The following is a 228,274-nucleotide window of genomic DNA, read 5'->3' as shown; positions in this document are numbered from 1 at the left end:
GGGGTGCAGCTGGCCGTTGAGGACCAGACCGCCGCCCACCCCGGTGGAGACCACCATGCACAGCGCGTTGTCGTGACCGCGGGCGGCGCCCTGCCAGTGCTCGGCCGCCGTGATCGCCACGCCGTCGCCGATCAGCTCCACGGGCAGACCACCGGCCGCCTCCCGGACCCGCCGCACGAGCGGGTAGTCGCGCCAGCCGGGCACGTTCACCGGGCTCACCGTGCCCGCGGAGGCGTCCACGGGGCCCGCGCTGCCGATGCCGAGGGCCGTGGCGCGCCCCCAGTGGGGCGAGGCGGTGAGTTCGCCGAGGACCTCCGCGACAGCGCCCATCACTCTCTCGCCGTCCTGCTGCGCGGGTGTCGCACGCTGTGCACGCACCAGGATGCGGCCCTGGTCGTCCACCAGCGCACCGGCGATCTTGGTGCCGCCGATGTCGAGCGCAGCCACGAGGTCGGTCTGCATCTGTGTCGGATCTCCCCGTCAAGCATCGGTTCTCCGGTCGGCCGGGGGGCCTTGCACCCGTCGGCCGGGGAGAAGAATGGAGCCGGTCTCGCGGTGGGGCGGAGGCCGGAGATTGCGGTGGACAGTCTCTCTTGCATATGACAACGTTGTCCAGGCCCTATGCTCGACGCCACATCCTCATACAAACTCATGGTCGACGCATCCCCGTGGGACAAGACAGGACAGGACAGCGCATCGTGGCCGAGACCGCTCGCCGAACAACCCCCCTCTCAGGAACGCGATACGGCAATCGTCCGACCATGAAGGACGTGGCCGCGCGGGCCGGGGTCGGACTCAAGACCGTCTCCCGCGTGGTCAACGGCGAGCCCGGTGTCACCCCGGAGACGGAGCGCCGGGTCCAGGAGGCCATCGACGCACTGGGCTTCCGCCGCAACGACAGCGCGCGCGTGCTGCGCAAGGGCCGCACCGCGAGCATCGGCCTGGTCCTGGAGGACCTCGCCGACCCGTTCTACGGCCCCCTGAGCCGCGCGGTCGAGGAGGTGGCCCGCGCGCACGGCGCCCTGCTGATCAACGGCTCCAGCGCGGAGGACCCCGACCGCGAGCAGGAACTGGCGCTGGCGCTGTGCGCACGCCGGGTCGACGGACTCGTGATCATCCCGGCCGGTGACGACCACCGCTATCTGGAGCCCGAGATCAGGGCCGGTGTCGCCACCGTGTTCGTGGACCGCCCCGCCGGGCAGATCGACGCCGACGTGGTGCTCTCCGACAACTTCGGCGGCGCCCGTGACGGCGTGGCCCACCTCATCGCGCACGGCCACCGGCGGATCGGCTTCATCGGCGACATGCCCCGCATCCACACGGCCGCCGAGCGGCTGCGCGGCTACAAGGCGGCCATGGAGGACGCGGACATCACGGTCGCGGACTCCTGGATGTCCCTGGGTGTCACGGATCCGGAGCGGGTGCGCCGGGCGGCGGAGGAGATGCTCTCCGGCTCCACTCCCGTCACCGCGATCTTCGCGGGCAACAACCGTGTGACGGTGACCGTGGTGCGCGTCCTCGCCGAGCAGCAGCGCCCGGTCGCCCTGGTCGGCTTCGACGACATCGAGCTCGCGGATCTGCTGGACCCGGGCGTGAGCGTCGTCGCCCAGGACGCGGCGGCCCTCGGCCGCACAGCCGCCGACCGGCTCTTCCGCCAGCTGGACGGCACCCTGCTCGGCCCGGAGCGCATCGAACTGCCGACACGCCTGATCACCCGCGGCTCGGGCGAACTGCCGCCGGCGGGCTGAGCGGATGGTGGACGGCCGGGCGGACCGCACCCTCGAAGCGCTGGGACTGGCCGCGGCCCCGGCCACGGATCCGCTGCTGTATCCGGGCGCCTGGCCCGCGCATTCCGGGCTCCTCGACGGCGATCTGCTGCTGCCACTCGACCGCCTGACCTACGAGGACCGCACCCCGGTCCTCGCGGTGGGCTCCAACGCCTGCCCGGGCCAACTGCGCCACAAGATGCGCGAGACGGGGATCACCTCACCCGTCCCGATGGTCCGCGCCCGGGTCACCGGCCTCGACGTCGGCGTCTCCGCCCATGTCAGCCGGCTCGGCTACGTCTCCGCGTCACCGGTCGCATCGCCGGGCGCCGTGCGGGAGTTGTTCCTCACCTGGCTGGACGCCGAGCAGCTCGCGGTGATCGACGCGAGCGAGGGCGTGCCGCTGCCGTACGGCAACTACCGGCGCGCCTGGCTCCCGCAGCAGGACGTGCGGACCGAGCTGGAGGACGGGACGCTGCTGCCGGGCGTGCACGTCTACGTCAACCGGCGCGGGGTCCTGCACGACGGCGGCGACGCCCCTCGCCGGCATCCCGGCCAGCACGCGCTGCTCAGCGAACTCCTCGCGTCCGTGCCGCGGTTGAGGCAGCTGTTCGGCGTCACACCCGAGGAGTTCTGCGCGCGGGCCCGCGCCGATGCCGGGCTGTGCGAGCTGGGCACCCGGGTGCTCGCCGAGGAGAAGCTGGTCACGGCGTCCGGTCTGGAGCGGTTCGTGCGCGATCAGCAGACGGGCAGTCCCGGGACGGGCTCGTCGTTGTTGCCGCCCTTGATGTAGACGTCGCTGACCCAGACGTTCGTGTTGCCGCTGTCGTCGTCCGTCTTCGCCCACCAGACGTTGGTCCACTGGCCGGACGTCTCGCGGCGCCCCAGGTTCTGCTGGCAGTAGAAATAGTTGGTGCCCGCGTTCAGGACGCCTGCCTCGGCGCCGGAGGCGGTGTAGGACTTGGCGGTGCGCCAGACCGTGCAGTTGTACTTGCCGCCGCCGATGGAGGTGCAGGCCGGGGCCGGGGTGGTGGAACCGCCTCCGCCGGTGGTGCCGCCGTCGCCGGAACCGCCACCGGTGGTGCCGCCGCCCGAACCGCCCCCGGACGAACCGCCCGAGCCGCCTCCGGTCGTGCCGCCGCCGGACGACTTCGCGGGGGCGGAGGACGTGGCCCGGCCGCTGGGCTTCTTTCCGCCCTTCCCATCCGGGTCCTCGCTCTCGGTCGCGCCCTTGCCGTCCTTCTCCTTCGTGGGCTCGGGAGCGCCGGAACGGTCCGCGTCCGTACGGTCGTTGGTCGCGCCGGAGGCCGGGGCGCCGGAGACCGATCCGGACGAGCGGGCGTCGTCCTCCGTGCCACTCCTGGCGTTCAGCACGGCGACCGTGGTCCCGGCCGCCGCGAGGACGACCACGACCGCCGCGGCGGCGAGCAGGGCGCGGCTCTTGCGGCGGGGCTGCGGCGAGGCTGGCACGGGACCGGTGGGCGCGGAGGACGAGTACTGCCCCATGGGCGCGGGCGGGCCGAAACCGGCGGAGGGTGACGGGGCGGTGTGGTCGCCGGAGGCTGCGTGGTGTGCGCTGTGTCCCTGTGCGGCTTGTCCGGCGGGCCCGGGGCCGTACGCGCCCTGCCCGCCGGCATCGGGACCGGCACCGTACCCGCCCTGTCCGGTGGGGCCCGCAGCCTGCTCGGGTGCTCCGAACACCGGGTACACCGGCCCGGGTGGCCGGCCGGAACCGGAACCGGGCGTGCCGGATCCGGTCTGCTCCGCTCGGCCGGGCTGCACCGTGTCCGGTTCCGGCGCTCCGGGCGGCTGCACCGGCCCGAACCCCGGAGGCACCACCGGGAGGCTGGGCTCCGTCGTGGGTCTGGGCTCCGTCTCGCCGCGCAGTGGTGCCGTCGGTGTGTCCGCGCCGCCCATGTCCGCGACCGCCTGCAGCAGGTCGCGCCCCTGCTCGGCCTCCGGACGGGTCTCGGGCCGCTTGTCCAGCAGCCGCTGCAGGACGGGGCCGAGGGGGCCCGCGCGGCGGGGCTCCGGCAGCGGCTCGGTCACGATCGCGGCGAGCGTCGAATACGTCGACGTACGGCGGAAGGGCGAGGAGCCCTCGACCGCCGCGAACAGGGTGGCGCCCAGGGCCCACACGTCGGAGGCCGGTCCCGGGTCGGCGCCCTGCGCGCGCTCGGGGGCCAGATAGTCCAGCGAGCCGACGATCTCGCCGCTGCGGGTGAGATGGGTGGCCGAGCCGTCGCCCGGGTCGTCCATGGTGGCGATGCCGAAGTCGGTCAGCACGACCCGGCCCGAGCGGTCGAGCAGGATGTTGCCGGGCTTGACGTCGCGGTGCAGGACGCCGGCGCGGTGGGCCGCGGCCAGCGCGTCCATGACCTTGGCCCCGATCCCGGCGGCCTCGCGCGCATCGAGCGCGCCGCGTTCACGCAGCACGTCGTCCAGGGAGGGCCCGTCGACCAGTTCCATGACGATCAGCGGACGGCCGTCGACCTCCGCCACGTCGTGCACCGCCACCACCCCGGGATGGCGCACCCGGGCCGCGGCGCGGGCCTCACGCTGCATCCGCAGCCGCAGATCGGCGAGTTCGGGCCCGTCCGCGTCGGTGTAGGTGCGCAGCTCCTTGACCGCGACCTCGCGGCCCAGGACCTCGTCGACGGCTCTCCAGACGACGCCCATGCCGCCGCGCCCGAGCTGGGCCACGACGCGATAGCGCCCTGCCAGCAGCCGACCGGTCCCCTCGGCCTGGCCGTTCCCGTTGGTGGTCTCCCCCGAAGACACTGCCGCCCCGTTCCTGTGTCACGTCGATGCGTGCGACACAGCCTACGGGGCGGAGGTGACAACACCAGTCGACGGTGAGGGCTGTGACAGCTCCGCTACTTGGCGGACGCCGTCAGGTCACCGCGCCGCGGTGCCGCGAAGCCCTCCAGGTCCGCACGGGTCAGCCCGGTCGGGCGGGCGACCTCGGCGATGTCGAGGGCGCCGCAGTCCAGGCCGCGCAGCAGATAGCCGCTGAGGGCCTTGGCGGTGGCGGGCTCGTCCATGACGTCACCGCCGGCCCGGTTCGCGTACCGGGCGAGCCGGGCGGCGGCCTGCTCGAAGCCCTCGCGGTAGAAGGCGAAGACGGCCGCGTAGCGGGTGGGGATGTGGCCGGGGTGCATGTCCCAGCCCTGGTAGTAGGCGCGGGCGAGGGCGCGGCGGGTCAGGCCGTAGTGCAGGCGCCACGCGTCGTGCACCTGCTCGGTCGGGCCGACCGGCAGCACGTTGGTCGAGCCGTCCGAGACCCGCACGCCCGTGCCCGCCGCGGCGACCTGCATGACCGCCTTGGCGTGGTCGGCGGCCGGGTGGTCGCTGGCCTGGTAGGCGGCGGAGACGCCGAGGCAGGCGCTGTAGTCGAAGGTGCCGTAGTGCAGTCCGGTGGCGCGGCCGTCGGCGGCCTGGATCATGCGGGCCACGGTGGCGGTGCCGTCGGTGGCGAGGATGGACTGGCTGGTCTCGATCTGGATCTCGAAGCCGATCCGGCCGGGCTCCAGGCCGCGTGCCTTCTCGAACGCCTCCAGGAGCCGCACCATCGCGGTGATCTGCTCGGGGTAGGTCACCTTGGGCAGCGTCAGCACGAGCCCGTCGGGCAGTCCGCCGGCCTCCATCAGGCCGGTGAGGAAGATGTCCAGGGTGCGGATGCCCCGGTCGCGCACCGGTGCCTCCATGCACTTCATGCGGATGCCCATGTACGGGGCCGCCGTGCCCTTCTCGTACGCCTCCGCGATCAGCCGTGCCGCGCGGGCGGCCGCCTCGTCCTCCTCGGTGTCGGGGCGGGGGCCGTAGCCGTCCTCGAAGTCGATGCGCAGGTCCTCGATGGGCTCGCGCTCCAACTTGGCGCGCACGCGGGCGTGGACGGGCTCCGCGAGGTCGTCGGACAGGCCGAGGACGGCGGCGAAGGATGCGGCGTCGGGGGCGTGCTCGTCGAGGGCGGCGAGGGCCCGGTCGCCCCAGGAGCGGATGGTGTCGGCGGCGAAGACGTCCGCGGGTACGTACACGGTGTGGACGGGCTGGCGGGTGCCGGGGTCGCCGGGGTAGCGGCGCTCCAGTTCGGCGTCGACCGGCGCGAGGGAGGCGCTGATCTCCTCGCCGACGGCGCCCGCGAGGCTCGTCGCCACCTTCTCCTGCTGGCCCTGACCCATCCCACACCCTCCAAGTTTTCCGCAGTACGGAATCAACAATCCGTAGAATGAAGTTATCCGGGCGCCTTCGGCGTGGTCAACACCATGTCCACGGCGGGCGGCGCCCTGATCTCGGCATGTTCAGCCTCGTCCGGTCACTGGGTATGACACATCCCTACGCACGACTCTCCTCTCCCACGACCCGTCCGGCCGCCACCAAGGAGTCTCCGTGCCGAACCATCACCGAGTCACCCGCCGCCTGGGTATGAAGGCGGTGCTGGCCGCGGCGGTCACCGTGCCGCTGTCCAGCGCGGCCGCGATCTCCGTCTCGTCCGCGTCCCCGGTGTCGGGCTCACCGGCGCCGTCGGCCTCCGCCTCGGCGCGGGCGCCGCTGGCACCCCGGCTGGAGGTCATGACCTTCAACCTGCGCTTCGCCAGTACCAAGAGACCGAACAGCTGGCCCGAGCGCAGACCCGTCATGCGCGCGTTACTGCGCCGTGCGCACCCTCATGTCATCGGAACGCAGGAGGGGTTGTACCAGCAACTGCGCGACATCGATGCCGACCTCGGCCCGGACTACGAGTGGATCGGCACCGGCCGCGAAGGCGGCAGCCGCGACGAGTCCACGGCCGTCTACTACGACACCCGGCGTCTGACCCCGCTGGAGCACTACACCTTCTGGCTCTCCGACACCCCGGAGATCATCCGCTCCAACACCTGGAGAGCCGCCTTCCCGCGCATCGTCACCTGGGTGCGTTTCCGTGATCGTGCCGACGGCGGGCGGCAGTTCTATGTCCTGAACACGCACTTCGACCACGCCGGCCAGTACGCCCGCGAGCGCAGCGCCCAGCTGCTGACCGAGCGGATCGGCATGCTCGACCGCTCGCTGCCGGTGGTGGTGACGGGCGACTTCAACGTGCCCGCGCACCGCAACCCCGTCTACGACACGCTGGTGGGCTCGGGGCTCGTCGACACCTGGGACGCGGCGGAGCGGCGCAGCCCCGCCTACGGCACGTTCCACGGCTACCAGGGCCTCACGCCGGACGGCGACCGCATCGACTGGATCCTCACCAATCCGTGGGCGACGGTGCACCGGGCGACGATCGACACCTACTCCGAGCACGGCCAGTACCCCAGCGACCACCTGCCGGTACAGGCATCGATCAGCCTGGCCTGAGGAGCGCGGCGCCGGACGCGGCGAGAGCCAGTCCTGCGGATCAGCTCGGCACGGAAAGACGCGAGGCCCCCGCAACCGTTCGTGCGGTCGCGGGGGCCTCGCCGAGCCGTGCGGCGGTCAGCCCTTGCGGGCCTTGACCTCTTCGGTCAGGGCGGGGACGACGTCGAAGAGGTCGCCGACGACGCCGTAGTCGACCAGCTCGAAGATCGGGGCCTCGGCGTCCTTGTTGATGGCGACGATGGTCTTCGAGGTCTGCATGCCGGCCCGGTGCTGGATCGCGCCGGAGATGCCGGAGGCGATGTACAGCTGCGGGGAGACCGACTTGCCGGTCTGGCCGACCTGGTTGGTGTGCGGGTACCAGCCGGCGTCCACCGCGGCACGCGAGGCACCGACAGCGGCACCGAGGGAGTCGGCGAGGGCCTCGATGATCGCGAAGTTCTCCGCGCCGTTGACGCCACGGCCACCGGAGACCACGATCGCGGCCTCGGTCAGCTCCGGACGCCCGGTCGACTCGCGCGGGGTGCGGCCGGTGACCTTGGTGCCGGTCGCCTTGTCCGAGAAGGACACGGTCAGCGCCTCGACCGCACCGGCGGCCGGAGCGGCCTCCACCGCGGCGGAGTTGGGCTTGACGGTGATGACCGGGGTGCCCTTGGAGATGCGGGACTTGGTGGTGTAGGACGCGGCGAACACCGACTGGGTGGCCACCGGGCCCTCGTCGCCGGCCTCCAGGTCGACGGCGTCGGTGATGATGCCGGAGCCGATGCGCAGCGCCAGGCGGGCGGCGATCTCCTTGCCCTCGGCGGAGGACGGGACCAGGACGGCGGCCAGGGAGCCCGCGGCGGACACAGACTCGACGGCGGCCTGCAGGGCGTCGACCTTCGGGACGACCAGATAGTCGGCGTACTCGGACGCCTCGTGCGTGAGGACCTTGACGGCGCCGTGCTCGGCGAGCGTGGCGGCGGTGTCACCCGCGCCGTTGCCGAGCGCGACGGCGACCGGCTCGCCGACGCGGCGGGCGAGCGTCAGCAGCTCCAGGGTGGGCTTGCGGACGGCACCGTCCACGTGATCGACGTAGACGAGAACTTCAGCCATGGGAAGAAAACTCCTTGCGGATGTGCGAAGTCTTAAGGGCGGTGAGCGAGTTGAGCCGCGCGGCTCAGATGAACTTCTGGCTCGCGAGGAACTCGGCGAGCTGCTTGCCGCCCTCGCCCTCGTCCTTGACGATCGTGCCCGCGGTGCGGGCCGGACGCTCGGTCGCGGTCTCGACCTTGGTCCAGGCGCCGGCGAGACCGACCTCGTCGGCGTCGATCTCCAGGTCGGACAGGTCCCAGGACTGAACCGGCTTCTTCTTCGCCGCCATGATGCCCTTGAAGGACGGGTAACGGGCCTCGCCCGACTGGTCGGTGACCGACACGACCGCGGGGAGCGAGGCCTCGAGCTGCTCGGTGGCGCTGTCGCCGTCGCGGCGGCCCTTGACGGTGCCGTCCTCGACGGAGACCTCGGACAGCAGCGTCACCTGCGGCACGCCCAGGCGCTCGGCGACCAGGGCGGGCACGACGCCCATGGTGCCGTCGGTGGAGGCCATGCCGGAGACGACCAGGTCGTAGCCGGCCTTCTCGATCGCCTTGGCCAGCACCAGGGAGGTGCCGATGGCGTCGGTGCCGTGCAGGTCGTCGTCCTCGACGTGGATGGCCTTGTCCGCGCCCATCGACAGCGCCTTGCGCAGCGCGTCCTTGGCGTCCTCCGGGCCGATGGTCAGGACGGTGACCTCGACGTCGTCATCGGAGTTCTCGGAGATCTGCAGCGCCTGCTCGACCGCGTACTCGTCGAGCTCGGAGAGCAGACCGTCCACGTCGTCCCGGTCGACGGTCAGGTCATCGGCGAAGTGCCGGTCGCCAGTGGCGTCGGGCACGTACTTCACAGTGACAACGATCCTCAAGCTCACGCCGGCTCTCCTACTGCAATCGTCATTTCGGTGCTGTCTACTTTCAGGCAGCATAGGCGCCTCAAGCGGCCGATCCCGATCGGGGCGACCAGCGCTCCGAGCGAAATATTACTCGCCAGTACACCCATAAGGTTCCCGCTAAGCAAGCGCTTTGAACTGTGACCTTTGCAACGCAGCGTAATCGGAACTCGACCTGTTCGCAGCGGGAGCCGTGGAGGTCACGCGAGCCGGAGTGCCGCGGGCCTCAGTCCCGCAGGCCGTTGAAGCGACCCTGGTGGTAGAGCAGGGGGCGGCCGGGACCCTCGGGGTCGCCCAGCACGACCTCGGCCACCACGATGCGCTGGTCAGCGGCGGGCACCCGTCCGACCACCCGGCACACCAGCCAGGCCAGGACGTCGTCGAGTACGGGAACCCCTTCGGGTCCCTCGCGCCAGCTCGTGGGAGCACCGAAGCGGTCGGCGCCGCTGCGCGCGAAGGTGGCGGCCAGCTCCTGCTGGTGCTCGCCGAGTATGTGGACGCCCACATGGTCGGCCGAGGAGATCGCGGGCCAGCTCGACGCCCCGGTGCTGATGCCGAAGGAGAGCAGCGGAGGCTCCGCGGAGACCGAGGTGAGTGAGGTGGCGGTGAAGCCGACCGGGCCCGACGCGCCACGCGCCGTGATCACGGCGACCCCCGCGGCGTGCCGACGGAAGACGGAGCGCAGAAGGTCGGGAGAGGCGAGCTGAGGGGCACGGGTGCCGAGATCGGGCGTGGCCGTCATGGAGTTGTCCTTCTGGGGAGAGGGGCAAGCTGGTCCGTGGCTGCTCAACAGTCCGGACAGCGCGCGCTCGCGGTGCGGGCCAGGTCGACATGGGCCCGCCCGAAGAGAAGGATTTCCTTGGGCATACGGTCAGGCTGACGATACGTGGCGCACACAGTCAAGTACGTTCCGGCATCTGGGAGATGCCTCACCCCGCCGACCACGGCCGTCAGACCGCCTCGCCCAGGGCCGCGATGACGTCGGCCTTGCGCGGCTGACCGGTGGCACGCCGCACGACCCGGCCGTCGGCGTCCAGGACCAGCACGGTCGGCGTCTTGAGGATGTCAAGTTCGCGTACGAGGTCCAGGTGGTCCTCGGCGTCGATCTCCACATGGGTCACCCCGGGCACCAGGCCCGCCACCTCGGTGAGCACCCTCCGGGTGGCCCGGCAGGGCGCGCAGAAGGCGCTGGAGAACTGCACGAGGGTCGCCCGCTCGCCCAGCTCGCCGCCCAGTTCCACCGGCCCGAGCCGTTTGCCGTCGTCGCGCCCACGCACGCGTACCCTCCCGCTTCGCCGCCGATGCAACACTCCGTAGGCGCTCGCCGCCACGAGCACCGCCACGCACACCACAAGTCCGGTCATCACCTGCACAAGCATTCATGAGACTGCAAAGATTCCCGCCTCCCTGGATCGTTTCCGTTGCGGAATGCTTGATTCATGGACATCGATGTGAGGGGGCCGCGCTTCGGGGCGGCCGTGACGACCGTCGTCCTGGCGGTCGTGCTGATCACCGGCAGCGCCTGGCTGCTGGCCTGGCAGACGCTGGCGTTCGCGCTGGGCACGGCGGGCGGGGTCGGGCGGTCGCCGTACGGCTGGCTGTTCCGCAGGGCCGTACGCCCGCGGCTCGGGCCGCCGAGCGAGTTCGAGCCGCCGGAGCCGCCGCGGTTCGCTCAGGCCGTGGGCCTGGTCTTCGCCGGCGTGGGTCTGGTCGGTCTCACGCTCGGCCCGGCCTGGCTGGGGCTCGCCGCGACCGGCGCCGCGCTGGCCGCCGCGTTCCTCAACGCCGCCTTCGGGTACTGCCTGGGGTGCGAGATGTACCTGGTGCTACGCCGCGTCACTACGTGACGAGGATCTCGCCACTCTCCGGCACCAGGACTGGCCACCCGCTCGTTACTTGGGGCACGATCTGCGCAATGCCGTAAACCTACGGCTGCGTAACTTCCCGCCGGGAGAACCCCTTCCCAGGCAGACAGAAGGGTCCGCCCCGTTTATGGCTGAGCTTGTTTACCGTCCCGTCATCGGCCTCGCGAAGACGCTGTTCAGCGCGTGGGATCTCAAGATCGACTGCAAGGGTTCGGAGAACATCCCACGCTCGGGCGGCGCGGTGCTGGTGAGCAACCACATCAGCTATCTCGACTTCATCTTCGACGGCTTCGCGGCGCTCCCCCAGAAGCGTCTGGTCCGCTTCATGGCCAAGGAGTCGGTCTTCCGGCACCGGATCTCCGGTCCGCTGATGCGCGGCATGAAGCACATCCCGGTGGACCGCAAGCAGGGCGAGCAGGCGTACGCGCACGCGCTGGACTCCCTGCGGTCCGGCGAGATCGTCGGGGTCTTCCCCGAGGCCACCATCTCGCAGTCCTTCACCCTGAAGAGCTTCAAGTCGGGCGCCGCCCGTCTTGCCCAGGAGGCGGGCGTCCCGCTGATCCCGGCGGCCCTGTGGGGCACGCAGCGGCTGTGGACCAAGGGCCACCCGCGCAACTTCAAGCGCAGCCACACCCCGATCACCATCCGCGTCGGCGAGGCGATCGAGGCCTCCAGGGACAAGTACGCGGGCGCCATCACCCGCCAGCTGCGCGAGCGGGTCCAGGAGCTCCTGGAGGCCGCCCAGCGCGCCTACCCCGTACGCCCCAAGGGCCCGGACGACACCTGGTGGATGCCGGCCCACCTGGGCGGCACGGCACCGACACCGGAGCAGGTGAAGGCGACCGAGGCCCGCTGAATCGTCACTCCGGGGTGTGGACGGTGATCCGTGCCCCGGGGCTGAACTTCTCCAGGAGCCCGACGAGTTCGGCGCCCGCCTGCTCGACCTCGGCGACGGGCATCGGGGGCAGGCTCTCCAGCAGGAAGATGCCCGAGACGGTGCGCTCGGTGAGACGGGTGCGCGGGCCCTGCCGCCAGTTCCAGCGGCGGCAGGTCACGCCCGTCCCGTCGCGCCAGACCACCTCGCCGGCGTCGGGGTGCTCGACGACCTCCTCGCCGCCCGCCACGGTCACGAAGTCCTCGTCCCCGGCGGCCCGTACGAGCCGCATGCCGCCCTCGATGTGATCGATGTCCTCGCCTCCGACGGGGATCAGATGGGCGACGCTGATCGCGTTGTAGAGGTCGACGAGGAGGTTGATGCGGGGCAGCCCCGCATCCGTCAGGGCTCGCCGGGCCAGGGCTTCCGCGGAGTTGCGGGTGCGTGACGGCTTGGAGCCGAAGGCCGTGTAGATCTCGCGCCAGGCCGCCATGTGCGGGTCCTCGTGCGGGGCGCGGCCGTCCAGGCGGACGGCGAGACGGCGGGCCGCGTCGTCGAGGAGCGCCGAACTGTCCGGCGTGCTCGGCCCGTTGGTCAGTCCGTGCGCCTCGATCGCCAGGTGGGTGAAGCCGGGCGCGAGGGCGCGCACCTCGTCGGACACGGTCAGGGAGAGAGTCATCGCCTTGCCTCAGAGTGCGCGGGGAAGCGTCCTCCAGAGATGAGGCCGGTCGGAGGCGGCCCGGAGAACGCTCAGTACGGTCGGGTGGGGTTCAGCGTACAACACCGGGTAGTCCAGCTCATTGGACTCCGGGTCGGGCGTGAAGGCCAGCCGCTCACCCTGGAGGGAGAACCGGGCGTCCACGCCCGGCTTGTTGCTGCGGGGGTCCTGCCGATGCCAGGCGCCGTTGAACCGCACGGCGACCAGGCCGTGCACCACGTCCAGCTTCTGGTAGCAGAACCCGGTCGGGATGTCCTCGGCCCGCAGCAGGGCCGCCAGCGCGTGCGCTTTGGCGTAGCAGATGCCGGTGCCCTGCTCCAGCACGTCGGAGGCGCGCCAGGTGACGCGCGGATCGCCGGAGTCCTGCGAGTGCGGGATCGTGTCGCGCACGAACTCGAACGCGAGCCGTGCATAGGCATACGAGTCCGTCGCCTCGGCAGCGAGCCGCGCGGCCGTTTTCCGCACCAGCGGATGCTCATGGTCGATGACATCATCGGCGGCCAGATACGCGGACAGGTCAGGGGTGTTCTGGATCAGCTCCATGCCCGCAGAGCATAGAAATGCGATCACTCGACAGTCAATGAATTTTCGATTGACCGCATACCTATGCATAGCCTTCCGGACGGCTACTGGCGCGCCATCTCCTCCTTCAAGGCCGCCACGAACGCGTCCACGTCGTCCTCGGACGTGTCGAAGGCGCACATCCAGCGCACGACGCCCTCGTTCTCGTCCCAGAAGTAGAACCGGAACCGCTTCTGCAGCCGCTCGCTCACCTCGTGCGGAAGCTTGGCGAACACGCCGTTGGCCTGTACCGGGTAGAGGATCTCCACGCCGTGCACGGCGCGCACGCCCTCGGCCAGGCGCTGGGCCATCTCGTTGGAGTGGCGGGCGTTGCGCAGCCACAGGTCCTTGGCGAGCAGCGCCTCCAGCTGCACCGACACGAAGCGCATCTTGGAGGCGAGCTGCATGGACAGCTTGCGCAGATGCTTCATGTGGCTGACCGCACCCGGGTCGAGGACGACGACCGCCTCGGCGAACAGCGCGCCGTTCTTCGTCCCGCCCAGGGAGAGGATGTCGACGCCGACGGCATTGGTGAACGTCCGCATCGGGACGTCGAGGGAGGCGGCCGCGTTGGCTATCCGGGAGCCGTCCAGGTGCACCTTCATGCCCCGCGCGTGGGCGTGCTCGCAGATGGCCCGGATCTCGTCCGGCGTGTAGAGCGTGCCCAGCTCCGTGCTCTGGGTGATCGAGACGGCCTGCGGCATGGCGCGGTGCTCGTCCTCCCAGCCGTACGCCTGCCGGTCGATCAGCTCGGGCGTGAGCTTGCCGTCGGGCGTGGGCACGGTCAGCAGCTTCAGGCCGCCCATGCGCTCCGGCGCCCCGCCCTCGTCGACGTTGATGTGCGCGCTCTCGGCGCAGATGACCGCACCCCAGCGGTCGGTGACCGCCTGGAGCGCGACGACGTTCGCGCCGGTGCCGTTGAAGACGGGGAACGCCTCCGCCGTGGCACCGAAGTGGCTGCGGACGACGCTCTGGAGGTTCTCGGTGTAGTCGTCCTCGCCGTACGCGACCTGGTGCCCGCCGTTGGCCAGGGCGAGGGCGGCGAGCACCTCCGGGTGGGCCCCGGCGTAGTTGTCACTGGCGAAACCGCGGACCTCCGGGTCGTGATGACGACGCGCGTCGGTCCTTGGGGGGTTCACGGCTTCTCGGTCAGCCACAGACGCTTTCCGTTCACTTCGGCGGCGGACTTGCTCCAGACGTCGGTGATGGCCTCGGCCAGGTCCTTGACGTCCGTGAAGCCCGCGAACTTCGCGTTGGGGCGCTCGGCGCGCATCGCGTCGTGCACCAACGCCTTCACCACCAGGATCGCAGCCGCCGACGAGAGCCCTTCGGCGCCCTGTGCCTTGCGGAAGAAGTCGGCGAGGGCCAGCGTCCAGGCCTCGGCCGCGGCCTTGGCGGCGGCGTACGCGGCGTTCCCCGCGGTCGGCTTGCTGGCGCCGGCCGCGCTGATCAGGACGTAGCGGCCGCGGTCGCTGCGCTGCAGGGCCTCGGAGAAGGCGAGGGAGGTGTGCTGCACGGTCCGGATGAGCAGCAGCTCCAGGAAGTCCCAGTCGTCGAGGCTGGTCTTGACGAAGGTCTCGCTGCCGCGCCAGCCGCCGACGAGATGGACGAGTCCGTCGACGCGGCCGAACTCCTTCTCGATGTGCTGGGCCCACTCCTTGGTGGCGTCCAGGTCGAGCAGGTCGACGGGCTCACCGGTGACGGTGGCGCCGCCCGAGGCATAGCGGGCCGCGTCCACGGCCTCCGCGAGCCTTACCGGGTCGTTGTCCGCGGCGACGACGGTCGCACCCGACTCGGCGAGCCGGAGCAGGGCCTCCCGCCCGGCGGGTCCGCCTCCGCCGGCGACCGCGATCACCGCACCGCTGAGAGCTCCGTTCCCCGCCATGGTCTTCGCCTCCTGAGCCACGTTCCCGGTGGTGCGGTCGCTCACGCGGCGACCCTTTCCGCGCTCTCCGCGGTGATGCCCTTGGTGGAGGCAATCACGTTCTTCAGCTTCTTGGAGAGGGCTTCATAGAACATGCTCAGCGGAAACTCGTCGGGAAGCACGTCATCGACCAGTTTTCGCGGCGGCTGAGTCAGGTCGAGGGCGTCCGGACCCTTGGCCCAGCGGGAGCCGGGGTGCGGTGCGAGATAGGTGGCGACCAGCTCGTATCCGGCGAACCAGTGCACGAGCTTGGGGCGGTCGATGCCGTCGCGGTAGAGCTTCTCGATCTCGGCGCACAGCTGGTTGGTGACCTGCGGGGCGCGCTGCCAGTCGATGAACAGCTTGTTGTCGGTCCAGCGGACCACGTCGTGCTTGTGCAGGTAGGCGAAGAGCAGCTGGCCGCCGAGGCCGTCGTAGTTGCGCACGCGCTCGCCGGTGACCGGGAAGCGGAACATCCGGTCGAAGAGGACCGCGTACTGCACGTCACGGGCCTGCGGGACGCCGTCGGCCGCCAGCTTCACGGCCTCCTTGAAGGCGGTGAGGTCGCAGCGCAGCTCCTCCAGGCCGTACATCCAGAACGGCTGGCGCTGCTTGATCATGAACGGGTCGAAGGGCAGGTCGCCGTGGCTGTGGGTGCGGTCGTGGACCATGTCCCACAGGACGAACGCCTCCTCGCAGCGCTTCTGGTCGTGGACCATCGCGGCGACGTCCTCGGGCAGCTCGATGCCCAGGATGTCGACGGCGGCCTCGGTGACCCGGCGGAAGCGCGCGGCCTCGCGATCACAGAAGATGCCACCCCAGGAGAATCGTTCCGGCGCCTCGCGCACGGCGATGGTCTCGGGGAAGAGGACGGCGGAGTTGGTGTCGTAGCCGGCCGTGAAGTCCTCGAACCTGATGCCGCAGAACAGCGGGTTGTCGTAGCGGGTGCGCTCCAGCTCGGACAGCCACTCGGGCCACACCATGGTCAGCACGACCGCTTCGAGGTTGCGGTCCGGGTTGCCGTTCTGCGTGTACATGGGGAAGACGACCAGGTGCTGGAGGCCGTCCGCGCGCATCGCCGCGGGTTGGAAGGCCAGCAGCGAGTCGAGGAAGTCGGGCACCTCGAAGCCGCCCTCGGCCCACCGGCGCAGGTCCTTGGTCAGGGCCTCGTGGTAGTCGCCGTCGTGCGGGAGCAGCGGGGAGAGTTCGCGTACGGCCTCGATGACGCGCTCGACGGCGGCCTCGGCGTCCGCACGCCGCGGGGCGCCCTCGGCCTCGAAGTCGATCGACCCGTCCTTGGACTGCCAGGGCCGGATCGTTTCCACGGCATCCTTGAGCACCGGCCACGCCGGGTGCTCGACCACCCTGGTCGCGGGAGGAACCTGCTCCCCCGAAGCCGCCTGCACAAGAATTTCCGTCATGTCCCATCCTCCACGGGAGAAGCTCGCGTATCGAGACCGTATACATATGAGCTTCCTTTCAGCAAGGAGAGACCCGGGAGATTATCCCGTGCAACCGCATGGTCGCCGAAGTTTTTTCTGTCGGATGCGGTAGAGGCCGCCGTTCCGGGTACACGCACCCTCTCCGCGGGTAGGAGTCCGGGGTCAATGTCCGCAGGACTCGCCCACGCCAGGGTGACCGCACCCGGCGGCACAGGCCCGATTCGCCCCGTGCACCACGCCAATCGCCTGTGTACGAGCGGGTTCATCGCGAGACGGGGCCGTTAGGCTGCGGCTCTGCCCGCGTGGCCGTCCGCTCCGGCCGCGCGTGAAGCCGAGCCGCCGTCGACGGAAGCGAGTTGAACCTTGAACTTCCTTACCATCGGTCACCGCGGAGTCATGGGTGTCGAACCCGAGAACACCCTCCGTTCCTTCGTCGCCGCCCAGCACGCCGGGCTCGACGTGATCGAACTCGATCTGCATCTGAGCAAGGACGGCGCCCTCGTCGTCATGCACGACACCGACGTGGACCGCACGACCGACGGGACCGGCCCGATCGCCGAGAAGACCCTCTCGGAACTGCGCGCCCTGGACGCGGGCCGCGGGGAGCACGTGCCGGTCTTCGAGGAGGTCCTCGACGCGGTGAACGCCCCGCTGCAGGCCGAGATCAAGGACGTACAGGCGGCCAGGGCGCTGGCCGAGGTCATGCTCACACGCGACCTGGTCGCCCGCGTGGAGGTGTCCTCCTTCCACGACGAGGCGATCGCCGAGATCTCCAGGCTGGTGCCCGGCGTGCGGACCGCGCTGATCGGCAGCCGCTACGGCACCGACATCGTGGACCGCGCGGTCGCGGTCGGGGCCTCCACCGTCTGCCTCAACATCCGCCGGCTGACGCTGGAGATCACCGAGCAGGCCCGCAAGGCGGACCTGAGGATCATCGGCTGGGTGGTGAACACGCAGGACCATCTCCGTCTCGTACGGGCCCTGCAGCTGGACGGTGCGACGACCGACTACCCGGAGATCAAGCGCACGGGCCGCTTCACGGCGTGAAGCGCCGCCCGAACGTCACGCCAGTTCCTTGACCAGCAGCTCGAACTGCAGATCGGCGCGCTGCGGAATGCCGAAGCGCTCATCGCCGTACGGGAACGGCGTCATCCGTCCCGTACGGCGGTAGCCGCGCCGCTCGTACCAGGCGATGAGGTCCTCGCGCACCGAGATCACGGTCATGTGCATCTCGCGCACGCCCCAGGTCTCGCGCGCCGTCCGCTCCGCCTCCGCGATGATCACCTTGCCGAGGCCCGCGCCCTGCAGCCGGGGGCTGACGGCGAACATCCCGAAGTAGGCGTGCTCCTCGCGGTGTTCGAGCTGGCAGCAGGCGATCACCTCGCCGTCCTTCTCGACCGTGAGCAGCCGGGAGTCCGGTGACTTGATGACGTCGAGCACGCCCTGCGGGTCGGTGCGCTGTCCCTCCAGGATGTCCGCCTCGGTGGTCCAGCCGGTCCTGCTGGAGTCCCCGCGGTAGGCGGACTCGATCAGCGCGACCAGGGCGTCGACATCGGCATCGGTGGCGTCGCGGAAGGTCAGTCCGGCGGCGGTCTCCATGGGGCGGTTCTCCGTTCTCTGCGCGCGGCGCGGGCACCGAAGAGGGTAACGCCGCCAGTAGGCTCCGGGTGCATGGTGCATGTTCTGAGCAGCCGGGTCCTTCTCCACCCCGTCGATCCCGAGCGCTCGCGCCGCTTCTACGGCGAGCAGCTGGGCCTTTCCGTCTACCGGGAGTTCGGCACGGGTCCCGAGCGCGGCACCGTCTACTTCCTGGGCGGCGGCTTCCTGGAGGTGTCGGGACGGTCGCAGGAGGGGCCTTCCCCGGCCGTACGGCTGTGGCTGCAGGTCGCGGACGCGGGCGCGGCGCACGAGGAGCTGCTGGCCAAGGGGGTGGAGATCGTGCGTCCGCCCGTGAAGGAGCCCTGGGGGCTGGTCGAGATGTGGATCGCGGACCCGGACGGGACGCGGATCGTGCTCGTGGAGGTGCCCGAGGACCATCCGATCCGCTACCGGCCCGGGATCTGATGCTCCCAGCGGCGGTCCGTGCGGGTCAGCTCCCGGAATCCGGCGCCGAGCAGGAGGTCGATCGCCCCTGTGTCGTCGCCGGACTCGTAGGCGATGAGGCGGTCGACGTCGCACAGACGCAGCCACTCGCCCGCCCGGGCGAGGAGGTGTCGTTCCCAACCCTGCCCGTGGGCGGCCCGCTCGATGTGCAGATTGCCGATGTCCGCGAGACCGGCGGTGCGGGCGTGCCGTTCCGGGCGGCTCAGTGAGGTGTCGACCTCGATGAAGCCGAGCGCGGCTCCCCCGTCGTCGTACGCCGTGAAACGGGTGCCGCACTCGCCCACCGTGCGGGCGAACCTCAGCCCCGCGCGGGGTTCCGGCGCCGGCAGGTCGGCCACCCGCGCGATCAGGATGGCCTCGGTGTCGCCGGTGTGGCGGAAGCCGGACCGCTCGTAAAGGGCGCGCACATGGGGCCAGTTGCGGGGCAGGCCGTAGACGACCGGGGCGGGCAGGGCGCCGTCGGCGTGGCGGACTCGGACGTCCCAGCGGGCGAACTGGGCCAGGCACGCGGCCATCAGCCGGTCGGCGGCGGCCTCGGTGTCCGGCCGGAAGGACGCCAGCGGCCAGTGGACGAACCAGTCGATCTCTCCGGCGTCCCGGTAGGTCTCGCCGACCTCCTCACCACCGCGGTAGCGCAGGAGGTGGGCGGCGGCCACGACGGCACGGCGCTGCTCGGCGACGAGCGTCACCCGCTCGCAGACCCAGGGGTCGGTGATGAACTCCTCGGGCTGTCGCTCCAGTTCGCTGAGGACGGTGTTCACCGAGACGGAGACGCCGGGGACGACGGCGGCGACATGCGCGTTGATCAGCTCGGTGAGCTGGTCGCGGTCGTCGCGGCGGAAGGGGCGCACCGTGAGCGCGGACATACGGGAACCTCCGGGCAGGGGTGGTGAGCTGGAGGCCGCCATGCGGTGCGGTACGGAGCGAGCGTATGACGGACGCCGCCCCGGGCGCGAGCGGGTATCGCGCTCAGCCCCGCAGCCTGACCGTCATCTCGACGGTGATCTCGTCGCCCGCCGTGATCTGCCGCGGCCTGCGGACGGCGGCCTTCAGCGGCAGCAGATAGCCGCCGTCTCTGGGGAAGAGCGAGGTCTCGAAGTCGGTGTCGCCGATCCGCGCGAGGACCGGGATCACACCCCAGCCGTACGTGGCCATCGCCGCGACCTCACGGATGTCCGCCGACTCCTCGTCCGGCACCGGCAGGTAGTAGTAGGGCGCCGGGCCCCGCCACTCGATCACCCGGCCGGCGAACGTGAACTGCACGATCCGATCCCCCTGTTCGGCAAGCGTGTCCGGTCACGATACGGCGCTGTGGCGTCGCGCCCCACCCGTTCACACGCGGATCGCGCCCAGGGTGCCTTCGAGGCGGCCCAGCAACTCGCCGAGCAGGCCGGCCAGTTCGCCCTGGCCCTTCGGGTCGAGTACGGCGAGGACGGCGGTCTCGTAGGTGAGCTGCTCGGGGAGGATGCCGTCGACGAGTTCGCGGCCGGCGTCCGTGAGGCGGAGGTGGGCGACGCGGCGGTCACGGGTGTCGCCGCGTCGCTCCACCAGGCCGCGCTCGGTCAGCTGCTTGAGCCGCTTGGTCACGGCGGCGCCCGAGGAGAAGGTCTCGCGGGCCAGCTCGCCCGGGGTCAGCTCGTGGCCGGTGCGGCGCAGCGCGCCCAGCAGGTCGAACTCGGGGCGGCTGAGGCCCGCCCGGCGCAGAGGGGCGTCCTCGGCCTGCTGCAGCAGGGCGGCGCAGCGGTTGATACGGCCGATGATCTCCATGGGGCCGGTGTCGAGATCGGGGTGGACGGCACGCCACTGCCGGACGACCGCGGAGACGGTGTCGTCGCCCCTGCTCGCCCCCGCCTGCCGACCGCTCGGTGCCGTCATGGCCGTACGCCCTCCGTTTCGCCGCTCCGGCGCGACCTCTGGTGCCGTGCCGTAGCCGCGAGGGTACGGTGTCCGGCCTGCTCGGCGCGCACCACCCGCTCCTGGGGCAGGGCGCGCTGCCACCACTCGCCGGACGCGGCGTCGACGGTGGCGCGCAGCTCGGCCAGGGCGGCGGCGAGGGCACGGCGGGCGGACTCCACGGCTGCGGGCGCGGGAGCGGCCTCGGCCAGCAGCCGGGCGGCGTGTTCGCGGGCGCGTTCGGCCGCGGCCAGGGCGTGCTCGACGCGGTCGCCCGCGCGCCGGTTGGTGACGGCGACCGCGGCGAGGAAGCCGACGAGCGCGCCGACGACGGTGTCCACGGCCCGCTCGGTGATCAGCAGTCCGGGCTCCTGGAATCCGCTGAACTCGGTGATGAGCAGCGCCATCGGGGTCACGCAGACGGTGCCGAGCCAGTAGTTGCGGCCGATCAGTGCCTCGGCGCCGAAGTTGAAGGCGAGGCAGCACAGCACGAGGGCGGCCGGGCCGAGGTGGGCGAGCGGCACGACGGCGGCGAAGAGGAGCACGCCGAGGAGGTTGCCGACGACGCGCTGGACGCCTCGGGTCCAGGTGAGGGCGAGGTTGGCCTGGTAGAGCGAGGCCGCGGTGACCAGCGCCCAGTAGGGGCGGCCGATGCCGAGGGCGAGGGAGGCGTACCCCGCGAGGGCGCAGCCCAGGGCGGTACGTACGGCGATGGGGGCGAGCGCGCCGAGGCGTGCCCGCAACGGTGCGGCCGGGGCGGCGAGTTCGGCGTCCACGCCGAGGAGCTCGCCCGCGGCCGCCGGGTCGTGGACCTCCGGGACGGGCCCGGTGCCGGTCAACCGGCCTGCCCAGGTGCGCAGTTGCTCCGGTTCGGTGTCGGAGGGGGCGGCGAGGGCGACCTCGGCGCGGACGACGAGCCGTTCGAGGCCGCGTCGGATGCGGGAGTCGCGGGCGGCCAGGAGCGAGTGCCAGCCGGCCTGGACGGCGGCGGCCGCGGCGGCGCGGGAGCGGCCGTCCTCGGTGCCGTTCGCGGCGTACGCGGCGGTGGCGTTCAGGGCGCCCGCGGTGGCCCGGCGCTCCGGGCCGTGCGGACGCAGCAGGCCGGGCGCCATGCCCACGAGCCAGGACCACACGCCCGCCGCGGCGGCCAGGGCGAGATGGCCCGGGACCTGCCCGAGGGTCTGCGGCACGAAGAGGGAGGCGGAGGTGATGAAGGTCAGCACGATATTGCCGGGCGGCCCGACGCGGGTCGCGTCGCACAGCGCCTTGTGCAGCGCGGCCAGCAGCGCCCCGACGGTGACGAGGACGACCGCGTTGCCGGTGAGCGAGGCGGTGACCAGGCAGACCGCGAGGCCGCCGACCATGCCGAGGATCACTCGGGCCAGGACCCGGGCCCGGGCGCCGTAGGGGCGGTTGTGGGCGTAGAGCGCGCAGAGGGATCCGGCCATCGTGTACATCGCCAGATCGAGCCGGCCGAGGGCCAGCAACGTCAGATTCGGCGGAGCGACCGAGGCGACCACGCTCAGGGCGGGCTTGAACCAGATGTCCGCGGGGCGGCCGAGGCGGAGGATGCCGGAGAGGGGGAGGCGGCGGGGGTGCGGGGGGTGGGCCGTGGCGGGGGCGGAGGTCGCTGGGGTCATGTGACATAACATTAACAGGTGTTTTACTCGTGAAAGAAATGCAGCTCGCTTCAGCGCTCACGGCGACCTCGGCGCACCCACCCCAGCTCACCGACCGTGCCCCCTCGAATGCTCCCCGTGTACCTCCGTGCGCTCGTATGCGCGCCGCGCCGCGTGGGCAACCACCGACTGTCGACCACGACGACTCTGGTGCCGATTCCCGTCGAGCGAGGAGGTGCGTGTGCACGGACCGGCTTCGCCCGGCTGGCTGCTGGTCGCGCTGTGCGCGGCGACCGGGGCCTACTGTCTGCTGCGGATGCGCAGCAGCGTCGCGGAGCAGCGCAGATCGGCCGGCGGTGAGGCGCTGATGGGCTTCGGCATGGCCGCGATGGCCGTGCCCGCCGCCGTGTTCAGCCCGCCGACCTGGGCCTGGCCCCTGTACGCCGCGATCTTCGGCGCCGCCGCACTGCGCGCCCTGTGGGCGGCACGGACGAACGCGCGGCATCTGCACCACCTGGTGGGCACCGCGGCCATGGTCTACATGGCGGTCGTGATGGCTACGTCCGCCGGACACCACGCCGCGCACGGCACGACGTCCGGGGTGCCGCTGGTGACCGGGGCGCTCCTGCTCTACTTCACGGGCTACGTGCTGCTGTCGGGCGTCCGGCTCCTACCGGTGGCCGCGGGCGGCGGAACCCTCGGGTGGGGCGACCGGCCCGAGCTGGCGAAGGCGTGCCGGCTGTCGATGGGGATCGCGATGGTGGCGATGCTGATCACGCTGTGAGCCGATCACGCCGTGAGGGGACGGGCTTCTCGCAACGGTGACGTGGCGTGGCGTGACGTACGGGCGTTTCTCGCGCCACCGTTGCTTGCGTCACTTTGATGTCGCGGACCGGGTCCGGGGCAGGTGTCCGCTCATAGGGTGATCGCCATGATGGTTGCCGCGGCACTGCTGCTGCTCGGCGCGCTGACCGCCGTCGGCGCCCCTCGGCTGCTCGCCCTGGCCGACTGGCCGGACCGTGAACCGGTGGTCGCGCTGTGGGTGTGGCAGTGCGTGGTGGCGGCCGTCCTGCTGTGCTGTGCGCTGTCGATGACGCTCAGCGCCGCAGCGGCCTGGCAGGCGGTGCGCGACCATGTGTTCGCCCGGGCACCGCACGGGGTCGTGGACGCGTACGCGCTCGGTGCCACCGGGCCCTGGGCCGCGGCGACCGCCGTGACGCTCGCCTGCGCCGGGGTGTGGAGCGGGGCGATGCTGGTCCGCGAGGTCGTGGGGGCGCGTGCGCGTCGTCGCCGACGCCGGGCCGAACTCCGGCTCCGCGCACCGCTGTTGCCCGGCGAGGAGCCCGCGAGCGGCCGGCTCGTCGTGCTGGAGGGCGAGCGGCCGGATGCCTGGTGGCTGCCCGGTGCGGCACCTCAGCTCGTCGTCACCACCGCCGCGCTGCGCCGTCTGAAGGGCCGGCAACTGGACGCCGTACTCGCGCACGAGCAGGGCCATGCGCAGGCCCGGCACGACTGGCTGCTGCACTGCTCGGACGCGCTGGCGGGCGGGTTCCCGCAGGTGCCGGTGTTCGCGGCGTTCCGTGACGAGATGCACCGCCTGGTGGAACTCGCCGCCGACGACATGGCCTCCCGCCGCCACGGCCGGCTGACGACCGCGCTCGCGCTCGTCGAACTGAACGAGGACCGGGGCGTGTTCGGCCCCTCCCCCACGGCACAGGCGCATGTGCCGCAGCGGGTGCACCGGCTGCTCAGCGCGCCCGACCGGCTCCCTCCGGTCCGGCGGCTGGGACTGACGGCGACCGCCGCGCTGGCGCCCGTGGTGCCGGTCCTGGTGACGCTCGTACCGGGGCTGCGGGCGCTCGGATAGCAGCGGATCGCGCGGACATTCGCCTCGCGCCCCACCGGTCGGCGAGGATCGGTACATGCACCGCCCGCCCGTCGCATCCCCGCCAGGCCCACCGGACCAGCGCACCACCGCTCGTGTCGCCGCCGCGCTCGTGGCGTGCTCCGCGCTGCTGCTGACCCTCGTCGCGGTCCGGTGGCACCCGCTGACCGGTGCCGACGGCGACATCGCCCGCACCACCCATCGCTGGGCCGTCGACGAACCCGGCCTCACCCATGTGTTCCGCATCCTGACGGACTGGGTCTGGGACCCCTGGACGATGCGGCTGGTGTGCGCGGTCGCCGTGGTCGGGCTGGTGTGGCGGCGGTCGGACCGGTGGACGGCGCTGTGGCTGGCGATCACCGTGGCGGCCGGCAATCTGCTGCAGCAGGGCCTCAAGGCGGCCGTCGACCGCCCGCGCCCCGTCTGGCGCGACCCCGTCGACTCGGCCCACTACGCCGCCTACCCCTCCGGGCACGCGATGACCGCCACGATCGTCTGCGGTCTGCTGCTGTGGCTGCTGTACCGCCGGCGCCCCGGCCGCGCGGTGTGGCGTACGGCGCTGACAGTGGCGGTGGTCTCCGTGCTCGGGGTGGGTTTCACGCGCGTGTGGCTGGGCGTGCACTGGCCCTCCGACGTGCTGGGCGGATGGCTGCTGGGGGCGACGGTCGTGGTGGCGGCCGTGCTGGTCCACCGGCGCCGGCAGCCGTGAGCAGGTCCACACCGGGCACCCGTGCTCCGGCACTCCTGCCGACCGCCGGTGGACCGCCACGTAAGATCCACACATGACGGCTGTCCTGTTCGACTTCTCCGGCACCCTGTTCCGCATCGAGTCCACCGAGTCCTGGCTGCGCGCGGTGCTGGACGAGGCCGGGATCACGCTCCCGGAACCGGAGTTGAGCCGGACGGCGAAGGCCCTGCACGTGGCGGGAGCACTGCCCGGTGGGGCGCCGCCGGAGCAACTGCCCGCGGAGCTGGCCGAGATGTGGGCGATCCGGGACCAGAGCTCCGAGCTGCACCGGAGCGCCTACACCGCAGCCGCCCGGCAAGTACCGCTCCCCGACCCGGCGTTGTACGACGCGCTGTACGACCGGCACATGACGCCGCCCGCGTGGTCCCCCTACCCCGACGCCCCCGAGGTGCTGCGCGCGCTGCGCGAACGCGGGATCGGCATCGGCGTGGTGAGCAACATCGGCTGGGATCTGCGCCCGGTCTTCCGCGAGCACGGCCTGGACCGGTACGTGGACACCTACGTCCTGTCGTACGAACACGGCATCCAGAAGCCCGACCCACGGCTGTTCACGGTCGCCTGCGAGGCGCTCGGAGCCGAGCCCCGGCAGACCCTGATGGTCGGGGACGACCGGCGGGCGGACGGCGGCGCGTCGGCGCTCGGGTGCCGGGTGCACTTCGTGGACCATCTGCCGGCCGAGGAGCGGCCGGACGGGTTGCGTGGGGTGCTGGAGCTGGTGGACTGATCCGGGAGGGAACGGGGCGGGGCCGCCCCGTCAGCCCTGATAGCCCTCCACCTGCGAGGACGGGCGCACATGCGCCTCGTCCGGGTTCGAGCCGAACTCGGCCTTCGCGCGCCGCTGGCGCAACAGGTCCCAGCACTGGTCGAGTTCGCGTTCCAGGTGGTCGAGCCGCTGCCGTTCCGTCGCGCTGTCGATCTCCCCCGCCGCCACGGATGCGCGGAGCTTGCGCTCGTCCTCGACCATCTCCGTGATCCTGTGCAGGATCTGCTGGTCCTGTTCCATGTCGCAGGCCTCCTCAGCTCGGCACCCGTGCCACTTCACATACGGCAAAGCCCACTTCAAAGACGGCAATGCCCACTTCGAAGATGGCCAGGCCCACTTTAGGGACGTTCGGGTCGTGGTGCGACGGAAGTACGAAGGCCGGAGAAGTAGCCTCAGGACACCATCGGGGCGGAAAGAACCGTCCGCCTGAGACGATCCCCCGCGTCGCCCCAGACGGACGGCAGCCCTGACCAGCACCTACGAGGCTCTGATCGGGACGCTGATGAGTATAGTTGGCTGGCAGCCAGTCAACGCAGGAGTTACAGCATGTCCCCGCGCAGCGCCTCGGTCAATGAAGAGTTGCGGAGACGTTCCCGGGAGCGGCTCCTGCAGGCGGCCGTGGAGCTGGTCGGTGAGCGCGGGTACGAGGCGACGACACTCGGCGACATCGCGGACAGGGCCGGGTCGGCGCGCGGGCTGGTGTCGTACTACTTCCCCGGAAAGCGCCAGCTCGTCCAGTCCGCGGTGCACCGGCTGATGCACCGCACGCTGGAGGAGGCGGTGGAGCGGGAGCCGCGCAGCGAGGACGGCCGGGAGCGGATGGCTCGCGCCATCGACGCGATTCTGAGCCTGGGCCGGGACCGGCCGGTACTGATGCGGCAGCACATGGCCGGGCTGCTGCAGGCGGAGGGCTTCGTACAGTGCCCGGAGCAGAAGCGCCTCGCCGAGCTGCTGCGGGACGTCGTCGCCCGGCAGGGTTCGCAGAACGTCGACGTGGACTACCCGATGCTGCGCTCCCTGCTGATGGGCGCGGTCTACGCCATGGTGCTGCCGAACGTCCCCATGTCGATCACCACCCTGCGAGCCGAACTCTTCGAGCGCTACCGCCTCGACTGGAACATGGGCGTCCCACCGGACAGCCCCACAGCCACCACCGAAACCGGCGATACCGACCTGTCCCGCTTCTTCGCCACGGGCGAGGAGCCGGACGAACGGAGCAATCCGCCGAAGCGAGCGGCACCCGAGAGCAAGTCAAACCCGCACGACCCCACAAACGGGCACGGCGCCACAGACCGGCAGACGTAGGCGAACGCTGCGCGGCCGCAAAACCGGGCGGAGCGGAAGTGCCGGGAGGCCGAGCCGGACACGGAACCGACAGACCCCGCGAAGCGAGAAGACCCGAGGGGCAGGCGGGCCCGTCAACCCCGTGCATGACGCGGTGTCAAGAACCCCGAGTCGCGGGCCTGGGAGATGAGGTGGAGGGACTTGCGGCGGCTGTGGCCGGTGGCGTGCATGATTGCGAGGATCGGGTCGGTGCCCTGCTGTTGGGCCGCGCGGTACTCCTGTGCCACACGTCGGCGGCCCTCGATGCCGCGGGGCCAGGAGGGCCGGGCCCGTCGGGAGGGGGCGGGTGTGCCGTACGCCGCGGTGGGCCCGCAGGCCTCGAAGAGCGGTTCCTCGATCCACTCGGCGAGTTCCGCGAGGTCGTCGAGGCACAGCGCGGGCTGCGCCCGGACCTCCTCCAGCGAGACACGCCCTTCGCAGACCACCGCGAGCAGGTCGATCCGGGCGCCGTCGCCGAACCCCAGCCGAACGGTGAACCACGACGTGGTGCGCTCGCCCTCCCGCACTTCCCACGCGGGCCATACGGACACCGTGCCGTCCGTCGGACAACGATCAGAAAGATTAAGAAAGGATGCTTCCAGCACACGCGAAACGTAACCACCTGATCACATACCGCAGTAACGGACACGCACGGCCCGACCACGCCTGCACCCTGTCAGCGCAGCCACGACGGCAGGCGCCGTAGCGGAATCGGATGCCGTCGAGTGGGCAGGACACACAGCGGCAACCACCCGGAAATCAACAAACTGTTCAACACCCGTACGGTCTCGTGCTGTTCAGACGTCCCCTCCCCCGCCGCTCAGGAGTGCCCATGGCCACGACCGCCCCCGTCCACCCGGTCGACGAGGTCCCGCCCGTACGGCAGTTGGCCGCCTTCGGGCTGCAACACGTGCTCGCGATGTACGCGGGCGCGGTCGCGGTGCCGCTGATCGTGGGCGGCGCGATGAAGCTGTCGCCCGCGGACCTGGCGTATCTGATCACCGCCGACCTGCTGGTGTGCGGCATCGCGACGCTCATCCAGTGCGTGGGATTCTGGCGGTTCGGCGTACGACTGCCGATCATGCAGGGCTGTACGTTCGCCGCGGTGTCGCCGATGGTGCTCATCGGGACGACGGGCGGCGGACTCCCCGCGATCTACGGCTCGGTGATCGTCGCGGGGCTGGCGATCATGCTCCTGGCACCGGTGTTCGGGAAGCTGCTGCGCTTCTTCCCGCCGCTGGTCACCGGCACCGTCATCCTGATCATCGGGATCTCCCTGCTGCCGGTCGCGGGCAACTGGGCCGCGGGCGGCGCCGGTTCGAAGGACTTCGGCGAGCCGAAGAACCTGGCGCTGGCCGCCTTCGTGCTCGTGGTGGTGCTGGGCGTGCAGCGGTTCGCGCCGGCATTCCTGAGCCGGATCGCCGTACTGATCGGCATCGTGGTGGGGCTCGCGGTGGCGGTGCCCTTCGACTTCACGGACTTCGGCGGGGTCGGCGACGCCGACTGGCTGGGCATCAGCACGCCGTTCCACTTCGGAGCCCCCACCTTCGAGGCCTCGGCGATCGTCTCGATGCTGGTCGTGGCGCTGGTGACGATGACCGAGACCACCGGTGACCTCATCGCGGTCGGTGAGATGACCGGGCGGCGGGTCGAGCCGCGCCCGCTGGCGGACGGGCTGCGGGCCGACGGCCTGTCGACCGTGCTGGGCGGCGTGTTCAACACCTTCCCGTACACCGCGTACGCGCAGAACGTCGGCCTCGTCGGGATGACCCGGGTGCGCAGCCGCTGGGTGGTGGCCGCCGCGGGCGGCATCCTCGTCCTGCTCGGGCTGCTGCCGAAGCTGGGCGCCGTGGTGGCGGCGATTCCCGCTCCGGTGCTGGGCGGTGCGGGTCTGGTGATGTTCGGGACGGTGGCCGCGAGCGGCCTGAGGACCCTGGCCCGGGTGGACTTCAAGGACAACCACAACCTCACGGTCGTCGCCGTGTCGGTGGCCGTGGGGATGCTGCCGGTCGGGGTGCCGACGGTGTACGCGAAGTTCCCGGACTGGTTCCAGACGGTGATGAACAGCGGCATCAGCGCGGGCTGTCTGACGGCGATCGTGCTGAACCTGCTCTTCAACCACAGCCCCTCGAAGGCGACTTCAGCCGCCGAGCCGGGCGGCCTGCCGAGCGGCGGCGGCGAGCAGGGCGTCCAGGAGCCCCGGGAAGAGATCGTCTAGGTCGTCCCGGCGCAGGCCGTTCATCTTGGCCGTGCCCCGGTAGCACTGGCGGATCACCCCTGCCTCGCGCAGCACCCGGAAATGGTGCGTGCTCGTGGACTTGGTCACCGGCAGCACGAACTGCGAGCACGTGAGCTCGGTGCGCTCGGCGGCGAGCTCACGCACGATCTGCAGCCGCATCGGGTCGGAGAGCGCGTGCAGCACGGCTTCCAGCCGGATGTCCTCGCGCACGGGGTGCGGCAGGTCCCGGCTGCCGGCGGCTGGGGTGGCGGTAGTCACGCGGCCATTGTACGAGAGCCATCGTAGTTTGACATCCAGCGTACTACGATGTTTATCGTACGAAGAGTCCCGCAGTCCCGTGAGAACGGAGCAGCTCCTGATGAGCGCCCTCTTCCAGCCCTTCACTCTGCGCGAAGCGACCATCCCGAACCGGGTCTGGATGGCCCCGATGTGCCAGTACTCGGCCGAGTCCGAGGGGCCCGGGACCGGCACGCCGAACGACTGGCACTTCACCCACCTCGCGGCCCGCGCGGCCGGCGGCACGGGTCTGATCCTGACCGAGGCCACGGCCGTGTCGCCCGAGGGCCGGATCTCCCCGTACGACCTGGGCATCTGGAACGACACCCAGGTCGAGACGTTCCGCCGGATCACCCGGTTCCTCGTCTCCCAGGGCACGGTGCCCGGCATCCAGCTGGCCCACGCCGGCCGCAAGGCCTCGACCGACCGCACCTGGAAGGGCGGGGCGCCGCTGGGGCCGGACGCCGGCGGCTGGCAGCCGGTCGCGCCGAGCGCGGTCGCCTTCGACGAGCGGCATGCGGTGCCGACCGAGTTGACGGTCGATCAGATCAGCGAGGTCGTCGGCCAGTTCGCGGACGCCGCGCGTCGCGCTCTCGCGGCCGGCTTCGAGGTCGTCGAGGTCCACGGCGCCCACGGCTATCTGATCAACCAGTTCCTCTCGCCGCATTCCAACAAGCGCACCGACGCCTACGGCGGCTCGTACGAGAACCGCACCCGCTTCGCACTCGAAGTCGTGGACGCCGTACGGGCGGTGTGGCCGGACGACAAGCCGCTGTTCTTCCGCATCTCGGCGACCGAGTGGCTGGAGGAGGGCGGCTGGACCGACGACGACACCGTGCGCTTCGCCACCGACCTCCAGGCGCACGGCGTCGACCTGCTCGACCTCTCGACCGGCGGCAACGCAGCGGGCGTGCGCATCCCGGTCGGACCGGGCTACCAGGTGCCGTTCGCGGCGCGGGTGAAGGCGGAGACCACGCTGCCGGTCGCGGCCGTGGGCCTGATCACCGAGACCGAGCAGGCCGAGAAGATCATCGCCAACGGCGACGCGGACGCGGTGCTCCTGGGCCGCGAACTCCTGCGCAACCCCTCCTGGGCCCGCCACGCGGCCCGCGAACTCGGCGCGGACGTGCATGTGCCGGACCAGTACCACCGGTCGGTGTAGTCGCCCGACCGGTCACCGGCGCCTGCGGCGCCCTCACCAGGCATGGCGGAACCTCTTCTGCGCGAGGCGTTGACCAGAAAGCGCTTACCCTCTACGTTCCGTTCAGCGATGTGACCGACAGGCGTCAGATACGGCTCTGTCGGTCACTCTGCTCGCGCGCGGCGTTCAGAACGACGTACGGCATTCACGTACACGATCCACCACGTACACGATCGAGCACGCTTCCCTGGAAGAAGGCATCGACATGGCTTCACCAGCACTCTTACGCACCCGGCGGCGCGCCCTGAGTTCCGCGCTGGCCGCGATCGGCCTCACGTCTGTCATGGCCCTGACAGACGGAGCGGTCACCCCGGCGAGCGCGGCCACCTGGCCCACCGCCAACGGCAGCCAGGCGGTCACCGCCACCATCTCGGTCTCCGGCACCAAGGACTACGGGATGAAGCGCCTGTACGGCAGCGGCGACCTCGGCAGCGGCGGCCAGGACGAGGGCCAGGACCCGATCCTCGAACTGGCGCCCGGCGCCGTCGTGAAGAACGTCATCATCGGCTCCCCCGCCGCGGACGGCATCCACTGCCAGGGCGCCTGCACGCTGCAGAACGTGTGGTGGGAGGACGTCGGCGAGGACGCGGCGACGTTCCGGGGCTCCTCGTCGTCGAACGTCTACACCGTCTCCGGCGGCGGCGCCAAGGAGGCCAGCGACAAGGTGTTCCAGTTCAACGGCGCCGGCACGCTGAACATCTCCGACTTCGCGGTGCAGAACTTCGGCAAGCTGGTCCGCAGTTGCGGCAACTGCAGCACGCAGTACAAGCGCACCATCAACCTCAACACCATCGAGGCGACCTACAAGGGCAGCGCGCTCGTCGGGATCAACACCAACTACGGCGACAGCGCGACCCTGAAGAAGATCACCATCGTCGGGGACAGCAGCAAGAAGATCGTGCCCTGCCAGAAGTACATCGGGAACAACACGGGCGACGAGCCGACGACGAACGGCTCGGGCCCCGACGGCACGTACTGCAAGTACGCGACGTCCGACATCACCTACAAGTAGCCCCGGCCGCCCCGCCGTTGAGCACCGCGGGCCGTCGTCCTGCGCAGCGGACGGCGGCCCGCGGCGTGCCCCGATGTCACGACTTGGACACACAGCCTTCACCAACTGCCCACATCTGCGCATCATGCACGTCTGCACCAACGCACAGGGGGCCCCATGCACGACGACGACCTGCTCAGATTCCACAACGGCGACACCCTCCACAACATCCCCGTCGTCCGGGACCAGGAGCAACGCACCTTCCCGTGGCGGACCGTGGGGATGGTGGCCGGTATGGCCGCCCTCGTCGGCAGTGCGGTCGGCCTGTCCTTCGGCCTCGGCGACCGTCATCACCCCGCGCAGACCGTGGCCGCCCCCGGCACCCCGCCACCGGCGTCCGCCACCACGACACCGGAGCCCCAGCCGGTCGTGACCGCAACGGCCACCGTGCAGGCACCGACCCAGACGCAGACGGTGTACGCCGCGCCCACCGACGGCCCGGACATCGACACCGACAGCACGACCGCCGAGAGCGTGGTCGAGCAGTACTACGCCGCCGTCAACGCGCAGGACTACGCGTCCGCCTGGGAACTCGGCGGGAGGAACATGAGCCCCTCCTACGACGCCTTCGTCTCCGGCTACGCGGACACGACGTACACGCAGGCGCAGGTCACGTCGGCGGACGGGGAGACCGTGCACGTGCGCATCGACGCTGTGCACTACGACGGGACCACCGCCGCCTACACCGGCAGCTACACCGTCGACACCGACCGGTACATGATCCGCCACGGCGACCTGGCCCGGATCGGCTGAGCAACCGGGCCCGGCACCCGCCGGGTTCAGCGCCCGATTCTCCTGGTGACCTCCCGCTGGTAGTCCCCGTACGCGGCGCGCAGGGACGGGCCCGGCCAGTGGGCGGGCAGGAGTTCGGGCGGCAGCACGGGATCGGCCAGCAGATGGCGTACGACCGCGGCGAAGGCGGTGAACCGGTCGGCCGGGCGGTGCGCGTCGGCGACATGGGCCAGCAGACCTCGGGCGGTCGCGGCCCAGGCGTCCAACGGCCACAGCTGCGCGGCCAGTTCAGACCCCGGCCGGTCGGGCCGTGCCGTGTACGTCTGCGCCACCTGTGTCAGCTCGTGCGGCAGGGTGCGCCTGAGGTTGGCGGGGCGCAGCCACACCCCTTCGCGGAGTTCGGCCAGCCGCAGGGTGCTCAACCGGCCGCGCAGCTCGGCGCGTTCGGCGGGGCTGCGTCCCGTCGCCGTGATCACCACCATCTCCCAGTCGCCCCGCCACGCGCGCGTGCGCGCCTCCACCGCCTCGTCCTGGCGGCGCTGGCGGTCCAGCAGGCGGTCGCTGAGTCCGTAGACGGCATCGGTGCGGCGCAGGTCGCCGGCGGCCACCATCCGGCTGAGGGCGGCGCGCAGGGTGGAGCCGCCGACGCCGAAGGGCTCCACCGCGCGGACGAGCTCCTTCACCGGAAGCTCCGGCGGATGGGTGCCGAGCAGCAGGCTGAGCACGACCGACCGCGCGGACAGCGGCGGCAGATCGACCTCGGCCGGCTGCGGTGACACGTTCATGGACCCGTACCTTACGTGCGCGTTCTTGTTGCATCATTGCTACGGTCGCAGAAAGGGTGCAACATGGCCGCATGGTCTCGACACCCTCCACCGCGCAGCCCCGGCAGCCGTACGCCACGCACGACGTCACCAACCAGCCCCCGGACCTGGCGCCCTACGACGCCGCCGAGGACACCGCCCTGCTGGAAGGGCTGCGCCGCGAGGGCGCCGACTGGGCCGAGGAGGACATCCGGCGGCTGGGGCTGCGGGCCGGCAGCGCCGAGGCGCAGGAGTGGGCTGAGCTGGCCAATGTGCACGAGCCCGTGCTGCGCACCCACGACCGGTACGGCAACCGCATCGACGAGGTCGACTTCCATCCGAGCTGGCACCACCTGATGCGGGCCGCGGTCGCCGAGGGCCTGGCCGGCGCGCCGTGGGCGGACGAGCGGCCCGGCGCCCATGTCGCCCGCACCGCGGGCGGACTGGTGTGGGGACACACCGACGCCGGGCACGGCTGCCCGACCTCGATGACCTACGCGGCCGTGCCCGCCCTGCGCGCCCAGCTCGACCTCGCGAAGATCTACGAGCCGCTGCTGACCTCGCGGGAGTACGACCCGGAGCTGCGGGTGCCGACCGAGAAGCCCGGTCTGCTCGCCGGCATGGGGATGACCGAGAAGCAGGGCGGCTCCGACGTCCGGACGAACACGACGACGGCGTGGCCGACCGCCGAGCCCGGCATGTACCAGCTGCGCGGGCACAAGTGGTTCACCTCGGCGCCGATGTGCGACGTGTTCCTGGTGCTGGCGCAGGCGCCGGAGGGGCTGTCGTGCTTCCTGGTGCCGCGGATCCTGCCGGACGGCAGCCGCAACTCCTTCCGTATCCAGCGGCTCAAGGACAAGCTGGGCAACCGGTCCAACGCCTCCTCGGAGCCGGAGTTCGACGGCACCCTGGCCTGGCTGGTCGGACCCGAAGGGCGCGGCGTGAAGACCATCATCGAGATGGTCAACTGCACCCGCCTCGACTGCGTGATGATGTCGGCCACGCTGATGCGCAAGACGCTCGTCGAGGCGGGGCACCATGTGCGCCACCGCAGCGCGTTCGGCGCGCGGCTGATCGACCAGCCGCTGATGCGCAACGTCCTGGCCGACCTCGCGCTGGAGTCGGAGGCCGCGACGACCCTCACCCTGCGGCTGGCGGGCGCGGCGGACCGGGCGGTGCGCGGGGACGCCGGTGAGAGCGCGTTCCGGCGGATCGCGACCGCAGTCGGCAAGTACTGGGTGACCAAGCGGGGTCCGGCCTTCACCGCGGAGGCCCTGGAGTGCCTCGGCGGCAACGGCTATGTGGAGGAGTCGGGCATGCCCCGGCACTACCGCGAGGCGCCGTTGCTGTCCATCTGGGAGGGCTCCGGCAACGTCAACGCCCTGGACGTGCTGCGGGCGTTGCGGCGCGAGCCGGCCACCGCGCAGGCGCTGTTCGACGAACTCGCTCTGGCAAAGGGGGCGGACGCCCGCCTGGACGCCGCCGTGCTGCGGCTGGAGGGGCAGCTCGCGGCCGGGTCGGAGAGCGGTGCGCGCCGGCTGGTGGAGCAGATGGCCCTGACGCTGCAGGCCTCCCTCCTGGTCCGGCACGCCCCGGCCGCCGTCGCCGACGCCTTCTGCGCCACCCGGCTGGGCGGCGACTGGGGACACGCCTTCGGTACGCTGCCCGACACGGCCGATCTGGACGCCGTACTGAACCGTGCTCTGCCGGACGGGAGTTGAACCTGTCGTCCCGGGGTCACCGCAGCCGAGGCCGTTCCGGAGTCACCGCGGCTGAGCCCGTCCCGGGGTCACCGCACGTGACGGCCCCGGCACCCGGTGGGGCCGTCGGTGAACCGAGGGCGAATTCTGGCTTTGCCTCTGGTCAGAAGCCGGTCAGGATGGCGGTCGCGGTCATGGGGTGCGCCTAGGATCACTGGCGCCGCCTCGTTCGTACGACCCCCAGGAGGTCCGGCATGCCCGAAGCCGCAGTCGGCACCGCGGCCGACACCGGCCCCGCGGCGCCCCCGCCCCGTCCGGCACGGCGCCGCACCCTGCTGCTCGGCGGCGGTGCGCTCGTCGTGGCGGCAGCGGTGGTGGCCGCGGTCCTGGCGACCGGCGGCTCCGACGGCAGGCACGCGGCGCGCCCCTCCGACGGGCTGCGGCACACCTCCGTCGAGATCACCTCCGCCGCCTGCGGCCGCGGCTGGACGCATCCCGCCGCCGGAAAGCAGGTCTTCGATCTGCACAACGACTCCGGTGTGGCGGCCGAGGTCTATCTGACCGACCCGGCCTCGGGCGCGGTCTACGGCGAGGTCGAAGGACTGGCGCCGGGCACCGCACGCCCGCTCCGGGTGACCCTCGGCAACGGCAGCTACGCCTTCAAGTGCGTGTCCGACGACGCCGACGCCGTCACCGGCCCCACCGTGCGCGTCACCGGCGGGACGGCGAAGGGCGGTCCGGCCGCGGTGCCGGTGACCCAGCAGGACCTGATCCCGCCCACGCTCGCCTACCAGAAGTGGATCGGGGCCCGCACGGTCGAACTGGCCGAGAAGACCGACACGTTGCGTGCCGCGATCGACCGCGGCGACCTCGCCGCCGCCCGCAAGGACTGGCTCACCGCGCATCTGGTGTACGAGCGGATGGGCGCGGCCTACGGCACCTTCGGCGACGCCGACTCGGCGATCAACGGCACCACGGCGGGTCTGACCGGGGGCGTGCACGACAAGGACTTCGCCGGGTTCCACCGGGTGGAGTACGGGCTGTGGCACGGCGAGTCGGCGAGCGGTCTGCGCGGTCCGGCCGCCCGGCTGGCCAAGGCCGTGCACGAGCTGCGCGACGGCTGGCCGGACCAGCGGATGGATCCGGCGGACGTGGGGCTGCGCGCGCACGAGATCCTGGAGAACACCGTGCAGTTCGAACTGACCGGCCGTACCGACTACGGCAGCGGCACCAACCTGGCCACCGCCCGTGCCAACCTGGACGGCACCGCCGAACTGCTCGGGCGGTTGCGGCCGCTGCTGAAGACCCGCGACGTCGGTCTGTCGGGCATCGACACCTGGATGACCCGCGCCGGGCGCACGCTCGACGAGTTCGACCACGACGGTCACTGGACGCCGCTGGACCGGCTGACCCGCGCCCAGCGTGAGAAGGTCGACGCGGACCTGGGCGAGCTGGTCGAGCGGCTCGCCGACGTGGCCGCCCTTACGGACGTACGGAGGACCGCGTGAACCCGGTGAACAACGTCGGACGCCGGGGCTTTCTGGCCGGCGCGGCGGCCGTGGCCGGTACGGGCCTGGTGGCCGCCGACCATGGTGCCGCCTCCGCCGCGGCGCAGCCCGGCGAGAGCGGTCGCGTGGCCTTCCACGGGCGCCACCAGGCCGGCATCCTCACCCCGCCGCAGCGTGCCACGGCGTTCGTGTCGTTCGACGCGACCGCCGAGAACCGTGGCGAACTGACCGATCTGCTGCGCACGTTGACCGACCGGGCCCGCCTGCTCACCGCCGGTGGCAGCCCCGACGAGCTGGGCATCACGGCCCCGCCTGCCGACTCCGGCACGCTCGGCCCGGACGTTCCGGCGGACGCCCTGACCGTCACCGTCGGCGTCGGCGCCTCGCTCTTCGACGACCGCTACGGCCTGGCCGCCCGCAAGCCGCACCGGCTGACCGCCATGCCGTCGTTCCCCGACGACGACCTGGACGCCGCCTGGTGCCACGGCGATCTGAGCGTGCAGTTCTGCGCCCCTCACCAGGACACGGTGCTGCACGCGCTGCGGGACGTCGCCCGGCACACCCGGGGCGGCATGCAGGTGCGCTGGCGCATGGACGGCTTCGTCAGCCCCTCGCGCCCCTCGGGCACGCCCCGCAACCACATGGGCTTCAAGGACGGCATCGCCAACCCCGACCGGGGCGACGCGCGCGCGATGGACCGTCTGGTGTGGGTGGGCGCGGGCTCGGGTGAGCCCGGCTGGGCGGCCGGCGGCAGCTATCAGGTCGTACGGCTGATCCGCATGCTGGTGGAGTTCTGGGACCGTGTCTCCCTCACGGAGCAGGAGCGGATGTTCGGCCGCGCCCGGGACACCGGCGCCCCTCTGGACGGCCGCCACGAGAAGGACACCCCCAACTACCCGCAGGATCCCCAGGGCGAGGTGATCCCGCTGGACAGCCACATACGGCTGGCCAACCCGCGCACGGCGGCCACGGACGACCAGCGCATCCTGCGCCGCGCCTACAACTACGACCGCGGCACGGACGCCAACGGCAACCTGGACATGGGCCTGCTGTTCTGCTGCTACCAGCAGGACCTCGCCCGGCAGTTCGAGACCGTGCAGAAGCGGCTGGCCGGGGAGCCGCTGGTGGACTACATCAGTCCGTTCGGCGGTGGTTACTTCTTCGCTCTGCCCGGAGTGCGCGACGGCTCCGACTGGCTGGGACGCGCCCTGCTGGCCTGAACCCGCGCGACGGATTCGGGTCAAGAACAGACCAAGGGGCGATGAGGATTTCCTGACCGAACATTCGCTGCGTCGCCATTGCCGCTCCCCCGCCCGGCCGCCACCATTGCCCAGGATCAGCAATCGATGGCATGGCCACGAATGCCGTGGCAGTGGAACTCGGTTCTCCCGGAAGGCGAGACAGCATGATCGGCACAGGCAGAACAACCAGGGCGCGGCGCCGGCTGGCGCGCGCGGGCGCCCTGCTCGGCGCGGCCGCCCTGGTGGGCGCGGGCGGGGTCCTCCCCGCCTCGGCGTCCTCCGCACCCGGCGGCCACGGCCACCACGACCCGCACACCGCGACGCCGATCAAGCACATCGTGGTCCTCTTCGACGAGAACAACTCGTTCGACCACTACTTCGCCACCTACCCGAAGGCGGCCAACACCGACGGCACCCGGTTCAAGGCCGCGCCGCACACCCCGAAGGCGGACAACCTCCTCAACGCCGGGCTGCTGGAGAAGAACCCGAACCTCTACAAGCCCAAGCGGCTGGCCAGTTCGCAGGCCATGACCTGCGACCAGAACCACTCCTACGGCCCGGAGCAGTACGCGGCCAACGGCGGCAAGGCCGACAAGTACGTCGAGAACACCGAGGTCAACAAGTGCACCGGGCTCTTCGGCGAGCCGGGCCTGGTGATGGACTACTACGACGGCAACACCGTCACGGCGCTGTGGAACTACGCCCAGCACTACGCGCTCAACGACCGCTCGTTCAGCTCGAACTACGGGCCCTCGTCCCCCGGCGCGATCAACCTGGTCTCCGGAAACACGCACGGCATCATCTCCGTCGACCCGGCCTCCGGCACGGAGAACCCGAAGCAGACGTCCACGCCGGACCCGTACACCGTCGCCTCCCCCGACGCCAAGGGCGTCGGCACCATGATCAACGACCCGGACCCCGGCTACGACGACTGCTCGGACAAGGACCACACCGCGACCAGCGCGCTGGGAGTGATGAAGGGCAGGAACATCGGTGACCTGCTCAACGCCAAGGGCGTGAGCTGGGGCTGGTTCCAGGGCGGCTTCAGGCCCAGCACCCCGTGGAACGGCAAGCAGGGCGACTACGCGAAGTGCTCCGGCACCACCCACACCAACGTCGGCGGTGCCGCGTCGGTGGACTACAGCCCGCACCACGCGCCGTTCCAGTACTACAAGTCGACGGCCAACCCGCACCACCTGGCCCCGAAGAACGTCGCGGAGATCGGCCACAACGGCCGGGCCAACCACAACTACGACCTGACGGACTTCGACGCCACGCTCAAGGCCGGCAACCTGCCGGCGGTCAGCTTCCTGAAGGCCGCCGAGTACCAGGACGGCCACGCCGGCTACTCGGACCCGATCGACGAGCAGCACTTCCTGGTGAACGAGATCAACGCGGTGCAGCAGTCGCCGCAGTGGAAGAGCACGGCGATCGTGGTCGCCTACGACGACTCCGACGGCTGGTACGACCACGTCGTCTCGCCGGTGCTCAACGGCTCCAAGGACACCGCCACCGGCTCCAACGGCAAGGCGACGGACAGCCCCGCCTGCCAGTCGGGTCCGGCGGCCGCGGGTGGCTACGCGGACCGCTGCGGGCCGGGCACCCGGCAGCCGCTGCTGGTCATCTCCCCCTACAGCAAGGTCAACTCGATCGACCACACGGCCACCGAGCAGACCTCGATCATCCGGTTCATCGAGAACAACTGGGGCACCGGCCGCATCGGTGACACCTCGTTCGACCGCCGGGCGGGCAGCCTGGCCGGCATGTTCGACTTCCGGCACCCGAACAACAAGCAGGTGCTGCTGAACCCGGACGGGTCGGTCAAGTCCGTGAAGGGCATCCCGCACCACAGCGGTTCGGCCACCACGGTCTCGGCCAAGGGCGCCTACCCGCCCTACGTCCAGGACCTGAAGGCACAGAACGTGGCCGACGCCGGCTCCACCTCGCCGGCCGTGCCGATCGCCGTCGCCGCCGGTCTCCTGACGGCGGGAGCGACCGGTACCGCGTTCGCCCTGCACCGCCGCAGGCGGCGCCCCGGGCAGCTGACGGCCGCCCAGTAGGAGCACGCACGGCGAGGGGCCGCGGGCATCGTGCCCGCGGCCCCTCGCCGCTGTTCAGCTGTGTTTCGCGCGCCGGCGGTTCATCAGTCCTTGGCCTCGCCCTCGGGGACCGGGACCCGGCCCGGCTCCACTTCGGCCTCGGCGACCGGCAGGAACTTCGAGATGAACAGGCGGTAGAGGGCGGCGCCGACCACGCCGCCGATCAGCGGCCCGACGATCGGCACCCAGAAGTACAGGTTGCCGTACTGGTCCCGCCAGGCGGTCCCGTACCCGGTGATGTAGCTGGCGAGGCGCGGCCCGAAGTCACGGGCCGGGTTGATGGCGTAGCCGGCGTCGGTGCCCCAGGCCATGCCGATCGCCACCACCAGGAAGCCGATGATGAGCGGGGCGAGGTTGGCGCCGGGCGGGGTGTTGAGCAGGTCCGTGATGGCGAAGATGACCAGGACCAGGATGGCGGTGCCGATGATCTGGTCGCGCAGGGCGCCGAGTTCGCTCACCGGCAGGACGCCGTTGCCCGGGAGGGTGGAGAAGACGCCCTGGGTCTTGATGGTGTGGCCGGGGTCGGTCTTGGCCAGTACCTCGGTGTAGTTCCAGCGCACCAGCAGCGCGGCGACGAACGCGCCCGCGGTCTGTGCCAGGGAGTACGGCAGCACCTTCTTCCACGAGAAGCCCGCGAAACAGGCCAGCGCCACGGTGACCGCGGGGTTGAGGTGCGCGCCGCTGAGGCGGGCCGCCACATAGACGCCGAGGGTGACACCGAAACCCCAGGCCCAGGCGATGCTGTCGTGGTCACCGATGCCCGCGGCCACCACCTGGGCGACCACGCCGCAGCCGAACAGAATCAGGATCATGGTGCCCAGGAACTCGGCCGACAGTTCGCCGACCATTCCTCTTCTGGAAGCCTGCTCCGCCACGAGGCACCGCCTTCCGCCAGAAATAGTTGTATACGCGAGGGTAGTTGTCCGACGCGAGGCGTCCAGGGGCCCAGCAACAACTGGAGTCACCGCCACCACTTGGGTCTTGAGCGCACGCGGGCGCATCTGCTGTCGGGGCCCCGCCCGCAACAGGTGAAGGTCTCACCGACGACGATGGCACAGGGGGCGTGTGCGCGCAGCGCGACGGCCTGCGGGCACCGTCCGCCCGACGGGGGCCGTCAGCTGGTCTTGCGGCCCCAGTACGGTCCGAAACGGGCCCACTCCATGTCCCACTGGGCCAGGCGGCGGCGCTCGATGCGGCCGCACAGGACACGCCCGCCGAGGAACGGCACGGCCGCCGCGCTCAGGCCCACCAGGACGCCGATCAGCGAGGCCCGCAGCCGGGCCTGGGAGGCGGTGGGCGGCGCGGTGACCAGCTCTCCGTGCGGGTCCGTCCATACGGTGACCGCCGTGCCGGCGGCGCTGCCGGGGTCGACCCGGACCTGACCGGTGTGCCCGGTGCCGTCCGGAGCGGTCCAGCGGACCTTCCCCCAGACCTGTTCGCCGCTCGCCCTGGCGGAGTGGCCGGAGGCCGGTCCGGGGGCCGTTCCGGGCGCCTTCTGCGTCACCAGGGCCACGACCTGCCGCCACTCGGCGCGCTCACGGGCGAGTCCGTGCTCCACGGACCCGGTGGCCGTCAGACCGGCGAGCACGCCGGTGGCGATTGTGACCATCCAGGCGCCGAGCACGACCCATGCCTCGACCGCGTCGATACGGCGCTTGAGCGGGTTGCGTCGCCAGCGCCACAGCCACGCCTTGGGTCCACGGAACGCCATCGAAGGCATCCTCCTCATGAGCGCACGACCTTCCCCAGTCTCCATCCCATACGGGCCGGGGCCATGGGATGCTCAGGCCGACTCCCTCGGCTCGACGGTCCCACGGGTACCCCCACTCGCGCAGTTGTTGCCGCGAACCCGGCCGGTTCTCGGCGGTCGGACCGCCTCGGCCGCTCTGACCTGCACGGATGGTCATTGCGGAGGTGACTGTCAGTGGTGGGGTGCAGACTGGCCGGTGTCTGGGACAAGGACGTCGCGGAGGTGATCGGCATGACCGAGGTACTGCTCGCCGTGGGCACGCGCAAAGGACTGTTCATCGGGCGGCGGCGCGGGGGCACCTGGGAGTTCGACGAGAGTCCGTATTTCAACGCACAGGCCATGTACTCGGTGGCGATCGACACCCGCGGCGACCGTCCGCGGCTGCTGGCCGGCGGCGACAGCGCCCACTGGGGCCCGTCCGTCTTCCACTCCGACGACCTCGGCCGCACCTGGACCGAGCCGACCCGCCCCGCGGTCAAGTTCCCCAAGGACACCGGGGCTTCGCTGGAGCGGGTGTGGCAGCTGCACCCGGCGGCCGCGGAGGACGACGTGGTGTACGCGGGCACGGAACCGGCCGCGCTGTACCGCTCGGAGGACCGCGGGGAGACCTTCGAGCTGGTCCGCCCCCTGTGGGAGCACCCCACCCGCTCGAAGTGGGTCCCGGGAGGCGGCGGCGAGGGGCTGCACACCGTGGTCACCGACAAGCGTGATCCGCAGGCCGTGACGGTGGCCGTGTCGACGGCCGGGGTGTTCAGGACCGCGGACGGCGGCGCGAGTTGGGCCCCTTCCAACTCCGGTGTGTCCGCGGTCTTCCTGCCGGACCCCAACCCGGAGTTCGGGCAGTGCGTGCACAAGGTCGCCCAGGACGCCGCGACCCCGGACCGGCTGTATCTGCAGAACCACTGGGGTGTCTACCGAAGCGACGACGCGGGCGCCCACTGGACCGACATCGGCGAGGGCCTGCCGTCCACCTTCGGCTTCGCCGCGGCGGCCCACCCGCACCGCGGCGACACCGCGTACGTCTTCCCGATCAACGCGGACGCGGACCGGGTGCCGGCCGACCACCGCTGCCGGGTCTTCCGCACGGCCGACGCGGGCAAGAGCTGGGAGCCGCTGTCGGCGGGCCTGCCGCAGGAGGACCACTACGGCACGGTGCTGCGGGACGCGATGTGCACGGACGACGCCGACCCCGCCGGCGTGTACTTCGGCAATCGCAACGGCGAGGTGTTCGCGTCGGCCGACGACGGCGACAGCTGGCAGCAGTTGGCCTCGCACCTGCCGGACGTGCTGTGCGTGCGGGCCGCGGTGGTCTGATGGCTGTCACGGGGGATGCGCGCGGCCTTGGCCACCGGTTGATTCCCGCTGCCCGTACGGCAGTAGGGTGACGCCCGTGGCTCCACGACCGTTGCATGAAATCGTCGAAGCAGGCTGGGCGAAGGCCCTGGACCCCGTCGCCGGACGGATCACCGAGATGGGTGACTTCCTCCGCGCGGAGATCGCCGCGGGACGCACCTATCTTCCGGCCGGGCCGAATGTGCTGCGGGCCTTCCAGCAGCCCTTCGACGACGTACGGGTCCTGATCGTCGGGCAGGACCCGTATCCGACACCGGGACACGCGGTGGGCTTGTCGTTCTCGGTGGCGCCCGACGTGCGTCCGCTGCCCGGCAGTCTCCTCAACATCTACCGCGAACTGCACACCGACCTGGGGCTGCCGCAGCCCTCCAACGGCGATCTGACGCCGTGGACCCGGCAGGGCGTGCTGCTGCTCAACAGGGCGCTGACCACCGCCCCGCGCAAGCCCGGAGCGCATCGCGGCAAGGGCTGGGAAGAGGTCACCGAGCAGGCCATCCGGGCCCTGGCCGGGCGCGGAAAGCCGCTGGTGTCCATCCTGTGGGGCCGCGACGCCCGCAATCTGCGCCCGCTCCTCGGCGACCTTCCGTCCGTGGAGTCCTCCCATCCCTCCCCCATGTCGGCCGACCGCGGCTTCTTCGGCTCGCGCCCCTTCAGCCGGGCCAACGATCTGCTGGTCCGGCAGGGCGGGCAGCCGGTGGACTGGCGACTTCCGTGACCGGCACGGCGGCCGGGGTGCTCGCGGTCGACTCGGGGGGCTCCGGGCTGCGGGTCGTCGTCGCCGACCCGGAGCGCGGTCCGCTGGCCCAGCGGGAGTCCCGGGAGCCGGTGCACACCGGGGACCGGGGTATCGACCCCGGGCATCTGATGGCCCAACTGGTGCCGATGGTCCGGGAGTTGACCGCCGAGACCGGTGTGGGCGCACTGAGTACGGCCGCCGTGGGCGCCGCCGGGCTCGCCACGCTGGGCGACGCCCTGCGCGCCGAGCTTCCCGGGGCGCTGCGGCGGGAGTTCGGCATCCGCTCGGTGGCGCTCGCCGCCGACGCCGTCGCCGGCTATGTGGGCGCGCTCGGGCCGTGCCCCGGTGCCGTGGTCGCCGCGGGCACGGGTCTGATCGCCGTCGGCACCGACCTGTCGCGCTGGCGCCGCGCCGACGGCTGGGGTCATCTGCTGGGCGACTGCGGCAGCGGCGCCTGGATCGGGCGGGCCGGCCTGGAGGCGGCGCTGCGGGCGTACGACGGCAGACCCGGCGGTTCGGCCGGGCTGCTGGCCTCCGCCGAGGAGATGTTCGGCCCGATGCCGGGGCTGCCGGGCAGGCTCTATCCGCGTCCGGACCGCCCCGCCGTCCTTGCCTCCTTCGCTCCGCAGGTGGCAGCGCGGGCCGACGGTGATCCGGTCGCGGCGGACATTCTGCGGGAGGCGGCCCGGCACATGGCCGAGTCCGCGGCCGCGGTCTGCCCGGCCGCGGGAGAGCCCCGGGTCTCCGTCACCGGCGGCCTGCTCAAGATGGGAGACCCCCTGCTCGTCCCGCTCCGCGAAGAGCTGGCGCGGCGGCTGCCGCACGCGCCGCTGGTGGCCGCAGCGGGCGATCCGCTCGCGGGTTCGGTGCGCATCGCCGGTGACCTCGCGGCAGGGGCGCTCACTCTCCCGAGTGACGCGGCGATGCTGAGCGTGGTGACCGGGGCGGAGGGCTGATCCCGGCACGCCGGTCGCTACCGAAACGTACGTAACTCATCAGACAAAACCGGACGGATACCGCTCACCTGCACCCTCCCCGAACAGGGGAGCCCAAGAAGCCAGTAACATGCGTCGCCATGAGCTCCCCCACTGGACCCGCGTCCGGCCTGCCAGTACGAATGCCGCGACCTCGCCAGCCCGGGCGGCACCGCCGACCCGAACCGCTGGCGGCTCCCGAGGGCGCGCCCGCGCTCGTCCTCGTGGTGCCGGGCACTCCCGGTGCTGCCACGCGCAGCCTTGCCGAGGAGGTCGTGAGCATCGCCCGCTCCGAGCTCCCCGGCCTGGACGCGCGCATCGCGTACCTGGACGGCAGTGACGACTCGGAGTTCCCCACGCTCCAGGCCGTGCTCACGCATGCCGCGGAGGAGCGCACGGCCCGCTTCGAGCAGGCCAGGGCCGCCGGTATGGACGTCAAGGAGCCGGACGGCCCCGTCGCCGTCGTCGTGCCGCTGCTGGCCGGCCCGGACGGTGCGCTGCTGCGCCGTATCCGCCAGGCCGTGATGGACAGCCGTATCGCGGCCGATCTGACCGATGTGCTGGGCCCGCACCCGCTGCTCGCCGAGGCGCTGCACGTGCGTCTGTCGGAGGCCGGTCTGGCCCGTGCCGACCGCGCCCGCCTGTTCACGGTGGCGACGGCGGCGGACGGCATCATCCTGGCGTCGGTGGGCGGTGACGAGGCCGTGCAGGCGGCCGGGATCACCGGCATGCTGCTGGCCGCGCGCCTCGCGGTGCCCGTGATGGCGGCGGCTCTGGACCAGGACGGCTCGATCGCGGACGTCGCCGAGCAGCTGCGCGGTTCGGGTTCGCAGCAACTGGCACTTGCGCCGTACCTGATAGGGCCGGAGATCGACCCGGGTCTGATCGACGAGGCGGCCAAGGAGGCGGGCTGTTCCGCCGCCGAGGCGCTCGGCCCCTACCCGGCGATCGGCAAGCTCGCGCTGGCCAAGTACACGACGGCGCTGGGCATCGTCCCGCCGCAGCCGCAGGGCACGCCGGTCCGCTGACGCGGACGGCAGATCCGTACGGACGACGAAGGGCCCGCCTCCTCCGTGGGGGCGGGCCCTTCCGCGTGCTGCGCTGACGTCTCGCGCCCGGGGTTCAGCAGAAGACCACGCAGGAGGCGGCGGGGACGGCGAGCGCGCCTTCGTGGTGCGGCAGTCCCGTGTCCGGGTCGATCGCGAACCAGGCCACCGCGCCGGAGCGCTCGTTCGCGGCGTAGAGGAAGCCGCCCGACTCGGTGAGGGCCCGGGGCCAGTGGCCGCCGCAGGGGACCGTGCCGGTCGGTTCCAGGTCGTCGCCGTCGACGGCGAAGGTGGACAGGACGTCCTCGCCGCGGGTGGCGGTCCACAGGAAGCGGCCGTCGGGGGAGGCGACGATGCCGGACGGGTAGGCGTCGCCGGTGGGGGTGCCGGGCAGGACGGGGTGCACGGTCAGCGGCTCCAGGGAGCCGGTGTCGGCGTCCCAGTGGCAGACGGTGACGGTGGGTGTGAGTTCGGCGAGCACGTAGGCGCGTGTGCCGTCCGGGTGGAAGGCCAGGTGGCGCGGTCCGGAACCGGGGCGCAGGGCGATCTCCCGGTGCGGTTCGAGACGGCCGTCCGTCAGCGCGCACACCCGTACCGAGTCCGTGCCGAGGTCGACGCTGACGGCCCACCGTCCGCTCGGGTCGGGCTGCACCTGGTGGGCGTGCGGTCCCTGCTGGCGTGGGGTGTGCGGCCCCGAGCCCTTGTGCTTCAGGACGTCGGAGGCGGCGCCCGCGAGTGTGCCGTCGGGGCGGACGGGCACGGCGGTGACGCTGCCGGAGCCGTAGTTGGCGGTCAGCACGTGCCCGGCGAAGACACTCAGATGGGTGGGGCTGTCGCCGCCGACCGGCACCGGCGCACCCGCCTTCTCCAGCCGGTCCCCCACCACCCGGAACGCGGCCACCGCGCCCTCCGCCGTCTCACTGACCGCGTAGAGCGTCCGCCCGTCGGGCGCGAGTGCCAGATACGAGGGATCCGGTACGGCGTCCACGCTGCTCAGCGCGGTCAGCGCCCCGCTGCCCCCGTCCACGGCCGCCGTCACGATCCCGGGACCACCGGCCGCCGTGAACGACCCGATGAAGGCCCACCTACGCCGCCCGCCACCGTCTGCCACCACTGTCCCCTCTCGGTCTGCGCCTGGGGGCGACGGTAGCAGCGATCATTGGCGGTCTAGACCAAGCCCGGACATCTGGTCAGGCGCCGACGAGTGGCGAGCCCGGCGGGGTGCGCAAGGGGGTGGACAGGTCGGCGAGGGCTTGTTCCAGGCCGTGGAGGTGGGCGAGGGCCGGTTCCGTTGCGGGGGGCGCGGGGGTGTGCGTGATGTGGTCGGTGCCGCCCGTGAGCGCCTCCACCGCCGCCTCCACCCGTCGGCACGCCGCTGTCAGGCGGGCGTCGTGGGAGGCTTCCGGATCCGCTGCCACGGCGACCAGACCGCGGGTCTCACGGGCGCAGTCGTCGAGCAGCGCGAGCACCTGCCGGGCGCGTCGCTTGCGGCCGGACATCGGGTTGAGCGGGTGGACGAGGGGCGCGACCGAGAGCCGTACCCGGCCCAGCAGATGCTCCAGTTCCGCGATCCGCAGCGCGGGGTCGGCGGCCGGGGAGCCGGCCAGGCGTGCGGCTGCCTCCGCCGTGCAGGCGTGGACGCAGCGCAGGGCGCGCTGGATCCAGACGTCGGTGACGGCGTGCGTGGTGACGGGCAGGACGAAGAGCACCGCGAGGACGGCTCCGAGCGCGCCGACGCCGGTCTCCGCCAGCCGCAGGGCGAGCAGGCCGGGACTGAGCACGCCCAGCAGGCCGTAGAGGAGCTCGGCGAGCAGCGTGACGCAGAGCATCATCCAGGTGTAGGACACCGCGGCCGAGTAGAAGATGCCGAAGACGCAGGCGGCGAGGAGCGCAGCGGTGGGGGCGCCCGCTCCGTGCAGCGGGACGGCGATCAGCAGGCCGAGCCCGAGGCCGATCACGGTGCCGAGCACCCGGCGGAAGCCTCGGACCAGCGTCTCGCCGCGCGAGACGGTGTTCACGAAGATCCACCAGGTGGCGCCGACGGCCCAGTACCAGCGCTCTCCGGACACCAGTTGACCCACGACGAGGGCGAAGCCCGCGCCGACGGTGGCCTGGACAGCCTGGCGCGTGGTGACGCGGTCGAGGCCGGCGCCGGCTGGCGGGGCGGGCACGGGCGCCGGGGGCAGCTGCGTCTCGTAGCACCACAGGCCGAAGCGCACCGCCGAGGCGACGAGCACGGACAGCACGACGGCGGCGCAGTGCTCGGGCAGCCGGTCCGTGGTCGCGTGCAGGAACTGCGCGGCGAAGAACATCATGAACGCGAACACGCCGAGGCTGTGCCCGCGCGGACCCCAGCGGCGCGCGTACACGCCGGCTCCGGTGACGGCGAGGAAGGTGAGGTCGCGGGCGACCGGGTGGTCGTGCAGTCCGGCCGCGGCGGCCAGCACCGGCAGACCCACGGCGGGCAGCAGCGCGGTGGTGACGGCCTGGCCCCGAACCGTGGGGTCGGTGACGGTGAACAGGGCCAGCAGCGCGGCCAGGCCCCCGGTGATGGCGCCGACGAGGGAGAGTCCGGCCAGCCCGCAGACGACGACCGCGAGACCGATGCCGACCACGGCACGGGTGGCGAAGCGCAGCCGTATCCGCCCCGGGTCCGGAGCCACGAACACCCTCTTCAGCAACTGCTTCCCACCCCTCGACCGCCACGGCACGAAAAAGGCGCCACGGAGATCCGCAGCGCCATCGACACGGACATTGCAGCATCCGACGCCCGGATGGCTCAAGCGGCAGCACATAGGCTGAGCCATTGGTACAGCGAAAGCGGTCCGACGGCGTCCACGAGCGAGCCATCGGACCATGCACGAGGAGGCCGGACACCATGGCCGTCGACGAGCTCGACACCCGCATCCTGCGGCTGCTGATGGAGCAGCCGCGCACCAGCGTGCGGGAGTACGCGCGCATTCTCGGCATCGCGCGCGGCACCCTGCAGGCCCGCCTGGACCGGCTGGAGAGGGACGGGGTGATCACCGGCACGGGCCCGACGCTCTCCCCGGCCGCGCTCGGCCACCCGGTGCTCGCGTTCGTGCACATCGAGGTCACGCAGGGGCATCTGGACGACGTGGGCGACGCGCTGGCCGCGGTGCCGGAGATCGTCGAGGCCTTCTCGATCACCGGCGGCGGCGATCTGCTGACCCGCGTCGTGGCGCGCGACAACGCCCATCTGGAAGATGTGATCCAGAAGCTGATCAGCCTGCCCGGCGTCGTCCGCACCCGCAGCGAGGTGGCCCTGCGCGAGCGTGTCCCGCAGCGCCTGCTGCCGCTGGTCGAGTCGATCGGCCGGGCGGCCCGGAACTGACCTTTGCCATGCTGTCCCCATGAGCACGCCCGGCACCCTCTCGGTCATCTTCGATCTCGACGGAACGCTCGTGGACAGCGAGCCGAACTACTACGAAGCGGGCCGGCAGACGCTCGCCGAGCACGGCGTCCCGGACTTCACCTGGGCGGACCACGAGCGGTACGTCGGCGTCAGCACCCAGGAGACGGCCGCCCTCTGGAAGCGGGAGTACGGCCTCGACGCCTCCGCCGACGAGTTGCTCGCCGACATCGACCGCCGCTATCTGCAGCTGGCCCGCACGGCCACGCGCGTGTACCCCGAGATGCGGAAGTTCGTGGAGCTGCTGGCGTCGGCCGGTGTGCCGATGGCCGTGGCTTCGGGTTCGTCGCCGGAGGCGATCGGGGCGGTCCTGGCGGGCACCGGCCTGGACGCGTATCTGCGCACTACCGTGTCGGCGGACGAGGTGCCGCGCGGCAAGCCCGCCCCGGACGTCTTCCTCGAAGCGGCCCGGCGCCTGGGGGCGGCACCGGCCGACTGCGTGGTCCTGGAGGACGCCGTCCCGGGCGCCGCCGCGGCGCACGCCGCCGGCATGCGCTGCATCGCGGTCCCGTACGTCCCCGCGCAGGCCGGCGCACCGGGGTTCGCCACCGCGGACCTGCTGCTGCCCGGCGGACAGGCCGAGTTCACCGCGCGGGACGCCTACGACTGGCTGGTGGGCCCAACTCCGTGGCGCTGACCGCGGGGTGAGTCCGGACCGGCTCCGAGCAGGTGCAGATACATCGTGGTCACGTCCTGTACGACGGTGTCGTACAGGTCCGGCCGCGCCGCGACCCGGCGGGCGGCCTCGACGCACATGCCGCCCACCGCGTGGGCCACGGCGAGCGGTTCGACGACCGGGGCCGCCGCGCCGCGGTCGGTGAGGCGGCGGATGTAGCGGGCGTGGCGGTGGACGGGCCGTTCGCGGATCTCGTCCCACAGCCGTCGCACGTCCGGGTCCGTGCGGGCCTGTTGTTCCAGCAGGGCGAGCAGCGGCTGGTGCCGGGCGTGGGCGGCGATGACGGCCCCGACGGAGGCCTCCGCGACGGCACGCGTGTCGTCCGCGTCGACGCCCGGGACCTCCTGCGCGGCGAGGAACGCGTCCCGCACGCGTGCCGCGAGGACGCGGAAGATCTCCTCCTTGGAGGCGAAGTAGACGTAGAAGCCCGCCCGCGAGACGCCTGCCTCCGCGGTGATGTCGGCGACGGTGGTCCCGCCGAGCCCGAGCCGTGCGAAGACGGTCTCGGCCGCGTCCAGGAGCCGGGCGCGGGCCGGGGCCTCGGTGCGGTCGCGGGCGGTGCGCACCGCCCAGGTCTTATGGGTGCGTGCCATGCGGGGAGCGTATTGACGTTGACGTCAATGTCAATGAGCATGACGGGGCCGGTCGATGACGTCCTGGAGGGGCCCACGCATGAGTGCCGTACTCGTCGCCAACCGCGGAGAGATCGCCGTACGCATCCTGCGGGCCGTCTCCGACGCCGGGCTGCGCTCGGTCGCGGTGTACGCCGACGGGGACGACGGGCATGTCCGGCTCGCCGACGAGGCCGTGCCGCTGGGCAGTTACCTCGATGCGGACGCACTGATCGACGCCGCCTCCGCCGCCGGCTGCTCGTTCCTGCACCCCGGCTACGGCTTTCTGAGCGAGGACGCCGACTTCGCGCGGCGGTGCCGGGCGGCCGGCATCACGTTCGTCGGGCCCTCCGCGGAGGTGCTGGACGTCTTCGGCGACAAGGTGCGGGCCCGTGAACTCGCCCTGGCCACGGGCGTTCCGGTGCTGCCCGGGGCGCACGGCGGGCTGGAAGAGGCGCGCACGCTGCTCGCCGAGGGCCCGGTGATGATCAAGGCGGTCGGCGGGGGCGGCGGGCGCGGCATGCGGGTGGTGCGCGGGCCCGAGGAGCTGGACGAGGCGTGGCAGCGGTACGCTTCGGAGGCCCGACAGGGCTTCGGGCGGGGCGAGTTGTACGCGGAACGCCTGCTGGAGGGTGCCCGGCATGTGGAGGTGCAGGTCGTCGGGGACGCCTCGGGAGCCGTCACACATCTGTGGGACCGGGACTGCACCGCCCAGCGGCGCCATCAGAAGCTGATCGAGATCGCGCCCGCGCCCGAACTGCCGGACGCCGTACGGGAGAAGATCCTCGACAGTGCGCTGCGGCTGACGCGGGCGGCGCGGTGTTCGAGCCTGGTCACCTTCGAATTCCTGGTCCTGGACGACCGGTTCCACTTCATCGAGGCCAACCCCCGCCTCCAGGTGGAGCACACGGTCACCGAGGAGGTGACGGGGGTGGATCTGGTCGCCGTGCAGCTGCGCCTCGCCGCCGGGGCCACGCTGGCGGAGCTGGGGCTGTCGGGGCCGCCCGCCGCACCGCGCGGGTTCGCCGTGCAGGCGCGGGTCGGCGCCGAGGAGCCGGGCCGGATCACGCGCTTCGACCTGCCGTCGGGGCCCGGGGTGCGGGTCGACACCGCGATCCGTACGGGGGCCGAAGTCGGTGTCCGCTACGACCCGTTGCTCGCGAAGGTGGTCGCGCATGCCCCGCACGGCGGGGTCGACGCGGCCGTCACACGGGTGCGGCGCGCGCTGGGCGAGTTCGGTGTGGAGGGGGTGCGGACCGGGATCCCGCTGCTGCGGGACGTGCTCGCGCGGCCCGCGTTCTGGGCGCGCCCGGAGCTGGTCGAGCAGGCTGCTCCCGATGCCGCGGCGGCGGACGGCACGGTCGTCGCACCCCTCGGCGGCACCGTCGTCTCCGTGGACGTCTCCCCCGGTGAACGGGTGCGTGCCGGGCAGCAGTTGCTGGTGCTGGAGGCCATGAAGATGGAGCACGTGGTACGGGCTCCCGGCTCCGCGGCCGTACGGCTGCTGCATGCGCGCGTGGGTCAAACGGTGGGCGAGGGAACGGCGTTGGCCACGCTGGACGACGTCACCGGCGCGCACGACGACGAGCACGCGGCGGAGCCCCTGGATCCGGACGCCGTGCGCGCGGACCTCGCCGAGGCGGTGCACCGGCACTCCTTCGGCCTGGACGAGAACCGTCCCGAGGCGGTCGCCAGGCGGCGCGCGCTCGGCCGGCGTACCGCCCGCGAGAACATCGGCGACCTGTGCGACGAGGGCTCCTTCACCGAGTTCGGCGCCCTCGCGATCGCGGCGCAGCGCGGGCGCCGCTCCCTGGACGACCTGATCCGCTCGACGCCCGCGGACGGCCTGGTCTGCGGCACCGGCCGCATCGACGGCGACCCGTGCGTGGTGATGTCGTACGACTACACGGTCCTGGCCGGTACGCAGGGGCTGCAGAACCACCGCAAGACCGACCGGATGCTGGAGATCGCGGAGGAACGGGGGCTGCCCGTCGTGCTGTTCGCGGAGGGCGGCGGCGGACGGCCCGGGGACACCGACACCACGTCCGTGGCCGGGCTCGACCTGACCACCTTCCAGCGGATGGCGAAGCTGAGCGGACAGGTCCCGCTGGTGGGCATCGCCTCGGGCCGGTGCTTCGCGGGCAACGCGGCACTCCTCGGCTGCTGCGACGTCGTGATCGCCACCCCCGACGCGACGATCGGGATGGGCGGGCCCGCGATGATCGAGGGCGGCGGGCTGGGTGTGTACCGGCCGGAGGAGGTGGGGCCGCTGTCGGTGCAGATACCGAACGGCGTGGTGGACGTCGCCGTCGCCGACGAGGCCGAGGCCGTGCGGGTGGCGCGGCAGTACCTGTCGTACTTCCGAGGGACGCACGGGAGTTGGGAGGCGCCGGACCAGCGGCTGCTGCGGCAGGTCGTGCCGGAGAACCGGCGGCGTGCCTACGACGTGCGGGCCGCGGTCCACGGGCTCGCGGACACCGGCTCGGTGCTCGAACTCCGCCCGGAGTTCGGCGTGGGCGTGGTGACCTCACTCGTCCGGGTCGAAGGGCGCCCCATGGGGCTGCTGGCCAGCAACCCGGCGCATCTGGGCGGGGCGATCGACCGGGACGCCGCGGACAAGGCGGCGCGGTTTTTGCAGTTGTGCGACGCCTTCGGGCTGCCGGTGGTCTCCCTGTGCGACACCCCGGGGTTCATGGTCGGCCCGGACGCCGAACGGACCGCGACCGTACGGCACTTCGCCCGGCTCTTCCTGGTGGGCGCCAATCTGCGGGTGCCGCTGGTCGCCCTGGTGCTGCGCAAGGCGTACGGGCTCGGGGCGATGGCGATGATGGGTGGTTCGACGCGTGCGCCGCTGGCCACGGCCGCCTGGCCGAGCGGGGAGTTCGGCGGGATGGGCCTGGAGGGCGCGGTGCGCCTCGGCCACCGCAGGGAACTGGAGGCGATCGCGGACCCGGCCGAGCGTGCGCGCGTCTTCGAGGAGCGGGTCGCCGAGTTGTACGAGCGCGGGAAGGCGGTCAACGCGGCGGCCACGCTGGAGATCGACGCGGTCATCGACCCGGCCGGGTCGCGGGACTGGGTGCTGGCGGCGCTCGGGCGATGCCCCGTCCCCCGCCCGGGGCATCGCCCGTTCATCGACGCCTGGTGATCCGGCGTCCGCCCGAGGGGCCCGTCAGCTGGGCCGGATGTTCTGGTTCAGCCGGAAGACGTTGTCCGGGTCGAGTTCGGCCTTGATGCGGGCCAGCCGCTGGTAGTTGGCGCCGTAGCTGGCGCGGACGCGTTCCTGGCCCTCGTCCATCATCATGTTGACGTAGGCGCCGCCCGCCGAGAACGGGTGCAGGGCGTCGGAGTAGTCGACCGCCCAGCGTTTGATCAGCTCGGCGTTGGCCGGGTCGGGGTCGACTCCTGCGTAGACCGTCGACCAGGTGGCGCCGCGGTAGCCCCAGGGGGTCTCGTCGGGGCCGACGTCATGGGCCGCGCCGTCGATCGGGTAGAGGTGCATGGTCGACTGGACAGTGGGCACCTCGGCGCCGAACTTGGCGTGCAGTTCCACGGCCTCGTCCGGGATCTCGTCGACGAAGTCGGCGCGCCAGTACCACTGGTGGCCGCGCGGGTAGAGCTCGTCGAACATGGACTGCAGGTCCGGGTGCGGCATCGGCGCGGTGAAGTGCAGCAGCGGCTCGGGCAGAGCGTCGAGCAGCGGCGCCATCAGACGTGCGGCCTCCTCGGGGTCGCTGCCCGCGTAGCACCAGACGACGCCGGCCGTCTTGCGCAGCTGGATCTCCTCCGGGAACGGCGGGGCGGGCGGGACGGTGCCGTACAGGAAGAAGGCGTTGAGCTCGCGGGGCGCGTTCGGCAGGAACTCCCGGTAGGCGGTGAGGACTTCGGCGCCGGCCTCGACGGGCCAGAACGTGGGTCCGGCGACGACCGTGCCGACCTCGTGCAGCCTGAACCGGAAGGAGGTGACGACGCCGAAGTTGCCGCCGCCGCCACGGATCGCCCAGAACAGGTCGGCGTTCTCGTCGCCGCTCGCGTGCACCTGCCGTCCGTCGGCGAGGACGACCTCGGCGGAGAGGATGTTGTCGATGGTCAGCCCGCACTTGCGGGTGAGGTGGCCGAGTCCGCCGCCGGTGGCGATGCCGCCGACGCCGGTGGTGGAGACGATGCCGCTGGGCGTGGCGAGGCCGTGCGGGTTGGTGGCGCGGTCGACCTCGCCCCACACACAGCCGCCGCCGACCCGGACGGTGCGGGCCCCGGGGTCGACCTGGACGTCCTTCAGGGGTGAGAGGTCGGCGACGACTCCGCCGTCGACGGTGCCCATGCCGGCGCCGTGGTGGCCGCCGCCGCGGATCGCGAGTGGCAGGTCGTGGGCGCGGGCGAAGCCGATCACGCGGGCGACGGCGTCCGCGTCGGCGCAGCGGGCGACGAGTGCGGGGCGGCGGTCGATCATCGCGTTGTAGACGGCGCGGGCCTCCTCGTAGGCGGAGTCCTCGGGTCCGATCAGCTCCCCGTTGAAGCCGGAGAGTTCGGTGCGGGCGGCCTGGGCGGGTGTACTGGACATGCGATATCCCCCGTTTGGTCGGAGACGGGCCGATCCGCACGTTCTACTCGTGTTGCGCGCGTGCGGGCATCCGTGGCCGTCACCCAGCTCGGGCGTGTGCGCTACCTACGTTTCGCCCTCGCGGAGGAGTCCGAGCTCCTCGGCGCGGGCCGCGGCGTGGCGCCGGGTGGGGGCGTCGAGCTTGTCCAGGACCGCGCGGACGTGGTTGTCGACGGTCCGCACGGACACCACGAGCCGGGCGGCGATCTCCGCGTTGGTCAGGCCCTGGGCGAGCAGCCGCATGACCTGCAGCTGGCGCTCGGTGAGGCCCGCGGGGTTGCCGCGGGTCGAGGCGACGGGGCCGCGCGGGACGTGCTTGACGCCCAGCTCGCGCAGCTCGGTGCGGATCAGCCGGGCCAGCGGTTCGGCGCCCAGGGCGTCGAGGCGGGCGAGCGCCTCGATCTTGTCCGCGGGATGCGGGCTCTCCGCGACGGCGGCGGCGTGCTCGTAGGGGCAGCCGGCCGACTGCCACAGCGCCGCCGCCTCCCGCCAGTGGCCCCGGACCTGGAGGGCGTACGGGTGGTCGCAGTCGTCCAGCGGGACGGGCCGGCCGGCCTTGGCCAGCCAGTAGCCGAGCTCCGCCCGGTAGGGAATCCCGGTGAGGTGGCGGGCCTGGGCGTGGACGGGGGTGACGGTCTCGAGCACGGCGGTGTGGTCGCCGCGCAGCCAGGCCGCCTCGGCCAGCGCGGCCGCCACCGGGCCGGTGCGCTGCAGTTCCCGGGTGCGTACGGCGATCTCCTGGGCCTCGGCGAGGAGTTCACCGGCGCCGGGCCGGCCGGTGCGGGTGCGCACCCGGGCCAGGACGGTCAGCGCCGGGGAGCGTGCGGGCAGGAAGTCGTGGATGCCGAACTCCGCGTGCCGCTCGGCGTCCTCCCAGTCGGCGGCGGCGAGCCGGCGGATGGCCAGCTCGACGTGGAGGTAGGTGAGGAAGCCGAGGTGCTCGGCACGGTCGGCGAGGTCCATGGCGGGGACCAGATAGCGGTCGGCCTCGGTGTACTGGAGGCTGTCGAGCAGGGTCCAGATGAGGTTGGCGTAGGCACGGCAGGCGTGTTCGACCTCGCCGGCGGCCAGGGCGACGTGGAGGCTCTCCTCCAGCTGCTTGCGGCCGTCGGGGTCGCCGCCGCGCCAGCGGGCCGTGCCGAGGTTGTTGAGCGCGTGGGACAGGATCGCGCTGTCCTCGGTCTTCTGGGCGAGTGTGATGGCGCGCTCGGCGTGCTCCACCGCCTCCGGGTAGCGGTCGGAGAGCATCCGCAGCTGGGCGATGTTGCTGACGGCGAGGGCGAGGAGCCGGTCGTCGCCCGCGTGCTCCAGGACGGTCACGGCCTCGCGGGCGGCGTCCTGCGCCTCGTCGGCGTCCCCGGCCCACCAGTGGATGCGCGACAGCCAGCGCAGATCGGCGCCGAGGGCGCGGATGTCGCCGAGCGAGCGGCGCAGGGCGACCGCCTCGCGCTGGGCGGCGACGGCGGTGGCCGAGTCGGCGATGGTGTAGCTCTCCACGGCATGACGTTCGAGCAGGTCGGCGAGGTCGGGCGGGGCGTAGCGGTGGCGCTGCTGGAGGACGAGCCGCAGCTGTGCGGCGGCCTCGCGGTGGGCGCCTGCCGAGGAGGCGTCCTGGGCCGCGTCGGGTCCGTAGCGGGCGATGGCGTCCTCGTCGCCGGCCTGGGCGGCGTGGTGGACGACACGGGCGGCGTCGGCACCGGGGCGGGCGACGAGGGCCGCGAGGACGTTGCGGTTGAGCTCGATGCGCCGGGCGGCGGGTACGGCGTCGGCGATCGCGCGCCGGATCAGCTCGTGCCGGAAGGCCACCCGCTGCGGGGCCACGGCCAGCAGCCCGCGCTGCTCGGCCGCCGCGAGGACGGCCACTCCCTGCGTGAGCAGGGCGTCGACGAGCGGGCGCTCCACCGCCGAGGGGACGACGGCGAGCTGTTCCAGGGCGTCCACGCTGGCCGGGTCCAGGCCGCGCAGGCGGGCGAGCACGGCCTCGACGACGGTCGGGGGCACTCCCCCGGTGCCGCCGGCCGCGAGCACCTCCGTGACGAAGAAGGGGTTGCCGGAGGTGACGGCGTACACCTGCGCCGGGTCGAGCCGGCCGGCGCCGCTGAGGGTGCGGACGGCGTCGAGGGACAGCCGGGCCAGCGGCAGGCGGTGCACGCGGGGGGCGCGGGAGACCTGGCCGAGGAGGTGGCGCAGGGGGTGTCCGCGGCTCAGCTCGTCGTCACGGTAGGTGAGCACGAGCAGGGCGGGCAGCCGCTCCATCCTGCGCACCAGGAAGCGCAGGGCGTCCAGGGAGGCCTCGTCGGCCCAGTGGACGTCCTCGACGACGAGTACTGCGGGGTGCGGAGTCACGGCAAGCTCGGCGTGCAGGGCCTCGTAGACGCGCTGCCGGTCGCCGCCGTCGGTGACGGCGCGGGCGAGTTCGGCGCCGACGCTGCCGACCAGGTCGCGGAAGGGCCCGAGGGGGCGTCGCGTCGCGAGGTCGTCGCACTGGCCGACCAGGATCCTGGCCTGCGCGGGAAGTCGGCCGGGCAGCGCCCTGACCAGGCTGGACTTGCCGATCCCGGCCTCACCGAAGACGAGCGCCACCGAACCGGCCCCGTCCGCCGCCTCCCGTGCGGCCGCGGCCAACTGGGCCAGCTCGGGCTCGCGCTCGAGGATCCCGCGGTCCACTTGGCCGATTCTGCCACCGGGCGCCCGCAATGTCCGTGGCTGCACGCTTCCGCGCCGTACGCTTCCGCCCTCCGCGCGCGGTCTCTACATTGCACAGCACAGCAGGCGCCCCGCCACACGGACGGTGAGTCGGATGTTCCAGAACGCCGAGGAAGCCAGGAAGTTCATCTCCGACGCGGACGTGAAGTTCGTCGACGTCCGCTTCTGCGACGTGCCGGGGATCATGCAGCACTTCACCGTGCCGGTGGAGATCTTCGACCCGGACGAGGAGCTGGCCTTCGACGGTTCGTCGATCCGCGGCTTCCAGGCCATCCACGAGTCCGACATGGCGCTGCGCGCCGACCTGCCGACGGCCCGTCTGGACCCGTTCCGCAAGGACACGACCCTGATCGTGAACTTCTTCATCCACGATCCGGTGACCGGCGAGCAGTACAGCCGCGACCCGCGCAACGTTGCCAGGAAGGCGGAGACGTATCTGGTGTCGACGGGGATCGCGGACTCGGCGTTCTTCGGTCCGGAGGCGGAGTTCTACGTCTTCGACAGCGCGCGGTTCGAGACCAGGACGAACGAGGCGTCGTACCACATCGACTCCGAGGCGGGCGCCTGGAACACGGGTGCGCTGCAGGACAACCGGGGCTACAAGGTCCGCTACAAGGGCGGCTACTTCCCCGTCCCGCCCGTCGACCACTTCGCCGATCTGCGCGCCGAGATGACCCTCGAACTGATCAAGTGCAACATCCTGGTCGAGAAGCAGCACCACGAGGTGGGCACCGCGGGACAGGCCGAGATCAACTACAGGTTCAACACGCTGCTGCACGCCGCCGACGACCTGCAGCTCTACAAGTACGTCGTCAAGAACGTCGCCTGGCGCAACGGCAAGACCGCCACCTTCATGCCCAAGCCGATCTTCGGCGACAACGGCTCCGGCATGCACACCCACCAGTCCCTGTGGCAGGGCGGCAGCCCGATCTTCTACGACGAGGAGGGCTACGCCGGCCTGTCGGACTCCGCCCGCCACTACATCGGCGGCCTGCTCAAACACGCCCCCTCGCTGCTGGCGTTCACCAATCCGACGGTGAACTCCTATCACCGGCTGGTGCCCGGCTTCGAGGCGCCGGTCAACCTCGTGTACTCGCAGCGCAACCGGTCAGCGTGCATCCGCATCCCGATCACCGGAACGAACCCGCGGGCCAAGCGGCTGGAGTTCCGCGCCCCCGACCCGTCCTGCAACCCGTATCTGGCCTTCTCGGCGATGCTCCTCGCCGGCCTCGACGGCATCAGGAACAAGCTCGAACCGCCCGAGCCGGTCGACAAGGACCTCTACGAACTCGCCCCCGAGGAACACGCGAGCGTCGCCCAGGTCCCCACCGACCTCCCCGCCGTCCTGAACGCCCTGGAGGCCGACCACGACTACCTCCTCCAGGGCGACGTCTTCACCTCCGACCTGATCAGCACCTGGATCGACCTCAAACGCACCAACGAGATCGCACCCCTGCAACTGCGGCCGCATCCGCATGAGTTCGAGTTGTACTTCGACGTGTGATGCCGGTCGGTTCAGTAGCAGGTCCGCTCAACAGCAGCTCCGTTCGGCAGCAGATCTGCTAGGCCTTCTCGAAGGTGCTGCTGTGCTCCACCTTCGCCACGTGCAACGTATAACGCTCATACCACTGGGCCCGCCCGCGCTGCTGTGCGGCGCGGTGCTCTGGGTGGGTCCGCCACTCCTCGAGGCCGTCGGCGTCACGGAAGTAGCTGACGGTGATGCCGAGCCCGCCGGGGGTCTGCGCGTGGTCCATCCCCAGGTATCCGGGGATGTCCTTCACCAGCTCCTCCATGCGTGCATTGGTCTCGCTGTAGTCGCTCTGGTCCTCGGTTCGCACCGTGGTGAACACGGCGACGTAGTAAGGGGGTTCATAGGCCTCGACAGGCGTGACAGGCGCCTCAACGTGATCGCTCATGGCGTCACCATAAGCGGCCGGGTCAGGACGGGGTGAGCGGAAGGTCGTCCGTGTAGGCGTTGATCGGCGGTGCGATGCGGGTGGTGTGGTGGACGTCCAGGGCTGCCGGGGCGGTCCTCGTGCCGAGGGTGCCGCCGGGGTGCCAGGTGCCGGTGACGGCCAGCCAGGTGTCGGCGGGTGCGGCGGGCGTGCCGTACATGCGGACCTTGACGGTCTGCGAGTCGGCCGCGCAGCAGGTGAAGATGATCCGGGTGAGATACCAGCCGCCGTCCTTCCCCGCGGGGGTGACGAAGCCCGTCATGCGGATGGTGCGGCCCCGCACGGACTGTTCCCGGTCCTGCCGGACCCGTGCGGTGAAGTCCGACAGGGTCATCGGCAGGGGTGTCGTGGCGGGCAACGGACCGAAGTGCTGTTCCTTTTTCACCGCCTGGTCGCTCGCCCGCGAGGCGGTGTACGCGCCGAGCGAGGGCGGGGCGTAGAAGAGCAGGCTGAGGGCGGGTAGGAAGAGCAGCCAGGCCACGCGGGGGACGGCGGAGTGGTCGTGGCCGTGTGCGTGCGTGCCGTCATGGTCGTCGGCGTGGCCGTCGCCCTCGGGGGCCGTCCGGTCCAGGATCGCTCCCGCGAGGCCCAGCAGGACGAGCAGCGCGCCGGAGGCGATCAGGAGGGGGCGCTGCCCCTCCTTCACGTAGCGCAGACAGAGGTCGGTGAACAGGGCGGCGTGCAGCAGACCGAGGCCGGTCAGGGCCAGCAGGGCGGCTTGAACGTGGCGCTTCACAGCAGCGCGCCTCCGATCAGGACGCTCGCGGTGACGGCCACCACCGTGGTCGCGGTGGAGAAGCGGAGCGCGAAGGCCCGGCCGAAGGTGCCCGTCTGAAGGGCGATCAGCTTCAGGTCGACCATCGGGCCGACCACCATGAAGGCCAGCCGCGCGGTGGGCGAGAAGCCGGTGAGGGACGCGGCGACGAAGGCGTCGGCCTCCGAGCAGACGGCGAGCAGCACCGCGAGTCCGGCCAGGAAGAGCACCGACAGCCAGGGGGAACCGGAGAAGGTGTCGAGGACGGAGCTCGGCACGGCGACGTTGAAGGTGGCCGCCGCCATGGCGCCCAGCACCAGGAAGCCACCTGCTTGCAGGAAGTCGTGCCGGAAGCCGAGGCGGAACTCCTGCCAGCGGCTGTGGCCCGGCTGATGTCCCGTGTGCCGCGCGGCCGGGCGCAGCCAGTGCGCACGTCCCAGCCAGAGCCACAGCCAGCCCATCACGGCGGCGGTCACGAGGGATGCCAGCAGCCGGGCGGCGACCATGGCCGGGTTGCCGGGGAAGGCGATGGCCGTGGCGGTCAGCACGATCGGGTTGATCGCGGGGGCGGACAGGAGGAAGGCGAAGGCCGCGGCCGGGGTGACGCCCCGCCGGATCAGGCTGCCGGCGACCGGCACGGACGCGCACTCGCAGCCGGGCAGGATGGCTCCTGCCACACCGGCCACCGGGACGGCCAGTGCCGGGCGCCGGGGCAGCACCCTGGTGAACAGGTCGGCCGGTACGAAGGCGTTGATCGCCCCCGACAGGAGCGTGCCGAGGAGCAGGAAGGGCAGCGCCTGGACGGTGATGGCCAGGCAGACCGTGCGCCAGGCCGCGACAGCGGGGCCGTTCAGCCATCCGACGCCGGTGAGCGCTGGGACCGCCACCGAGCCTGTCGCCACGACGACGCCGATGACCCAGGGCCGTAAGGTGGCGCGGCGCTCCTGCGGGCAGGACGGCGCGTCGATCGCCGTCCTCTCCGCCACGACAGCCACGTCATCCGTTTTGTACATATCCACTCCGGATGTCGGATTTCGTGGCGAAGATAAGCCAGAGCCGCACCCCTCACGGCGCGCACACGCCGCTACAGACGAATGAATGACCGGGGCCAGGACCGCACTTGACTCTCAACCCCTGCGGCGGGGCTTCCTGCGCTTGGCGCCCTTGGAGGCGTCGGAACCACCTCGCGGGTTGCGCGCCGCGGTCTTCCCCGCTGCGGGCTTGCGCCGGGCGCCGGCCTTCGCCTTGGGCGGCTCCGGCTCGGTCGCCTTGCGGCCCCGGGAGCTGTTGACCGTACGGCCGCGGACGATGCCGATGAAGTCCTCGACCAGGTCCGTGGTCGCCTCCTCGGGCCAGGCCAGGGCGACGGCGGACTGGGGGGCGTCCGCGACGGGCCGGTAGGTGAGGTCCCTGCGGTGGTGGAGGCGGGCCAGCGACTGGGGTACGACCAGGAGGCCGACGCCCGCCGCGACGAGCTCGACGGCGTCCTCCGTGGTGGCGGGGCGCTCGAAGGCGGGCTCGCCCGGCGGCCGGTCCCACGCGAAAACGTCGTCCAGCGGATGGAAGAGCACCTCGTCCGCGAGATCGGCGACCGTCACCTCGTCCGCCGCGGTGATCACGTGGTCCTTGGGGACCACGACGACCGTCGTCTCCGTGTACAGGGGGATGGCGCTGAAATACGTCCGGTCCACCGGCAGCCGTACGAGTCCGGCGTCGGCCCGGCCGGCGCGCAGCACGTCGCAGGCCTCGGCGGCCGGTACGGCGTGGAGGGTCAGCGGGACGGCCGGGAAGCGTTCGTTCCAGATCCGCACCCACTTGGCGGGCGTCGCCCCCGGGACGTACGCGAGCCGGAACGCGGGGGATGCTTGCGGGTCTGTCACGCCGCCAGGTTACCGGCCGTGGTCGGCGGGCCCGCACCCGCTCGATACCCTTGACCTCATGAAGTCGCACCAGAGCACCCAGACGATGAAGCCCGCGACCGCGGCGAAGAAGCTGGGTGTGTACCTCGAGGCCACCCCCGCCGAGTTCCGTGAGGGCACGGTCTCGCGGGCCGAGCTCGACCAGCTGCAGGCCGATCCGCCCGCGTGGCTGCGTGAGCTCAGGGCCAACGGTCCGCACCCCCGTCCGGTGGTCGCGGCGAAGCTGGGCGTCTCCATCTCCGGTCTCGCCCGCGCCGGCGTCACGGAGGCGCTGACCACCGAGCAGATCGAGGCCCTGAAGCAGGAGCAGCCCGAGTGGCTGGTCCAGGAGCGCGCCGTCCAGGCCGACGTCCGCAAGGAGGGCGCGCGCATCAAGAAGCGGAACGCCGAGCGCGCGGCGCGCAGCGGGGGCCAGGGCTCCTGAACCGGTCGTTCCGCTTCGGCACCGCAGGTCGTCCGCGACCGTCGGTCGCCGTCCGCTGCCGCTATGTGCACGGCACACGGACCTGACGGCGCGTCACGACGAAGGTCACAAAAGCGTATCGGACATTCCGCCCGTCAACCTTCACACGAGCCGCACAAGTTGGCTAGCGTGGCATCAGGCCGCTCGAGTTCCTCCGGCGAACCCCGTCGGGACGTGCGGCCTCCGCCCAATCCGGTGCGCCCTCGCGGCAGCCGGAGCCGGGGACCCAACCGAACGATGGGGTGAATCGGCCCAACTGCCCTCCGGGGCAAGGGCCGTAGGGCATGCCTTCCGGATACGACCGCCCGAACCCGACAGCTAACTCGGTAGGCGGAGTACGGAAGGAGTACGGCTCCCATGGCGCCGGAACGACCATCGCGCACGGGCGGCTCCGGCCTCCCCGGAGTGCGCAATTCCGCCATCGCCACGGCGGCCCTCACCTCGGTGGCCCTGTTCTCACAGACCGCCGACGCCGCAGCCGCAGGGGACGAAGGTCCCAGCCGTGAAGACGTCCGGCAGCGGGTGAGCAGCCTCTACGACCGGGCCGAGAGCGACACCGGTCTCCACAACATCACCCGGGCGCAGTCGGCGGGTGCGCGAAACCGCGGCGGCTCCCCGGCCGGAGGTGGCCGCCGCGCCTCGGACCCCGAGCTGGACGCCATCGCGCGGCAGTGGTTCCAGGGAGCACGCTCCGCGCTGGGCCCGACGGTCCCGGCCGCTCTGCCCGCCGACCGCAAGCCCGCCCAGCGCTCGGCGTCCCGTGCGGGCCGCCCCCGGCCCGCGCGTTCCGCGGAAGGTCCGTCCGAGTCGCGGGCCGGACGTGAACTGGAGTCCGCCGCCAAGCCCGTGCTCGAACTGCCCGCCGCGGAGAGCCGGCAGCGGCCCGTGGCGGAGCTGACGGCCGCCCCGACGGCCGCGCTGCCCGCCGTGCCGACCCAGCGGCGGGAGACCGCGGCCCCGCCCGCGGCTTCCGCGCCGGAACCCCGGCAGGTCACGCTGCGCAGGGCCAAGCAGGACAACCAGCGCAAGATCGCGGCGGCCAGCGACCTGCTGTACCGCTACACCGCCCGGCAGACGTCCGTGGCGCCGCTCATGGCCGCCCAGCCCCAGCCGGCCCAGCTTGCGCAGGCCCCGCAGGCCACCCAGGCCCCCGCCCCCTGGCAGCCCCAGGCGGAACAGGCCCACCGCGCGGCCGAGGAGGCCTGGCGGCTGCAGCAACCGTCCGTCCTGGACACAGGCGTACCGGCGACGGAGGCGGCACGCATGCTGCAGCCCAGCGTGCTGGACACAGGCGTCCCCACGACCGACGCGGCGCACATGCTGCAGCCGAGCGTGCTCGATACGGGGGTCCCCGCAGCCGAGGCGGCGGGCATGCCGCAACCCAGCGTCCTCGACACCGGGGTCCCCGCAGCCGAGGCGGCGGGCATGCTGCAACCCAGCGTCCTCGACACCGGCGTCCCCACCACCACGGACTGGTACGCCCAGCAACCGGCCGTCTTCGACACCGGCACCGGCATCCCGGCGAGCCAGAACTGGGGCATGTATCAGCCCAGCGTGCTCGACACGGGGGTCCCCGCAGCCGAGGCCGCGGGCATGTCGCAACCCAGCGTCCTCGACACCGGCGCCGGCGTCCCCGCGAGCCAGAACTGGGGCATGTACCAGCCCAGCGTGCTCGACACCGGCGTCCCCGTGGCCGAGGTGCCGGTCGTGGCCGGGGCGCCCGTCGGGACCAAGGCCGACCGGGCCGTCGCCTTTGCTCGTGCGCAGATCGGCAGGCCGTGTCTGTGGGGTGCGGTCGGGCCGGAGTCGTACGACAACGCCGGTCTCACCCAGGCCGCGTGGAAGGCCGCAGGCGTGGCCCTGCCCCGGAGCACGTCCGAGCAGGCGGGCGCGGGAATGGTGGTCCCGATCGCCGAGAGCCGCCCCGGTGACCTGATCTTCTTCCACGACAACTTCAGCCACGTCGGCCTGTACACCGGCAACGGCCTGATGATCCACGCGCCCGGCCCCGGTTCGGTCATCCGCGAGGAGTCGATCCACAACGCCGGGGAAGCGGCGATCCGCATAGCCGTGCGTCCCGCCTGAGGCGTCCTCCGTACGGATCAGCGCCGTCGGCACAGCCAGTTCCTGGTGGTGCCGACGGCGCTGCGGTGTTTCCGGGCGCCGCCGTTTCCAGTCGGCCAAGGGGCCGCGAGGGTCCGTGCGGGACCGCCGATCCCCCGCGCCGGCGGCCCCGCACGGTGGGGAGACTCCGGCGTCGTCCCCTGGCGCCGGGCGCTCCCCCGCTGCGGCCTTCGTCGGGCCGGTGTGCTGGAGTACATCCGAGAACGACGCTGTTGCCCGACTGAAGTCTCGGGCAGCGCGGGCGTCGCCGGTATGGGTACAACTGCGTACGCGGCGGACGAGCGGAGAAGAACGTGACTCAGGTGCCGGGTGATCCCCGGGAGCGCATGCTGTCGGTGGCGGTGGCCGCGCTCAACGAGCGGGAGCCCGAGCGGCTGTGGCCGCTGGTGGCGGGCGCGCTGCCGGGTCTGTGCGGCGGCGAGATGCTGGTCTACAAGCTCGACGACTGGAACGAGTCCGCGGGCACGGTCGGCATGCCGTCGGCCCTGGCGGACGTCTTCGACGGGCTCGGGGAGAAGAACATGGGTCTGCTGCGCGCGGGGTTCCCGTTCGCGGAGCACTACGCGGCCCGGTCCGACCGGACTCCCCTGACCGCGCGCCGTGCCGCCGGGCGGGCATGGCGGGCGAGCCCGACGGCACGGCTGATCGGAGACGTCATGGACGCGGACCATGTGCTGGCGATTCCGCTGCCGCGGTCGATGGCGCCGATCACCGGATGCATGGTGTACCGCTCCGGCGAGGACTTCACCGACGACCATGTGCGTACGGCCCAGCAGCTGCAGCCGCTGCTGGCGGCGGTCGAGGAGCAGCGGCAGCTGCTGGAGCGCCTGCGCCGGGCTACCGCTCCGTCCCCGGCCGAGGGCCCCGCCCGGGAGGCGGCCGCCGACTGTGCGCTCACGCCCCGGGAGCTGACGGTTCTGCTGCTGCTCACGGACGCCCTGACCGCGGCCGCGATCGGCCGCCGGCTCGGCATCTCGGACCGTACGGTCCACAAGCACATCGAGAAGATCTACCGCAAGCTCGGCACCCGTGACCGCGTCAGCACGGTCCTGCGGGCGCAGCACCTGGGGCTGGTCCCTACGGCCTGAGCCGGTACAGGTCGCGCAGCAGCGCGATCTCCGCACCGTGGTGCAGCACTTCCTGGTTGACCCACCACACGATGTCGACGAACGGCTCCTCCGGGTCGCTGCCGTGGGGATAGGTGCAGTGACCGACCGTGTCGAGCGCCGCGTCGTCGGTGCTCAGCAGCGCCTTGCGCCAGGCCGTGGCACCGGCGTCGAAGGCGGCGAGTGCGGTCGCGGCGTCACCGCTGACCACGTAGTCGTCCCGGGTGAGTTGGTGGCTGCCCGCGGTGTGGTCGGCGCGGAGCCAGAGCATCTCGCTCAGATGACTCAGCCGCCAGGCGAGGGTGGTGAAGGGCGGTGGCCAGGGGTGCGGGTAGGGCGCGGCGTCGCGTCCCCAGGTGCCGTCGGCCCGGCCGGCCAGCTGCGTCGCGCGGGATCCCGGCCCGTCCGCCCGCCGCCGCACGGACCAGCAGTCCGGTACGGGCTCCCAGAGGTACTCCTCGTCGGTCAGCGCCCCGACCTCGGTGTCCGAGCCGTCCCCGCTGTCCATCACGGGCCCCGTCATCCGCGCGACCAGGCGCTCGCAGGCGAAGTCGAACTGGTCCAGCAGCGGGGCAAGGCGCGGTGAGGTCACCGGCACTCCCATCACTTTCAAGGCGGGATGTGAAGGCGCCCGAGGGAGCCCGGGCCCATCCGTCAGCCTTGCACGACCGGGCGGCGACCCGCCTCCCGTTTTCCGTCGCCGATCTCAGCCCTGCCCGGGTCCGACTCCGCCCTTGAGGCGTTCCAGGTCGGAGGGGCGGACCTGGATGGCGAACAGGGCGATCAGAGCGGCGATCACGGCGAAGATCGCGGCCATGACGAAGGCCGCCGACACGCCGGCGGTGAGGACCTCGTCGGACCAGGGGCTCGGGAGCCGGCCGGTGCGTTGGAAGCGCAGGCGTTCGGCAGGGGTCGCCTGGGCCAGGAAGCGGGGGATCTGCTTGTTCGCTTCATTGGTGCTGGCGGTGCCGAACATCGTGACGAGGATGGACAGGCCCAGCGAACCGCCCACCTGCTGCGTGGCGTTGAGCAGTCCGGAGGCCGCACCGGTCTCCTGGACGGAGACGTTGGAGAGCGCCATGAGGGTCAGCGACACGAACTGCATGCCCATGCCGAGGCCGAAGACGCAGATCGGGCCGATGATGCTGCCCGCGTAGGTGGAGTCGACGTCGGTCAGGGTCAGCCAGGCCAGGCCGACCGCGGCGAGGACCGCGCCCACCACCATGAAGGGTTTGGGACCAAATCTGGGCAGGAACTTCGACGCGAGGCCCGCGCCGACGGCGATCACCAGGCTGACCGGCAGGAAGGCCAGCCCGGCCTGCAGCGGGCTGAAGCTCAGCACGTCCTGCACGAAGAGCGTGAGGAAGAAGAACATGCCGAAGATCGCGGCGGCGAGGCTCAGCATGATCCCGTACGTGCCCGCGCGGTTGCGGTCGGCGAACATGTGCAGCGGCGTGATGGGCTGCCGGGACCTGCGCTCGATCAGGATGAACCCGGCGAGCACGACGACGGCAGCGGCGAACGAGGCCAGGGTGAGCGCGTCCCGCCATCCCTCCTGCGCGGCCCTGATGAACCCGTAGACGAGGAGCACCATGCCGATCGTGGAGGTCAGTGCACCGGCGATGTCGAAGTGGCCGGGGTGCCGTTCGGACTCCTTGATCCAGCGGGGTGCGGCGAGGGCGATGAGCACGCCGATGGGGACGTTGACGAACAGCACCCAGCGCCAGTTCAGCCACTCGACGATCATCCCGCCCGCGAGCAGGCCGATGGCACCGCCGCCCGAGGAGACGGCGGCGAAGACGCCGAACGCCCGGTTGCGTTCGGGGCCTTCGCGGAAGGTGGTGCTGATCAGGGCGAGCGAGGTCGGTGAGGCGATGGCGCCACCGACCCCCTGCAGGGCGCGTGCCGCCAGGAGTTGACCGGAGTCCTGCGCGAACCCGCCGAGCAGGGAGGCCAGGGCGAAGAGCAGTACCCCGAAGACGAACATCCGCCGCCGGCCCAGGATGTCGCCGGTGCGCCCGCCGAGGAGCAGCAGGCCGCCGAAGGTGAGGGTGTAGGCGTTGACCACCCAGGACAGGCTGGTGGTGGAGAAGTCCAGGGCGCTCTGGATGTGCGGCAGCGCGATGTTCACGATGGTGATGTCGAGGACCACCATCAGTTGGCAGGAGGCGATGACGAACAGCGCCATGCCGTTTCCGCCGCTGCCCGGTTCGCGGGCGGTGGCCTGTGCTGCGGGCGTTGGCTGTGGGCTGCTGCTCATGGTGCGTCGCGCTCTCAGTGAACGGTGGCGTCCACTGTCCGACCGTACGCTCCCGTGGTGACCGTCACCACTCGGCGAGGGAATCTGCGCTCACGGCTGCGCGGGGGTCCTCCATCGTGCCCGGCTCATGTACGGGTCTTGTGGGTCATGGCGAACTCGTCGGCCTCGGGCAGGTCGAAGTCACCGTGGTCGCTGCCGAGCCCCTGCGCCACCAGGGCCGCCGCCGCGCTGCCGAGGACGGCGGCCTCGCGCGGGGTGCGGCCGAGGCCGATGCCGCGCAGGAAACCGGCCGAGAAGGCGTCGCCGCAGCCGGTGGTGTCGACGACGTCCACGTCGAAGGCGGGGATCGTCTCGGTGGCGTCCGGTGTCACCAGGAGCGCGCCGTCGCCGCCGCGGGTGACGGCGACGAGACCGGCTCCGGCCGCCAGGAACTTCCGCGCGCCGGTGACGAGGTCCTGCTCCTCGCTGAAGCCGAGGACCTGGTCGTCGTTGGGCAGCAGGAAGTCGACGTACGGCAGCAGCGGTTCGATCTGGTCGTAGGTGCCGAGTTCGCCCGGGGCGAGCAGGTCCACCGAGGTGACCACGTCGTGTTCCCGGGCGTGCGCCAGGATGCGTGCGGGGACGTCGGCGCCCATCAGCTCGGGGCCGCCGAGATGGAGATGGGAGGCCTCGGCGATCGCGTCCCAGGGCACGTCGTCGAGGCCGTAGGTGATGTTGGCGCCGAGCAGGTGGAGGGTGGGGCGGTCGCCGTTGGGGCGGATGGGCAGCACGGTCGCGGAGGTGGAGGTGTCGGTGCGGCGGACGAGCAGCTCGGTGTCGATGCCGGCACGGTCGAGCAGCTGGATGAGCAGGTCGCCGGTCGGGTCGGTGCCGATGGCGCCCGAAGTGCGCACCGAGGCGCCGAGTTTGGCGAGGGTGAGCGCGGTGCCGGCGGCCGTTCCCGCGGCGGTCATCCGGATGTCCTCCACGAGGGTGGCGCCCTGGCCCTCGGGTATCTCCTCCACCGGCCGTACCAGTACGTCCAGCACGTGCACGCCCAGCGTGACGACCAGCTGTGCCCTCATCGGTTTCCCTCCTGCGCGGGTGGAACGGGGTGGGTGGTGCCGTAGTTGCGGGCGATCGCGGCCTCGACTACCGCGAGTTGCTGGTGTTCGTCGAGGACGCGGACCGGTCCGAGGGCGGCCGCGTACTGATGGACACCGCAGGCCCACTCCAGCAACTGGGCGTGCTCGACCGCCTTGTCGAGGGTGGTCGCATGGGTGACCGCGCCGTGGTTGGCCATCAGGGCGGCGCTGCGGCCCTCCAGCGCGGTGAGCACCGACTCGGCCAGCTCGGGGGTGCCGAAGGTCGCGTACGGGGCGACCCGCACGGATCCGCCCAGGTTCAGCAACTGGTAGTGGATGCACGGCAGTTCGTCGAGGACGCAGGACAGCGCGGTGGCCATCGGGGCGTGGGTGTGGACGACCGCGCCGGTGCCGTAGCGCCGGTAGACACCGAGATGCAGGTCCAGTTCCGAGGTCGGCTCCAGCGTCCCGGCCACGATCGTGCCGTCCAGGTCGACCACCGTCACCTGTTCCGGGGTGAGTCGGGCGAGTACGGCTCCGGTCGCGGTGATCGCGACCCGGTCCTCCACGCGCACGCTGACGTTGCCTGCAGTGCCGATGAGCAGGCCCTCGGCTCCCAGTCGGCGGCAGGCGTCCGCGACGGCGGCCCGCTCCTGACCCAGCACCGCGCTTGAGTCGGTCATGTCCGGGAACCTAACCTAAAGGTGAAACAATGTCACGTTCACATTCGGAGGTTGTTTCGTGGGCGAGCCGTCCGCAGCGCATCTGCGCCGCACCCCCCAACAGGCCCGTAGCAAGGCCCGGTTGGCCCGGGTGCTGCGGGCCGCCGAGCGCGTGCTGATCGAGGAGGGCGCCGAGGCGCTGACCACGACCCGCGTCGCCGCACGGGCGAAGGTGTCGGTGGGCTCGCTCTACCAGTACCTGCCCGACCGCGAGGCGATCATCGACGCCCTCGCGGCAGGCTACTTCGCCAAACTCGAAGCCGCCATGGACGGATTCGTCGAGGTGGCCACCGCACGGCACTGGGCGGACCCCGTCGGCACGCTCGTCGACGAGTTCGCCGCGATCTACCGCGCCGAACACGGCTTCCGTGCCCTGTGGTTCGGCAGCGGACTGACCGAACGGACCCGGACCGCGGACCGTGAACACAAGCACCGGATGGCCGACGGGATCCGCCGCATCCTCCTCTCCCTCGGCCTCGCCCAGGACGACGACCACCTCACCCGCTCCTGCCACGCCGCCGTCCTCGCCGCCGACGCCCTCGCCCAGGAGGCCTTCCGCCGCGACCCGGAGGGCGACGCAGGGCTCCTGGAGGAGGCGAAGGTCATGCTGCGCGGGTATCTCTCGGCTGTCGCCGGGCGGGGGTGAGCCTCCGGGTGCCCCAACCTTCCTCGGATCGGCCGAGGTCACACCACGTGGGCTTCGGGGCGGGTCTCGGCGCCCGTGCGGAAGCGGTCGGCGCTGAAGGGGGAGATGTCGGTGAAGGGCGCGCGCTCCAGGTGGAGGTCACGGAGGATCTCGCCGACCGCGGGGCCCTGGAGGAAGCCGTGGCCGGAGAAGCCGGTGGCGTAGAGGAAGTTGCCGAGTGCGCCGGAGCGTCCGATCAGGGCGTTGTGGTCGGGGGTGACCTCGTAGAGGCCGGCCCAGCCGCCGACGGTTCTCATCTCGGACAGTTCCGGGGCCCGTTGACGTACGGCATCGCGGAACAGCTCCAGCCACTCAGGGGTCCAGGTGGTGTCGAAGCCGTCGGGCTCGCGGGGGTCGGCGAGGCCGAACAGCAGGCCGTCGTCGCTGTTGTGGAAGTAGGCCGACGAGGCGAAGTCGATGGTGAAGGGGATGCGCGGCGCCGGCGGCACGAGCCTTTCGGTGAAGGCGAGTTGGCGGCGCACCGGCCGCACCGGCAGGTGGAGGCCTGCCATGTCGCCGATCTGCGCCGACCAGGCGCCTGCCGTGCAGATGACGGTGGCGCAGTCGATGCGGCCGCGGTCGGTGTGGACGGCGGTGACGCGGTCGCCCGCGGTGTCGAAACCGGTGACGGTCGTGTGCGTGGCGAAGGTGACACCGGCCCGGGCGGCGGCGTCGGCGTATCCCCGCACGACCAGGACGGGGCGGGCATGTCCGTCGCTCGGGGAGTGCGCGGCGGCCACGAGCCCGTCGGTGCTGACGTACGGGCACAGGCGGCGGGCCTCGTCCGGGGTGATCATGCGGGTGGGGACGCCCAGCGCGTTCTGGGTTCTCACGGCGGCCTCGAAGTCGGCGGCCTGCCGCTCGGTGGTGAGCAGGAAGAGATAGCCGACGGTGTCCAGGCGGATGTCCGCGCCGGGGCGGCGCGGGAAGTCCTCGTAGGCGCGCAGGCTTCGGCTGCCCAGCTCGATGTTGAGCGGGTCGGAGAACTGGGCGCGGACCCCGCCGATCGGCTTGCCCGAGCTGCCGCAGGCCAGCTCGCCGCGCTCCACCACGACGATGTCGCTCACCCCGGCCTCGGCGAGGTGGAACGCGGCACTGGCGCCCATCACGCCACCTCCGATGATCACGACTTCAGCGGTGGCCGGAACGGAGCGGAAGGTGGATGAGGAGGACACGGGCCGTCCCTTCCGAGGGGGGCGAGACGCTGATCGGTCGTCTGCCTGTCATCGTGGCTCACGTCAGCCTTTGACGTCCATGAACAGAGGGTGCCGGCTGTGATCACCATGGTGGAGGGTGCGCCGTCGACGGCGGCGGCGATCAGCGCGTTGCGGACGAGTCTGCTCGACGGGCTCGACCCGGAGGCCGGTCCGCCGCGCTCGGTCGTGCCGGTCGAGCAGGGACAGCTGTTGCTCATGCCCGCCCAGTGGGGCTCGTACGCCGGGGTCAAGCTGGTCACCGTGGCGCCGGGCAACGCCGCCCGGGGGCTGCCCCGCATCCAGGGCGCCTACCTTCTGCTGGACGGCGGGACGCTCACCCCGCTGGCCCTGCTGGACGGGATCGCGCTCACCTCCGTCCGCACCGCGGCGGTGTCGGCCGTGGCCGCCGACGCGCTCGCCGCACCGGACGCGAGCAGGGTCGTGGTGTTCGGGGCGGGGCCGCAGGCACGGTCGCACATCGAGGCGCTGCGGAGTGTGCGGCCGGTCGAGGACGTCGTGGTCGTCGGCCGGGACGTGGAGCGCACGCGGGCCTTCGCGGACGGGGTCGGGGCGCGGGTCGGCGAGGCGGCGGACGTGGCGCGTGCCGACATCGTGGCGTGCTGCACGACGGCACGGACCCCGCTGTTCGACGGCTCGCTGCTGCCCGCGACCGCGACCGTCGTGGCCGTCGGCTCGCACGAGCCGGACGCCCGTGAGGTCGACGGGAGCACTGTCGGTCGTTCCACGGTGGTCGTGGAGGCGGCGTCGGCCGCGCTGCAGGAGGCCGGCGACGTCGTCCTGGCCGTGCAGGAGGGTGCGCTCGATCCCGGCGCGCTGGTGGGTCTCGCCGACCTCGTGCGGGGAAGGGTCCAACTGCCGCCGGGGCGGCCGCGGTTGTTCAAGAGCGTGGGCATGGCCTGGGAGGACCTGGTGGTCGCGGCGGCGCACTACGAGGCAGCGCGCGCCTGACGGCAACGGTCCGCAGGCCGGACGTGGCCGAGTGCATGCCGTGACGTCTCGCGTCAGCCCGGCACGTCCATGCGCTGGGTGCCGACCACCGACAGCAGCCGTAGTGCCTCCTCGGACGGTGAGCCGGGTGCGGCCGTGTAGATGACCACGCGCTGGTCTCGGTCGGCGATGTCGAGGACGTCGCAGTTGACGGTGACCGGGCCGACGAGGGGGTGCTCGAAGGTCTTGCAGAGGGTGGGCGCGGCGGCCACCTCGTGGGCGGCCCACAGCCGGGCGAACTCCTCGCTGCCGGCGAGCAGTTCACCGACCAGCGCGCTCACCTCGGGGTCGCCGGGGTAGCGGGCCGCGACGGCGCGCAGATGCTGCGCCGAGGACTGCACGAACTCGTCTGCGTCCGAGACGCCGTAGAGCCGCCGGCCCGGCTGGTGGGGGCCGAGGAAGGCGCGCCGTACGAGATTCCGGTCCCGGCGGTCGAGCGCGGAGAAGTCCTCCATGAGGGCGGTGGCCAGGTGGTTCCAGGCGATGACCTCGTACGTCGCCGAGATGACGATCGCCGCGGCGTCCGGCAGCCGGTGCAGCAGATCGACGACGCTCTGCCGCACTTCACGCGAAGGGCCGGGCGCGGGGCCCGGCGGGACGCCCGCGAGATGGTGCAGGTGGTCGCGTTCGGCGTCCGACAGGCGCAGGGCGCGCACGAGTTGGGCCAGCACCTCGCGGGAGGGGTGCGGGCCGCGGGCCTGTTCCAGACGCGTGTAGTACTCGGTGGAGATGTACGCCAGCTGCGCCACCTCCTCGCGGCGCAGCCCCGGGGTGCGACGGCGCGGCCCTGCGGGCAGCCCCACGTCGGCGGGGGTGATGCGCTCGCGGCGGCTGCGCAGGAAGTCGGCCAGTTCACGTCGGTCCACCGCTCCAGTGTGCGCGCACGGTGAGGGGCCCAGCCAGGTACTGCCGGTGCCTGGCTGGGCCGCGCGGCCGGGCGCAGGCTCGTCGGCATGGATACGACCACTGCAACGACCCCCTCCGCCACAACCTCCGGCCTTCTCGCCGACAAGGTCGCCTTCATCACCGGTGCCGGCCGCGGCATCGGCGCCGCCGCGGCACGGCTGTTCGCCCGCGAGGGTGCCCGGGTGCTGCTCGCGGCGCGTACGGAACCCCAGCTCAAGGCGGTGGTGGAGGAGATCCGGGCGGCCGGCGGCACGGCCGACCACGTCCGCTGCGACCTGGCCGACCCGGCGAGCGTGCGCGCCGCCGTCGACCGGGCCGTGGAGCTGTACGGCCGGCTCGACGTGGCCTTCAACAACGGCGCCACGGCCCAGCGGCCTGGCCCGATGGACCAGCTGCCCGAGGCCGACTTCGACCATGTCCTCGCCGTCAATCTCAAGGGCCCGTGGCAGGCCATGAACGCCGAGGTCGCCGCGATCCGGGCGACCGCGGGGCGCGGGGCGATCGTCAACACCTCCAGCGTCGGCAGTCTGATGGCCAACCCCTGGCTGCCGGTGTACGGGGCAGCGAAGCGTGCGGTCAACAGCCTCACCGCGTCGGCCGCGGCGACCTACGGCCCCGAGGGCATCCGCGTGAACGCGATCGCGCCCGGCACCACGCTCACCGAGATGATCGACGCCTGGGAGGCGGACTCCCCCGGCATCGTCGACCAGCTCACCGCCCAGACCCCACTGGGCCGCGCCGCCGACCCGGCAGAGATCGCCGAGGCAGCCGCCTGGCTCCTCAGCGACCGGGCCTCCTACGTCAACGGCACGGTCCTGAACGTCGACGGAGGGGCCAGGGCCTGAACGCCTACGGCCCGCTCGAACTGACCCGAGACCACTCACCGCGGGCTGCCGGCAGCCACACCGGTCGCGCGTCAGCCGAGCGCCCTGGCGGGTACGCCCCCGAAATGCCAGGTACCCGAGGGCAAAGCCGCTCTGCAGGAGCCGCGGCGGCAGCACGCACCGGCTCACTGAGATGCCGCCGGCAAACCCGCCACGCACCGACCACAGGCCACGGGCCACACCCGAGCCCACCATCCGGGCCTGGGCCCCGCCCTCGGCTCGCTCAAGCTGACCCGAGGCCACACACCACGAGCCTCCGGCTCCCGGCACGCCGATACCGCGTCGGCCAGCGATTCGCCGGGGGCGATCTCGAACGTCGCGCGCCCGAAGCCGAAGCACACCCCAACCGCAGCCATGGCAGCACGCGCCAGCTCACCAGATTGGGGGCGGCGAACCCACCACGGACCGACCACAGGTCAAAGCCAAGCCCCCGGCATCTGGACCTAAGCCCGGCCCACGGCTCACTCACGCTGACCCGAGACCACTCACCACGAGCCTCCGGCTCCGGCACACCGATACCGCCTCAGCCGAGCCACTCGCCGGGTGCGATCTCGAACGTCACGTGCCGAAGGCGAAGCACACTCCAGCGGAGGGCAGCCGCCGCGGCAGCACGCGCCGGCTCACCAGGATGGCGGCGGCGAGTCCGATCGACACTGGCCTTCCGCTCCCGGCACACCGGCCCCAGGCCGGCCGAGCCGTCCGCCGTGTGCGGCGCCGACATGCCAAGCGCCCGAAGGTGAGTCAAGCCCCGGCGGCAGCCCCGTCCGGTTCAGGGTGTGAGGAACTCCGACAGGCCGGTCAGCAGTCGGTCGACGTCCTCTGTGCTGTTGTAGGGCGCAAGGCCGATGCGTAGGCCGCCGGTGTCGCCGAGGCCGAGGTGGCGGGAGGTTTCGAGGGCGTAGAACGATCCTGCGGGGGCGTGGACGCCGCGTTGTGCGAGGAAGGCGTACGCGTCCGTCGTGGAGTGGTGGTCGAACGTCAGCAGGAGCGTGGGGGTGCGGTCGGCCGCGTGGGAGTGGATCGTGATGCCGTCGAGGGCGGACAGGCCCTTGTCGAGCTGGTTGCGCAGGACGTCCTCGTGTCCTTCGAGCGCCGTGAACGCCGCGTTCAGGCGCTCCCGGCGCGTTCCCGTGGCGTCCGGGTCGAGCCCGGCGAGGAAGTCGACCGCAGCGGTGGTGCCCGCGAGGAACTCGTAGGGCAGCGTGCCGAGTTCGAAGCGCTCGGGGACCTCGTCGGTGGAGGGCAGGAGCTTGTCCGGCCGCAGGGTGTGCAGCAACTCCGGCCGGGCGGCGAGGACTCCGTGGTGCGGGCCGAGGAACTTGTAGGCGGAGCAGACGAAGAAGTCCGCGCCGAGCTGCTCCAGGTCGACCAGGGAGTGCGCGGCGTAGTGGACTCCGTCGACGTAGCAGAGCGCCCCCACCCCGTGCGCCAGGCGGGCGATCTCCGGGACCGCGGGCCGGGTGCCGATGAGGTTGGAGGCGGCGGTGACGGCGACGATCCGGGTGCGCTCGGACAGCACGGCGCGAATGTCGTCGGGGGTCAACTCCCCTGTGGTGGGGTCGAATTCGGCCCAGCGCACGATGGCACCGACCTGTTCGGCGGCTTGCACCCAGGGGCGGATGTTGGCGTCGTGGTCGAGGCGGGTGACGATCACCTCGTCGCCGGGCCGCCAGGTCTTGGCGAGGGTGCGGGAGAAGTCGTAGGTGAACTGGGTGGCGCTCCGGCCGAACACGACCCCCGTGGGGTCCGCGCCCAGCAGATCCGCCATGGCCCGGCGGGCCCCGGTGACGATGGCGTCGGCGTTGCGCTCCCCCGGCGCGATCCGTCCACGGTTCGACAGTGGCCGGGACATCGCGTCGGCGATGGCGCGGATCACGGGCTGCGGGGTCTGGGTACCGCCCGGGCCGTCGAAGTGCGCCGTTCCGGCTGCGAGCGCGGGGAACTGGGAGCGGATGGCGGTGATGTCATACGTCACGGAAGAGCTCCTGTCGCTACCTGTCGCTGCCTGTCGCTACCGGGCCGGCTCAACGATCCTCCGCGATCATCGCCGAAGGTGGCAACCACCCGTCGGAGTGCGCGACCTACATCGGCGTCGGCGTCGGCGTCGTCCTGATCGAAAATGTCTGGCGGTTCGAGCACGGGTGGGGTTAGTCTCGCGGCGATGACTACTCACTCTGCTGTCAGATTGGGGGTCCCGTCCGCGCCAGGTGAGTGCTGATGGCCACCCACACCGCGAACGGGAATTCCTCCCACTCCTTCTGGCCGCGCGTGCGCCAGTTCGCCGTGCCGCCCTCCATGATCGAGACCGCGACCGCCCGCCGCCGCGTCGGTGACTGGGCAGGTGCGTGCGCCGCTGCGGGCATGGACGTGGACCTGAGTCTGCGTTCTCTGGCACGCAGCCACGGCCGGCATCTGGCGGACCAAGTCCGTTCCGACCTACGGCAGTTGGCGCCCGACCTGCTGCGCTGGCACATGCCGAGGATCGCTCCCGACGGGTTGCTGCGACCGGGGCTGACGATCTCCCTGGCCCGCTACGACGCCGCGGAGCGGGACGGACCGGCCCCGCTGCACCTCGTGGTCCGGACACCGCCGGCCTGGGCGGACGCCGGGCAGCGGATCAGCCTCGGCCTGTGGGACGGCACCCACTCCGAGTCGGCCGCCCGTCGCCATCCGCATCCTCATCCCAGTCGCCGCTTCCGTCTCGACCTGCACCGGCATCTGTGGGACGCGAGCCGGGCCGACGAGTTGCGCTCACGGTCAGGCGTCGATCGGCCGGTCGGCTCCGAACACCCCGCGCTGGACCAGGAGTTGCTGGAGACAGTGCCGCACCGGGATCACTGCGCCCTGGACCGCTGGGCCGCCGAGGCGAGGATCGTGCTCCGCGCCGAGGGAAAGCAGGAGACGGGCGGTTCCGTTCTCGTACGGCTCGGAGGTCGCCATCGGCTGGTCCTGGACGTTTCGGCCGCGGGGCAGGCACCCGTCGTACGACTCGTACGGCTCACGGACCGCGCCAAGTCCCCGCGGGAGCACGGCTCTTCGCTGCCGGTGCTCCCCGATGCGGCGACCTGGGTTCCGCCCGACGTGGAACTACTGCGCACCGGTGCGATCGAGGCCGGCCGGCTGCATCCGCTGGTCGCCGCCGCGCTCGTACCGGACCACTCCCCCGGACCGGCCGGTTCTGCCCAACTGCCCGACCACCCACACCTGGTGGAGTGCCGTGGCGCCCGGCACCGCATCGGCCTGGTCGACGGCGTGCTCGCCCCGCTGGACCACGATCGGGACGAGATCCGACGGGAGGAGCTGCTGGTCGCGCTGACCGGTACGCCGCTGCCCTGTCTGCGCGCGATCGACGAGGCGCACCGGCGTCCGCACTGTCTCACCGGTGTCCGCGAACGCCTCGACCACGGCGACATCGCCGGTGCCCTGACCGTGGTGGAGGGCCTGCTCGGCCCCGAAGCGGTGCTGCGCGACGGCCCGTTGCGCACCGAGCTCGAAGCCGCCGCGCAACGACGCATCACCTACGGCCTGTTCCGGGCGGGCCTGATCGGCACCGCCCCCGGGCCGGCGCGTTCACGTCCGGACCAGCCCCGCCGCAGCCAGGCCCACCGCACACATCCGCGCCACGCCTCCCACCGCTGAACCAGTCCCACCGCTGAACCAGCACGCAACTCAACGACCACTCAACGGGCGCTGTCCTCACGCCGCCCCACCTTCCACCCGTCGTCCACTTACCCACGGTGATCAACCATGCCTGCACACACCCACCCCGCCGCCTCCCAACTCGACGTAGCCGCCGACCTGTTGACCCTGCTACGGAACACCACCACCGAACCCCGCCCCGACATCCAGCTGGAGGCCCTGACTCTGGCCGTGGCGGCCGACCTGCCGGTGCTGCTGTGGGGAGAGCCGGGGATCGGCAAGACAGCGGCCCTGACCCAGCTCGCCGAGGCCCTGGACCTCCCGCTGACCACGGTGATCGCGAGCGTGCACGAGCCGTCCGACTTCGCGGGGCTGCCCGTCGTAGGAGACGACCCGGCGGAGCAGGGGGTCCCGATGGCCCCGCCGGACTGGGCGGTTCGGCTGGTGCGGGCCGGGCGGGGGCTGCTGTTCCTGGACGAGCTGTCGACCGCGCCGCCCGCCGTGCAGGCCGCGCTGCTGCGTCTGGTGCTGGAGCGGCGGATCGGCGCCCTGCGGCTGCCGCCCGGCGTGCGCATCGTGGCCGCCGCCAACCCCCGGTCCTCGGCGGCCGACGGCTGGGAGCTGAGCCCGCCGCTGGCCAACCGGTTCGTCCATCTGCAGTGGACCCACGACCACGAGGTCGTCGTACGCGGACTCGGCGGCATCTGGCCGCGCGCCGCGCTGCCCCGTCTCTCCCCCGAGAAGCTGCCGGAGGCGGTGGAGTTCGCCCGTCGCGCCGTGTGTGCGTTGCTCACCGCGCGCCCCAAGCTCGTGCATCAGCTGCCCACCAGCGAGACCCGCCGCGGCGGTCCCTGGCCCTCGCCCCGGAGCTGGGAGATGACCCTGAGTCTGATCGCCTTCGCGACCGCGGCCGGTTCCTCCCGGGACGTGCTCGCCCTGCTGGTACGGGGCACCGTGGGCGACGGACCAGGGCTCGAACTCCTCGCCGGTCTGGACCGGTTGGACCTGCCCGACCCGGAGGTCCTGCTCGCCGATCCGACGGCTGCCGAGCTGCCCGAACGGGGCGATCTGCGCCAGGCGGTGCTCGACGGCGTGGTGGCCGCGGTCCGCAACCGGCCCGAGAAGTCCCGCTGGGACGCGGCGTGGGCGCTCCTGGTCCACGCCCTGGAGACCGGGGCCCGGACCTGGTGGTCGTCCCGGCGACCACACTCGCCACCCTGCGGCGCGAGGACTGGGACGTACCGGCGGCGATCGAGCAACTCGCCGGGGTGGTCTCCGTGTCCCGACGGGCGGACCGCGTGGCGGCCCGTGCGGCACTCCCCACAAAGGCGGGGCGATGACGACGGACGTAACCGGGACAGTGGCCGTGACACGCGAGCATGACCTGCTCACAACGACACCGGCCGTCAGCGCACTCGACCTGAACAAACTCTTCGCCGCCCGCCTCTACGCCGCCCGCGCCCGGCCCTATCTGGCGACCGCGCTGTTCGCCCTGCACACCGTCGAGTCGCGGCAGGTGCCGACGATGGCCGTCGACCGGTACTGGCGGTGCTATGTCTCGCCGGCGTTCGTGGACCGCATGCCGGTGGAGGAGTTGGCGGGCGTATGGGTGCACGAGGTGTCGCATCTGCTGCGCGACCACCACGGGCGCAGCGAACGCGTCGCCCGCGAGCGCGGGCTGACCGGCCCCGGGGAGCGACTGCGGATGAACATCGCCGCGGACTGCGAGATCAACGACGACATCTACGGCGACGGACTGGCCCGGCCCGAGGGTGCGGTGCGTCCGGCCACGCTGGGGCTGTCCGAGGGGCAGCTGATGGAGGACTATCTGCGGCAGTTCACGCTGGGCGCGCGGACGCAGAGCATGGCCTGGCTGGACTGCGGCAGCGGCGCCGACGGGCTGGAGCGGGAGTGGGAGTTCGGTCCGGACGGCGCGCACGGGCTGACGGCGCAGGAGCGGGACGCCGTGCGGTTCCGGGTGGCGGAAGGTCTCAGGGGCCGTCCGGGGCACGCCCCGCAGGGGTGGAAGCGGTGGGCCGAGGAGGCGTTCCATCCGCCGCAGCCGTGGCGGGAGCTACTGGGAGCGGCGGTCCGCTCGGCGGCCTCGGCCCCGGGCGCGGGCGAGGACTACAGCTACGGTCGGCCCTCGCGGCGCGCGGCCGGGCTGCCCGGTGTCGTGCTGCCGAGTCTGCGGCGCAGACCGCCGGCGGTGTCGGTGATCATCGACACGTCCGGTTCGGTCAGCGATGCGGAGCTGGGCAGCGCGCTGCTGGAGGTCGCCGCCATCGCCCGTGCCGTGGGCGGCCGACGCGACCTGGTCACCGTGGTGCCGTGCGACGCGGCGGCGCGGATCGCGCATCCGCTGTGCCGGGCCGAGGGGATTGTGCTGCTGGGCGGTGGCGGCACGGATCTGCGCACGGGATACGCCAAGGCGCTGCGCACCCGTCCGCGCCCCGATGTCGTCGTCGTCCTGACCGACGGACAGACCCCGTGGCCGTCCGCACGACCCGCGTGCCGGACGGTGGTGGGCCTGTTCCCCCGGTCGCCGGCCTGGGACGAGGACGACCCCGACCACGTGCCGACGGCGCCGCCCGCCTGGGCACGCGTGGTGGAGATCGGGTAGCCGCCCGACCCTCCCGGATTTGAGCAATTTGCAGAACAGGTGACCATTTCGCGGACACCCCGGGGAACCTGTAACACGGCAACGGGTCGCGCGCGCTGACATACAGGCACAGTGACGCGTCAGATGGGAAATCCAGTGAGCAATTTCGACCCGGCGCCGGGATACCAGAGCTACGACCACCCTCCGGAGTACCCGCACCACCCGCACCGCAACGAGCGCAGAGACCCTGGCAGCGGCACCCGCAGGGCGGCCCTGATCATTCACACGATCGCCGACGTCGCGGCCGCCTTCCTGGGCCTGTGGATCGTGCTCTACCTGCTCGAAGCCAACCGGGACAATGTTTTCGTGGAGTTCGTGCACTCCGTGGCCGACGCACTGGCCTGGTGGTCACAGGACATTTTCACCATGGACACAGAAGGCCTTCGCGTTCTCCTCAATTTCGGTCTTCCAGCGCTGATTTATCTCGCGGTCGGCCATGGCATCTCGGTGCGGCTCAGCCGCGCCTGACCGTAATTCCTCCAATGGCTCGCGCCACATGATTGAGGTCCTGAGAAAGTGACACCCGAATCCAGCGGACACGAACATCTGCCGGTCTACGAGAGCCTGCTCCGTGAGCGGGGTGATGTCGTGGCGGAAGCCCGCGTGGCGGCCGAGCACATGCAGCACCAGGCGCCGCAGCCGCCCGGCGGCCACGACCAGGTTCCGGCGGCACCCCACCATCAGCAGCACCGGCCGGGGCCCCACCACCCCCATCAGTGAGGCGTCCGCAGGGGCGGACCGCCGGCTCCGGGCCGGCTGCCCCTGCGGAACGCACCGGCGCCCTTGCGCCACGCCTCCCGAATCTTCGATCTCCGGGCCCCTCGCCCCGTAGGCTCAACCCTGTTGGCCTGCAAGGAGGTTGAAAGTCGACCGTGCCGCGGCACCGGTCGGAGGGGGCGGGGAGATGACGTACGAGCAGCTGATCCGGCCGCTGCCGGAGCTGCTGAAGGAGCACGCGGAGCGGTCGCCGTCCCGGGTGGCGTACGCCGACGACGCGCGCGCCGTAACCTACGAGGAGCTGGAGCGGCGCACCGCGCGCCTGGCCGCGTACCTGGCCCGCACGGGCCTGCGGCGCGGCGACCGGGTCGCGATCCTCCTCGGCAACGGTGTGGAGACGGTGGAGGTCCTGCTGGCCGTCCTGCGGGCGGGCGCGGTCGGGGTGCCGCTCAACCCCCGCTCGTCCGAGGCCGAGACGGCCCACTTCCTCCAGGACAGTGGTGCCTCGGTCCTCGTCACCGACCCCGCGCACCTGGCCCGGCCGCACCGCCTCGGCCCAGCGCCCGGCGGTCCGCGCATCCTGCTCGCCGGCACGGGCCCCGTTCCGCCGAACGCGCCGGACGGCACGGTCCTCCTGCGATCCGCCACCGATGAACCCGATGAACCCGACAAACCCCACGGGCAGCCCCGGGACGATCTCGGGCTCGATGAGCCGGCCTGGATGCTCTACACCTCGGGCACCACGCACCGCCCCAAGGGCGTGGTCTCCACGCAGCGTGCCGCGCTGTGGTCGACGGCGGCCTGCTACGCCCCGCTGTTCGGGCTCTCCCCGCAGGACCGGCTGCTGTGGCCGCTGCCGCTGTTCCACAGCTTCGCGCACTCGCTCGCCGTCCTGGGCGTCACCGCCGTCGGTGCGAGCGCCCGGATCATGCCCGAACTCCACGCGCCCGGCGCCCTGTTGGCCGAGCTGCGCACACCTCACCCGGCCTTGGACGGTCCCTACACGATGCTGGCAGGGGTGCCCGCGACCTATCACCAGCTGACGTCCTCGGCCGCGGCTTCGGACCCGTCTGCCCCGCCCGGCCTGCGGGTCTGCGTGGTGGCGGGCGCGCCGAGCGGGGCGGTCCTGCGCGGCTCGGTGGAGGCCTTGCTCGGAGCGCCGCTGCTGGACGCGTACGGCAGCACCGAGACCTGCGGCATGATCGCGGCGAACCGTCCGGACGGGCCGCGCGTCGACGGCTCCTGCGGGCCACCGGTCCCGGGCATGCGGGTGCGCGTCGTCGACCCCGTCTCGGGCGCCGACACCGCGGACGGCGACGAGGGCGAGATCTGGGTGCGCGGTCCGAGCCTCATGACCGGCTACCACAACCGGCCCGAGGAGACCGCGGCCGCACTGCGGGACGGCTGGTACCGCACCGGTGACCTCGGCCGCCGCGTCGAGCACGGTCATCTCGCCCTCACCGGCCGGGTCAGCGAGCTGATCATCCGCGGCGGCGAGAACATCCACCCCACGGAGATCGAGCAGGCCCTGCTGCAGTGCCCCGGCGTACGGGACGCGGTGGTGGTCGGCGTCCCGCACGCCGTGCTGGGCGAGGTCCCGGTCGCCTACGTCGTACCGGGCCCGGAGGGCTTCGAGCCCCGGCGTGTCCTGGACGCGTGCCGCGCACGGCTGGCCGCGTACAAGCTGCCGGCCGAGATCCGGGAGATCGCGGCGGTCCCGCGCACCGCGTCCGGCAAGATCGCCCGCCATGCGGTCGTGGCCGGGCCCGTGCCCGAACCGGACCGCCGTCCCGCGGACACCGACGGCTCGCTGCGGCAGCGGCTGCTGGCCCTGCCGCCCCGGTACCGGGAGCGCGCGCTGCTGGAGGCGGTGCTCGCCGAGACGGCCTCCGCCTGCGGCGGCGTGGCGGACGAACCGCCGGACGCCGACAGCCCCTTCACCGATCTCGGGCTGACGTCCGTGGGTGCCGTCACCCTGACCGAACGGCTCGGCGAGGCGACCGGACTGCGACTGCCGTCGACGCTGATCTTCGATCACCCCACGCCCGCGGCGCTGGCCCGGCAGGTGCACCGCATGCTCTTCGTCCCGCAGGCCGCCGCCCCGCACCTCGGCGCGAACGACGGTGCGAAGGCCGCCATCGACGCCGTCGCGGACGATCCGGTGGTGATCGTCTCGATGGCCTGCCGGTATCCGGGCGGCGTCGAATCGCCCGAGGACCTGTGGCAGTTGGTGTCCACGGGCCGGGACGCGATATCGGACTTCCCCACCGACCGCGGCTGGGACCTGGACGCCCTGTACGACCCGGATCCCGACCGGACCGGCACCTCGTACACCCGCAGCGGCGGATTCCTGCACCGGGCCGCGGAGTTCGACGCGGGCCTGTTCGGGATCTCCCCCCGCGAGGCGCTGGCCATGGACCCGCAGCAGCGACTGCTGCTGGAGACCTCGTGGGAGCTGTGGGAGCGCGCGGGTCTCGCCCCGGCGGCGCTGCGCGACAGCGACACGGGGGTCTTCGTGGGCGTGATGCACGGCGACTACTCCGCCCGCCCTGTCGACCCGCACGATCTGGAGGCCCATCTCGCCCTGGGCTCGACGGGCAGCGTGGCCTCCGGCCGGATCTCCTACGTGCACGGCCTGCGCGGCCCCTCCGTCACCCTCGACACCGCCTGCTCCTCCTCGCTGGTGGCGCTGCACTGGGCGGCGAAGTCGCTGCGTTCCGGGGAGAGTTCGCTGGCCGTGGCGGGCGGGGTGACGGTGATGGCGACCCCCAAGGCGTTCACGGCGTTCAGCCGCCAGCGCTCGCTGGCGCCCGACGGCCGCTGCAAGTCCTTCTCGGCGTCGGCGGACGGCACCGCCTGGGCCGAGGGCGTGGGACTGGTACTGCTGGAGCGGCTGTCCGACGCCCGCCGTCACGGCCATCCCGTCCTGGCCGTGCTGCGCGGCTCCGCGGTCAACTCGGACGGCGCGTCCAACGGTCTGACGGCCCCCAACGGCCAGGCCCAACAGCGGCTGATCGCACAGGCGTTGGCCGACGCGGGGCTGCGTCCGGGCGACGTGGACGTGGTGGAGGCGCACGGCACCGGCACCACCCTCGGCGACCCGATCGAGGCGCGCGCCCTGCTGGCCACCTACGGACAGGACAGGCCCGAGGACGGACCTCCGCTGTGGCTGGGCTCGGTCAAGTCCAACCTCGGGCACACCCAGGCGGCGGCCGGTGTCGCCGGGGTCATCAAGATGGTGCAGGCCATGCGGCACGAGGAGTTGCCCCGGACACTGCACGCGCAGACCCCCACGCCCCATGCCGACTGGTCCTCGGGCCGGGTCGAGCTGCTGACCGAGTCCCGCCCCTGGCCCGCGACGGACTCCGCACCGCGCCGTGCCGGTGTCTCGGCCTTCGGCATCGGCGGGACGAACGCGCACGTGATCCTTCAGGAGGCGCCGGCGGTCCCCGAAACCGCGCCGACAAGCCCGGCAGAAGGACTGAGGCGACCTGCCCTCACCGCGGCGGTGGCGCCCTGGCTGCTCTCCGGCGCCGACGAGCAGGCGCTGCGGGCCCAGGCCCGGCGCCTCGCCGACCACTTGGCCACCCGCCCCGGCCTGTCGTCGGCCGACGTCGCCTACTCCCTGGCCGTGTCGCGGTCCGCACTCGCCCACCGTGCGATGGTGCCGGCCGGTGACCGCGCGCACATGACGGCCGCGCTGCGGGCGTTGGCCGACGGCACCGACGGCCCTGGCCCAGTGCTGTCCGTGGCGGACACCGGGCTGCTGCGGACCGTCGCGGACACCGACCTGCGTACGGCCTTCCTGTTCACCGGGCAGGGCGCCCAACGTCCGCGCATGGGCGCGGGGTTGCGTGCGGCGTACCCCGTCTTCGCTGCCGCCTTCGACGAGGTCTGCCGGGAGCTGGACGACCACCTCGACCGGCCGCTGGACGCGGTGCTGTCCGCCGGGCCGGGTGCGCCGGAGGCCGCCCTGCTCGACCGTACGGAGTTCACCCAGGCCGGCTTGTTCGCCTTCGAGGTCGCTCTGGCCCGGCTGCTGGAGTCGTGGGGCGTGCGCCCCGAATTCCTGGCCGGTCACTCCGTGGGCGAACTGACGGCAGCCCACGTCGCCGGGGTGCTCGATCTGCCCGACGCCGCCCGACTCGTCGCGGCGCGCGGCCGGTTGATGCAGGCCCTGCCCGCAGGGGGCGCGATGGTGTCCGTGCACGCGACGGAGGACGAGGTCCACAGGGCGCTCGGCAACGCCGGCGAGCGGGTGTCGATCGCGTCCGTCAACGGGCCGCGCTCGGTGGTGATCTCCGGCCCACGGGAGACGGTGCTCGCCGTCGCGGCCGGGTTCGAGGCACGCGGCCGCAGGACCGTACGTCTACGGGTCGCCCATGCCTTCCACTCACCGCTGATGGAGCCGATGCTCGACGACTTCAGGCGGGTGGCGGAAGGGGTGACGTTCCGGCCACCGCAGATCCCGCTGGTCTCCGCCGTGACGGGCCGGCCGGCCGAGGCCGCGGAGCTGTGTTCCGCGGAGTACTGGGTGGAGCACGTCCGCCGACCGGTGCGGTTCGCGGACGCCGTGCGCTGTCTCCGGGGCCAAGGGGCCTCGGCGTTCCTGGAGGTCGGACCCGGTGCTGGTCTCACCGCCCTGACCGAGGACTGTCTGTCCGACGCCGACGCCGACGCCGACGCCGACTCCGACTCGGGCTCGGGCTCGGGCTCGGGCTCCGGCTCGGGCTCGGGCTCGGGCTCCGGCTCCGGCTCCGGCTCCGGCTCCGGCTCCGGCTCCGGCGAGGCCGTCTCCGTCGCCGCCGTTCGTGGCGGTGAGCCCGAGCCGCAGGCTCTGCTCTCCGCCCTGGGCCGCCTCCATGTGCGCGGGGCGCGCATCGACTGGCCCGCCGTGTTCGCCGGCACCGGTGCCCGACGAGTGGACCTGCCGACGTATGCCTTCCAGCGGCAGCGGTACTGGCTGGAGGCCCTGCGCACCCCGCCGCCCACGACGTCCGCGCACGGCCATCCGGTGCTGGGCCCGGCGTTCGCCGTACCCGACGTCGACCGCACCGTGTTCACCGGTCTGCTCTCCACCGCGGCCCACCCGTGGCTCGCCGACCATGTGGTCGCCGGGAGGGTCGTGGTGCCGTCAACGGTGTTCGCGGAGGCGGCAGTTGCGGCGGGTCGCGAGATCGGCTGTGCCGCACTCGAGGAGCTGGTGGTCCTGACCCCGCTCGCGCTGCCCGCGGCAGCGGACGTTCGCCTCCAGGTCGTCGTGGGCGCGGCGGACGAATCGGGTCGCCGTCCCGTCGACATCCACGCCCGCCCGGACACCCCGGACGCCACCTGGACCCGGCACGTCACGGGCCTGCTCGGCCCGGCCCCCGCCCCTCCCCCACCCCGGGACTCGGCGTGGCCGCCACCGGACGCGTCCCCGATCGACCTCACCGGCGCCTACGACGACCTCGCGGACACCGGGCTCGCGTACGGCCCGGCGTTCCGATGCGTACGTGCGATGTGGCGGCGTGGCGACGACGTGTTCGCGGAAGTCCGGCTGCCCGAGGGCGAGTTGACCTCCGGCGACCGCTTCGGTATTCATCCGGCCCTGCTGGACGCGGCCCTGCACGCAGCCGTCCTCGCGGGATCCGCAGGCTCTGCGGGCTCCACGGACGCGCCCGGCGCGGTACGGGTGCCGTTCACCTGGAACGGATTCCGGCTCCACGGAACGGGAGTCGCGCAGGCGCGGGTGCGCATCACCGTGGGCGGAACGGACAGGATCGCGGTGACCTTGGAGGACCCGGCCGGGTGCCCGTTGGCCGAGGTGGACTCCCTGATCACCCGCGAACTCCCCGCCGGTGATCAGGACTTGCCGAGCCGCGCCCTGTTCCGCCCCGAGTGGACCGAAGCAGCGGGCGAGGACCCTGAGGACACCACGCGCTGGGTCGTCCTGGACGACGCACCGGACCTGCGCGCGTCGCTCCCCGGCCTGCCCGAGGCCGACGTGCCGGAGCCGGACACGGTCGTCGTCACGGCCGTTGCCTCCTCGCCGGACCCCGACCCGCTCACCGACACACATCTGCTGACCGACAAGGTGCTCCGCACGTTGCAGGACTGGCAGGACGATCCGCGGACGGCGGGCTCACGCCTGGTGGTCGTCACACGGGGAGCGACCGCACCGGATCCGGATCCGGCCGGGGCCGCGGTGTGGGGCCTGGTACGCGCGGCGCAGGCGGAACTGCCCGGGCGGATCGTGCTCGTCGACACCGACGGACAGCCCGGCTCGCTACGGCGGCTGCCTGCGGCCGTAGGCGCCGGGGAGCCCCAGATCGCCATCCGGGGCGGGGAGTTGACGGTGCCCGGGTTGGCTGCGGTGACCGCCGAAGATCCGGCAAGCGGCGAAGGTCCGACTCCCGCCTTCCGTGTGGGCGGCACCGTCCTGATCACCGGTGGGACCGGCGCCCTGGGTGCCCTGCTCGCCCGCCACCTGGTGACGTCGTACGGCGTACGCCATCTGCTGCTGATCGGGCGCCGCGGACCCGATGCGCCGGGTGCCGAGGAACTGCGTGCGGAACTGGCGGAGTTGGGCGCCGAGGTGCGGATCGTGGCCTGCGACGCGGCCGACCGCGACGCGCTGGCCCAGGTGATCGACGAGTGCGCGCCCGCCCTGACCGCCGTGGTGCACGCGGCCGGGGTACTGGACGACGGCGTACTGGCGTCCCTGACGCCCGAGCGGATGGCCGCGGTACTGCGTCCGAAGGCCGATGCGGCCTGGCATCTGCACGAGCTGACACGGGAGTTGGACCTGACGGCGTTCGTCCTGTTCTCCTCCGTGTCGGGCCTGCTGGGCCGCGCCGGACAGGGCAACTACGCGGCGGCCAACTCGTTCCTGGACGCTCTGGCCCGCCATCGCGCCCGACTGGGGCTGCCGGCCCTGTCGTTGGCGTGGGGGCCGTGGGACACCGAGGACGGTATGGCGGGCACGCTGCGGCCCAAGGGGGACGCGCTGCGACCGCTGAGCGCGGCGCAGGGTCTGGCCCTGTTCGACGCGGCACTCCGTGCGGACGAACCGGTGCTGGCGCCGGTTCTGCTGGACCGGGCCGTGCTCCGGTCCGGCGGTGAGCAGCTGCCGCCCTTGCTGCGCGGGCTGGTACGCCCCACCGCACCTCGCGACCGCGACGAGGCGGCCGAGAACGCGTCACCTGGTCCGGAGCAGGCGTGGCAGCCGGGAGCCTGGCGCAAGGTGCTGGCCGCGGTACCGTCCGCCCAACGCCGGGAAAAACTGGTGGAGTTGATGAACGCCGACGTGGCGGCCGTACTCGGCTATCCGGACGCCGACGCGCTCCCGCACGGCAGGTCCTTCACCGAGCTGGGTTTCGACTCCCTGATGGCGGTGCAGGTCCGCAACCGGCTCAGCATGGCGCTCCGGCTCCGGCTCCCCGCCGCCATGGTGTTCGAGCATCCGACGGCCGAGGACCTGGCCGCCTTCGTCCTGGACCAGCTCCGGGACGACCTGCCCGAGCAGGAGTCGGACGCCGGGCAGAAGCCGGACACCGGGCCAGTGCCGGATATCGTCCAGGTGCCGGACACCGGGCAGGCGCCGAACCCGGGGCAGCCGCCCCAGCCGTCACGGCCCCCGCAGACCCTGGCCTCGCTCTACCAGCGCGTCTGCGCGACGGGCCACGTGGTCGAGGCGATGCACATGCTGGTCACGGCGTCGTGGGCGGTGCCGACCTTCGAGGCGGCCGACAACCGGCGGCACGCGCTGCCACCGGTGCGCCGCGCGAACGGTTCCGGACGTGGCCCGGTCCTCGTCTTCTTCCCGGGGACCAACCCACCGTTCGGGGCGCCGGGCGGGGAGTTCGCCCGCTTCCACGCCTGTTTCGAGGGCGAGTCGGACGTGTTGGAGTTCCCGCACCCCGGGATCGGCGCGGGCGAGGCCGTGCCGGCCGACCTGGAGGCCCTGGCCGTCACGCACGCCGAGTCGGTGCTGCGGCAGGTGGGCGCAAGGCCGTTCGTGGTCGTCGGGGCCAGCACCGGGGGCGCCGTGGCGCACATCGTGACCCGGCGGCTCGAAGCGATGGGCGCCGCTCCCGCCGGGCAGGTGCTGCTGGACACGTATCTCATCGGCGAGGGCAACGGCGCCACACAGTGGCTGCTGTCCCTTCCTGCCGTGGTGGCACCGCATCTGGGCGGCAACGAGTTCACCGGTGACGAGGACGCCGGGGTCGCGGCGATGGGGGCGTACACCCGTATGTTCCGCGGCTGGCAGCCGGAGCAGGTCGCCGCCCCCACCCTGCTGGTGCGGGCCACCCGGCCGACCCCCGAGATGGCGGAGCACGCCGAACCGGACGAGTGGCGGACCTCCTGGCCGCTGCCGCACACATGTGTCGACGCCCCCGGCGACCACTTCTCGTTCCTTCGGGAACACGCCGGCACCACGGTGGCGGCGGTCCGCACCTGGATCGACTCCCTCACCATCCGGCCGAACGCCCCCGCCCTCGAAGGAGAACGGTGACAGCCGACCGCTGGAAAACAGTGACAGCCGAGGACTTCGACGTGATCGTCGTCGGTGGTGGGCCGGCCGGTGCCACCGCCGCCACCGCCGTGGCCCTGCGCGGCCACCGCGTTCTCCTCCTGGAGCAGCAGACCTTTCCGCGCTACCAGATCGGTGAATCGCTGCTGCCCTCCACCGTGCACGGCGTGTGCCGCATCCTCGGCGTCGAGGACGAGGTCGCCCGCGCGGGCTTCAAGGTGAAGCGGGGCGGCACCTTCCGCTGGGGCCGCAACCGGGACCCCTGGCAGTTCTCCTTCGCACTGTCGCCTCGGCTGGCCGACCCCAGCTCCTTCGCCTACCAGGTCGAACGGTCCACATTCGACGCGATCCTCCTGGACAACGCCCGCCGGGTCGGCGTGGACGTGCGCGAGAACTGCCGGGTCATGGGCGTGCTCGCGGACGAGGAGCGGGTGCGCGGCGTGCGCTGGACCGGCCCCGGCGGCGAGGACCGCGAGGCCCGGGCCCGGTATGTCGTGGACGCCTCCGGCAACGGCAGCAGGATCCATGGCGAGGTCGGCGGCAGCCGGACGTACTCCGACTTCTTCCGCAACATCGCGGTGTTCGGCTACTTCGCCGGCGGTGAACGGCTCCCGGAGCCGAACGACGGCAACATCTTCTGCGCTGCCTTCGAGGAGGGCTGGATCTGGTACATCCCGCTGCGGGACGACCTGACCAGCGTGGGAGCGGTGGTGAGCCGGGAGGCCCCCGCCGGCATCCAGCGCGACCCGGTGGCCGCCTGGCGCCGGCTCGTCGACGCGTGCCCCGAGGTCCGCGAACTCCTGCGCGGCGTCGCGCAGTCCACCGAGGCGCCGTACGACCAGGTCCGGGTGCGCAGGGACTGGTCGTACTGGAAGTCGACGCTGTGGCGGCCCGGCATGGTCCTGGTCGGTGACGCCGCGTGCTTCGTCGACCCGGTGCTCTCCTCCGGTGTGCACCTCGCCACCTACGGCGCCCTGCTCGCGGCCCGGTCGATCAACGGCGGGCTGTCCGGGACGCTGGACGAGGCGCGCCTCTTCGACGAGTTCGAGGTCCGCTACCGCCACGAGTACGGCCTGTTCTACGAGTTCCTCGCCTCCTTCTACGACATGCACCAGGACGAGCGGTCCTACTTCTGGAAGGCGCGCAAGGTCACCAACGTGGGCGCGACCGAACTGGAGGCGTTCGTGGAACTCGTCGGCGGCCTCGCCTCCGGCGACACGGCCTTCGACGGCCTGGAGGAGGCGGGCACCCACCTGGCGAAGGCCGCCACGGAGCTCGACGAGGCCGTCGGCCGGCTCCCGGACTCCGACGGCCTGCGCAACCCCCTCTACGAGTCCGCCGGTTTCCGCCACACCTTCCAGGAGGGCACGATCCTCCAGGAACGCGGCCTGCTGGGCGGCCCGTTGGAGGCCGAGACGCCCCTGCGGCCCGGTGGACTGATCGCCTCGGAGGACGGACTGACCTGGCTCGACGCCAATTGACGGATCAAACGGATCAAGGAGGCGGCTCCGGTGGAGCAACCAGGGCGGGGGCCGGCGCTCTCCACGTACCAACCGGCCCTGCGGGACCGCCTTCTGGCCGCTCCCGTGGTGCCCGCGCCCGAGCCCTGGCGGCCGGTGTTCGCGTACCAGTACGGCGTGCCCGTCGGCGGCCTGCTCGGGATCGGCTTCGCCGCGCATCCCGACAGCGGCCACGACCTGGTGCTGGTCGACTCGACCAGCGGACACGGCCTCTTCGACGCCGTCACGGGAGAGAAGATCGCCCGCGACCGCGATCCGGATCCGGGCCCCGATGACGACACACCTGACGCGTCCGACGGCCTGTCCTGCCCTGGACTGGGTCCGATCGCCGGTAGCAGGGTGCGCGTCGCCGGGCTCTTCGGCGGCTCGCTTCCTGCCGTCACCGACGATGGTTGGGTCCTTGAAGTCGTCGCCCCGGCGTGGCCCAATCATCGGGTCCTGCTGTCCCGGGAGGGCGGGTCGCCTTACGCCGGTTCGCACGGAGAAGGGTGGTGGCACATCTTTCACGCCTCCTACTCCGAGTTCCGGGCCGCCGGCTTCTCCCCCTCCGGACAGACCCTCGCCGTGGCGACGAGCAGCGACCTGTCGCTCTGGACACGCAGACCGGTGTGAGCCGGGCCCGGCTCGGCAGAACCGTCCTCTCAGCCGGCGAACTTGGCGACGGCCGCCGCCGTGACCGGGGTGAAGAAGTTGACGAGGTTGCCGTCGGGGTCGCGGAACAGCAGGGAGCGGTTGCCCCAGGGCATAGTGGTGGGCTTCTGGACGAACTCGGTGACGTGACCGGTCAGGTTCCGGTGCACCTGGTCCACGTCGTCGACGAGGAACTCGACGATCACGCTGTGGTTGTCCGCCGGGCGGGCGGAGCCCGAGGCGAACAGCGGGACGGTGCGGACGCCGGCGATCGCGAGGGTGGCGTGCGCGGTCCTGAGTTCGGCGAAGTCCTCGGTCGCCCATGTCGCCGAGACGCCCGTGGCCCGCTCGTAGAAGTCGACGAGGCGGGCGACATCGCTGGTGATGATGCGGATCGAGACGAAGTCCATGGAGGTCTCCTCGGTTGCTGGAATCGCTGTGCTCCGCACGCTAGGCGAGATAGCGGACAGATTCGGTCCTGTATCGGCGTTAGGCTGCGCGCATGTCCCGACCCACCGGCCGCGTACTGACCCTCCTGGAACTGCTGCAGTCGGGCGGCACCCGGACCGTGGCCGAACTCGCCGAGCGGCTCGGCGTCGAAGGACGCACCGTCCGCCGCTACGTGGGCCATCTCCTCGACCTCGACGTACCAGTGGAATCGGTGCGCGGCCGCTACGGCGGCTACCGGCTCGCGCCCGGATACCGGCTCCCCCCGCTCATGCTCAGCGACGACGAGGCCCTGGCCGTGCTGCTGGGCCTGATCGCCGGCCGCCGCACAGGGCTGACGACGGAGCTCACGGCGAGCGAGACGGCGTCGGCCAAGATCCGGCGCGTGCTGCCCAGGCACACGGCCGGGCGGCTCGACGCGCTCCTGGAGTCTCTCGCCTTCACGGACCGTCCCGGCGACCTCGACACCCCGGACGCCGCCGTCCTGCTCACCCTCGCCGACGCGGTCCGCCACCGCCGACCGGTGTCGATCCGCTACACCGACCGTGCCGGACAGGGCAGCGAACGGACGCTGCACGCGTACGGGATCGTCGCCCACTCCGGCCGGTGGTACGTCACCGGCCAGGACGCCCGGATCGGCGAGGACCGTACGTTCCGGCTGGATCGCATCACCGACGCGAGGGCACTGCCCGGCTCCTTCGAGGCGCCGGCCGGCCCCGATCCGGCGCAACGCATGCTGTCGGGCTTCGCCACGGCCGAGTATCGGCACGAGGTGACTCTGCGGATCCAGGGGACGGTTGACCAGATCCGCGCCCATCTCCCCGCCGGCGTCGCGCACTTGGAGGAGCACGAGCCCGCAGCGGACCAGGACCGGACGGGCGAGCGCTGGCTGCGCGTCGAGCTACGGGTGGAGCGGCTCGACTGGCTGCCTGCCGTACTCGCCTCCCTCGACCGGCCGTTCGTCATCGAGCGTCCGAACGAGCTGCTTGATCTGGTCGTCGCGCTCGCCGAGCGCCTGGCATCCCGCGCCCGCGCGCATCATGCCTGACACCGAGGGACCGAGGAACCGGAAAGCCGCCGAAGGAGTAAGGCGTCAGGCGGGCCGGTCCCACCGCACATGCAGCGTGGGCGGCTTGCGGAAGACCAGTCCCTCCGGGGTCGCGGGGCGCTCCGGGTCGAGGCGCAGTCCCGGGAGCCGCTGCAGGAGCTGGCGGAGGGCGATGCGGGTCTCCAGACGGGCCAGGTGCGCGGCGATGCAGTGGTGCGGGCCGTGGGCGAACGCCAGTTGGAGGCGTGCGTTCGGGCGGCGTACGTCGAACCGGTCGGGGTCGGCGAAGACGGCCGGGTCACGGTTGGCGCCCGCGAGGGAGACGGTGACCGGGTCGCCCTCGCGGATCGCGGCCGGGCCCAGTTCGATGTCGCGGGTGGCGTAGCGGTCGACGACCAGGGCGCCGGGTTCGAGTCGCAGCGACTCCTCGATCGCGCCGTCCAGGAGGTCGAAGTCGGCCTGGACGAGGGCGAGTTGGTCCGGGTGGCGGAGCAGCTGCAGCAGCGCGTTGGTGATCATCGCCTCGGTGGTCTCGATGCCCCCGAACATCATGACCGCGGCGTTGGAGGCCACTTCGGGCGGCTGGAGCCGGTCCGCGGCCGAGACGAGCAGCGAGGAGCTGTGCCGGTCGGCGATGGTGCCCTCGACGGCGGTCCGCAACTGCGCGTACGCCGCGGGGCCCTCGGTGCCCGCGTCCCGTCCGGCGGTGATCTCCGAGACCGACCGGACGATGGTGTCGTACCAGGCGAGGACGGTCTGCGCGGTGGTGCCGACCAGTCCGAGCGCCTCGGTGACCACGGCGACGGCGAGCGGTCCGGCGAAGGCGCGACGCAGTTCGGCGGCGCCCGCCGGTTCCAGCGTGTCGACGAGCCGGCCGGTTTCCCCCTCGATGAACGCGGCGAAGCCGTCGTGCACCTGGCGTGGGCGGAAGGGGGCGTTGAAGGGCTCGCGGTGGCGGGTGTGCTGCTCGCCGTCCAGGGACAGCATGCTCGGCCCGACGACCTGCGCGGTGGAGAAGCGGGGGTCGTCGACGGTGAAGGTGCGGGCGTCCCGCATCACGTCGAGCGCCAGGTCGCGGCGGGTCACCAGCCAGCCGCCCAGTTCGGGCAGCCAGGACACGGGCTCGTGCTCACGCAGCAGGGCGAGCCGCGGGTGCGGGTTCACGGTGAGTTCGGCAAGGGTGGTCGCGGCACCGACCGGGAAGGCCGCGGCGACGCTCATCGTGGGCCCTGGCCGGGCGCGGGGAAACTCATCACACGGAAGCCTACAGCCGGGTCATGACACGCCGCCGGATGGCCCATCCTCCCAGCAACGAGCAGATCCGGTCATAGCGTTCGGAATATGACCAATTACCGCATCGCCTACCTGATGTGTACCGCAGTGGTCGTCGGAACGGGACTTGGTGCCGCTCCCCCGGCCGGTCACCACGACGTTCATGTGGTCTGGCCGGGCCAGTCGATCCAGAAGGCGGTCGACGCTGCCGAGAGCGGCGACACCGTGCTGCTGGCCCCCGGCACCTTCCACGAGAGCGTCAAGGTGACCACGCCCGGGCTGACCCTGCGGGGCATGGGGCGCAGCACGGTGCTCGAACCCGGCACGAAGAAGTCCGCCGAGAAGGCCTCCGAGAGCTGCTCCGAGGGCGGCAACGGCATCTGTGTCGTGGGGACGAAGGACCGCGACCTCCAGGGCGTCACCATCGCCTCCCTGACCGTCACCGGCTTCGCCAGGACCGGCGTGTTCGCCATGGCGACCGACGGACTGACCGTGCGCGACGTGACCGCGGTGAAGAACGGCGTGTGGGGCATCGCCCAGGAGCGCTCGGTGCGGGGCGTGATCCGGGACAACACCGCCAAGGACAACGGCGACGCGGGCGTGTTCCTCGCCAACACCATCAAGGAGGAGGCGGGCGCCTCCGACACCCACGGTACGGTCGTCGACAGCAACCGCCTGGAGGGCAACCGCATCGGCGTCACCGTCCGGCGGCTGCGCAACCTCACCGTGATGCGCAATCACCTCACCGGCAACTGCGCGGGCGTGTTCGTCGTCGGTGACGAGAACAAGCCCAAGACCGGCGCCCTCGCGGTGCGCGACAACTTCGTGGCGCAGAACAACAAGTCGTGCCCGAAGACGGACCGGCTGGACGCGCTGCAGGGCTCCGGCATCGTCGTGACCGGCGCCGAGGACACCGCCGTGACGGGCAACGTGGTCAAGGACAACGCCGGCAAGTCCCCGCTGTCGGGCGGCATCGTGCTGTTCAAGAGCTTCGTGGGCGTCACCAGCGACCGCAACCGCATCACCGGCAACGTGCTCAAGGGCAATGCGCCGGCCGACCTCGTCAACACGGACCCGGGCAAGGACAACACGTTCCAGGGCAACTCCTGCCGCGCGTCCAAGCCCGCGGGTCTGTGCTGAACCGGGCTTGTCACCGCGGGTGAACCCGAGCCACCCGCGCATCCGAAAGAACACGAGAGAAGAAGGGAAGCGGCACATGACGACCGCACAGACCGCCCCGCCGCCGTCCATGCGGCTGAGGGAGCTCGCGTTCGCGGCGGCATGTGCCGCCGCCGTCCGGGCGGCCGCCCGGCTGGGCGTCCCCGACGCGCTCGGCGACAGCCCGATGACCGTGGAGGACCTCGCGGCCGCCGTGAAGGCCGAGGCCCGTCCGCTACGACGCCTGCTGCGCACCCTGTCCTGCTACGACATCTTCGCCGAACTGCCGGACGGCACCTTCGCGCACACCGATGTCTCCAGGCTGCTGCGCGAGGACGATCCGAACAGCCTGCGAGCCATCTCGCTGTGGTGCACCGAGCCCTGGACGTGGGACGCCTGGCCGCGGCTCGACGAGGCGGTGCGCACCGGGCGCAACGTCATCGAGGACCTGTACGGCAAGGAGTTCTTTCCCTACCTCAACGAGGACGCCCCCGAATCGGCCGACGTCTTCAACCGCGCGATGACGACCTCCAGCGTGCAGTCGGCGCGCGATGTCGCCGAGTTCCTCGATCTGTCGGGGAGTTCGTCGGTCGCCGACCTCGGCGGCGGTCAGGGTCATGTGGTGGCCAGCCTGCTGGACAAGTACCCCTCGATGCGGGGCACGTTGATGGATCTGCCGCGCGTGGTGGAGAACGCGGTGCCGCGGCTGCGTGCCGGGGGCGACCTCGCGGATCGGGTGCGCATCGTGCCCGGCGACGTCCGGGAGGCCGTGCCCGTTGAGGCCGATGTCTATGTCATCAAGAACATCCTGGAGTGGGACGACGAGAGCACCGCGCGAACGCTGCGCAACGTCCGTGCGGCGGGCGGCCCGGGCACCCGGGTCGTGGTCATCGAGAACCTCGTCGACGACACGCCCTCGATGCGCTTCAGCACCGCGATGGACCTGCTGCTGCTCCTGAACGTCGGCGGTGCCAAGCACACCACCCGGAGCATGGTCGACCGGCTGACCGAGGCGGGCCTGGTCATCGACGACATCCGGCCGGTCAATCCCTATCTGCACGCCTTCGACTGTCACGTGCCCGGCTGACAGGGCCGTTCGCACGGACACACCGGTGGCCGGGCCCGCGACGCTGCGGGTCCGGCCACCGGTGTGTCCGGCCGGTTCAGCGGGCCGGGTCGCGCTCCCAGAGGTAGAAGCGCTGCGCCATGGCGTCCTTCGGGGAGCGCCAGGTGGCGGGGTCGTAGGCGCTGACGTAGGAGGACAGCCGTTCGCTGACGTCACGGAAGTCGGGGTGGTCCGTGACCTTGGCGATGGCGGGGCCGGGCTCGCGCTCGGACTCGATCAGATGCATGTAGACGTCGCCGAACTGGAAGAGGCTGCGCCGGACCACTCCGACGAGGTGCGGCAGCTCTCCCCGGTCGGACTCGGCGAACACCTTGGCGATGTCGGGGGCCGATCCGGGGGCCATACGGGCGACGATGAGGGCTTGGTGCATGAGGGAGAGTTCTCCGTCCGGCTCAGTCCGTCAGGCCCGGGGTGGCTCCGCGCTCGGCGGCGGCCTTCTCGATGCGGTCCCGGATCAGGGCCATCTGGACCTTGGAGTTCCGGTTGATGTTGTCGGTCATCCAGGCGTCGTCGACCGGCGCGTCCGGCTTCATCGCGAAGTCCTGCGTCCAGACCATCCGCGTGCCGCCGGACACTTCCTCGTAGCTCCAGTGGATGTCCATGTGGTCGAAGGGACCCGTCTCGACCCTGCGGGCCTTGACGCTGAGCGACTCGCGGTCCGGCTCGCGCTGCGAGACCCAGCTCCACACGGTGCCGTTCTCGTCCGGGTGCATGGTCAGCCGGAAGGTGGTCCGGTTGCCCTCCCGCTTGATGATCTCGACGGAGGCGTACTCGCTGAACAGCTGCGGCCAGTTCTCCAGGTCGTTGGTCATGTCCCAGACCAGGTCCAGGGGGGCGGCGATGGTGATGTCGTTGCGTGTGTGTCCGGTCATTTCACGCTCCTGTCATGAGGGCACTGTTGACGAGTTCGAGGAACTGCCGGGGCGTCTTGGAGCGTTCGGCGTCGGGGGGCATCGGTGTCCCGTACCGGTTCTCCAGCTCGCCGACGATGCCGAGCAGTCCCAGTGAGTCGACGCCGAGGCTGTCGAAGCCCGGGTCGTTCGCTCTCAGTTCCGCCGGGGCGACGGTGACACCGGCGGACTTCTTCATGAGCTCGGCCAGCTCTTCGACGGTGATGCGATCGGTCATGGCTTGTTCTCCTTGTCTGCTGCGCGGTGCCTCGTCACGAGGCTCCGGTGGCGCGGCGTTGCAGCACGAGCGCCGAGTTCGACCCCATCAGTCCGCGGCTCAGGACCAGCGCCGTGCGCAGTTCGGCGGTGCGGGCCCTGCCAGTGACGAGGTCGAGGTCATGGCAGATGTCGAAGACGTTGGGGGTGGGTGGGATCACGCCGTGCTCCATGGCGAGCACCGCGGCCACGGCGTCGAGCACGGGGGCTGCTCCGTAGCCGCGGCCGATCCCGGTCTTGGGTGCCGTGACCGGCACGCGGGTGCCGAGTACGTCGGCGATGGCGAGGGCCTCGGCGGTGTCCGCCTCCGGCACGCCGAGGGCGTCGGCGAAGACCACGTCGATCTCCTCGGGGGCGCAGCCCGCCTCGTCCAGCGCGCCCCGCACGGCATGGGCAAGGCCGTGCCGGGACTCCTCCCAGCGGGAGGCGCCGGTGAACGTCGCCGCGTGTCCGGCGAGCACCGCCCGCACCTGCGCGCAGCGCTCCCGGGCCGTGCCCTCGTCCTCCACGACCAGCATGGCGCCGCCCTCGGCGGGCACGAATCCGCAGGCCGCGGAGGTGAAGGGACGGTAGGCGCGGGTCGGGTCGCTCTCGGTGCTGAGCTCGTCGTAGCCGAGCTGGCAGACCATGGAATAGGGGGCAAGGGGCGCCTCGGTCGAGCCGGCCACGATGACATCGGTGCCGCGTCGCACGGCCCGCGCCGCGTGGGCGAGGGCGTCCAGTCCGCCGGCCTCGTCGCTCGCGACGACGGAGCAGGGGCCCTTGAAGCCGCGCCGGATGGATATCTGGCCGGTGCTCGCGGCGTAGAACCAGGCGATGGACTGGTACGGGCCGACGTACCGGCTGCCCTTGCCCCACAGCTGCTGCAGTTCCCGCTGCCCGAACTCGCCGCCGCCGGAGCCGGCCGCGGTGACCACGCCGACCGAGAACGGTGCGGCGTCGGTGACGGTCCGGCCCAGGCGGGCGTCCTCCAGGGCCAGGTCGGCGGCGGCCATGGCGAAGTGCGTGAACCGGTCGGTCTGGACGAGGAAGCGCGCCTCCACCGCGGCCGACGGGTCGAAGTCGCGCACCTCGCCCGCCACCCGCAGCGGCAGGTGCTCGCAGCCCTCGCGGGTGACCCGGTCCAGGACGCCGATGCCCTCCCTGGTGGCCTTCCAGAAGGTGTCCGTACCGGCTCCGTTGGGCGCGATCACGCCCATGCCGGTGATGGCCGCGCGCCGTGAACGGGGTTCGCTCATCGTGTCTTCTCCCTCGGCCGGGTCAGGACCACCGCGGACTGGAAGCCGCCGAACCCGCTGCCCACGGAGAGCACGCTGTCGAGTTTCCGGGCGCGTGCGGTGCGCGGGACGTAGTCCAGGTCGCACTCGGGGTCGGGGGTCTCGTAGTTGGCGGTCGGCGGAACGGTCTGGTGGGCCAGCGCCAGTACGCAGGCGACGAGTTCGATCGCGCCGATCGCGCCGAGCGAGTGCCCGACCATGGACTTGATGGAGCTCATCGGCGTGTCGTAGGCGTGCGGGCCCAGGGCCCGTTTCACCGCGGCGGTCTCGTGACGGTCGTTCTGCTGGGTGCCCGAGCCGTGTGCGTTGACGTAGTCGATGGCCGTGCCGTCGAGCCGGGCGTGGTCGAGGGCGACCTCGATGGCCTTCGCCATCTCCAGGCCCTCACGGGTCAGCCCGGTCATGTGATAGGCGTTGCCGAAGGTGGCGTAGCCGCCGAGCTCGCAGTACACCTGCGCGCCGCGCGCCCGGGCGTGTTCGAGTTCCTCCAAAACGAGCACCGCGCCGCCCTCGCCCATCACGAACCCGTCCCGGTCGGCGTCGAAGGGACGCGAGGCGTGGGCCGGGTCGTCGTTGTTGGGGGACGTGGCCTTGATCGCGTCGAAGCAGGCCATGGTGATCGGGGAGATCGGCGAGTCCGACGCCCCCGCGATGCAGACGTCGGCCCGGCCCTCCTGCACGGTGTGGAAGGCGTATCCGACCGCGTCGAGGCCCGAGGTGCAGCCCGTCGAGACGGTCTGCACCGGACCGCGCGCCCCGAACCGCTCCGCGACCGTCGAGGCGAGGGTGCTGGGCGCGAACGCCCGGTGCAGATGCGGCTCGGCCCGGCCGGGGTCCACGTCCCAGCGCTCACCGCCGTGGCTGACCAGGACGTAGTCGTGCTCCAGCCGTGTGGTGCCGCCGACCGCGGTGCCCAGGGACACCCCCACGCGCCACGGGTTCTCCCGCTCCAGGTCGAGCCCGGCGTCGCGCACCGCCTCCGCGCCGGCGACCAGGGCGAACTGTATGTACCGGTCGCACCGCGCGATCTGCTCTGCGTCCAGGCCCCCCGCCACCGGGTCGAAGTCGCACTCGGCGGCGATCCGGGATCGCAGCCCCGCCGGATCGAAGAACGTGATGCCGCGCGTCGCGGTGCGCCCGGCGGCCAGGAGGTCCCAGAACGCCGGTACGCCGATGCCGCCCGGTGCGACGACGCCTATGCCGGTGACGGCCACTCGTCGGCTCATGAACCGACCTCGGCGGCGGGCTCGGTCTCCTCGGTGTCGACATGGCCGAGCTGCGGGCGCGGCGCGAGCGGGCCGAGGTGGAAGACGATGCGGGCCTGAACGTTGCCGATGTTGCGGAAGCGGTGCCGCATGTGGGCGGGGATCATCAGCCCCTGCTCGGGCCGCAGCGGATGGGGGACGCCGTCCAGGTCGACCTCCAGCTCCCCGCACACGACGTACACGAACTCCTCGGAGTACGGGTGGTAGTGCTCACCGATGCGCTCGCCCGGCTCCACGATGGCGACACCCATGAATCCGCTGGTGGAGCCGACGGTGGCGGGGGTGAGCATGGCGCGCAGATCGCCGCCGCGCCGGCGGTTGGGCTCGACCTCGCTGAGATCCACGATTCTGGGACGGGATGTGATCACGACGTTCCTCCGTTCAGGTCCTGCATCGACGTGGGGTCTGGCCGCCACGGCCCGGTGGGACTTCAGGCCTCGGGCGAGCGGCGGTCGGTGACGAGATCCATGCGGGCGAGTTTCACGAAGCGCGCGAGCTCCGCGTCCCTGGGCGCGGACGCCTCGGCGGGGAACTCGGTCAGCTCGGCCGCCTGGGCGGGGTCCGCGAGGCCGAGGATCAGCGCGGGGTCGGCGGCGTCGAGGCCGCCGCTCACCTCGACCAGCCGTACGACGACGTCGTCGCGCTGGAAGATGGTGCTGCGCACGACCGGGCTGCGCGGGTCGTCGGCGGCCGCCTCGTCCTGACGGGCCAGCAGCTCGGCCAGGCGCATGCCGCGGCCGGGCCGGGCCGGGTAGGACAGGGCGTACCGCTCCGCCTGGCCCTCCTGCCGCTCGGCCGTCACATGGTGCACGGCGGGCAGCGCGGCCCGGGTGAAGAAGACCCGGGCGGACTCGGGGTCGTTGAGGTCCCGGTCCTGCTCCAGATAGGGGTTGATGGCCTCCTCGACGGCGCGCACCTCGGGCTGGCGGGAGACGTGGCGCAGCGCGGCGAGCAGGTCGCCGCGTACCTCGATGGCCCGCACCACCCGGTTGCCGTGCATGAACAGGGACGTGCGGCACAGCCGCGTGGTCTCGTCGACCTTCGGCTCGGGCGAGGCGTAGTCGGCGAGGATCCCTGCGACCTTCTCCTCGCTGCCCGGCTTGACGGTGAAGGTGAGGGCGTGCCGGATCAGACCGTCGCCGATCCTGGGCGCCGACTGCAGCCGGCGCTCGGCGGACTCCGTGCCGGCCGCGGGGCCGCCGGTCTCGCGCACGACGTGGAAGCGCAGCGACCGGGTGTCGCGGACACAGCTGTGCAGCGGCTCCACCATCCGCACGTGTTCCTCGCTGTTGACCCAGGCGAGGAAGGGCGGGGCGCTCTCCCACTCGCTGGTGATCAGCCACTGGGAGGGGTTCTCGATGGACTGGCACAGCTGGTCGCTGACGTGTCCGGGGACGGAGGCGACCTGGTTGCACAGCAGTTCGTACGCCTCCAGGAACTGCTGCTGGGCGCCGTCGTAGACGTCCACCAGGAGGACGACCCGGAGCCGGGAACCGTCGAACACGGACTGGGAGACTCGGGGCGACACCTGTCGCGAGGGCGAACCGGTGGGACGTTCCGACGTGGTGGTCATCCTGCGCACATCTCCTTCGGGGCGGAAGTGGTTCCTCGGCCGCGGTGATGCGGCGTCAGCGTTCCTCGATCGTGTGCCCGGGCCCGGAAGCCCGCGACTCGTATGAACTACGCGGGTGATCTATCGGACGAGATGGGCGAAGACGACGAGGTTGTCGGTGTAGTCGCGGGCCGAGCGGTCGTAGTCACCCGCACAGGTGATGAGCCGTGCCTCGGCGCGCGGGGTGTCGTCGTAGACGCGGTCGCTGGGGAAGTCGGACTTCTCGTACGTCTGCGCGTCGTCGACCTGGAAGGTCGCGGTGCTCCCGTCGGCCCGGTCGACGTAGAAGACGTCGCCCTTCTCCAGCTCGCCGAGGTTGGCGAAGACGGCCGCGGACGTCTTGGTGTCGACGTGTCCGGCGATGACCGCGGTCCCCGTCTCACCGGGCGAGGCGCCCTTGGCGTGCCAGCCGACGAGGTTGGTGTCGGCGGCGGGGGGCGCTTCCAGCTGCCCGGTGGGGCCGATGTAGAGGTCGGTGAAGGGCGCGTCGACCCAGATCTTGGGGATGCGCAGGCGCACCGGCTCGGAGCGGGGCAGGTGTCTGCCCACCGGCCGGTCCTCGGACGGGTCGGAGGCGGTGTCGTGGGAGGAGGACGAGGACGACGACGCGGCCGGTCGGGGGGCCGCGGCGGCGGGGCGGGGGGCACCCGAACGGCCGGAGGCGTCGTCCGCTGAGTTGTGGCCGCTGATCAGGCTCGCGACCAGGAGCAGCCCGGCGGCGGCGCACATCATCATCGCCCCCGAGCGGGACGATCCCTGCCTGCCGGGGGCCGGCTCGTCGTCGGTGGGTGAGGAGGGGGGAGCTGCCATCGGGGAACCACCTCAATCGGACACGGCAGCGGGGCGGAGCGGGTGCGGTGACAGCGAGCCGGGCCGCCACTCGGGGCACAAGTGGCGGCCACGGCTGCGCTATCGCATCCGGCACGGGTCAGGCCGGGTTTCCGACCGGCTTCTTGCGGCGCGCCGCGTACAGGCCGGTGGCGGCGACAGCCAGCACGGCGAGGCCGCCGGCGGTCGCCGTGGGGGTGGCGAGCGCTCCGCCACCGGTGTGCATACCGCCGCTGGGCTTCTCGTGCCCGCCGCCCCAGGAGTCGCCTCCGCGTCCGCCGCCGTCGCGGTCGCCCCAGTCGCTCTTGCCGCCGTTGTCCTTGTAGGTGTCGGGGTCCGTCTTCGGGTCCCGCGAGCTGCCCCAGTCGTCGTGGTCGTTCACCGCGGTCAGCGCACCGCCACCGGTGTGCATGCCGCCGTGCGGTGATTCGTGCTTGCCGTGCTCCTTGCCGTGCGAGGATCCGTCGCTGTACGAAGAGTCGTCGTGATCCCAGTCGCCTCCGGCGGCGTACGCGCCGGGAGCGCCGAGGGCCAGGGCGGCGGAGGCCGCCGCTGTGGCCAGGATCAAGCGGGCAGAGCGCATCTGATGGTCCTTCCGTCACGGCCCGGCAGCTGGGACTTGGTCAGCTGACTTGACCGGGCCCCGACGTGATCCACCGTCAGTCACCCGGGTCCGGGTCACCAGTCGGGACGATCAGGCGGGTGAAGCGGCCCGGCTTCACCCGTGACTGCGCTCATCGGGTGATCAATCCAGTGCCAGCGCCTCCGCGAGGACCTCGTGGAGCACGGTTTCGGCGTCCGCGACGGGGCCGGCCGACCGCCAGGCGACGAACCCGTCCGGCCGAACGAGGACGGCGCCCCCGCGGGTGACGCCGTGGGCCTGCGCCCAGTCCGCGTCACCGTCCGTGACCAGGTCCGCTCCGGTTCCGGTGCCCACGCGGTAGGAGGTGAGCGGGACCGGGATCCGCTGGGCCAGCCGGACGGCGGCGCGGTGCCAGCCGCTGGGGTCACCGGCGTCGGACAGCAGGACCGGCGTGCGCTCGTACAGGTCGAGGGTGGAGACCCTCTCCTGTGCGCGCCGCACCCACAAGTGCGGGGCCCGGCTGCCGGGCTCGCCGGACAGGTCGAGGTTCTCCGGTACGACGGCCGCCGCCGGGTCGGCGCCGACGACCGCGCCCTGGGGGTAGCGGTAGCCGAGGGCGACGTTGAGGATGCCACGCTGACGGCCGCCGCCGGCGCCGGGCGGTGGGGTGAATCCGGGGTGGCTGTGCTCGGCCGAGCGGACGGCGGCGCGGGCGCTGGTCGCCTCCGCGACCGGGCGGCGCTCGGTGTCGTAGCTGTCGAGGAGCTTCTCCCCCGCCCAGCCGCCGAGGACGGCGGCCAGTTTCCAGGCGAGGTTGTGCGCGTCCTGGATGCCGGTGTTGGAGCCGAAGGCCCCGGTGGGCGACATCTCGTGGGCCGAGTCGCCGGCCAGGAAGACCCGCCCCGAGCGGTACCTCTCGGCGACGCGCTGCGCGGCGTGCCAGGGAGCGCGCCCGGTGATCTCCACGTCGAGGTCCGCCACGCCGACGGCGCGGCGGATGTGCTCGATGCACCGCTCGTCGGTGAACTCCTCGAGGGTTTCGCCGTGTTCGGGGTGCCAGGGGGCGTGGAAGACCCAGTGCTCGCGGTTGTCCACCGGCAGCAGTGCTCCGTCGGCGTCCGGGTTCGTCAGATAGCAGACGATGAAGCGGCGCTCGCCCACGACGTCGGCGAGGGCTCGGGAGCGGAAGGTGACGCTGACGTTGTGGAACAGGTCGCCGGGGCCGCTCTGGCCGATGCCGAGCTGTTCGCGGACGGGGCTTCTGGGGCCGTCGGCGGCGACGAGGTAGTCGGCGCGGACGGCGGTGTGCTCGCCCGTCTCCCGGCTCTTGAGGACGGCGCCGACGCCGTCGGGGTCGCTGTCGAACGACAGCATCTCGGTGTTGAAGCGCAGTTCGCCGCAGAGTCGTGCGGCCTGGTCGAGCAGGACCGGCTCCAGGTCGTTCTGGCTGCACAGGCACCAGCTGCTCGGGCTGAAGCGGGCCAGTCCGCCGCCGGGGTCGATCTCCTTGAACAGCCATTCGCCGGCGTCGCCGACCAGGGTGGGCGTCTGCAGGATGCCGTGGTTGTCGGCCAGGGTGGCGGCGGCCCGGTGGATGCCCTCCTCGGCGCCTGCCACCCGGAACAGCTCCATCGTGCGGACGTTGTTGCCGCGGCCGCGCGGATGGATGGAGGTGCCGGCGTGCCGCTCCACCAGCAGATGGCGCACTCCCAGACGGCCCAGGAAGAGCGACGTCGACAGGCCGACCAGGGAGCCGCCGACGATGAGCACCGGAACCCTGAGGGTGCGATGGTCGGCCTGATCGGCTCGTTGGTTCATGACGCTCGCCTTCCGCTCGTCGCCCGTTCGCCCGTCCGGATCGGTCCGGGTTCTCATGCATGCCCCGGGAAGCTGACGACACCTCAGACTTCACCCGCCTGGCACCCGGTGAGCGGCACGGGGCGGGCAGCTGACGGTGTGTGAGTACGGCGAGGGGCGAGAAGGCAAGCATCGACACTCCGGGCCGGCGAACCGTACGGGCGCCGTGCCGCGCGGCGTGCGGGTCGCGCGCGTCCGCGTTTCTTCACCCAACGCACGCAAGGTGCCCTTGAGTTCAGCGCGCAACGGTGTGAGATTACGAATGACCAACGCTCGGCACGCAGGTAAACGGGACGGACCACGGGGGACTGATGGCCGATTGCCCGAGCACGCGCATCGGAGTCGCCGGATACGGCTACTGGGGGAGCAAACATGTCCGAGTACTGACAAGCCTGTCCGGTGTCGAGGTCACGGTCATCGAGCCGGACGAGGAGCGCAGACGCCGGGCCCGGGCCGACCATCCCGGAGTGGGCGTCGTACGGGACCTGGACGACATGCTCGACGGACTCGACGGCGTCGTGGTGGTCACCCCGCCCGCGACACATGCCCGGCTCGCCCTGAAGGCGCTCGCCGCCAAAGTGCCCACCCTGGTCGAGAAGCCGCTGGTGCTGCTGGAGGAGGACGGCGTCGCTGTGGTGGAGGCCGCGCGGGCGGCCGGCGTGCAGCTGATGGTCGGTCATGTCTTCGCGTACGACGCGGCCGTCCGCAAGCTGCGGGACGTCATCGCCTCCGGCGAGCTCGGCCGGGTGCTCCACATCGACTGCGCGCGGCTGAGCCTCGGGCGCTACCGGCAGGACTGCGACGTCGTCTGGGATCTGGCGCCCCATGACATCTCGATCGTCGCCCATCTGCTCGGCGAGCTGCCCGCCACGGTGTCGGCGTGGACCCATCGGGCGGTGCGGGCGGCGCACGCCGATGTGGCTCACCTCCGGCTGGACTTCGCGGAAGCGGGCGTTCCCGCCTTCGTACACGTCAGCTGGCTCGCCCCGGAGAAGGTCCGGCGCATCACGGTCGTCGGCGAGAAGAAGACCGCCGTCTACGACGACCTGGCCGGGGACGAGCGTCTGACGATCCACGACGTCGGTGTGGAGCTGCCCGACGGTGACGGCGGCACGGACGCCGGCTGCCGGGTGGTGCACCGCTCCGGTGACATCGTCTCCCGGCCTGTTCCCGGGGCCGAACCGCTGATGGTGCAGGACGCCCATTTCGTCGACTGCGTGCGCGCGGGCACATCGCCCGCGACCCCCGGCGAACAGGGCCTCGCCGTCGTCCGGGTCCTGGCCGCCGCGGACCGGGCGGCGAGCACGGGAACGCCGGCGGCCGTGCCGCGGCGCCGCACGGCGGCGGGTACGGAGTGGGGCCGGCGGTCCGTCGAGGTGGCCTCGTGACCGGGGCGCCCACACCCCTCCTCTCGTGTCGTGCGGACCGAGCGGTTCGAAGGGGGTGCGTGTGATGTCCGGGTCCGCCGAACCGGCCGACACGGCCCCGCCCGAGGAGACGGGCGTCCGCCCGTCCGGACGCCGCGCGGCCCGTCTGCTGCCCGCGGGACGCAGGGCGCGGGCAGTCCTGGTGGCCGTGCTGACCGTGGTGGTCACGGCCGGGATCGGGCTGGGCGTGGCGTTCGCCTTCCCGACGCAGTACGCGGCCCGGGCCCAGCTGGTCTATCTGCTCGGGGACGAGCAGCCCACCGGGTTCCTGCGCGAGGACCGCAACCTCTCGACGCAGGTGCAGCTCCTGCGGAGCCGGGCCGTCCTCGAACCGGTCGCCCGCAAGCACGGCCTGACGGACAAGGACCTCGGCCGCAAGCTGCACATCGATCTGGTCTCGGGCACCGAGGTGATGAACCTGCGGCTCGACGACCCCTCGCGCAGAGCCGGGCGGACGGTGCTGCAGGAGGTCCTCGACCAGTACATGACCGTGGCCGACCATGTCGCCCCGTCGACCCTGCGGACGTATCTGAACAAGCAGCTCGCGGACGTGCGCGACCAGATGCAGAAGCCCGGGCTGTCCGGCTCCGAGCGCCAGACGCTGCTGGAACGGCAGATGACGCTGCTCGACCGGCTGGACAGCGTCAACCTGGCCGGTGCGCAGGTGAAGGTGGTCGTGCCGCCGTACTCGGATCCCGACGCGGTCAGTCCCAGGCCGCTGTTCGGGCTGGTCACCGGGGCACTCGTCGGGGTGCTGGCCGTGGGCTGTCTGACGCTGTGGCAGGCGCGCCGATGGGCACGGGAGTGAGGACGGCATGAGCCGGTCCAGGGCGTCCCGTCCGCGCGCGGTCGGCCGGCGCGGGCCGCGCGTCCTGATGTACCACTTCTTCGGCGACGTGCCCGCCGAGGCGGATCCGGCCGGCCTGTTCGTCCGTCCGAAGGCGCTGGCCGAGCAGCTGGGATGGCTGCGGCGGCACGGCTGGCGGGCGCTGACCCTGGACGAGTATCTCGCCGCCCTCGACGGAGCTCCGACGCCTCGGCGCTCGTATCTGCTCACGATCGACGACGCGCATGAGTCGGTTCTGAAGACCGCCGCGCCCCTGCTGGCCGCGGCCGGTGTCCCCGCGGTCCTGTACGTCCCGGCGGGACTCCTCGGCGGCCGGGTGTCCTGGTCGTCCCACACCGTGTACGGCTCCGAGCGGCTGCTCGATGCCCAGCAGGTGCGCGAACTGGCCCGCGCGGGCGTCGAGATCGGTGTGCACGGGCACGACCACACCAGACTGCGCGGGCTGGGCCCGGCGGACCTGGCCCCGCATGTCACGGGCGCCCGGGACGTGCTGGCCATGGTCACCGGCGGTGTACCGAGAACGTTCGCCTATCCCTACGGCACCTGGGACGAGGCGTCCCGGCGGGCGGTGGCCGAGGCGGGCTATCTGGCGGCCTTCGCGGTGGCCCGCCGGGGCGGACGCTTCGCGGTGGACCGGATCGGCGTCTCGGCCGGGGACTCGCTGATCGTCTTCCGGTTCAAACTCTCCCTGTTCTACCGGCTGCTGTCCCGCGCGGCCGGGCGGGCCTGGCGGCTGCGCCATGCCGTCCGCCGGGTCGTCGCGCGAGGGCCGACATGAGGGGTACCGGCGGGGGCACGGCGGACGGCGGCCAGGCCCTGAGGTCCACCGCGGCACCCGCCGAGGACCCCACGGCCCGCCGTTCGCTCATCGTGTCCGGATGGACACTGACCAGCCGGGTCGGCGGGCTGGCGCGCGTGCTCGTCCTGGGCGCCACCCTCGGCCCCACCCTGTTCGCCAACGGGGTCCAGACCGCACTGGTCGTGCCGAACCTGGTGTTCACGGTCGTCGCGGGCTCGCTGGTGATGATGACGGTCATCCCCGCCCTGGTACGGGTCGGGGACGACGCGGGACAGGACCGTGCCGTCGAGGTGCTGGGACGCATCAGCGCCCGCCTGCTGCTCGCCGCCGCCTGCTGCACACTCGCCCTGGCCTGCGCCTCGCACCTGGTCGCGCGCCTGCTCAGCCTCGGTGTCCACGGCCCGCAGGCCGCGCAGGTCCATCGGTCGCTGACGCTGCTGGTGATCCTGGTCTCCCCGCAGATCGTGCTCTACGTCGTGGCAGCCCTGGGCGTCGCCGCGCAGCAGGCGCGCGGCCGGTTCGCGCTGGCGGCGGCCGCGCCCGCCGTGGAGAACGCGGTGGTCGTCGCCGGTGTGCTGCTGGCGGACGTGTGGTTCGGACCGGTGCGGCAGCTCGGGAGCGCGCCGGTCGGCTTCGTCGTGGCGGTCGGGATCGCCTCGACGGCCGCCGTCGCCGCCCATGCCGCGATCCAGGTGACCGGGGCCGCCCGGGCCGGGCTGCGAGTACGGCCGAGGCCGGGCCTGAAGGGGGACGCGGACGCGCTGGCGGCCGCCCGGCGGCTGCGCGGCTCGGTCGGTGTGGCCGCGTTTCCGTCCGCGGGGCTGGGCGCGATGCTCCTTGCGGCCACCACCGTGCCGGGCGGGGTCCTGCTCATGCAGGTGGCCTACCAACTGTTCGCCGCGCTGTCCTATCTGGGCCCACGCGCCGTCTCGATGGTCGTACTGCCGCTGCTGTCCGCCGTCGCCGGCCGGTCGAGCGGGCGGGCGTACGCGGCCGCCTGGCACTCAGCCCTGTTCTACACAGTGGCGGCGGCCCTGCCCGCGCTGGTGCTGCTGGCGGTCTTCGCGCGGCCGACCGCCGACCTGCTGTTCTGGTTCGAGGGCGAACAGGCCGTGCTGCTCGGCCGGTTCGCGGACTGCCTGCTCGTCGTGGCGGTCGCCCAGCTCGTCGGCGGGCTGCACGACGTGGGCCGCCAGGCGCTGTTCGCACGGCTGGAGCACCGGGTTCCGGCGCGGGCGAGCGCCTGCGCCCTGGCGGCCGTACTGCTCACGTGCGCGGTGTCACCGGCGTTCGACGGCGCCCACCGTCCGCTCGTGCTCACCGGCGCCGTACTGCTGTCGGAGGGCGCGGCGGCCGCGGTCGTGCTGGCGCGGCTGCGTACGACGCTGAAACCCGAACCGCTGCTCGGCGCACCACTGCTGTGGGCTCTTGCGGTCGGCGCGGTCACGCTGGTCCCGGTCGCTCTCGCCGGCCGGTGGGTGCTCGCGGTCGCCGCTCCCGCCCCGGCGGCAACGCTCGGGATGCTGCTGGTGATCGGGCCGGTCGCTCTTGTCGCGTATGCCGTCGTGCTGCGGCGCGTGATCCCCCGGCTGGGGGTGGGGGCGGGATGAGCGGCGTCGAGGCGCACCGCAGTGCCGGGCCCGCGCGTCTGCGGTGGGCAGTGCTCGTGCCGGGTGCCGCGTCGGTGGCGTTCGGGGTGAGCCTGGTCGCGTCCGCGGGCAACCCGGTGCTCGGCTGGACCGTGCTGGGCGCTCTCACGCTGTGCGCCCTGATCGCGGTGGTGGCCTGGCGTCCGGTCGTCGGCACGTATCTGTATGTGTCGACGGTCTGTCTCGTCGCCGGCATCGACCGCGACACCCTCATCCCGCTGCTGCGTCCCAACGAGGCGCTGCTCGCGGTCGTGCTGATCGGCGCCGCGGTCGGCGGGTGGTACCGGTTCCTCGGCGGGGCGCGTTCCCCGGTGTCCTTCACCCGGGTCGATCTGGCGCTCGCCTGGTTCCTGCTGTTCTCCACCGTGTGGCCGGTGACGTCCGTGCTGGTGCGCGGGGCGTGGCCGACGCCCCTCGACGTGGCCTCGCTGCTGCCGGTCTGCAAACTGGTCGCGCTGTATCTCCTGGTGCGGGCCACCGTGTTGACGGAGCGTCAAAGTGCCTTGCTGGTGCGGCTGATGGTCCGGTCGGGGGCCGTCGTCGCGCTGATCGCCCTGCTGCAGACCCTGCATGCCGGCCCGGTGATCGCTGTGCTGCACCGGTTCTACGCGCCCGACGAGTCCGCGGGCGAGGTGGGCGACCGGGGTGGCGCCACGCTGGGCTCACCGCTGTCGACCGGTGATGTCGTGGTGATCGCGCTGGTGCTGCTGCTCTGCTGTCACCGGCGGGCGATGCTGGGCCGCAGGGAGAGCCTGGTGCTGGGCATCGTGCTGTGCGCCGGGGTGCCCGCCGCCGGGGAGTTCTCCACCTGGATCGCCGCGGTCGTGGCGCTCGGGCTGCTGCTGTGGCGGATGCCGGAGCTGCGCCGCCCGGCGCTGCGGGCCACGCCCCTCGTGGCGGTCGCCGCGGTCGTCGGGGCTCCGGCGTTTCTGCGCCGGGTGGGCGAGTTCTCAGGATCGGGGGTGCCCGAGAGCTGGCTCGGGCGCTGGGACAACCTGTCGAACTTCTTCCTGCCGCGCTTCGACATCACGCACATCGTCCTGGGAGTGGCCCCGAACCCGGTGCTGGATGCTCCGGAGACCTGGCGCGAGGTGATCTATCTGGAGTCCGGCTATCTGTACTTCCTGTGGATCGGCGGCATTCCGCTGCTCGTCGCCTTCGTCCGGCTCTCCGTCGAGGTGCTGCGGGCGGTGCGCCGTGACCGGCTCGGACCGGGTGCCGCCGCCGGGTGCGCGTCCGCGCTGGAGATCCTCTGGTGGGTGCTGCTCGTCCTCACGGTCCTCGATCCGCATCTCACGGTGCGCGGCACCGGAGACCTTCTCTTCCCGCTGCTCGCTCTCGCGAGGGGACAGTCACGTGACCGACAACCCGCTTGAGGACGGCACCGTTCGACGGGTGCGCCGCCCGGTGCGTGCGGCGCACCGGGCGCTGGACCTCGTGGTGACCACGGTCCTCCTGGTGCTGCTGGCCCTTCCCATGCTGGTGATCGCGACGGCGGTACGGATCGGCAGCCCCGGGCCCGCGTTGTTCCGTCAGCCGCGGGTCGGCCGGTTCGGCGAGCCGTTCGTCATGTACAAGTTCCGTTCCATGCGCGTGGGCGCGGGCGAACAGGGTGAACGCGAGCAGATCGCGGGCGAGTTGCGCGGCGAGCGGCTGCCCGAGCGCGGCAGCTTCAAGCCGGACCGCGATGTGCGCGTGACGCGCCTGGGGGCCGTGCTGCGCAGGACCAGCCTCGACGAGCTGCCGCAGCTGCTCAATGTGCTGCGAGGGGACATGGCCCTGGTGGGCCCGCGTCCCTGTCTGCCCTGGGAGGCGGAGATGTTCCCGCCGGAGTTCCGGCCGCGGTTCAGCGTTCCGCCCGGGATCACCGGTCTCTGGCAGGTCAGCGGCCGCAGCAGGCTGAGCACCCTGGACATGCTCCGGCTCGATGTCGCCTATGTGCGCAGCCGGTCCCTGGGAACCGATCTGCGCATTCTGCTGCGCACCGCTCCGGCGCTGCTGAGGGGGGACGGCGCCCGATGACGACTCTCTTCGTGGCGACGACGGGCGGCCATCTGGCCCAGCTCGTCGAACTCGCGGACCGGCTGCCGGTGGACGGGGCGTCGGTCTGGGTCACGCACGACAACGAGCAGAGCAGGTCGCTGCTGGCCGGCCGCGACGTCATGTATGTGCCGTACATGGGGCCTCGGAGCGTGTCGGGCGTCCTGCGCACCCTGCCGCGTGCCGTCGGGCTGCACGCCGGTCGCCGTATCACCTGTGCCTGTTCGACCGGGTCGGGACTGGCCCTGGCGTATCTGCCGTATCTGGCAGCGCGGGGTGTGCGCTGCCACTACATCGAGAGCGTGGCGCGGGTCGTGGGCCCCTCGCTGACCGGGCGCGTTCTGCGCCGGGTGCCCGGAGTGCTCACCTACACCCAGTATCCGCAGTGGAGCGACGGCGGTTGGCGCTACGAGGGAAGCGTCCTCGACCGCTACCGTGCCGTGCCGGCCGCGGGCGGTACGGGAGACCCGCTGCGGGTGGTGGTGACCGTGGGCACCGCCACGGAATATCCCTTCCGTCGGTTGTTCACGCGGCTGTGGCAACTGCTCGCGCCGGGCGGCCCGTTGGAGCGGCGAACCGGCCGGACGGTCGAGGTGTTGTGGCAGACCGGCGGCACCCCGGTGGCCGGACTGCCGCTGCGGGCCACTCCGTTCCTGCCCGCGCGGGAGCTGAGCAGCGCCGTCGCGCGCGCCGACATCGTGGTCAGTCACGCCGGTGCCGGTTCGGCGCTCGCCGTACTCGGGGCGGGGCGCTTCCCGGTGCTCGTCCCGCGCACGCAGCGCCACAAGGAGGCCGTCGACGACCATCAGGCGCAGCTCGCCGAGGAGTTGGTCCGCCGGGGCCTCGCGCTGCGTGCCGACGCCGACGACCTGACCGTCGAGCAGCTGCTCGCCTCGGCCGCGAAGGGGGTGCTGCGGGACGACGACGCGCCCGCCTTCGCACTCGCCTGACCTCGCATCACCGGACGACAGCAATGGGGGACCGGACAGATGAGCAGCGCATCCACCCACGACCGCACGACCGCCCACGACATCGTGCCGGTCGACCCGCGCACGGACGCCCGCTGGCTGCGGCTGGCCGGATCGCAGGCCGGCAGCGTGTTCACCTCGCCGCCGTGGATCAGCGCGGTGTGCGGGACCTACGGCTTCAGTCCCGAGGCGCGGATCGCCGTGGACCGCACGGGAGCGCCGGTGGCGGGCTTCACCTGGGCCGTCGTGGACGACCTCTGCGGCAGGCGAACGGTCAGCCTGCCGTTCAGCGACCGTGCCGAGCCGCTCTGCGACTCCGGCGACCTGTGGCGAGAGCTCGCGCGCGACTGCCTCGGCTCAGGTGTGCCGTTCAGCGTGCGGTGCTTCGACGGCTCGCCGGTGTCGCGCGACCCGGGCCTGGTCCGAGTCGGGGAGGCGGCCTGGCACGGGACTCCGCTGTCGGGGCCCCTGGACGCCGTGTCGGAGCGGTTCTCGCGGGGCGTCCGGCGCAACATCCGGCTGGGCCGGCGCCGGGGTGTACGGGTGCTGGCGAGCACCGAACAGTGGGCCGTGCACGCGTTCCACCGGCTCCATGTGGGCCTGCGCAAACGGAAGTACCGGCTGCTGGCCCAGCCGCTCGGCTTCCTGGACCGCGTCTGGGAGGAGTTCGCCCCGCGCGACGGCGTGGTGACGTTCCTGGCGTACATCGACGACGAGATCGTGGCCGGAGCCGTCTACCTGGTCTGGAACGACGTCCTCTACTACAAGTACTCCGCGTCGGACCTGGACAGGCTGACCGCCCGGCCGAACGAGGCCATCGCCTGGTCCGCGATCCAGTGGGCGGTGCAGCGGGACCTGACCCTTCTGGACTGGGGCCTGTCCGACCTGGACCAGCCCGGGCTGCTCGCCTACAAGCGCCGCTGGGGCTGCGTGGAGAAGCGCATCGGGACCTGGACGGCGCGCCCGGCACACGGCACGGACGCCGAAACGGGCCGGCTGCTGCGCAACCTCACGGACCTGCTGACCGACGACGCCGTGCCCGACGACGTCACGGCCAGGGCGGGCGCGCTGCTCTACCGCTACTTCTGCTGAGCCGGCGTCAGGGGAGCTTCCATGCACAGCGCACACGGCCGCCGGGTCGCGGTCCTGGGACAGGGCTACGTGGGACTGCCGCTGACCATGCGGGCGGTCGAAGCCGGTTTCGACGTCGTGGGGTTCGACGTCGACAAGGCCCGGGTCGACCTGCTGGCGCGCGGTGAGTCGTTCATCGAGGACATCGGCCCCGCCGCCGTCGCCGAGGCGGTGGCCACGGGCCGCTACCGCCCCACCTGCGACCCCGGCCACCTTCAGGGCTTCGACGTCGCCGTGGTCTGCGTACCGACGCCGCTGCGGGACGGAGCACCCGACCTCACCCATGTCGAGCAGGCGGCACGTCTGCTGTCCGGACATCTGCGCCCCGGCTGTCTCGTGGTCCTGGAGTCCACGACGTATCCCGGAACCACCGAGGAGGTGTTCCGGCCCCTGCTGGAGGGCGGCGGCGCGCTGCGGGCCGGCCGCGACTTCCGGCTGGGATACAGCCCGGAACGCATCGACCCCGGCAACCCGTCCTGGCACCTGGCCAACACGCCGAAGATCGTGTCGGGGGTGGACGAGGACTCGCTGCGTGCGGTCGGTGAGTTCTACGGCCGACTCGTGGACGTGGTGGTTCCGGTGCCGGGGCCGCGCGAGGCCGAGCTCGCGAAACTGCTCGAGAACACCTTCCGGCACGTCAACGTCGCTCTGGTCAACGAGCTCGCGATGTACTGCCGGGCCGCCGGGGTCGACGTCTGGTCGGTGCTCGACGCGGCCGGCACCAAGCCCTTCGGGTTCATGCGCTTCACCCCGGGCCCCGGGGTCGGCGGCCACTGTCTGCCCATCGACCCGTCCTATCTGTCGTGGCAGGCGCGGCGGTCGCTGGGCTCCGGTTTCCGGTTCGTCGAACTCGCCAATGACGTCAACGACCGTATGCCCGACTACGTCGTCACGCGGGCGATCCAGTCCCTGAACCGCCGGCGCAAGGCGGTCAACGGCAGCTCGGTGCTTCTCCTCGGGCTGACGTACAAACCCAACTCCCGTGACGCCCGCAAGTCCCCGGCGCTCGCCGTCGCCCGGCAACTGGCGGCGCTGGGAGCCGAGTTGAGGGCCGTCGATCCGCTGATCGCCCCTGCGGACGTGCCCGAGGGCATCACGATGGTGCCGTGCGACGACGCTCAACTGGCCTCGGCCGACCTGGTGGTCGTGCTGACGGACCACGACGCCATCGACTGGAGGGTGGTCGAGCGGCACGCCGGGCGCGTTCTCGACACCCGCAACCGGCTGCGGGCCGCCTCCGCCGACGGGTTGTGAGCCATGACCGACGGGCGAGGTGAGGTGTCGGTGACCGTGTCGTCGCGGCCGTCCCCCGAGGTCCTCACGGACTGGGACCGGCTGGTCGACGGGACACGGGGCGGCGACGTCGCCCAGCTGTCGGCGTGGGCCGCGGTGCGTCGGGAGGCCGGATACTCGCCCCGGTATGTGCTGGCCCGGCAGGCCGGGCGGCCGGTCGGCGGTGCGCTCGTCCTGCAGCGCGCCCTGCCGCTGCTCGGAACGGTGGGCTATGTCTCCCACGGCCCGCTGATCGCACCCGGTCCGGCGCGGGTCGCCGCCGTGCGGGCGGTCGGCGACGCGCTCACCGGGCTCGGCCGTGGGCTGGCCGGCCTGTTCGTTCAGCCGCCGTACGGCGCGGACGACGTCGCCGCGCACATGCTGGGGCGGGGATTCAGGCCGTCCACGGCCGGGGTGGGACCCGCCGCCTCGATCCGGGTCGATCTGACGGGCGACCTGGCGGAGGTCCTCGCCGGGATCCGGCCGAGCAACCGCCGCAGCATCCGCGGTGCGGAGCGGCGCGGCATCACCGTCCGCGAGGGGTGCGAGGACGACCTCCCGCTCGCCGCCGGACTGCTGTCCGACTCGGCGGCCCACCACCGCTTCGAGCCGTTGTCGCTGGACTATCTCCGTGTGCTGTACCGGGAGTTGGCCTGCGGCGGGCATGTGCGGATGTTCGTGGCGGAGTTGCGGGGCGTTCCCGCCGCCATGGTCCTGTGCACCGGCTGCGCGGGCACTCTCACCGGCCGCCTCGTCGGGATGCGCAGGGACGCCGAGGTACGCAGGGCCGATGTCGTACGGCAGGCCGACTGGCATGCCATCGCCTGGGCCAAGGCCCATGGGTACCGGGCCTTCGACTTCGGCGGGCTCGCCGTCGACCTGGTCGATCCGATCCGCCGGGGCGCGGACGACCTCGCGGAACGTCTCACCGGACCCGCCCGGTACAAACTGTCCTTCGGCGGTGAGCCGTTCCGCTATCCGCAGGCCGTCGAACTGATCTCCTCGCGTCTGCTGCGCCGTGCGTACGACTGGTCGAGCGGTTCCGGCTCCGGCGGTCGCCTCCTCCTCGATGCGGCACGGCGGGTGATGCGGGGCGGTGGCGCGGGGCGACGCAACGCACCGAAGTTCTTTGGCAGTTCTCGATCGCAGCACGGGCAGAGGGGTTAGCCGTTGCACCGACCGTACGCAGTCATGAGATTCGCTCTGCCCGCCCTGGCCGCGGCGCTGCTGATGTCGTGCGCGCCTCCGGCCGCGAAGATGCCGGACGCCGCCGGGCCGTCCGGCTCGCCGTCGCTCGCACATCGGACGCTTCGGGTCTATCTGACCGGTTACGCCTATCACGACAACTCCCCCGCCCGGTCGTCCACGATCTGCTGCCCCGTCCTGCACAAGTCCGCCGGGGGGAACGGCACTTACGACGACCCGATCACGGCGGCGGTCCCGGGCAGCGGCGCCACGATGGAGTGGCCGCCCGGGACCCGGTTCTATCTGCCGGGCATCCGGCGGTACGTCATCGTCGAGGACAGCGGGGCGAGCAGGACGCCCGCCGGGGTCGAGGGCCATCTCGATGTGTGGGTCGGCGGCAAGGGCGCGCCGGCGGACGAGGTCGAGGCCGAGATGGAGCGGATCACCGGCGACGTCACGGCCGAGCTCAGCCCGCCGCGTGGACGGCCCGTGATCGAGGGGCCGTTGTTCGCGCCGTAGCGATCACGCCGTGTCGGCCTTCGCCGTGCTGGGTGCCTGCGTGCCCGTGCTGCCGAAGCGGATTCCCCTGGCCTCCTTGCCCGCCGCGCTGAGCACGATGACCACCGCGAAGGCGGGCACCACGGTCCAGGTCATGGCGGCCGGATAGCCGTGGCTGTCGGCGATGGCCTCCTGGATGGGCAGGTTGAGGGCGGCGATGAGGTTGCCGAGCTGGTAGGTGACGCCGGGGTAGAAGCCGCGGATCGCGTCCGGGCTCATCTCCGTCAGATGCGCGGGGATCACGCCCCAGGCTCCCTGGACGCACACCTGCATCAGGAAGGAGGACAGCATCAGCCAGCCCACCGTCGTGGACAGCGTGAAGAAGGGCACGATCACGAGGCCGCCGACGGCGGCGATCATGATCGTACGGCGGCGTCCCAGCTGTTCGGACAGCGCGCCCAGCAGGGCGCCGCCGATGATGGCGCCGATGTTGTAGACGATGGCGATGGCGATGGACGTGTCCGGGGACAGTCCCAGGCCCTTCTTGACGAACGTCGGGTAGACGTCCTGGGTGCCGTGCGACATCCAGTTGAAGGCGGTCATCAGGGCCACGAGGTAGACGAAGCGCCTGAGCACCGCCGGGTTCTTGAAAACCTGGTAGGCGGGGGTGCGGTTGGCCTTGACGGTCTTCTCCCACACCTCGCTCTCCTCGACCCGGGTCCGCACCCACAAAGCGACCAGGGCGGGGATCAGGCTGAAGGCGAACAGTCCGCGCCAGCCGAAGGCGGGCTCGATGCCGAAGTAGGCCACGGCGGCGAGCAGATAGCCCAGCGAGTAGCCGCTCTGCAGCAGACCGGACCAGAAGCCGCGCCGCTCGGCGGGGATCTTCTCCATGGCGAGCGCCGCGCCCAGGCCCCATTCGCCGCCCATGCCGATGCCGTAGAGCAGGCGGAGTACCAGAAGCACCGCGTAGTTGGGGGCGAAGGCGCAGGCGAAGCCGACGACGGAGTAGAAGATCACGTCGACCATGAGCGGGACGCGGCGGCCCTTCCGGTCCGCCCACATGCCGAAGAGCAGGGCTCCGACCGGCCGCATGACGAGCGTCGCGGTGGTCAGGAACGCCATGTCGGTCAGGGAGACGTCGAAGTCGTCGGCGATCTCGCTGTAGACGAGGACGACCAGGAAGTAGTCGAAGGCGTCCATCGCCCAGCCCAGATAGGCGGCGAAAAAGGCGTTGCGCTGGTCCTTGGTGAGACCTGTTGCCTGCTCACGGACGGTGTTCAGCATGCACGTCCTCCCACGGATTCGAAGATCACGCTAGGCGCGGGCGGAGCGGTCGACAATGCAAAGATCAGCAAAGTGCAAACCACAATTGTCAAAAACCGTCGCTCAGTTGGCCGGGGTCCCTCTCGTCCCGGGTGTATCGGAGCGCTGTCGTCCGGTTGCGCAAGGTGAAGCACATCACGTTGGCCCGCACTGCCCTCGCGGGTAGGTTCCAGCGATCAAGGCAGAAGGACGTCGTACGACTTTCGCGAGCGCCAGTCCTTCCTGGGACCTTCCTCTGACGAGAGATACAGGACATGTCGGCTGATGCACCCTCGCACCACCCTCCGCAGCTCATCGGCGTAGTCGCCGAGTCCGCCTCCGGGGAGACGCGCGTCGCCGCGACCCCCACGACGGTGCGGCTGCTACTGAAGTGCGGCTACGAGGCCGTCGTCGAGACCGGGGCCGGCGAGGCCTCGGGCTTCGACGACCAGGCGTACGTCGAGGCCGGCGCGCAGATCGGCGAAGCCTGGAACGCGGATGTCGTTCTGAAGGTGAACGCCCCCACCGCCTCGGAGATCACCCGGCTGCGCGAGGGCGCGACCGTCGTCGGCCTCCTCGCGCCCGCGCAGAACCCCGAACTGCTGCAGGAGCTGTCGCAGGCCGGGGTGACCGCGCTGGCCCTGGACGCGGTGCCGCGCATCTCGCGGGCCCAGTCGATGGACGTGCTGTCCTCGATGGCGAACATCGCCGGGTACCGCGCGGTCATCGAGGCCGCGCATGTCTTCGGCAGGTTCTTCACCGGCCAGGTCACCGCGGCCGGCAAGGTCCCCCCGGCGAAGGTCCTCGTCGCCGGTGCGGGCGTCGCCGGGCTCGCGGCGATCGGCGCCGCGTCTTCCCTCGGCGCCGTCGTGCGCGCCACCGACCCGCGCCCCGAGGTCGCGGACCAGGTGAGGTCGCTGGGCGGCGAGTACCTGCCGGTGGACGTGGTCCAGGAGGCGAGCACCGACGGCTACGCCAAGGCGACCTCCGCGGACTACGACCGCGCCGCCGCCGAGCTCTACCACGAGCAGGCCCAGGACGTGGACATCGTCATCACCACGGCGCTGATCCCGGGCCGGCCCGCCCCGCGCCTGCTGACGGCCGCCGACGTGGCGGCGATGAAACCGGGCAGCGTCATCGTCGACATGGCCGCCGCGATGGGCGGCAATGTGGAGGGAACCGTGGCGGGCCGCACGGTGGTCACCGACAACGGCGTGACCATCATCGGCTACACCGACCTGGCCTCCCGGCTGCCCGCCCAGGCCTCGCAGCTCTTCGGCACCAACCTGGCCAACCTGGTCAAGCTGCTCACCCCCGGCAAGGACGGCCGGCTGACCGTCGATTTCGACGACGTCGTGCAGCGGGCCGTGACCGTGGTGCGCGGCGGCGAGATCACCTGGCCGCCGCCGCCCGTCGCGGTCTCGGCCGCACCCGCCGCACAGACGGCCGAGGCTGCACCCGTCGAGCCCGAGCCCGAGCGCCCGAGGCTCACACCCGCGCTCCGCTTCGGTCTGATCGGGCTCGGGATGCTCGCGATGTTCCTGCTGGTCGCCTTCGCTCCGGCCCAACTCGCCGAGAACTTCACGGTGTTCGCGCTGGCGGTGGTGATCGGCTACTACGTCATCGGCAAGGTGCACCACGCGCTGCACACACCGCTGATGTCGGTGACCAACGCGATCTCCGGGATCGTCGTGATCGGTGCCCTGCTGCAGATCGGGCACGAGAACACCCTCGTCACCGCACTGTCGTGCGTGGCGATCCTGCTGACGAGCGTCAACGTCTTCGGAGGTTTCGCCGTCACCCGTCGCATGCTGTCCATGTTCTCGAAAGGCTGAGCCGAGATGACCTCCACGACGGCCTCCCACGCGGCCGACCTGGTCGCCGCCCTGCTGTTCATCCTCAGCCTGGCCGGCCTGTCCCAGCACCGCACCTCCCGTGCCGGCGTCGTCTACGGCATCGCCGGCATGGCCCTCGCACTCATCGCCACGATCGTGGTGGCCGCGCAGAGCATCAGCGCCGGTGCGGTGGCGCTGATCCTTGTCGCCACCGCGGTCGGTGCGGCGATCGGGCTGTGGCGCGCCCGCAGGGTCGAGATGACGCAGATGCCCGAACTGATCGCGGTGCTGCACAGTTTCGTCGGCCTCGCCGCGGTGCTGGTGGGCTGGAACAGCTACCTGGAGGTGGAGTCGCACGGCGACGCGCAGACCCGGATCGGCGCCGACCTGCTGGGCATCCACCACGCCGAGGTGTTCATCGGCATCTTCATCGGCGCGGTCACCTTCACCGGCTCCGTCGTCGCGTTCCTGAAGCTGTCGGCCCGGATCAAGTCCCGTCCGCTGATGCTGCCCGGCAAGAACGCGCTCAACATCGGCGCGCTCGTCGCGTTCGTCGCGCTGACCGTCTGGTTCACGATCAGCCCCAGCCTGCCGCTGATGATCGCCGTGACCGCGCTGGCCCTGGCACTGGGCTGGCACCTGGTGGCCTCGATCGGCGGCGGCGACATGCCCGTGGTCGTCTCCATGCTGAACAGCTACTCCGGCTGGGCGGCCGCCGCGGCCGGCTTCCTGCTCAACAACAACCTGCTGATCGTCACCGGTGCACTGGTCGGCTCCTCCGGCGCCTACCTGTCGTACATCATGTGCAAGGCCATGAACCGCTCCTTCCTCTCCGTCATCGCGGGCGGCTTCGGCATCGAGGCACCGTCCGGGGGCCAGGAGGAGCAGGGCGAGCACCGCGAGGTGCGTGCCGCGGAGGCGGCCGAGATGCTCGCCCAGGCCCGCTCGGTGATCATCACGCCCGGTTACGGCATGGCTGTCGCCCAGGCCCAGCACCCGGTCGCCGAGCTCACGCGGCGGTTGCGCGAGCGGGGCGTGGAGGTCCGCTTCGGCGTCCACCCCGTCGCCGGCCGGCTGCCCGGCCACATGAACGTGCTCCTGGCCGAGGCGAAGGTGCCCTACGACATCGTCCTGGAGATGGACGAGATCAACGACGACTTCGCCGACACCTCCGTCGTCCTGGTCATCGGCGCCAACGACACCGTCAACCCGGCCGCCATGGACGACCCGAGCAGCCCGATCGCCGGTATGCCGGTCCTGCGCGTCTGGGAGTCGGAGCAGGTCATCGTCTTCAAGCGCTCGATGGCCTCCGGCTACGCGGGCGTACAGAACCCGCTCTTCTTCCGCGAGAACAGCGCCATGCTCTTCGGCGACGCCAAACAGAGCGTGGAGGCAATCCTGCACACACTCGGCTCCGACGGCCACCACGGGGAGTCATCGACGGGGCGGCAGACTTCGTTGGCGGGGCGCTGAGGCTTCCGCCGGACGGCCCTGCTCACGCCAGGAACGACAGCCGTACCGTGCGGTTCGGGTTGTCCTTGTTCGTGTCGACGAGGCAGACGGACTGCCAGGTGCCCAGTTCCAGGTGGCCGGCGATGACCGGCAGGGTGGCGTGGGGCGGGACGATGGCCGGGAGGACGTGGTCGCGGCCGTGGCCGGGGCTGCCGTGGCGGTGCTGCCAGCGGTCGTCGGCGGGGAGGAGGGTGTGCAGGGTGGCGAGGAGGTCGTCGTCGCTGCCGGCGCCCGTTTCCAGGACGGCGATTCCGGCGGTGGCGTGCGGGACGAAGACGTTGAGGAGACCGTCACGGCCGACGGCCGCCTCGCGCAGGAAGGTCTCGCAGTCGTGGGTCAGGTCGACGACCCTCTCCCTGGAGCCGGTGGAGACGTTCAGGATTCGGGTGGTGAAGGCATCTGACATGCCTCCATCGTGACCCATCCGCGCCGGTCCACACCGCAGGGCCGAGCCGCCCCGCACGGGAAGATCCGCGGCCTCGTCCGAGTTTGTAGAAGCGTGAACAACACGCGTGAGGTCGAGGCAGTCGTCGTAGGCGCCGGGCAGGCCGGTCTGTCCAGCGCCTATCACCTGCGGCGCACCGGTTACGAGCCGGAGCGCGACTTCGTGGTCCTTGACCACTCCCCCGGTCCGGGCGGCGCCTGGCAGTTCCGGTGGCCGTCGCTGACGTACGGCAAGGTCCACGGGATGCACTCGCTGCCCGGCATGGAGCTGACGGACGCCGATCCGGCGCGGCCGTCCTCCGAGGTCATCGCCGAGTACTTCGCCACGTACGAGCGCACCTTCGATCTGCGGGTGCGGCGGCCCGTGGAGGTGCGTGCGGTGCGCGAGGGCTCCGACGGGCGTCTGCTCGTCGAGACCTCGGACGGCGACTGGTCGACGCGGGCGCTGATCAATGCGACCGGCACCTGGGACCGGCCGTTCTGGCCGCGATACCCCGGTCAGGAGACCTTCCGCGGACGGCAGTTGCACACCGCGCAGTACCCGGGGCCCGAGGCCTTCGCCGGGCAGCGGGTGATCGTGGTGGGCGGCGGCGCCTCCGGCACCCAGCATCTGCTGGAGATCGCGCCGTTCGCGGCCGCCACCACCTGGGTGACCCGGCGGCCGCCCGTCTACCGCGAGGGTCCGTTCACCGAGGAGTACGGCCGGGCCGCGGTCGCGCTGGTGAAGGAGCGGGTGCGGCAGGGGCTGCCGCCCAAGAGCGTCGTCTCGGTGACCGGACTGCCGCTGAACGACGCGATCCGGCAGGGCATCGCCGACGGCGTCCTCGACCGGCAGCCGATGTTCGACCGGATCACGCCGGACGGGGTGGCCTGGAACGACGGGCGGCACGTCGACGCCGACGTCATCCTGTGGGCCACCGGCTTCCGCGCCGCGATCGACCACCTGGCCCCGCTACGGCTCCGCGAACCGGGCGGTGGCATCCGCGTCGAGGGCACTCGTTCCGTCGCCGACCCACGCGTCCACCTCGTCGGCTACGGCCCCTCGGCCAGCACCATCGGCGCCAACCGGGCGGGCCGGGCGGCGGTACGGGACATCCGGCGGCTGCTCGCCGAGAAGGCCGCGCACACCGAGGAGGCCGCGCACACCGAGGAGGAGCCCGCCGTCGCGTGACGGCCCACCGCGCTCACATCACGTGACGACCCGTCAGACTCACGTGGACGGCGACGCCTTCTTCTGGTTGGCGTTGAACTCGGCCACGTTGCGCTGGTGCTGGGCGAAGTCGGCGGTGAAGCGCGTGTCGCCCGGTTTGACGGTGACGAAGTACAGCCAGTCGCCCGGGGTCGGGCTGATCGCGGCGCGCATGGCGTCCTCGCCCGGGTTGTCGATCGGCGTCGGCGGCAGCCCCATGCGTTGGTAGGAGTTGTAGGGGCTGTCGACCTTGGTGTCGGTGGCGGTCGTCTTCAGGGTCGTGCGGTTGAGGGCGTAGTTGAGGGTGGAGTCCATCTGCAGAGGCATCCCGCGCTCGAGCCGGTTGAAGACGACCCGGGCCACCTTGCCCATGTCGGCCTTCGATGCGGCCTCGGCCTGCACGATGCTCGCGACGGTGACCGCCTGGTAGACGTTCATGGCGTTGCGCTGCGCACCGGCCGCGATCGGGGCGCCGTTGAACTTCCTGTCGGCCGTCCGGGCCATGGCCGTCAGCAGGGACTCGGGGGTCGCCTTCTCGGGGACGGGATAGGTCGCCGGGAAGAGGTAGCCCTCGGGGTTGCCCTCGGCGTCCTTCGGCAGCTTCAGATGGGCTTTCGCCACCGACTTCCTGGTGGTGCCCGCGGGCAGGGTGAGGGCCTTGTCCACGGCGGCGTAGATCTGGCTCGCGCGCCAGCCCTCCGGGATCACCAGGGACGCGGGCCGCGCGACCTCGCTGCTCCGGATCATCCACAGCGGTACCGCCACGGCGGTGCCGGCCACGACGGCCCCGGTCACGACGAGGACGAGCTTGCCGCGCCGCGTGAGTCGAATCTGGCTCCGTGGCGGAGTGTTCTTCTGCATGCGGGCACGGTAACCCGCATAACGCTACAAACCCGGCATATCTTCAGCTCGTCGGCTTCAGTTGGGCATCCCGGCGTACGAGAGCCGCATACCGCCCGTCCAGTTCCAGCAGTTCCTCGTGCGTGCCGCGTTCGGCGACGCTCCCGGAGTCGAGGACCGCGATCTGGTCGGCGCCACGGATGGTCGACAGGCGGTGCGCGATGGTGAGCGTGGTGCGGTCGGCCGACAGGGCGTCGATCGCGGCCTGGACGGCGGCTTCGGTGCGGTTGTCCAGGGCGCTGGTCGCCTCGTCGAGGATCAGGACCGGCGGATCGCGCAGGATGGTGCGGGCGATGGCCAGGCGCTGCTTCTCACCACCGGAGAAGCGGTGGCCGCGCTCGCCGACGATCGTGTCGTAGCCGTCGGGCAGGGACGCGATGTGGTCGTGGATCTGGGCCGCCTTCGCGGCCGTGCGCAGCTCCTCGTCGGTGGCGTCCGGCTTGGCGAAGCGCAGGTTCTCGGCGACCGAGGCGTGGAAGAGGTACGTCTCCTGCGAGACGACGCCCACGGCGCGCGCCAGGGTGTCGAAGTCCAGGTCGCGTACGTCGATGCCGTCGAGGGTGACGCGGCCGCCGCTGACGTCGTAGAGCCGCGGGACGAGGTAGCCGAGCGTGGACTTTCCGGCGCCGGTGGGGCCGACGATCGCGAGGCTGCTGCCGGCCGGGACGGTGACGTCGATGCCGTGGAGGATCGGCCCGCCCTTGTCGTCGTACCGGAACTCCACGTCCTCGAAGCGCACTTCGCCCTTGATCTGGTCCAGGTGGACGGGGTTGTCCCGCTCGGTGATGTCGATCGGCAGGTCGAGGTATTCGAAGATGCGCTGGAAGAGGGCGAGCGAGGTCTGGATCTGGACGCCGGTCGACAGCAGGCTGACCGCCGGGCGGAACAGGCCCTGCTGGAGCGAGACGAAGGCGACGATCGTGCCGATGGAGACCTGTGGGCCGCCCATCTGCAGGGCGATGCCCGCGGTCCAGTAGATGACGGCCGGCATGGCGGCCATGACGATCGTGATGACGGCCATCCGCCAGCGGCCGGCCATGTTCGACCTGACCTCGAGGTCGACCAGGCCCTCGGACTCCTCGGCGAAGGACCGCGTGAGCGAGTCGGAGCGGCCCATGGTGCGGCCGAGCAGGATGCCGCTGACGGAGAGCGACTCGGTGACGGTGGCGGCCATGGCGGCCATCTGCTTCTGGCGCTGGGTGGTGATCTTCTTGCGCTCGTTGCCGACCCGGCGGCTGACCCACACGAAGACCGGGAGCAGCAGCAGCGAGACGATGGTCAGCCGCCAGTCGAGGGCGATCATCGCGACGACGGTGGCGACCACGCTGGTCAGGTTGGAGACCAGGGAGGTGGCGGTGGAGGTGACCGTGGCCTGCATGCCGCCGATGTCGTTGGCGATGCGGGACTGGACCTCGCCGGTGCGGGTGCGGGTGAAGAACGCGAGCGACATGCGCTGCAGGCGGCCGTAGACGGCGGTGCGCAGGTCGTGCATGACGCGCTGGCCGACCGTCGTGGAGATCAGGGTCTGCAGGACGCCGAAGACGCTGGTGAGGACGGCGCTGAGGATCATGCCGAGCGCGAGCAGGCTGAGCAGGCCGGTGCGGCCCTCGGGGATCGCGACGTCGAGGACGGCCTTCAACAGGAAGGGCGTGGCCACGGAGACGAGCGACGCGGCGCCGACCAGCAGGCCGACGACGGCGAGACGGGCGCGGTAGGGACGGAAGAGTCTGAGGATGCGACGCACCTGCCGTGGCTGTTCCTTGGCGTCGGCAGGTGGTGTCCAGCGGGGTTCTCGATCGGGGTTCATGGGCTCCTACGGGAGGGGAGGACGAGAGCCGGCGCGCATCCGCTACGGCGCCGACTGGCGGAGCTTAGCTCATTGTTACCTATGCTCACAATGAAATAGGTCCTGATATTGTTCCCGCATGACGACCCCGGATCCCGACAGCCTGCTCGCCGAGCAACTGCTGCGGTTCACTCGGCGCATGCACCGCATCCAGAAACGCCAGATCGAACGGGCGGGCCTGGGGGTCACCCCGGCCCAGTCCCGGCTGCTGCGCACGCTGGCGCACTACGACGCGCCGCCGCGCATGGCGGACCTCGCCGAGCGCCTGGAGGTCGTCCCGCGCGCCGTGACCACGCTGGTGGACGGCCTGGAGGCGAGCGGCAAGGTCCGCCGGGTGCCCGATCCGACCAACCGCCGGGTGATCCGGATCGAACTCACCGAGGACGGGCACAAGGCCGTACGTGCGGTGTTCGCGGCCCGCAGGGCCGCCGCCGAGGAGGTGCTCGCACCGCTCACGGACGAGCAGCGCACGGTCCTCGGCGGGCTGCTGGACGCGCTCGTGGACGGGGTGCCCGAGCCGGCGGGGCGCTGCTGAGGCGGCTTCGGGGCGCGTTCGAGATGTAGCCGGCGGCGAGTTCGAGATGCAGGTGGCGTCGAGTTCGGGATGGAGCCGGCGTCGAGTGCGTCGGCGTTCTCGCCGTCCGTGGTCACGAGGCGCACCCCATGGTCACTCCGTGCGGGTCACACCGCGGATGATGATCTCGACCTCGGCGTCGAAGGTCTCGATGGCGTCGTTCTCCGCCCCTTCGAGGACCCGTTGCATGGTGGGGTAGCGCCCGGTCGCGATCCGCCGGCCGAGGTAGCCCCCGACCGACGCCCGCCACTGCGTCTCGTCGGTGCCGGTCTCCCGGCTCTGGCGCAGCTCGGTGACCTCGTTGCGGACGGCGCCGACCAGATAGGCGTTGAAGACGCCGAGGGCCGCCATGAGACGGCCGCCGCCGTCCGGACCCAGGGCGCTGGCCAGGGCCGAGGCGGTCGCCTCCATGACGTCCAGGGCGTTGGGGCCCAGATGTGGCCGTCCGCCGATCAGTTCGACGAACCATTCGTGTCGCAGGGCGCAGTCCCGGGTGGTGACGGCGATCGTGCGTAGCACCGCCTCCCATCCGGACACCGACTCCCCTCCTGATGCACCCCCGAGCGCGCCCGCGATCTCTCCGTACACCTGGTCGGCCATCAGGTCGAGCAGTTCTTCCTTGGTGGCGACGTAGCCGTACAGGCGCATCGGGCTCACCTGCAGTTCGGCGGCGACCTTGCGCATCGACAGGCCGGACAGCCCCTCGGCGTCGGCCAGCGCGACCGCGGCCGCCACGATCCGGCCGCGGTCGATCGGCACGACGGTCCGGCCACGCGGTTCGGGGCGCTCCCAGATCAGATCCACAGCGTCACCGTACGCCGTTCTGTTTCCGTACGCCGTATCACTTCCGTACGTCGTACGCTAACGTACGCTGTACGGAAACTCGGCGACTGGAGATCGGAATGAGTGCGATGAGCAGGACGAGTGAGCCGCGGATCGCGATCGTCGGCGGCGGAATCGGTGGCCTGGTGCTGGCGGGACTGCTCCACCGGTACGGGATCGCGGCCATGCTGCACGAACGAGACACCGGACTGGATGCCCGCGGCCACGGAGGCAGCCTCGACCTGCACCCTGAGTCGGGGCAGCGCGCCCTGGACGAGCTCGGTCTGAGCGAGGGCTTCCGGGCCGACGCCCGGCCCGAGGGCGAGGACCTGCGCATCCTCGACCCGGCCGGCAAGGTGCTCGGCCGCCATGCCCCCGAGCCGGGCGAGGGCACTCGGCCGGAGATCGACCGGGGAAGCCTGCGCAGGCTACTGCTGTCGAAGGTGCCGGACACCGCCATCGGCTGGGGGCGCCATGTGACCGGCGTCCAGCGGATTCCCACCGGCGGTCACCGGCTGACCTTCGTCGACGGCACGCAGACGCACTGCGACATCCTGATCGGCGCGGACGGCGGGCGATCCCGCATCCGCCCGCTCCTGACCGATGCGCGGCCGGTCCATCTCTCCGCCTACCTCCAGCTGACGATCACCGATGCCGACCGACGCAGGCCCCGGATATCGCAGTTCGTCGGACCCGGCAGCCTGATGGCCCTGGGCAACGACATCAACCTGGGTGCGCAGCGGTCCGGGGACGGCACGATCCGCGTCTCGGTGACCGTACGGACCGACGCCGACTGGATCGGCCGGCAGCGGTTCCACGACGAGGACTGGGCGGGCATCGTGACCCTGCTCCATGACATGTTCGCCGGCTGGGACCCGGAACTGACCGCCATGATCGATGCCTGTGACCCGGGGTCGCTGGTCGCACGGAACATAGAGGCTCTTCCCGTGGGCACCCGCTGGTCCTCGCGCCCGGATGTCACCCTGCTCGGCGACGCGGCCCATCTGATGCCCCCGGTGGGCGAGGGCGCCAACCAGGCGATGCTGGACGGTGTGATGCTCGCCCGGGCGATCGCCGAGCACGCCGACGACCCCGCCGCGGCGATCGCCGTCTACGAGACCGAGATGTTCGAGCGCACGGCAGCGATCGCGGCGGGCTCGGCGCGCATCGAGCGGATGGGTCTCGCACCCGACGCGGCCGAACGGATGGCGGCCTTCTTCGCATAGCCGCGCCGGGCCGGGCCTGCCCTGCCGTGCCCTGCCGTGCCGTGCCCTGCCGGGCCGGATCGCGGCGTATGCTCCGAAGGACACGGCCTACTCCTCGACGGGCCCCAGGTCGAGATCCGTCCTTCGAACGTGGCGCGTATCGTCACGTCGCTCATCTCGAGCCGGGCGGTCAGCAACGAGGAGATTCTGGTCGAACCCGAACTGCGCCTGCGGCGCTCCACCGCTCCCGCGCCGAGCGGCGCCTGATTCCTGGCTTGGTTTTCTGGCTTGGTTTTCTGGCTTGGTTCAGTGGCTTGGCTCACCGGCTTGGTTCAACGGTCGGGGCGGCCTGGGCCTTCAGGTTCGCCCTGTCCCCCATCACCACCACCGGATGCAGGTGCGGATCGAGCGTCCGCAGCAGATACTGCATGGCCGCCTTGGAGAGGCTGATGCAGGCCGACGTACCGCTGCCGTGGTCCAGGTGCAGCCAGATGCCGCCGCCCTTCTCGTCGCCCTGAGGACGGGTCGGGTCGTCGGGAGGGGTGCCCTTGAGGCGGTTGTAGTCGATGGCGATGACGTAGTCGAAGTCGTGCCAGTGCGACTTCGCCCACCAGTGCGGGGCCGCGAACGACGCGTCGTGGGTGTACGGCAGCCGGGAGCCCGGGTCGGCGAGGACGCCGCCCGCGTCGGAGAGGGTGAAGACGCCGACCGGGCTGCGGAGATCGTCCTCGTGGTGGTCGGTGGTCCAGCCCTTCCTGCCGTTGTGCGCGGGCCAACCGCGCTCCCGGCTCCAGATCCCGCCGTGCTTGGTGTAGAGCACGGCGGTGGACCGCGCGGACTCCCTGCCGTCGCCGTAGACCGCCAGGACCTGGCCGGAGTCGGCGGGGATGCGCCGGTGCAGGCGGTCGCCGATGCCGGGGATCCGGGTGCGGTCGACGGCGGGCCCGTGCGCGGCGGACACCTTGGCCGACGCGTCCTTGTCGCCTCCGTCGCTCTGATGTGTGCCGCCGCAGGCGGACAGCAACGCCAGCAGGGTCCCAAGGGCCACCGCAGCGACCGCTGTACGAGATGCACCGTTCTTTCGCATCGCCCCATTCTGTACCGCGCGCGGAAAACCGCTTGCTTTCCACCACGCCGCGCGGCGAACCTTTCACGGTTTGCTGCCGCCGTGCGCGGCTGTCCTCCCCACCCCTGACACGAGCCTCTGGGACGTCCGCCGTCATGCAGATACAAGACCTTCCGTACGCCGACCCGGGCACCCCGGACGCGCGCTCGGGTCCCCGGTTCCTGTGGTGGCTGGGCCGTCATCAGCCGGGCGGTCAGTTCAAGGCGCTGGCCTGGGGCCTGCTGCACTTCGCCTCCGTCTCCGCGCTGCCGTTCTGCGTCGGCGCGGCCGTGCAGGCGGCGGTCGACCACTCGGGCGGGCGGCTCGCCCTCGCGGGCGGCCTGTTGGCGGTGGCCGCGGTCGGCATCGCCCTCGGCGACACGTATCTGCACCGCGCCGCCGTCACCAACTGGATCACGGCCGCCGCCCGCGTCCAGCAGTTGCTCGCCCGCAAGGCCGCCCTGCTGGGCTCGGCGCTGACCCGGCGCGTCGCGGCAGGCGAGGTCGTCGCCGTCTCCACCGGTGACGTGGAGAAGATCGGGTGGTTCGTCGAGGCCGTCTCCCGGTTCACCGCGGCCGCCCTGACCGTCGTGCTCGTCTGCGTGGCCCTGGTCGTCTACCAGCCGGCGCTCGGCGTGGTCGTCGCGGCGGGGGTGCCCGTGGTGGCGCTGGCCGTGCTGCCGCTGCTGCCGCGGGCGACGCGGCGGGCCGACTTCCAACGCGAGAAGGCGGGGCGGGCCACCGAACTGGCCTCGGACACCGTCGCCGGTCTGCGGGTGCTGCGCGGCATCGGCGGGGAGGAGCTGTTCCTCGACCGCTACCGCAGCGCCTCCCAGGAGGTCCGCCGCGCGGCCGTGCGCAGCGCCCGCATGTGGGCCCTGATTTCGGCGATCCAGGTGCTGCTGCCTGGCCTGCTGATGGTCGTGGTCGTCTGGTACGGCGTATATCTGGCCCGCGAGGGCCGTATCACCGTCGGCGAACTGGTCACCGTCTACAGCTCGGTGATGATCCTGACCTATCCGCTGCGGCACTTCGAGGAGATCGCCATGGCGTACTCCTTCTCACGGCCCTCCGCGAGGCGGGCGGCACGGGTGCTGTCGCTGGAGCGGGCCACTGACGCTGGTGGGGTGCGGGACGCTGAGTTTGACGGTGCGCGGTCAGCCGGAGCGGATGGTGTGACGACCGCCTACACGGACGGTGTGAGGTCGGCCGAGGCGGACGGTATGAGGTCGGCCCATGTGCCCGGCGGTGATCTGTACGACCCCGCCACCGGTCTGCTGGCCCCCGCCGGGCGGCTCACCGCCGTGGTGTGCGGTGACCCGGACGCGGCGGGCCTACTCGCCGAACGGCTGGGCGGACACCCCGCCGAGCGGAGTCCCTCCGTGCTGCTGGGCGGGGTGCCTCTCGACGAACTGCCGCTGGACACGGCCCGCGAGGCGGTGCTCGTCCAGGACAAGGACCCGGTGCTGCTGTCCGGTTCGCTGCGTGAGCTGCTCGACGTGCCCGCCTCGGGTTGCGTCAGTGCGCGCGACGCGCTGGCGGCCGCCCAGTGCGCCGATGTCCTGGACGCGCTCGCGCAGGGGTCGTTGGACGCCGAGGACCCGATGGACACCCGGATCACCGAGCGGGGTCGGTCGCTGTCCGGCGGTCAGCGCCAACGGCTCGCCCTGGCCCGGTCGTTGATCACCGACCCCGAGGTGCTCGTCCTGGACGAGCCGACCTCGGCCGTCGACTCGCACACCGAGGCACGGATCGCCCGGGGCATGCGCGATCTGCGGGAGGGGCGCACGACGGTGGTGTTCACCTCCTCACCGCTCCTCCTGGACCACGCGGACCGGGTCGTGCTGGTGCACGAGGGCACGGTCGCCGCAGTCGGCGTGCACCGCGAACTGCTGCACAGCGAGCCCCGTTACCGGGCCGTGGTGACCCGGGAGACGGACGAGGAGGCCGCTCTGAGCGGCGTACTCGACGAAGCCCACAGGGACGCACTTCACCGCAACGAACTCCACCGGGACGAACTTCAAGAGATCGAGGAGTCGGCATGATCGGCGTGGCGCCACCGGCGTACGACCCGGCGGCCCCGACGACGGCGCACACCCTGCCCGTCGGCGCGCCGGCGACCGTACGTGCCTATGTGATCGAGCTGTTCCGGCGGCATCGCCGTGCCTTCCTGGTCCTGATGGCCGTCAACACGGTGTCCGTCGTCGCCTCGATGGCCGGTCCGTGGCTGCTCGGCGACCTCGTCGAGCGGGTCTCGGACCACGCACGCGAGCTTCATCTCCCGCTCACCGTCTCGCTGTTCACGCTCGCACTGGTCGTCCAGGCCGTGTTCGTGCAGCAGGTTCGGCTGCGCGGGGCGATGCTCGGCGAGCGGATGCTGGCCGACCTGCGCGAGGACTTCCTCGTACGGTCGGTCGGGCTGCCGCCGGGCATTCTGGAACGGGCCGGCACCGGCGATCTGCTGTCCCGCATCACCACGGACATCGACCGCCTCGCCAACGCGATGCGCGAGGCCGTGCCGCAGCTGACGATCGGCGTGGTGTGGGCGCTGCTGCTGCTCGGCGGACTCGTCGTCACGGTGCCGCCGCTGGCGCCCGCCGTCCTGGTGGCGGTGCCGCTGCTGGTGGTCGGCTGCCGGTGGTACTTCAAACGGGCGCCGTCCGCCTACCGTTCGGAGGCCGCCGGATATGCCGCCGTGGCCGCCGCCCTCGCCGAGACCGTCGACGCCGGACGCACCGTCGAGGCCCACCGCCTGGGCGAGCGCCGTATCGGCCTGTCGGATCGCCGGGTGAAGGAGTGGACGGCCTGGGAGCGCTACACCCTGTGGCTGCGGTCCGTGCTCTTCCCGGTCATCAACCTCACCCATGCGACCGTGCTCGGCTCGGTGCTGATCATCGGCGGTGTGTTCGTCCTGCAGGGCTGGATCGGGGTGGGCCAGCTGACCACGGGCGCGCTCATCGCGCAGATGCTCGTCGACCCGGTCAACCTCATCCTGCGCTGGTACGACGAGCTGCAGGTGGCCCAGGTGTCGCTGGCCCGGCTGGTCGGCGTGCGCGACATCGAGCCGGACACCGGGGACCGTGCGGTGGCCCCCGACGGCCGTGACGTGCACGCGGACCGGGTGCACTTCGGCTACCGCGAGGGCGTGGACGTGCTGCGCACGGTGTCCCTGCACGTCGCGCCCGGCACCCGGCTGGCACTGGTCGGGCCGTCCGGCGCGGGCAAGTCCACGCTGGGCCGCCTGCTCGCCGGCATCTACGCGCCCCGGGACGGCCACGTCACCCTCGGCGGTGCCGAACTGTCCCGGATGCCCGCCGAACGCGTCCGCTCCCATGTGGCACTCGTCAACCAGGAGCACCACGTCTTCGTGGGCTCCCTGCGCGACAACCTCCTGCTCGCCCGGACCTCCGCGACCGACGCGGAGCTCTGGGCGGCGCTGGGCGCGGTCGACGCGGACGGCTGGGCGCGGGCCCTGGACGACGGTCTGGACACCGAGGTCGGTTCGGGCGGCCTCGCCCTCACTCCGGCCCAGGCCCAGCAGATCGCGCTGGCCCGTCTGGTCCTGGCGGACCCGCACACGCTTGTCCTGGACGAGGCGACCTCGCTGCTCGACCCGCGTGCGGCACGCCACCTCGAACGCTCCCTCGCCCGCGTCCTCGACGGTCGCACCGTGGTCGCCATCGCCCACCGGCTGCACACCGCCCACGACGCGGACGTCATCGCCGTCGTCGAGAACGGCCGCATCGTCGAACTCGGCAGCCACGAGGAACTGGTGGCGGTGGAGGGCGGCGCGTATGCGGCACTGTGGCGGTCCTGGCACGGGTGATCCGGGCCGTACCGGGGCAGGGCCACGGCGGTGCGGGCGCCCGGCCGGGTCCGGGACGGTGCGTGCGGGAGCTCGGGCGGGGCTCGGGGGCGAGTGACCGGTCCGGCCGGGGTCTGCCGTACGGCGAGTTCCCGGCCGGGTCAGTAGCCGTAGCCGCCGCCACCGCTGCTGTTGCCGCTGTCCGTACTGCTGGCCGCCGGGGCGGCCGTCTTGATCGCCGTGCCCTTGTCGTTCATGACGTACCAGATCTTGTCGATGCCCTGTCCCTTCACATCGCCGGACGCCTGGTCGTTGGCGTAGTAGTACAGCGGGTGTCCGGCGTAGGTCACCTGCGCCTTTCCTCCGCCCTTCGTGGCGCCGATGAGGCTCGCCCGCGCCCCCTCGCCGGCGTGCGGCGTGCCCTCCATGTGCGGCCAGAGCTTGATGCACGCCGCGTCGCAGTTCATCGAGTTGGTGTTCTTGCCGTCCTCGGTGAACAGGTACAGCGTGCGTCCGCTGCCGTCGGTGAGGATGTTGCCGAGCGGCGAGCTGCTGACCTTGATCGTCGAGGAGTCCATGGCGGCCGGCGCCGGACTGTCGGCCTGGCTTCCACCGCCTGAGCTGCCGCTGGCACTGCCACCACCACTGCCGCATCCGGCCAGCGCCAGCGCCGACGCGAGTGCGAACCCGGCCACGGTCAACCTGCTGATGCTCATGATCTCTCCGTCCGTTTCGACGGAGGTTGTACGGGCGAAAAGCTGCGAGAGATTGCACCTGGCTCCGTTCAATCCTTTTGCCTGCTTCGTACGTACCTATGGGCGTGGAACTGTTCCCGCGCACCGACCGGCTCGACGACGCCTCGCTCGTCGCCGGCCTCGCGCTGGGCGACGAGCAGGCGGCGCTCGCCTTCGTCCGCCGCTTCCAGGACGCGGTCTTCGGCCTCGCCCTCTCGGTGACCCGCGACCGCGCCCTAGCCGAGGACGTCAGCCAGGAGGTGTTCGTACGAGCCTGGCGCGCGGCGGGCAACTACGACCCCCGGCGGGCCTCGGCCCTGACCTGGCTGCTGACCATCACCCGCAACGCCGCGATCGACGCCGTCCGGGCCCGGCGTCCCACTCCCGTGCTGGCCGAGACCCTGGAACGGCTGCTGGACGTGACCCTGCGGTCGGCCGCCGACACCGACGACACCGAGCGGCTGGCCCTGCTCACCCTGGAGAGCGAGCGCGCCCTCGCACGGCTGCAGGCCCTGCCCGAGGAGCAGGCCCGCGCGGTCGCGCTGGCCGTACTGGGCGGCTGCACCGCCGCCGAGGTGGGCCGGCACGAGAACATTCCTCTCGGCACCGCCAAGACCCGCATCCGCACCGGGCTGCGCAGGCTGCGCGACACGCTGAAGGAGGAGAGCCGTGACGGAACGCCACCCCGACGGGCAACGCCGCCCTGATGAGCAACGTCATCCTGACGAGGACGAACTGACCGCCCTTGCCCTCGGCACCCTCCCCGGCGAGCCGGGCGAGCTGCTGCGCCATCTCACCGCCTGTGTGACCTGCCGCGCCGCCTACGACGATCTGTCGGCGGCGGTCGACGCCGTCCTGCCCGCGGCCCCCGCGGTCGCGGCACCGCCCGGCTTCGACACCCGCGTCCTCGACCGCCTGGAGCTGCGCCGCCCCTCCCCCGCCCGCCGTTCGTACCGCACCCCGCTGCTGGTCGCCGCGGCCGCCGCGGCCGGGCTCTGTCTGGGCGCGGCCGGCACGGCACTGCTTCATCACGAGTCGGCCCCGGTGCAGGTGGCCGCGAGCGACCACGGGGCCCGGCTGGTCACCGGCTCGGGCGCACCGGTGGGCACCGTGGAGCCGAGCCGCGCCGGCACCCAACGCGTCCTCGTCATGCAGATCACGGCCGGCCGGCCCGGCACCCACTACACCTGCCGCCTGCTGCTCGAGGACGGCTCCACCCGCGACGCCGGCCAGTGGTGGATGCCGCAGTCCGGCCGGGCCACCTGGATCGCCTACGGGTCGGCCGGCTCCGTCGACCGCGTCGAACTGGTGACGGACGACGGCCACGTCTGGTCCTCGGCCGTACTGCGCGGCTGACGCGCGCCGCCGCCCGCCTCCTCCCGCCGTGCCGTTGCGCAGTCCCGAAAGGGGGTGGAAGGCTGGATATCGGCACGGGCTCGGGGAGCGCCCTGGGACCCGAGGTCCCTCCCGGTGCAGCCAGTGCTCCGCGCGAGGGCGGCCGGAGCCCGACGCGGTGAGAAGCGGGCCCGTCCCCATCATCTGGAGGTATCCGTGAACAGCGTCGACGGATGGGGAGACGACGTCTACCAGCCCGACGGATCCGAGCTCCAGGAGGACTCCGGACTGCTCGACGTGGAGGACACGCTCGTCGACGACGGTGTCGACGACCCTCTCGACCGCGGCTGGTCGCCTCCGGAGAGGCCGTGGGCGGTGGAGCGCGACGACGTGACGGCGGCGGAGCGCCGCCACGGGGAGACCCTGGACCAGCGGCTCGCCGAGGAACTGCCCGAGCTGGTGATGTCCGACGGCGACGGCATCGGCGACTGCGACGGCTCCGACGGGGAACTCCTGGACGACGAGGTCGGCGCCACCCGCTCCGGCCGTCTTGTGGCCCCGGACGAGGGGGCGCACGAGGACGAGGAGAGCGCGCTGGTCGCCACGGACGTGGGCATCGACGGCGCCGCCGCGTCCGCCGAGGAGGCGGCGATGCACATCGTCGACGGAGACGCCCTGTCCGGCTGACCGGACGCCCACCAGCCCGAGGAGGACGCATGCAGCAGGACAAGCAGCCCGACTACCACCCGGTGGTCTTCCGCGACCGTGCCGCGGGCTACGCCTTTCTGACCCGGTCCACCGCGACCAGCGAGCAGACCATCGAGTGGGACGACGGCGAGACCTACCCGGTGGTGGATGTGGAGATCTCCTCGGAGAGCCATCCCTTCTACACCGGCAAGGCACGCACGGTGGACACGGAGGGCCGGATCGCCCAGTTCGAGCGGCGCTACGGAGGCGGCGCGGGCCAGGGCTCGGGCGGCACGAGCTGAACCGCCGGCCGGCCGGCGCCCCGTCCCTCAGATGACGTTCAGCGCGGCCGCGCAGCCCACCCCGCCGAGCAGCATGAACACCGGCATCAGCACCTTGAGCTCGACCCAGCTGCCCGCGCGGAACCGCATGAACTTCGGCGGGCCGATCGGGTACCAGCGCTTGCGGCCCACCGGGATCGGCCACAGCACCGGGCAGCCGGACACCGTCAGCGCGTCCCCGATGTCGTGCACTATCGCGCCCAGCACGATCGGCAGCCCCAGCCACAGGTACTGCTGGCCGGGCTCCGTGAACAGCCAGTCCGAGCCGTTGCCCGGCTTGTCCAGGACCCCTGCGAGGATCCAGGCGCTGGTGGCGGCCAGCAGCCAGACCAGGACGTCGCTGCTGGAGCCGCGGGCCGCCCGCCACAGCAGGCCCTCGATGGCCAGGACCATGTGGACGAAGAGGATGGCGAGGACCGCCCAGCGGCCACCGGTGATGGCGATGACCGACGTACCCCCACCGATCAGGACCGCCCACAGCCAGGTGTGGGTGAGTGTGCGGTGGCCGCCGGAGCGGCGCGGGTCGCCCTGCTTCTTCGTCGCCTTGTAGACGGCGTAGGAGAGCTTGTCGACGATCTCGCACAGCCCGCGGGAGAGCGGACCGAAGGCCCTGGAGATGGTGGCGGCCTTGTGGTCCAGATCCGGGGCGAGTGCGGCTCCGGCGCAGATCAGCGCGCCGACCAGAAGGACCGGCCAGGGCATGGCATGTCCGGCCGCGGCGGCCGCCGCACCGACGCCGAGCCAGGCGGCCGCGCCCGACAATGAGTGTGCTGGTCCCATCATGGCCGTTGCCCGCCCCATTCCTCTTGTGCCGCTGTCCAGTTGACCGGGTGCTCTGACGCTCCGTCGGCGTCACAGCGTACTGCTCGTGATCTTCGTGCAAGCAACCGATTCCCCCATGGGCCGGGTCGCCAGGCAAGATGGGTGCGTGACCCTCATCGATCAGCTGCCGCAGACCGCCGACCCCGACGCCCTCTACGAAGCCTTCGAGTCGTGGGCCGAGGAACGCGGTCTCACGCTCTACCCCCACCAGGAGGAGGCGCTGATCGAGGTGGTCTCCGGCGCGAACGTGATCGTGTCGACGCCCACCGGGTCCGGCAAGAGCATGATCGCGGCGGGCGCGCACTTCGCCGCCCTCGCCCGGGACGAGGTCACCTTCTACACGGCACCGATCAAGGCCCTGGTGTCGGAGAAGTTCTTCGAGCTGTGCAAGCTCTTCGGCACCGAGAACGTCGGCATGCTGACCGGTGACGCGTCCGTGAACGCCGATGCGCCCGTCATCTGCTGCACCGCCGAGGTCCTCGCCTCGATCGCGCTGCGCGACGGCAAGGACGCGGACATCGGCCAGGTAGTGATGGACGAGTTCCACTTCTACGCGGAGGCGGATCGCGGCTGGGCCTGGCAGATCCCGATCCTGGAGCTGCCGCAGGCGCAGTTCGTCCTGATGTCCGCGACGCTCGGCGACGTCTCGATGTTCGAGAAGGACCTCACCCGGCGCACCGGCCGCCCGACGGCCGTGGTCCGCTCGGCGACGCGGCCCGTGCCGCTGTCCTACGAATACCGGCTCACCCCGCTCACCGAGACGCTGACGGAACTGCTGGAGACCAGGCAGGCGCCGGTCTACATCGTGCACTTCACCCAGGCGCAGGCCGTGGAGCGGGCGCAGGCGCTGATGAGCATCAACATGTGCACGCGCGAGGAGAAGGACCAGATCGCCGAGCTGATCGGCAACTTCCGCTTCACCACCAAGTTCGGCCGCAACCTCTCCCGCTACGTCCGCCACGGCATCGGCGTCCATCACGCCGGCATGCTGCCCAAGTACCGGCGTCTGGTGGAGAAGCTCGCCCAGGCCGGGCTGCTGAAGGTCATCTGCGGCACGGACACGCTCGGTGTCGGCGTCAACGTCCCCATCCGCACGGTGCTGTTCACGGCGTTGACCAAGTACGACGGCAGCCGCGTGCGCACGCTGCGCGCCCGCGAGTTCCACCAGATCGCCGGGCGGGCCGGGCGGGCCGGCTTCGACACGGCGGGCTTCGTCGTCGCGCAGGCGCCCGAGCACGTCATCGAGAACGAGAAGGCACTCGCCAAGGCGGGCGACGATCCCAAGAAGCGCCGCAAGGTCGTCCGCAAGAAGGCGCCCGAGGGCTTCGTCGCCTGGACGGAGAACACCTTCGAGAAGCTGATCGCCTCCGACCCGGAGCCGCTGACCTCCCGCTTCCGGGTGACCCACACGATGCTGCTGTCGGTGATCGCCCGCCCGGGCAACGCCTTCGAGGCGATGCGGCATCTCCTGGAGGACAACCACGAGCCGCGCAAGCAGCAGCTTCGGCACATCCGGCGCGCGATCGCCATCTACCGCTCGCTGCTGGACGGCGGCATCGTCGAGCGGCTCGACGAACCGGACGCCACCGGCCGCATCGTCCGCCTCACCGTGGACCTGCAGCAGGACTTCGCCCTCAACCAGCCGCTGTCCACGTTCGCCCTCGCCGCGTTCGAACTGCTCGATCCGGATTCGCCGTCCTACGCGCTGGACATGGTCTCCGTCGTCGAGTCGACGCTGGACGATCCGCGCCAGATCCTCGTCGCCCAGCTGAACAAGGCCAAGGGCGAGGCGGTGGCCGCGATGAAGGCGGACGGCGTCGAGTACGAGGAGCGCATGGAGCGGCTGCAGGACATCAGCTACCCCAAGCCCCTGGAGGAGCTCCTCTTCCACGCGTACAACACGTACCGCAAGAGCCACCCGTGGGTGGGCGACCATCCGCTGTCGCCCAAGTCCGTGATCCGCGACATGTACGAACGGGCCATGTCCTTCACGGAGTTGGTGTCCTTCTACGAACTGGCCCGCACCGAGGGCATCGTGCTGCGCTACCTCGCCAGCGCCTTCAAGGCCCTCGACCACAACATCCCGGACGACCTCAAGTCGGAGGACCTGCAGGACCTCATCGAGTGGCTCGGCGAGATGGTCCGCCAGGTCGACTCCAGCCTGCTCGACGAGTGGGAGCAGCTCGCCAACCCGGAGGAGCTGACCGCCGAGGAGGCCCAGGAGAAGGCCGACGAGGTCAAGCCGGTCACCAGCAACGCCCGTGCCTTCAGGGTCCTGGTCCGCAACGCCATGTTCCGCCGCGTCGAACTCGCGGCCCTCGACCAGGTCGAGGAGCTGGGCGAGATGGACGCCGACTCCGGCTGGGACGCCGACGCGTGGGGCGAGGCCATGGACAAGTACTGGGACGAGTACGACGACCTGGGCACCGGCCCGGATGCCCGCGGCCCCAAGCTGCTGCAGATCGAGGAGGACGCGGAGCACGGTCTGTGGCGGGTCCGCCAGACCTTCGCCGACCCGAACGGCGACCACGACTGGGGCATCAGCGCGGAGATCGACCTCACTGCCTCCGACGCCGAGGGCCGTGCGATCGTACGTGTCACCGACGTCGGCCAGCTGTGAGCCAAGGAGAACCCCACGCATGACGAACCCGGCCGAGAGCCTCGTCGACCTGCTCGACCTGGAGCGGATCGAGGTCAACATCTTCCGTGGGCTGAGCCCGAACGAGTCCCTCCAACGCGTCTTCGGCGGGCAGGTGGCGGGCCAGGCTCTGGTCGCCGCCGCCCGCACCACGGACGGCGAACGTCCGGTGCATTCGCTGCACGCGTACTTCCTGCGCCCGGGGCGGCCGGGCGTGCCGATCGTGTACCAGGTGGAACGGGTGCGGGACGGCAGGTCGTTCACGACCCGGAGGGTCACCGCAGTGCAGCAGGGCCGCACGATCTTCAATCTCACCGCCTCCTTTCACAAGCCTGAGGAAGGACCCTTCGAGCACCAGCTGCCGCCGGCCCGCAAGGTCCCCGACCCGGAGTCTTTGCCGACGGTCACCCAGGTGATCCGTGAGCATCACGGCGATCTGCCCGAGCAGCTGGAGCGGATGGCACGCCGCCAGCCCTTCGACATCCGCTATGTGGACCGGCTGCGCTGGACGCCCGAGGAGGTCAAGGACGCCGAGCCGCGCAGTGCCGTGTGGATGCGCGCGGTCGGACCGCTGGGGGACGACCCGGTCGTGCACACCTGCGCGCTGACCTACGCCAGCGACATGACTCTTCTGGACGCCGTCCGCATCCCGGTCCAACCCCTGTGGGGCCCCCGCACCTTCGACATCGCGTCACTGGACCACGCCATGTGGTTCCACCGTCCCTTCCGCGCGGACGAGTGGTTCCTCTACGACCAGGAGTCACCGATCGCGACGGGCGGACGGGGTCTGGCACGTGGTCGGATCTACGACGCCGAGGGGCGGCTGCTCGTGTCCGTGGTCCAGGAAGGACTGTTCCGGGCGCTGTGAGTCACGCCGTCCTGTGACGGGCTCACACCGTCCTGCGGCGCAGCCAGCCGAGCAGGGTGCGTGGACGTGCCGCTTCCTGCGGGGTCGGCGGGCTCTGTTCCGTGGTTGCCGGCGGTGTGAGATGTGTCGGCTCCGGCTCCTGCAAGGGCCTGGGCGCGGGATTCGGGCACGGCGCGGGCTGGAGCCTGCGCGCATCGCTCACCGCCTGAGCGAGCTCGGCTCGCAACCAGCCGATCTCGTCCAGGTCCTGCGCCATGGTGATGCGCTCGGCCAGCTGCGCGGCGGGCGAGTCGGGTGCGCCGTGGGCCGGGGGCCTGGGCCGGAACCGGTTCAAGTGGGCCCGCTCATACGGGTCGTGCACGATCTCCGCGACCTGAACGGCATCCAGCAGCGAGGCCACGGCGGCAGCCTGTGCCCACGGATGGTCGCCGGCCTGCCGTCGCAGGAAGCCCAGGTGTCGGCCCCGCCAGGTCCGGGGCCGCAGATCCAGCCCGTCCGCGAGCTGTTCCCGTACATCTACGGGTGTGCGGCCGCTCAGCAGCGGCGCGTTGGTCTCGTCGGCCTCGAACTGGGCGAGTTCTTCGGCCAGATAGAGCCAGACGACGGCCCGGTAGCGGTTGAGGTAGAAGCGCACCGGGACGACGACGCCGAGCCGGGCCAGCCTGGTGAACCTGCCGTGGGACACCTCCAGCAACTCCGCGCCTTCCCGGGCGCCCACGGTCTCGACCCGCTTCCTCAGCGACTCGGGAAAATCCTCCTCGGCACGCAGCCGGTCGATCTCGCTTCGGGCGACCCGCAGACCCCCGCCCCCTTCGTCGGGCATCGTGCGGATGTGTCCGAGATTCACCGCGAGGTCGAACTCCCCTCGCTTCAGACCCAGTTCCCGGCAGGCCCGGCTCGGCGTGCAGGAGGTGGTGTGCGGTTGCGTGGCGATGTTGCCTGACATGATCGGTCTCCCCCGTGGAGCAAGTGGTCCGCGCCGTCTGCGCGACCTCGGTGAAAAAAACCGTAGCCGCTCCGGCCGATCTTGCGGCGGGCCTGTGGATAACTCCATGGGAGAGGGCGAAACCGCAGGTCAGGAGTCTGTCGTCGGGGCTCGCTCGGGCTGGCGGGCCTCGACGTCAAGGTGCTCTCCGACCCGGTTGACGAGCAAGGTCATCTCGTAGGCGATCTGGCCGATGTCTGCTTCCGCGCCACTGAGCACGCACAGGCAGCTGCTGTTTCCGGCGGCGGTGACGAACAGCACCGCGTCGTCGAACTCGACCATCGTCTGACGTACTCTGCCCGCGCCGAAGTGGCGTCCCGAGCCCTTCGCCAGGCTGTGCAGCCCGGACGAGACGGCGGCGAGGTGTTCGGCGTCCTCGCGCCGCAGTCCCGTGCTGGCCCCCGTCACCAGCCCGTCGTTGGACAGGACCAGAGCGTGCCGGACGTGTTCGACACGCTCGGTCAGATCGTCCAGCAGCCAGTCAAGTCCCTGGTTCTGCGCCATGTTCCGGTCTCCCCGTGTGACGACTCCCCCTGGCCGGAGGATCTCCCACGCCACCCTTCACCACCACCGGCCCACGAGCAAGGAGGATATGAGCATGGCTCAGAAGATGACCGACGAGGAATGGCGGGCGTTCGTGTCGCACGGCACGCGCACCGGCAAGCTGTCGACCGTCCGGGCGGACGGAAGCCCGCATGTGGCACCGATCTGGTTCGTGCTCGACGGCGACGACCTGGTGTTCAACACCGGCAGGACCACGGTGAAGGGACGGAATCTGGCTCGTGACGGTCGGGTCGCCCTGTGTGTGGACGACGACCGGCCACCGTTCGACTTCGTGGTGCTGCAGGGCCGTGCCCGGATCTCGGAGGATCTCGGCGAGGTGCGCCGCTGGGCCGCACGGATCGGAGCGCGATACATGGGTGAGGAGCGCGCCGAGGAGTTCGGTGAGCGCAACGGCGTTCCTGGTGAACTCCTCGTGCGCGTGGCGATCGACAAGGTCCTGGCACACAAGGTCATCGCGAGCTGAGCGTCACCCTCTCCACTGGCGGCCGGTGACTCCCACGCGGGTCCGTCAGCCGACCGAGTCGAGGAGCCGGGCGGTGTGCATCCGCCCGGCGTACTCGACCAGCCGGATCAGCACCTCCTTTCCCGAGTCGCGGTCACGGGCGTCGCACAGGACGACCGGCGTCGCGGCATCGAGGTCGAGAGCACGCGCCACATGCTGGGCTTCATAAGTGCGGGCGCCTGCGAAGCAGTTGACGGCGACCACGAACGGGATGCGCCGGTGCTCGAAGTAGTCCACCGCCGGGAAGCAGTCCTCGAGCCGCCGGGTGTCGGCGAGGACCACGGCGCCGAGTGCGCCGTGCGCCAGTTCGTCCCACAGGAACCAGAAGCGGTCCTGGCCCGGTGTACCGAACAGGTAGAGGGAGAGGCCGGAGCGGATGGTGATGCGGCCGAAGTCCATGGCGACGGTGGTGGTGACCTTCTGGTCCACGCCCTTGGTGTCGTCCACCGACTCCCCCGCCTCGCTGAGCAGCTCCTCCGTGCGCAGCGGCCTGATCTCGCTGACCGCGCCCACCAGGGTGGTCTTGCCCACGCCGAATCCGCCGGCGACCAGGATCTTCAGCGCCAGTGCGGTCGTGTCGCCGCCCTGTGCGTCGGAGTGCTCGTAGACCATCGTTCACTTCTCTCGGTGTCCGGTTGAGTGCGCGCGTGCGGGCCGTACGGGACCTGCTGTTTGTGCACGCTCGCCTAGAGCGCCCGCAGCCCTTCGATCACCTCGCGCAGAAGGTCCCCGTCGGGCAGCTGCGCGGGCTGCACCGGGCGGCTGACGGTGACGCAGCCGAGTTCCAGCAGGTCGCCCAGGAGCACCCGGACGACTCCCACGGGCAGATCGGCGCCCGCAGCGAGTTCCGCGAGGGACAAGGTCTCCGTGCGGCACAGCTCCAGCAGGGCCCGGTGCTCCGGTCCGAGCCCGGGGTCGTCGCCGGGTGCTCCCAGGCCCAGGGTGACCAGGGCGATCAGGTCGAGGTGCACCCCGGTGGGACCGGAACTGGTGCGCCCGCCGGTCATGGCGTACGGGCGGACGAGAGGTCCCGCCTCGCTGTCGTACCACTGGCTGCCCGGCTCGCGCGGGGCTCCGGTCCTGTCCCGGTTCATGGCGGCGCGTCACCTCTCGCCTCACCGGCCCGCGGGCGGCCGGGCGGCGACGCGCGTGGGTGTGCACAGATGCTCACCGACGCGTTTGACCAGCCGTGCCATCTCGTACGCCACCAGGCCGATGTCGGCGTTCACGGCGGTGAGCACGGCGAGGCAGGAGCCGTCGCCCGCGGCGGCCACGAACAGGAAGCCGTCGTCCATCTCCACCAGGGTCTGGCGCACCGCGCCGGTGTCGAAGTGGCGTCCCGCGCCCTTGGCGAGGCTGTGGAAGCCGGACGCCACGGCGGCGAGATGCTCCGCGTCCTCGCGTCGCAGCTCGGTCGACGCGCCCACGGCGAGCCCGTCGTTGGAGAGCACCACGGCATGCCGCACTTCGCTCACGCGCAGCACCAGGTCGTCCAGCAGCCAGTCGAGTTCACCGGTTCGTCGGACGGCTCTGGTGCTCGGGTCCTGGATCATGCGCGGTCTCCTTCGGTGCTGTCGTCGCGCGGTGCGGAATCCGGTCCCGCCGCGCGGCCGGGTTGTCTGCCGCCGCCGCGCCGCCAGCCGTCGCGGTAGGCCGCCATGCGCCGGCGCACGATCTCGGGAGTGCGCTCGTCGTCGGCCGGGGAGACCGGCGCCCTGACCGGTTCCTCGGAGGGCTGTGTGCGCAGTTGGGGGACGAGGTGTGCCTGGCGCACGCGGCGTGGCAGGTCGTCGGACTCCTCGGCTTCCTCCGGGGGACGGTGCGGTCGCAAGGTGGTGACTCCGGGGGGTGGGGTGTCGGCCGCCGTCCGTGCCGGGGCCGGTGCGTGGGCGGGCAGCGCGGGCCGCTCGGCCTTCGGCGAGACGGGCTCCTGGTGGCCGTCGTCATCGGACGTGCGCACGTACTCGCGCTCCACCTGTGGTTGTGGGCGCTCGGTCCTCGCCGGGGAACGGTCGGCGGCGCCGCCGTGCAGCAGGGCCGTGGGCAGCAGAACGACCGCGGTGGTCCCGCCGTAGGGCGAGGTGCGCAGATGCACCTTGATGCCGTGGCGGGCGGCGAGCCTGCTGACGACGAAGAGGCCGAGCCGGTCGCTGTCGAAGAGGTCGAGGGCCTCGGACTGCTCGATGCGGCGGTTCGCCTCGGCCAGAGCCTGGTCACCCATGCCCAGGCCGCGGTCCTCCACCTCGACGACGTAGCCGTTGCCGACGGGTTCTCCGGTGATGCGCACGCGCGTGTGGGGCGGCGAGAACTGTGCCGCGTTCTCGATGATCTCGGCCAGCAGGTGCGTGAGGTCGGCGACGGCCACGCCAACGACGGACGCCTCGGGGAGGTGACGTACCTCCACGCGCGCGTAGTCCTCGACCTCGGACACGGCCGCGCGCACCACGTTCGTCAGCGAGACGGGCATGCGCCATGCCCGGCCGGGTGCCGCTCCGGAGAGGATGATCAGGCTCTCGGCGTGGCGTCGCATCCGCGTGGTGAGGTGGTCGAGCCGGAAGAGGTCGCCGAGTTCGCCCGGGTCGTCGGACCGGCGTTCCATGCTGTCGAGCAGGCTCAGTTGGCGGTGGACGAGCACTTGGCTGCGACGGGCCAGGTTGACGAAGATCCTGGAGATGCCGCCGGCGAGTTCGGCGCGCTCGACGGCTGCGCGCAGGGCGGCGCGGTGCACGGTGCCCAGGGCTTCTGCGACCTGTCCGGCCTCGTCCTCGGCGGGCGGTCCGGGCGGTGCCTCGGCGTTGATGTCGATCTCCTCGCCCGTGCGCAGCTTCCGCATCGCTTCGGGCAGGCTGTGCCGGGCGATCCTCAGGGCGCTGTTGCGCAGGTTCACCAGCTCGACGACGAGGCCGCGTCCGATCCGTACGGAGATGACGAGCGAGGCGATGACCGCGGCGAGGCCGAGCAGCACCGCGGCTCCGGCGGGAGTGAGCAGCGCGTGCATCAGCGGGGCGGCGCGTTCCGTGGGGGTGCGTGTCCCGTTCTCCTCGATGGCACGCATCGCGCCCTGCACGCGCGCGTGTGCCGTGCGCCAGGTGCTCTCGGGTGTGCCGGTGAGCGGGCCAGGTGTGCCACCTGCGATCGCGTTCTCCGTGGTGCCCAGCGCGGTGTACGCGCCGCTGCCCGCGAGGCGCTGCCAGCCGTCGCGCGCGGGGCCGCTCAGGTCGGCGACGGTGGCGGTGGTGAGGGCGCGCCTGATGCCGACGGCTTCGGTGAACAGGCGCAGCCGCTCACCGCTGAGGCCGTCCGCCGCCGGAACACCCGCGAGTACCGCGTCCTCCTGCGCCAATGCCTCACCCGCGCGGGAGAGTTCGAGCAGCACGCGCGTGTCGGAGCCGGCGCCCTGGATGCCGGTGAGCGCGCCGCCGACCGTGAACGCGCCGCCGATGGTCTTCGTGTACTGCCCGTACGTCGCCGCCCAGTCCGTCCGGCCGTCGAGCACCGACCTGCGCAGGGCGGGCAGTTGTTCGGCACCGGCGACGAAGGTCTTGAGCCGCTGGGCCACCGCGGGAGGCAGTTCCTCGCTGTCGGCGACGGTGTGGTCCTCCCCGAGCCGCAGCCGGGCCATCGCTTTGTCGGTGCGCTGTGCGAGCTTCTTGTAGTCGCCGCTGTGCCGGGCCGACGGGTCGGTCGCTTGTCCCACGGCGGCGGTGCGTTCGGCCTGCAGTGCGGCGACAGCCGTGGTGAGGGGTGCGCGGATCCCGGAGTCGACGCGCTGTGCCTGCCGCAGCCGGGCGATGTCCTGGGCGGTGCTGACGGTGGCGTACGCCCACAGGGCCAGCAGCGAGACCACCGGGACCATCAGCAGGCAGACGATCTTCGCCCGCACTGTGCGAGGCCGTATCCGCCGGCGCCCGCCCGGCTCCGCCGCGCGGTCCGGCACCCGGTCCGCGGGCTCGTCCGGATCCTCGTCGGCGGGCGGCCCTGCATGGGCACGCCGGCCGCGCACGAGCGGTGCGGGCGGTGGTTCGGGGACGGATGTCCTGCGGGGTGTACGCATGGCCTCCTCGCTCGGGGCTGGTTCGGGCCGGGCCCGCCGTCAGTGGGCGGAACTCTCGACCGGACGCTGGGCCGAGGCGGATGCCTCGCGCTCCCCGGTCGTTGGCGACAGCGCGACGAAGGCCGAGGTCAGGAAGAGATAGGAGCCGAGGCCGACGGCGAGGGGGAAGATGAACTGCATCGCCGTGGCGCCGGGGAGGGACCCGCCGGAAGGGGTGACGTGGACGCTCACCGCGAACATCCCCGTGTAGTGCATGCTGCTCACCGCGGCCCCCATGATCAGTGAGGCGCCGGTGACGGCGAGGGGCGACTTGATGTTGAGCGCCGCCCACAGGGCCGCCGTCGCCGCGACCACGGCGATCAGGACGGAGAGGGCGACGAGTGGCGGGTCGTAGCCGACCTGGCCGTGCAGTCGCACCGCCGCCATGCCCAGGTAGTGCATGCTGGCGACGCCGAGCCCGGTGGTGAGGCCGCCCAGGAGGAGCGCACGCGTGCGGTCGCGGCTGTGGCCGACGGCGAAGACGCCCGCGCACACCACGAGCATCGCGACGACGAGACTGAGGAGGGTCAGGGGGACGTCGTAGCGGATGTCGGTGCCGTTGACGCCGAAGCCGAGCATGGCCACGAAGTGCATGGTCCAGATGCCGGTGCCGATCGCCGAGGCCGCGGTGACGAGCCAGTTGCGGCGCGAGCGTCCCGTGGCGCCGAGCGCTCGGACGGTACAGCGCAGTCCCAGTGCGGCGCCCGTGCAGGCCATCGCGTACGACAGTGCGGGCGTCAGCCAGCCGAACGTGGCATGGTCCAGGTGTCCCATGGCCCCGGGACGCTAGACCCGGCCGGGGCGCACACAGGGGGCGCAGATCGAAAGCTGTTGGAATATGGCGCAGTGGTGCACCTGTACGACCACGTCAGGTTCGAACGTGTGCACAGCGGGGTCATCCGTGTCGGTGAGGGATCATGCGGAACATGAGCGACGACCACACGCACGTTCAGGAGTTCTTCGGCGCCCGTGCCGCCGACTGGGACAGCAGGTTCCCCGACGACGGCCCGGCCTACGCCGCAGCGGTCGCCGATCTGGAGCTGCGTGAGGGAGACCGGGTGCTCGACGCGGGCTGCGGCACCGGCCGGGCCCTGACGCCGCTGCGTGCCGCCGTGGGGCCCTCGGGCGTCGTCGTAGGGGCCGATCTGACCCCGGCCATGCTGGAGGCCGCCGAACGGGCCGGGAGGGACCGCGACGGGCAGTTGCTGCTCGCCGACGTGGCGATGCTGCCGTTGCGGTCGCGATCGCTCGACGCGGTGTTCGCCGCCGGCCTCATCGCCCACCTGCCCAACCCTGGGGAGAATCTGCGGGAGTTGGCCCGCGTGGTCCGCCCGGGCGGCACGCTGGCCCTGTTCCACCCCATCGGCCGGGCGGCACTGGCCGCACGCCAGGGCCGCCGGATCACCCCGGACGACCTGCGCGCGGAGCCCAACCTGCGACCCCTGCTGGCCGGTTCGGGGTGGCGCATGACCTCGTACGTCGACGAGGACGCCCGCTTCCTGGCCCTCGCCGTCCGGGAGGACTGAGTCTCAGCGCGGGCCCGCGACCGCCGCCGCGAAGGCGTCGGGGTTGTCGAACATGACGTTGTGGCCCGCGCCCGGCACCGTCACCACGCGTACGCCGGACGCCTCCAGGGCTTGCCTGCCCGCGAGTTCGCCGCTCAGCTCGCCCTGCAGATACACGCGGTCGACCGGCAGCCCCTCGAGGATCTCGCGCGCGGGCGGGTTCGAACCGCGCCACAGACCGGTGGCCGAACGGTGCAGGGCGCGCGGGTCGGCCAGCCGCATGGTCGCCGCCCACACCGGGCCCACCGTTTCCAGCACGCGCGCGTGGCCGCCGTTCACGAACGCGTCCTCCCCGTAGGAGGCGATGCTGCTGCTGCCCGCAGTGGGCGGTGGCTCGGGGTCGAGATTGGCCTCTGTGAGGACCAGCCGGGAGACCAGGTCCGGCCGCCTGTGGGCGAGCACGACGGCGACCGTGCCGCCCATGCTGTGCGCCACCAGCTCGGCGCCGGTCAGGCCCGCCGCGTCCAGCGCTGCGGCCAGTGCGTCGGCGTGCTCCTCGAGGGTGTAGCCGAAGTGCCGGGGGCGGTCGCTGATGCCGTGTCCCGGCAGGTCCACGAACAGGCTGCGCCGCCCCGCCAGTTCGGGCCGGGCCGCGATGTGCGCGTGGTAGACGGCCGACAGTGCGCCCAGTCCGTGCACGTACACGCGCGCGGGTTCCTCGCCGGGCGTTTCCGTCCACCGGATGCAGCTCCCCCTGCCGTCGAAATCGGCCTGCCTCATCGCGCCCCTTCCCATGACCCAGCGGCCCCCATGGCCGCCGACGACACTCCGCGACAATACCTCGCAACGGATGTATCCAGAAACCGATGTATGGGGGAGGCGATGTACTACGCCCGTGGGAGAGAATGCGGGCATGCTGGAACTGGCCATCCTCGGCTTCCTGTACGAGGCCCCCCTGCACGGCTACGAGCTGCGCAAGCGCATCACTGCGCTGACCGGCCATGTGAAACCCGTGGCCGAGAGCACGCTGTACCCGGCGATCAAGCGTCTGGAGAAAGCCGGTCTGCTGGCGCGCGCCACCGAGCCCGGCGCCGTGGCCGCCCCGCGGCACGTCCTGACGCTCACCGAGGAGGGCAGACAGGAACTGCGCCGCCGGCTCGCCGAGCCCCCTCGGCGCGACATCACCGACGAGAACCGCTGGTTCACGGTGCTCGCCTTCCTCCGGCACCTCGACGACGCCCCGGCACAGGCGGCCGTGCTCAGGCGCAGGCTGGCCTTCCTGGAGGAGCCGGCGAGCTTCTTCTACGACGGCGATCGGCCGCTGCGCGCCGAGGAACTGGACGATCCCTTCCGGCGCGGGCTGCTGACCATCGCACGTGCCACATCACGGGCCGAACTCACCTGGCTGCGCGAGACCATCGGGGCGCTGGACGGCTGATCCACATGCGGTTCACGCACCCGTCGCTCTTCTGCCGCCGGAGTTCCAACTCTAGGTTGAATAGCAGGAGATGAACGATCAGCCACGGGCAACCACGCAGGGGGAAGGTGGTCAGCATGTTGGGCAGGGTGCGGAAGTCCTGTACAAGATTCCTCAATGCCGTACGCGCGGACCTCGACAACGGCCGGGACAAACGTACACACAATCTTTTCGAAGCCGCTGCCGCGTATGTCTCGGCCTGCGCGGAGGACGACCAGGACCGGATCGACGAGGCGGCGGGCTGGGTGTCGCCGGAGGCCCTGTCCTTCGGGGTGAATGAGCTGGCATGCAGGGCAGTCATCGCACTGGCGCGCGAGCGAGACGAGTCGCCGGGAACGGTGGCCCGCGCGCTGCTCGGGCTTCCGGCGGCCTGACGACGTCGCGTCGGGAGTGGCCGATTCGCCCCGTCCAGCCGGAAAACTGCAGGTCCACGTGCGCTTGCGAGTCGTGACAAGCTGCTTCCGCGCGCATTAGGGTGCGCGCGATCGGATGAATCGATGGGGAGGCAGCCATGGCCGGGACGGACGAGGACGCCGTCGCCGCCGCGGACGAAGCGCTTTATGTGCTCACGGCGGTACTTCTGACGCCGGCGAAGTTCCCGAGCGTGCTCGGCGACGACTATCCGGAGGCCTGCTCGGCGCTCGGTCTCGCGCCGCTCGCCGACGGATACGGCCTGGTACTCGGCCAGGACGGCGACGGTGCCCGGTGGACCGTCGTGGTCGACGACGTCTCCCTGGTCGCGGTCGCCATCGCGTCCTGGGACTGCGGGATGGAGTACGACCTGTCTCCCGACGAGCGTTCGGTCGTGGCCGCGCTGCCGGGCTGGCCGCTCGCGGTTGCCGTCGCGGCCCCCGGCGTGCCCGCGCCGCACGATCCCGACCCCGAGACCGCGGACGGCCCGCCGCTGGCGCCGCCGGACACGAGCAGGTGGGGGCCCGCCCAACGGCGCCTGGGCGCCGACGAGATCGCGCTGCAGTGGGCCATGTGGCGGGAGCAGATCGACGATGCCTCCTTCGCGAACGCGGACGAGGCCCAGGCGTCCGACGGTCCCGCCGAGGCCGCGCAGGAGGAAGCGAAGGACGAGCACGCCGAGCAGAACGGGCAGGAGGCCGGTCCCGGGAAGCACGGCGGGATACAGCGCGTGCTGGCGGAGGCACGCGGCTATGTGGAGAAGCCGCCGCCGCTCGGCCGTGTCCGGTCCTCGTTCGCGCCCGGCGACGCGCGGACGCTGCGCGCCGACGGTCCGGGCTGGTCGCTCGTGGCCAGGACCGACGACATCGCGTTCGTCCTGCTCGACGCGGAGCCCGGCGAGGTGCTCCCGGTCGGCCGCGGACCGGAACTGCCCGGCCTCCTGGAGGCGCTCGAGAAGATGGCTGTCCGGCCCAGTTGAATTCCCACCCGGTGGGCGCGTAAGGGCGGCTCAACCCTTGCCCACTCACCGTGAAGGAGCCGTGCGTCGCCGATCTCCTTCCTGTGCGCGGGAGTTGTCCGTGCACGGGACGTCACCCGCGACCCTGTACTGAGCCGCCATGTCATGACGGCCTTCAATGTGGTCCCGGCCCATGGATGCTCTGAGGGCCGGACCGCACCATGGGGCAGCCCATGGCGCCCGCACTCCTGCGGTCGTCCTTCCGCTCCCCTGCCCCGGAGGCCGTCATGCGTCCGTCCCGCAGTGTTCCGCTCGCTGCCGCCACCCTGGTGGCTGCCGCCGTCGTCTGGCCGGCTTCCGCCCAGGCCGGCGCAGCAGACGGGAGTCACTGCGCCCGCCTCGACCGGGTGCATGTGCCGGGCGCCGCCTTCCAACAGGCCGCCTGTCTGCCCGATCTGACCACGACGGGGCTCGTGGGTACGCCGTACACCGACCTGGCCGACCAAGCGGGGCTGACGGCGAAGGCCACCCGCACTCCGTCCGGAGTCGCAGGAGTGCAGATCGACGGCTACTTCCCGGACTCCTCGCACTTCAACATCACCCACGGCTGGCAGCACGACGCGCAGTTCGTGATCCGGATGCCGGACCACTGGAACGGCGGCCTGGTGGTCACCGGCGCTCCCGGCACGCGCAAGCAGTACGCGACGGACACGGCGATCTCCGACCAGGTGCTCGCCGAGGGCTACGCGTACGCGGCGACGGACAAGGGCAACAGCGGTGCCGACTTCTACCGCGACGGAGCCCGGCCCGGCGACGCGATCGCCGAGTGGAACACCAGGACCACCCAACTCACCCGCGCGGCAAGGCGTGTGGTCGCCCAGCGCTACGGGCACGCGCCCCGCCGCACCTATATGACCGGCATCTCCAACGGCGGCTACCTCACCCGCTGGCAGCTGGAGAACCATCCGGAGCTCTACGACGGCGGCGTCGACTGGGAAGGCGCTCTGTGGACCGCCGACGGCCCCAGCCTGCTCACCTCGCTGCCCACCGCGGTGGGCCGGACGCTGGGCTGGGCGGACGACGAGGACATGTACGCGGCGGGCTTCGCGCGCGGCTCCGAATTCCTGTGGCCCTACCACGAGAAGGCGTACTGGGGGGTCACGCAGAAGATCTACCGCGCCGAGTTCGACCCGGCCTACGACCCCGGCTGCCCGGGCCCCTCCGCGGGCAGCACCCCGGAGCAGATCCTCTCGCCCTGTGCCCGCGACGCGGTGTACGACTACGCGTCCCGGCCGGCAGCCGTCCACCGGGCCGTGGCCCGGGTGTCGCTGACCGGGCGCATCGGCCGACCGCTGATCACGCTCCACGGCGACCTGGACTCCCTGCTGCCCAAGGCCGCCGATTCGGACGTCTACGCGCGCATGATCGACGCGAGCGGACGCGGACCGCTGCACCGCTACTACACGATCCAGGGCGGGACGCACGTCGACGGGCTGTACGACACCTATCCGGACCGGCTGCGGCCGATCCTGCCCTGCTACCGGTCGGCGTTCGACGCGCTGGTGTCCTGGGTGCAGCAGGGCGTCCGGCCGCCCGCGGACCACACCGTCACCCGGCCCGCGGACGGCGATGTGGTCGACTCCTGCCGGCTGTCCGAGCGGGCCGATCCCGCGCAGTAGAAGATCCGCGAGGTGTGCGTCAGCGTCCCAGCTCCTTGCGGGTGACGCGGCGCAGCCTGCGCCGCTGCGAGGGGTCCAGCATGAGGTACGCCGCGGTCGGCACTCCCAGGACTATCAGAAGCGCCGCCCACCAGGGCAGCCAGATCAGCAGGATGAGCCCGACCGCCACACCCCCTGCGGCGATCTTCGCGTTCTTCGACATGTGCGTCGCCTCCTTCGCGGCCACTGCCGCTCTCTGTCCTGAAAACGGGCCCGGGCCGCCGACGGTTCCGGACCACGACCCTGAGACGTCCCTGATGCGCAACCCCGACGCGCCCCTGAGAGCCCGCTCGGTCATTGCGCCCTGAGCGGCTCGCCCACTTCGCGCAGATGACGCAGGGCCTGCCGATAGGAGTCGACGAGCCCGGTCTCCGCATAGGGGATACCCAACCCCAGGCAGTGCGCGCGCACCAGTGGTTGGGCGAGCCGCAGATGGGGGCGGGGCATGCTGGGGAAGAGGTGGTGCTCGATCTGGTAGTTGAGCCCGCCGAGGAACCAGTCGGTCAGCAGGCCGCCGCGGATGTTGCGCGAGGTCAGCACCTGTCGGCGCAGATGGCCCCACCGCTCGCCGTTCGGGTCGGGCATCTCCATGCCCTTGTGGTTGGGCGCGAAGGCCATCCCCAGGTGCAGGCCGAACAGCATGTGGTGAAGGGCGGCGAAAGCGAGCGCCTTGGCCGGGGACATCGACGTGAGCAGCAGCGTCGCGTACATGCAGACGTGGGCCAGCAGCAGCAGTCCCTCGACGATCCGCTCCCGGGGAGGCTGCCTGCGCAGGTCCCGGAAGCCGTGGACCTTCAGGGCGACGCCTTCGAGGAGGGTCAGCGGGAAGAACAGCCATGCCTGGTTGCGGGTCAGCCAGCGCCGGAAACCGGACCGCACCTCGGCCTGCTCGCCGGTGAAGACGAGGACGTCGGCGACCACATCCGGATCCTTGTCGATGTGGTTGGGGTTGGCGTGGTGGCGGTTGTGCTTGTCGTTCCACCAGGCGTAGCTCATGCCCAGGAGCAGGTTGCCGTGGACCAGGCCGATCGCGCGGGCGGCCGACTTGTCTGCGGTGATCTGGGAGTGGCCCGCGTCGTGCCCTATGAAGGCCGTGCGGGCGCAGAACACGGCCAGGAGCGGGGCCAGGAGGAGGGACCACCACGAGTTGCCGATGAGGACGATGCCCGTGACGATGCCGGCCAGCGCGATCGCGTTGACGGCGATGCGCAGCGCGTACCAGAGGGGGCGGTGCTCCAGGAGGCCCTGGCCCCTGACCGTGCGCAGAAGGGGCGCGAAGTCGCTTCCTCCGGACGGGAGATCCCCTGGTTCCCGCAACGGTTCGGCGACGGCTGTGGTGGGCTCGGGCATGTCCGGTCTCCGGCTCTCTCGGGCAACGTGCTGACCTGAGGAAACGTACGAACCGACGACCTTCGGCGACCATGGCGCCATCCCCCGGGTCGGGACGGGGGCCAGCCCGTGGCGGACAGGGGGGCTGGCAACACCCCGGCCCCGAGGCGTTGCTTGTGGGCCAGAGAACGCGTTGCCCATGAGCGGAAGAATTGATGTACCCTCGGCGGCCCCGACTTGGGTAGTCAAATTTGAGGAGCGCGGCTTCGCTGTGCAGATGTTCCCCGCGGCAACACCGTCCGAGATCTCCGAACTGGCCCGCTGCAGTGCCGTCTTCCTGCCCGGAGACCCGGCCCGCACCGGCCGGGTCGCCTTCTGGCGGCTCGACGGCCATGTCCCTCCGGCCGTCGCCTCCGGGTCCACCGACGAACTGAACGTCGTCCTACCGCGCGGCGAGGGTGTCGAGACGGCACCGGTCGGTGCCGTCCTGCTTCCGGTGCGGGCCGCGCTGCCGGTCCTCACGCGTGCGCGTACCGCTGCGCGCGGACACCGAGGGGCCGTCTTCTGGGGCGCGGCCACGGTCCTGGCCCTGCAATACGTGGCGCGCGGTCTGCTTCTGCCCGGCCTCTCCCCCGGCGACCACGACGCGTGGCGGGTCGGTCCCCTGTCCCTGGAGGACATCGAACGCGTGCGCCGACTGGCCGCCGCGATGCCGCCGGAGGCGCACGCCGTGCCCCTGGGCGATGCCGGACCCCCGCGGCTGCCCGACCCGGAACAGCTGCTGCGCGCCTTCCTGGACGCGGTGGCCGACACCCTCCCGCGCTCCCCCGCCGCCCCGCTGGTGACGGGCGGGCCCGCCTATGCGGCGCCGCGGCCGCAGCACATGCCCGAGCAGCGCGCGTGGGCCGCCGATGTCGCCGCGGGCCATGACGCGGGCGTACGGCTCTCGCTTCGGATCGAGGTGCCCGGCCTCGACGAACTGTCGCGGGAGGACGCCGCAGTGCAGTTCCGGGCGGTGCTGCAGGTGCACAGCGTCAGCGATCCGACGTTGGTGGCGGACGCTGCCGACATCTGGGGCGGGACCGCGGACAGCGGCGGTTCAGGGGACGCGGCCGCTGCTTTCGGTCCACGCGCGCGTATGGACGCGCTGCTGGCGCTGCGCAGGGCGGCCCGGTCCTGGCCGCCGCTGGCGCCCCTGCTCTCGGCGAGCGTGCCGGATGCCGTCGAACTCGCCGACGAGGAGATCACCGAACTCCTCGGACAGGGCGCCCGGGTTCTGGCCGGGGCCGGCGTCGATGTGCACTGGCCGAAGGAGTTGGCCCGCGGGCTGACCGGCCGCGCGGTGATCGGCCCGCCGGACGAGGAGTCGTCGGACGGCCGGACGGTCTCGCAGGCGCCGTCGTTCCTCTCCGCGGACGCGATGCTCGCCTTCAACTGGCAGTTCGCGCTGGGGGACCAGCGGCTCACGCGCGAGGAGCTGGACCGGCTCGCCGAGGCGAACCGTCCCGTCGTGCGGCTGCGCGGGCAATGGGTTCTGGTCGACCCGCAGGAGATGCAGCGCGCCCGTACCCAGCAGGACCGCAAGGTCAGCACCATCGAGGCGCTCGGTGCCGCGCTGACGGGCTCGACGGAGGTCGACGGCCGCCGGGTCGACGTGGACGCCACGGGATGGCTGGCGAGCCTCAGGGAGCGGCTCGCGGCCCCGGAGGCGCAGGAGCCGGTCCCCCAGCCCGCCGCGCTCGCGGCCACGCTGCGCGACTACCAGCGGCGGGGTCTGAACTGGCTGGCCCGGATGACGTCCCTGGGACTCGGCTGCTGTCTGGCCGACGACATGGGGCTCGGCAAGACCATCACGCTGATCGCGCTGCATCTGCACCGGCAGAGCGCTTCCTCGACGGCAGGTCCGACGCTCGTGGTGTGCCCGACGTCCCTGATGGGCAACTGGCAGCGCGAGATCGAGAGGTTCGCACCCGGCACACCCGTGCGCCGCTTCCACGGGTCTCGGCGCAGCCTGGAGAGCCTGGCCGACGGGGAGTTCGTGCTCACCACGTACGGGACGATGCGCCTCGACGCGCGCAGGCTCGGTGAGGCGCAGTGGGGCATGATCGTGGCCGACGAGGCACAGCACGTCAAGAATCCGTACTCGGCGACCGCGCGAGAGCTGCGTTCGATCGTCGCACGCGCGCGCGTGGCGCTCACCGGCACCCCGGTGGAGAACAACCTGTCGGAGCTGTGGGCGATCCTCGACTGGACGACCCCGGGGCTGCTGGGCCGGCTCGGCACCTTCCGCGCGCGGTACGCGCAGGCCGTCGAAGGCGGTCAGGACCCGGCCGCCGCCGAGCGGCTCTCCCGGCTGGTGAGCCCCTTCCTGCTGCGGCGCCGCAAGTCGGACCCGGGGATCGCGCCGGAGCTGCCGCCGAAGACCGAAACGGACCGCGCGGTGTCCCTGACGAAGGAACAGGCCGGGCTGTACGAAGCAGTGGTGCGCGAGACGCTCGCGGAGATCTCCGGCGCCGACTCCATGGCGCGGCGCGGGCTGGTCATGAAACTCCTGACGGGGCTGAAGCAGATCTGCAACCACCCGGCGCACTACCTCAAGGAGGAGCGCCCGCGGATTCCCGGCCGCTCGGGGAAGCTGGAGCTGCTGGACGAACTGCTCGACACCGTCCTCTCCGAGGGGGCGAGCGCTCTGGTGTTCACGCAGTACGTGCGCATGGCGCGGATCATCGAGCGTCATCTGACGGCCCGCGGCGTCGGCTCGCAGTTCCTGCACGGGGGCACGCCCGTCGCCGAACGCGAGGCGATGGTACGGCGCTTCCAGGACGGTGAAGTCCCGGTGTTCCTGCTGTCGTTGAAGGCCGCGGGCACGGGGCTGAACCTGACCCGGGCCGAGCACGTCGTGCACTACGACCGCTGGTGGAACCCCGCGGTCGAGGCGCAGGCCACCGACCGCGCCTACCGCATCGGCCAGACCCGGCCCGTGCAGGTGCACCGGCTGATCGCGGAGGGGACGGTCGAGGACCGCATCGCCGACATGCTCGGCCGCAAGCGGGAGCTGGCCGACGCGGTCCTGGGCTCCGGCGAGGCGGCGCTCACGGAGCTGACGGACGCCGAACTGGCCGATCTGGTGGAACTGCGAGGGGGCGGGCGATGAGCCACGAGGACATGGAACACGATCACCGGGACGTGGAGCGCACCTTCGCCGCGCTGCCGCCCGCACACGGACGGGGGTTCGCGGGCACCTGGTGGGGTCAGGCCTGGCTGAAGGCCCTGGAGGACACGGCGCTCGACACCCAGCAGCTGAAGGCGGGGCGCAGGCTCGCGCGCGCGGGAGCCGTGGGCGCGGTGTCCGTACGCCCGGGACGGATCACCGCAGTGGTCCAGGACAGCGATCGCACGACGCACCGGGCCGACGTCCTGCTGGAGGAGCTCGACGGCGAACAGTGGGACCGGTTCCTGGACATGGCCGTCGAGCGGGCCAGGCACGTCGCGGCGCTCCTGGACCGCGAAATGCCGCCGCATCTGGTGGAGGACGCGGCGGCCGCGGGCATCGAACTCCTGCCCGGCCTGGGTGATCTGGAACCGGAGTGCGACTGCGACGCCTGGGACCACTGCGGGCACACGGCGGCCCTGTGCTACCAGGTGGCGAGGCTGCTGGACCAGGATCCGTTCGTGCTGCTGCTGATGCGCGGGCGGGGCGAACGCGCCCTGCTCGACGACCTGCAGACCCGCAGCACCCGGCGCATCGAGGCTCCCTCGGAGCCGGATGGTGTGGACGCGGTCGAGGCGTACAGGAGCGGCGACATTCTGCCGCCCCTGCCCCCTCCTCCGGAGCTGCCTCCGGAAGCCGGTACGCCGCCGTCTCTGGACACCGACACCCCGCCCCCAGCGGGCGTGGACCCGGCCCCTCTGCGGCACCTGGCCGCGCGGACCGCCGTGGAGGCCCATCGACTGCTGGCCAGGGCTCTTCGCTTCGATGCGGAAGAGCTGCTCACCGAAGGGGAGTTGACGGTCGAGCAGGATGCCGTACGACTGTCGGTGAGGGGACCCGGGAAGGCGGTGGCGGACCGGCTGGCCGACGGGTCGGCGCGGGACCGGGAGGGGTTGGCGCGGGCCACGCGCGCGTGGTGCCTCGGAGGTGTGGCCGCGCTGTCCGTGCTGGAGGAGGAGTGGGCTGTTACGGGTGAAACGCTCGCACGCGCGCGTGCCGCGCTGGAGTCCGCCTGGGACGAGGACGAACGGCCGTCACTGAGGGCGAAGGGCAATCGCTGGACGGTCGTCGGCACACCGGCCCAGCTGCGCCTGGGGCAGGACGGGCGCTGGTGGCCCTATCGCAAGGAGCGGGGTCGCTGGATGCCCGCAGGAGCCGCCTGCCAGGACCCGGCGACCGCTCTGGCGTCGATGGAGGCGGCGGGCGGGGCGGAGCCCGCCTGAGCCGGCCGGAAGGCCGCTGAGCAGTGCGGGAACCGTCGGAGCGTACCGAGGCGTGCGAAGGACGCTCAGGGCCGTACGGAGGCGCACGAGGGACGCTGAGGCGTACGTACGCAAAGCGCTGCGGGATGTTCACGGGCGAACCGGCACCCACCGGGCAGGTTCAATCCTGTCCGGTGGGGCGCCGGGCCCAGAACAGGGCGTGTCCCGAGTCGCCCTCGGGCACGAACTCCTCGCGCTCCACGGTCAGTCCGGCCTCGCGGATCCAGGTACGGCTGGTCGCGGCGTCCGTGTGACTCCACCACATGGGCGCCCCGCCGCCGAGCCAGTTCGGCTCGGTTCCGGTCCAGGCGCGGTGACCGGTGGTGGCCACGAACCAGCCGCCCGGACGCAGCCATCGGGCGATGCTCCGCAGCAGTGGCGGCTGCTCGGCCAGCGGAATGTGGATGAGGGCGTACAGGGAGACGACGGCGTCGAAGGAGGCGGGCTCGAACGAGGCAGCGGTGACGTCGCCGTGAATGAACTCCGCCTGCGGAACCCGCTCCCGGGCCCTGCTGATCTGCACCTCGCTGATGTCCATGCCGGTGACCCGGTGCCCGGCGGCCACAAGATCCCGCGCGACCGGCACCCCGCTTCCGCAGCCGACGTCCAGTACGGCACTGCCGGTCGGGATCGCCCGGCACAGGTCGCCGAGCAGTGCCCGGTACTTGGTGTCGGCTCCGTAGGCGTCGTCGTAGAGCCGGGAGACGGCGTCGTACCCGCGCCGAACGATGTCCTTGGGGTCCTCGGTGTCCACGCTGCGTGAACGTAGCCAGCACTGGACGGTCCTCGCGAACCATTTCTCTGCCGCTCGGCCGCTCCGGTCGCCCGTCTGCTCCGAAACTGGACGCCCCGCGTTCATCTTCCGGTGGGGACACGTTCGCCGCAGGGACCAAATGTGGCCGCTGTCAACACAGTTGCTCCTCAGGAGGCTCGATGTCCCCGCACGCCACCGGTCGGCCCCAGGTACGGCGCTCCGTCGCAGCCGGCGTTCCGCTTGCTGTGATCGCGGCCCTTGTTGCGGCCTGTCCGCCCGCCAGTGCGGCGTCGCAGGGTGCGCACGTCGTGCGCACCGCGACGCTCGGGAACATTCCGCTCGGCGCCTTCAGCAATGCGCTGCTGCCCGGGACGGTGGACAACGACCGTGGCGTCGACCTCGGCGGCATCGGCAGTGACGTCTATCCGACGGGCCGCAAGGGCGAGTTCTGGACGGTGACCGACCGCGGCCCCAACGGCCAGATCAAGGTGGACGGCACCAAGCGCCGCACCTTCCCGGTGCCGGGCTTCGACCCGGCGATCGTGCGGATCCGGGTGTCCGGCGACACCGTGAAGGTGCTGGACGCCATCCCGATCACCACCTCCTCCGGTAAGGCCGTCACCGGCCTGTCGAACCAGGCGGGCCGCGACGAGGCGCCGTACTCCTACGACGCCTCCAAGCCGCTGTCGTACGACCCGAACGGGCTGGACACCGAGGGCATCGTGCGGGCGAAGGACGGGAGTTTCTGGCTCGTCGACGAGTACGGACCCTCCTTGGTGCACGTCTCCGCGCGCGGGAGGGTGCTCACGCGTTATGTGCCCAAGGGGCTGAACCTCACCGGCGCCGACTACCCCGTGGTGGAGGCGCTGCCCGCGATCCTGCTGCATCGGAAGATCAACCGCGGATTCGAGGGCCTCGCGCAACTGCCGGGCGGTGACCTGGTGATGGCCCTGCAGAGCCCGCTGTCGCTGCCGGACGAAGACGCGGGCGACGCGTCGCGCACCACGCGTCTGCTGCGTTTCTCGCCGAAGAGGAGGGCGGTCACCGGCGAGTACGCGTACCGCTTCGACCCGGTGAACGTGGTGGACCCGAGCGAGGACGACACCTCCGAGCTGAAGATCTCCTCGGTGGTCGCCGTGGGCGGCGACCGGCTGCTCGTGGAGGAGCGCACCGACAAGGCCGCCCGACTGCAGCTGGTGACGCTGGACCGGCGCGCGAACATCCTCGGTGGCGCCTACGACGACGACACGACGTCCCCGTCGCTGGAGCAGCTGGAGGACCCGGCGGCCTCGGGCGTGCCAGTGCTGCGCAAGCGGCTGGTGGTCGACCTGGGCAAGGTCTCTGGGGTGCCCGGGAAGATCGAGGGCATCGCGCGCGTGGACCACGACACGCTCGCCCTCGTCAACGACAACGACTTCGGCATGACGGACGGCGCGGACGCGTTCGACGCGCAGGGCCGGCTGGTCGACAGCGGCATCGAGACGACGGTGACGTATGTGCGGCTGCCGCACGGCATCTGACCACCGTGACCGGCCCGGCGGTCAGGGCAGTTCGATGTCCCCCAGGGACGGTATGAGCGATTCCAGGCCGCTCGGGATCTCACTGGGCAGTTCGCTGGGCAGCTTCGACGGCAGCTCGCTGGGCAGTTTGCTCGGCAGCTCCGTCGGGATGCTCAGCGACGGCTTGGACGAGGTGCCGGTGCTCGCGCCGCCGGGCGACTTCTTGTCGGGCGAGTCGTCGTTCCCGGAGCCCATCATGAAGACGACGACCACGGCCGCGACCGCCACGAGACCGACCAGGACGAAGACGAGCGGGTTGCGTCGCCTCCTGGGCGGCTCGGGCTCGGGCGGCTGCCCGCCGCCGTAGTAGGTGGGCGGCTCGTTGCCTCCCGGCGGAGGGCCGTACCCACCTCCCGTCCCATAGCCCCCTTGCGCTCCGTATCCGGAGCCGTAGTCGTCGGGAGGCGGTCCGAAACCGCCGCCGGGAGGCGGCGCGTCACCCGGCGGCCCGGGCGGCTGAGGCGGTACGGGCGGCATGGCCATACCGTCCAGAGTCGCCGCACTCCGGGCAGCAGGCGACCCCCGTACGGAACTTGATACGGATCCATGGCGTGGACCGCATGATTCCGGAGCATTCCGTACGGAGATCGCTCACGCGCGTGCGTGCCTTCAGCCGCGGGCCCTCAGCAGGTGGTCCATGGCCAGCTGGTCGAGGCGCTCGAAGGCCATCCCGCGCGCGGCGGCCGCCTCCGGGTCGAACTCCTCGAAGGCGCTGCGGTCGGCGAGGAGGGACTGCAGACCGTCCTCCGCGGTCGCCTGGGCGAGCTGGTCCAGGCGCGAGGCGCGCAGGGCCTCCTGCACCTCGGGGTCGGCACGGAAGGCGGCCGCACGGTCCTTGAGGATCAGGTAGTTGCGCATGCAGCCCGCGGCCGACGCCCACACGCCGTCGAGGTCCTCGGTCCGCGGCGGCTTGAAGTCGAAGTGGCGCGGGCCCTCGTAGCCGGCGGTCTCCAGAAGGTCGACCAGCCAGAACGCGGCGCGCAGGTCGCCGGCGCCGAAGCGCAGGTCCTGGTCGTACTTGATGCCGGACTGGCCGTTGAGGTCGATGTGGAAGAGCTTGCCCGCCCACAGGGCCTGCGCGATGCCGTGCGGGAAGTTCAGGCCGGCCATCTGCTCGTGGCCGACCTCGGGGTTGACGCCGTACATCTCCGGGCGCTCCAGGCGCTCGATGAAGGCGAGGGCGTGACCGACGGTGGGCAGCAGGATGTCGCCGCGCGGCTCGTTGGGCTTGGGCTCGATCGCGAACTTCAGGTCGTAACCCTGGGAGATCACGTACTCGCCGAGGAGGTCGAAGGCCTCCTTCATGCGTTCGAGGGCGACGCGCACGTCCTTGGCGGCGCCGGACTCGGCGCCCTCGCGGCCGCCCCAGGCGACGTAGGTCTTGGCGCCCAGCTCGGCGGCGAGGTCGATGTTGCGGATGGTCTTGCGCAGCGCGTAGCGGCGCACGTCGCGGTCGTTCGCGGTGAACGCGCCGTCCTTGAAGACGGGGTGCGTGAAGAGGTTGGTGGTGGCCATCGGCACGGTCATGCCGGTCGTGTCGAGAGCCTGGCGGAAGCGCTTGATGTGCGACTCGCGCTCGGTGTCCGAGGACCCGAAGGGGATCAGGTCGTCGTCGTGGAAGGTGACGCCGTAGGCGCCGAGCTCGCTCAGGCGCTGCACCGACTCGACCGGGTCGAGGGCACGCCGCGTGGCGTCGCCGAACGGGTCCCTTCCCTGCCAGCCGACGGTCCACAGGCCGAAGGTGAACCTGTCCTCGGGGGTGGGCTGGTAGTTCATGCCGCGACTCCTTGCTGCTTCGACGTACTTGCTTCGGATGACGTGCTCCGACTATTTCGTCATGGCGGTTTACAAATTAGTATGCGGACGCAGCTCTGGGAAGAGACAAGATGTCTTTGTCACCACAGAGCCCAGTCTTCGTCTCGCAGAACCGCGCAAGAGAGCCGCGTAAAGAGCCGCGTAAAAGGGAGAGCCCGATGTCAGCAGCCGAGGGTCCGCTCGTCGTCGGCGTGGACACGTCCACCCAGTCCACCAAGGCGCTCGTCGTCGACGCGGCCACCGGGCAGGTCGTCGCGAGCGGCCAGGCGCCGCACACCGTCTCCTCAGGGGCGGGCCGCGAGAGCGACCCGCGCCAGTGGTGGGACGCCCTGTGCGAGGCCCTGCGCCAGTGCGGCGACGCCGCGCACGAGGCGTCCGCGGTCTCGATCGGGGGGCAGCAGCACGGCCTCGTGACGCTCGACGAGCGCGGTGAGCCGGTCCGCCCCGCCCTGCTGTGGAACGACGTGCGCTCGGCGCCGCAGGCCCGCCGTCTGGTCGAGGAACTGGGCGGCCCGAAGGCCTGGGCCGAGCGCGCCGGAAGCGTGCCCGGCCCCTCGTTCACGGTCACCAAGTGGGCGTGGCTCGCGGAGAACGAACCCGAGGCGATCCGTGCGACCAAGGCGGTACGCCTGCCCCACGACTACCTCACCGAGCGCCTCACGGGGCAGGGCACCACCGACCGCGGCGACGCCTCGGGCACCGGCTGGTGGGCTTCCGGGACGGAGGCGTACGACGAGGAGACCCTCGCGCACGTGGGCCTCGATCCCGCGCTGCTGCCGCGGGTGGTCCGGCCGGGCGAGGTGGCGGGCACCGTGCGCGACATCCACGGCCTGCCGTTCTCCAAGGGCACCCTGGTCGCACCGGGGACGGGCGACAACGCCGCAGCGGCGATGGGCCTCGGGCTGCGCCCGGGCACCCCGGTGCTCAGCCTGGGCACGTCGGGCACGGTGTACGCCGTCACCAAACGGCGCCCCGCCGACCCGACCGGCACCGTGGCGGGCTTCGCCGACGCCCACGGGGACTGGCTGCCCCTGGCGTGCACACTGAACTGCACGCTCGCCGTCGACCGCGTCGCCGCGCTGCTGAACCTGGACCGTGAGGCCGTCGAGCCCACCAGCGGCGTGACCCTGCTGCCGTATCTGGACGGGGAACGCACCCCCAACCTCCCGGACGCCTCCGGACTGCTGCATGGCTTGCGCCACGACACCACCGGCGGCCAGCTCCTGCAGGCCGCCTACGACGGCGCTGTGCACTCGCTGCTCGGGGCGCTCGACCTGGTCCTCGACGAGGACGCGGACCGTTCGGTCCCGCTGCTGCTGATCGGCGGCGGCGCTCGCGGCACGGCCTGGCAGGAGACGGTACGCCGCCTGTCGGGGCGCCCGGTCCAGGTACCGGAGGCCAAGGAACTGGTCGCGCTCGGCGCCGCGGCGCAGGCGGCGGGCCTCCTGACCGGCGAGGACCCGGCCGCGGTCGCCCGGCGCTGGAACACCGCCGCGGGCCCGGTGCTGGACGCGGTGGAGCGGGACGAGGAGACGCTGGCGAGGATCGCCGGGGTACTCTCCGACGCGGCCCCGCTGCTGGAGCGGAGCACGGACAGCCATTGAGGACGGGGGCATGACCGCACCGCTGCACGAGGCCCACCCGGCCGGTCCCCGACGGGTGCTGCCCGACACCCAGCAGGGCATGCGCCGCCGCAATCTCGCCCGAGTGATGCACACCGTCAGCGCCGAGGGGCCGCTCTCCCGTGCGGCCGTCGCCTCGCGCATCGGGCTGACGCGGGCCGCGGTGTCGACCCTGGTCGACGAACTGATCCGCACGGGACTGCTGGACGAGCTGGGCCCCGAGCGGCCCGGCCGTGTGGGCCGTCCCGGCTCGGCGCTCGCCGTCAGCGGACACGGTCCGGCCGGGATCGGCGCCGAGATCGGCGTGGATCATCTCGCGGTCTGCGCGGTCGATCTGCGCGGACAGGTACGCGCGCGTGCCGTGCGGCACGCCACGAACCGCGGTCGCGCCCCCGAGCCGGTGCTCGAGGAACTCACCGCGCTCGTACACCGGGTCGTCGCCGAGGCGGAGGGCGAGGGGCTGTGGCCCGCGGGGCTCGCGGTGGCGGTGCCGGGCCTGGTGGCCCGCGACGCCCGCACCGTCGTACGCGCCCCGAACCTCGACTGGCACGACACCGACCTCGGCGCCCTGCTGCCCGCCGACATTCCGCTGACGGTCGACAACGAGGCCAACTTCGGTGCGCTCGCCGAACTCTGGCTCGGCGAGCGCACCCCTGAGGACTTCCTGCACGTCTCCGCGGAGATCGGCATCGGTGCGGCGGTCGTGGTGGCCGGCGGGCTGCTGCGCGGTACGCGCGGTTTCGCGGGCGAGTTGGGGCATGTGCCGGTGCAACCGGAGGGGCCCGCGTGCCCGTGCGGCGGGCGCGGCTGTCTGGAGCAGTACGCCGGTGAGGAGGCGGTGCTGCGCGCCGCTGGTCTGGAGCTGGGTGAGGACCGCGTCGGGCTGCTCGCGAACCGGGCCGCCGAGGGCGACGAGAACGTACGGGGCGCGCTGCGCGACGCGGGCACGGCGCTCGGCATCGCGCTGACCGGAGCGGTGAATCTGCTGGACCCCGAGAGTGTCGTCCTCGGCGGCGCCCTGGCCGGGCTCGCGCCCTGGTTGCTGCCGTCGCTGGAGGCCGAGTTGGACCGGCGCACCGCGGGTCCGGCCTGTCCGGTGTCGGTGTCCCGGCTGGGTCCCGAGGGGCCTCTGCTGGGGGCGGCTCACTCGGTGGTGCGGGCGGTACTGGACGACCCTGCGGCGGTGGCCGAGCGGGGCTGATCGTGGCGTCCCGTGCCGGACGGGCGGGCTAGGGGGCGGGCAACCGGTCGGGTTGCTGCAGGAGCCGGCGCCGCGCGACGCCTTCCGCGCCAGTGCCATGGGGCGCCCTAGGCTTACGCCCGGCATCAGCGCCGACGCCGGCACTGGCATTGGCACTGGCAGGACCCGAGCATCCGCGTCCGGGTCAACTCCCGTACACCAGAGGAGCTCGACCGTGATCGACCCCGCCCCGGAACACCCGTACCCCGACAGCCGCCGTCCCGACGCGACACCCACACCGCACGCACTGCTCACTCCTGTGCTCGGTCTGCTGGGCACCTGGCGAGGGCGGGGTCAGGGCGGGTATCCGACGCTCGACGCGGACTTCGTGTACGGGCAGGAGGTCACCTTCAGCCATGACGGACGGCCCTTCCTTCGCTACGAGGCCCGGGCCTGGCTGGTCGACGCGGGTGCCGACGACGCGCCGCTGCGCCCGGCGGCCCGCGAGAGCGGCTGGTGGCGGATCCAGCCCGACGGCCGGGTGGAAGCCCTGATCACCCAGCCCACCGGTATCGCCGAGATCGCGGTCGGCCGTGCGAGCGGGGACACGATCGACCTGTCCACCCACGAAGTGGCGCTCACGCCCACCGCCAAGCAGGTGGACGCCACCCGTCGCCGCTACACACTGACCGACGACGACACTCTCTCGTTCGTCTTCGACCTCGGCGCCGTCGGACAGCCGCTGCAGCACCATCTCTCGGCGAGCCTGCGACGCGTCCGGTAGTCCGCACCGACACGACGCAGCACGGTCCAGGGCTCAGCTGACGCCCGTGGTCACCTGTGGTCCTCACCCGTACGGGTGGCCGAGTTTTCCACATGTGCGCCGTCGTCCACCGAAGCACGCCGCGCCCTTCTGCCCAACTCGCAAGCGCCGTACCGTGAATCACGCGAGACGCACCCGTCGAGCCGGGTGAGGCAGGCAAGTCGGCGTGAATTGAGGGGGGTTCACATGTCGGGGGACGAGGTCGCAGGTCTCAGGCGCGACGCGATCGGGCTGCGCGAGGTCCTGTTCCAGAGCATCACGGCCATGGCACCGGCCGCCGCGGTCGCCGCGTCCATTCCGTCCGGCGCCGCCTTCGCCGGCGGAAGCCTGCCGCTCGCCGTGCTGATCGCGCTGGTGGCCTGTCTGTTCACGGCGTCGTGCGTGGCCGAAATGGCCCGTGAACTGCCGGCCGCGGGCTCGGTCTCCACGTATGCGGCACAGGGCCTGCATCCGACCGTCGGCTTCCTGGTCGGCTGGGGCTATGTGTTCGTGGAGGCGCTGGTGCCGCCGCTCCTGCTTCTGCAGCTCGGCTTCACCACGGCAGGCACCCTGCATCAGGAATGGTCCTCGTATCCGGCGGACCTGTGGTGGCCCTGGGCGCTGGCAGGTGCCGCGATCATCGCGACCGCGGGGTACTTCGGAGTGCGCGCCTCGGCCCGCTTCGGCACCGTCCTCGGCATCTTCGAGGTCCTCGTCCTCCTCGTCTTCGCCGTCTGGCTCATCGCCAAGGCGGGCGGCGACAACACCCTGACGGTGTTCGGCACTTCGCACACGGCCGATGGATACGAGGGGATCAGCGGCGTCTTCGCCGGATCGGTGTACACGGTGCTCGCCTTCGCGGGATTCGAGGCCGCGGCCCCGCTCGCCGAGGAGACGCGCAACCCGCGCCGGACGATGCACCGCGCGGTCCTCGGTGCCGCCCTTGGCATCGGCCTCTTCTATGTGGTGACGACCTACGCCATGACGGTGTACTTCGGGCCGGACCGGTTCGCAAAGTTCGGGGCCTCCGGAGCAGCCTCCTGGGAGGGCGTGGCCAGGGCGTCGTTCGGACTGTTCTGGGTGCTGGTGTTCCTGGCCGTGGTCAACTCGACGATCGCCAACGCCAACGCGTGCGCCAATGTCTCCACGCGCACTGCCTTCGCCCTGGCCCGCATCCGGGTCCTGCCGCGCTACTTCGCCGTGCTCCATCCGAAGTACCGCTCCCCAGTCACGGGGATCGTCGTGCAGACCGTCGTGGCGGTCGGTGCCGTGCTGGGTCTGGGCCTTGGCTACGACCCGGTGACCGCCTTCCTGCTCCTGGCCACGGTGATCGTCACGGTGGTGATCGGCGTCTACATCGTGGTGAACGTCGCCTGCGCCGGGTATTTCCTGCGCCGCAGACGGGAGTTGTTCCGTCCCCTACGTCATCTGCTGCTGCCCCTGCTCGGCATCGTCGCGTTCGTGCCCGCGCTGCTGACCGCCGCAGGACTGCCCGTCTTCGACTTCGTCACCGAGCTGACCGCTCCCGTCTCCTACGCCGGTCCCATCGTCGGCGTGTGGTTGGCCGCCGGAGTCGTGGTGCTGCTCGTGCTCATGCGGCGCCACCCGGAGCGCATAGCCGAGACCGCCCGTGTCCATCTGGACGACCCCTCCCCCGCCAGTCCATCGCAGAACGGAGCAGCGCAAGCATGAGCGACCCCCGCATCCTGACCGTCCGGCCCGAACCGGGCGAGTACGCCTGGACGTTCGGCGGCGCACCGCCCGTGGCGCGGATCGCGCCCGGCACGGTCCTCGACCTGTACACGGAGGACTGCTTCGCCGGGCGGGTGCGGTCCGAGAAGGACCTGGTGTCCGAGGTGTGCGAGTTCCCCTTCCTCAATCCGCAGACCGGCCCGTTCCACGTCGAGGGCGCCGAGCCGGGCGACACGGTGGCCGTGCACTTCGTCTCGATCGAACCGGCCCGCGACTGGGCCGCGTCGACGACGGTCCCTCTGTTCGGGGCGCTCACCTCCACGCACACCACGGCCACCCTTCAGCCGCCGCTGCCGGAGACCGTGTGGATCTGGCAGCTGGACCGGGCGCGGCGCACCGCCATGTTCCGGGCGCACGACAGCGACATCGAGGCCGAGCTGCCCATGGACCCGATGCACGGCACTGTGGGTGTGGCCCCGGCCAATCTGGAGGTCCGCTCGGCGCTGGTGCCCGACGCGCACGGCGGGAACATGGACACGCCCGAGATGCGGGCCGGCGTCACCTGCTACCTCGGGGTGAACGTGGAGGGCGCCCTGCTCAGTCTCGGCGACGGGCACGCGCGGCAGGGCGAAGGCGAGACCTGTGGGGTCGCCGTCGAGTGCGCGATGAACACCGTGGTGATCGTCGAGCTGCTCAAGGGCGTCGCGACACCGTGGCCGCGCATCGAGTCGGACACGCACATCGTCTCGACGGGATCGGCACGACCGCTGGAGGACGCGTTCCGGATCTCCCAGCTGGACCTGGTGCAGTGGTTGGTGCGCGACTACGGGTTCAGCGAACTGGACGCGTACCAGTTCGCGACCCAGGCGGTCGAGTCGCCGTTGGCCAACGTCTGCGACACCAACTACACCTGCGTGGCCAAGATCCGCAAACAGTGGCTGCCCGCGCGCGAGACTCACCGCGGGATGCACGCGCAGCTGCGCGAGATGGCGGCAACTTTGCGGGGCTGAGCCGCACCTGCACAGCTGTGCCACACCTGCGGCACGGCGTCGCATCTGCGACACGGCGTCACACCCACGGAGCAGAGCCACACCTGCGGCGACAGTGCAGCACCTGCGGCGGCAGAGCCGCAGCCCACCGAACGATTCACCTCCCCCACCGCACGATTCACCTCCCCCCACCGATCGATTCACCTCCCCCACCGAACGATTCACCTCCCCCACCGACGGAGTCACCTCCCCCACCGAAAGGCACAGCCTCATGGAGCGGGCAAGATCGACTACCAGCAGGCGGCGGTTTCTGAAGGGCGCCGCCCTCGCCACCGTGCCGTACGCCTTACTTCCCGACACGCGGGCCGGAGCCCAGGCCCAGGCCGTCGACTACCCCGGTGCCGAATGGCAGCCGGCCAGTACGTCCAACTACACCTCGTCGAACCGCCCCACGACCTATCCCATCGACTACGTGGTCATCCACGTCACGCAGGAGACGTACGCCGACGCCCTGTCCATTTTCCAGAACCCCGCCAAGCAGGTGTCGATCCACTACCTGGTGCGTTCAGTCGACGGGCATGTCGCCCAGTGCGTGCGGGAACGCGACATCGCCTGGCACGCGGGCAACTGGGACTACAACACGCGCAGCATCGGCATCGAGCACGAGGGCTGGGTGGACCAGCCCGCCTATTTCACCGACGCCCTCTACGAACAGTCGGCCAGACTCACCGCGGCGCTCTGCACCAAGTACGGCCTGCCGAAGGACCGGGCGCACATCATCGGGCACTCCGAGGTGCCGGGCGCCGACCACACCGATCCCGGGCCCCTCTGGGACTGGACGCGCTACATCAGACTCGTCAACCTCGCCTGACGCAGGCGGGAACCTCGCCCGACCCGGCCGGACGGCTGCCACCGGCCCCGGCGGCAGCTCCGTCCTTCGGGTGACCCGGGTCGAAACGGTTGTCCGAGCGCGTACCCGGAGTGACCATGTCACCAGCCGCACTGCCTTGCCGGGAGGCCGACTTGACCGATCCGTGGGTGGCCCTGGAGCCGGGGGCCGACCCCACCGAACACGCGCGGATGCTGCGCCGCGCGCACGAGACGTTCACCGAGGCGGGCACGGTGACGCGTCCGGTGCGCTCGGTGGTGGCCGAGTCGTGGCGGCGCTCGGCGCGGGCCGGCGTGGGGCCGGACGGCACGGCGAGTGTGGAGCTCGTCGACGGTGACCTGGGCAGTTACCGGGCCGAGCACCCGTTGGCGCGGGTGATGCCGCTGTTCCGTGAGCTCATGGGGACGTTCGCGGCCGACGGGGAGCATCTGCTCGCGGTGTGCGACGCGCACGGCAGGCTGCTGTGGGTCGAGGGCCATCCCACGACCCGGCGGAACGCGGGGCGGATGAACTTCGTGCCGGGTGCGCGGTGGGCGGAGTCGGCGATGGGGACCAATGCGCCGGGGACGGCGGTCGCCGTCGACAGGCCCGTGCAGGTGTTCGCGGCCGAGCACTTCATACGGCGCGTGCAGCCGTGGACGTGCGCGGCGGCTCCGGTGCACGATCCGCGCACCGGGCGGGTGCTCGGGGCGGTGGACATCACCGGCGGGAACGGGCTCGCGCATCCGCACAGCCTGGGCTTCGTGCAGGCGGTCGCCCGGGCCGCCGAGTCCCAGCTGGCGTTGCTCGCACCGGAGCAGCCCGCCGCCGACACCCCCGAGCTGACGGCGCTGGGCCGGGACGAGGCGCAACTGCTGATCGGCGGGCGCAGGATCAGGCTCAGCCGGCGGCACAGCGAGATCCTGGTGCTGCTGGCCCGGCACCCGGAGGGGCTGACCGGCGACGAGTTGCTGTGCGCGCTCTACGAGGACGAGTCGGTGACGCCGGTGACCCTGCGGGCCGAACTGGCGCGGCTGCGCAGGGCTTTGGGCCCGGGACTGCTGGCGTCGCGCCCCTATCGGCTGACGGCACCCGTCGAGAGCGATGTCGCTGTCGTGGAACGACGGCTGGAGACCGGGGCGGTCACGGCGGCGGCGTCGGCGTACGCGGGACCACTGCTGCCGGGTTCGCAGGCCCCGGCGGTCGTACGGCTCAGGCATCTCCTGGCCGACGGCCTTCGTACGGCGCTGATCAGTCGTCGCGACCCCGATCTGCTGGCCGACTGGGCGCACGCGCCGTGGGGCGAGGACGACCTCGACGTATGGCGGGCGCTCGCCACGGTCCGGCCGACCGCGTCGGTCCGGTCCCGGCTGGCCGCCCTGGAGGGCGAGTTGACGGCACCGCCCGACTGGCCGGGCGTCACGGGACGCCGGGGAGCCACACCGGCGTAGCGGGACCTGCAGACCTGGCGCACCCTCCGGGCGTCGGCGTCCCCGCCCCAGTTGCCCTTCCGCCCTTCCGCCCTTCCCCCACGGCAACGTAGTTGCAACCTCCCCCTCCCTACCCTCCGGACGGAAGCTGCCCAACGGCGGGTGGCATCGATGAGGAGGCTGACCACATGACCCGTTACGCGGCGCCCGGCACCGACGGCGCGATCGTCTCCTATCAGTCGCGCTACGACCACTTCATCGGTGGGGAGTACGTCCCGCCGGTGCGCGGGCAGTACTTCGAGAATCCCTCGCCGGTGAACGGGCAGCCGTTCACGGAGATCGCGCGCGGCACGGCGGAGGACGTGGAGCGCGCGCTCGACGCGGCGCACGCGGCCGCACCGGGCTGGGGTCGTACGTCGGTGACCGAGCGGTCCGACATCCTGTTGAAGATCGCCGACCGGATGGAGGCGAACCTCGAGAAGCTGGCGGTCGCCGAGAGTTGGGAGAACGGCAAACCGGTCCGCGAGACGCTGGCGGCCGACATCCCGCTGGCCATCGACCACTTCCGCTACTTCGCGGGCGCGATCCGCGCGCAAGAGGGGTCGCTGGGCGAGGTCGACGACGACACGGTGGCGTACCACTTCCACGAGCCGCTGGGCGTGGTCGCGCAGATCATCCCGTGGAACTTCCCGATCCTGATGGCGACTTGGAAGCTGGCGCCCGCCCTCGCCGCGGGCAACGCGGTCGTCATCAAGCCGGCCGAGCAGACGCCGGCCTCCATCCACTACTGGATGAGCCTGATCGCGGACCTGCTGCCGCCGGGCGTGGTGAGCATCGTCAACGGCTTCGGTGTGGAGGCGGGCAAGCCGCTCGCGTCCAGCCCGCGGGTGGCGAAGGTGGCGTTCACCGGCGAGACCACGACGGGGCGGCTGATCATGCAGTACGCCTCCGAGAACATCAAGCCGGTCACCCTGGAGCTCGGCGGCAAGTCGCCCAACATCTTCTTCGACGACGTGTGGGCGCAGAACGACGACTTCAGGGACAAGGCGCTCGAGGGCTTCACCATGTTCGCGCTCAACCAGGGCGAGGTGTGCACCTGTCCGTCGCGGGCGCTCGTGCAGCGCGGCAACTACTCCGAGTTCATCGAGGCGGCGGTCGCCCGTACCGAGCTGATCAAGCCCGGCCACCCCCTGGACACCGACACGATGATCGGCGCCCAGGCCTCCAACGACCAGCTGGAGAAGATCCTCTCCTACCTCGACATCGGCCGCCAGGAGGGCGCGAAGGTCCTCACCGGTGGTGAACGCATCGAGTACGACGGCGAGTTGAAGGGCGGCTACTACGTCCAGCCGACCATCTTCGATGGCGACAACCGCATGCGGATCTTCCAGGAGGAGATCTTCGGCCCGGTCGTCTCGGTGACCTCCTTCGACGACTTCGACGACGCCATCAAGATCGCCAACGACACGCTGTACGGCCTCGGAGCCGGCGTGTGGACACGGGACATGAACACGGCGTACCGCGCGGGCCGAGCCATCCAGGCGGGCCGTGTCTGGACGAACTGCTACCACGCCTATCCGGCACACGCCGCGTTCGGGGGCTACAAGCAGTCCGGGATCGGACGCGAGACCCACAAGATGATGCTGGAGCACTACCAGCAGACGAAGAACCTTCTGGTGTCGTACTCCCCGAAGAAGCTGGGCTTCTTCTAGAGCCTCAAGTGGGGCGCCCGGAGGCTCCGTTGCACTTCGGGTGCCTCGAAAGGCAGGCCCCTGACCGGGAACGCCGGTCCCGCCGCCCCGTCGCCCACCGGATACAGTGCGCGAGACGGCAGCCCGGTCAGGGAGGGGAAGCGTGACCGACACCAGCGACACACGGACCGCGGAGGGTGAGGCGCCGGCGCCGCGGCGAAGCCGACTGCATCGCCTGCTGCGCTACATCCCCATGATCGCCCCCGTCCTGCTGTGGGCCGTGCCCTGCTGGGTGCTCCTCTACGGCGGCCAGCACTGGCCGCTGCCCGTCACGCTGGTCGGCACCGCCCTGTTCGTCCTCGGCCTCGTCGGAATGCCGCTCGCCATGGCCCGCGGCCACGGCCGTCGGCAGCAGGACTGGGCGGCGATCATCGGTGACACCCTGCTGGGCAGCAGTTGGGTCCTGTTCACGTGGTCCGTTCTGCTCGGCGTCGTCCTGCGGCTCGCCCTGACCGTGGCGGGCGTCGGCCACGGCCAGGACCGGGCCCGGATCGTCGCCTGGGCCGTCCTCGGCGTGAGTGCGGCGCTGCTCGCCTGGGGGTACGCCGAGGCCCGTCGCGTGCCGCGCGTGCGTCGGCTCGACGTGCAACTCCCGCGGCTCGGTGCCGGGTTGGACGGCACCCGCGTCGCCCTGATCACCGACACCCACTACGGCCCGCTCGATCGCGCCCGCTGGTCGGCGCGGGTGTGCGAGACGGTCGACACCCTCGAAGCGGACCTCGTCTGCCACACCGGCGACATCGCGGACGGCACGGCCGAACGCCGCCGCGCCCAGGCCGCCCCGCTCGGTACGGTACGGGCCACCCGGGCCCGGGTGTACGTCACCGGCAACCACGAGTACTACAGCGAGGCGCAGGGCTGGGTCGACCTGATGGACGAGCTGGGCTGGCAGCCGCTGCGCAACAGCCACCTGCTGCTCGAACGCGGCGGCGACACCCTCGTGGTGGCCGGGGTGGACGACGTCACCGCCGAGTCCTCCGGCCTGGAGGGCCACCGCGCCCATCTGGCAGGAGCGCTGGACGGCGCCGACCCCGATCTGCCCGTCCTGCTCCTGGCGCATCAGCCCAAGTTCGTCGACCGGGCGGCGGCCCACGGCGTCGACCTCCAGCTCTCCGGCCACACCCACGGCGGCCAGATCTGGCCCTTCCATTTCCTGGTCCGCATCGACCAGCCCGCCCTCGCGGGCCTCAGCCACCACGGCACCCGCACCCTGCTCTACACCAGCCGCGGCACCGGCTTCTGGGGCCCGCCGTTCCGCGTCTTCGCCCCCAGCGAGATCACCCTGCTCGTACTCCGCTCCCCGCAGCCGCCCACGGCGGCATAGACGCACGGCGGCATGGACGAAGGCCGCGCGGGGCAGTCCGGTCAGCCGCCGCGTCGTACCCGGGCCGCCCTGCGGGCCTCCGCGAGCTTGCGGGCCTCGCTGCTCTTACGGGACGACCTGCCGCCGGATGCGCCCTTCGTACCGTCCTTGCTGCTGCCCAGACCGCGGAACGGGGCGTTGTGGTTCTTGGTGCGCGGTGCGGCAGGACCGCCGTCGAGCGGCTGCCCGGAGGGGGCTCTGGCGCCGGGGATCCGGCTCAACTCCGCCTCGCCGGAACGCACTTTGGTGACCTTGGGGGCGACACCGGCGTCCGCCATGACCTGGCTCGTCTCCCGGCGCTGTCCTGAGAGGACGAGGGTCACGACGGTGCCGGAGCGGCCGGCCCGGGCCGTGCGGCCGGCGCGGTGCAGGTAGTCCTTCGGGTCGGTGGCCGGATCGACGTTGACCACGAGGTCGAGGTCGTCGATGTGCAGGCCGCGTGCGGCGACGTTCGTGGCCACCAGCGCGGTGACCTGCCCGTTCCTGAACTGGGCCAGGGTCCGTGTGCGCTGCGGCTGGGCCTTGCCGCTGTGCAGGGCGGCGGCGGCCACGCCATTGGCCCGCAGATGCCGGGTGAGCTGGTCGACGGCGTGCTTGGTGTCCAGGAACAGCAGGACGCGGCCGTCGCGGGCGGCGATCTCGGTGGTCACGGCGTACCGGTCCGGGCCGTGCACGACGAGGACGTGGTGCTCGATCGCCGGAACGGCACTGGACGAGGGGTCCACGGAGTGCACGGCGGGGTCGCGCAGATAGCGCCGCACCAGCTGGTCGACGTCGCGGTCGAGGGTGGCGGAGAACAGCATCCGCTGCCCCTCGGGACGCACCTGGTCCAGGATCTCGGTGACCTGCGGCAGAAAGCCCATGTCACACATCTGGTCGGCCTCGTCCAGAACCGTGATGCGCACCCTCCCCAGCCTGCAGCCCTTGCGGTCGACGAGGTCGTGCAGCCGTCCGGGCGTGGCGACGACGATCTCGGCGCCGTCCCGCAGCGCGGCCGCCTGCCGTCCGATGGACACCCCGCCCACCACGGTCGCGAGCCGCAGCCGCAGCGCCTCGGCGTACGGCGTGAGCGCCTCACCGACCTGTTGCGCGAGCTCCCGGGTGGGCACCAGAACGAGCGCCAGCGGCTCCTTGGGCTGTGCGCGCCGACCGGCCGTACGGGCGAGCATCCCCAGGCCGAAGGCGAGCGTCTTGCCCGATCCCGTACGGCCCCGGCCCAGGACGTCTCGTCCCGCGAGCGCGTTGGGCAGCGCCGCCGCCTGGACGGGGAAGGGCACCGTCACACCGTGCTCGTCGAGGACGCGCAGGATCGCGGGCGGCAGCCCCAGCTCCGCGAAGGACGCGACCGCGGGCGGCGCCGCGGTCGTGCCCGAAGACCCCGACGAGTCGGACGTGTCTTGCTGCCGGGCATGGGCACGTGCTGGTTCGCTCACAGAAGGCCTTCCTCCGAAGGGACCGTACCGAGGAAGGCGCGGCGGGGACGCGGCCACCGGCCAGGAACCCACCCGAACTGGGCACCGGCACGACGACGCTGGAAACGAATCACGTTAGCACGGGGCCGAACAGCCGGACCGGGCCCGCCGTGCCCTCCTCGGGGTACCGCGGACCGGTCCGGTCAGCCGAGTTCGGTGCGGATCGCGAGGAGCTCGGGGAAGAAGGACAGGTCCAGGGCGGCCTGGAGGAAGGAGACCCCGCTGGAGCCGCCGGTGCCGCGTTTGAAGCCGATGACGCGGGTGACGACCTTGAGGTGGCGGAAGCGCCAGAGCTGGAAGCTCTCCTCGATGTCGACCAGCTCCTCGCAGGTCTCGTACGCGCCCCAGTGGTCCTCGGGGTGCTCGTAGATCTCCTTCAGCACGGGCAGCAGGCCGTCGTGGAAGGCGTGGGCCTGGGTGACGTCCCGCTTCAGCAGGTCGTCGGGGACCGGATGGCCCGCGCGGGCAAGGTAGCGGAGGAACTCGTCGTAGAGCGTGGGCAGTTCGAGGGCCTCCTCCAGGGCCGCGCGTGCCTGCGGGTCATGGGCGAAGACCTCGGTCATACGGGCGTTCTTGTTGCCGAGCAGGAACTCCACGACGCGGTACTGCGCCGACTGGAAGCCCGAGGCCTGTCCGAGTGCGCCCCGGAACTGGGCGTACTCGCTCGGGGTCAGGGTGGCCAACACCGCCCACTGGTCGACGATTTGGTGCTGGATGTGCTTGACGCGGGCGAGGGACTTGAGGGCCGGCTGAAGGTCGTCCGCGGCCAGCCGGCGCATCGCCTCGCGCAGTTCGTGGATGACGAGCTTGAACCACAGTTCGGAGGTCTGGTGCTGGATGATGAACAGCAGCTCGTCGTGGTGCGGCGGATCGCTCAACGGCTGCTGCGCGGACAGCAGCCGGTCGAGCCGGAGGTAGCCGCTGTACGTGGTCTGTCGGTGCAGGTCGGTGTGGATGCTCTCCTCGATCTCACGGGTGTTGTGCCGTGATGCGTGCTCGGTCCGCCGGTTCATGATGGTTCACTCCATGCCGCTGGTCTCGGCCGCTCTCGCACCGGAACGTCATCCGGATTCCGTGGTCAGCGCCTTGATCCACTCCTCGGGCCAGGGAGTGCTGACGCGCTCGTCCCCCAGCGGCACATGTACGACCGTATAGCGTCCCGACGCCGCGAGCCCGCGCGGACGGCCCTCGTGCTCCTCGCCCCACACCTCGAACCCGAACGTCATCGAGGACGTGCCGATGCGCTCCACGGTGAGCGTGGTCGTCACCTCCTGCCCGAACCACAGCGGGGAGGCGAAGCCGACCTCGTAGCGCACTCGCGGTGCCGCACCGAAATAGCCGATCACTCCGCGCTCGCGGACCAGCGCCGCCTCGGCCGCCTCCACGAACCGTCCGATCGCCGCGTTGTGGTAGTGGCCCGAGGCGTCGGTGTCCCACCACTCCACGCGGCAGCGGTACACGGCGCGGGCGCCGCCCGTCGGCTCAGCAGCCATGGGGCGGCTCATGGGACGGGGCCCGGCGGGAGCGGCCGACGGGAGCGTCGTCCTTCGTCGGCTCCCGGGAGGAGGCGGGCGAGTACATGTCCATCGGGGACACGACTACCCCGGTTGTCCGGGTCCGACTCCCCACGGGGAACGACTGGACCACCGGCGTCAACCGGCCACGCGGACCACGGGACAACACCGCAGGGCGCCTGACGGGGTATTGGCTGTCCGCCCTGTCAGGCGCCCTGTGCACGGTCATCCTGCTTCACCTTGTTGACTCGGCTGTCACCACCGCGCCGACGAGCACGGCGAGGCGCTCACGGGGCGGCGGCTTTCTGCGTCGCAGACGTCGCTACTTCGAGTGCATCGACGGCTTGGACGGGTGGGAGGGGGTGTCCGGCTTCATGGGGTGGGAGGGCATGTCCGGCTTCATGGGGTGGGAGGGCATGTCCGGCTTCATGGGGTGGGAGGGCATGTCCGGCTTCATCGGGTGCGCGGGCATGTCCGGCTTGGCCGGGTGCGCCGGGTAGTCAGGCTTGGCCGGGTGCTCCGGGTAGTCCGGCTTCATCGGCAGAGCGGGCTTGTCCGGGTGCGCGGGCTTCTCGGGGTACGCGGGCTTGACCGGGTGCGCAGGGTAGGCGGGCGCCGCCGGCTTTTCGGGGTAGGCGGGCTTCTCGGGCTTGGCCGGGTAAGCGGGCTTCTCCGGCTTGGCAGGCATGGCCGGCTTCTCCGGATACGCAGGCTTCACCGGCTTCGCGGGCATGGCCGGCTTCTCCGGATACGCAGGCTTCACCGGCTTCGCGGGCATGACCGGCTTCTCCGGATACGCAGGCTTCACCGGCTTCGCGGGCATGACCGGCTTCTCCGGGTACGCAGGCTTGACGGGCATGGCCGGCTTCACGGGCTTGGCCGGGTACGCGGGCTTCTCGGGCATCGCGGGCTTCTGCGGATACGTCGGCTTGACCGGCATCGCGGGCTTCTCGGGGTACGCGGGTTTCACCGGCATCGCGGGCTTCTCGGGATACGCGGGCTTTACCGGCATGGCAGGCTTCACCGGGTACGCGGGCTTCACCGGCATCGCAGGCTTGGTCGGCGTTTCTGGCCGCGTGGGGTAAGCAGGCTTCACCGGATAGGCAGGCAGCGCAGGCTTGACCGGCTTCACGGGATAAGCCGGCATCGCAGGCTTCACCGGATACGCGGGCATGGCCGGCTTCGACGGGAGTGCGGGCTTCTCCGGCTTGACCGGGTAAGCGGGCATCGCAGGCTTTACCGGGTACGCAGGCAATACAGGCTTGACGGGGTAGGCAGGCATCTCCGGCTTGACGGGATATGCCGGCTTCACCGGATAGGTGAGCTTCACCGGGTAGACAGGCATTTCCGGCCTGACGGGATACGCCGGCTTCACCGGCATGGCAGGCATCTTCGGCTTCACCGGGTGCACCGGCTTCTCCGGGTGGGCGGGCAGCACAGGCTTCGCCGGATAAACGGGCTTCGACGGATACTCCGGCTTCACGGGGTGCGCCGGGTATTCAGGCTTGACCGGATGGGCCGGGTACTCGGGCTTGACCGGATGAGCGGGGTATTCGGGCTTTACGGGATGCTTCGGGTGCTCCGGCTTCGCCGGGTACGAAGGGTGCTCGGGCTTGACCGGGTGCTCGGGCTTGACCGGGTGGCCCGGCTTGACCGGGTGTTCCGGCTTCGCCGGGTGGTCCGAATGCGCCGGCTTTCCGGGGTGGTCCGAGTGGTCGGGTTTACCGTGCTGTCCCGAGTGCCCCGGCTTTGCGTACTGTCCCGAATGTTCGGGCTTGGCGTGCTGTCCCCCGTTCCCGGGCTTGGCGTGCTGTCCCGAATGCTCAGGCTTGGCGTGCTGTCCCCCGTGCCCGGGCTTGGCGTGCTGTCCCGAATCCTCAGGCTTGGCGTGGTGTGTCGAACCCTCTGGCTTGGCGTGGTGTGTCGAACCCTCGGGCTTGGCATGGTGTGTCGAACCCTCTGGCTTGGGCTGGTCCTCCGGGCCTGCGTTGCGTGCCTGGAACAGCGCCTTTGAAGGGTTCGCCTGTCCTGGATACGGATGCGGGGTCGCGTCGTCCTGAGTGTGGGCGATTGCCGGGGTCACCAGCGGGGTTGTGGCGAACGCGGCCACCATGGTGGCCGACGCCAGAACTGATCGCCATCTCGGCGATGTCGTCATTACTTCCACTCTCCTCGACTTGGTTCAGGGCTTCTGACCGCTGGTCAGTACCAAGAGCCGGATAGTGGAATAATCTGGAAATCGGACGCCCGAATAACGCCGCGACCTCCATAAGTCACCGGATGGGGTAGCTACGGCCGCCAGTTGGCCCGGCCGTTCGACGGGAAGTCATAGGCGCGCCATTAAACGAGCATGGTCAAGCTCAACGCGCCTGATTCGCCGAGAATTACACCCTCGGAGTAAGGAGCCGGCTCAGCACGGGCGCCAGTAGAGCGAGGGGTCGGGGTGGGCGGTGAAGCCGAGGGCACGGTAGAGGGGTTCGCCCTCGGGGGAGGCATGGAGGTCGACGCGGGCGACCTCGCGCTCCTGGAACCAGTCGAGCAGGCCCCGCATGACGGCACGGCTGTGTCCGCGCCGCCGGTGGGCCGGGTCGGTGACCACGCCGATCACCTGTCCGATCCGGCCGTTGGGCAGATGCGGTCCGGGCAGCCGCTGCTCGATCGTGCCGATGCCGCAGGCCGCGAGTCCCCCACCCTGGTCGCCGGCTCGGCCGCCGTCCGCGTCCACGACGAGGATGCGTACATCGTCCGCCGTCAGCTGGTCCTTCAGCACCACCGCGAGGGCGTCCAGCCAACTGCCGTCATCTGTCGCGGGGTTGAAGAAGTCACCCGCGAGGTCGTCGAAGAGCAGGGCCCGCAGGCGCAGGAGTTCTACGAGGTCGTACTCCGCGGCCCGTCGTACGGCAGTGGCGGTTGCGATGCGTTGTGACATGTCCATCAGACTGCTGTAATGGTCTTATGCATCTCAACCCTTACGGCGAGGATGCCGTGAACCTGGCCGCCGACCTGGCCAACCGGCGCCCTGCGGACGCCGCAGAGCTCGCCGATCGCTGCCGTGCCGCCGGTCTGGTGCTGGACCGCCCGGCCACCGCGCAGGACCTGGCGCAGGCGGTGGAGGCACTGGACGCATGGGAGAAGGTGGTGGACGCGACCGACGAGCACGAGCGGGCGGCGCTGCTCAACGCCATGCTGGCGTCGGCCACCGCATACCCGCGGTTGACCAACCACGCCGCAACCGGCTGGCATGTGCACTACCGCGACGACCATCAGCCGCTCGGCAGGCTGCTGCTGTCGCTGATCTCGGTGGGCACGGCCCTGCATCTGACGGGCCGCGGCATGCACCGTCTGCGGCGCTGCGACGTGACCGAGTGCACCACGATCTTCGCCGACACCTCACGCACCGGGCGGCAGCGCTACTGCTCCCAACGCTGCGCCAACCGCGACGCGGTACGCCGCCACCGGGCCGCCCGTTCCGCCCGTTCCGCCCCACCAAAGGGCTGACCGGCTGACCGGACACAGCCTGTCCGGTCAGGCCCAGTCACCCCCAAAAGCCGCCATCACCCCGTCTCGTCCGTCAACTCCCCGTGCCGGCCGCCCGGTTGCGCTGGCGCAGTGAGATCCGGTTGCCGTCCGGGTCCGTGGCCTCGATGCGGACGCCGAAGGCGTAGTCCTCCGGTTCGGGCTTGTCGAAGGGGACGCCGCGGTCGCGGAGGAGGGTGAAGTCCTTGCGCAGGTCGTCCGATTCGAGGAAGACCACGCCGGGGACGGGGCCGGACCGTTCGCCGGCCGGCTGTCCCGCGGCGCCGGCGTGCGACCAGAGGACGAATTCGAGGGGGCTGCCGGGCACGGCCACGGTCAGGAAGCGTCCGTCGGGGCCCGTGTGGTCGATACGGGTCTCCAGGCCGAGTTGTTCCGTGTAGAACCGCAGCGCGCGGTCCTGGTCGGTGACGTAGAGGGTCACATACATGACGTTGGTCAGCATCGCGCCGTCCGATCCGATCGGGGGCAGGTCACTTCGCTGACGGAGCGCGGCGGGAAAGTGTGACGGTCTACGCCGGGTCCATTCCCGTCATCAGTTCCGCGAAGGCGCGGGCCGCGTTCGAGGAGGTGAAGAGCCGGTCGAGGCGGGCGCGGGCCAGGTTGCGGTGGAAGGGTCCGGCGTCGGTGGCGTCGCCGGCGTCGTGCAGTGTCCGGGTCATCCAGTGCGAGAACTCCTGGTCGTTCCAGACGCGGCGCAGGCATCTGTGCGAGTAACCGCGCAGGCCCGACTCGTCCTTGTCGCGGACGTGGTCCCTGACCGCCCGGACGAAGACGTCGGCGTCGTAGAGGGCGAGGTTCATGCCCTTGCCGCCCATCGGGGAGACGATGTGCGCGGAGTCGCCGACCAGGAAGAGACGGCCGTACTGCATGGGGTCGTGGACGAGGCTGCGGAGCCGGAAGGTCTCACGGTCGGTGATGGGTCCGGAAACGAGGTCCGGGTCGTCGAGCCGTGTCCGCAGCGCTTCCCAGACGCGGGTGTCCGGCCAGGCGTCGGGGTGGTCGTCGGGCAGGCACTGGAGGTAGTAGCGGCTGGTGTGCGGGCCGCGCGGGAAGTGGGCGGCGAAGCCGTGCGGGCTGACGGCCAGGAGGGGCCGGGCCGGGGCCGGGGCGTCGGCGAGGACCGCGAGCCAGCCGATGCCGTGGTCGAGCGTGTGGGCGGTGAGGACTCCGTCCGGGACGGCCGTGCGGCTGATGCCGTGGTCGCCGTCGCAGCCCGCGACGTAGCTGCAGGTGATCGTGCGCACGGTGCCCTCGGGAGTGCGGTAACGGACGGTCGGGGTGTCGCCGGTCAGCTCGTGCAGCGAGATGTCGGCGGCCTCGAAGCGCAGGTCGCCGCCGTCGGCGAGGTAGGCGGCGGTGAGCTTCTGCACCAGCACCTGCTGGGGGCAGAGCCGGGCCGGCGGGCCGTCCGTGCCGTCGTCGTCGGAGACCAAGTGGCTCTCGCCGTCCACCCTTATCTCCAGGAGGCCGTCGTAGGGGACTCCGCCGAGGACGCGGTCGGCGAGACCCCAGTCGTCGAACATCCGCACCGCACGGGTCTCGACGATGCCGGCGCGCTGGCGCTGTGCCACGTACTCCCGGGTGCGGCGCTCCAGCACCACGCACGGGATCCCGCTGCGCTGCAGCAGATTGGCCACCGTCAGCCCGGCCGGGCCCGCGCCGATCACCACGACGGTCGTGGACTCGGGTCCGTGCCCGGGCTTCTCCGCGTCCTCCAACTCCCGTGTCTGTAGGTCCACTTGACCTTGGGAAGTGGCCACTGGCCCGCGCTGATCGGTCATGGGTGTGTCCTGTGCAGTGAATGGCCGCGCCAAACGCGGTCGGGCGCACGAGCAGTACAGTACCCCCAGGGGTATGGATCGATGGAGGTGTGGTCGTGGACATGGAGCTCGCGGGTGCGGAGCTGAAGTCGGTCCTGAACCGGCTGCGTCGCGCTCAGGGTCAGATCTCCGGGGTGATCCGGATGATCGAGGAGGGACGCGACTGCGAGGACGTCATCACCCAGCTCGCCGCGGCCTCACGAGCACTGGACCGGGCGGGGTTCGCCATCATCGCCACCGGTCTGCAGCAGTGCGTCACCGATGTCGAGTCCGGCCGCAAGAACGGCGAGGACGCCGAGCAGATGCGGGCCCGTCTGGAGAAGCTGTTCCTGTCGCTGGCGTGACACCGGCCGCCGGCGAACGCGCCGCACGGAATCCCGTCAGGGCACCACGGGCAGATGCTGTGCGAAGGCGTCGACGACACGGGCGGACAGGTCCTCGCCCAGGGGCAGTCGGAGGTCGGCACCGCCGACGCGGATGCGAAGGCCGACCGGGCCGTCGGCGCGCACCCGCTCGATCCGCGCTCGTGGGACGAAGTACGTGTGCACGCCGTGACGGCCACCGGCCGCGTGGCCGGAGACCGGGTCGGTGCGGACGACGAGTTCACGGGGTGTCAGCACGACGACCGCGTACGCCGCCTCCGTGCGCCGGGGCACGGGCAGCGCCCCCGCGACGGCGGCGACCGGATCGCCGTCGCTCAGGAGCGCCAGGTCCGCTGCGAGCAGTCGCCGCCACTTGTACGGCAGCCCCGCACCGGAGAGGGAGGCGGCGGGCAGGCTCATGCCGAGGTCGGCGGCGCGGCGCCGCAGGGACGCCACCAGGGGACGCAGGGCCTGCTCGCCGACGGCGCTGTAGTGGAGGTTCAGGCGCACGTCGGCCGCGTGGATCGTCAGACGGGCCTGGAGCAGGATCTGCGCGGTCTCGATCACGGCCACCCGCTGCGGGCGCAGGACCGCCCGTACCCCGGGTTCGGCGGGCGCGCCGACCCACAGCGCCACCCCGCCGGGCCCGAACCCGAGCACGCGCACCGGAGTCAGGATCTGCAGTCCCTGGCGCCCGAGACGCCCCGGCCGGCTCTGGGCGGGAGCGACGAAGAGGTCCCTGGGACCGGCGGCACCGACGGCCTCCCGCAGCGCCGCCGACGCCCCTGCGGGCGCCTCCTCGAATCGCCGTGGCCGGTACGGCAACCCGCCCACCCTGGGCAGGACATGGGCGCGCACCGCCTCCTCGCCGGCCTCCTGCTCCCACGGCTCCAGCAGGTCCAGCCTCGGCCGTACGGCGGGACGACGTCGCCGCGGAGGGTGGCGGCGCACGGCGAACCGGGCCAGGCCCCCCATCGGCCACTCCGCACGTCCCACCTCGGCCCGCCTCCCGCTCGCCCCCGACTCCGAGGACATCACGGTGCGGCGCGAAATGTCCCGAGTTTGCCGGACACGGTCCCGCCCGGGACACCCCTCCAAGGGTTGAGGGACCTCACTGTGGCGCGATAGCGTCCCCGCGGCCTCACCACGGGTCTCCCCCGCACCTCCCGGCCGGTCGGCCGGGTCGTATAGTTGCGCTATGAGCAACCACACTGCAGCCGGCGAAACAACGGGGCCCGCGGGGAGCGGGGTGCAGTCCGTCGACCGTGCCGTCAGTGTCCTGGAGATCCTCGCCCAGCGCGGGGAGGCCGGGGTGAGCGAGGTGGCCGCGGAGATCGACGTGCACAAGTCGACGGCGTTCCGTCTGCTCGGGGCGCTGGAGGCGCGCGGCCTGGTGGAGCAGGCGACGGAGCGGGGCAAGTACCGGCTCGGCTTCGGGATCGTGCGTCTGGCGGGGGCGGTGACGGGGCGGCTCGACATCACCCAGCAGGGCAGGCCGGTGTGCGAGCGGCTCGCGGAGGAGTTCGGCGAGACCGTCAACATCGCGGTGCTGCAGGAGCATTACGCGGTCAACCTCTGCCAGGTACGCGGTCCGGGCGCGGTCGGCACGCACAACTGGGTCGGTCAGCTGACCCCGCCGTACGCCACGTCCAGCGGCAAGATCCTGCTGGCGCACCTCTCGGAGGAGGCGCGCTCCGCGGTGCTCGCGGGCTCCGGACTGCAGAAGCTGACGCCCAACACCCTGACGGCCAGGACGAAGCTGGACAGGGACCTCGCCCGGACACGGGAACGCGGCTACGCGATCACCCTGGAGGAGCTCGAGATCGGCCTGCACGCCATGGCGGCCCCGATCCGCTCCCGCGACGGCGAGGTCATCGCGGCCCTCAGCGCCTCCGGGCCGGCCTACCGCTTCACGGAGGCGCGGATGCACGAGCTGGCGCCCACCCTGGTCAGTGGCGCGCAGGAGATCAGCAGCAGGATGGGCCACCTGGGCTGAGGCCGCCGTGGCGGCGCCGGGGACGACCGCCTCGGCGGGGAGTCAGGTCGCCACCGCTCCGAGCCGGGCCGCGACGCAGGTCGGCGGGAGATTCGGCAGGGCGTCGGACAGTTCGACGTAGAGCATGCCGTTCTCGACGAGGACCTGGTGGGTGCGGACCGGCAGCCGGGCCGGCGGGGCGTCCACCGCGCCGGTGCGCAGGTCGAACTTCGAGGCGTGCAGGGGGCATTCGACCTCGCAGCCCTCCAGCCAGCCGTCCGAGAGCGAGGCGTCCTGGTGGGTGCAGGTGTCGTCGATCGCGTAGAGCTCACCGTCATCGGTGTGGAACACGGCGACGGGGGGTTCGCACTCGAGCCGGATCGATTCGCCTTGCGGCAGATCGGCCAGAGAGCACGCGGGAATCCTCATGATCACCTCGACACGGATGCGTAATATGCAACGACGTGCGCTTAACGCAACGCCAGTCTGGGGGCGCACCCACCCCCTGTCAAGGAGTCGGCGAGACGCTGTCGGGGAGCCGACGAGACGGCCGAGAGGCGCCCAGGTCGGGGGCTACGAAGCCGGGGCCGGGATCTCCTGCTCGGCCCAGATGATCTTTCCGTCGGCCGTGTAGCGGGCGCCCCAGCGTTCGGTCAGCTGGGCCACGAGGAAGAGGCCGCGACCGCCCTCGTCCGTGCTGCGTGCGTGCCGCAGACGCGGTGCCGTACTGCTGGCATCGGCGACCTCGCAGGTCAAATGGGCATCACGGATCAGCCGTAGCCGGATGGGCGGCTCGGCGTAGCGGATCGCGTTGGTGACCAGTTCGCTCACCACGAGTTCCGTCGTCATGGCCAGGTCGTCGCCCAGTCCCCACGCCGCCACCTGCCGGGTGGCCCGGGACCGGATCTCGGCCACGGCGGACGGGTCCAGGGGCACGTCCCAGGAGGCGACCTGGTCGGCACCCAGGCGGTGCGTGCGCGCCAGCAGCAGGGCGATGTCGTCGGGCTGCGGCACGGGCACCAGCTGCTCCACCGCGGAGGTGCACAGGGCGGCGAGGTCGGCGTCGGACCGGGACAGCAGGTCGCCGAGCCGGGACATGCCCCGCTCCATGTCGCCGTCGGCTCCCTCGACGATGCCGTCGGTGTAGAGGCCGAGCACGCTGTTCTCCGCGAGCTCGATCTCGGTGGCCTCGAAGGCCATTCCACCCAGCCCCAGCGGGGGCCCGGCCGGGGGTTCTGGGAAAGACACGTGTCCATCCGGTGCGACGACGATCGGGGGTGGGTGCCCAGCCCGGGCCATCGTGCACCGTGCGGTGACGGGGTCGTAGACGGCGTAGAGGCAGGTCGCCCCGAGGAAGGAGGCCGAGCTGCGCTGTGCCGCCTCGTCGTCGGTCTTCTCCCCGCTCAGCCGCAGCACGAGGTCGTCGAGATGGGCCAGCAGCTCGTCGGGAGGCAGCTCCATGTCGGCGAGGGTCTGCACCGCGGTGCGCAGCCGTCCCATCGTCGCCGCGGCGGTGATGCCGTGCCCGACCACATCGCCCACGACGAGCCCGACGCGCGCCCCGGACAAGGGGATCACGTCGAACCAGTCGCCGCCCACGCCGCCCGACGGATCCGCGGGCAGATAGGCGGAGGCCACCTCCAGCGCCGTACCACCGGTGAGGGCCTGCGGCAGCAGGCTGCGCTGCAGGGTGATCGCCGCCGTGTGCTCACGGGTGTAGCGGCGGGCGTTGTCGACGCACAGTGCCGCCCGCGCCACCAGTTCCCGGGCCAGCAGGACGTCGTCGGGCTGGAAGGAGATGGGGTTGAGGGAACGGATGAAGGTGGTGACGCCGAGGGCGGTGTTGCGGGCCCGCATCGGCACGGAGATGAGGGAGTGCAGTCCGAACCGGCGGATCCGTTCCGCCCGCTCCGGCTCCGCCGCCGCCCACAGGTCGTCGGACGGGTCGAGGACGGGCAGCAGGATCGGCTCGCCCTCGACGAGCAGGTTCAGGCCGTGCGGGGGAGGGAGGAAGCCGGCCGTTTCCCCGACCTGCGCCACGGCCTCCGGGCAGCCCTCGCGCACCGAGCTCATCCCGGCGCGGCGCAGCAGCGGCCGTACGGGGGCGGGGCCTGCGTCCGTCAGCCAGGCGCCGTGCCCTTCGGTGCTCAGGACGGGCTCCAGGAGATCCACGACGACGAAGTCCGCGAAGCGGGGTACCGCGAAGTCGGCGAGTTCCTGGGCCGTGCCCAGCACGTCCAGGCTCGTGCCGATGCAGGTCCCGGCCTCGTTGACCAGCATCAGCAGCCGGCGGGCGGTCCACCGTTCGGTGACGTCCTGGACCATGTAGCAGACCCCGGTGGTGGTGTCGGCGGCGTCCAGCAGGGGGAAGAAGGACGTGGAGTAGGCGCGCTGGCGGTGCGGATCGGCCCAGCTCCAGCCCAGGTACTCGTAGTCGGTGACCGGGACCCCGGTCTCCAGGACCTTGCGCATCAGGCTCTCTATGGTGGTCGCCTGCAGACCGGGCAGCAGCTCGCTCAGCCGGCGTCCCAGCCGCTGTTCACGGGGTATGCCGCCGAAGCGTTCCAGGGTGTCGTTGAGCCACAGGTAGCGCAGCTCCAGGTCGAGCACTGCCATGCCGATCGGGGAGCGGGTGAGGAAGCCGTCGAGTACGGTCTGGCCCACCGTCCACTGCGGTCGCCGCTCCCGCCCGGACAGCAGGAAGCACTCGTCGTCGCCGACCCGGAACGACGCGGAGACCCGCAGGTCGACATCCACGGCCCGGCCGTCGCTGCGCCGCAGCGTGATCACGCCGTTCCATCCCATACCGGCGCGGCACCGCTCGACCACCCCGGCCACGCGCGCCGGGTCCCGGGACATCGCCACCACCCGCGCGGCCGGGGCGCCGACCATCTCGGACGCCGGGCGGCCGAGGAGGACCTCGGCTCCACGGGTCCAGCCGAGCACCACGCCCTCGCCGGACACGATCGCCGCGGCGTCCGAGGACGCGTCGAGAAAGTCGCGCGGGGGCGCTGCCGCGGGCGCAGGACCGGCGGAGGTGTCACGCGCGGGATCCTTGGGTGCCATAGCATTCCGTCCTTTACAGCACCATGGTCCTGCTTGTCCGCCCAATGCGCACGGCTCCGGCGAAACCGGTCCCCGACCGCCTCCCCTTCTGCTTCCGCTTCCGCCCGGCGCGAGGCGGGGGCAGCATGGAAGGGCCACAGGTGGAGGTGGTCGCGCGATGGCGGCACATTCCTTCCAGCCCGATTCCCCCGAGCCTCATCCCTCCGAACCCGATTCGGTCCGACCCGATCGAGTCCCGCCGGAATCGAGCAGGTCCGATCCGGGGCGGGTCGGATACGACCCCGAGGGAGTTCAGGCATCCCCTTCCGTCCGGTCGGAGCCGGACGCGCGGCCCACCGGGCTGTTGGATGTGTTGAGTGTGTCTGCGGTGGTGCTGGATGCCGACGGGCGCATCGTCTTCTGGACGCCGCAGGCCGAGGAGTTGTTCGGGTACACCGCGCATGAGGCGTTGGGGACGTACGCGGCGAGGCTGTTCATCCATCCCGAGCATGTGAAGGCCGTGGTCAACCTGTTCACGGAGGTGCTGCAGACCGGCCGCAGCTGGGCGGGCGCCTTCCCCATCCGGCACAAGGACGGCAGCTCCCGGCTGATGGAGTTCCGCAACATGCGGCTCCAGGACGATCTCGGGGACGTCTACGCCCTCGGGCTCGCCGCCGACCACAATCTGCTCCAGCGCGTGGAGACCGACCTGGCCCTGTGCGAGCGGCTGATCAACCAGTCCCCGATCGGTCTGGCCCTGCTCGACCCCGACCTGCGGTATCTCCTGGTCAACCCGGCGCTGGCCCGGATCGACGGCATCCCCGCCGAGGACCACGTGGGCCGCACGCTGCGCGAGGCCCTGCCGTTGCCCGACATCCACACCATCGAGTCCGCGCTGCGTCAGGTGCTGACCACCGGCACCCCGCTGCTCGACCAGTACCACGTGGGCCGCCCCCCGGCCGACCCCGAGCACGAGCACGCCTGGTCGCTGTCCTTCTACCGGCTGGAGGACCCCGGCGGCCGCGTCCTGGGCGCGGCCACCTCGGTCGTCGACGTCACCGAGCGGCACCGCGCGGCCGCCGAGGCCGACCGGGCCCGGCGCCGGCTCGCCCTCATCGCGGACGCCTCGGTACGGGTCGGCACCACGCTGGAGGTGGAGGAGACCGCCCGGGAACTGGCCGAGATCACCGTCCCGCAGCTCGCCGACGTGGTCGCCGTGGACGTCCTCGACTCGGCGCTGGCCTGCCGGCGCTCGCGCAGACCGGACGACGGCCCGGAGCTGTTCCGTTCGCTGGCGCTCAAGGCGGCCCATCCGACGGTGGCGCTGCGGGCCGCCGATCCGCCGGGCGGGCTCGCGGCCTACGACGGGGACCGCCTGGTCACGCTGTGCGTGCACTCCGGACGGCCGGTTCTGGTGCGCCATGTCGGCGACCAGGACCTGCCGCGGATCGCCCGGGACGCCGAGGCGGGGTCGCTGCTGGCGCGGGCCGGCGTGCACTCGTATCTCGCGGTGCCGCTGATCGCCCATGGCGAGGTGCTCGGTGCCCTCGACCTCAAGCGCACCCGCAATCCGCTCCCCTTCGACGAGGACGACGTCGTGCTCGCCTGCGAACTGGCCGGGCGCGCGGCCGTGGCCATCGACAACGCCCGCTGGTTCCAGAGCGTGCGCAACACCGCCCTCACCCTGCAGCGCAGTCTGCTGCCCGACCACCCGCCCGCACACGCGGGGCTCGAACTCGCCTCCCGCTACCAGCCCGCCCAGGCCACCAGCGAGGTCGGCGGCGACTGGTACGACGTCATCCCGCTCAGCGACGACAAGACGGCCCTGGTCGTCGGCGACGTCATGGGCAACGGCATCGACGCCGCCGCCACCATGGGCCGCCTGCGCACCGCCACCTGCGCCTACGCCGACCTCGACCTCCCCCCGAGCGCGGTGCTCCAGCACCTCGACAAGATCACCTGCGATCTGGAGCACTACATCGTCACCTGCCTCTACGCGGTCTACGACCCCCGCACCCACCGGTGCCAGATCGCCAACGCCGGCCATATGCCGCCCGCGCTCGCCGGACCGGGCCACTCCCCCGCACTGCTCGACCTGCCCACCGGCGCCCCGCTCGGTGTCGGCGGCGTCCCCTTCGAGGCCACCACGACCCGGCTCGACCCCGGTGAACTGCTCATCCTGTACACCGACGGTCTCGTCGAGACCCGGCACCACTCCATCGACGACCGCCTGAGCGCCATGCTCGGCTTCCTCGACGAACCACTGCGCCCCCTGGAGGAGACCTGCGACCTCCTCCTCCACGGCCTGCGCCACCCCGAGGACCACGACGACGTGGCGCTGCTCGTGGCGCGGGCGGTGTGAGGCGGAGCCCCTGCTCGGGGCGTCAGTACTTCACGACGTCGACGCCACCCCGCCGGCTCCCCGCCCACCAGAACACCACCACCGAGCACACCGCCGCGAACGCGCACCAGGTCGAGACGAACTCCAGCCGCCACAAGGCCCAGCAGACCAGCGCACCCGCGCCGGCCAGCAGCCCCAGCACGCGCACCCGGAGGTCGCCGGAGAGCAGCAACGCGCCGACGGTGGCGAGCAGATAACCCGCGACGAGCAGCTGTCCGTGCGGCAGTCCGATGACATAGCCGACGGTGTGCCCGCGGATCTCGGCCCGGACCGTGCGGGTGGCGATGACGTACGTCAGCACGGCGCCGGTCGCCAGACCGGCCAGCGCGGGGATCGCGAGCCGGGCCCGGACCGGGCGCGGCTCGGCGCACACCACGGCCAGGGGCACCCACAACGCCAGTAGGGGAAACGCGATCACGGCCCAGGCGACGGTGGCCGGTCCGCTGCCGCCGCCGTCCTGCCACACCCGGGCCTCGATCAGCTGATGGACCCCGAGCAGCAGTGGCAGCGCGGCCAGCGGGAGCTCCCCGACGCGCCGCGCCCGCGTCACACAGGCCACACCGATGCAGGCGATCCCCGTTCCCGCGACAAGATCGGCCGTCGCACTCCAGCACATGACCCCACCATGACACCCCCGCCGCGCGCAGGGCATGCGCGCGGCGACGGGCCAGTACTGCACATGCCACCCCCGGCGTCCCCCAAAGCGCGAAAGACCGCCGCCTTTGACATCGTTCCGGGCCTTTGCGGCAAGGCCGCCTACGGATTCGCCACTGTCCCACCCCTCTTCAGAAGGAGGCACACCGCATGGTCGCCAGACATGCTGTGGGCGCGCGCCGCGCCGCCCTGACCGCGCTCGGCGCACTCGTACTCACCACGGCCCCGTCCGCAGCCGCGGCCCCGCCACCACCCGCGCCGGGCCCCGCCAGCATCGCCGCCCGCACCCTGGACACCGTCCGGCCGTCCGCCCGGATGCTGCAGGCGATGCAACGCGACCTGGGTCTGACACGGCAGCAGGCGAAGGCCAGGCTGACCAACGAGACCGAGGCCGGCACCCGCGCGGGCCGCCTGCGCAACGCACTGGGCGGGCACTTCGCCGGCGCCTGGGTGCGCGGAGCGACCTCCGCCGAACTGACCGTCGCCACCACGCACGCGGCGGACGTCGCCGCCATCGAGGCGCAGGGCGCCAAGGCCGCGGTCGTCACCACACCGCTCAGCACCTTGCAGGCCCTCAAGGAGAGGCTGGACGCGACCGCCGGGCACCGCCGTTCCCACAACACCCCGGTCTGGTACGTCGACGTGCCCGCGAACCGGGTCGTACTCCAGGCCACCAAGAAGTCGGCGGCCACCGCCTTCCTCAAGGCCGCCGGTCTCGAAGCGCGGGGTGTGGTCGTCCGGGTGTCGGCGGAGCGGCCGAAGCTGCGCGCGGACGTCGTCGGCGGCGACGCCTACTACATCGACGACAACGCCCGCTGCTCCGTCGGCTTCTCGGTCACCAAGGGCGACCAGCAGGGCTTCGTCAGCGCGGGCCACTGCGGCAGGCCCGGCTCGAAGACCACCGGGTACAACAGGGCCGACCAGGGCACCTTCCAGGCGTCCACCTTCCCCGGCAAGGACATGTCCTGGGTGGCCGTCAACAGCGACTGGACCGCCACGCCCGACTACAAGGGGCAGGGCGGCAACAGGGCGCAGATCGCCGGCTCGGTCCAGGCGCTCGTCGGCGCGTCCGTGTGCCGCTCCGGCTCCACCTCCGGCTGGCACTGCGGCACCATCCAGCAGCTCGGTGCCACGGTCGACTACGAGGAGGGCACCGTCACCGGCCTGACCCGCACCAACGTGTGCTCCGAACCGGGCGACTCCGGTGGCCCGTTCGTCTCGGGCGCACAGGCCCAGGGCACCACCTCCGGCGGCTCGGGCGACTGCACCAGCGGCGGAACCACCTTCTTCCAGCCGGTCAACCCCATCCTGAGCGACTTCGGCCTCACCCTGAAGACCGCGTCCTCCCAGTCCGGCGCCCAGGGCCCGCAGGACAACGCGGCCGACGCCTGGCGGTCCGGTCGCGTCTACGAGGCCGGCGACACGGTCAGCCACGCGGGCGTCCGCTACCAGTGCCTGCAGACCCACCAGGCGCAGGGAGCCTGGCCGCCGGACGGCATGCCGTCCCTGTGGCAGCGGGTGCGGTAACGGGTGCAGTAGGGGTACGGCACGTGCGGTGCGGGGACACGGTCCCCGCACCGTTCGTGTGTCCGGGCCCCGGGCCGTCCGGTCGTCGGACCGTCCGGACGTCGCGCCGTCTACGCCTCGGCCAGCAGCCCGTACGCCGTGGACACGAAAGGGTCGTTGGCGCGGAAGCGGCGTGTGCACAGGGCGGCCAGCGCGGTGCCGGTGTCGGGGCGGAAGCCCAGGAAGGCCTGTTGGCCGAGGGTGGCGCCGCCGTGGAAGTACAGGGGCCCGCCGTCGGTGGGGTGCCGGAACCAGGCCGTGGTGTGGACGTGGCGGTGCCCGAGGCCCCGTCGTAGCACCGGTGTGCGGACCGCGCGCAGTGCGCCGGCCAGGCGGGTGTCGGGCGGTTCGAGGTGGGCTTCGAGGAAGGTGAGCAGGTCGTGCGGGGTGGCGCGGACGGCGCCCGCCGCCTGGAAGCCTCCGGCGTCGAAGGCGGGCACCGGGGTGCGGCCGTCCTTGCCGTGTCCCTGGGCGTCGGTGTCCGGCCCGTGGGCGTGCAGGGCGGTGTCGTCGAGGGCCAGCGGGCGCAGGATCTGCTCGGTGAGCAAATCCTCCCAAGGGGTGCCGGTCGCCGCCGCGACCGCGTGGCCGAGCACGGCGACCCCGAAGTTGGAGTAGCGCCAGCGCGTCCCGGGGCGGGGTGCGGGGCGGCGGCGCAGGAAGGCGTCGATGACGCGCTCGGCCGGGTAGCGGGCGTAGGGCGCGGTGTGCCATACGGGCAGGGCGCGCAGGAAGAAGTCGGGGGGCAGGGCGGGCAGTCCGGAGGTGTGGGTGAGGAGGTGGGCGAGGGTCACTGGGGCGGGGCCGATGCGCCGCCGGGACGGGTCCAGGCAGAGGGCGGCCGGCTCGCCTCCGGACAGCATGCCGCGCCGGATCAGCTGGGCCAGCAGGAGTCCGGTGAGGGTCTTGGAGGCGGATCCGAGTTCGTAGCGCAGGTCCTGACGGGGCGTGGGCGGCGGCGGGCCGGTGCCGCCGCAGTACAGGGTGCGGCGGCCGTGGCGGGAGACGGCGAGGACGACGTCGGGTGCGTCGACGGCGTCCACGGCCGCCTTCAGCCGCCGGTGCAGCTCCTCGTCGTGCGCGGCCTCGTCGTGCCCCGTCTCCTCGGAGCGGCCGGCCCGGAAGTCGTCCGCGTCGTGCGGGTCGCCCGGCCAGGGCCCGGCCGCGGTGCTCAGGAGGAAGCTGCTCATGACGGGACGTGCGCCAGCTCGGACAGGGCGCGGGAGGTGGCCAGCACGGAGGCGAAGGCGGCGACCAGGGTGGGGTGGTAGACGAGGTCGAAGACCTCCTCCGGGGTGCCCTCGGGCATGGTGCGTACGGCGGGCATGGCGCCGTCGGGCTGCTGGGCCGCGGCGAAGGCCTGCCAGGCCCGTTCGTCGAGGGTGGGGCGGGGCAGACAGGCGTCGACGACGAGGAGTTCGCCGAGCAGGTCCCAGCGCTGCAGGTCCAGCCAGTCGTCGATCCACACCGGCAGCCAGGTGGCGAGGTAGTCGGCGATGCGCGGGGGCAGGCCCTCGGGGCGCTCTCCCCAGTCGGTGAGGTGGAACACCGCGTGGGTGATGTCGTAGGCGATGTGCCCGCCGACCGTCCAGGGTTCGGGGGTGCGGCCCAGCCAGGTGGAGCCGACCACCTCGGCCTCCGGCGGGCGGGGGGTGAGGCCGTAGCGGCGCTCGAACGCGGACAGGCCGAGGCGGCGGGTGGGGTGCAGTTCCAGCGCCGACCAGCTGGTCAGCCGGTGGTAGAGAGCGGTGGCGCGCTCCACCTCGGGCTCGCTGTAGCCGAGTTCCTTGTAGGGCCGGTACACCTCGAAGGGTATGGGCGAGAGCGGTTCGATGCGCTGGCCGCGCACCAGCATGCGGCCGCCGTCCAGGGTGTCGCGCCAGGTGTGGTCCACCAACCGGCGTGCCAGTTCCGCCTGTTGGGACCCGGCCACGCCTTCGCGGAACAACACCCCGCAGATCAGGGCCAGTTCACCGACCGGCTTGAACCGCTCCAGGAAGCCCACTTCCGGGTCGACGTCGGGTTCCAGGCGGAAGCCGTCGCGTCGGTCCCACAGCCATTCGAGGGCGCGGACGCCGACGGTGTGCAGCAGACGGGTGTCGGTCATACCGGCACTCCCTGTGTCAGGGCCGCGGCGAAGGCCAGCATGAGGGTGGAGTGGTAGCCGTGGACGAAGCTGGGCTCCGGGTCGGCCTCGTGGGTGCGTGCCGGGTCGGAGGCCATCAACGGCAGTGCGCCGGAGGCGTGTTGGACCCGTGCGATCCGCCTCCAGGGGTCCTGCAGCGTCGCCGCGTCGATCGGCTGGGGCAGGCTCGCCGCCACGATCAGCAGTTCGCAGGCGAGGTCCCACATCCCGGCGTCCAGGCAGGTGTCGAGCCAGGGCGGCAGCCAGTCGGTCAGATAGGCGGCCAGTTCCGCGGGGACGTCCTGGGCGGTGCGGCCCCAGTCAGTGAGGTGGAAGACGACGTGGGTGAGGGCGTAGCCGGAGGTCCGCTCGAAGGTCCACGGCTCCGGCAGCCCGCCGAGCCAGGTGCGGCCCAGCGCCTGCGCGAACCGCTCCGGACGGTGGATGCCGCTGCGCCGCTCGGCGTTCAACAGGCCGAGCCGGCGCGTCGGTTCGTGCTCGGTGAGGCGCCAGCCGCGACTGCGCGCCACCGCGCCGGCGGCCACCTCGTACCCGGTGTGCCGCAGCCCGGCGCCCGCGAAGACGGAGTACACCTCCAGCGGGTACGTCGCGAACGGTTCGGTGCGCTGCAGACGCAGGAACAGCTCGCCGCGGCCCGTCTGCTGCCAGGCGAAGTCCAGCAGGTCGGACGCGCAGGCGTGCAGCGGGTCCGAGGGCGGGGTGCAGCGGCGCACGCTCACGCAGGTCTGGGCCAGTTCGCCGAGGGGTTTCCAGGTGAGGTCGACCGGTCCGTCGGCGGTGAGGGCGTCCGCGCCGAGTGCGAAGTCGCCGCGGTGGGCGGACACCCAGGCGAGCGCGGCGACCGCCAGGTCCCGGACCTGCCGGGTGTCCACGGCGGTCGTCATACGAGCGCTCCGGACCGGCGCATCGCCCGTGCCGCCGCCACCTGGAGGGCGACCCGGGGGTCGCTGCCGCCCATCAGCTCCACGAAGTCGAGGCCGCTGTCCAGGCCGAGGGTGTCCGGCACTCCGTCCAGCAGGGTCAGCCAGCGGCCCGCGCCCGCGGCCTGCTGCCAGTCCCTGCGGCGCACGGCCCTGACGAAGCCGCGGGCGACGTCGACCGGGCGGCCGCGTGCGGCGCGCGCCACCGCGCTGTCCGCGCCGGGCACCGCGAGCGGTGCCAGGACGGCGAGTTGATGGGTGAGGTACTGCCAGGTGGCGCCGTCGAGCCAGGCGGCGTCAGGCTCCGCGCCCTCGCCGGCCGCGGGCGTGAGGCCGTCGTTCTGCTCGAAGCGGCGCAGCGTGCGCCGCATCGCCCAATGGCTCCAGACGACGGTGGGGGCCGCGTCGGCGCGGGGCGGGAAGGTCTTGACCGTCAGCCGGAACGCTTCGAGCGTGTCCGGGGGCGGCGAGGTGCGGGCCAGCAGGTGCGGCAGCAACAGGTCCGCGCCCAGGACGCGTACGGCCGCGACGGTGATGCCGTCCTCAGGGCCGCCGGTGACCGGGGCGTGGCCCCCGCCCCGAAGGGCGGAGGCCACGTCCGACGAGAGGTCCTGCACCGCACCCTGCAGAAGGGCGGCCGTGCCTGACTGCTCCATTCAGCTGCTCCCGTCGGCTCGCTCAGCCCTTCTTCGGGCGGGGGGTCGGCGGGGAGAGCAGCAGCGAGGTCGTTCCGGAGGTCAGCGCCAGTGCGGCGCACTCGCGGCTGTCACGGTAGACGCCGTCGGGCTCGGCCGGGTCGAGTGCCGCCTCGATGTCGACGCATCGGATCCCCGTGAGTTCCGCGACCGTCTTGTCCGTGGAAGGCATACGACCATCTCCTCTGGGTGTACGAACAGCCTTCGTAACCCAGGTCACCATATGCGCACAAAGCATGCAAACTGTCACAGAATTCTCGTTGGTCACTCCTTCAACAACCAGGTTGGGCCAGGTATTCGGTCGCCGCGTCCAGCAGCCAGTCCGTCAGATAGCCCGCGAAGGAGGAGCGGACCAGCACCCAGAACCCGGCGCGTGGTTCGTCCCGGGCGACCAGGACGACCTGGGTGCGGGCCAGCGTGGTCTGGGCGCAGCGGCCGGGGCCGAAAACCCGCGGGTGCAGGTCGAGCGAGCAGCCGTGGGCGAGCAGGTCGCGGGCGCGGGGGCCGGCGACCAGCAGCGTGGTGCGCTGGGCGGAGACGTCCGTGACGGAGACGGTCTCGTCCCCGGCCGCCTCCCGGATGCGGGTCTCCACGGCCGCCCGGCTGCCCGGCGGGCCCACCACCAGCCATTCGTCCGGGCCGAGCCACACCGCGGTCAGCTCCCCGGCCCGTACGACCGTGTCGGGTTCCAGGGGCAGTTGCAGGCCCAGCGCGAGCCCGACCGCGTCCGCCGCCGCTCCCTTGGCGTCCAGGCGGACGTTCACCTGGGCGAGGAAGGGCACCTCGGCCAGCCGGATCGCGCCCCGGGAGGTGCGGGTCGCGGCGGCCAGACGGTGGGCGTCGTGTGCCAGGGGGCTGCGGAGCGGGGCGGAAAGCGCGGTGTCAGCCATCGCGGCGGGCTCCCTCGGGGTCGTAGAGGACGGGGCTTGCGACGGTCACCGGGACCAACCGGCCGGCCACGGGGGCGTACAGCCGCTCGCCGATGCGGTCGCGGCCGCCCTTGACCAGGGCCAGCGCGAAGGTCCGGCCGAGGGCGGCGCTGCGGTAGCTGGAGGTGACATGGCCGAGCATCGGGACCGGCGGCGCGGGCAGCTCGCTGTCGGCCACCAGCTGGGTGCCCTCGGGCAGGAAGGTGCCGGGCTCCTCGGTCAACAGGCCGACCAGGTGCTTGCGGTCGGGGCGGGCGGTGTCGGCGCGGGCGAAGGAGCGCTTGCCAATGAAGTCGGGCTTCTTCCTGGAGACCGCCCAGCTCATGCCGAGGTCCTGCGGGGTGACCGTGCCGTCGGTGTCCTGCCCGACGATCGGGTAACCCTTCTCGGCCCGCAGGACGTGCATGGTCTCGGTGCCGTACGGGGTGATGCCGTACGGGGCACCGGCCTCGTACAGCGCCTCCCACAGGGTGAGGGACTGCCACGGCGACACGTTGATCTCGTAGGCGAGTTCACCGGAGAAGCTGATCCGGCACACCCGCGCGTCGATCCCGGCGACCGTCGTCTCCCGCCACGCCATGAACGGGAAGTCCTCGTTGGCCACGGCCAGTTGGGGTGCGAGGGCGCCCAGGACCGCTCGGGACTTCGGGCCGACCAGGGCGACGGTGGCCCACTGTTCGGTGACCGACGTGCAGTGGACGCGCAGTTCGGGCCATTCGGTCTGCAGCCACTCCTCCATCCAGTCCAGTACGGCGGCGGCGTTGCCCGTGGTCGTGGTGACCAGGAAGCGGTCCTGGGCGAGGCGCATGACCGTGCCGTCGTCGAAGACCATGCCGTCCGGGCGGCACATGACGCCGTAGCGGATCATGCCGACCTTCAGGGTGCTGATCATGTTGGTGTAGAGCCGGTCGAGGAAGAGCGCCGCGTCCGGGCCCTGCACATCGATCTTGCCGAGCGTGGAGGCGTCCATGAAGGCGACGCCCTCGCGGGCGGCCGCGCACTCGCGCAGCACGGCCGACTCCCTGTCCTCGCCGTCCTGCGGGTAGTACCAAGGACGCTTCCACTGGCCGACGTTCTCGAACAGGGCGCCGTGCGCGACATGCCACTCGTGCAGGGCCGTCGTACGCACCGGGTCGCTCAGCCGGCCCCGGTCGCGGCCGGCGAGCGCGGCGAAGGAGACCGGGGTGTAGGGCGGGCGGAAGGTGGTCGTGCCGAGCGCGGAGATGTCCACGCCGAGCAGTTCCGCGACCACCCCACTGGCCAGCACGCCGGACGTCTTGCCCTGGTCGTTGGCGGTGCCGGCGGTGGTGTAGCGCTTGGTGTGCTCCACCGAACGCATGCCGGCGGCCGTGGCGCGCACCAAGTCGTCGACGGTGACGTCCCGTTGGAGGTCCACGAAGCGCGGGGCGCCCTCGCGGCCGGGGACGGTGAAGACCTGCATGGGCGGGGTGGGCCGGGGCTGTGCCGGTACGGCCGGGAGGGCGGGGGCCTGGGCCGTGTATCCCTCGGCCTCCAGCGCACGGACACCGGCCGCCGCGCCCTGGGCCAGGACCCCGGCCAGGTCGAACACACCGCTCGCGCTGCCCGCGACCTCGACGGCCTGCCGGCAGGTGTCGGGGACGAAGGTGCCGAGCGTCTCGTCGTGGCGGAGCCTGCCGCCGGCCTGGCTGAACAGGTGGGCGACCGGGTTCCAGCCGCCGGAGACCAGGAGGAGATCGGCGGTGAACTCCCTTTGCTCTTCGGTCTGTCCGTACGGGGAGACGGTGACCGAGGTCAGGCGGGTGTCGCCGTCCGTGCCGGTGACCGCGTGGCCGGGCAGCACCTCGATGCCCGCCGTGCGGGCACGCTCGGCCCACTCCCCCGCATCGCCACGCGTGTCGACGATCGCCGCGATCTCCACGCCCGCAGCGGCCAGGTCCAGTGCGGCGGCGTAGGCGCTGTCGTTGGTGGTGAACACGACGGCGCGGCGGCCGGGCAGGACGCCGTACCGGTTGGCGTACGTGCGGGCCGAGTGGGCCAGCATCACGCCGGGGCGGTCGTTGTCGGCGAAGGCGAGGGAGCGCTCGTGGGCGCCGGTGGCGAGGACGACGCGGCGGGCGCGGATGCGGTGGACGCGTTCGCGGGAGATGTGGGGTGGGGCGGCGGCACCGAGGTGGTTGGTGCGGCGCTCCACGGCGAGGAGGTGGTTGTCGTCGTAGTAGCCGAAGACGGTGGTGCGGTGGAGGATGCGGATGTCCGGGGACTCGGTGAGCAGTCGGGTCGTTTCGCTTACCCAGCTGGGGAGTTCGCCCGAGCCGAGGAGACTGCCACCGAGTTGTGGCTGGTCGTCGGCGAGGATGACCCGGGCGCCGGAACGCGCTGCCGCGGCGGCTGCGGCGAGGCCCGCCGGGCCTGCGCCGACGATCAGTACGTCGCAGTGATCGTGTACGGCGTCGTAGCGGGCGGGGTCCGGTTCGGTGGGGAGGCGGCCCTGGCCGGGGAGGCTGGTTGCCACGAGGCCGTCGTAGAGCTCGATGGTGGTGGCCGGGAGCATGGGCTCCGGGAAGGGTTCCTCTATCTGGACGACGGCGTTGGGTTCTTCGGGGCCTGCGGTGAAGATGCCGCGGGGGCGGCCGAGTTTGATACTCGTGGCGGCTTGGATGACGCCGTTGGCCAGGAGGGCGGAGGCCAGGGTGTCGCCTTCTTGGCCCTGGTACTCGGCGCCGTCGAACGTGAACGTCAAGGTGCGTCCGTGGCGGCGTGCCGGGGGCTTCGCCCCCAGACCCCCGATCGGCCCTGAAGGGGCCTCGTCCTCAAGCGCCGGACGCACTGGAGATGTTGGACTCGGCTGAGAAGTGACCGCCCGCCGGTCCACGGACTCCGGACGTTCTTCCCCCGTCCGGTACACCGCCAACACCTCGTTCGTCGCCGTGTCCCGGACGGCGTTGAACCAGCGGCGGCAGCCCGCCGTGTGGTTCCAGCGTTCGGCGAAGGGGCCCTTGGGGTTGTCGCGGAAGAAGAGGTAGCGGGCCCATTCCTCGTCGGTGAGGGCCGACGGGTCGTCCGGGTAGGGGATGTGGGCCTGGCCGCCGTAGTGGTACTCGGCCTCGTCGCGGGGCCCGCACCACGGGCAGGGGATGAGCAGCATGGGTTGGGCTCCCTAGTGGGCCACCGCGGCGGCGCCGTGTTCGTCGACGAGCGCGCCGGTGGTGAAACGGTCGAGCGAGAAGGGGGCGTTGAGGGGGTGGGGGGCGTCGTGGGCGATGGTGTGGGCGTAGACCCAGCCGACGCCGGGGGTGACCTTGAAGCCGCCCGTGCCCCAGCCGCAGTTGAGGTAGAGGTTGTCGACGGGGCTGAGGCCGACGATGGGTGAGGCGTCGGGGCTGACGTCGACGATGCCGCCCCAGGTGCGCAGGACGTGGGCGCGGGCGAAGACCGGGAAGAGTTCGAGGGCCGCGGACATCTGGTCCTCGATGATGTGGAAGGCGCCGCGCTGGGTGTAGGAGTTGTAGGCGTCGATGCCCGCGCCCATCACCAGCTCGCCCTTGTGGGCCTGGCTGACGTAGACGTGCACGGCGTTGGACATGACGACCGTCGGGTGGACCGGCTCCAGGAGTTCGGAGACCAGGGCCTGCAACGGGTGGCTCTGCAGGGGGAGTTCGATGCCCGCCATGGCGGCGAGGACCGAGGTGTGGCCCGCCGAGCACAGGGCCACCTTGCCCGCCGCGATGGGGCCCAGGGTGGTGCGGACGCCGACCACGCGGTTGCCGACCACGTCCAGGCCGGTGACCTCGCAGTTCTGGATGATGTCGATGCCGGCGGCGTCGGCGGAGCGGGCGAGGCCCCAGGCGACGTGGTCGTGCTTGGCGATGCCCGCGCGCGGCTGGTAGGTGGCGCCGAGGACCGGATAGCGCACGTCCTGGCTGGTGTTGACGATCGGGCAGACTTCCTTGACCTGCTCGGCGTCCAGGTACTCCGCGTCGACGCCGTTGAGCCGGTTGGCCTCGACGCGGCGCACGCTGTCGCGGACGTCCTGGAGGCTGTGGGCGAGGTTCAGCACGCCGCGCTGGGAGAAGAGGATCGGGTAGTCGAGCTCGTCGGCCAGGCCCTCCCAGAGTTTGAGGGCGTGTTCGTAGATGCCGGCGCTCTCGTCCCAGAGGTAGTTGGAGCGGATGATCGTGGTGTTGCGGGCCATGTTGCCGCCCGCGAGCCAGCCCTTCTCCAGTACGGCGACGTTGGTGATGCCGTGGTTCCTGGCGAGGTAGTGGGCGGTGGCGAGGCCGTGTCCGCCGCCCCCGACGATGACGACGTCGTACGAGCGCTTCGGCTCGGGTGTGCGCCACAGGAAGTCGGGGTGTTCGGGGAGCTCGGCGCCGGGGGTGCGGGGGCTCATGGGGTGTCTCCGGCTTCTGTTGCTGCCTGTGCCAGGTGTGGTGTCTGTGACGGGTTTGCGGTCTGTGACAGGTCTGCTGCCTCTGACAGGTGCGGGTAGAGCGGGTGCCGGGCGGCCAGGGCCCGGGTGCGGGCGCGCAACGCCCCGGTGTCGGGGGCGGGTCGGAGGGCGAGCGCGATCACGTCGGCGACCTCGGCGAAGTCCTCCTCGGTGAAGCCGCGGGTGGCCAGCGCCGGGGTGCCGATGCGCAGGCCCGAGGTGACCATGGGCGGGCGCGGGTCGAAGGGCACGGCGTTGCGGTTGACGGTGATGCCGATGTCGTGGAGGAGGTCCTCCGCCTGGCGGCCGTCGAGTTGCGAGTCGCGCAGGTCGACGAGGACCAGGTGGACGTCCGTGCCGCCGGTGAGGACCTTCACTCCCGCGGCCGCCGCGTCGGCCCGGGTGAGGCGGTCGGCGAGGATGCGGGCGCCGGCCAGGGTGCGGGCCTGGCGTTCGGCGAACTCCGGTGACGCGGCGACCTTGAAGGAGACCGCCTTCGCGGCGATGACGTGCTCCAGCGGGCCGCCCTGCATGCCGGGGAACACCGCCGAGTTGATCTTCTTGGCGAGGTCGGCCTCGTTGGTGAGGATGACGCCGCCGCGGGGGCCGCCCAGGGTCTTGTGCGTGGTCGTGGTGGTGACATGGGCGTGCGGCACCGGGTTGGGGTGCAGTCCGGCCGCGACCAGGCCCGCGAAGTGTGCCATGTCGACCATGAGCAGCGCGCCGACCTCGTCGGCGATACGGCGGAAGGCGGCGAAGTCCAGCTGCCTCGGGTACGCCGACCAGCCCGCGATGATCATCTTGGGGCGGTGCTCCTTGGAGAGGCGCTGCACCTCGTCCATGTCGACCAGGTTGTCGGCCTCGGAGACGTGGTACGGCACGACGTTGAGCATCTTGCCGCTGTAGTTGATGCGCATGCCGTGGGTCAGGTGGCCGCCGTGCGCGAGGTCGAGGCCGAGGACGGTGTCGCCGGGCTGCAGCAGGGCGAAGAAGACGGCCGTGTTGGCCTGGGCGCCGGAGTGCGGCTGGACGTTGGCGAACCCGGCCCCGAACAGCGACTTGACCCGCTCGATCGCCAACCGCTCGGTGACGTCGACGTGTTCGCAGCCGCCGTAGTAGCGGCGGCCGGGATAGCCCTCGGCGTACTTGTTGGTCGCGACCGAGCCCTGCGCCTCCATCACTGCGGTGGGCGCGAAGTTCTCGGAGGCGATCATCTCCAGGGTGGACTGCTGGCGGTGCAGTTCGGCGCGCAGGGCGTCATGGACCTCGGGGTCCAGCTGGGCCAGCGGGGTGTTCAGCGCGTCCATACGACGTCCACATTCCTCTCTACGGCAACTGCAGATCTTTCAGGGGCGCGGGGAACTGCGCGAGAAACCACGACGCACCAGCAGCCGCCCGACAACAGAACAAGGCACCCTCTCCGCCCCACTCACCCACGAAGACGCGACATGCTCGGATCGAACAGCGGCTCCTCGGCCACGACAGCCTCGACCCGCTGATCGAAGTAGCCGATGTGCAGCGCGGTCCCGGGCACCGAAAGCCCCACCGGCAGCCACGCGTAGGCGATCCCCTTGCCGATCGTGTAGCCGTACGCCGCGCTCGTGACGTAACCGACGGCGCGCTCCCCGTCGTACACCGGCTCCTTTCCCATCACGACGGACCGCGGGTCATCGATGGTGAGACAGGTCAGCTTCCGCCGCACCTCGCCCTTGCGGCGCTCCAGGGCGGCCCTGCCGACGAACTCCCCCTTGTCGAGCTTCACGGCGAAGCCGACCCCCGCCTCGTAGGGATCGTGCTCGTACGTCATGTCGGCGCCGAAGGAGCGGTACCCCTTCTCCAGGCGGAGGCTGTTGAAAGCGCCCCGCCCGGCGATGATCCCGCCCAGCGGGCGCGCCGCCTCCCACAGCGTGTCCCAGAGCTTCAGCCCCTGGTCGGCGGTGGTGTAGAGCTCCCAGCCGAGTTCGCCGACGTAGGACAGGCGCAGCGCGGTGACCGGGACGCTGCCGATGTAGGCCTGCTTGCCGCGGAAGTACTTCAGGCCGTCGTTGCTGAAGTCGTCGTCCGTCAGCGGCTGCAGAACCTTGCGGGCCAGCGGCCCCCACAGGCCGATGCAGCAGGTGCCGGGGGTGATGTCGCGGACCTGGACGGTGCCGTCGGCCGGGAGGTGGCGGGTGAACCAGTCCAGGTCGAGGTTGCCGTTGGCGCCGACCTGGAAGCGGTCGCGGGCCAGGCGGGCGACCGTGATGTCGCTGCGGATGCCGCCGTCGCGGTCGAGCAGCAGGGTGTACGTCACCGAGCCGACGGACTTGGCGACCTTGCCGGTGACCAAGCCCTCCAGGAAGGCGGCGGCTCCGGGGCCGGTGACCTCCAGGCGTTTGAGGGCGGTCATGTCGTACATGGCGACGGTCTCGCGGGTGACCTGTGCCTCGGCGCCGACGATGGGCGACCAGTACCGCGCCGCCCAGTCGTTGGGCTTGGGGATCGAACGGCCTTCCACCAGATGCGCGTTGGCCTCGTACCACTGCGGGCGCTCCCAGCCGTTCGCTTCCAGGAAGAAGGCGCCGTGCTCCTGCTGGCGGGGGTGGAAGGGGCTGGTGCGGATCGGGCGCGGGTCTCCGGAGGGCTGCAGCGGGTGCAGGATGTCGTAGACCTCGACGAAGTTCTGGCAGTCGCGGGCCAGGACGTACTCCGGGGAGAGTTGGTGCGGCTCGAAGCGGTTGACGTCGCACTCGTGCAGGTCGAACGAGGAGCAGTGGCCGTCGACGAGCCATTCGGCCATGGCGCGTCCGACGCCTGCGGAGTGGGTGACCCAGACGGCCTCGGCGACCCAGAAGCCCTTGACGTCCGGGGACTCGCCGAGCAGCGGGAAGTTGTCGGTGGTGAAGGAGAACAGGCCGTTGATGCCTTCCTCGATCTTCGCCTCCCGCGTGGCGGGCAGCAGGGACCGGGTCTCGGCCCAGGCGGGCTCGAAGTCCTCCTCGGTGAACTTCAGGACCGAGGGCATCTCGGCGGCCTCGTCGAAGGAGAGGATCTCGTCGGCGGTGGTGGGCATGGGGCGGTGGCCGTAGTAGCCGATGCCGAGGCCGTCGAAGCGGTCGCGGTAGTAGAGGTCGGCGTCCTGGTGGCGCAGGATCGGGCGGACCGCCTCCTCCTTCTGGCCGGCGAGCGCCGGGACGGGGCCGGTCCAGGCGAGCTGGTGGCCGAGCGGGGTGAGCGGCAGGTTCATCCCGGCCATGCGGGCGATCCTCGGGCCCCAGATGCCGGCGCAGCACACGACGATGTCGGCGTCCAGCTCGCCCCGGTCGGTGACGACGCCGGTGACGCGGCCGTCGTCCTGGCGGATGTCGAGGACCTCGTGGCGGGCGAGGAAGCGTACGCCGCGCTCGGTGGCCCGGCGGATCTGCGCCTCGACCGCGAGGACCGCCTTGGCGAGGCCGTCGGTGGGGACGTGGAGGCCGCCGAGGACGCGGTCGCGGTCGACCAGCGGGTGCTGCTCGACGCACTCGTCAGGGGTCAGCAGCCTGGCCTCGATGCCCCAAGCGGTGATCCAGCCGTGGCGCCGCCGCAGTTCGGCGAGGCGCTCGGGGCTGGTCGCCACCTCCAGGCCGCCGACCTGGAGGAAGCAGGGCTTGCCGTCGACGTCGAGGGAGCAGAACTTCTCGACGGTGTAGCGGGCCAGCTCGGTCATGGTCTTGGAGGAGTTGGTCTGGAAGACCAGGCCCGGTGCGTGCGAGCTGGAGCCTCCCGTGGCGGGCAGCGGGCCCTGGTCGACCACGGTCACATCGGTCCAGCCGCGCGCGGAGACCTCGTCCGCGAGGGCCGCTCCCACGACGCCCGCTCCGATGATCACCACTCGGGGTCCCGCCATCGCCGCACCTCCGAAATCAAAACCAGCCAGTTGCTGTGTGCGCAACGCAGTTCGGGTTGCGCAACTCAATGTGCCTGCCGTGGGGAGGGGTGTCAAGAGGTCCGTGACGTCGGGAAACGGCCCGGAACGGCCCTGGACGAGGCAATGCCCGGCGGGCGGTGCACAGGTGTGCACACCGCCCGCCGGGCATGGGGCAACTGCTGTCAGACAGGGCTCACTTGGTCCAGGCGTCCACCTTGTCCTTGTTGGCCTCGACCCACTTCTTGGCCGCCGCCTCCGGCGTCATTTTCTCCACCGCGATGTACTTGGCCACCGTGTTCTGGTCGTCGTTGGTCCAGTGGAACTTCTTCACCAGGTCGTAGGCGGGGCTGCCCGACTTGGCGAACTTGGCGCTGACGATCTTGTCGAGGTCGTAGACGGGATAGTCACAGGCGATCTTGGCCGCGTCCGCGTCGCAGCCCTTCTTGTAGGGGGGCAGGGCGACCTTCTTCAGCGGCACTTCGGACATGAACCACTGCGGCTCGTAGAAGTAGCCGAGCACCCATTCCTTGTTCTTCTCGGCCTTGCGGTAGGCCTGGATGAGCGCGGTCTCGCTGCCCGCGTACACCACCTTGAAGTTCAGCTTCAGATTCTTGACCAGGGCGGCGTCGTTGGTGACGTAGGAGGGGTCGCCGTCCAGGAGCTGGCCCTTGCCGCCGGACTCCGAGGTCTTGAACCTGTCCGCGTACTTGTTGAGGTTCTTGTAGTCGAGGATGTCGGGGTGCGCCTTGGCCAGCCACGGCGGCACATACCAGCCGATGACGCCCTTGTTGCCGGTGGAGCCGGCCTCGACGGCGGTCTTCTGGTCGGTGATGTACTTCTTCTTCAGGTCGTCGTGGCCCCAGTTCTCCAGGACGGCGTCGATCTCGCCGGTCCCGAAGCCCTGCCAGGCGATCTCCTCCTTGAGGTCCTTCTTGTTGACCGTGCAGCCCAGGTCGTGCTCGGCGACGTACGCGACGACCGCCGCGTCCGCCTCGTAGCCCACCCACGGGTTGACGGCCAGGTTGAAGGTGCCGCACTTGCCCGAGCTGCCGCCCGAGTCCGCGGAATCGTCGCCGACCTTCGCGCCTCCGCACGCGGTGAGGGTGAGGCCGAGGACGGCCAGGCCGGCCGCGCCGGCTCGCCACTTTCTTGCCATGGTGTCCTGCTCCTTAAGCACCGGTGCGTCGCGCCGCAGCCTGAGTGATCCGGTCGAACATGACTCCGAGCAGTACGATCGCGAGCCCCGCCGCCAGCCCCTTGCCGTACAGCTCTCCCTGCGAGAAGCCGGCCACGACGTCGTAGCCGAGGGCGCCCGCGCCCACCAGGCCGCCCACAACAACCATCGACAGCACGTAGATCAGGCCCTGGTTGGTCGCGAGGGTCAGGGCGCTGCGTGCCATCGGCAGCTGGACCTTGGTGATGATCTGCCGGGTGCTGCACCCGGCGGAGGTGGCCGCCTCCACGGTGGTCTCCGGCACCGCGCGCACACCGTCCGCGATGATCTTTATGGCGACGGGTGCCGCGTAGACGACGGCGGCGACGATGGCCGTGAAGCGGGTCGCGCCGAACAGTGCCAGGAACGGCACCAGATAGACGAACGGCGGCATGACCTGTGCCGCGTCGAGGGTGGGCCGCACCAGCCGGTCCACCAGCATGCTGCGTCCCATCCACACCCCGAAGACGATGCCGAGGACCATCACCAGGACCGTCGCCACCAGCGTGGAGGCGGTGGTGGTCATGGCGTCCGACCACACGCCGGTGCCGACCAGCAGCCCCACGCACACCGCGGTGGTGATGCCGGCCTTCCAGCCGCCGAGCACCACGGCGAGCGCGACCAGCACCATGCCGACCAGCCACCAGGGCGAGTCGGTCAGCAGGGACTGGAACGGGTTGAGCAGCACGTTGGTGATCACGTCGCGGATCGCGTTGGTCAGGCCCGAGAGGTTGTCCTGCGCCCAGTCGGTGACGCTGTCTGCGGCACTGGCGATGTGGCTGCCGACGGTACCGTCGCCGGGGAAGTCGGCCGCCCACACATAGGTGTGCGACAGATAGATCAGTACGGCGGTGACGACGGCGCCGGCGCCGAGCAGCGGGGTGCGCCACTTCAGGAAGCGGTTCTTGGAGCGGCGGGCGTTCTCCTCGCGGGTGCTGGCGGCCGTGGTCACCCGGTCCAGCACGATCGCCATGACGACGATGGCGAGGCCCGCGTTGAAGGCGGTGCCGACGTCGAGGGACTGCAGTGCCTGCACGACGGTCTTGCCGAGGCCGGGCGCGTCGATCAGGGCGGCGATGGTGACCATGGCCAGGGCGGCCATGATGGACTGGTTGACGCCCATCACCACGGTCCGCTTGGACATCGGCAGCAGCACCTTCTGCAGCGACTGCCGCCGGGTCGCGCCCAGCGAGTGGGCCGCCTCCGCCGTGGTCTCGGGTACGGAGCGGATGGCGTGCGCGGTGATGCGGATCGCCGGCGGGGCCGCGTAGATGACGGTGGCGATCGTCGCGGAGGCCGGTCCGATCAGGAAGACCAGGGTCAGCGGGGCGAGATAGACGAAGGTCGGCATCGTCTGCATGAAGTCCAGCAACGGCGTCACGATCCGGTTGAACCGGTCGGACAGTCCCGCCCAGATGCCCAGCGGGATGGCGAACAGCAGCGCCACGAACACCGCGGAGACCGTCAGGGCCAGGGTGTCCATGGACTCCTGCCACAGTCCCTGCAGCCCGAAGAAGGTGAAGCCGGCCACGGCGAGCAGCGCCACGCGCCAGTTGCCCACGGCCCAGGAGACATAGCCCGCGATGCCGACCACGCCGAGCCAGCCGATCACCGGGACGGGCCGGCCGGCCGGGGGCTGGGAGATCAGATGCTGGTCGAAGGTGACCAGGTTGTCGATGACCAGCCGGATCTCGTTGAAGAAGTACAGGAAGAGCGGGTTGGAGTTGCGGTTGGCGCCGACGGAGTCGTTGACGTCGTTGAACCACCGGTGCAGATCGGTGAGATCGGCGGTGGCGAGCGTGAGGGTCTGCCTGCCGCGCAGCACGAAGAACAGCACCAGCCAGGCGACCAGGATGCCCGCGACCACCGTGGTCCGGTTGGCCTTGAGCGCCTTCCTGGCGGGCGCCTCGGGTTCGACCGGTCCCGCCGTGTCGGGTTTCTCGATGGCGACGGTCATCACGCGCCGCCTTCCTGCCCGGCCACCACGGAGAGGATCTCCTCGTCGCCGACGATGCCGAGCAGCTTGCCGTTCTCGACGACCTTGACCGGCCTGTGGGCCGCGAGCACGGTCCGGGTGGCCTCCCGTACGACCACGTCGGGGCCCAACTCCGGTCCGTCCAGGGCGTCTTCGTCCTCCGGCGCGCGCATGATCCAGCGCAGGGTGAGGACTTCGCCGCGCGGCACGTCCTTGACGAACTCGCGGACGTAGTCGTCGGCCGGGGCGCCCACCAGTTCGTCGCCGGTGCCGCACTGGACCATCCTGCCGTCGCGCATGATCAGGATGCGGTCGCCCAGCTTGAGCGCCTCGGAGAGGTCGTGGGTGATGAACACCATGGTCTTGCCGACCTCGTGGTGCAGCCGGATGACCTCGTTCTGCATGTCGCGGCGGATCAGCGGGTCCAGGGCGGAGAACGGCTCGTCGAAGAAGAGCACGTCCGGGTCGCCGGCCAGGGCGCGGGCGAGGCCCACGCGCTGCTGCATACCGCCGGAGAGCTGGTCGGGGTAGGAGTTCTCGTAGCCGGACAGCCCGACCAACTCCACGACTTCCAGGGCTCGTCGGGTGCGTTCGGCGCGGCCCATGCCGCGGATCTCCAGGCCGAAGCCGACGTTGTCGACGACCCGGCGGTGGGGCAGCAGCCCGAAGTGCTGGAAGACCATGGAGAACTTGCTGCGGCGCAGGTCGCGCAGCCGCCTGTCGTCGGCCTGGCGGATGTCCTGGCCCTCGAAGACGATCTCGCCGGCGGTGGGTTCGATCAGCCGGGTCAGACAGCGCACCAGCGTGGACTTGCCCGAGCCGGACAGGCCCATGACGACGAAGACCTCGCCGGGCGCCACGTCGAAGTCGATGTCGCGCACGGCGGCGGTGCAGCCCGTGCGGTCCATGAGTTCGCGGCGGGTCAGGCCGCACAGTTCCTCGGAGTCCGGCACCCGGTCGGCCTTCGGTCCGAACACCTTCCACAGCCCGCGCACGGATATGACCGGAGTCCCGTCCGACTCCTCGGGAGTGCCGCGCCGCTGCGCCACCTCGGTCTGAGTTGGGGTCACGATCGACCTCTTTTCGGCGTTCAGCCGCGAAACCAGCGCTGCGGCCGGGGTTGGATGTTCTGCCAGATGTGCTTGGGCTCTCGGTACTCGTCCAGGCCGCTGCGTCCCAGCTCCCGGCCCACGCCCGAGTGCCCGAAGCCACCCCATTCCGCCTGGGGCACATAGGGGTGGTAGTCGTTGATCCACACGGTGCCGTGGCGCAGCCGCCGGGCGACCCGCTGGGCCCTGCCCGCGTCCTGGGTCCAGACGGCGCCGGCGAGTCCGTAGTCGGTGTCGTTGGCGATGCGTACGGCATCGTCCTCATCGGTGAAGCGTTCCACGGTCAGCACGGGCCCGAAAGACTCCTCGTGCACCGCGCGCATGTCCTGCGTGCAGGCGTCGAGGACGGTCGGCGGGTAGTAGTGGCCGTTGCCCAGCGCCGGGTCGTCCGGGCGGGCGCCGCCGCAGCGCAGCACGGCGCCCTCGGCGATGCCTGCCGCGACGTAGGCCTCGACCTTCGCCAGGTGCTGCGCGGAGATCAGCGGCCCGGTCTCGGCCTCGGGGTCGAAGGGGCCGCCGAGGCGGACGAGGCGGGCGCGGCGCACGACCTCGTCGACGAAGCGGTCGTGCAGCGTGTCCTCGACGATCAGCCGGGCGCCGGCCGAGCAGACCTGCCCGGAGTGCAGGAAGACGGCCGTCAGCGCGAAGTCCACCGCGGCCTCGAAGTCTGCGTCGGCGAACACCACGTTGGGGTTCTTGCCGCCGAGTTCGAGGGCCACCTTCTTCACGGTCGCGGCGGCGGAGGCCATGATCCGCTTGCCGGTCTCCAGACCGCCGGTGAAGGAGACCAGGTCGACGTCGGGGTGCTCGGACAGCGGGGCGCCCACCTCGGGGCCGGCGCCCAGGACGAGGTTGGCGGCGCCGGCCGGCAGGCCCGCCTCCTCAAGGGCCTTCATCAGCAGGATCGAGGTGGAGGGGGTGAGCTCGCTGGGCTTGAGGATGATGGTGTTTCCGGCCACGAGCGCCGGGGCGACCTTCCAACTCGCCTGCAGCAGCGGGTAGTTCCAGGGAGTGATCAGCCCGCAGACACCGACCGGCTCGTAGACGACACGGCTCACGGCGTCGTCGCGGCCGGTGTCGACGACGCGTCCGGCGTCGGTGCCGGCGATGCCGCCGTAGTGGCGGAAGCAGGAGACGACGTCGGCGATGTCGTACTCGCTCTCCACCAGCCGCTTGCCGGTGTCCAGCGACTCGGCACGGGCGAACTCCTTGGCGTCGCGTTCCATGAGGTCGGCGGTGCGCAGCAGCAGTGCGCCGCGCTCCCGTTCTGGGGTGCGGGGCCAGGGTCCCTCGTCGAAGGCGCGGCGGGCCGCGGCGATCGCTGCCTCCGCGTCGGGGCGCGTTCCTTCGGCCACGGTCGCGACGAGCGTGCCGTCGGCGGGGCAGCGGATGTCGCGCCGCCCTTCGGCCACCGGCTCCCGCCATTCGCCGTCCACATACAGGTGTGCCACGCGCCAAGCCCTTCAGCCGAAATGCGTTGCGCATCGTGCATTCGATTGCTTGTGGTGGAACACAGTGGCGAAAGCGCCGACGCCCGTCAAGTGGTTGGCGGATGACGATTCGGCCAGGGGGGCCATGAGCGGGCCACCCCTTGACCGCAGCCGCACGACGAGCCGACCATGTTGCGCATCGCTCACCATGTTGTGCCATATGCACCGACGGAGGCCGCTCATGTCCCCTCGTCCCCAGCCCGGCCGCAGTTACGTCCTCACCCTGTCGTGTCCCGACAGCGCGGGACTGGTCCATGCCGTCAGCGGCTTCCTGGTCAGGAACTCCGGCAACATCCTGCAGAGCCAGCAGTTCGACGACCGGCTCCAGGACCGCTTCTTCATGAGGGTCCACTTCGATGTGTCCGATCCCGACGCGGATCTGCAAACCCTGCGTTACCGCTTCGGCCCGGTCGCCGAGGCCCACCGCATCTCCTGGACCCTGCACGACGCCTCGACCCCGACCCGGACGCTGATCATGGTGTCCAGGTTCGGCCACTGCCTGAACGACCTGCTCTTCCGCAGCCGCACCGGCGCCCTCAACATCGAGATCCCGGCGATCGTCTCCAACCACCGCGACTTCGAGGGCCTGGCGCGGACCTACGGCATCCCCTTCCACCACATCCCGGTCACCAAGGACACCAAGCCCGAGGCCGAGGCACGGCTGCTGGAGCTGGTACGGGAGCTGGACATCGACCTGGTGGTGCTGGCCCGCTACATGCAGATCCTCTCCGACGACCTCTGCAAGCAGCTCGAGGGCCGCGCCATCAACATCCACCACTCCTTCCTGCCCAGCTTCAAGGGCGCCCGACCCTACGAACAGGCCTACGCCCGCGGCGTGAAGCTCGTCGGCGCGACCGCGCACTATGTGACGCCCGACCTCGACGAGGGCCAGATCATCGAGCAGGACGTGGTCCGCGTGGACCACTCGCTCGACCCGTCCGAGCTGGTCACGGTGGGCCGTGACGTGGAGGCCCAGGTGCTGGCGCACGCGGTGAAGTGGCACAGCGAGAACCGTGTGATGACGGACGGCAACCGCACGGTGGTCTTCCGCTGAGCGTCACGCGCGTCAGGGCGGGCCGGGGTATCCGGCCCGCCCGCTGCCGTACACGGAATCGGTGCTACGAGGCCGCCGTCCCGAACCGCTCCAGCAGCGTCCGGCGCCAGCGCTCCGTCTCGGCGATCTGGTTGAACGTGAACAGGTGCAGCCCCGCCACGCCCGCCGAAGGAGCGGTCAGCGCCCGCTCGCTGCGCGCCAGGAGCCCGTCGGGCGAGTAGCCGCCCGGTGCCGCGAAACGCCAGAACCACGACGCGTGCCTGGTCAGAAAGCGCGTCGACTCCCCCACCCCGATCCTCGTCGCCACGGCCAGCAGCTTCGCCCGCTGCACCGGCCCGGCGACGCCCACATACAGGGGCAGGGTGATGCCCCGCCGCCGTATCCGGGCGATCCACTCCCCCAACACCCGTGGATCGAAGCAGAGGTTGCTGACGATGTGGTCGGCGTGGGCCTGCTTGTCCCACATCGCCTGCACGGTGAGGTCGTCGTGGATGAGCGGATGGCTCTCGGGATAGCCGGTGATGCCCACGCGGGCGAACGGGCCGCCCAGTTCGGTCAGCCGGCGCAGCACCGGCAGCGCCCCGTCGTAGGGCCCGGCCGGCGGGTCCGCGTCGCCCGCGGGCACGAAGACGTCGTCCACGCCCGCCCCGCGCAGCCGCTCCACGACCTCCTTGAGGTGGACGTCGTCGCGCAGCAGCCGCGCGGGAACGTGCGGCACGACGCGGTAGCCGTGCGCGGTGAGCCGGCCGGTGAGGTCGAGCGTCGGCTCCAGGCCCTTGACCGGCGACGCCGTGACGGTGAGCACGACGTCGCGCGGGACATGGGCGAGGACCGTCTCCTCGGTCGCCCGCGCGGGCAGCACCTCGTAGCGGACGCTCTCCAGCAGCGCCCCCAGTCCTGCGGCACCCAAGGTGTCACCCCGTCTGCTTCTGGGCGTCGCGCTGCTTCTTCGCGTCGGGGTGGCGGTAGTACGCGGCCTTGGAGGCGGGCAGCGGCTCCTTGCCCAGGATCAGGTCGGCGGCCTTCTCGGCGACCATCATGACCGGGGCGTAGATATTGCCGTTGGTGACGTACGGCATCACCGACGCGTCCACCACGCGCAGGCCCTCCAGGCCGTGCACCCGCATGCTGGTGGGGTCGACGACGGACATCTCGTCGGTGCCCATCTTGCAGGTGCAGGAGGGGTGCAGGGCGGTCTCGCCGTCCTTGGCGACCCAGGCGAGGATCTCCTCGTCGCTCTCCACGGACGGTCCGGGTGAGATCTCGCCGCCGTTGTAGGGGGCGAGCGCGGGCTGGTTGAGGAGCTTGCGCGCGACGCGGACGGCCTCGACCCACTCGCGGCGGTCCTGCTCGGTGGAGAGGTAGTTGAAGCGCAGGGCCGGCTTCACGTTCGGGTCCTTGCTCCTGATCTTCACGGAGCCGAGGGAGTTGGAGTACATGGGCCCGACGTGGACCTGGTAGCCGTGGCCGCCGGCGGGCACCGAGCCGTCGTAGCGGACCGCGATCGGCAGGAAGTGGAACATCAGGTTGGGGTAGTCGACGTCCTCGTTGCTGCGGGCGAAGCCGCCGGCCTCGAAGTGGTTGGTCGCCGCCGGGCCCTTCCTGAACAGCCACTGCAGACCGATGTAGGGCGCCCGCCACTTCGCCAGATACGGCTGCATGGAGACGGGTTGCCTGCAGGCGTACTGGATGTAGACCTCCAGGTGGTCCTGCATGTTCTCGCCGACGCCCGGCAGGTCGTGCACGACGTCGATGCCGAGGGCGCGCAGTTCCTCGGCGTTGCCGACGCCGGACAGCTGCAGCAGCTGCGGGGAGTTGATCGCGCCGCCGCAGAGGATGACCTCCTTGGCGCGGACCTGCTGTACGGCGCCCTTGCCGCGCCTGAACTCCACCCCGACCGCCTTCTTGCCCTCGAACAGGACGCGGGTGACCAGGGTGCGGGTCCTCACGGTGAGGTTGGGCCGCTTCATGGCGGGCTTGAGGTAGGCCTTCGACGCCGAAAGGCGGCGTCCGCGGTGGACGTTGCGGTCGAACTTCGCGAAGCCCTCCTGACGGTAGCCGTTGACGTCATCGGTGGGGGCGTAGCCCGCCTCCTCGGTGGCCTTGAGGAAGGCGGTGAAGAGCGGGTTGGTGGCCGGGCCGCGCTCCAGGACGAGGGGGCCGTCGTGGCCGCGGAACTCGTCGTCCGGGTCGGCGGCGAGGCAGTTCTCCATGCGCCGGAAGTACGGCAGGCAGTGCGCGTAGTCCCAGCTCTCCATGCCGGGGTCGGCCGCCCAGCGCTCGTAGTCCATGGGGTTGCCGCGCTGGAAGATCATGCCGTTGATGCTGCTGGAGCCGCCCAGCACCTTGCCGCGGGCGTGGTAGACGCGGCGGCCGCCCATGTGGGGCTCGGGCTCCGACTCGTACTTCCAGTCGTAGAAGCGGTTGCCGATCGGGTGGGTCAGCGCCGCCGGCATGTGGATGAAGACGTCCCACGGATAGTCGGACCGGCCGGCCTCCAGGACCAGCACGCGGTGGGCCGGATCGGCGGAGAGTCGATTCGCCAGCGCACTGCCGGCCGAACCGCCGCCGACGATGACGAAGTCGTAGTGCAGGGGAGCCATGGTGCCTCGTCTCGCTCGCGCCGTCGGTGTCCGACGCATGCTAGCGCCGTACCGCGATGCGCACCAGGTTGCGAACAACGCAACCTCGAAGAGCCGTAGCAGGGCCGCCGGATGCGCGACGGGGCGACAGATTCGCATGACATGCGGCGGTCTGGGCAGGCGAGAACCCGAAGGGCCCTGCCTGCGGGTGGCCGGGACCGCGAAGCGGGAGGCGGACATGGAGGTGCAGCCGTTGCGGCTCACGCCTCGCTGGATGGATGCCTACCTCCTGGTCATCGAGGCGGAGGGGGTCTTCGACGCGGAGTCGGCGCCCCTGCTGTGCGGGCCGCTCGTCCGGCTGCTGCGGGTGGGGCACCGCCAGTTCGTGATCGACTTCCAGCGGGTGACACGCTTCGACAACGCCGGCATCCAGCTCCTGGCGGCGGCCCGGCGCACCATCCACGCCGGGGGCGGCATGCTCACCCTGGTCGCCGGCCCGGACGCGCGCAACGCCCTCAAGACCGCGGACCTCGACCGACCGGCCCTTCTGTACGGCAGCGTCGTCGAGGCGTCGCGGGCGTGCAGGGCCGCGCACCGCCGCTGACAGCGACGCATGACCGGGCACTGCCCACCGCAAGGAGCGTCAGGTCTCGTGCGGATTTCCCTTACAGGGCCTCCAGGGCACGCTCGGCGTCGGGGTCCTTGAGCAAGTCCGCCCGGTCACCAAGTGGGTAGAACGATCCCCCCGCGTCCCGCGTTTCGGTGACCCCGTCGGGTGTACGGCAGCAGCTGTTCCCCGGGAGCGAAGTCCACCCGGTAGGGCTTCGGGCCGTCGGCGCCGTGCGCCCCCAACCCGAGAGGCAGGGCGAATGCGAGCGGTTGCGGGAAGCCACGCTGCGCTCCAGACGCTCGCCGAGGCTCACCAGGTCGGGTTCGTCGTGGGCCGCTGCCCGGAAGGCACCGAGCACCACCGCGGCGGCCTCCACCGCTGCCAGCCCTTTGCCCTGCACATCACCCACGATCACCCTGATCCCGTGCGGTGAGGCGACCATCTCGTACAGGTCGCCGCCGATGCGCGCCTCGGCGACCGCCGACGTGTACGACACCGCCGCCTGGAGCGGACCCGCAGTACGCGGCACCGGCCGCAGCAGCACCCCCTGCGCCACCTCCGCGATCGACCGAACACTGGCCAGCTCCGCCTCCCGGCGCCTGCGCGTCACCGCGGCCGCGACGCCCACGCCGGTGACTCCCGCGACCGACGCCATCGCCGTGAAGCCCCGCCGCTCCTCGAAGAGCCCGTCGTACACCCCCAGCGCCACGCACAGGACCAGCGCCACCGCACCGGTCAGCGCCGTACGCCGCCACCCGCCGACCAGTCCGGAGAACGCCGGGCCGAGCGAGACCAGCGGCAGGAACCCCACCCCGGGACCGGCCACGATGTCCGCCCCGGCCACGACCGCCATCACCGCCGCCGGCGTCCAGGACAGCAGTGCGGACCCGGGCGTCGGCCTCTCCACGGTCATGCGTCCTCCAGCGAAGTTCCCGCGCTCGCCGCGCTCGCTCATGAAGGCTGGTCTGGACACGGCAGACCGCGTGACGCTTCCTTGCAGAGGAACGTGGAGAACGTAGAGGAACACAGAGCGAAAGCTGGAGCCGACCGTGCGGGCACGTGACCTGGTAGTGGAGTACGAGACCGTCGGCGTCGACACCGACGCGATGTCGGCGGCGCGGCTGATGGCCGAACACAGGCTGCCCGCCCTGCTGGTCCTCGACGAGAGGGGTGCGCCGAAGGCGATCCTGCCCGCCTCCCAGATGGTCAAGGCCGTCGTCCCGGGCTACGTCATCGACGACCCGACCCTGGCCGCGGTGGTCGACGAGCGCCATGCGGACCGTCTCTGCCAGGCGCTCAAGGGCCGTACCGTCCGCGACTGCCTCACAAAGAGCGTTCCCGCGCCACCAGTGGCCGAGCCGGACTCGACGGCACTGGAAGTGGCGGCCCTGATGGCACAGGTGCACAGCCCTCTCGTGGCGGTCGTGGACAAGGACGGGACCGGTGTGCGTCTGCTCGGCGTGATCACCGCCTCCCACCTTCTGGAGCGGCTGCTGAACGCGGCCTCCTGACACCGTCGGCGGTCGGTATCCCTTCCGTGCGGGCCTCCTTGCGCCGTCAGTGATCTGTCAAAGAGGCGTCAAGAGAAGGTAGGGTCTGCCTCGGTGTGCCGGGAAGTCTGGTCGGCGAGCAGGGGATCACTGTCTCTTCCGATCGGAGCGTCCGCGATGGTGCAGGCCATGGTGCGCACTCGTCGGCGACGGCTTTCCCCGACCGCCCCAGTGTTCGCCTCCGCAGTCGTCCAACGCGCCGCAGGCGGAGCACCATGAACGACTGGCACAGCTGGGCGGCGCTCGTCGTATTCGTCGGCGCATACGCCCTGATCATCAGCGAGAAGATCCACCGTGTCGCCGTGGCCCTCGGCGGCGCCGGCCTGATGCTGGCGATCGGCGCGACCGACGACGTCTCGGCGTTCTACTCCGAGGACTCCGGCATCGACTGGAACGTCATCTTCCTGCTGATGGGCATGATGATGATCGTCGGTGTGCTGAAGAAGACCGGCATGTTCGAGTACCTGGCGATCTGGGCGGTCAAGCGCGCGCACGCGCGACCCTTCCGGGTCATGGCCATGCTCGTCGTGATCACGGCGGTCGCCTCCGCACTGCTCGACAACGTCACGACGGTCCTGCTGATCGCCCCGGTGACCCTGCTGGTCTGCGAGCGTCTCGCGCTGCCCGCCGCGCCGTTCCTGATCGCCGAGGTGATGGCCTCGAACATCGGCGGCACGGCGACCCTCGTCGGCGACCCGCCCAACATCATCGTCGCCAGCCGGGCCGGCCTGACCTTCAACGACTTCGTCGTCCACCTCGCCCCGCTCGCGGCTGTCCTGGTGGCCGTCCTGATCGCCCTGTGCCGGGTGATGTTCCGCGGATCCTTCGTCTACGACGAGGAGCGCGCCGCCGAGATCATGGCCCTGGAGGAGGGCGAGGCCATCAGGAATCCGCGCCTGCTCGTCCAGGGGCTGGTGGTGCTGGCCCTGGTGGTGGCCGGGTTCGTGCTGCATCCGGTGCTGCACTACGAGCCGAGCATCGTCGCCCTGCTCGGCGCGGGACTGCTCGTCGCCGTCTCCACGGTGGACACGTCCGAGGTCCTGGCCGAGGTGGAGTGGCCCACGCTGGCCTTCTTCGCCGGCCTCTTCGTCATGATCGGTGGCCTCATCGACACGGGCGTCGTCAGCGAGGTCTCCCACGAGCTCGCCGATCTGATCGGCGGCAGCGAACTGGGGGGCTCCATGACCCTGCTGGGCGGCTCCGCGGTGCTGTCGGGCATCGTCGACAACATCCCCTACGTCGCCACCATGGCGCCCATCACGGCCGATCTCGTGCACGACATGGGAGGTTCGAGCGACCACGTCATGTGGTGGGCCCTGCTGCTGGGGGCCGACCTGGGCGGCAACGCCACGGCCATCGGTGCCTCCGCGAACGTGGTCGTCCTCGGTATCGCCGAGCGCAACCGGCAGCCCATCTCCTTCTGGCAGTTCACCAAGTACGGCCTGGTCGTCACGGCGGCAACCGTGGCGGTCTCCGTCGCCTATGTGTGGGTGCGCTACTTCGCCCTCGCCTGAACCGGCACGACCACGAGCCGGGTGAGGGTCACACCTCGGCGTCCGGCCAGCCGAGCAGCCTGGCTCCGATCACGGCGGTCTGCAGGGTGTAGCGGTGCACGGGGTCGGCCGGGTCGGTGCCGGTGAGCTGGTGGATGCGCGCCAACCGGTAGGTCAGGGCGCGCACGCTCAGACTCAGCCGGCGTGCCGCCTCGGCCGCGACGCAGCCCGCGTCGAAGTACGCGGTCAGGGTGTCGACCAGGGGCTGTGCCCCGCCACGGGCGGCCTGCAGGGGGCCCAGTGTGCTGCGGACGAGATCGGCCATGGCCTGCCGGTCCCGGGTGAGGACCGGGTAGACCAGGAGATCGGCGGCGCGCAGGACCGGCTCGTCCAGGTCCAGGCGTTCGGCCAGGTCGAGAGCGTTGAGCGCCTCCTCGTAGGAGTGGACGACACCGCCGGCGCCGGGATGGGCCCGTCCGACGGCGACCCGGCCGCCCTCGGTGACCGCGTACGCCTGCTTGGCGAAGAACGTCAGGACTTCGTCCTGGTCACCGGGAGCGATGCAGATCAGCCGCCCGTCCTTGGTGGCGAGCAGGATCCGCCGCTCACCGAACCGCGCGGACAGCGCGCTCTCCACCTGCCGGGTGGCCGGGTGCGTGTCGTCGACCGCGGTGTGGCCCTGCGACACGGCGACCGCATGGGCGTGGGAGAGCAGCAGGCCGAAGCGCTCGGCGCGTTCGGCGAGCCGGCCCAGGTGGCTGCGGCCGTGGAGGAGGTCGTCGACGAACTCCCGGCGGGCGGCCTCCTGTTGACGCACGGCGAGCCTCTGCGCCCGCTCGTGTCCCTCGGCGAAGGCGTCGATGGCCTGCTCCACGGCGGCCAGCGTGCGCTCCCCTCCGGCGGCCGGCAGTGTGGGCCATATCGTGCGGGTCGCCGCGAGATGGCGGCGGACCAGTGTCCGCAGTCCGTGCCCCGCCTCCGCGGCGCGCTCCCCCTGGGCGCGCAGGGAATCCAGTTCGTCGCGGGTGAGGCGGCGGCCGGTGGCGCAGACATCGGACAGGATGCGGGCGTATGCCGTCAGGTGGTCCTCGTCCGTCTCCGACACCGTCACGCGCCTCTCCCCGTCCTCGATGCGTTCCCGGCGACGTCCTGGCACCGGGATCGCGCGTCGCCAGGGCATCAATACTGCCGGATCGCGGCAATGCGCGGTCCTGAGGTCCCGGGCTCAGGGGAGGCGTGCGGTCCGCGGACAGCCGTGCGGCTCAAGGCTCAACCGGCGATCTCGATCTTTCCGTTGGCGGCGGGCTCGGGCCGCGTGCCGTCGGCCTGCCGCGTGATGCCCTTCAGCAACTCGGCGAGGTCGAGTCCGGTGGTGGAGCTGATGAGTTCCACCCCCTGGGCCACGTTGTCGGCGACGGTGCGCGACAGCCGACTCGCTCCGTCGGTGGAGATGACGGTCATCTTGTCCACGGCGCCGAGCGGTTCGGACGCCTTGGCGACCACCTGCGGCAGGACCTCGACGAGCATCTGAAGGACCGCCGCGTCACCGTACTGCCCGAACGCGTCGGCCTTCTTCCGCATCGCATCGGCCTCGGCCGTCCCCCTGGCGCCGATCGCCGCCGCCTCGGCCTCGCCCTCCAGCCGGACCGCCTCCGCGACCGCCGCACGCCGGGCCCGCTCGGCCTCGCCCTTCTTCTGGCCCTCCACAGCCTCCGCCTCGGCCAGGGCGGAGCGTCGCTGCTTCTCGCCCTCACCGGTCAGCCGAGCCCGCTCGGACTCCGCCTGTGCGGCCGCGATGCCCGCCGCCTTCTCCGCCTCGGCCTGCTTGACCCTGGCGACCCGCCTGGCCTCGGCCTCCTGCTCGGCGGCGTAGCGCTGGGCGTCGGCGGGCTTGCGGACCTGGGTGTCGAGCTGGCGGTCGGTCAGTGCGGCCTGCCGTTCGGCGACCTTCTCCTGTTCGGTGAGGATCTCCTGTTGCCTGGCCGCCTCCGCCAGCGGGCCCGCGGCCGCCGCACGGGCCCCGGCCTCGTCGGTCTCGGCCTTGATCTCCGCCTGCTTCAGGGCGAACGTGCGCTGCGCGACCGCGATCTCCTCCTCGGCCTTCAGCCGGGCCTGTTCGGCCGCCCGCCGGGCCACCGCCTCGGCTATGTCGGCCTCCTGCTTCGCCCGTGCCGCCTCGGGCCGTCCGAGGTCCTCCAGGTAGGAGCCCTCGGTGGTGATGTCCTGGATCTGGAAGGCGTCCAGCACCAGGCCCTGCCCGGACAGGCTCGCCTCCGCCTCCTCCGCGACCTGGCCGGCGAACGCGGCACGGTCGCGGATGACGTCCTCCACCGACATCCGGCCCACGATGGCACGCAGCGCGCCGGACAGCACTTCCTGGGTGAAGCCGACGATGCCGTCCTGCTGCATCAGGAAGCGCTGGGCCGCGGCACGGATGGAGTCCTCGGTGCCGCCGACCTTCACGATGGCGACGCCGTCCAGGTTGGCCTTCACTCCGCGCAGGGTGACCGCGCCGCGCACGGCGACCGGGATGTGCCGGGAGGACAGGTCGAGGCTGAACTTCTGCTGCACGAACGGCACGACGAAGACCCCGCCGCCGACCACGACCTTCTGCCCGCTGTTGTCGGTGAAGATCCGTCCGGTCTCGGGGTCGGTGGCCTTCTTGCCGCGGCGCCCGGTGACGATGAACGCCTCGCTGGGCCCTGCGACCTTGTAGCGCGTGACGACGACCAGTGCCAGCAGGACGAGGAGTACGACGACTCCGACCACGGCGACCACGACAGGACTCATGACAGTGCCCCCGATTCACGTAGAGGAAAAGGACATGCAGGAACAGAAGAGGTGCGAGAACAGAGGGAAGGTGGCGTAGGGAGCCGACGGTCAGCGGTCCACGGGGCGCACCAGGACCGAGGTCGCGGAAGGCGCCGCTTCCACCCACACCTCGGCGCCCCGGGCCACCGGGGTGGCGCTTCGCGCCGCGAACTTGAGCCGCTGCCCGGCGAGTTGCAGCAACACCTCGCCGAACCCGTCGGCGGGAATGGCCGTCACCACGCTCCCGGACGTGCCGACCAGGTCGTTCCCGGTGGGCGCCACCGCCGTCCGATCACGCATCAGGGCACGGCTGAAGCCATACGTCAGCCACGCCGTGCCCACCCCCGACAGCGCGCCGACGGTGGTGGCTCCCACAAGGCCGACCCCCGTGGCCGCCTGGGCGATCACCCCGCCGAAGCCGGTCATCGCCACGAAACCGGCGACGACCGGCAGCGACAGCCACCCGTCGAGACCACCGCCCAGCGCGCCGTCGAACGCACCGTCCAGCAGCCCGTCGAAGACCAGCGACAGGGCGAGCAGCACGACCCCCGCGATGCCGAGTCCAAGAAACCAGGCCATCCGTGCCGCCCCCTCTCACCCGTCGCCGATCTCCGGCTTGACGGAATCCTGACACGGTGGGACACGGTGATTCATTGCCGGATCCCGGCAATCTTTACGCGCCTTTGATGCCGTCTTCCGGCGACGTTGCATACGACGCGACGGCGCCCATTTCTATACCGGCAGGTAACAACTTGTGCCGTAGTGCGCGTATAGTTTCGCTGTGAGCAACCACAGTGAAGAGAAGGAAACATCCCATTCACCGGCCGGCGGGGTGCAGTCGGTCGACCGTGCCATCAGCGTGCTGGAGATCCTCGCGCAGCGCGGTGAGGCAGGTGTGAGTGAGGTCGCCGGTGAGATCGACGTGCACAAGTCCACCGCCTTCCGTCTGCTGGGTGCGCTGGAGGCGCGCGGGCTGGTGGAGCAGGCGGGTGAGCGGGGGAAGTACCGGCTCGGCTTCGGCATCGTGCGTCTCGCCGGAGCGGTCACGGGCCGTATCGACATCACGCAGCAGGGCCGGCCGGTGTGCGAGCGGCTCGCCGAGGAGCTCGGCGAGACCGTCAACATCGCGGTCATGCAGGAGCACTACGCGATCAACCTCTACCAGGTGCGCGGCCCCGGCGCGATCACGGCCCACAACTGGGTCGGCCAGCTGACCCCGCTGCACGCCACCTCCAGCGGCAAGGTGCTGCTGTCGCACCTGCCGTCCAAGGAACGGTCCGCCCTGCTGGCCGAGGCCGGTCTGAAGAAGGTCACCGCGCGCACCATCACGGCGAAGACGAAGCTCGAGAAGAGCCTGGCCGAGGTGCGCGAGCGCGGGTACGCCTGGACCCTGGAGGAGTTCGAGATCGGCCTGCACGCCATGGCGGCGCCGGTCCGCAACCGTGACGGCCAGGTCATCGCCGCGCTGAGCGCCTCAGGCCCGGCCTACCGCTTCACCGAGGGCCGCATGCACGAGCTGGCGCCGGTTTTGCTCAAGGGCGCGGAGGAGATCAGCCACCGGATGGGATACCTGGGCTGAGCCGTCCGGCTACCGAGGCTGCCGGGTGCCCAGGCGCTCGTGCACCCAGTCGTGGAACGCCCCGATGTGGTGCTCGCTCGGCACCAGGACGCCGCCCTTGGCGTACAGCCGGGAGCTCATGGCGGGCTGGGTGCGCTCGCAGGCGTCGAAGTCCTGGCGGTTGACCCGGTCGAAGAGCTCCACGGACCGGCTGACGTCCTTGCCGCCGTCCACGACGTGCGGCAGGTAGAGCCAGTCGCACTCGACGATCGTGCGGTCGACGGCCACCGGGTACATCCGGTGGAAGATGACGTGGTCGGGGACGAGGTTGATGAAAACCTGCGGCCGTACGGTGATGGCGTAGTACCGGCGGTCCTGGTCGTCCGCGACACCCGGGATACGGTCCAGTCCCTCCGAGCCGTCGACGGTGAACCCCTTGACGTCCTCACCGAACTCCGCGCCGTGTCCGACGTAGTACTGGGCGGCGTAACCGTCCGCGAACTCCGGGAGTACTTCCGTGAGTTCGGGGTGGATGGTGGCGCAGTGGTAGCACTCCATGAAGTTCTCGATGATGAGCTTCCAGTTGGCCTTCACGTCGTAGACGATCCGCTTGCCGACGGAGAGGCCGGCGATGTCGTAGTGGTCGATCGACTCGACGTCCCCCAGGCGGGCGACGACGTCCCCGATGACCTCCTCCTCGAAGGAGGGCGGGTCCTCGGCGAGGCAGACCCAGACATAGCCGAGCCATTCGCGCACGGCCACGTTCACCAGGCCGTACTCGGTGCGGCCGACGTCCGGCATCTTGGTGAGGTTGGGCGCCGCGACGAGCTTGCCGTCCAGGCCGTAGGTCCAGGCGTGGTACGGGCACTGGAAGGCCCGCTTGACCTCGCCGGACTCCTCGGTGCACAGCCGCGCGCCGCGGTGGCGGCACACGTTGAAGAACGCGCGGATCGACCCGTCGCGCGACCGGGTGACGAGGAGGGACTCGCGGCCCACGTCGACGGTCCGGAACGCGCCGGGCCGGGCGAGATCGGACGAGCGCACGACGCAGAACCACATGGTCTCGAAGATGCGCTCCTGCTCCTGGGCGAAGAGCGCCGGGTCCGTGTAGGAGGAACCGGGCAGGGTGGCGATCAGGCTGTCCGGCAGGCTGGTCGAGGTCACGGTGCACTCCTCGGAGGACTTGGAGGGGCTTGAGGGGAGCGCCCCGAAGGGGCGCGGGACTGTGTCGACATGCGGCTCCGCCGCGGGGCGCGAGCAACCACGACGGAGCCGCGCACGGACAACAACCCATGTCGGCGCTCACAGCGAAGCGGCAAGCTTCTTGCGCCAGCGCATGAACAGACGCGGCTGGTTCATTCCGAGCACCGCGACCGGCACACCGGCCCGCCGGTAGACGGCCAGGACGTTGCGATCGTCCACGACCCCCTCCTCGACCGTCACACTGTCGGCGCCGGCCGCATGCCCGGCGAACTGGATCTTCACGCCGTACTGGTCGGACCAGAAGTACGGTGGCCGGGGCACACCTGGCTCCAGCGCGCCGCCCGCCAGCAGGGTGGCGACGGCGGCGTCGGGGCGCTCACGGGCGCCGGTCCAGTGCTCGACGCGGCGGTGGGTGCCCGCCCGGGGGTCGTACCAGTTGGCGCAGTCGCCGACCGCGACCACCCCGGCCAGGCTGGTCCGCCCGTCGGCGCCGCACTTGACGCCGTTGTCGAGCTGGACGCCGGAGCCCTCCAGCCATTCGACGCACGGGCGGGCGCCGACCCCGACGACCACGATCTCCGCCGGGACGGTGCGGCCGTCCTCCAGCAGCACGGCCTCGACCTGGCGCTCACCGCTGAGGCCCTTGACACCGACGCCGCACAACAGCCGTACCCCGTGGTCCGCGTGGAGCCCGGAGACGACGGCGCCCATGGTCTCGCCGAGCGGTCCGGCGAGCGGGGTCGGGGCCGCCTCGATCACTGTCACGTCCCGTCCCAGGGCGCAGGCGGTGGAAGCGACCTCGGCGCCGATGAAGCCGCCGCCGATCACCACCAGCCGTCCCCCGCGGGCCAGTTCGTCCCGCAGGGCGCGGGCGTCGTCCAGCGTGCGCAGGGTGTGCACTCCGGCCAGGCCCTCCGAGCCCGGCAGGCTGCGCGCGGCGGCGCCGGTGGCGATGACGACGCCGTCGGCGCGGACCTCCCTCCCGTCGGCGAGCCGGACCGCGCGCCGTGCCGGGTCGAGTCCGGTGGCGCGGGCGCCGAGCAGCCACTCGGCCCGCAGGTCCTCGCCGTCCGTCTCCAGGACGAGATCGGCCTCGCCGATCGTTCCGGCCAAGAACTCCTTGGACAACGGCGGCCTGTCGTACGGGCGGTGGGGTTCGTCGCCGATGAGGACGAGCCGTCCGTCGTAGCCCTGCTTGCGCAGGCAGCGGGCCGCCGACAGACCGGCCAGCGAGGCGCCGACCACGGCGACCGTCCTCACGCGATACCCCCGGCGAGGCGGGCGGCGATGCAGGGCGGCAGGTTCGGGGCGTCCGTGGACAGGCGCACGTAGACCATGCCGTCCTCGATCACGACCTCGTGCGTCCGCACCGGGAGTCGGGCCGGCGGGGCGTCGACCGCGCCGGTTTCGAGGGCGAACTTCGAGGCGTGCAGCGGGCATTCCACCTCGCGGCCCTCCAGCCAGCCGTCGGCGAGCGAGGCGTCCTGGTGGGTGCAGGTGTCGTCGATGGCGAAGACCTCGCCGTCGTCGGTGTGGAACACCGAGACCGGTGGATCGATGTCGAGCCTGAAGGCCTCGCCTCGCGGGAGATCCGCGAGACGGCACGCGGGAATCATCATGACACCTCGGGTGCGTATAACGAAACGGATTGCGGTAAGCGCAACATCAGTCTGGGGTCGCCCAGAACCGCTGTCAAGGCGTTCCGGGAGCAGGTTTATGGCCCGAATCCAGTTGCTCAATATGCAACTTGCGGCAGCATGAGAAACGATTCGAGCGCAGGCGAGCCCGCTTTCCCGTCCGGACCGCGCCGGACGGAAAAGCGGGCTCGCCTGCGACTACGGCCCTGCTCAGCCCTCAGAAACCGCGGTCGATCCACTCCTGCAGATGCGGCGCCTCGGCGCCGACGGTGGTCGTCTCCCCGTGACCGGTGTGCACGGTGGTGTCCGCGGGCAGCGTGAGCAGCCTGTCGCGGATGGATTCGACGATGGTCGGGAAGTGGCTGTACGACCTTCCCGTGGCCCCCGGCCCGCCCGCGAAGAGGGTGTCGCCGCTGAAGAGCGCTCCGAGAGCGGGCGCGTACAGGCATACGGCGCCGGGGGCGTGGCCGGGCGTGTGCAGCACGGTCAGTTCGACGCCGGCCACCGACAGGGGCTGCCCGTCGGCCAGGTCGGCGTCGGGCATCCGGTCAGGATGCGTCTGCTTCCACAGCGGCAGGTCGTCCGGGTGCAGTAGGACCGGGGCACCGGTGCGGGCGGCCAGTTCGGGCGCTGCGTTGATGTGGTCGTCGTGGGCGTGGGTGCAGACGATGGCACACAGGGCCCGGTCGCCGACGGCCTCGGCGATCGCGTCGGCGTCGTGGGCCGCGTCGACGACGATCGCCTCGTGGTCGTCGCCGACGATCCAGACGTTGTTGTCGACGTCCCAGGTGCCGTCGTCCAGCGAGAACGTGCCCGAGGTGACGAGACGTTCGACGCGCACGCGGGCCATCAGAGCAGCACCACCGAGCGCAGGACGTCGCCCTGATGCATCCGCTCGAAGGCCTTCTCCACCTCGTCGAGCTGGATCGTCTCGGTGACGAACGCGTCCAGGTCCAGGCGGCCCTGGAGGTAGAGGTCGATCAACATCGGGAAGTCGCGGCTGGGCAGGCAGTCGCCGTACCAGGAGGACTTCAGGGAGCCGCCGCGGCCGAAGACGTCCAGCAGCGGCAGTTCGAGCTTCATCTCGGGGGTGGGCACGCCGACGAGCACGACGGTGCCGGCGAGGTCGCGGGCGTAGAAGGCCTGCTGGTACGTCTCCGGGCG

Annotated in this window: 202 protein-coding genes, 3 pseudogenes and 1 riboswitch (1 of these 206 cut by a window edge); of the genes and pseudogenes, 97 read left to right on the top strand and 108 right to left on the bottom strand. The window is 71.6% G+C overall.

Features of this window, described 5'->3' with window-relative positions:
- Positions 1-462, bottom strand: partial view of an ROK family protein gene (locus MQN93_RS24165; RefSeq protein WP_016433664.1) — the beginning only. Its footprint begins 486 nt before the window's first position; 462 of the gene's 948 nt are visible here — the first part of the coding sequence; it begins with the start codon at positions 460-462; the stop codon falls past the left edge of the window.
- 236 nt (positions 463-698) lie between these two features.
- On the opposite strand from MQN93_RS24165, the gene MQN93_RS24160 reads away from it, so the two are divergent.
- Together MQN93_RS24160 and MQN93_RS24155 are read left to right on the top strand one after the other, a co-directional pair.
- Entirely contained in the window at positions 699-1,748 is a 1,050-nt protein-coding gene (locus tag MQN93_RS24160; protein ID WP_037781471.1) for a LacI family DNA-binding transcriptional regulator, read from the top strand.
- A gap of 4 nt (positions 1,749-1,752) precedes the next feature.
- Positions 1,753-2,559, top strand: coding sequence for a hypothetical protein (locus MQN93_RS24155; RefSeq protein WP_242711230.1), 807 nt, complete (start codon positions 1,753-1,755; stop codon positions 2,557-2,559).
- Here the strand turns inward: MQN93_RS24155 and MQN93_RS24150 are convergent.
- Both MQN93_RS24150 and MQN93_RS24145 read right to left on the bottom strand, forming a co-directional pair.
- Positions 2,505-4,547, bottom strand: a complete 2,043-nt coding sequence (locus tag MQN93_RS24150; RefSeq protein WP_242711229.1) for a serine/threonine-protein kinase — start codon at positions 4,545-4,547, stop codon at positions 2,505-2,507. The genes MQN93_RS24155 and MQN93_RS24150 overlap by 55 nt on opposite strands.
- Before the next feature lie 95 nt (positions 4,548-4,642).
- On the bottom strand, positions 4,643-5,947 hold the full coding sequence (locus MQN93_RS24145) for a DUF6986 family protein (RefSeq protein WP_242711228.1): 1,305 nt from the start codon (positions 5,945-5,947) through the stop codon (positions 4,643-4,645).
- Positions 5,948-6,155: 208 nt separating this feature from the next.
- On the opposite strand from MQN93_RS24145, the gene MQN93_RS24140 reads away from it, so the two are divergent.
- Positions 6,156-7,103, top strand: coding sequence for an endonuclease/exonuclease/phosphatase family protein (locus MQN93_RS24140; RefSeq protein ID WP_242711227.1), 948 nt, complete (start codon positions 6,156-6,158; stop codon positions 7,101-7,103).
- 117 nt (positions 7,104-7,220) lie between these two features.
- Here MQN93_RS24140 and MQN93_RS24135 read toward each other — a convergent pair whose 3' ends face one another.
- The 4 genes from MQN93_RS24135 to MQN93_RS24120 form a co-directional block, all read right to left on the bottom strand.
- Complete coding sequence (locus MQN93_RS24135; protein WP_242711226.1) at positions 7,221-8,195, bottom strand: electron transfer flavoprotein subunit alpha/FixB family protein; 975 nt, start codon at positions 8,193-8,195, stop codon at positions 7,221-7,223.
- Positions 8,196-8,259: 64 nt separating this feature from the next.
- Positions 8,260-9,048, bottom strand: a complete 789-nt coding sequence (locus MQN93_RS24130; RefSeq protein WP_242711225.1) for an electron transfer flavoprotein subunit beta/FixA family protein — start codon at positions 9,046-9,048, stop codon at positions 8,260-8,262.
- Between the two features lie 244 nt (positions 9,049-9,292).
- Entirely contained in the window at positions 9,293-9,808 is a 516-nt protein-coding gene (locus MQN93_RS24125) for a flavin reductase family protein (protein ID WP_016433672.1), read from the bottom strand.
- A 208-nt stretch (positions 9,809-10,016) separates the two neighbouring features.
- Positions 10,017-10,430: a TlpA family protein disulfide reductase gene (locus MQN93_RS24120; protein WP_242711321.1), complete on the bottom strand. Its 414-nt coding sequence runs from the start codon at positions 10,428-10,430 to the stop codon at positions 10,017-10,019.
- A 75-nt stretch (positions 10,431-10,505) separates the two neighbouring features.
- Here MQN93_RS24120 and MQN93_RS24115 point away from each other — a divergent pair, with 75 nt between their 5' ends.
- Positions 10,506-10,913, top strand: coding sequence for a DUF4395 domain-containing protein (locus tag MQN93_RS24115; RefSeq protein ID WP_242711224.1), 408 nt, complete (start codon positions 10,506-10,508; stop codon positions 10,911-10,913).
- A 145-nt stretch (positions 10,914-11,058) separates the two neighbouring features.
- Entirely contained in the window at positions 11,059-11,787 is a 729-nt protein-coding gene (locus tag MQN93_RS24110; protein ID WP_016433675.1) for a lysophospholipid acyltransferase family protein, read from the top strand.
- A 4-nt stretch (positions 11,788-11,791) separates the two neighbouring features.
- Here the strand turns inward: MQN93_RS24110 and MQN93_RS24105 are convergent, their stop codons facing one another.
- The 5 genes from MQN93_RS24105 to MQN93_RS24085 form a co-directional block, all read right to left on the bottom strand.
- Positions 11,792-12,484, bottom strand: coding sequence for a B3/B4 domain-containing protein (locus MQN93_RS24105; protein WP_242711223.1), 693 nt, complete (start codon positions 12,482-12,484; stop codon positions 11,792-11,794).
- Positions 12,485-12,493: 9 nt separating this feature from the next.
- On the bottom strand, positions 12,494-13,066 hold the full coding sequence (locus tag MQN93_RS24100) for a transglutaminase domain-containing protein (RefSeq protein ID WP_242711222.1): 573 nt from the start codon (positions 13,064-13,066) through the stop codon (positions 12,494-12,496).
- An 83-nt stretch (positions 13,067-13,149) separates the two neighbouring features.
- Positions 13,150-14,223 (bottom strand): threonine aldolase family protein, encoded by a 1,074-nt coding sequence (locus MQN93_RS24095; RefSeq protein WP_242711221.1) that lies wholly within the window; start codon positions 14,221-14,223, stop codon positions 13,150-13,152.
- Positions 14,220-14,969, bottom strand: a complete 750-nt coding sequence (locus MQN93_RS24090) for an SDR family NAD(P)-dependent oxidoreductase (RefSeq protein ID WP_016433678.1) — start codon at positions 14,967-14,969, stop codon at positions 14,220-14,222. The genes MQN93_RS24095 and MQN93_RS24090 overlap by 4 nt, the downstream gene beginning before the upstream one ends.
- Before the next feature lie 41 nt (positions 14,970-15,010).
- Positions 15,011-16,408, bottom strand: a complete 1,398-nt coding sequence (locus MQN93_RS24085) for a DUF6421 family protein (RefSeq protein ID WP_242711220.1) — start codon at positions 16,406-16,408, stop codon at positions 15,011-15,013.
- A 384-nt stretch (positions 16,409-16,792) separates the two neighbouring features.
- Here MQN93_RS24085 and MQN93_RS24080 point away from each other — a divergent pair, with 384 nt between their 5' ends.
- Complete coding sequence (locus MQN93_RS24080) at positions 16,793-17,476, top strand: glycerophosphodiester phosphodiesterase (protein WP_242711219.1); 684 nt, start codon at positions 16,793-16,795, stop codon at positions 17,474-17,476.
- Positions 17,477-17,491: 15 nt separating this feature from the next.
- Here MQN93_RS24080 and MQN93_RS24075 read toward each other — a convergent pair whose 3' ends face one another.
- Positions 17,492-18,028, bottom strand: a complete 537-nt coding sequence (locus MQN93_RS24075; RefSeq protein WP_016433681.1) for a GNAT family N-acetyltransferase — start codon at positions 18,026-18,028, stop codon at positions 17,492-17,494.
- Positions 18,029-18,100: 72 nt separating this feature from the next.
- Here MQN93_RS24075 and MQN93_RS24070 point away from each other — a divergent pair, with 72 nt between their 5' ends.
- Complete coding sequence (locus MQN93_RS24070; RefSeq protein WP_242711218.1) at positions 18,101-18,493, top strand: VOC family protein; 393 nt, start codon at positions 18,101-18,103, stop codon at positions 18,491-18,493.
- Here the strand turns inward: MQN93_RS24070 and MQN93_RS24065 are convergent.
- The 4 genes from MQN93_RS24065 to MQN93_RS24050 form a co-directional block, all read right to left on the bottom strand.
- The gene (locus MQN93_RS24065) at positions 18,475-19,398 is read right to left on the bottom strand and encodes a GNAT family N-acetyltransferase (protein ID WP_242711217.1); all 924 of its coding nucleotides are present in this window, start codon (positions 19,396-19,398) and stop codon (positions 18,475-18,477) included. The two genes, MQN93_RS24070 and MQN93_RS24065, sit on opposite strands and share 19 nt — an antisense overlap.
- Before the next feature lie 103 nt (positions 19,399-19,501).
- Positions 19,502-19,795, bottom strand: coding sequence for a DUF1905 domain-containing protein (locus MQN93_RS24060; RefSeq protein ID WP_016433684.1), 294 nt, complete (start codon positions 19,793-19,795; stop codon positions 19,502-19,504).
- 69 nt (positions 19,796-19,864) lie between these two features.
- Entirely contained in the window at positions 19,865-20,407 is a 543-nt protein-coding gene (locus MQN93_RS24055; protein WP_242711216.1) for a MarR family winged helix-turn-helix transcriptional regulator, read from the bottom strand.
- Positions 20,404-22,065 (bottom strand): FUSC family protein, encoded by a 1,662-nt coding sequence (locus MQN93_RS24050; RefSeq protein ID WP_242711215.1) that lies wholly within the window; start codon positions 22,063-22,065, stop codon positions 20,404-20,406. Before MQN93_RS24050 ends, MQN93_RS24055 begins: the two co-directional genes overlap by 4 nt.
- Positions 22,066-22,285: 220 nt before the next feature.
- Here MQN93_RS24050 and MQN93_RS24045 point away from each other — a divergent pair, with 220 nt between their 5' ends.
- From MQN93_RS24045 to MQN93_RS24030, 4 genes are all read left to right on the top strand, one after another.
- On the top strand, positions 22,286-22,828 hold the full coding sequence (locus MQN93_RS24045) for a DUF5134 domain-containing protein (protein WP_242711214.1): 543 nt from the start codon (positions 22,286-22,288) through the stop codon (positions 22,826-22,828).
- 147 nt (positions 22,829-22,975) lie between these two features.
- On the top strand, positions 22,976-23,911 hold the full coding sequence (locus tag MQN93_RS24040) for a M56 family metallopeptidase (protein ID WP_016433688.1): 936 nt from the start codon (positions 22,976-22,978) through the stop codon (positions 23,909-23,911).
- A 55-nt stretch (positions 23,912-23,966) separates the two neighbouring features.
- Positions 23,967-24,638, top strand: coding sequence for a phosphatase PAP2 family protein (locus tag MQN93_RS24035; protein ID WP_242711213.1), 672 nt, complete (start codon positions 23,967-23,969; stop codon positions 24,636-24,638).
- Positions 24,639-24,711: 73 nt separating this feature from the next.
- On the top strand, positions 24,712-25,401 hold the full coding sequence (locus tag MQN93_RS24030) for an HAD family hydrolase (protein WP_016433690.1): 690 nt from the start codon (positions 24,712-24,714) through the stop codon (positions 25,399-25,401).
- A 30-nt stretch (positions 25,402-25,431) separates the two neighbouring features.
- On the opposite strand, the gene MQN93_RS24025 is transcribed toward MQN93_RS24030, so the two are convergent.
- Positions 25,432-25,680 (bottom strand): DUF2630 family protein, encoded by a 249-nt coding sequence (locus tag MQN93_RS24025; protein WP_242711212.1) that lies wholly within the window; start codon positions 25,678-25,680, stop codon positions 25,432-25,434.
- A gap of 306 nt (positions 25,681-25,986) precedes the next feature.
- On the opposite strand from MQN93_RS24025, the gene MQN93_RS24020 reads away from it, so the two are divergent.
- Complete coding sequence (locus MQN93_RS24020; RefSeq protein WP_242711211.1) at positions 25,987-26,745, top strand: TetR/AcrR family transcriptional regulator; 759 nt, start codon at positions 25,987-25,989, stop codon at positions 26,743-26,745.
- Positions 26,746-26,858: 113 nt separating this feature from the next.
- On the opposite strand, the gene MQN93_RS24015 is transcribed toward MQN93_RS24020, so the two are convergent.
- Positions 26,859-27,314, bottom strand: coding sequence for a DUF6214 family protein (locus MQN93_RS24015; RefSeq protein WP_016433693.1), 456 nt, complete (start codon positions 27,312-27,314; stop codon positions 26,859-26,861).
- A gap of 281 nt (positions 27,315-27,595) precedes the next feature.
- Here MQN93_RS24015 and MQN93_RS24010 point away from each other — a divergent pair, with 281 nt between their 5' ends.
- Entirely contained in the window at positions 27,596-28,981 is a 1,386-nt protein-coding gene (locus MQN93_RS24010) for a nucleobase:cation symporter-2 family protein (protein ID WP_242711210.1), read from the top strand.
- Here the strand turns inward: MQN93_RS24010 and MQN93_RS24005 are convergent.
- On the bottom strand, positions 28,904-29,260 hold the full coding sequence (locus MQN93_RS24005; protein ID WP_016433695.1) for an ArsR/SmtB family transcription factor: 357 nt from the start codon (positions 29,258-29,260) through the stop codon (positions 28,904-28,906). The two genes, MQN93_RS24010 and MQN93_RS24005, sit on opposite strands and share 78 nt — an antisense overlap.
- A 100-nt stretch (positions 29,261-29,360) precedes the next feature.
- Here MQN93_RS24005 and MQN93_RS24000 point away from each other — a divergent pair, with 100 nt between their 5' ends.
- The 3 genes from MQN93_RS24000 to MQN93_RS23990 all read left to right on the top strand — a co-directional run bounded on the left by MQN93_RS24000 (position 29,361) and on the right by MQN93_RS23990 (position 32,283).
- Positions 29,361-30,440 carry an NADH:flavin oxidoreductase/NADH oxidase gene (locus MQN93_RS24000; protein WP_242711209.1) on the top strand — a complete coding sequence of 360 codons (1,080 nt, stop codon included), beginning with the start codon at positions 29,361-29,363 and terminating at the stop codon, positions 30,438-30,440.
- 244 nt (positions 30,441-30,684) lie between these two features.
- A complete protein-coding gene (locus tag MQN93_RS23995) occupies positions 30,685-31,491 on the top strand; it encodes a pectate lyase (protein ID WP_242711208.1) in 807 nt (268 codons plus the stop codon).
- Between the two features lie 156 nt (positions 31,492-31,647).
- Positions 31,648-32,283 (top strand): hypothetical protein, encoded by a 636-nt coding sequence (locus tag MQN93_RS23990; RefSeq protein WP_242711207.1) that lies wholly within the window; start codon positions 31,648-31,650, stop codon positions 32,281-32,283.
- A 26-nt stretch (positions 32,284-32,309) separates the two neighbouring features.
- On the opposite strand, the gene MQN93_RS23985 is transcribed toward MQN93_RS23990, so the two are convergent.
- A complete protein-coding gene (locus tag MQN93_RS23985; RefSeq protein ID WP_242711206.1) occupies positions 32,310-33,047 on the bottom strand; it encodes a PaaX family transcriptional regulator C-terminal domain-containing protein in 738 nt (245 codons plus the stop codon).
- Between the two features lie 71 nt (positions 33,048-33,118).
- On the opposite strand from MQN93_RS23985, the gene MQN93_RS23980 reads away from it, so the two are divergent.
- From MQN93_RS23980 to MQN93_RS23965, 4 genes are all read left to right on the top strand, one after another.
- Positions 33,119-34,786 (top strand): DNA alkylation response protein, encoded by a 1,668-nt coding sequence (locus MQN93_RS23980; RefSeq protein ID WP_242711205.1) that lies wholly within the window; start codon positions 33,119-33,121, stop codon positions 34,784-34,786.
- Between the two features lie 233 nt (positions 34,787-35,019).
- A complete protein-coding gene (locus MQN93_RS23975) occupies positions 35,020-36,273 on the top strand; it encodes an EfeM/EfeO family lipoprotein (RefSeq protein ID WP_242711204.1) in 1,254 nt (417 codons plus the stop codon).
- Positions 36,270-37,493 carry an iron uptake transporter deferrochelatase/peroxidase subunit gene (gene efeB / locus MQN93_RS23970; RefSeq protein ID WP_016433702.1) on the top strand — a complete coding sequence of 408 codons (1,224 nt, stop codon included), beginning with the start codon at positions 36,270-36,272 and terminating at the stop codon, positions 37,491-37,493. Before MQN93_RS23975 ends, efeB begins: the two co-directional genes overlap by 4 nt.
- 185 nt (positions 37,494-37,678) lie before the next feature.
- On the top strand, positions 37,679-39,574 hold the full coding sequence (locus MQN93_RS23965) for a phospholipase C (protein WP_242711203.1): 1,896 nt from the start codon (positions 37,679-37,681) through the stop codon (positions 39,572-39,574).
- Between the two features lie 83 nt (positions 39,575-39,657).
- On the opposite strand, the gene MQN93_RS23960 is transcribed toward MQN93_RS23965, so the two are convergent.
- Both MQN93_RS23960 and MQN93_RS23955 read right to left on the bottom strand, forming a co-directional pair.
- Positions 39,658-40,461: an MIP/aquaporin family protein gene (locus MQN93_RS23960; RefSeq protein ID WP_278191125.1), complete on the bottom strand. Its 804-nt coding sequence runs from the start codon at positions 40,459-40,461 to the stop codon at positions 39,658-39,660.
- Between the two features lie 266 nt (positions 40,462-40,727).
- The gene (locus MQN93_RS23955) at positions 40,728-41,324 is read right to left on the bottom strand and encodes an Rv1733c family protein (RefSeq protein WP_242711202.1); all 597 of its coding nucleotides are present in this window, start codon (positions 41,322-41,324) and stop codon (positions 40,728-40,730) included.
- Positions 41,325-41,594: 270 nt separating this feature from the next.
- Between MQN93_RS23955 and MQN93_RS23950 the strand changes: the two genes are divergently transcribed.
- The 4 genes from MQN93_RS23950 to MQN93_RS23935 all read left to right on the top strand — a co-directional run bounded on the left by MQN93_RS23950 (position 41,595) and on the right by MQN93_RS23935 (position 45,454).
- Entirely contained in the window at positions 41,595-42,677 is a 1,083-nt protein-coding gene (locus MQN93_RS23950; protein ID WP_051183607.1) for a WD40/YVTN/BNR-like repeat-containing protein, read from the top strand.
- Between the two features lie 76 nt (positions 42,678-42,753).
- A complete protein-coding gene (locus MQN93_RS23945) occupies positions 42,754-43,431 on the top strand; it encodes a uracil-DNA glycosylase (RefSeq protein WP_016433707.1) in 678 nt (225 codons plus the stop codon).
- Positions 43,428-44,408, top strand: a complete 981-nt coding sequence (locus MQN93_RS23940) for an N-acetylglucosamine kinase (RefSeq protein ID WP_016433708.1) — start codon at positions 43,428-43,430, stop codon at positions 44,406-44,408. The genes MQN93_RS23945 and MQN93_RS23940 overlap by 4 nt, the downstream gene beginning before the upstream one ends.
- Before the next feature lie 119 nt (positions 44,409-44,527).
- Entirely contained in the window at positions 44,528-45,454 is a 927-nt protein-coding gene (locus MQN93_RS23935) for a sirohydrochlorin chelatase (protein WP_106964391.1), read from the top strand.
- A 94-nt stretch (positions 45,455-45,548) separates the two neighbouring features.
- Here the strand turns inward: MQN93_RS23935 and MQN93_RS23930 are convergent, their stop codons facing one another.
- Positions 45,549-46,583: a lactonase family protein gene (locus MQN93_RS23930; RefSeq protein WP_037782028.1), complete on the bottom strand. Its 1,035-nt coding sequence runs from the start codon at positions 46,581-46,583 to the stop codon at positions 45,549-45,551.
- A gap of 79 nt (positions 46,584-46,662) precedes the next feature.
- A complete protein-coding gene (locus tag MQN93_RS23925; protein WP_037781477.1) occupies positions 46,663-48,153 on the bottom strand; it encodes an FUSC family protein in 1,491 nt (496 codons plus the stop codon).
- A gap of 197 nt (positions 48,154-48,350) precedes the next feature.
- Between MQN93_RS23925 and MQN93_RS23920 the strand changes: the two genes are divergently transcribed.
- Both MQN93_RS23920 and MQN93_RS23915 read left to right on the top strand, forming a co-directional pair.
- Positions 48,351-48,827 (top strand): Lrp/AsnC family transcriptional regulator, encoded by a 477-nt coding sequence (locus MQN93_RS23920; RefSeq protein WP_016433712.1) that lies wholly within the window; start codon positions 48,351-48,353, stop codon positions 48,825-48,827.
- A 19-nt stretch (positions 48,828-48,846) separates the two neighbouring features.
- Complete coding sequence (locus MQN93_RS23915; protein WP_016433713.1) at positions 48,847-49,542, top strand: HAD family hydrolase; 696 nt, start codon at positions 48,847-48,849, stop codon at positions 49,540-49,542.
- On the opposite strand, the gene MQN93_RS23910 is transcribed toward MQN93_RS23915, so the two are convergent.
- The gene (locus tag MQN93_RS23910; protein ID WP_242711201.1) at positions 49,506-50,174 is read right to left on the bottom strand and encodes a TetR/AcrR family transcriptional regulator; all 669 of its coding nucleotides are present in this window, start codon (positions 50,172-50,174) and stop codon (positions 49,506-49,508) included. The two genes, MQN93_RS23915 and MQN93_RS23910, sit on opposite strands and share 37 nt — an antisense overlap.
- Positions 50,175-50,253: 79 nt before the next feature.
- On the opposite strand from MQN93_RS23910, the gene MQN93_RS23905 reads away from it, so the two are divergent.
- Positions 50,254-53,337: an acetyl-CoA carboxylase family protein gene (locus MQN93_RS23905; protein WP_242711200.1), complete on the top strand. Its 3,084-nt coding sequence runs from the start codon at positions 50,254-50,256 to the stop codon at positions 53,335-53,337.
- A gap of 24 nt (positions 53,338-53,361) precedes the next feature.
- On the opposite strand, the gene MQN93_RS23900 is transcribed toward MQN93_RS23905, so the two are convergent.
- Both MQN93_RS23900 and MQN93_RS43985 read right to left on the bottom strand, forming a co-directional pair.
- The gene (locus tag MQN93_RS23900; protein ID WP_242711199.1) at positions 53,362-54,750 is read right to left on the bottom strand and encodes an FAD-binding oxidoreductase; all 1,389 of its coding nucleotides are present in this window, start codon (positions 54,748-54,750) and stop codon (positions 53,362-53,364) included.
- Between the two features lie 105 nt (positions 54,751-54,855).
- Complete coding sequence (locus MQN93_RS43985) at positions 54,856-57,456, bottom strand: ATP-binding protein (RefSeq protein WP_308404380.1); 2,601 nt, start codon at positions 57,454-57,456, stop codon at positions 54,856-54,858.
- A 133-nt stretch (positions 57,457-57,589) separates the two neighbouring features.
- Between MQN93_RS43985 and glnA the strand changes: the two genes are divergently transcribed.
- Positions 57,590-58,999 (top strand): type I glutamate--ammonia ligase, encoded by a 1,410-nt coding sequence (glnA, locus tag MQN93_RS23885; RefSeq protein ID WP_242711198.1) that lies wholly within the window; start codon positions 57,590-57,592, stop codon positions 58,997-58,999.
- 58 nt (positions 59,000-59,057) lie between these two features.
- On the opposite strand, the gene MQN93_RS23880 is transcribed toward glnA, so the two are convergent.
- The 4 genes from MQN93_RS23880 to MQN93_RS23865 form a co-directional block, all read right to left on the bottom strand.
- Positions 59,058-59,411, bottom strand: coding sequence for an antibiotic biosynthesis monooxygenase family protein (locus MQN93_RS23880; RefSeq protein WP_242711197.1), 354 nt, complete (start codon positions 59,409-59,411; stop codon positions 59,058-59,060).
- A 22-nt stretch (positions 59,412-59,433) separates the two neighbouring features.
- Positions 59,434-60,186 (bottom strand): TIGR03943 family putative permease subunit, encoded by a 753-nt coding sequence (locus MQN93_RS23875; RefSeq protein ID WP_242711196.1) that lies wholly within the window; start codon positions 60,184-60,186, stop codon positions 59,434-59,436.
- On the bottom strand, positions 60,183-61,217 hold the full coding sequence (locus tag MQN93_RS23870; protein WP_242711195.1) for a permease: 1,035 nt from the start codon (positions 61,215-61,217) through the stop codon (positions 60,183-60,185). Before MQN93_RS23870 ends, MQN93_RS23875 begins: the two co-directional genes overlap by 4 nt.
- A 114-nt stretch (positions 61,218-61,331) precedes the next feature.
- A complete protein-coding gene (locus MQN93_RS23865) occupies positions 61,332-62,084 on the bottom strand; it encodes a LysR family substrate-binding domain-containing protein (protein ID WP_242711194.1) in 753 nt (250 codons plus the stop codon).
- A 58-nt stretch (positions 62,085-62,142) separates the two neighbouring features.
- On the opposite strand from MQN93_RS23865, the gene MQN93_RS23860 reads away from it, so the two are divergent.
- The 3 genes from MQN93_RS23860 (at position 62,143) to MQN93_RS23850 (ending at position 65,798) form a co-directional block, all read left to right on the top strand.
- Entirely contained in the window at positions 62,143-62,547 is a 405-nt protein-coding gene (locus tag MQN93_RS23860) for a DUF5997 family protein (RefSeq protein WP_016433723.1), read from the top strand.
- Between the two features lie 213 nt (positions 62,548-62,760).
- Positions 62,761-62,935: riboswitch (cyclic di-AMP (ydaO/yuaA leader) on the top strand.
- Between the two features lie 8 nt (positions 62,936-62,943).
- Positions 62,944-64,671 carry a C40 family peptidase gene (locus tag MQN93_RS44250; protein WP_308404379.1) on the top strand — a complete coding sequence of 576 codons (1,728 nt, stop codon included), beginning with the start codon at positions 62,944-62,946 and terminating at the stop codon, positions 64,669-64,671.
- A gap of 332 nt (positions 64,672-65,003) precedes the next feature.
- On the top strand, positions 65,004-65,798 hold the full coding sequence (locus tag MQN93_RS23850) for a helix-turn-helix transcriptional regulator (protein ID WP_242711193.1): 795 nt from the start codon (positions 65,004-65,006) through the stop codon (positions 65,796-65,798).
- Here the strand turns inward: MQN93_RS23850 and MQN93_RS23845 are convergent.
- The 4 genes from MQN93_RS23845 to MQN93_RS23830 all read right to left on the bottom strand — a co-directional run bounded on the left by MQN93_RS23845 (position 65,788) and on the right by MQN93_RS23830 (position 69,823).
- Complete coding sequence (locus tag MQN93_RS23845) at positions 65,788-66,420, bottom strand: DinB family protein (RefSeq protein ID WP_242711319.1); 633 nt, start codon at positions 66,418-66,420, stop codon at positions 65,788-65,790. The genes MQN93_RS23850 and MQN93_RS23845 overlap by 11 nt on opposite strands.
- A gap of 102 nt (positions 66,421-66,522) precedes the next feature.
- Positions 66,523-68,076, bottom strand: coding sequence for an MFS transporter (locus MQN93_RS23840; protein ID WP_242711192.1), 1,554 nt, complete (start codon positions 68,074-68,076; stop codon positions 66,523-66,525).
- A gap of 125 nt (positions 68,077-68,201) precedes the next feature.
- Entirely contained in the window at positions 68,202-69,140 is a 939-nt protein-coding gene (locus tag MQN93_RS23835; RefSeq protein ID WP_242711191.1) for a carbohydrate kinase family protein, read from the bottom strand.
- Positions 69,137-69,823 (bottom strand): class II aldolase/adducin family protein, encoded by a 687-nt coding sequence (locus MQN93_RS23830; protein ID WP_242711190.1) that lies wholly within the window; start codon positions 69,821-69,823, stop codon positions 69,137-69,139. The genes MQN93_RS23835 and MQN93_RS23830 overlap by 4 nt, the downstream gene beginning before the upstream one ends.
- A gap of 58 nt (positions 69,824-69,881) precedes the next feature.
- Between MQN93_RS23830 and MQN93_RS23825 the strand changes: the two genes are divergently transcribed.
- On the top strand, positions 69,882-70,508 hold the full coding sequence (locus tag MQN93_RS23825; RefSeq protein ID WP_242711189.1) for a TetR/AcrR family transcriptional regulator: 627 nt from the start codon (positions 69,882-69,884) through the stop codon (positions 70,506-70,508).
- A gap of 38 nt (positions 70,509-70,546) precedes the next feature.
- On the opposite strand, the gene MQN93_RS23820 is transcribed toward MQN93_RS23825, so the two are convergent.
- Positions 70,547-71,722 (bottom strand): NAD(P)/FAD-dependent oxidoreductase, encoded by a 1,176-nt coding sequence (locus MQN93_RS23820; RefSeq protein ID WP_308404378.1) that lies wholly within the window; start codon positions 71,720-71,722, stop codon positions 70,547-70,549.
- A 108-nt stretch (positions 71,723-71,830) separates the two neighbouring features.
- Between MQN93_RS23820 and MQN93_RS23815 the strand changes: the two genes are divergently transcribed.
- Entirely contained in the window at positions 71,831-72,712 is an 882-nt protein-coding gene (locus tag MQN93_RS23815) for an ornithine cyclodeaminase family protein (protein ID WP_242711317.1), read from the top strand.
- A 53-nt stretch (positions 72,713-72,765) separates the two neighbouring features.
- Here MQN93_RS23815 and MQN93_RS23810 read toward each other — a convergent pair whose 3' ends face one another.
- Entirely contained in the window at positions 72,766-73,617 is an 852-nt protein-coding gene (locus MQN93_RS23810; RefSeq protein ID WP_242711188.1) for a helix-turn-helix transcriptional regulator, read from the bottom strand.
- 87 nt (positions 73,618-73,704) lie between these two features.
- Here MQN93_RS23810 and MQN93_RS23805 point away from each other — a divergent pair, with 87 nt between their 5' ends.
- Positions 73,705-74,502 carry an SDR family NAD(P)-dependent oxidoreductase gene (locus MQN93_RS23805; protein WP_242711187.1) on the top strand — a complete coding sequence of 266 codons (798 nt, stop codon included), beginning with the start codon at positions 73,705-73,707 and terminating at the stop codon, positions 74,500-74,502.
- An 808-nt stretch (positions 74,503-75,310) separates the two neighbouring features.
- Here the strand turns inward: MQN93_RS23805 and MQN93_RS23800 are convergent.
- Positions 75,311-76,516 carry a cysteine desulfurase-like protein gene (locus MQN93_RS23800; RefSeq protein ID WP_242711186.1) on the bottom strand — a complete coding sequence of 402 codons (1,206 nt, stop codon included), beginning with the start codon at positions 76,514-76,516 and terminating at the stop codon, positions 75,311-75,313.
- A gap of 242 nt (positions 76,517-76,758) precedes the next feature.
- On the opposite strand from MQN93_RS23800, the gene MQN93_RS23795 reads away from it, so the two are divergent.
- The 8 genes and pseudogenes from MQN93_RS23795 (at position 76,759) to MQN93_RS23760 (ending at position 92,209) form a co-directional block, all read left to right on the top strand.
- Complete coding sequence (locus tag MQN93_RS23795; RefSeq protein ID WP_242711185.1) at positions 76,759-78,180, top strand: hypothetical protein; 1,422 nt, start codon at positions 76,759-76,761, stop codon at positions 78,178-78,180.
- Between the two features lie 108 nt (positions 78,181-78,288).
- Positions 78,289-79,520, top strand: a pseudogene (locus tag MQN93_RS23790) (AAA family ATPase).
- Complete coding sequence (locus MQN93_RS23785; protein ID WP_372504444.1) at positions 79,517-80,803, top strand: vWA domain-containing protein; 1,287 nt, start codon at positions 79,517-79,519, stop codon at positions 80,801-80,803. The pseudogene MQN93_RS23790 and the gene MQN93_RS23785 overlap by 4 nt, the downstream one beginning before the upstream one ends.
- Positions 80,804-80,926: 123 nt before the next feature.
- Positions 80,927-81,310: a hypothetical protein gene (locus MQN93_RS23780; RefSeq protein WP_016433741.1), complete on the top strand. Its 384-nt coding sequence runs from the start codon at positions 80,927-80,929 to the stop codon at positions 81,308-81,310.
- 48 nt (positions 81,311-81,358) lie between these two features.
- Positions 81,359-81,562 carry a hypothetical protein gene (locus MQN93_RS43980; RefSeq protein ID WP_278191095.1) on the top strand — a complete coding sequence of 68 codons (204 nt, stop codon included), beginning with the start codon at positions 81,359-81,361 and terminating at the stop codon, positions 81,560-81,562.
- Positions 81,563-81,746: 184 nt separating this feature from the next.
- Positions 81,747-90,059 (top strand): type I polyketide synthase, encoded by an 8,313-nt coding sequence (locus tag MQN93_RS23770; RefSeq protein WP_242711184.1) that lies wholly within the window; start codon positions 81,747-81,749, stop codon positions 90,057-90,059.
- A complete protein-coding gene (locus MQN93_RS23765) occupies positions 90,056-91,558 on the top strand; it encodes a tryptophan 7-halogenase (protein WP_242711183.1) in 1,503 nt (500 codons plus the stop codon). The genes MQN93_RS23770 and MQN93_RS23765 overlap by 4 nt, the downstream gene beginning before the upstream one ends.
- Before the next feature lie 30 nt (positions 91,559-91,588).
- Positions 91,589-92,209: a hypothetical protein gene (locus MQN93_RS23760; protein ID WP_242711182.1), complete on the top strand. Its 621-nt coding sequence runs from the start codon at positions 91,589-91,591 to the stop codon at positions 92,207-92,209.
- Between the two features lie 29 nt (positions 92,210-92,238).
- Here MQN93_RS23760 and MQN93_RS23755 read toward each other — a convergent pair whose 3' ends face one another.
- Complete coding sequence (locus MQN93_RS23755; RefSeq protein WP_242711181.1) at positions 92,239-92,637, bottom strand: VOC family protein; 399 nt, start codon at positions 92,635-92,637, stop codon at positions 92,239-92,241.
- A gap of 92 nt (positions 92,638-92,729) precedes the next feature.
- Here MQN93_RS23755 and MQN93_RS23750 point away from each other — a divergent pair, with 92 nt between their 5' ends.
- Positions 92,730-93,722: a helix-turn-helix transcriptional regulator gene (locus MQN93_RS23750; protein ID WP_242711180.1), complete on the top strand. Its 993-nt coding sequence runs from the start codon at positions 92,730-92,732 to the stop codon at positions 93,720-93,722.
- 45 nt (positions 93,723-93,767) lie between these two features.
- Here the strand turns inward: MQN93_RS23750 and MQN93_RS23745 are convergent, their stop codons facing one another.
- Positions 93,768-94,943: a cytochrome P450 gene (locus tag MQN93_RS23745; RefSeq protein ID WP_016433748.1), complete on the bottom strand. Its 1,176-nt coding sequence runs from the start codon at positions 94,941-94,943 to the stop codon at positions 93,768-93,770.
- Between the two features lie 120 nt (positions 94,944-95,063).
- Here MQN93_RS23745 and MQN93_RS23740 point away from each other — a divergent pair, with 120 nt between their 5' ends.
- Both MQN93_RS23740 and MQN93_RS23735 read left to right on the top strand, forming a co-directional pair.
- Positions 95,064-96,134 carry a right-handed parallel beta-helix repeat-containing protein gene (locus tag MQN93_RS23740; protein ID WP_242711179.1) on the top strand — a complete coding sequence of 357 codons (1,071 nt, stop codon included), beginning with the start codon at positions 95,064-95,066 and terminating at the stop codon, positions 96,132-96,134.
- 76 nt (positions 96,135-96,210) lie between these two features.
- Positions 96,211-97,239, top strand: a complete 1,029-nt coding sequence (locus MQN93_RS23735) for a methyltransferase (RefSeq protein WP_016433750.1) — start codon at positions 96,211-96,213, stop codon at positions 97,237-97,239.
- A gap of 76 nt (positions 97,240-97,315) precedes the next feature.
- On the opposite strand, the gene MQN93_RS23730 is transcribed toward MQN93_RS23735, so the two are convergent.
- From MQN93_RS23730 to MQN93_RS23685, 10 genes are all read right to left on the bottom strand, one after another.
- Positions 97,316-97,648 (bottom strand): TcmI family type II polyketide cyclase, encoded by a 333-nt coding sequence (locus MQN93_RS23730; protein WP_016433751.1) that lies wholly within the window; start codon positions 97,646-97,648, stop codon positions 97,316-97,318.
- A gap of 22 nt (positions 97,649-97,670) precedes the next feature.
- Positions 97,671-98,150, bottom strand: a complete 480-nt coding sequence (locus MQN93_RS23725; protein ID WP_242711178.1) for an SRPBCC family protein — start codon at positions 98,148-98,150, stop codon at positions 97,671-97,673.
- Between the two features lies 1 nt (position 98,151).
- Positions 98,152-98,406 carry an acyl carrier protein gene (locus MQN93_RS23720; RefSeq protein WP_108009525.1) on the bottom strand — a complete coding sequence of 85 codons (255 nt, stop codon included), beginning with the start codon at positions 98,404-98,406 and terminating at the stop codon, positions 98,152-98,154.
- A 34-nt stretch (positions 98,407-98,440) separates the two neighbouring features.
- Positions 98,441-99,682 carry a ketosynthase chain-length factor gene (locus MQN93_RS23715; protein WP_242711177.1) on the bottom strand — a complete coding sequence of 414 codons (1,242 nt, stop codon included), beginning with the start codon at positions 99,680-99,682 and terminating at the stop codon, positions 98,441-98,443.
- Positions 99,679-100,947, bottom strand: a complete 1,269-nt coding sequence (locus MQN93_RS23710; protein WP_242711176.1) for a beta-ketoacyl-[acyl-carrier-protein] synthase family protein — start codon at positions 100,945-100,947, stop codon at positions 99,679-99,681. Before MQN93_RS23710 ends, MQN93_RS23715 begins: the two co-directional genes overlap by 4 nt.
- Positions 100,944-101,354 (bottom strand): cupin domain-containing protein, encoded by a 411-nt coding sequence (locus MQN93_RS23705; protein WP_242711175.1) that lies wholly within the window; start codon positions 101,352-101,354, stop codon positions 100,944-100,946. Before MQN93_RS23705 ends, MQN93_RS23710 begins: the two co-directional genes overlap by 4 nt.
- A gap of 62 nt (positions 101,355-101,416) precedes the next feature.
- Positions 101,417-102,559, bottom strand: coding sequence for a SchA/CurD-like domain-containing protein (locus MQN93_RS23700; RefSeq protein WP_242711174.1), 1,143 nt, complete (start codon positions 102,557-102,559; stop codon positions 101,417-101,419).
- 120 nt (positions 102,560-102,679) lie between these two features.
- On the bottom strand, positions 102,680-103,408 hold the full coding sequence (locus tag MQN93_RS23695; RefSeq protein WP_016433758.1) for a class F sortase: 729 nt from the start codon (positions 103,406-103,408) through the stop codon (positions 102,680-102,682).
- Between the two features lie 118 nt (positions 103,409-103,526).
- Entirely contained in the window at positions 103,527-104,009 is a 483-nt protein-coding gene (locus MQN93_RS23690) for a hypothetical protein (RefSeq protein ID WP_016433759.1), read from the bottom strand.
- 162 nt (positions 104,010-104,171) lie between these two features.
- Positions 104,172-105,827, bottom strand: a complete 1,656-nt coding sequence (locus tag MQN93_RS23685; RefSeq protein ID WP_242711173.1) for an FAD-dependent oxidoreductase — start codon at positions 105,825-105,827, stop codon at positions 104,172-104,174.
- Between the two features lie 350 nt (positions 105,828-106,177).
- Between MQN93_RS23685 and MQN93_RS23680 the strand changes: the two genes are divergently transcribed.
- The 11 genes from MQN93_RS23680 (at position 106,178) to MQN93_RS23630 (ending at position 117,703) form a co-directional block, all read left to right on the top strand.
- On the top strand, positions 106,178-107,254 hold the full coding sequence (locus MQN93_RS23680; RefSeq protein ID WP_242711172.1) for a Gfo/Idh/MocA family protein: 1,077 nt from the start codon (positions 106,178-106,180) through the stop codon (positions 107,252-107,254).
- A gap of 64 nt (positions 107,255-107,318) precedes the next feature.
- Positions 107,319-108,101 (top strand): hypothetical protein, encoded by a 783-nt coding sequence (locus MQN93_RS23675; RefSeq protein WP_242711171.1) that lies wholly within the window; start codon positions 107,319-107,321, stop codon positions 108,099-108,101.
- A gap of 7 nt (positions 108,102-108,108) precedes the next feature.
- The gene (locus tag MQN93_RS23670) at positions 108,109-108,918 is read left to right on the top strand and encodes a polysaccharide deacetylase family protein (protein WP_016433763.1); all 810 of its coding nucleotides are present in this window, start codon (positions 108,109-108,111) and stop codon (positions 108,916-108,918) included.
- Entirely contained in the window at positions 108,915-110,549 is a 1,635-nt protein-coding gene (locus MQN93_RS23665; protein WP_242711170.1) for a lipid II flippase MurJ, read from the top strand. Before MQN93_RS23670 ends, MQN93_RS23665 begins: the two co-directional genes overlap by 4 nt.
- Entirely contained in the window at positions 110,546-111,964 is a 1,419-nt protein-coding gene (locus MQN93_RS23660) for a hypothetical protein (RefSeq protein ID WP_242711169.1), read from the top strand. The genes MQN93_RS23665 and MQN93_RS23660 overlap by 4 nt, the downstream gene beginning before the upstream one ends.
- Positions 111,945-112,610 carry a sugar transferase gene (locus MQN93_RS23655; protein WP_242711168.1) on the top strand — a complete coding sequence of 222 codons (666 nt, stop codon included), beginning with the start codon at positions 111,945-111,947 and terminating at the stop codon, positions 112,608-112,610. Before MQN93_RS23660 ends, MQN93_RS23655 begins: the two co-directional genes overlap by 20 nt.
- Positions 112,607-113,578 carry a glycosyltransferase gene (locus tag MQN93_RS23650; protein WP_242711167.1) on the top strand — a complete coding sequence of 324 codons (972 nt, stop codon included), beginning with the start codon at positions 112,607-112,609 and terminating at the stop codon, positions 113,576-113,578. The genes MQN93_RS23655 and MQN93_RS23650 overlap by 4 nt, the downstream gene beginning before the upstream one ends.
- Before the next feature lie 39 nt (positions 113,579-113,617).
- Positions 113,618-114,688, top strand: a complete 1,071-nt coding sequence (locus tag MQN93_RS23645) for a GNAT family N-acetyltransferase (protein WP_242711166.1) — start codon at positions 113,618-113,620, stop codon at positions 114,686-114,688.
- Positions 114,689-114,709: 21 nt separating this feature from the next.
- Positions 114,710-115,981, top strand: a complete 1,272-nt coding sequence (locus MQN93_RS23640; protein WP_242711165.1) for a nucleotide sugar dehydrogenase — start codon at positions 114,710-114,712, stop codon at positions 115,979-115,981.
- A 3-nt stretch (positions 115,982-115,984) separates the two neighbouring features.
- On the top strand, positions 115,985-117,166 hold the full coding sequence (locus MQN93_RS23635; RefSeq protein ID WP_242711164.1) for a lipid II:glycine glycyltransferase FemX: 1,182 nt from the start codon (positions 115,985-115,987) through the stop codon (positions 117,164-117,166).
- 24 nt (positions 117,167-117,190) lie between these two features.
- Positions 117,191-117,703: a hypothetical protein gene (locus MQN93_RS23630; RefSeq protein WP_242711163.1), complete on the top strand. Its 513-nt coding sequence runs from the start codon at positions 117,191-117,193 to the stop codon at positions 117,701-117,703.
- 3 nt (positions 117,704-117,706) lie between these two features.
- Here the strand turns inward: MQN93_RS23630 and MQN93_RS23625 are convergent, their stop codons facing one another.
- Entirely contained in the window at positions 117,707-118,969 is a 1,263-nt protein-coding gene (locus tag MQN93_RS23625) for an MFS transporter (protein ID WP_242711162.1), read from the bottom strand.
- Positions 118,970-119,262: 293 nt separating this feature from the next.
- On the opposite strand from MQN93_RS23625, the gene MQN93_RS23620 reads away from it, so the two are divergent.
- The gene (locus MQN93_RS23620) at positions 119,263-120,822 is read left to right on the top strand and encodes a Re/Si-specific NAD(P)(+) transhydrogenase subunit alpha (protein WP_242711161.1); all 1,560 of its coding nucleotides are present in this window, start codon (positions 119,263-119,265) and stop codon (positions 120,820-120,822) included.
- 6 nt (positions 120,823-120,828) lie between these two features.
- Positions 120,829-122,295, top strand: coding sequence for a Re/Si-specific NAD(P)(+) transhydrogenase subunit beta (gene pntB / locus MQN93_RS23615; protein WP_242711160.1), 1,467 nt, complete (start codon positions 120,829-120,831; stop codon positions 122,293-122,295).
- 22 nt (positions 122,296-122,317) lie between these two features.
- On the opposite strand, the gene MQN93_RS23610 is transcribed toward pntB, so the two are convergent.
- On the bottom strand, positions 122,318-122,740 hold the full coding sequence (locus tag MQN93_RS23610) for a secondary thiamine-phosphate synthase enzyme YjbQ (protein ID WP_242711159.1): 423 nt from the start codon (positions 122,738-122,740) through the stop codon (positions 122,318-122,320).
- 93 nt (positions 122,741-122,833) lie between these two features.
- Here MQN93_RS23610 and MQN93_RS23605 point away from each other — a divergent pair, with 93 nt between their 5' ends.
- The gene (locus MQN93_RS23605; protein ID WP_242711158.1) at positions 122,834-123,949 is read left to right on the top strand and encodes an NAD(P)-binding domain-containing protein; all 1,116 of its coding nucleotides are present in this window, start codon (positions 122,834-122,836) and stop codon (positions 123,947-123,949) included.
- Between the two features lie 39 nt (positions 123,950-123,988).
- Here the strand turns inward: MQN93_RS23605 and mltG are convergent, their stop codons facing one another.
- Together mltG and MQN93_RS23595 are read right to left on the bottom strand one after the other, a co-directional pair.
- On the bottom strand, positions 123,989-124,828 hold the full coding sequence (gene mltG, locus MQN93_RS23600) for an endolytic transglycosylase MltG (protein ID WP_242711157.1): 840 nt from the start codon (positions 124,826-124,828) through the stop codon (positions 123,989-123,991).
- Positions 124,829-124,871: 43 nt separating this feature from the next.
- Positions 124,872-126,674 (bottom strand): ABC transporter ATP-binding protein, encoded by a 1,803-nt coding sequence (locus tag MQN93_RS23595; protein ID WP_242711156.1) that lies wholly within the window; start codon positions 126,672-126,674, stop codon positions 124,872-124,874.
- Between the two features lie 118 nt (positions 126,675-126,792).
- Between MQN93_RS23595 and MQN93_RS23590 the strand changes: the two genes are divergently transcribed.
- Complete coding sequence (locus tag MQN93_RS23590; RefSeq protein ID WP_016433779.1) at positions 126,793-127,248, top strand: MarR family winged helix-turn-helix transcriptional regulator; 456 nt, start codon at positions 126,793-126,795, stop codon at positions 127,246-127,248.
- A gap of 132 nt (positions 127,249-127,380) precedes the next feature.
- Here MQN93_RS23590 and MQN93_RS23585 read toward each other — a convergent pair whose 3' ends face one another.
- Positions 127,381-128,091, bottom strand: a complete 711-nt coding sequence (locus MQN93_RS23585; RefSeq protein WP_242711155.1) for a TetR/AcrR family transcriptional regulator — start codon at positions 128,089-128,091, stop codon at positions 127,381-127,383.
- Positions 128,092-128,198: 107 nt separating this feature from the next.
- Between MQN93_RS23585 and MQN93_RS23580 the strand changes: the two genes are divergently transcribed.
- On the top strand, positions 128,199-129,335 hold the full coding sequence (locus tag MQN93_RS23580) for an FAD-dependent oxidoreductase (RefSeq protein ID WP_242711154.1): 1,137 nt from the start codon (positions 128,199-128,201) through the stop codon (positions 129,333-129,335).
- A gap of 298 nt (positions 129,336-129,633) precedes the next feature.
- Here MQN93_RS23580 and MQN93_RS23575 read toward each other — a convergent pair whose 3' ends face one another.
- The gene (locus MQN93_RS23575) at positions 129,634-130,401 is read right to left on the bottom strand and encodes a L,D-transpeptidase family protein (protein WP_242711153.1); all 768 of its coding nucleotides are present in this window, start codon (positions 130,399-130,401) and stop codon (positions 129,634-129,636) included.
- 134 nt (positions 130,402-130,535) lie between these two features.
- Here MQN93_RS23575 and MQN93_RS23570 point away from each other — a divergent pair, with 134 nt between their 5' ends.
- A complete protein-coding gene (locus MQN93_RS23570; RefSeq protein ID WP_242711152.1) occupies positions 130,536-132,464 on the top strand; it encodes an ABC transporter transmembrane domain-containing protein in 1,929 nt (642 codons plus the stop codon).
- Positions 132,461-134,245 (top strand): ABC transporter ATP-binding protein, encoded by a 1,785-nt coding sequence (locus tag MQN93_RS23565; RefSeq protein WP_242711151.1) that lies wholly within the window; start codon positions 132,461-132,463, stop codon positions 134,243-134,245. Before MQN93_RS23570 ends, MQN93_RS23565 begins: the two co-directional genes overlap by 4 nt.
- Positions 134,246-134,385: 140 nt before the next feature.
- On the opposite strand, the gene MQN93_RS23560 is transcribed toward MQN93_RS23565, so the two are convergent.
- On the bottom strand, positions 134,386-134,940 hold the full coding sequence (locus tag MQN93_RS23560) for a COG4315 family predicted lipoprotein (protein WP_242711150.1): 555 nt from the start codon (positions 134,938-134,940) through the stop codon (positions 134,386-134,388).
- Positions 134,941-135,038: 98 nt separating this feature from the next.
- Between MQN93_RS23560 and MQN93_RS23555 the strand changes: the two genes are divergently transcribed.
- The 4 genes from MQN93_RS23555 (at position 135,039) to MQN93_RS23540 (ending at position 137,282) form a co-directional block, all read left to right on the top strand.
- Positions 135,039-135,665 (top strand): RNA polymerase sigma factor, encoded by a 627-nt coding sequence (locus MQN93_RS23555; RefSeq protein WP_242711149.1) that lies wholly within the window; start codon positions 135,039-135,041, stop codon positions 135,663-135,665.
- Positions 135,628-136,314, top strand: coding sequence for a hypothetical protein (locus MQN93_RS23550; protein WP_016433794.1), 687 nt, complete (start codon positions 135,628-135,630; stop codon positions 136,312-136,314). Before MQN93_RS23555 ends, MQN93_RS23550 begins: the two co-directional genes overlap by 38 nt.
- Positions 136,315-136,509: 195 nt before the next feature.
- Positions 136,510-136,980 carry a DUF5709 domain-containing protein gene (locus tag MQN93_RS23545; RefSeq protein ID WP_242711148.1) on the top strand — a complete coding sequence of 157 codons (471 nt, stop codon included), beginning with the start codon at positions 136,510-136,512 and terminating at the stop codon, positions 136,978-136,980.
- A gap of 29 nt (positions 136,981-137,009) precedes the next feature.
- Positions 137,010-137,282 (top strand): type B 50S ribosomal protein L31, encoded by a 273-nt coding sequence (locus tag MQN93_RS23540; RefSeq protein WP_242711147.1) that lies wholly within the window; start codon positions 137,010-137,012, stop codon positions 137,280-137,282.
- Positions 137,283-137,309: 27 nt separating this feature from the next.
- Here MQN93_RS23540 and MQN93_RS23535 read toward each other — a convergent pair whose 3' ends face one another.
- Complete coding sequence (locus tag MQN93_RS23535; protein ID WP_016433797.1) at positions 137,310-138,104, bottom strand: metal-dependent hydrolase; 795 nt, start codon at positions 138,102-138,104, stop codon at positions 137,310-137,312.
- Positions 138,105-138,249: 145 nt separating this feature from the next.
- On the opposite strand from MQN93_RS23535, the gene MQN93_RS23530 reads away from it, so the two are divergent.
- Both MQN93_RS23530 and MQN93_RS23525 read left to right on the top strand, forming a co-directional pair.
- Positions 138,250-140,763 carry a DEAD/DEAH box helicase gene (locus MQN93_RS23530; RefSeq protein WP_037781505.1) on the top strand — a complete coding sequence of 838 codons (2,514 nt, stop codon included), beginning with the start codon at positions 138,250-138,252 and terminating at the stop codon, positions 140,761-140,763.
- A 19-nt stretch (positions 140,764-140,782) separates the two neighbouring features.
- Entirely contained in the window at positions 140,783-141,649 is an 867-nt protein-coding gene (locus MQN93_RS23525; RefSeq protein ID WP_242711146.1) for an acyl-CoA thioesterase, read from the top strand.
- Positions 141,650-141,671: 22 nt separating this feature from the next.
- Here the strand turns inward: MQN93_RS23525 and MQN93_RS23520 are convergent, their stop codons facing one another.
- Positions 141,672-142,595: a DUF6397 family protein gene (locus MQN93_RS23520; protein WP_242711145.1), complete on the bottom strand. Its 924-nt coding sequence runs from the start codon at positions 142,593-142,595 to the stop codon at positions 141,672-141,674.
- Positions 142,596-142,724: 129 nt separating this feature from the next.
- The gene (locus MQN93_RS23515; RefSeq protein WP_016433801.1) at positions 142,725-143,138 is read right to left on the bottom strand and encodes a roadblock/LC7 domain-containing protein; all 414 of its coding nucleotides are present in this window, start codon (positions 143,136-143,138) and stop codon (positions 142,725-142,727) included.
- Positions 143,139-143,232: 94 nt separating this feature from the next.
- Here MQN93_RS23515 and MQN93_RS23510 point away from each other — a divergent pair, with 94 nt between their 5' ends.
- Positions 143,233-143,661: a PPOX class F420-dependent oxidoreductase gene (locus tag MQN93_RS23510; RefSeq protein WP_242711144.1), complete on the top strand. Its 429-nt coding sequence runs from the start codon at positions 143,233-143,235 to the stop codon at positions 143,659-143,661.
- A 45-nt stretch (positions 143,662-143,706) separates the two neighbouring features.
- Here the strand turns inward: MQN93_RS23510 and MQN93_RS23505 are convergent, their stop codons facing one another.
- The 5 genes from MQN93_RS23505 to MQN93_RS23485 form a co-directional block, all read right to left on the bottom strand.
- Complete coding sequence (locus MQN93_RS23505; RefSeq protein WP_016433803.1) at positions 143,707-144,312, bottom strand: GTP-binding protein; 606 nt, start codon at positions 144,310-144,312, stop codon at positions 143,707-143,709.
- A 74-nt stretch (positions 144,313-144,386) separates the two neighbouring features.
- Positions 144,387-144,794, bottom strand: a complete 408-nt coding sequence (locus tag MQN93_RS23500) for a DUF742 domain-containing protein (protein ID WP_016433804.1) — start codon at positions 144,792-144,794, stop codon at positions 144,387-144,389.
- 21 nt (positions 144,795-144,815) lie between these two features.
- On the bottom strand, positions 144,816-145,253 hold the full coding sequence (locus MQN93_RS23495; protein WP_242711143.1) for a roadblock/LC7 domain-containing protein: 438 nt from the start codon (positions 145,251-145,253) through the stop codon (positions 144,816-144,818).
- The gene (locus tag MQN93_RS23490; RefSeq protein ID WP_242711142.1) at positions 145,250-147,754 is read right to left on the bottom strand and encodes a sensor histidine kinase; all 2,505 of its coding nucleotides are present in this window, start codon (positions 147,752-147,754) and stop codon (positions 145,250-145,252) included. The genes MQN93_RS23495 and MQN93_RS23490 overlap by 4 nt, the downstream gene beginning before the upstream one ends.
- Before the next feature lie 39 nt (positions 147,755-147,793).
- Complete coding sequence (locus tag MQN93_RS23485; RefSeq protein WP_016433807.1) at positions 147,794-148,567, bottom strand: MHYT domain-containing protein; 774 nt, start codon at positions 148,565-148,567, stop codon at positions 147,794-147,796.
- 152 nt (positions 148,568-148,719) lie between these two features.
- On the opposite strand from MQN93_RS23485, the gene MQN93_RS23480 reads away from it, so the two are divergent.
- Entirely contained in the window at positions 148,720-149,319 is a 600-nt protein-coding gene (locus tag MQN93_RS23480) for a class I SAM-dependent methyltransferase (protein ID WP_242711141.1), read from the top strand.
- A gap of 3 nt (positions 149,320-149,322) precedes the next feature.
- Here MQN93_RS23480 and MQN93_RS23475 read toward each other — a convergent pair whose 3' ends face one another.
- The gene (locus MQN93_RS23475; RefSeq protein WP_242711140.1) at positions 149,323-150,078 is read right to left on the bottom strand and encodes an alpha/beta fold hydrolase; all 756 of its coding nucleotides are present in this window, start codon (positions 150,076-150,078) and stop codon (positions 149,323-149,325) included.
- 133 nt (positions 150,079-150,211) lie between these two features.
- Here MQN93_RS23475 and MQN93_RS23470 point away from each other — a divergent pair, with 133 nt between their 5' ends.
- The 4 genes from MQN93_RS23470 (at position 150,212) to MQN93_RS23455 (ending at position 153,823) form a co-directional block, all read left to right on the top strand.
- Entirely contained in the window at positions 150,212-150,736 is a 525-nt protein-coding gene (locus tag MQN93_RS23470; RefSeq protein ID WP_016433810.1) for a PadR family transcriptional regulator, read from the top strand.
- Between the two features lie 116 nt (positions 150,737-150,852).
- Positions 150,853-151,149 carry a hypothetical protein gene (locus MQN93_RS23465; RefSeq protein ID WP_016433811.1) on the top strand — a complete coding sequence of 99 codons (297 nt, stop codon included), beginning with the start codon at positions 150,853-150,855 and terminating at the stop codon, positions 151,147-151,149.
- Between the two features lie 137 nt (positions 151,150-151,286).
- Positions 151,287-152,165, top strand: coding sequence for a hypothetical protein (locus tag MQN93_RS23460; protein WP_016433812.1), 879 nt, complete (start codon positions 151,287-151,289; stop codon positions 152,163-152,165).
- A 266-nt stretch (positions 152,166-152,431) separates the two neighbouring features.
- A complete protein-coding gene (locus MQN93_RS23455) occupies positions 152,432-153,823 on the top strand; it encodes a tannase/feruloyl esterase family alpha/beta hydrolase (RefSeq protein ID WP_242711315.1) in 1,392 nt (463 codons plus the stop codon).
- Between the two features lie 19 nt (positions 153,824-153,842).
- Here MQN93_RS23455 and MQN93_RS23450 read toward each other — a convergent pair whose 3' ends face one another.
- Together MQN93_RS23450 and MQN93_RS23445 are read right to left on the bottom strand one after the other, a co-directional pair.
- The gene (locus MQN93_RS23450; protein WP_016433814.1) at positions 153,843-154,025 is read right to left on the bottom strand and encodes a tail-anchor membrane protein; all 183 of its coding nucleotides are present in this window, start codon (positions 154,023-154,025) and stop codon (positions 153,843-153,845) included.
- A gap of 131 nt (positions 154,026-154,156) precedes the next feature.
- A complete protein-coding gene (locus tag MQN93_RS23445) occupies positions 154,157-155,212 on the bottom strand; it encodes a fatty acid desaturase family protein (protein ID WP_242711139.1) in 1,056 nt (351 codons plus the stop codon).
- A gap of 256 nt (positions 155,213-155,468) precedes the next feature.
- Between MQN93_RS23445 and MQN93_RS23440 the strand changes: the two genes are divergently transcribed.
- Positions 155,469-158,345 (top strand): SCO1167/SCO6262 family helicase, encoded by a 2,877-nt coding sequence (locus MQN93_RS23440; protein ID WP_242711314.1) that lies wholly within the window; start codon positions 155,469-155,471, stop codon positions 158,343-158,345.
- Positions 158,342-159,625: an SWIM zinc finger family protein gene (locus MQN93_RS23435; RefSeq protein WP_242711138.1), complete on the top strand. Its 1,284-nt coding sequence runs from the start codon at positions 158,342-158,344 to the stop codon at positions 159,623-159,625. Before MQN93_RS23440 ends, MQN93_RS23435 begins: the two co-directional genes overlap by 4 nt.
- Positions 159,626-159,785: 160 nt before the next feature.
- On the opposite strand, the gene MQN93_RS23430 is transcribed toward MQN93_RS23435, so the two are convergent.
- Entirely contained in the window at positions 159,786-160,418 is a 633-nt protein-coding gene (locus tag MQN93_RS23430) for a class I SAM-dependent methyltransferase (protein WP_016433818.1), read from the bottom strand.
- Between the two features lie 179 nt (positions 160,419-160,597).
- Between MQN93_RS23430 and MQN93_RS23425 the strand changes: the two genes are divergently transcribed.
- Positions 160,598-161,938 (top strand): esterase-like activity of phytase family protein, encoded by a 1,341-nt coding sequence (locus MQN93_RS23425; protein WP_242711137.1) that lies wholly within the window; start codon positions 160,598-160,600, stop codon positions 161,936-161,938.
- 21 nt (positions 161,939-161,959) lie between these two features.
- On the opposite strand, the gene MQN93_RS23420 is transcribed toward MQN93_RS23425, so the two are convergent.
- Together MQN93_RS23420 and xylA are read right to left on the bottom strand one after the other, a co-directional pair.
- Positions 161,960-162,454, bottom strand: a complete 495-nt coding sequence (locus MQN93_RS23420) for a hypothetical protein (protein ID WP_016433820.1) — start codon at positions 162,452-162,454, stop codon at positions 161,960-161,962.
- A 132-nt stretch (positions 162,455-162,586) separates the two neighbouring features.
- Entirely contained in the window at positions 162,587-163,753 is a 1,167-nt protein-coding gene (gene xylA / locus MQN93_RS23415; RefSeq protein WP_242711136.1) for a xylose isomerase, read from the bottom strand.
- A gap of 197 nt (positions 163,754-163,950) precedes the next feature.
- Between xylA and xylB the strand changes: the two genes are divergently transcribed.
- The 9 genes from xylB to MQN93_RS23370 all read left to right on the top strand — a co-directional run bounded on the left by xylB (position 163,951) and on the right by MQN93_RS23370 (position 175,450).
- A complete protein-coding gene (gene xylB, locus MQN93_RS23410) occupies positions 163,951-165,396 on the top strand; it encodes a xylulokinase (protein ID WP_016433822.1) in 1,446 nt (481 codons plus the stop codon).
- 10 nt (positions 165,397-165,406) lie between these two features.
- Positions 165,407-166,615: an ROK family transcriptional regulator gene (locus MQN93_RS23405; RefSeq protein ID WP_242711135.1), complete on the top strand. Its 1,209-nt coding sequence runs from the start codon at positions 165,407-165,409 to the stop codon at positions 166,613-166,615.
- 214 nt (positions 166,616-166,829) lie between these two features.
- Positions 166,830-167,378, top strand: a complete 549-nt coding sequence (locus MQN93_RS23400) for a heme-binding beta-barrel domain-containing protein (protein ID WP_016433824.1) — start codon at positions 166,830-166,832, stop codon at positions 167,376-167,378.
- Between the two features lie 225 nt (positions 167,379-167,603).
- Entirely contained in the window at positions 167,604-169,088 is a 1,485-nt protein-coding gene (locus MQN93_RS23395; RefSeq protein ID WP_242711134.1) for an APC family permease, read from the top strand.
- On the top strand, positions 169,085-170,098 hold the full coding sequence (locus tag MQN93_RS23390) for an acetamidase/formamidase family protein (protein ID WP_242711133.1): 1,014 nt from the start codon (positions 169,085-169,087) through the stop codon (positions 170,096-170,098). The genes MQN93_RS23395 and MQN93_RS23390 overlap by 4 nt, the downstream gene beginning before the upstream one ends.
- 250 nt (positions 170,099-170,348) lie before the next feature.
- Entirely contained in the window at positions 170,349-170,948 is a 600-nt protein-coding gene (locus tag MQN93_RS23385; protein ID WP_016433827.1) for an N-acetylmuramoyl-L-alanine amidase, read from the top strand.
- A 152-nt stretch (positions 170,949-171,100) separates the two neighbouring features.
- Positions 171,101-172,396, top strand: coding sequence for a GAF domain-containing protein (locus MQN93_RS23380; RefSeq protein ID WP_242711132.1), 1,296 nt, complete (start codon positions 171,101-171,103; stop codon positions 172,394-172,396).
- A 167-nt stretch (positions 172,397-172,563) separates the two neighbouring features.
- Positions 172,564-174,087 carry an aldehyde dehydrogenase gene (gene adh, locus MQN93_RS23375; RefSeq protein ID WP_016433829.1) on the top strand — a complete coding sequence of 508 codons (1,524 nt, stop codon included), beginning with the start codon at positions 172,564-172,566 and terminating at the stop codon, positions 174,085-174,087.
- A 142-nt stretch (positions 174,088-174,229) separates the two neighbouring features.
- Positions 174,230-175,450 (top strand): metallophosphoesterase, encoded by a 1,221-nt coding sequence (locus tag MQN93_RS23370; protein ID WP_242711131.1) that lies wholly within the window; start codon positions 174,230-174,232, stop codon positions 175,448-175,450.
- A 41-nt stretch (positions 175,451-175,491) separates the two neighbouring features.
- Here MQN93_RS23370 and MQN93_RS23365 read toward each other — a convergent pair whose 3' ends face one another.
- From MQN93_RS23365 to MQN93_RS23345, 5 genes are all read right to left on the bottom strand, one after another.
- Positions 175,492-176,922, bottom strand: a complete 1,431-nt coding sequence (locus tag MQN93_RS23365; protein ID WP_242711130.1) for a DEAD/DEAH box helicase — start codon at positions 176,920-176,922, stop codon at positions 175,492-175,494.
- A 182-nt stretch (positions 176,923-177,104) separates the two neighbouring features.
- Complete coding sequence (locus tag MQN93_RS23360; RefSeq protein ID WP_242711129.1) at positions 177,105-177,974, bottom strand: tryptophan 2,3-dioxygenase; 870 nt, start codon at positions 177,972-177,974, stop codon at positions 177,105-177,107.
- Positions 177,975-178,022: 48 nt separating this feature from the next.
- On the bottom strand, positions 178,023-178,454 hold the full coding sequence (locus tag MQN93_RS23355; protein WP_242711128.1) for an acyl-CoA thioesterase: 432 nt from the start codon (positions 178,452-178,454) through the stop codon (positions 178,023-178,025).
- Positions 178,455-178,797: 343 nt separating this feature from the next.
- Complete coding sequence (locus tag MQN93_RS23350; protein ID WP_242711127.1) at positions 178,798-180,588, bottom strand: hypothetical protein; 1,791 nt, start codon at positions 180,586-180,588, stop codon at positions 178,798-178,800.
- Between the two features lie 297 nt (positions 180,589-180,885).
- Positions 180,886-181,410 carry a GNAT family N-acetyltransferase gene (locus MQN93_RS23345; RefSeq protein WP_242711126.1) on the bottom strand — a complete coding sequence of 175 codons (525 nt, stop codon included), beginning with the start codon at positions 181,408-181,410 and terminating at the stop codon, positions 180,886-180,888.
- Positions 181,411-181,430: 20 nt separating this feature from the next.
- Here MQN93_RS23345 and MQN93_RS23340 point away from each other — a divergent pair, with 20 nt between their 5' ends.
- Entirely contained in the window at positions 181,431-181,973 is a 543-nt protein-coding gene (locus tag MQN93_RS23340; RefSeq protein WP_242711125.1) for a CGNR zinc finger domain-containing protein, read from the top strand.
- A 73-nt stretch (positions 181,974-182,046) separates the two neighbouring features.
- Here the strand turns inward: MQN93_RS23340 and MQN93_RS23335 are convergent, their stop codons facing one another.
- Positions 182,047-182,454 carry a VOC family protein gene (locus tag MQN93_RS23335; protein WP_242711124.1) on the bottom strand — a complete coding sequence of 136 codons (408 nt, stop codon included), beginning with the start codon at positions 182,452-182,454 and terminating at the stop codon, positions 182,047-182,049.
- Positions 182,455-182,521: 67 nt separating this feature from the next.
- Positions 182,522-183,793, bottom strand: a complete 1,272-nt coding sequence (locus MQN93_RS23330) for a 4-hydroxybenzoate 3-monooxygenase (protein WP_242711123.1) — start codon at positions 183,791-183,793, stop codon at positions 182,522-182,524.
- A 95-nt stretch (positions 183,794-183,888) separates the two neighbouring features.
- Here MQN93_RS23330 and MQN93_RS23325 point away from each other — a divergent pair, with 95 nt between their 5' ends.
- Entirely contained in the window at positions 183,889-184,176 is a 288-nt protein-coding gene (locus MQN93_RS23325) for a metal-sensitive transcriptional regulator (protein ID WP_016433839.1), read from the top strand.
- Between the two features lie 36 nt (positions 184,177-184,212).
- On the opposite strand, the gene MQN93_RS23320 is transcribed toward MQN93_RS23325, so the two are convergent.
- On the bottom strand, positions 184,213-185,169 hold the full coding sequence (locus MQN93_RS23320; protein ID WP_242711122.1) for a hypothetical protein: 957 nt from the start codon (positions 185,167-185,169) through the stop codon (positions 184,213-184,215).
- Between the two features lie 223 nt (positions 185,170-185,392).
- Here MQN93_RS23320 and MQN93_RS23315 point away from each other — a divergent pair, with 223 nt between their 5' ends.
- A complete protein-coding gene (locus MQN93_RS23315) occupies positions 185,393-186,190 on the top strand; it encodes an IclR family transcriptional regulator (protein ID WP_078516580.1) in 798 nt (265 codons plus the stop codon).
- A gap of 42 nt (positions 186,191-186,232) precedes the next feature.
- Here the strand turns inward: MQN93_RS23315 and MQN93_RS23310 are convergent, their stop codons facing one another.
- Both MQN93_RS23310 and MQN93_RS23305 read right to left on the bottom strand, forming a co-directional pair.
- Positions 186,233-186,598 carry a bifunctional 3-phenylpropionate/cinnamic acid dioxygenase ferredoxin subunit gene (locus MQN93_RS23310; protein WP_016433842.1) on the bottom strand — a complete coding sequence of 122 codons (366 nt, stop codon included), beginning with the start codon at positions 186,596-186,598 and terminating at the stop codon, positions 186,233-186,235.
- A gap of 144 nt (positions 186,599-186,742) precedes the next feature.
- On the bottom strand, positions 186,743-189,235 hold the full coding sequence (locus tag MQN93_RS23305; RefSeq protein WP_242711121.1) for a SpoIIE family protein phosphatase: 2,493 nt from the start codon (positions 189,233-189,235) through the stop codon (positions 186,743-186,745).
- A 157-nt stretch (positions 189,236-189,392) separates the two neighbouring features.
- Between MQN93_RS23305 and MQN93_RS23300 the strand changes: the two genes are divergently transcribed.
- Positions 189,393-191,576 carry a SpoIIE family protein phosphatase gene (locus MQN93_RS23300; protein ID WP_242711120.1) on the top strand — a complete coding sequence of 728 codons (2,184 nt, stop codon included), beginning with the start codon at positions 189,393-189,395 and terminating at the stop codon, positions 191,574-191,576.
- Between the two features lie 22 nt (positions 191,577-191,598).
- Here the strand turns inward: MQN93_RS23300 and MQN93_RS23295 are convergent, their stop codons facing one another.
- Positions 191,599-192,231, bottom strand: coding sequence for a DUF6629 family protein (locus MQN93_RS23295; protein ID WP_242711119.1), 633 nt, complete (start codon positions 192,229-192,231; stop codon positions 191,599-191,601).
- Positions 192,232-192,419: 188 nt separating this feature from the next.
- Between MQN93_RS23295 and MQN93_RS23290 the strand changes: the two genes are divergently transcribed.
- Positions 192,420-193,796, top strand: coding sequence for a carbohydrate-binding protein (locus tag MQN93_RS23290; RefSeq protein ID WP_242711118.1), 1,377 nt, complete (start codon positions 192,420-192,422; stop codon positions 193,794-193,796).
- Between the two features lie 110 nt (positions 193,797-193,906).
- On the opposite strand, the gene MQN93_RS23285 is transcribed toward MQN93_RS23290, so the two are convergent.
- From MQN93_RS23285 to MQN93_RS23220, 14 genes are all read right to left on the bottom strand, one after another.
- Positions 193,907-195,025, bottom strand: a complete 1,119-nt coding sequence (locus MQN93_RS23285) for a serine hydrolase domain-containing protein (protein WP_242711117.1) — start codon at positions 195,023-195,025, stop codon at positions 193,907-193,909.
- Positions 195,022-195,942 carry a DUF6895 family protein gene (locus MQN93_RS23280; protein ID WP_242711116.1) on the bottom strand — a complete coding sequence of 307 codons (921 nt, stop codon included), beginning with the start codon at positions 195,940-195,942 and terminating at the stop codon, positions 195,022-195,024. Before MQN93_RS23280 ends, MQN93_RS23285 begins: the two co-directional genes overlap by 4 nt.
- A complete protein-coding gene (locus MQN93_RS23275) occupies positions 195,939-196,865 on the bottom strand; it encodes a DUF6895 family protein (protein WP_242711115.1) in 927 nt (308 codons plus the stop codon). The genes MQN93_RS23280 and MQN93_RS23275 overlap by 4 nt, the downstream gene beginning before the upstream one ends.
- Complete coding sequence (locus MQN93_RS23270; RefSeq protein ID WP_242711114.1) at positions 196,862-197,557, bottom strand: hypothetical protein; 696 nt, start codon at positions 197,555-197,557, stop codon at positions 196,862-196,864. The genes MQN93_RS23275 and MQN93_RS23270 overlap by 4 nt, the downstream gene beginning before the upstream one ends.
- Before the next feature lie 22 nt (positions 197,558-197,579).
- Entirely contained in the window at positions 197,580-197,768 is a 189-nt protein-coding gene (locus tag MQN93_RS23265; RefSeq protein ID WP_016433851.1) for a hypothetical protein, read from the bottom strand.
- Between the two features lie 100 nt (positions 197,769-197,868).
- On the bottom strand, positions 197,869-198,486 hold the full coding sequence (locus MQN93_RS23260) for a sarcosine oxidase subunit gamma (protein WP_016433852.1): 618 nt from the start codon (positions 198,484-198,486) through the stop codon (positions 197,869-197,871).
- Positions 198,479-201,652, bottom strand: coding sequence for a sarcosine oxidase subunit alpha family protein (locus tag MQN93_RS23255; RefSeq protein WP_242711113.1), 3,174 nt, complete (start codon positions 201,650-201,652; stop codon positions 198,479-198,481). Before MQN93_RS23255 ends, MQN93_RS23260 begins: the two co-directional genes overlap by 8 nt.
- A 12-nt stretch (positions 201,653-201,664) precedes the next feature.
- Positions 201,665-202,897 (bottom strand): sarcosine oxidase subunit beta family protein, encoded by a 1,233-nt coding sequence (locus MQN93_RS23250; protein WP_242711112.1) that lies wholly within the window; start codon positions 202,895-202,897, stop codon positions 201,665-201,667.
- The gene (glyA, locus tag MQN93_RS23245; RefSeq protein WP_242711111.1) at positions 202,894-204,243 is read right to left on the bottom strand and encodes a serine hydroxymethyltransferase; all 1,350 of its coding nucleotides are present in this window, start codon (positions 204,241-204,243) and stop codon (positions 202,894-202,896) included. The genes MQN93_RS23250 and glyA overlap by 4 nt, the downstream gene beginning before the upstream one ends.
- Before the next feature lie 122 nt (positions 204,244-204,365).
- Positions 204,366-206,804: a GcvT family protein gene (locus tag MQN93_RS23240; protein ID WP_242711110.1), complete on the bottom strand. Its 2,439-nt coding sequence runs from the start codon at positions 206,802-206,804 to the stop codon at positions 204,366-204,368.
- Between the two features lie 214 nt (positions 206,805-207,018).
- The gene (locus MQN93_RS23235; protein WP_016433857.1) at positions 207,019-207,981 is read right to left on the bottom strand and encodes an ABC transporter substrate-binding protein; all 963 of its coding nucleotides are present in this window, start codon (positions 207,979-207,981) and stop codon (positions 207,019-207,021) included.
- Between the two features lie 13 nt (positions 207,982-207,994).
- Positions 207,995-209,995 (bottom strand): ABC transporter permease, encoded by a 2,001-nt coding sequence (locus tag MQN93_RS23230; RefSeq protein ID WP_242711109.1) that lies wholly within the window; start codon positions 209,993-209,995, stop codon positions 207,995-207,997.
- The gene (locus tag MQN93_RS23225) at positions 209,995-211,083 is read right to left on the bottom strand and encodes a quaternary amine ABC transporter ATP-binding protein (protein WP_016433859.1); all 1,089 of its coding nucleotides are present in this window, start codon (positions 211,081-211,083) and stop codon (positions 209,995-209,997) included. Before MQN93_RS23225 ends, MQN93_RS23230 begins: the two co-directional genes overlap by 1 nt.
- Positions 211,084-211,103: 20 nt before the next feature.
- Positions 211,104-212,573, bottom strand: a complete 1,470-nt coding sequence (locus tag MQN93_RS23220) for an aldehyde dehydrogenase family protein (RefSeq protein ID WP_016433860.1) — start codon at positions 212,571-212,573, stop codon at positions 211,104-211,106.
- 220 nt (positions 212,574-212,793) lie between these two features.
- Here MQN93_RS23220 and purU point away from each other — a divergent pair, with 220 nt between their 5' ends.
- Positions 212,794-213,666 carry a formyltetrahydrofolate deformylase gene (gene purU / locus MQN93_RS23215; protein ID WP_016433861.1) on the top strand — a complete coding sequence of 291 codons (873 nt, stop codon included), beginning with the start codon at positions 212,794-212,796 and terminating at the stop codon, positions 213,664-213,666.
- 64 nt (positions 213,667-213,730) lie between these two features.
- On the opposite strand, the gene MQN93_RS23210 is transcribed toward purU, so the two are convergent.
- Together MQN93_RS23210 and betA are read right to left on the bottom strand one after the other, a co-directional pair.
- Positions 213,731-214,576 (bottom strand): methylenetetrahydrofolate reductase, encoded by an 846-nt coding sequence (locus tag MQN93_RS23210; protein WP_242711108.1) that lies wholly within the window; start codon positions 214,574-214,576, stop codon positions 213,731-213,733.
- A gap of 4 nt (positions 214,577-214,580) precedes the next feature.
- Positions 214,581-216,269: a choline dehydrogenase gene (gene betA, locus MQN93_RS23205; protein ID WP_242711107.1), complete on the bottom strand. Its 1,689-nt coding sequence runs from the start codon at positions 216,267-216,269 to the stop codon at positions 214,581-214,583.
- A 187-nt stretch (positions 216,270-216,456) separates the two neighbouring features.
- On the opposite strand from betA, the gene MQN93_RS23200 reads away from it, so the two are divergent.
- On the top strand, positions 216,457-216,852 hold the full coding sequence (locus tag MQN93_RS23200; RefSeq protein ID WP_158693307.1) for an STAS domain-containing protein: 396 nt from the start codon (positions 216,457-216,459) through the stop codon (positions 216,850-216,852).
- Positions 216,853-216,916: 64 nt separating this feature from the next.
- On the opposite strand, the pseudogene MQN93_RS23195 reads toward MQN93_RS23200, so the two are convergent.
- Positions 216,917-217,771 (bottom strand): annotated as a pseudogene (locus MQN93_RS23195) (SpoIIE family protein phosphatase); the annotation flags it as partial.
- 136 nt (positions 217,772-217,907) lie between these two features.
- On the opposite strand from MQN93_RS23195, the gene MQN93_RS23190 reads away from it, so the two are divergent.
- Together MQN93_RS23190 and MQN93_RS23185 are read left to right on the top strand one after the other, a co-directional pair.
- Positions 217,908-218,369, top strand: coding sequence for a CBS domain-containing protein (locus tag MQN93_RS23190; RefSeq protein ID WP_242711106.1), 462 nt, complete (start codon positions 217,908-217,910; stop codon positions 218,367-218,369).
- 254 nt (positions 218,370-218,623) lie between these two features.
- Positions 218,624-219,922: an ArsB/NhaD family transporter gene (locus MQN93_RS23185; RefSeq protein ID WP_242711105.1), complete on the top strand. Its 1,299-nt coding sequence runs from the start codon at positions 218,624-218,626 to the stop codon at positions 219,920-219,922.
- Positions 219,923-219,950: 28 nt separating this feature from the next.
- Here the strand turns inward: MQN93_RS23185 and MQN93_RS23180 are convergent, their stop codons facing one another.
- The 3 genes from MQN93_RS23180 to MQN93_RS23170 all read right to left on the bottom strand — a co-directional run bounded on the left by MQN93_RS23180 (position 219,951) and on the right by MQN93_RS23170 (position 223,291).
- On the bottom strand, positions 219,951-221,012 hold the full coding sequence (locus tag MQN93_RS23180; protein ID WP_016433868.1) for a PucR family transcriptional regulator: 1,062 nt from the start codon (positions 221,010-221,012) through the stop codon (positions 219,951-219,953).
- 158 nt (positions 221,013-221,170) lie between these two features.
- Positions 221,171-222,691 carry an SPFH domain-containing protein gene (locus tag MQN93_RS23175; RefSeq protein WP_242711104.1) on the bottom strand — a complete coding sequence of 507 codons (1,521 nt, stop codon included), beginning with the start codon at positions 222,689-222,691 and terminating at the stop codon, positions 221,171-221,173.
- Between the two features lie 90 nt (positions 222,692-222,781).
- A complete protein-coding gene (locus tag MQN93_RS23170) occupies positions 222,782-223,291 on the bottom strand; it encodes an NfeD C-terminal domain-containing protein (protein WP_242711103.1) in 510 nt (169 codons plus the stop codon).
- Positions 223,292-223,544: 253 nt separating this feature from the next.
- Here MQN93_RS23170 and MQN93_RS23165 point away from each other — a divergent pair, with 253 nt between their 5' ends.
- The gene (locus tag MQN93_RS23165) at positions 223,545-224,291 is read left to right on the top strand and encodes an IclR family transcriptional regulator (protein WP_037781526.1); all 747 of its coding nucleotides are present in this window, start codon (positions 223,545-223,547) and stop codon (positions 224,289-224,291) included.
- Between the two features lie 9 nt (positions 224,292-224,300).
- Here MQN93_RS23165 and MQN93_RS23160 read toward each other — a convergent pair whose 3' ends face one another.
- The 5 genes and pseudogenes from MQN93_RS23160 to MQN93_RS23140 all read right to left on the bottom strand — a co-directional run.
- A complete protein-coding gene (locus MQN93_RS23160) occupies positions 224,301-225,434 on the bottom strand; it encodes an aromatic ring-hydroxylating oxygenase subunit alpha (RefSeq protein WP_016433872.1) in 1,134 nt (377 codons plus the stop codon).
- 138 nt (positions 225,435-225,572) lie between these two features.
- Complete coding sequence (locus MQN93_RS23155; RefSeq protein WP_242711102.1) at positions 225,573-226,733, bottom strand: NAD(P)/FAD-dependent oxidoreductase; 1,161 nt, start codon at positions 226,731-226,733, stop codon at positions 225,573-225,575.
- Entirely contained in the window at positions 226,730-227,092 is a 363-nt protein-coding gene (locus tag MQN93_RS23150) for a bifunctional 3-phenylpropionate/cinnamic acid dioxygenase ferredoxin subunit (protein ID WP_242711101.1), read from the bottom strand. The genes MQN93_RS23155 and MQN93_RS23150 overlap by 4 nt, the downstream gene beginning before the upstream one ends.
- A 235-nt stretch (positions 227,093-227,327) precedes the next feature.
- On the bottom strand, positions 227,328-227,960 hold the full coding sequence (locus tag MQN93_RS23145; protein ID WP_242711100.1) for an MBL fold metallo-hydrolase: 633 nt from the start codon (positions 227,958-227,960) through the stop codon (positions 227,328-227,330).
- Positions 227,960-228,274 (bottom strand): annotated as a pseudogene (locus MQN93_RS23140) (S-(hydroxymethyl)mycothiol dehydrogenase); the annotation flags it as partial. The pseudogene MQN93_RS23140 and the gene MQN93_RS23145, both read right to left, overlap by 1 nt.

The organism is Streptomyces spinosisporus, from assembly GCF_022698145.1.
In the GTDB taxonomy this organism is placed as follows: Bacteria; Actinomycetota; Actinomycetes; order Streptomycetales; family Streptomycetaceae; genus Streptomyces; species Streptomyces spinosisporus.
The sequence above is the reverse complement of the archived record's forward strand: the minus strand, read 5'-3'. Positions and strand labels throughout refer to the sequence as shown.

Coding starts and splice junctions, on each gene's coding strand:
- MQN93_RS23285 (WP_242711117.1), bottom strand. CDS start 195,025: ATGAGCAGCTTCCTCCTGAGCACCGCGGCCGGGCCCTGGCCGGGCGAC.
- MQN93_RS23145 (WP_242711100.1), bottom strand. CDS start 227,960: ATGGCCCGCGTGCGCGTCGAACGTCTCGTCACCTCGGGCACGTTCTCG.
- MQN93_RS23625 (WP_242711162.1), bottom strand. CDS start 118,969: ATGCTGAACACCGTCCGTGAGCAGGCAACAGGTCTCACCAAGGACCAG.
- MQN93_RS23650 (WP_242711167.1), top strand. CDS start 112,607: ATGACGACTCTCTTCGTGGCGACGACGGGCGGCCATCTGGCCCAGCTC.
- glnA (WP_242711198.1), top strand. CDS start 57,590: ATGTTCCAGAACGCCGAGGAAGCCAGGAAGTTCATCTCCGACGCGGAC.
- MQN93_RS23575 (WP_242711153.1), bottom strand. CDS start 130,401: ATGCGAAAGAACGGTGCATCTCGTACAGCGGTCGCTGCGGTGGCCCTT.
- MQN93_RS23720 (WP_108009525.1), bottom strand. CDS start 98,406: ATGACCGATCGCATCACCGTCGAAGAGCTGGCCGAGCTCATGAAGAAG.
- MQN93_RS23910 (WP_242711201.1), bottom strand. CDS start 50,174: ATGGCACGCACCCATAAGACCTGGGCGGTGCGCACCGCCCGCGACCGC.
- MQN93_RS23960 (WP_278191125.1), bottom strand. CDS start 40,461: ATGGTCGGCGAACTGTCGGCCGAGTTCCTGGGCACCATGATCCTGATT.
- MQN93_RS24100 (WP_242711222.1), bottom strand. CDS start 13,066: ATGGAGCTGATCCAGAACACCCCTGACCTGTCCGCGTATCTGGCCGCC.
- MQN93_RS23955 (WP_242711202.1), bottom strand. CDS start 41,324: ATGGCGTTCCGTGGACCCAAGGCGTGGCTGTGGCGCTGGCGACGCAAC.
- MQN93_RS23175 (WP_242711104.1), bottom strand. CDS start 222,691: ATGAGTCCTGTCGTGGTCGCCGTGGTCGGAGTCGTCGTACTCCTCGTC.
- MQN93_RS23350 (WP_242711127.1), bottom strand. CDS start 180,588: ATGGTGGCCGCGTTCGCCACAACCCCGCTGGTGACCCCGGCAATCGCC.
- MQN93_RS23270 (WP_242711114.1), bottom strand. CDS start 197,557: ATGGAGCAGTCAGGCACGGCCGCCCTTCTGCAGGGTGCGGTGCAGGAC.
- MQN93_RS23280 (WP_242711116.1), bottom strand. CDS start 195,942: ATGACCGACACCCGTCTGCTGCACACCGTCGGCGTCCGCGCCCTCGAA.
- MQN93_RS23920 (WP_016433712.1), top strand. CDS start 48,351: ATGGCCGTCGACGAGCTCGACACCCGCATCCTGCGGCTGCTGATGGAG.
- MQN93_RS23335 (WP_242711124.1), bottom strand. CDS start 182,454: ATGCTGACCAACGTCATGTATGTGACCCTCTACGTCACCGACCAGGAC.
- MQN93_RS23635 (WP_242711164.1), top strand. CDS start 115,985: ATGACCGACGGGCGAGGTGAGGTGTCGGTGACCGTGTCGTCGCGGCCG.
- MQN93_RS24155 (WP_242711230.1), top strand. CDS start 1,753: ATGGTGGACGGCCGGGCGGACCGCACCCTCGAAGCGCTGGGACTGGCC.
- MQN93_RS23780 (WP_016433741.1), top strand. CDS start 80,927: ATGGGAAATCCAGTGAGCAATTTCGACCCGGCGCCGGGATACCAGAGC.
- MQN93_RS23510 (WP_242711144.1), top strand. CDS start 143,233: ATGGCTCAGAAGATGACCGACGAGGAATGGCGGGCGTTCGTGTCGCAC.
- MQN93_RS24020 (WP_242711211.1), top strand. CDS start 25,987: ATGTCCCCGCGCAGCGCCTCGGTCAATGAAGAGTTGCGGAGACGTTCC.
- MQN93_RS23680 (WP_242711172.1), top strand. CDS start 106,178: ATGGCCGATTGCCCGAGCACGCGCATCGGAGTCGCCGGATACGGCTAC.
- MQN93_RS23980 (WP_242711205.1), top strand. CDS start 33,119: ATGGTCTCGACACCCTCCACCGCGCAGCCCCGGCAGCCGTACGCCACG.
- MQN93_RS23420 (WP_016433820.1), bottom strand. CDS start 162,454: ATGCCGCCCGTACCGCCTCAGCCGCCCGGGCCGCCGGGTGACGCGCCG.
- MQN93_RS23695 (WP_016433758.1), bottom strand. CDS start 103,408: ATGGCAGCTCCCCCCTCCTCACCCACCGACGACGAGCCGGCCCCCGGC.
- MQN93_RS23470 (WP_016433810.1), top strand. CDS start 150,212: ATGCTGGAACTGGCCATCCTCGGCTTCCTGTACGAGGCCCCCCTGCAC.
- MQN93_RS23570 (WP_242711152.1), top strand. CDS start 130,536: ATGCAGATACAAGACCTTCCGTACGCCGACCCGGGCACCCCGGACGCG.
- MQN93_RS23520 (WP_242711145.1), bottom strand. CDS start 142,595: ATGTCAGGCAACATCGCCACGCAACCGCACACCACCTCCTGCACGCCG.
- MQN93_RS23845 (WP_242711319.1), bottom strand. CDS start 66,420: ATGGGAGTGCCGGTGACCTCACCGCGCCTTGCCCCGCTGCTGGACCAG.
- MQN93_RS24110 (WP_016433675.1), top strand. CDS start 11,059: ATGGCTGAGCTTGTTTACCGTCCCGTCATCGGCCTCGCGAAGACGCTG.
- MQN93_RS23990 (WP_242711207.1), top strand. CDS start 31,648: ATGCACGACGACGACCTGCTCAGATTCCACAACGGCGACACCCTCCAC.
- MQN93_RS23995 (WP_242711208.1), top strand. CDS start 30,685: ATGGCTTCACCAGCACTCTTACGCACCCGGCGGCGCGCCCTGAGTTCC.
- MQN93_RS23595 (WP_242711156.1), bottom strand. CDS start 126,674: ATGAACCCCGATCGAGAACCCCGCTGGACACCACCTGCCGACGCCAAG.
- pntB (WP_242711160.1), top strand. CDS start 120,829: ATGACCTCCACGACGGCCTCCCACGCGGCCGACCTGGTCGCCGCCCTG.
- MQN93_RS23275 (WP_242711115.1), bottom strand. CDS start 196,865: ATGACGACCGCCGTGGACACCCGGCAGGTCCGGGACCTGGCGGTCGCC.
- MQN93_RS24105 (WP_242711223.1), bottom strand. CDS start 12,484: ATGACTCTCTCCCTGACCGTGTCCGACGAGGTGCGCGCCCTCGCGCCC.
- MQN93_RS23445 (WP_242711139.1), bottom strand. CDS start 155,212: ATGCCCGAGCCCACCACAGCCGTCGCCGAACCGTTGCGGGAACCAGGG.
- MQN93_RS23540 (WP_242711147.1), top strand. CDS start 137,010: ATGCAGCAGGACAAGCAGCCCGACTACCACCCGGTGGTCTTCCGCGAC.
- MQN93_RS23685 (WP_242711173.1), bottom strand. CDS start 105,827: ATGAACCAACGAGCCGATCAGGCCGACCATCGCACCCTCAGGGTTCCG.
- MQN93_RS23985 (WP_242711206.1), bottom strand. CDS start 33,047: ATGAACGTGTCACCGCAGCCGGCCGAGGTCGATCTGCCGCCGCTGTCC.
- MQN93_RS23620 (WP_242711161.1), top strand. CDS start 119,263: ATGTCGGCTGATGCACCCTCGCACCACCCTCCGCAGCTCATCGGCGTA.
- MQN93_RS23295 (WP_242711119.1), bottom strand. CDS start 192,231: ATGTGCTGGAGTGCGACGGCCGATCTTGTCGCGGGAACGGGGATCGCC.
- MQN93_RS23755 (WP_242711181.1), bottom strand. CDS start 92,637: ATGGACTTCGTCTCGATCCGCATCATCACCAGCGATGTCGCCCGCCTC.
- MQN93_RS23965 (WP_242711203.1), top strand. CDS start 37,679: ATGATCGGCACAGGCAGAACAACCAGGGCGCGGCGCCGGCTGGCGCGC.
- MQN93_RS23240 (WP_242711110.1), bottom strand. CDS start 206,804: ATGGCGGGACCCCGAGTGGTGATCATCGGAGCGGGCGTCGTGGGAGCG.
- MQN93_RS23150 (WP_242711101.1), bottom strand. CDS start 227,092: ATGATGATTCCCGCGTGCCGTCTCGCGGATCTCCCGCGAGGCGAGGCC.
- MQN93_RS23360 (WP_242711129.1), bottom strand. CDS start 177,974: ATGAACCGGCGGACCGAGCACGCATCACGGCACAACACCCGTGAGATC.
- MQN93_RS23950 (WP_051183607.1), top strand. CDS start 41,595: ATGACCGAGGTACTGCTCGCCGTGGGCACGCGCAAAGGACTGTTCATC.
- MQN93_RS23515 (WP_016433801.1), bottom strand. CDS start 143,138: ATGGCGCAGAACCAGGGACTTGACTGGCTGCTGGACGATCTGACCGAG.
- MQN93_RS24115 (WP_242711224.1), top strand. CDS start 10,506: ATGGACATCGATGTGAGGGGGCCGCGCTTCGGGGCGGCCGTGACGACC.
- MQN93_RS23525 (WP_242711146.1), top strand. CDS start 140,783: ATGACGAACCCGGCCGAGAGCCTCGTCGACCTGCTCGACCTGGAGCGG.
- MQN93_RS23640 (WP_242711165.1), top strand. CDS start 114,710: ATGCACAGCGCACACGGCCGCCGGGTCGCGGTCCTGGGACAGGGCTAC.
- MQN93_RS23480 (WP_242711141.1), top strand. CDS start 148,720: ATGAGCGACGACCACACGCACGTTCAGGAGTTCTTCGGCGCCCGTGCC.
- MQN93_RS23880 (WP_242711197.1), bottom strand. CDS start 59,411: ATGAGCGATCACGTTGAGGCGCCTGTCACGCCTGTCGAGGCCTATGAA.
- MQN93_RS23355 (WP_242711128.1), bottom strand. CDS start 178,454: ATGGCTGCTGAGCCGACGGGCGGCGCCCGCGCCGTGTACCGCTGCCGC.
- MQN93_RS23460 (WP_016433812.1), top strand. CDS start 151,287: ATGGCCGGGACGGACGAGGACGCCGTCGCCGCCGCGGACGAAGCGCTT.
- betA (WP_242711107.1), bottom strand. CDS start 216,269: ATGGCTCCCCTGCACTACGACTTCGTCATCGTCGGCGGCGGTTCGGCC.
- MQN93_RS44250 (WP_308404379.1), top strand. CDS start 62,944: ATGGCGCCGGAACGACCATCGCGCACGGGCGGCTCCGGCCTCCCCGGA.
- MQN93_RS24125 (WP_016433672.1), bottom strand. CDS start 9,808: ATGACGGCCACGCCCGATCTCGGCACCCGTGCCCCTCAGCTCGCCTCT.
- mltG (WP_242711157.1), bottom strand. CDS start 124,828: ATGCAGAAGAACACTCCGCCACGGAGCCAGATTCGACTCACGCGGCGC.
- MQN93_RS23315 (WP_078516580.1), top strand. CDS start 185,393: ATGAGCAACCACACTGCAGCCGGCGAAACAACGGGGCCCGCGGGGAGC.
- MQN93_RS23630 (WP_242711163.1), top strand. CDS start 117,191: ATGAGATTCGCTCTGCCCGCCCTGGCCGCGGCGCTGCTGATGTCGTGC.
- MQN93_RS23935 (WP_106964391.1), top strand. CDS start 44,528: ATGAGCTCCCCCACTGGACCCGCGTCCGGCCTGCCAGTACGAATGCCG.
- MQN93_RS23860 (WP_016433723.1), top strand. CDS start 62,143: ATGAAGTCGCACCAGAGCACCCAGACGATGAAGCCCGCGACCGCGGCG.
- MQN93_RS23675 (WP_242711171.1), top strand. CDS start 107,319: ATGTCCGGGTCCGCCGAACCGGCCGACACGGCCCCGCCCGAGGAGACG.
- MQN93_RS23235 (WP_016433857.1), bottom strand. CDS start 207,981: ATGGCAAGAAAGTGGCGAGCCGGCGCGGCCGGCCTGGCCGTCCTCGGC.
- MQN93_RS23795 (WP_242711185.1), top strand. CDS start 76,759: ATGGCCACCCACACCGCGAACGGGAATTCCTCCCACTCCTTCTGGCCG.
- MQN93_RS23785 (WP_372504444.1), top strand. CDS start 79,517: ATGACGACGGACGTAACCGGGACAGTGGCCGTGACACGCGAGCATGAC.
- MQN93_RS24085 (WP_242711220.1), bottom strand. CDS start 16,408: ATGACGGAAATTCTTGTGCAGGCGGCTTCGGGGGAGCAGGTTCCTCCC.
- MQN93_RS23330 (WP_242711123.1), bottom strand. CDS start 183,793: ATGACCGATCAGCGCGGGCCAGTGGCCACTTCCCAAGGTCAAGTGGAC.
- MQN93_RS23915 (WP_016433713.1), top strand. CDS start 48,847: ATGAGCACGCCCGGCACCCTCTCGGTCATCTTCGATCTCGACGGAACG.
- MQN93_RS23535 (WP_016433797.1), bottom strand. CDS start 138,104: ATGATGGGACCAGCACACTCATTGTCGGGCGCGGCCGCCTGGCTCGGC.
- MQN93_RS23815 (WP_242711317.1), top strand. CDS start 71,831: ATGGTGGAGGGTGCGCCGTCGACGGCGGCGGCGATCAGCGCGTTGCGG.
- MQN93_RS23645 (WP_242711166.1), top strand. CDS start 113,618: ATGAGCAGCGCATCCACCCACGACCGCACGACCGCCCACGACATCGTG.
- MQN93_RS23745 (WP_016433748.1), bottom strand. CDS start 94,943: ATGAGCGTCGCCGCGGCCTTCCCGGTCGGTGCCGCGACCACCCTTGCC.
- MQN93_RS23660 (WP_242711169.1), top strand. CDS start 110,546: ATGAGCGGCGTCGAGGCGCACCGCAGTGCCGGGCCCGCGCGTCTGCGG.
- MQN93_RS24000 (WP_242711209.1), top strand. CDS start 29,361: ATGAGCGCCCTCTTCCAGCCCTTCACTCTGCGCGAAGCGACCATCCCG.
- MQN93_RS23750 (WP_242711180.1), top strand. CDS start 92,730: ATGTCCCGACCCACCGGCCGCGTACTGACCCTCCTGGAACTGCTGCAG.
- MQN93_RS23560 (WP_242711150.1), bottom strand. CDS start 134,940: ATGAGCATCAGCAGGTTGACCGTGGCCGGGTTCGCACTCGCGTCGGCG.
- MQN93_RS23835 (WP_242711191.1), bottom strand. CDS start 69,140: ATGAGGGCACAGCTGGTCGTCACGCTGGGCGTGCACGTGCTGGACGTA.
- MQN93_RS23590 (WP_016433779.1), top strand. CDS start 126,793: ATGACGACCCCGGATCCCGACAGCCTGCTCGCCGAGCAACTGCTGCGG.
- MQN93_RS23260 (WP_016433852.1), bottom strand. CDS start 198,486: ATGGCTGACACCGCGCTTTCCGCCCCGCTCCGCAGCCCCCTGGCACAC.
- MQN93_RS23320 (WP_242711122.1), bottom strand. CDS start 185,169: ATGGGGGGCCTGGCCCGGTTCGCCGTGCGCCGCCACCCTCCGCGGCGA.
- MQN93_RS23710 (WP_242711176.1), bottom strand. CDS start 100,947: ATGAGCCGACGAGTGGCCGTCACCGGCATAGGCGTCGTCGCACCGGGC.
- MQN93_RS24025 (WP_242711212.1), bottom strand. CDS start 25,680: ATGGAACAGGACCAGCAGATCCTGCACAGGATCACGGAGATGGTCGAG.
- MQN93_RS23700 (WP_242711174.1), bottom strand. CDS start 102,559: ATGACCACCACGTCGGAACGTCCCACCGGTTCGCCCTCGCGACAGGTG.
- MQN93_RS23450 (WP_016433814.1), bottom strand. CDS start 154,025: ATGTCGAAGAACGCGAAGATCGCCGCAGGGGGTGTGGCGGTCGGGCTC.
- MQN93_RS23185 (WP_242711105.1), top strand. CDS start 218,624: ATGAACGACTGGCACAGCTGGGCGGCGCTCGTCGTATTCGTCGGCGCA.
- MQN93_RS23870 (WP_242711195.1), bottom strand. CDS start 61,217: ATGTACAAAACGGATGACGTGGCTGTCGTGGCGGAGAGGACGGCGATC.
- MQN93_RS23340 (WP_242711125.1), top strand. CDS start 181,431: ATGCATCTCAACCCTTACGGCGAGGATGCCGTGAACCTGGCCGCCGAC.
- MQN93_RS23830 (WP_242711190.1), bottom strand. CDS start 69,823: ATGACCGACTCAAGCGCGGTGCTGGGTCAGGAGCGGGCCGCCGTCGCG.
- xylA (WP_242711136.1), bottom strand. CDS start 163,753: ATGAACTACCAGCCCACCCCCGAGGACAGGTTCACCTTCGGCCTGTGG.
- MQN93_RS23310 (WP_016433842.1), bottom strand. CDS start 186,598: ATGAGGATTCCCGCGTGCTCTCTGGCCGATCTGCCGCAAGGCGAATCG.
- MQN93_RS23905 (WP_242711200.1), top strand. CDS start 50,254: ATGAGTGCCGTACTCGTCGCCAACCGCGGAGAGATCGCCGTACGCATC.
- MQN93_RS23475 (WP_242711140.1), bottom strand. CDS start 150,078: ATGAGGCAGGCCGATTTCGACGGCAGGGGGAGCTGCATCCGGTGGACG.
- xylB (WP_016433822.1), top strand. CDS start 163,951: ATGTCAGCAGCCGAGGGTCCGCTCGTCGTCGGCGTGGACACGTCCACC.
- MQN93_RS23170 (WP_242711103.1), bottom strand. CDS start 223,291: ATGGCCTGGTTTCTTGGACTCGGCATCGCGGGGGTCGTGCTGCTCGCC.
- MQN93_RS24035 (WP_242711213.1), top strand. CDS start 23,967: ATGCACCGCCCGCCCGTCGCATCCCCGCCAGGCCCACCGGACCAGCGC.
- MQN93_RS24070 (WP_242711218.1), top strand. CDS start 18,101: ATGGTGCATGTTCTGAGCAGCCGGGTCCTTCTCCACCCCGTCGATCCC.
- MQN93_RS24135 (WP_242711226.1), bottom strand. CDS start 8,195: ATGGCTGAAGTTCTCGTCTACGTCGATCACGTGGACGGTGCCGTCCGC.
- MQN93_RS24050 (WP_242711215.1), bottom strand. CDS start 22,065: ATGACCCCAGCGACCTCCGCCCCCGCCACGGCCCACCCCCCGCACCCC.
- MQN93_RS23690 (WP_016433759.1), bottom strand. CDS start 104,009: ATGCGCTCTGCCCGCTTGATCCTGGCCACAGCGGCGGCCTCCGCCGCC.
- MQN93_RS23665 (WP_242711170.1), top strand. CDS start 108,915: ATGAGGGGTACCGGCGGGGGCACGGCGGACGGCGGCCAGGCCCTGAGG.
- MQN93_RS23610 (WP_242711159.1), bottom strand. CDS start 122,740: ATGTCAGATGCCTTCACCACCCGAATCCTGAACGTCTCCACCGGCTCC.
- glyA (WP_242711111.1), bottom strand. CDS start 204,243: ATGGACGCGCTGAACACCCCGCTGGCCCAGCTGGACCCCGAGGTCCAT.
- MQN93_RS23805 (WP_242711187.1), top strand. CDS start 73,705: ATGGATACGACCACTGCAACGACCCCCTCCGCCACAACCTCCGGCCTT.
- MQN93_RS23975 (WP_242711204.1), top strand. CDS start 35,020: ATGCCCGAAGCCGCAGTCGGCACCGCGGCCGACACCGGCCCCGCGGCG.
- MQN93_RS23250 (WP_242711112.1), bottom strand. CDS start 202,897: ATGAGCCCCCGCACCCCCGGCGCCGAGCTCCCCGAACACCCCGACTTC.
- MQN93_RS23435 (WP_242711138.1), top strand. CDS start 158,342: ATGAGCCACGAGGACATGGAACACGATCACCGGGACGTGGAGCGCACC.
- MQN93_RS23770 (WP_242711184.1), top strand. CDS start 81,747: ATGACGTACGAGCAGCTGATCCGGCCGCTGCCGGAGCTGCTGAAGGAG.
- MQN93_RS23730 (WP_016433751.1), bottom strand. CDS start 97,648: ATGCACCAAGCCCTCATCGTCGCCCGTATGGCCCCCGGATCGGCCCCC.
- MQN93_RS23465 (WP_016433811.1), top strand. CDS start 150,853: ATGTTGGGCAGGGTGCGGAAGTCCTGTACAAGATTCCTCAATGCCGTA.
- MQN93_RS23300 (WP_242711120.1), top strand. CDS start 189,393: ATGGCGGCACATTCCTTCCAGCCCGATTCCCCCGAGCCTCATCCCTCC.
- MQN93_RS23485 (WP_016433807.1), bottom strand. CDS start 148,567: ATGGGACACCTGGACCATGCCACGTTCGGCTGGCTGACGCCCGCACTG.
- MQN93_RS24075 (WP_016433681.1), bottom strand. CDS start 18,028: ATGGAGACCGCCGCCGGACTGACCTTCCGCGACGCCACCGATGCCGAT.
- MQN93_RS23265 (WP_016433851.1), bottom strand. CDS start 197,768: ATGCCTTCCACGGACAAGACGGTCGCGGAACTCACGGGGATCCGATGC.
- MQN93_RS24145 (WP_242711228.1), bottom strand. CDS start 5,947: ATGGGTCAGGGCCAGCAGGAGAAGGTGGCGACGAGCCTCGCGGGCGCC.
- MQN93_RS24090 (WP_016433678.1), bottom strand. CDS start 14,969: ATGGCGGGGAACGGAGCTCTCAGCGGTGCGGTGATCGCGGTCGCCGGC.
- MQN93_RS24065 (WP_242711217.1), bottom strand. CDS start 19,398: ATGTCCGCGCTCACGGTGCGCCCCTTCCGCCGCGACGACCGCGACCAG.
- MQN93_RS24040 (WP_016433688.1), top strand. CDS start 22,976: ATGATGGTTGCCGCGGCACTGCTGCTGCTCGGCGCGCTGACCGCCGTC.
- MQN93_RS24055 (WP_242711216.1), bottom strand. CDS start 20,407: ATGACGGCACCGAGCGGTCGGCAGGCGGGGGCGAGCAGGGGCGACGAC.
- MQN93_RS23495 (WP_242711143.1), bottom strand. CDS start 145,253: ATGATCCAGGACCCGAGCACCAGAGCCGTCCGACGAACCGGTGAACTC.
- MQN93_RS23555 (WP_242711149.1), top strand. CDS start 135,039: ATGGGCGTGGAACTGTTCCCGCGCACCGACCGGCTCGACGACGCCTCG.
- MQN93_RS23390 (WP_242711133.1), top strand. CDS start 169,085: ATGAGCGACCCCCGCATCCTGACCGTCCGGCCCGAACCGGGCGAGTAC.
- MQN93_RS23500 (WP_016433804.1), bottom strand. CDS start 144,794: ATGAACCGGGACAGGACCGGAGCCCCGCGCGAGCCGGGCAGCCAGTGG.
- MQN93_RS23580 (WP_242711154.1), top strand. CDS start 128,199: ATGAGCAGGACGAGTGAGCCGCGGATCGCGATCGTCGGCGGCGGAATC.
- MQN93_RS24120 (WP_242711321.1), bottom strand. CDS start 10,430: ATGACCGGACTTGTGGTGTGCGTGGCGGTGCTCGTGGCGGCGAGCGCC.
- MQN93_RS24030 (WP_016433690.1), top strand. CDS start 24,712: ATGACGGCTGTCCTGTTCGACTTCTCCGGCACCCTGTTCCGCATCGAG.
- MQN93_RS23395 (WP_242711134.1), top strand. CDS start 167,604: ATGTCGGGGGACGAGGTCGCAGGTCTCAGGCGCGACGCGATCGGGCTG.
- MQN93_RS23455 (WP_242711315.1), top strand. CDS start 152,432: ATGCGTCCGTCCCGCAGTGTTCCGCTCGCTGCCGCCACCCTGGTGGCT.
- MQN93_RS23715 (WP_242711177.1), bottom strand. CDS start 99,682: ATGAGCGAACCCCGTTCACGGCGCGCGGCCATCACCGGCATGGGCGTG.
- MQN93_RS23385 (WP_016433827.1), top strand. CDS start 170,349: ATGGAGCGGGCAAGATCGACTACCAGCAGGCGGCGGTTTCTGAAGGGC.
- MQN93_RS23440 (WP_242711314.1), top strand. CDS start 155,469: ATGTTCCCCGCGGCAACACCGTCCGAGATCTCCGAACTGGCCCGCTGC.
- MQN93_RS23735 (WP_016433750.1), top strand. CDS start 96,211: ATGACGACCGCACAGACCGCCCCGCCGCCGTCCATGCGGCTGAGGGAG.
- MQN93_RS23725 (WP_242711178.1), bottom strand. CDS start 98,150: ATGACCGGACACACACGCAACGACATCACCATCGCCGCCCCCCTGGAC.
- MQN93_RS23290 (WP_242711118.1), top strand. CDS start 192,420: ATGGTCGCCAGACATGCTGTGGGCGCGCGCCGCGCCGCCCTGACCGCG.
- purU (WP_016433861.1), top strand. CDS start 212,794: ATGTCCCCTCGTCCCCAGCCCGGCCGCAGTTACGTCCTCACCCTGTCG.
- MQN93_RS23255 (WP_242711113.1), bottom strand. CDS start 201,652: ATGCTGCTCATCCCCTGCCCGTGGTGCGGGCCCCGCGACGAGGCCGAG.
- MQN93_RS23345 (WP_242711126.1), bottom strand. CDS start 181,410: ATGGACATGTCACAACGCATCGCAACCGCCACTGCCGTACGACGGGCC.
- MQN93_RS23405 (WP_242711135.1), top strand. CDS start 165,407: ATGACCGCACCGCTGCACGAGGCCCACCCGGCCGGTCCCCGACGGGTG.
- MQN93_RS23230 (WP_242711109.1), bottom strand. CDS start 209,995: ATGACCGTCGCCATCGAGAAACCCGACACGGCGGGACCGGTCGAACCC.
- MQN93_RS23425 (WP_242711137.1), top strand. CDS start 160,598: ATGTCCCCGCACGCCACCGGTCGGCCCCAGGTACGGCGCTCCGTCGCA.
- MQN93_RS23900 (WP_242711199.1), bottom strand. CDS start 54,750: ATGTCCAGTACACCCGCCCAGGCCGCCCGCACCGAACTCTCCGGCTTC.
- adh (WP_016433829.1), top strand. CDS start 172,564: ATGACCCGTTACGCGGCGCCCGGCACCGACGGCGCGATCGTCTCCTAT.
- MQN93_RS23670 (WP_016433763.1), top strand. CDS start 108,109: ATGAGCCGGTCCAGGGCGTCCCGTCCGCGCGCGGTCGGCCGGCGCGGG.
- MQN93_RS24010 (WP_242711210.1), top strand. CDS start 27,596: ATGGCCACGACCGCCCCCGTCCACCCGGTCGACGAGGTCCCGCCCGTA.
- MQN93_RS23490 (WP_242711142.1), bottom strand. CDS start 147,754: ATGCGTACACCCCGCAGGACATCCGTCCCCGAACCACCGCCCGCACCG.
- MQN93_RS23740 (WP_242711179.1), top strand. CDS start 95,064: ATGACCAATTACCGCATCGCCTACCTGATGTGTACCGCAGTGGTCGTC.
- MQN93_RS23840 (WP_242711192.1), bottom strand. CDS start 68,076: ATGAGCAGCAGCCCACAGCCAACGCCCGCAGCACAGGCCACCGCCCGC.
- MQN93_RS23565 (WP_242711151.1), top strand. CDS start 132,461: ATGATCGGCGTGGCGCCACCGGCGTACGACCCGGCGGCCCCGACGACG.
- MQN93_RS23505 (WP_016433803.1), bottom strand. CDS start 144,312: ATGGTCTACGAGCACTCCGACGCACAGGGCGGCGACACGACCGCACTG.
- MQN93_RS23305 (WP_242711121.1), bottom strand. CDS start 189,235: ATGGCACCCAAGGATCCCGCGCGTGACACCTCCGCCGGTCCTGCGCCC.